The 230,686-nt window shown below is 61.7% G+C and carries 199 protein-coding genes, 4 tRNA genes and 3 rRNA genes (2 of these 206 running past the window's edge); 79 read left to right on the forward strand and 127 right to left on the reverse strand.

Features of this window, described 5'->3' with window-relative positions; all coding sequences use genetic code 11:
• Both RN347_RS08735 and RN347_RS08740 read left to right on the forward strand, forming a co-directional pair.
• On the forward strand, positions 1 to 1,295 hold the 3' portion of the coding sequence (locus RN347_RS08735; RefSeq protein ID WP_263587171.1) for an amidase. The gene continues 124 nt to the left of window position 1, outside the view; 1,295 of the gene's 1,419 nt are visible here — the last part of the coding sequence; its start codon lies beyond the left edge, outside the window; its stop codon occupies positions 1,293 to 1,295.
• Positions 1,296 to 1,459: 164 nt separating this feature from the next.
• Positions 1,460 to 2,662: a benzoate/H(+) symporter BenE family transporter gene (locus RN347_RS08740; protein ID WP_311957919.1), complete on the forward strand. Its 1,203-nt coding sequence runs from the start codon at positions 1,460 to 1,462 to the stop codon at positions 2,660 to 2,662.
• Positions 2,663 to 2,683: 21 nt separating this feature from the next.
• Here the strand turns inward: RN347_RS08740 and RN347_RS08745 are convergent, their stop codons facing one another.
• On the reverse strand, positions 2,684 to 3,118 hold the full coding sequence (locus RN347_RS08745; RefSeq protein ID WP_311957920.1) for a hypothetical protein: 435 nt from the start codon (positions 3,116 to 3,118) through the stop codon (positions 2,684 to 2,686).
• A gap of 266 nt (positions 3,119 to 3,384) precedes the next feature.
• On the opposite strand from RN347_RS08745, the gene RN347_RS08750 reads away from it, so the two are divergent.
• The 6 genes from RN347_RS08750 (at position 3,385) to RN347_RS08775 (ending at position 10,451) form a co-directional block, all read left to right on the forward strand.
• Positions 3,385 to 5,112: a proline--tRNA ligase gene (locus RN347_RS08750; RefSeq protein WP_311957921.1), complete on the forward strand. Its 1,728-nt coding sequence runs from the start codon at positions 3,385 to 3,387 to the stop codon at positions 5,110 to 5,112.
• Positions 5,113 to 5,130: 18 nt separating this feature from the next.
• Entirely contained in the window at positions 5,131 to 5,673 is a 543-nt protein-coding gene (locus RN347_RS08755) for a transglycosylase SLT domain-containing protein (RefSeq protein ID WP_409365751.1), read from the forward strand.
• Between the two features lie 412 nt (positions 5,674 to 6,085).
• Positions 6,086 to 6,655, forward strand: a complete 570-nt coding sequence (locus RN347_RS08760; protein ID WP_263587167.1) for a methylamine utilization protein — start codon at positions 6,086 to 6,088, stop codon at positions 6,653 to 6,655.
• A gap of 92 nt (positions 6,656 to 6,747) precedes the next feature.
• Complete coding sequence (locus RN347_RS08765) at positions 6,748 to 9,069, forward strand: EAL domain-containing protein (RefSeq protein ID WP_311957922.1); 2,322 nt, start codon at positions 6,748 to 6,750, stop codon at positions 9,067 to 9,069.
• A 27-nt stretch (positions 9,070 to 9,096) separates the two neighbouring features.
• Positions 9,097 to 9,969 carry a DUF3034 family protein gene (locus tag RN347_RS08770; protein ID WP_311957923.1) on the forward strand — a complete coding sequence of 291 codons (873 nt, stop codon included), beginning with the start codon at positions 9,097 to 9,099 and terminating at the stop codon, positions 9,967 to 9,969.
• Between the two features lie 11 nt (positions 9,970 to 9,980).
• Positions 9,981 to 10,451 carry a group 1 truncated hemoglobin gene (locus RN347_RS08775; protein ID WP_263587164.1) on the forward strand — a complete coding sequence of 157 codons (471 nt, stop codon included), beginning with the start codon at positions 9,981 to 9,983 and terminating at the stop codon, positions 10,449 to 10,451.
• 6 nt (positions 10,452 to 10,457) lie between these two features.
• Here the strand turns inward: RN347_RS08775 and RN347_RS08780 are convergent, their stop codons facing one another.
• The gene (locus RN347_RS08780; RefSeq protein WP_311957924.1) at positions 10,458 to 10,976 is read right to left on the reverse strand and encodes a peptidylprolyl isomerase; all 519 of its coding nucleotides are present in this window, start codon (positions 10,974 to 10,976) and stop codon (positions 10,458 to 10,460) included.
• Positions 10,977 to 11,082: 106 nt separating this feature from the next.
• Between RN347_RS08780 and RN347_RS08785 the strand changes: the two genes are divergently transcribed.
• Complete coding sequence (locus RN347_RS08785) at positions 11,083 to 12,441, forward strand: AmpG family muropeptide MFS transporter (RefSeq protein ID WP_263587162.1); 1,359 nt, start codon at positions 11,083 to 11,085, stop codon at positions 12,439 to 12,441.
• A 27-nt stretch (positions 12,442 to 12,468) separates the two neighbouring features.
• Here the strand turns inward: RN347_RS08785 and RN347_RS08790 are convergent, their stop codons facing one another.
• A complete protein-coding gene (locus tag RN347_RS08790; RefSeq protein WP_311957925.1) occupies positions 12,469 to 14,307 on the reverse strand; it encodes an SEC-C metal-binding domain-containing protein in 1,839 nt (612 codons plus the stop codon).
• Positions 14,308 to 14,452: 145 nt separating this feature from the next.
• On the opposite strand from RN347_RS08790, the gene RN347_RS08795 reads away from it, so the two are divergent.
• Positions 14,453 to 15,046, forward strand: a complete 594-nt coding sequence (locus RN347_RS08795; protein WP_311957926.1) for a GNAT family N-acetyltransferase — start codon at positions 14,453 to 14,455, stop codon at positions 15,044 to 15,046.
• A 4-nt stretch (positions 15,047 to 15,050) separates the two neighbouring features.
• On the opposite strand, the gene RN347_RS08800 is transcribed toward RN347_RS08795, so the two are convergent.
• Positions 15,051 to 16,310, reverse strand: coding sequence for an AarF/ABC1/UbiB kinase family protein (locus tag RN347_RS08800; protein WP_311957927.1), 1,260 nt, complete (start codon positions 16,308 to 16,310; stop codon positions 15,051 to 15,053).
• Between the two features lie 111 nt (positions 16,311 to 16,421).
• On the opposite strand from RN347_RS08800, the gene RN347_RS08805 reads away from it, so the two are divergent.
• Complete coding sequence (locus tag RN347_RS08805; protein WP_311957928.1) at positions 16,422 to 18,362, forward strand: DNA topoisomerase III; 1,941 nt, start codon at positions 16,422 to 16,424, stop codon at positions 18,360 to 18,362.
• 202 nt (positions 18,363 to 18,564) lie between these two features.
• Here the strand turns inward: RN347_RS08805 and RN347_RS08810 are convergent, their stop codons facing one another.
• Positions 18,565 to 19,890, reverse strand: coding sequence for a DUF945 family protein (locus RN347_RS08810; protein ID WP_311957929.1), 1,326 nt, complete (start codon positions 19,888 to 19,890; stop codon positions 18,565 to 18,567).
• A 419-nt stretch (positions 19,891 to 20,309) separates the two neighbouring features.
• Here RN347_RS08810 and RN347_RS08815 point away from each other — a divergent pair, with 419 nt between their 5' ends.
• Positions 20,310 to 21,740: a YfcC family protein gene (locus tag RN347_RS08815; RefSeq protein WP_311957930.1), complete on the forward strand. Its 1,431-nt coding sequence runs from the start codon at positions 20,310 to 20,312 to the stop codon at positions 21,738 to 21,740.
• Between the two features lie 35 nt (positions 21,741 to 21,775).
• Here RN347_RS08815 and RN347_RS08820 read toward each other — a convergent pair whose 3' ends face one another.
• The gene (locus RN347_RS08820) at positions 21,776 to 22,711 is read right to left on the reverse strand and encodes a LysR family transcriptional regulator (protein WP_311957931.1); all 936 of its coding nucleotides are present in this window, start codon (positions 22,709 to 22,711) and stop codon (positions 21,776 to 21,778) included.
• A gap of 168 nt (positions 22,712 to 22,879) precedes the next feature.
• On the opposite strand from RN347_RS08820, the gene RN347_RS08825 reads away from it, so the two are divergent.
• A complete protein-coding gene (locus RN347_RS08825) occupies positions 22,880 to 24,307 on the forward strand; it encodes a M20 family metallopeptidase (RefSeq protein ID WP_311957932.1) in 1,428 nt (475 codons plus the stop codon).
• 99 nt (positions 24,308 to 24,406) lie between these two features.
• On the opposite strand, the gene RN347_RS08830 is transcribed toward RN347_RS08825, so the two are convergent.
• The 7 genes from RN347_RS08830 to rfaH form a co-directional block, all read right to left on the reverse strand.
• Positions 24,407 to 25,030 carry an NUDIX hydrolase gene (locus tag RN347_RS08830; protein WP_311957933.1) on the reverse strand — a complete coding sequence of 208 codons (624 nt, stop codon included), beginning with the start codon at positions 25,028 to 25,030 and terminating at the stop codon, positions 24,407 to 24,409.
• A 37-nt stretch (positions 25,031 to 25,067) separates the two neighbouring features.
• Positions 25,068 to 25,307, reverse strand: a complete 240-nt coding sequence (locus RN347_RS08835) for a hypothetical protein (RefSeq protein WP_311957934.1) — start codon at positions 25,305 to 25,307, stop codon at positions 25,068 to 25,070.
• 70 nt (positions 25,308 to 25,377) lie between these two features.
• Positions 25,378 to 26,676 carry a S8 family serine peptidase gene (locus tag RN347_RS08840; RefSeq protein ID WP_311957935.1) on the reverse strand — a complete coding sequence of 433 codons (1,299 nt, stop codon included), beginning with the start codon at positions 26,674 to 26,676 and terminating at the stop codon, positions 25,378 to 25,380.
• 143 nt (positions 26,677 to 26,819) lie between these two features.
• Positions 26,820 to 27,593 (reverse strand): M48 family metallopeptidase, encoded by a 774-nt coding sequence (locus RN347_RS08845; protein ID WP_409335799.1) that lies wholly within the window; start codon positions 27,591 to 27,593, stop codon positions 26,820 to 26,822.
• A gap of 44 nt (positions 27,594 to 27,637) precedes the next feature.
• Positions 27,638 to 28,675, reverse strand: a complete 1,038-nt coding sequence (locus tag RN347_RS08850; protein WP_311957937.1) for a hypothetical protein — start codon at positions 28,673 to 28,675, stop codon at positions 27,638 to 27,640.
• Between the two features lie 203 nt (positions 28,676 to 28,878).
• A complete protein-coding gene (locus RN347_RS08855) occupies positions 28,879 to 29,238 on the reverse strand; it encodes a DoxX family protein (protein WP_311957938.1) in 360 nt (119 codons plus the stop codon).
• Positions 29,239 to 29,389: 151 nt separating this feature from the next.
• Entirely contained in the window at positions 29,390 to 29,911 is a 522-nt protein-coding gene (rfaH, locus tag RN347_RS08860) for a transcription/translation regulatory transformer protein RfaH (RefSeq protein WP_263587147.1), read from the reverse strand.
• A gap of 316 nt (positions 29,912 to 30,227) precedes the next feature.
• Here rfaH and RN347_RS08865 point away from each other — a divergent pair, with 316 nt between their 5' ends.
• Together RN347_RS08865 and RN347_RS08870 are read left to right on the forward strand one after the other, a co-directional pair.
• Complete coding sequence (locus tag RN347_RS08865) at positions 30,228 to 31,589, forward strand: PAS domain-containing methyl-accepting chemotaxis protein (protein ID WP_311957939.1); 1,362 nt, start codon at positions 30,228 to 30,230, stop codon at positions 31,587 to 31,589.
• A 110-nt stretch (positions 31,590 to 31,699) separates the two neighbouring features.
• Positions 31,700 to 32,623, forward strand: a complete 924-nt coding sequence (locus RN347_RS08870; RefSeq protein ID WP_311957940.1) for a 2-dehydropantoate 2-reductase — start codon at positions 31,700 to 31,702, stop codon at positions 32,621 to 32,623.
• Positions 32,624 to 32,668: 45 nt separating this feature from the next.
• On the opposite strand, the gene RN347_RS08875 is transcribed toward RN347_RS08870, so the two are convergent.
• The 9 genes from RN347_RS08875 to RN347_RS08915 all read right to left on the reverse strand — a co-directional run bounded on the left by RN347_RS08875 (position 32,669) and on the right by RN347_RS08915 (position 41,796).
• A complete protein-coding gene (locus RN347_RS08875; protein WP_263587144.1) occupies positions 32,669 to 33,295 on the reverse strand; it encodes a glutathione S-transferase family protein in 627 nt (208 codons plus the stop codon).
• A 69-nt stretch (positions 33,296 to 33,364) separates the two neighbouring features.
• Positions 33,365 to 34,267: a 3-hydroxyisobutyrate dehydrogenase gene (gene mmsB / locus RN347_RS08880; RefSeq protein ID WP_311957941.1), complete on the reverse strand. Its 903-nt coding sequence runs from the start codon at positions 34,265 to 34,267 to the stop codon at positions 33,365 to 33,367.
• Positions 34,268 to 34,330: 63 nt separating this feature from the next.
• A complete protein-coding gene (locus RN347_RS08885; RefSeq protein WP_311957942.1) occupies positions 34,331 to 35,446 on the reverse strand; it encodes an enoyl-CoA hydratase/isomerase family protein in 1,116 nt (371 codons plus the stop codon).
• 72 nt (positions 35,447 to 35,518) lie between these two features.
• A complete protein-coding gene (locus RN347_RS08890; RefSeq protein ID WP_311957943.1) occupies positions 35,519 to 36,673 on the reverse strand; it encodes an acyl-CoA dehydrogenase family protein in 1,155 nt (384 codons plus the stop codon).
• Positions 36,674 to 36,892: 219 nt separating this feature from the next.
• Positions 36,893 to 37,885 carry a branched-chain amino acid ABC transporter permease gene (locus RN347_RS08895; protein WP_263587141.1) on the reverse strand — a complete coding sequence of 331 codons (993 nt, stop codon included), beginning with the start codon at positions 37,883 to 37,885 and terminating at the stop codon, positions 36,893 to 36,895.
• 2 nt (positions 37,886 to 37,887) lie between these two features.
• Positions 37,888 to 38,775 (reverse strand): branched-chain amino acid ABC transporter permease, encoded by an 888-nt coding sequence (locus RN347_RS08900; protein ID WP_263587140.1) that lies wholly within the window; start codon positions 38,773 to 38,775, stop codon positions 37,888 to 37,890.
• 53 nt (positions 38,776 to 38,828) lie between these two features.
• Positions 38,829 to 40,064: an ABC transporter substrate-binding protein gene (locus RN347_RS08905; RefSeq protein WP_263587139.1), complete on the reverse strand. Its 1,236-nt coding sequence runs from the start codon at positions 40,062 to 40,064 to the stop codon at positions 38,829 to 38,831.
• Positions 40,065 to 40,240: 176 nt separating this feature from the next.
• Positions 40,241 to 41,002 (reverse strand): ABC transporter ATP-binding protein, encoded by a 762-nt coding sequence (locus RN347_RS08910; RefSeq protein ID WP_311957944.1) that lies wholly within the window; start codon positions 41,000 to 41,002, stop codon positions 40,241 to 40,243.
• Entirely contained in the window at positions 40,999 to 41,796 is a 798-nt protein-coding gene (locus RN347_RS08915) for an ABC transporter ATP-binding protein (protein WP_311957945.1), read from the reverse strand. Before RN347_RS08915 ends, RN347_RS08910 begins: the two co-directional genes overlap by 4 nt.
• A 350-nt stretch (positions 41,797 to 42,146) precedes the next feature.
• On the opposite strand from RN347_RS08915, the gene RN347_RS08920 reads away from it, so the two are divergent.
• From RN347_RS08920 to RN347_RS08960, 9 genes are all read left to right on the forward strand, one after another.
• Positions 42,147 to 42,566, forward strand: coding sequence for a MerR family DNA-binding transcriptional regulator (locus RN347_RS08920; RefSeq protein ID WP_263587136.1), 420 nt, complete (start codon positions 42,147 to 42,149; stop codon positions 42,564 to 42,566).
• 68 nt (positions 42,567 to 42,634) lie between these two features.
• Entirely contained in the window at positions 42,635 to 43,804 is a 1,170-nt protein-coding gene (locus tag RN347_RS08925) for an isovaleryl-CoA dehydrogenase (protein ID WP_311957946.1), read from the forward strand.
• Positions 43,805 to 43,813: 9 nt separating this feature from the next.
• On the forward strand, positions 43,814 to 45,421 hold the full coding sequence (locus RN347_RS08930) for a carboxyl transferase domain-containing protein (protein WP_311957947.1): 1,608 nt from the start codon (positions 43,814 to 43,816) through the stop codon (positions 45,419 to 45,421).
• 16 nt (positions 45,422 to 45,437) lie between these two features.
• On the forward strand, positions 45,438 to 46,259 hold the full coding sequence (locus RN347_RS08935) for an enoyl-CoA hydratase-related protein (protein WP_311960838.1): 822 nt from the start codon (positions 45,438 to 45,440) through the stop codon (positions 46,257 to 46,259).
• A complete protein-coding gene (locus RN347_RS08940; protein WP_311957948.1) occupies positions 46,256 to 48,292 on the forward strand; it encodes an acetyl/propionyl/methylcrotonyl-CoA carboxylase subunit alpha in 2,037 nt (678 codons plus the stop codon). Before RN347_RS08935 ends, RN347_RS08940 begins: the two co-directional genes overlap by 4 nt.
• A gap of 2 nt (positions 48,293 to 48,294) precedes the next feature.
• On the forward strand, positions 48,295 to 49,197 hold the full coding sequence (locus RN347_RS08945; RefSeq protein WP_311957949.1) for a hydroxymethylglutaryl-CoA lyase: 903 nt from the start codon (positions 48,295 to 48,297) through the stop codon (positions 49,195 to 49,197).
• A gap of 74 nt (positions 49,198 to 49,271) precedes the next feature.
• Complete coding sequence (locus RN347_RS08950) at positions 49,272 to 50,981, forward strand: AMP-binding protein (protein WP_311957950.1); 1,710 nt, start codon at positions 49,272 to 49,274, stop codon at positions 50,979 to 50,981.
• Positions 50,978 to 51,796, forward strand: coding sequence for a class I SAM-dependent methyltransferase (locus RN347_RS08955; RefSeq protein WP_311957951.1), 819 nt, complete (start codon positions 50,978 to 50,980; stop codon positions 51,794 to 51,796). Before RN347_RS08950 ends, RN347_RS08955 begins: the two co-directional genes overlap by 4 nt.
• A 37-nt stretch (positions 51,797 to 51,833) precedes the next feature.
• Positions 51,834 to 52,421 (forward strand): hypothetical protein, encoded by a 588-nt coding sequence (locus RN347_RS08960; protein ID WP_263587129.1) that lies wholly within the window; start codon positions 51,834 to 51,836, stop codon positions 52,419 to 52,421.
• Here RN347_RS08960 and RN347_RS08965 read toward each other — a convergent pair.
• Positions 52,393 to 54,312: a monovalent cation:proton antiporter-2 (CPA2) family protein gene (locus RN347_RS08965; protein WP_311957952.1), complete on the reverse strand. Its 1,920-nt coding sequence runs from the start codon at positions 54,310 to 54,312 to the stop codon at positions 52,393 to 52,395. The two genes, RN347_RS08960 and RN347_RS08965, sit on opposite strands and share 29 nt — an antisense overlap.
• A 219-nt stretch (positions 54,313 to 54,531) precedes the next feature.
• On the opposite strand from RN347_RS08965, the gene RN347_RS08970 reads away from it, so the two are divergent.
• From RN347_RS08970 to RN347_RS08980, 3 genes are read left to right on the forward strand one after another with little or no spacing between them, the layout of a single operon-like run.
• A complete protein-coding gene (locus RN347_RS08970; protein ID WP_311960839.1) occupies positions 54,532 to 54,729 on the forward strand; it encodes a Trp family transcriptional regulator in 198 nt (65 codons plus the stop codon).
• Entirely contained in the window at positions 54,726 to 56,153 is a 1,428-nt protein-coding gene (locus tag RN347_RS08975; protein ID WP_311957953.1) for an anthranilate synthase component I family protein, read from the forward strand. Before RN347_RS08970 ends, RN347_RS08975 begins: the two co-directional genes overlap by 4 nt.
• The gene (locus tag RN347_RS08980) at positions 56,150 to 56,809 is read left to right on the forward strand and encodes an aminodeoxychorismate/anthranilate synthase component II (protein ID WP_263587123.1); all 660 of its coding nucleotides are present in this window, start codon (positions 56,150 to 56,152) and stop codon (positions 56,807 to 56,809) included. Before RN347_RS08975 ends, RN347_RS08980 begins: the two co-directional genes overlap by 4 nt.
• Before the next feature lie 78 nt (positions 56,810 to 56,887).
• Here the strand turns inward: RN347_RS08980 and rluF are convergent, their stop codons facing one another.
• The 6 genes from rluF to cysM form a co-directional block, all read right to left on the reverse strand.
• The gene (rluF, locus tag RN347_RS08985; RefSeq protein WP_311957954.1) at positions 56,888 to 57,943 is read right to left on the reverse strand and encodes a 23S rRNA pseudouridine(2604) synthase RluF; all 1,056 of its coding nucleotides are present in this window, start codon (positions 57,941 to 57,943) and stop codon (positions 56,888 to 56,890) included.
• A 72-nt stretch (positions 57,944 to 58,015) separates the two neighbouring features.
• A complete protein-coding gene (gene ppc / locus RN347_RS08990) occupies positions 58,016 to 60,664 on the reverse strand; it encodes a phosphoenolpyruvate carboxylase (RefSeq protein ID WP_311957955.1) in 2,649 nt (882 codons plus the stop codon).
• A gap of 39 nt (positions 60,665 to 60,703) precedes the next feature.
• Positions 60,704 to 61,531, reverse strand: a complete 828-nt coding sequence (mazG, locus tag RN347_RS08995) for a nucleoside triphosphate pyrophosphohydrolase (RefSeq protein WP_263587120.1) — start codon at positions 61,529 to 61,531, stop codon at positions 60,704 to 60,706.
• A complete protein-coding gene (relA, locus tag RN347_RS09000; protein WP_263587119.1) occupies positions 61,531 to 63,807 on the reverse strand; it encodes a GTP diphosphokinase in 2,277 nt (758 codons plus the stop codon). Before relA ends, mazG begins: the two co-directional genes overlap by 1 nt.
• A 65-nt stretch (positions 63,808 to 63,872) precedes the next feature.
• Positions 63,873 to 65,291 carry a methyltransferase domain-containing protein gene (locus RN347_RS09005; RefSeq protein WP_311957956.1) on the reverse strand — a complete coding sequence of 473 codons (1,419 nt, stop codon included), beginning with the start codon at positions 65,289 to 65,291 and terminating at the stop codon, positions 63,873 to 63,875.
• Positions 65,292 to 65,410: 119 nt separating this feature from the next.
• Entirely contained in the window at positions 65,411 to 66,307 is an 897-nt protein-coding gene (gene cysM, locus RN347_RS09010; protein ID WP_311957957.1) for a cysteine synthase CysM, read from the reverse strand.
• Between the two features lie 90 nt (positions 66,308 to 66,397).
• On the opposite strand from cysM, the gene RN347_RS09015 reads away from it, so the two are divergent.
• Positions 66,398 to 69,103, forward strand: coding sequence for an ATP-binding protein (locus tag RN347_RS09015; protein WP_311957958.1), 2,706 nt, complete (start codon positions 66,398 to 66,400; stop codon positions 69,101 to 69,103).
• Positions 69,104 to 69,111: 8 nt separating this feature from the next.
• Here the strand turns inward: RN347_RS09015 and acpS are convergent, their stop codons facing one another.
• From acpS to rpoE, 11 genes are all read right to left on the reverse strand, one after another.
• Positions 69,112 to 69,489 (reverse strand): holo-ACP synthase, encoded by a 378-nt coding sequence (acpS, locus tag RN347_RS09020; RefSeq protein WP_311957959.1) that lies wholly within the window; start codon positions 69,487 to 69,489, stop codon positions 69,112 to 69,114.
• A gap of 2 nt (positions 69,490 to 69,491) precedes the next feature.
• Complete coding sequence (pdxJ, locus tag RN347_RS09025) at positions 69,492 to 70,307, reverse strand: pyridoxine 5'-phosphate synthase (protein WP_311957960.1); 816 nt, start codon at positions 70,305 to 70,307, stop codon at positions 69,492 to 69,494.
• Positions 70,308 to 70,398: 91 nt separating this feature from the next.
• Positions 70,399 to 71,100, reverse strand: a complete 702-nt coding sequence (gene recO, locus RN347_RS09030; protein WP_263587307.1) for a DNA repair protein RecO — start codon at positions 71,098 to 71,100, stop codon at positions 70,399 to 70,401.
• Between the two features lie 25 nt (positions 71,101 to 71,125).
• Entirely contained in the window at positions 71,126 to 72,025 is a 900-nt protein-coding gene (gene era, locus RN347_RS09035) for a GTPase Era (RefSeq protein ID WP_311957961.1), read from the reverse strand.
• Positions 72,022 to 72,717: a ribonuclease III gene (gene rnc, locus RN347_RS09040; protein WP_263587112.1), complete on the reverse strand. Its 696-nt coding sequence runs from the start codon at positions 72,715 to 72,717 to the stop codon at positions 72,022 to 72,024. Before rnc ends, era begins: the two co-directional genes overlap by 4 nt.
• Before the next feature lie 40 nt (positions 72,718 to 72,757).
• Positions 72,758 to 73,561, reverse strand: a complete 804-nt coding sequence (gene lepB / locus RN347_RS09045) for a signal peptidase I (RefSeq protein ID WP_311957962.1) — start codon at positions 73,559 to 73,561, stop codon at positions 72,758 to 72,760.
• A gap of 15 nt (positions 73,562 to 73,576) precedes the next feature.
• Positions 73,577 to 75,391 carry a translation elongation factor 4 gene (gene lepA / locus RN347_RS09050; RefSeq protein ID WP_263587110.1) on the reverse strand — a complete coding sequence of 605 codons (1,815 nt, stop codon included), beginning with the start codon at positions 75,389 to 75,391 and terminating at the stop codon, positions 73,577 to 73,579.
• Positions 75,392 to 75,639: 248 nt separating this feature from the next.
• A complete protein-coding gene (locus RN347_RS09055) occupies positions 75,640 to 77,055 on the reverse strand; it encodes a DegQ family serine endoprotease (protein WP_263587109.1) in 1,416 nt (471 codons plus the stop codon).
• 167 nt (positions 77,056 to 77,222) lie between these two features.
• Positions 77,223 to 78,245 (reverse strand): MucB/RseB C-terminal domain-containing protein, encoded by a 1,023-nt coding sequence (locus RN347_RS09060; RefSeq protein WP_311957963.1) that lies wholly within the window; start codon positions 78,243 to 78,245, stop codon positions 77,223 to 77,225.
• A gap of 61 nt (positions 78,246 to 78,306) precedes the next feature.
• Entirely contained in the window at positions 78,307 to 79,062 is a 756-nt protein-coding gene (locus RN347_RS09065) for a sigma-E factor negative regulatory protein (RefSeq protein ID WP_311957964.1), read from the reverse strand.
• Positions 79,063 to 79,323: 261 nt separating this feature from the next.
• Positions 79,324 to 79,923, reverse strand: a complete 600-nt coding sequence (gene rpoE, locus RN347_RS09070; RefSeq protein WP_263587106.1) for an RNA polymerase sigma factor RpoE — start codon at positions 79,921 to 79,923, stop codon at positions 79,324 to 79,326.
• A 490-nt stretch (positions 79,924 to 80,413) separates the two neighbouring features.
• On the opposite strand from rpoE, the gene RN347_RS09075 reads away from it, so the two are divergent.
• Positions 80,414 to 81,484 carry a 3-deoxy-7-phosphoheptulonate synthase gene (locus tag RN347_RS09075; RefSeq protein WP_263587105.1) on the forward strand — a complete coding sequence of 357 codons (1,071 nt, stop codon included), beginning with the start codon at positions 80,414 to 80,416 and terminating at the stop codon, positions 81,482 to 81,484.
• A 104-nt stretch (positions 81,485 to 81,588) separates the two neighbouring features.
• Here the strand turns inward: RN347_RS09075 and dinG are convergent, their stop codons facing one another.
• Positions 81,589 to 83,718 carry an ATP-dependent DNA helicase DinG gene (gene dinG / locus RN347_RS09080; protein ID WP_311957965.1) on the reverse strand — a complete coding sequence of 710 codons (2,130 nt, stop codon included), beginning with the start codon at positions 83,716 to 83,718 and terminating at the stop codon, positions 81,589 to 81,591.
• A gap of 5 nt (positions 83,719 to 83,723) precedes the next feature.
• A complete protein-coding gene (locus RN347_RS09085) occupies positions 83,724 to 84,998 on the reverse strand; it encodes a DEAD/DEAH box helicase (protein WP_311957966.1) in 1,275 nt (424 codons plus the stop codon).
• Between the two features lie 143 nt (positions 84,999 to 85,141).
• On the opposite strand from RN347_RS09085, the gene RN347_RS09090 reads away from it, so the two are divergent.
• Together RN347_RS09090 and xthA are read left to right on the forward strand one after the other, a co-directional pair.
• Entirely contained in the window at positions 85,142 to 85,390 is a 249-nt protein-coding gene (locus RN347_RS09090) for a hypothetical protein (protein ID WP_311957967.1), read from the forward strand.
• A complete protein-coding gene (xthA, locus tag RN347_RS09095) occupies positions 85,390 to 86,217 on the forward strand; it encodes an exodeoxyribonuclease III (protein ID WP_263587101.1) in 828 nt (275 codons plus the stop codon). The genes RN347_RS09090 and xthA overlap by 1 nt, the downstream gene beginning before the upstream one ends.
• A gap of 26 nt (positions 86,218 to 86,243) precedes the next feature.
• Here xthA and RN347_RS09100 read toward each other — a convergent pair whose 3' ends face one another.
• The 9 genes from RN347_RS09100 to RN347_RS09140 all read right to left on the reverse strand — a co-directional run bounded on the left by RN347_RS09100 (position 86,244) and on the right by RN347_RS09140 (position 94,341).
• Positions 86,244 to 87,317, reverse strand: coding sequence for a hypothetical protein (locus tag RN347_RS09100; RefSeq protein WP_311957968.1), 1,074 nt, complete (start codon positions 87,315 to 87,317; stop codon positions 86,244 to 86,246).
• 2 nt (positions 87,318 to 87,319) lie between these two features.
• A complete protein-coding gene (locus RN347_RS09105) occupies positions 87,320 to 88,090 on the reverse strand; it encodes a TonB family protein (RefSeq protein WP_311957969.1) in 771 nt (256 codons plus the stop codon).
• Positions 88,087 to 88,494: a biopolymer transporter ExbD gene (locus tag RN347_RS09110; protein ID WP_311957970.1), complete on the reverse strand. Its 408-nt coding sequence runs from the start codon at positions 88,492 to 88,494 to the stop codon at positions 88,087 to 88,089. Before RN347_RS09110 ends, RN347_RS09105 begins: the two co-directional genes overlap by 4 nt.
• Positions 88,487 to 89,029 (reverse strand): MotA/TolQ/ExbB proton channel family protein, encoded by a 543-nt coding sequence (locus RN347_RS09115; protein WP_263587097.1) that lies wholly within the window; start codon positions 89,027 to 89,029, stop codon positions 88,487 to 88,489. The genes RN347_RS09110 and RN347_RS09115 overlap by 8 nt, the downstream gene beginning before the upstream one ends.
• Positions 89,030 to 90,388 (reverse strand): MotA/TolQ/ExbB proton channel family protein, encoded by a 1,359-nt coding sequence (locus RN347_RS09120; RefSeq protein WP_311957971.1) that lies wholly within the window; start codon positions 90,386 to 90,388, stop codon positions 89,030 to 89,032.
• Complete coding sequence (locus tag RN347_RS09125; protein ID WP_311957972.1) at positions 90,385 to 91,155, reverse strand: DUF3450 domain-containing protein; 771 nt, start codon at positions 91,153 to 91,155, stop codon at positions 90,385 to 90,387. Before RN347_RS09125 ends, RN347_RS09120 begins: the two co-directional genes overlap by 4 nt.
• Before the next feature lie 393 nt (positions 91,156 to 91,548).
• The gene (locus RN347_RS09130) at positions 91,549 to 92,418 is read right to left on the reverse strand and encodes an OmpA family protein (protein ID WP_263587094.1); all 870 of its coding nucleotides are present in this window, start codon (positions 92,416 to 92,418) and stop codon (positions 91,549 to 91,551) included.
• Positions 92,419 to 92,713: 295 nt separating this feature from the next.
• Positions 92,714 to 93,181, reverse strand: coding sequence for a DUF2489 domain-containing protein (locus RN347_RS09135; protein ID WP_311957973.1), 468 nt, complete (start codon positions 93,179 to 93,181; stop codon positions 92,714 to 92,716).
• A 134-nt stretch (positions 93,182 to 93,315) separates the two neighbouring features.
• Positions 93,316 to 94,341, reverse strand: a complete 1,026-nt coding sequence (locus RN347_RS09140; RefSeq protein WP_311957974.1) for a COX15/CtaA family protein — start codon at positions 94,339 to 94,341, stop codon at positions 93,316 to 93,318.
• A 350-nt stretch (positions 94,342 to 94,691) separates the two neighbouring features.
• On the opposite strand from RN347_RS09140, the gene RN347_RS09145 reads away from it, so the two are divergent.
• Positions 94,692 to 94,901, forward strand: a complete 210-nt coding sequence (locus RN347_RS09145; protein ID WP_263587091.1) for a hypothetical protein — start codon at positions 94,692 to 94,694, stop codon at positions 94,899 to 94,901.
• 10 nt (positions 94,902 to 94,911) lie between these two features.
• Positions 94,912 to 95,241, forward strand: coding sequence for a DUF6482 family protein (locus tag RN347_RS09150; protein ID WP_263587090.1), 330 nt, complete (start codon positions 94,912 to 94,914; stop codon positions 95,239 to 95,241).
• A 25-nt stretch (positions 95,242 to 95,266) separates the two neighbouring features.
• Here the strand turns inward: RN347_RS09150 and RN347_RS09155 are convergent, their stop codons facing one another.
• Entirely contained in the window at positions 95,267 to 95,899 is a 633-nt protein-coding gene (locus RN347_RS09155) for a TetR family transcriptional regulator C-terminal domain-containing protein (protein ID WP_311957975.1), read from the reverse strand.
• A 180-nt stretch (positions 95,900 to 96,079) separates the two neighbouring features.
• On the opposite strand from RN347_RS09155, the gene xdhA reads away from it, so the two are divergent.
• Genes xdhA through guaD form a run of 4 tightly spaced genes read left to right on the forward strand, consistent with a single transcriptional unit; the run spans position 96,080 to position 102,126 of the window.
• Positions 96,080 to 97,531 (forward strand): xanthine dehydrogenase small subunit, encoded by a 1,452-nt coding sequence (xdhA, locus tag RN347_RS09160; protein WP_311957976.1) that lies wholly within the window; start codon positions 96,080 to 96,082, stop codon positions 97,529 to 97,531.
• Positions 97,515 to 99,938, forward strand: coding sequence for a xanthine dehydrogenase molybdopterin binding subunit (gene xdhB, locus RN347_RS09165; RefSeq protein WP_311957977.1), 2,424 nt, complete (start codon positions 97,515 to 97,517; stop codon positions 99,936 to 99,938). The genes xdhA and xdhB overlap by 17 nt, the downstream gene beginning before the upstream one ends.
• Positions 99,935 to 100,807, forward strand: coding sequence for a xanthine dehydrogenase accessory protein XdhC (xdhC, locus tag RN347_RS09170; protein WP_311957978.1), 873 nt, complete (start codon positions 99,935 to 99,937; stop codon positions 100,805 to 100,807). Before xdhB ends, xdhC begins: the two co-directional genes overlap by 4 nt.
• Entirely contained in the window at positions 100,804 to 102,126 is a 1,323-nt protein-coding gene (gene guaD, locus RN347_RS09175) for a guanine deaminase (RefSeq protein ID WP_311960840.1), read from the forward strand. Before xdhC ends, guaD begins: the two co-directional genes overlap by 4 nt.
• Positions 102,127 to 102,239: 113 nt before the next feature.
• On the opposite strand, the gene rrf is transcribed toward guaD, so the two are convergent.
• The 11 genes from rrf to RN347_RS09230 form a co-directional block, all read right to left on the reverse strand.
• Positions 102,240 to 102,355: ribosomal RNA gene (rrf, locus tag RN347_RS09180) — 5S ribosomal RNA — on the reverse strand.
• 130 nt (positions 102,356 to 102,485) lie between these two features.
• Positions 102,486 to 105,374 (reverse strand): 23S ribosomal RNA (locus tag RN347_RS09185).
• Between the two features lie 264 nt (positions 105,375 to 105,638).
• Positions 105,639 to 105,714: transfer RNA gene (locus tag RN347_RS09190), tRNA-Ala, on the reverse strand.
• A 110-nt stretch (positions 105,715 to 105,824) separates the two neighbouring features.
• Positions 105,825 to 105,901, reverse strand: a tRNA-Ile gene (locus RN347_RS09195).
• 85 nt (positions 105,902 to 105,986) lie between these two features.
• Positions 105,987 to 107,521 (reverse strand): 16S ribosomal RNA (locus tag RN347_RS09200).
• Together the 16S, 23S and 5S rRNA genes with 2 tRNA genes alongside form the textbook arrangement of a ribosomal RNA operon.
• Before the next feature lie 278 nt (positions 107,522 to 107,799).
• On the reverse strand, positions 107,800 to 108,798 hold the full coding sequence (locus tag RN347_RS09205) for an adenosine deaminase (protein WP_311957979.1): 999 nt from the start codon (positions 108,796 to 108,798) through the stop codon (positions 107,800 to 107,802).
• 26 nt (positions 108,799 to 108,824) lie between these two features.
• A complete protein-coding gene (gene cydC / locus RN347_RS09210) occupies positions 108,825 to 110,534 on the reverse strand; it encodes a thiol reductant ABC exporter subunit CydC (protein ID WP_311957980.1) in 1,710 nt (569 codons plus the stop codon).
• Entirely contained in the window at positions 110,531 to 112,204 is a 1,674-nt protein-coding gene (cydD, locus tag RN347_RS09215) for a thiol reductant ABC exporter subunit CydD (RefSeq protein WP_311957981.1), read from the reverse strand. Before cydD ends, cydC begins: the two co-directional genes overlap by 4 nt.
• Positions 112,205 to 112,208: 4 nt before the next feature.
• Positions 112,209 to 113,210: a cytochrome d ubiquinol oxidase subunit II gene (cydB, locus tag RN347_RS09220; RefSeq protein WP_263587082.1), complete on the reverse strand. Its 1,002-nt coding sequence runs from the start codon at positions 113,208 to 113,210 to the stop codon at positions 112,209 to 112,211.
• A 2-nt stretch (positions 113,211 to 113,212) separates the two neighbouring features.
• Positions 113,213 to 114,628: a cytochrome ubiquinol oxidase subunit I gene (locus tag RN347_RS09225; protein ID WP_311957982.1), complete on the reverse strand. Its 1,416-nt coding sequence runs from the start codon at positions 114,626 to 114,628 to the stop codon at positions 113,213 to 113,215.
• 203 nt (positions 114,629 to 114,831) lie between these two features.
• Entirely contained in the window at positions 114,832 to 115,806 is a 975-nt protein-coding gene (locus tag RN347_RS09230) for a calcium/sodium antiporter (protein WP_263587080.1), read from the reverse strand.
• Positions 115,807 to 116,022: 216 nt separating this feature from the next.
• On the opposite strand from RN347_RS09230, the gene RN347_RS09235 reads away from it, so the two are divergent.
• From RN347_RS09235 to RN347_RS09270, 8 genes are all read left to right on the forward strand, one after another.
• Positions 116,023 to 117,372 (forward strand): paraquat-inducible protein A, encoded by a 1,350-nt coding sequence (locus RN347_RS09235; protein WP_263587079.1) that lies wholly within the window; start codon positions 116,023 to 116,025, stop codon positions 117,370 to 117,372.
• The gene (gene pqiB / locus RN347_RS09240; RefSeq protein WP_311957983.1) at positions 117,365 to 119,047 is read left to right on the forward strand and encodes an intermembrane transport protein PqiB; all 1,683 of its coding nucleotides are present in this window, start codon (positions 117,365 to 117,367) and stop codon (positions 119,045 to 119,047) included. Before RN347_RS09235 ends, pqiB begins: the two co-directional genes overlap by 8 nt.
• Positions 119,048 to 119,059: 12 nt before the next feature.
• Positions 119,060 to 119,647 (forward strand): membrane integrity-associated transporter subunit PqiC, encoded by a 588-nt coding sequence (locus RN347_RS09245; protein ID WP_263587077.1) that lies wholly within the window; start codon positions 119,060 to 119,062, stop codon positions 119,645 to 119,647.
• Between the two features lie 221 nt (positions 119,648 to 119,868).
• Entirely contained in the window at positions 119,869 to 121,152 is a 1,284-nt protein-coding gene (locus tag RN347_RS09250) for a DEAD/DEAH box helicase (protein ID WP_263587076.1), read from the forward strand.
• A gap of 79 nt (positions 121,153 to 121,231) precedes the next feature.
• Positions 121,232 to 121,735 carry a hypothetical protein gene (locus tag RN347_RS09255; RefSeq protein ID WP_311960841.1) on the forward strand — a complete coding sequence of 168 codons (504 nt, stop codon included), beginning with the start codon at positions 121,232 to 121,234 and terminating at the stop codon, positions 121,733 to 121,735.
• A gap of 2 nt (positions 121,736 to 121,737) precedes the next feature.
• Positions 121,738 to 122,946, forward strand: coding sequence for an MFS transporter (locus RN347_RS09260; protein WP_263587075.1), 1,209 nt, complete (start codon positions 121,738 to 121,740; stop codon positions 122,944 to 122,946).
• Positions 122,943 to 124,019, forward strand: a complete 1,077-nt coding sequence (locus RN347_RS09265) for an asparaginase (protein WP_263587074.1) — start codon at positions 122,943 to 122,945, stop codon at positions 124,017 to 124,019. The genes RN347_RS09260 and RN347_RS09265 overlap by 4 nt, the downstream gene beginning before the upstream one ends.
• 83 nt (positions 124,020 to 124,102) lie before the next feature.
• Positions 124,103 to 124,342 carry a DUF2789 domain-containing protein gene (locus RN347_RS09270; protein ID WP_311960842.1) on the forward strand — a complete coding sequence of 80 codons (240 nt, stop codon included), beginning with the start codon at positions 124,103 to 124,105 and terminating at the stop codon, positions 124,340 to 124,342.
• A gap of 15 nt (positions 124,343 to 124,357) precedes the next feature.
• On the opposite strand, the gene RN347_RS09275 is transcribed toward RN347_RS09270, so the two are convergent.
• Both RN347_RS09275 and RN347_RS09280 read right to left on the reverse strand, forming a co-directional pair.
• On the reverse strand, positions 124,358 to 125,026 hold the full coding sequence (locus RN347_RS09275) for a TVP38/TMEM64 family protein (RefSeq protein ID WP_263587072.1): 669 nt from the start codon (positions 125,024 to 125,026) through the stop codon (positions 124,358 to 124,360).
• The gene (locus RN347_RS09280; RefSeq protein WP_311957984.1) at positions 125,019 to 125,435 is read right to left on the reverse strand and encodes an SRPBCC family protein; all 417 of its coding nucleotides are present in this window, start codon (positions 125,433 to 125,435) and stop codon (positions 125,019 to 125,021) included. The genes RN347_RS09275 and RN347_RS09280 overlap by 8 nt, the downstream gene beginning before the upstream one ends.
• A 199-nt stretch (positions 125,436 to 125,634) precedes the next feature.
• Here RN347_RS09280 and queC point away from each other — a divergent pair, with 199 nt between their 5' ends.
• Genes queC through RN347_RS09300 form a run of 4 tightly spaced genes read left to right on the forward strand, consistent with a single transcriptional unit; the run spans position 125,635 to position 128,111 of the window.
• Complete coding sequence (gene queC / locus RN347_RS09285; RefSeq protein ID WP_311957985.1) at positions 125,635 to 126,351, forward strand: 7-cyano-7-deazaguanine synthase QueC; 717 nt, start codon at positions 125,635 to 125,637, stop codon at positions 126,349 to 126,351.
• Positions 126,338 to 126,982 carry a 7-carboxy-7-deazaguanine synthase gene (gene queE, locus RN347_RS09290; protein WP_311957986.1) on the forward strand — a complete coding sequence of 215 codons (645 nt, stop codon included), beginning with the start codon at positions 126,338 to 126,340 and terminating at the stop codon, positions 126,980 to 126,982. The genes queC and queE overlap by 14 nt, the downstream gene beginning before the upstream one ends.
• Positions 126,982 to 127,818, forward strand: a complete 837-nt coding sequence (locus RN347_RS09295; RefSeq protein WP_311957987.1) for a 6-carboxytetrahydropterin synthase — start codon at positions 126,982 to 126,984, stop codon at positions 127,816 to 127,818. Before queE ends, RN347_RS09295 begins: the two co-directional genes overlap by 1 nt.
• A 2-nt stretch (positions 127,819 to 127,820) precedes the next feature.
• A complete protein-coding gene (locus RN347_RS09300) occupies positions 127,821 to 128,111 on the forward strand; it encodes a YkgJ family cysteine cluster protein (protein WP_263587067.1) in 291 nt (96 codons plus the stop codon).
• Between the two features lie 33 nt (positions 128,112 to 128,144).
• On the opposite strand, the gene RN347_RS09305 is transcribed toward RN347_RS09300, so the two are convergent.
• Together RN347_RS09305 and RN347_RS09310 are read right to left on the reverse strand one after the other, a co-directional pair.
• Positions 128,145 to 132,044, reverse strand: a complete 3,900-nt coding sequence (locus tag RN347_RS09305) for an AAA family ATPase (RefSeq protein WP_311957988.1) — start codon at positions 132,042 to 132,044, stop codon at positions 128,145 to 128,147.
• A gap of 30 nt (positions 132,045 to 132,074) precedes the next feature.
• Positions 132,075 to 132,731 (reverse strand): tRNA-(ms[2]io[6]A)-hydroxylase, encoded by a 657-nt coding sequence (locus tag RN347_RS09310; protein ID WP_263587065.1) that lies wholly within the window; start codon positions 132,729 to 132,731, stop codon positions 132,075 to 132,077.
• 500 nt (positions 132,732 to 133,231) lie between these two features.
• On the opposite strand from RN347_RS09310, the gene acnB reads away from it, so the two are divergent.
• The 3 genes from acnB to RN347_RS09325 all read left to right on the forward strand — a co-directional run bounded on the left by acnB (position 133,232) and on the right by RN347_RS09325 (position 138,456).
• Positions 133,232 to 135,835, forward strand: a complete 2,604-nt coding sequence (gene acnB / locus RN347_RS09315; RefSeq protein WP_311957989.1) for a bifunctional aconitate hydratase 2/2-methylisocitrate dehydratase — start codon at positions 133,232 to 133,234, stop codon at positions 135,833 to 135,835.
• 165 nt (positions 135,836 to 136,000) lie between these two features.
• Positions 136,001 to 136,507: a ribonuclease E activity regulator RraA gene (gene rraA / locus RN347_RS09320; protein WP_311957990.1), complete on the forward strand. Its 507-nt coding sequence runs from the start codon at positions 136,001 to 136,003 to the stop codon at positions 136,505 to 136,507.
• 71 nt (positions 136,508 to 136,578) lie between these two features.
• Positions 136,579 to 138,456: a glycerophosphodiester phosphodiesterase family protein gene (locus RN347_RS09325; protein ID WP_311957991.1), complete on the forward strand. Its 1,878-nt coding sequence runs from the start codon at positions 136,579 to 136,581 to the stop codon at positions 138,454 to 138,456.
• A 28-nt stretch (positions 138,457 to 138,484) separates the two neighbouring features.
• Here RN347_RS09325 and ggt read toward each other — a convergent pair whose 3' ends face one another.
• Both ggt and ppsA read right to left on the reverse strand, forming a co-directional pair.
• Positions 138,485 to 140,275, reverse strand: coding sequence for a gamma-glutamyltransferase (ggt, locus tag RN347_RS09330; protein WP_263587061.1), 1,791 nt, complete (start codon positions 140,273 to 140,275; stop codon positions 138,485 to 138,487).
• A gap of 147 nt (positions 140,276 to 140,422) precedes the next feature.
• Entirely contained in the window at positions 140,423 to 142,801 is a 2,379-nt protein-coding gene (gene ppsA / locus RN347_RS09335; protein ID WP_311957992.1) for a phosphoenolpyruvate synthase, read from the reverse strand.
• 294 nt (positions 142,802 to 143,095) lie between these two features.
• Here ppsA and RN347_RS09340 point away from each other — a divergent pair, with 294 nt between their 5' ends.
• A complete protein-coding gene (locus tag RN347_RS09340) occupies positions 143,096 to 143,929 on the forward strand; it encodes a pyruvate, water dikinase regulatory protein (protein WP_263587059.1) in 834 nt (277 codons plus the stop codon).
• A gap of 20 nt (positions 143,930 to 143,949) precedes the next feature.
• On the opposite strand, the gene RN347_RS09345 is transcribed toward RN347_RS09340, so the two are convergent.
• From RN347_RS09345 to RN347_RS09360, 4 genes are all read right to left on the reverse strand, one after another.
• Positions 143,950 to 144,528 carry a hypoxanthine-guanine phosphoribosyltransferase gene (locus RN347_RS09345; RefSeq protein ID WP_263587058.1) on the reverse strand — a complete coding sequence of 193 codons (579 nt, stop codon included), beginning with the start codon at positions 144,526 to 144,528 and terminating at the stop codon, positions 143,950 to 143,952.
• A 94-nt stretch (positions 144,529 to 144,622) separates the two neighbouring features.
• Positions 144,623 to 145,633 carry a beta-N-acetylhexosaminidase gene (nagZ, locus tag RN347_RS09350; protein WP_311957993.1) on the reverse strand — a complete coding sequence of 337 codons (1,011 nt, stop codon included), beginning with the start codon at positions 145,631 to 145,633 and terminating at the stop codon, positions 144,623 to 144,625.
• Between the two features lie 73 nt (positions 145,634 to 145,706).
• Positions 145,707 to 146,225 carry a L,D-transpeptidase gene (locus RN347_RS09355; RefSeq protein ID WP_311957994.1) on the reverse strand — a complete coding sequence of 173 codons (519 nt, stop codon included), beginning with the start codon at positions 146,223 to 146,225 and terminating at the stop codon, positions 145,707 to 145,709.
• Positions 146,203 to 146,880, reverse strand: coding sequence for a TetR/AcrR family transcriptional regulator (locus RN347_RS09360; protein WP_263587055.1), 678 nt, complete (start codon positions 146,878 to 146,880; stop codon positions 146,203 to 146,205). Before RN347_RS09360 ends, RN347_RS09355 begins: the two co-directional genes overlap by 23 nt.
• A gap of 216 nt (positions 146,881 to 147,096) precedes the next feature.
• Between RN347_RS09360 and lexA the strand changes: the two genes are divergently transcribed.
• A complete protein-coding gene (gene lexA, locus RN347_RS09365; protein WP_311957995.1) occupies positions 147,097 to 147,771 on the forward strand; it encodes a transcriptional repressor LexA in 675 nt (224 codons plus the stop codon).
• A gap of 193 nt (positions 147,772 to 147,964) precedes the next feature.
• On the opposite strand, the gene purU is transcribed toward lexA, so the two are convergent.
• On the reverse strand, positions 147,965 to 148,819 hold the full coding sequence (purU, locus tag RN347_RS09370) for a formyltetrahydrofolate deformylase (RefSeq protein ID WP_263587053.1): 855 nt from the start codon (positions 148,817 to 148,819) through the stop codon (positions 147,965 to 147,967).
• Between the two features lie 260 nt (positions 148,820 to 149,079).
• On the opposite strand from purU, the gene RN347_RS09375 reads away from it, so the two are divergent.
• Positions 149,080 to 150,663, forward strand: a complete 1,584-nt coding sequence (locus tag RN347_RS09375) for a ribonuclease J (protein ID WP_311957996.1) — start codon at positions 149,080 to 149,082, stop codon at positions 150,661 to 150,663.
• A 49-nt stretch (positions 150,664 to 150,712) separates the two neighbouring features.
• Here the strand turns inward: RN347_RS09375 and moaE are convergent, their stop codons facing one another.
• The 10 genes from moaE to RN347_RS09425 form a co-directional block, all read right to left on the reverse strand.
• Positions 150,713 to 151,213 (reverse strand): molybdopterin synthase catalytic subunit MoaE, encoded by a 501-nt coding sequence (gene moaE / locus RN347_RS09380; RefSeq protein ID WP_311957997.1) that lies wholly within the window; start codon positions 151,211 to 151,213, stop codon positions 150,713 to 150,715.
• On the reverse strand, positions 151,214 to 152,008 hold the full coding sequence (gene moaC / locus RN347_RS09385; protein ID WP_311960843.1) for a cyclic pyranopterin monophosphate synthase MoaC: 795 nt from the start codon (positions 152,006 to 152,008) through the stop codon (positions 151,214 to 151,216).
• 14 nt (positions 152,009 to 152,022) lie between these two features.
• Entirely contained in the window at positions 152,023 to 152,592 is a 570-nt protein-coding gene (gene mobB / locus RN347_RS09390) for a molybdopterin-guanine dinucleotide biosynthesis protein B (RefSeq protein ID WP_311957998.1), read from the reverse strand.
• Positions 152,593 to 152,604: 12 nt separating this feature from the next.
• Positions 152,605 to 153,834 (reverse strand): uracil-xanthine permease family protein, encoded by a 1,230-nt coding sequence (locus RN347_RS09395; RefSeq protein ID WP_311957999.1) that lies wholly within the window; start codon positions 153,832 to 153,834, stop codon positions 152,605 to 152,607.
• A gap of 131 nt (positions 153,835 to 153,965) precedes the next feature.
• On the reverse strand, positions 153,966 to 154,595 hold the full coding sequence (gene upp / locus RN347_RS09400; RefSeq protein ID WP_252109223.1) for a uracil phosphoribosyltransferase: 630 nt from the start codon (positions 154,593 to 154,595) through the stop codon (positions 153,966 to 153,968).
• A gap of 79 nt (positions 154,596 to 154,674) precedes the next feature.
• On the reverse strand, positions 154,675 to 155,358 hold the full coding sequence (gene ung, locus RN347_RS09405; protein ID WP_263587049.1) for a uracil-DNA glycosylase: 684 nt from the start codon (positions 155,356 to 155,358) through the stop codon (positions 154,675 to 154,677).
• A 6-nt stretch (positions 155,359 to 155,364) separates the two neighbouring features.
• Positions 155,365 to 155,844: a xanthine phosphoribosyltransferase gene (gene gpt, locus RN347_RS09410; protein WP_252109225.1), complete on the reverse strand. Its 480-nt coding sequence runs from the start codon at positions 155,842 to 155,844 to the stop codon at positions 155,365 to 155,367.
• A 7-nt stretch (positions 155,845 to 155,851) separates the two neighbouring features.
• Complete coding sequence (locus RN347_RS09415; RefSeq protein ID WP_252109226.1) at positions 155,852 to 156,397, reverse strand: adenine phosphoribosyltransferase; 546 nt, start codon at positions 156,395 to 156,397, stop codon at positions 155,852 to 155,854.
• Positions 156,398 to 156,435: 38 nt separating this feature from the next.
• A complete protein-coding gene (locus tag RN347_RS09420; RefSeq protein WP_311958000.1) occupies positions 156,436 to 157,734 on the reverse strand; it encodes an NCS2 family permease in 1,299 nt (432 codons plus the stop codon).
• A gap of 209 nt (positions 157,735 to 157,943) precedes the next feature.
• The gene (locus tag RN347_RS09425) at positions 157,944 to 158,564 is read right to left on the reverse strand and encodes a riboflavin synthase subunit alpha (protein WP_311958001.1); all 621 of its coding nucleotides are present in this window, start codon (positions 158,562 to 158,564) and stop codon (positions 157,944 to 157,946) included.
• A 435-nt stretch (positions 158,565 to 158,999) separates the two neighbouring features.
• Here RN347_RS09425 and RN347_RS09430 point away from each other — a divergent pair, with 435 nt between their 5' ends.
• The 4 genes from RN347_RS09430 to RN347_RS09445 all read left to right on the forward strand — a co-directional run bounded on the left by RN347_RS09430 (position 159,000) and on the right by RN347_RS09445 (position 162,171).
• Complete coding sequence (locus RN347_RS09430; protein ID WP_311958002.1) at positions 159,000 to 160,043, forward strand: methionine ABC transporter ATP-binding protein; 1,044 nt, start codon at positions 159,000 to 159,002, stop codon at positions 160,041 to 160,043.
• Positions 160,024 to 160,677, forward strand: coding sequence for a methionine ABC transporter permease (locus RN347_RS09435; RefSeq protein ID WP_263587045.1), 654 nt, complete (start codon positions 160,024 to 160,026; stop codon positions 160,675 to 160,677). Before RN347_RS09430 ends, RN347_RS09435 begins: the two co-directional genes overlap by 20 nt.
• 117 nt (positions 160,678 to 160,794) lie before the next feature.
• Entirely contained in the window at positions 160,795 to 161,589 is a 795-nt protein-coding gene (locus tag RN347_RS09440) for a MetQ/NlpA family ABC transporter substrate-binding protein (RefSeq protein WP_311958003.1), read from the forward strand.
• Positions 161,590 to 161,691: 102 nt separating this feature from the next.
• The gene (locus tag RN347_RS09445) at positions 161,692 to 162,171 is read left to right on the forward strand and encodes a GAF domain-containing protein (protein ID WP_311958004.1); all 480 of its coding nucleotides are present in this window, start codon (positions 161,692 to 161,694) and stop codon (positions 162,169 to 162,171) included.
• A gap of 62 nt (positions 162,172 to 162,233) precedes the next feature.
• Here RN347_RS09445 and RN347_RS09450 read toward each other — a convergent pair.
• A tRNA-Val gene (locus tag RN347_RS09450) sits at positions 162,234 to 162,310 on the reverse strand.
• A 36-nt stretch (positions 162,311 to 162,346) separates the two neighbouring features.
• Positions 162,347 to 162,423, reverse strand: a tRNA-Val gene (locus RN347_RS09455).
• A 167-nt stretch (positions 162,424 to 162,590) separates the two neighbouring features.
• Between RN347_RS09455 and RN347_RS09460 the strand changes: the two genes are divergently transcribed.
• Entirely contained in the window at positions 162,591 to 163,661 is a 1,071-nt protein-coding gene (locus RN347_RS09460) for an endonuclease/exonuclease/phosphatase family protein (protein WP_311958005.1), read from the forward strand.
• An 18-nt stretch (positions 163,662 to 163,679) separates the two neighbouring features.
• On the opposite strand, the gene RN347_RS09465 is transcribed toward RN347_RS09460, so the two are convergent.
• The gene (locus RN347_RS09465) at positions 163,680 to 165,056 is read right to left on the reverse strand and encodes a class II fumarate hydratase (protein WP_311958006.1); all 1,377 of its coding nucleotides are present in this window, start codon (positions 165,054 to 165,056) and stop codon (positions 163,680 to 163,682) included.
• A gap of 303 nt (positions 165,057 to 165,359) precedes the next feature.
• Between RN347_RS09465 and RN347_RS09470 the strand changes: the two genes are divergently transcribed.
• On the forward strand, positions 165,360 to 165,734 hold the full coding sequence (locus RN347_RS09470; protein ID WP_311958007.1) for a phasin family protein: 375 nt from the start codon (positions 165,360 to 165,362) through the stop codon (positions 165,732 to 165,734).
• Between the two features lie 29 nt (positions 165,735 to 165,763).
• Here RN347_RS09470 and hda read toward each other — a convergent pair whose 3' ends face one another.
• Both hda and RN347_RS09480 read right to left on the reverse strand, forming a co-directional pair.
• The gene (gene hda / locus RN347_RS09475) at positions 165,764 to 166,468 is read right to left on the reverse strand and encodes a DnaA regulatory inactivator Hda (protein WP_311958008.1); all 705 of its coding nucleotides are present in this window, start codon (positions 166,466 to 166,468) and stop codon (positions 165,764 to 165,766) included.
• Positions 166,465 to 167,571, reverse strand: coding sequence for an AI-2E family transporter (locus tag RN347_RS09480; RefSeq protein WP_263587038.1), 1,107 nt, complete (start codon positions 167,569 to 167,571; stop codon positions 166,465 to 166,467). Before RN347_RS09480 ends, hda begins: the two co-directional genes overlap by 4 nt.
• 195 nt (positions 167,572 to 167,766) lie before the next feature.
• Here RN347_RS09480 and purM point away from each other — a divergent pair, with 195 nt between their 5' ends.
• A complete protein-coding gene (gene purM, locus RN347_RS09485) occupies positions 167,767 to 168,849 on the forward strand; it encodes a phosphoribosylformylglycinamidine cyclo-ligase (RefSeq protein WP_311958009.1) in 1,083 nt (360 codons plus the stop codon).
• Positions 168,846 to 169,580 (forward strand): phosphoribosylglycinamide formyltransferase, encoded by a 735-nt coding sequence (purN, locus tag RN347_RS09490; protein WP_263587036.1) that lies wholly within the window; start codon positions 168,846 to 168,848, stop codon positions 169,578 to 169,580. Before purM ends, purN begins: the two co-directional genes overlap by 4 nt.
• Before the next feature lie 78 nt (positions 169,581 to 169,658).
• Here purN and dcd read toward each other — a convergent pair whose 3' ends face one another.
• The 3 genes from dcd to RN347_RS09505 form a co-directional block, all read right to left on the reverse strand.
• Complete coding sequence (dcd, locus tag RN347_RS09495) at positions 169,659 to 170,225, reverse strand: dCTP deaminase (RefSeq protein WP_252109239.1); 567 nt, start codon at positions 170,223 to 170,225, stop codon at positions 169,659 to 169,661.
• A gap of 9 nt (positions 170,226 to 170,234) precedes the next feature.
• Positions 170,235 to 171,035: an iron-sulfur cluster carrier protein ApbC gene (gene apbC, locus RN347_RS09500; RefSeq protein ID WP_311958010.1), complete on the reverse strand. Its 801-nt coding sequence runs from the start codon at positions 171,033 to 171,035 to the stop codon at positions 170,235 to 170,237.
• A 145-nt stretch (positions 171,036 to 171,180) separates the two neighbouring features.
• Positions 171,181 to 172,500 (reverse strand): kinesin, encoded by a 1,320-nt coding sequence (locus RN347_RS09505; protein WP_311958011.1) that lies wholly within the window; start codon positions 172,498 to 172,500, stop codon positions 171,181 to 171,183.
• Between the two features lie 281 nt (positions 172,501 to 172,781).
• Between RN347_RS09505 and RN347_RS09510 the strand changes: the two genes are divergently transcribed.
• The 3 genes from RN347_RS09510 (at position 172,782) to RN347_RS09520 (ending at position 176,572) form a co-directional block, all read left to right on the forward strand.
• The gene (locus RN347_RS09510) at positions 172,782 to 173,681 is read left to right on the forward strand and encodes a GGDEF domain-containing protein (protein ID WP_311958012.1); all 900 of its coding nucleotides are present in this window, start codon (positions 172,782 to 172,784) and stop codon (positions 173,679 to 173,681) included.
• Positions 173,682 to 173,806: 125 nt separating this feature from the next.
• Positions 173,807 to 174,997: an amino acid aminotransferase gene (locus tag RN347_RS09515; protein WP_263587033.1), complete on the forward strand. Its 1,191-nt coding sequence runs from the start codon at positions 173,807 to 173,809 to the stop codon at positions 174,995 to 174,997.
• Between the two features lie 93 nt (positions 174,998 to 175,090).
• Entirely contained in the window at positions 175,091 to 176,572 is a 1,482-nt protein-coding gene (locus tag RN347_RS09520) for an NCS2 family permease (protein WP_263587032.1), read from the forward strand.
• Here the strand turns inward: RN347_RS09520 and RN347_RS09525 are convergent.
• The 18 genes from RN347_RS09525 to leuC all read right to left on the reverse strand — a co-directional run bounded on the left by RN347_RS09525 (position 176,535) and on the right by leuC (position 196,637).
• On the reverse strand, positions 176,535 to 177,857 hold the full coding sequence (locus RN347_RS09525; RefSeq protein ID WP_311960844.1) for an MATE family efflux transporter: 1,323 nt from the start codon (positions 177,855 to 177,857) through the stop codon (positions 176,535 to 176,537). The two genes, RN347_RS09520 and RN347_RS09525, sit on opposite strands and share 38 nt — an antisense overlap.
• A gap of 148 nt (positions 177,858 to 178,005) precedes the next feature.
• Entirely contained in the window at positions 178,006 to 178,590 is a 585-nt protein-coding gene (locus RN347_RS09530; RefSeq protein WP_311958013.1) for a YceI family protein, read from the reverse strand.
• A 63-nt stretch (positions 178,591 to 178,653) separates the two neighbouring features.
• Positions 178,654 to 179,211 (reverse strand): cytochrome b, encoded by a 558-nt coding sequence (locus tag RN347_RS09535; RefSeq protein WP_263587030.1) that lies wholly within the window; start codon positions 179,209 to 179,211, stop codon positions 178,654 to 178,656.
• Positions 179,212 to 179,477: 266 nt separating this feature from the next.
• A complete protein-coding gene (locus RN347_RS09540) occupies positions 179,478 to 180,686 on the reverse strand; it encodes an O-succinylhomoserine sulfhydrylase (RefSeq protein ID WP_311958014.1) in 1,209 nt (402 codons plus the stop codon).
• A gap of 29 nt (positions 180,687 to 180,715) precedes the next feature.
• A complete protein-coding gene (gene purF / locus RN347_RS09545) occupies positions 180,716 to 182,236 on the reverse strand; it encodes an amidophosphoribosyltransferase (protein ID WP_263587028.1) in 1,521 nt (506 codons plus the stop codon).
• 99 nt (positions 182,237 to 182,335) lie between these two features.
• On the reverse strand, positions 182,336 to 182,926 hold the full coding sequence (locus RN347_RS09550; protein ID WP_263587027.1) for a CvpA family protein: 591 nt from the start codon (positions 182,924 to 182,926) through the stop codon (positions 182,336 to 182,338).
• A gap of 2 nt (positions 182,927 to 182,928) precedes the next feature.
• Entirely contained in the window at positions 182,929 to 183,600 is a 672-nt protein-coding gene (locus RN347_RS09555; RefSeq protein WP_263587026.1) for an SPOR domain-containing protein, read from the reverse strand.
• A gap of 58 nt (positions 183,601 to 183,658) precedes the next feature.
• The gene (gene folC / locus RN347_RS09560) at positions 183,659 to 184,948 is read right to left on the reverse strand and encodes a bifunctional tetrahydrofolate synthase/dihydrofolate synthase (protein ID WP_311958015.1); all 1,290 of its coding nucleotides are present in this window, start codon (positions 184,946 to 184,948) and stop codon (positions 183,659 to 183,661) included.
• Positions 184,941 to 185,945: an acetyl-CoA carboxylase, carboxyltransferase subunit beta gene (gene accD / locus RN347_RS09565; protein WP_311958016.1), complete on the reverse strand. Its 1,005-nt coding sequence runs from the start codon at positions 185,943 to 185,945 to the stop codon at positions 184,941 to 184,943. The genes folC and accD overlap by 8 nt, the downstream gene beginning before the upstream one ends.
• 99 nt (positions 185,946 to 186,044) lie before the next feature.
• A complete protein-coding gene (gene trpA / locus RN347_RS09570; RefSeq protein ID WP_311958017.1) occupies positions 186,045 to 186,848 on the reverse strand; it encodes a tryptophan synthase subunit alpha in 804 nt (267 codons plus the stop codon).
• Between the two features lie 8 nt (positions 186,849 to 186,856).
• A complete protein-coding gene (trpB, locus tag RN347_RS09575) occupies positions 186,857 to 188,044 on the reverse strand; it encodes a tryptophan synthase subunit beta (protein WP_263587302.1) in 1,188 nt (395 codons plus the stop codon).
• A gap of 145 nt (positions 188,045 to 188,189) precedes the next feature.
• Positions 188,190 to 188,819, reverse strand: coding sequence for a phosphoribosylanthranilate isomerase (locus RN347_RS09580; protein WP_311958019.1), 630 nt, complete (start codon positions 188,817 to 188,819; stop codon positions 188,190 to 188,192).
• Between the two features lie 21 nt (positions 188,820 to 188,840).
• Positions 188,841 to 189,800 carry a tRNA pseudouridine(38-40) synthase TruA gene (truA, locus tag RN347_RS09585; protein ID WP_311958020.1) on the reverse strand — a complete coding sequence of 320 codons (960 nt, stop codon included), beginning with the start codon at positions 189,798 to 189,800 and terminating at the stop codon, positions 188,841 to 188,843.
• A gap of 33 nt (positions 189,801 to 189,833) precedes the next feature.
• Complete coding sequence (locus RN347_RS09590) at positions 189,834 to 192,017, reverse strand: FimV/HubP family polar landmark protein (RefSeq protein WP_311958021.1); 2,184 nt, start codon at positions 192,015 to 192,017, stop codon at positions 189,834 to 189,836.
• A gap of 176 nt (positions 192,018 to 192,193) precedes the next feature.
• Positions 192,194 to 193,306 (reverse strand): aspartate-semialdehyde dehydrogenase, encoded by a 1,113-nt coding sequence (gene asd / locus RN347_RS09595; protein ID WP_263587019.1) that lies wholly within the window; start codon positions 193,304 to 193,306, stop codon positions 192,194 to 192,196.
• Between the two features lie 98 nt (positions 193,307 to 193,404).
• On the reverse strand, positions 193,405 to 194,487 hold the full coding sequence (gene leuB / locus RN347_RS09600; RefSeq protein ID WP_311958024.1) for a 3-isopropylmalate dehydrogenase: 1,083 nt from the start codon (positions 194,485 to 194,487) through the stop codon (positions 193,405 to 193,407).
• Positions 194,488 to 194,516: 29 nt separating this feature from the next.
• Positions 194,517 to 195,164 (reverse strand): 3-isopropylmalate dehydratase small subunit, encoded by a 648-nt coding sequence (leuD, locus tag RN347_RS09605; RefSeq protein ID WP_311958027.1) that lies wholly within the window; start codon positions 195,162 to 195,164, stop codon positions 194,517 to 194,519.
• Between the two features lie 3 nt (positions 195,165 to 195,167).
• Entirely contained in the window at positions 195,168 to 196,637 is a 1,470-nt protein-coding gene (gene leuC, locus RN347_RS09610) for a 3-isopropylmalate dehydratase large subunit (RefSeq protein ID WP_263587016.1), read from the reverse strand.
• 183 nt (positions 196,638 to 196,820) lie between these two features.
• On the opposite strand from leuC, the gene RN347_RS09615 reads away from it, so the two are divergent.
• From RN347_RS09615 to RN347_RS09635, 5 genes are all read left to right on the forward strand, one after another.
• Positions 196,821 to 197,693, forward strand: a complete 873-nt coding sequence (locus RN347_RS09615; protein ID WP_263587015.1) for a LysR family transcriptional regulator — start codon at positions 196,821 to 196,823, stop codon at positions 197,691 to 197,693.
• Between the two features lie 207 nt (positions 197,694 to 197,900).
• Entirely contained in the window at positions 197,901 to 200,327 is a 2,427-nt protein-coding gene (pgaA, locus tag RN347_RS09620) for a poly-beta-1,6 N-acetyl-D-glucosamine export porin PgaA (RefSeq protein WP_311958029.1), read from the forward strand.
• Positions 200,327 to 202,279, forward strand: coding sequence for a poly-beta-1,6-N-acetyl-D-glucosamine N-deacetylase PgaB (gene pgaB, locus RN347_RS09625; RefSeq protein ID WP_311958030.1), 1,953 nt, complete (start codon positions 200,327 to 200,329; stop codon positions 202,277 to 202,279). Before pgaA ends, pgaB begins: the two co-directional genes overlap by 1 nt.
• Positions 202,276 to 203,550, forward strand: coding sequence for a poly-beta-1,6-N-acetyl-D-glucosamine synthase (pgaC, locus tag RN347_RS09630; RefSeq protein WP_311958031.1), 1,275 nt, complete (start codon positions 202,276 to 202,278; stop codon positions 203,548 to 203,550). Before pgaB ends, pgaC begins: the two co-directional genes overlap by 4 nt.
• The gene (locus RN347_RS09635) at positions 203,516 to 203,899 is read left to right on the forward strand and encodes a PgaD family protein (protein ID WP_263587011.1); all 384 of its coding nucleotides are present in this window, start codon (positions 203,516 to 203,518) and stop codon (positions 203,897 to 203,899) included. The genes pgaC and RN347_RS09635 overlap by 35 nt, the downstream gene beginning before the upstream one ends.
• Before the next feature lie 147 nt (positions 203,900 to 204,046).
• Here the strand turns inward: RN347_RS09635 and RN347_RS09640 are convergent, their stop codons facing one another.
• Together RN347_RS09640 and RN347_RS09645 are read right to left on the reverse strand one after the other, a co-directional pair.
• The gene (locus RN347_RS09640; RefSeq protein ID WP_311958032.1) at positions 204,047 to 204,505 is read right to left on the reverse strand and encodes a hypothetical protein; all 459 of its coding nucleotides are present in this window, start codon (positions 204,503 to 204,505) and stop codon (positions 204,047 to 204,049) included.
• A gap of 86 nt (positions 204,506 to 204,591) precedes the next feature.
• Entirely contained in the window at positions 204,592 to 205,008 is a 417-nt protein-coding gene (locus RN347_RS09645) for a GFA family protein (RefSeq protein ID WP_311958033.1), read from the reverse strand.
• 202 nt (positions 205,009 to 205,210) lie between these two features.
• Here RN347_RS09645 and RN347_RS09650 point away from each other — a divergent pair, with 202 nt between their 5' ends.
• Positions 205,211 to 206,524: a hypothetical protein gene (locus RN347_RS09650; protein ID WP_311958034.1), complete on the forward strand. Its 1,314-nt coding sequence runs from the start codon at positions 205,211 to 205,213 to the stop codon at positions 206,522 to 206,524.
• Between the two features lie 21 nt (positions 206,525 to 206,545).
• On the opposite strand, the gene RN347_RS09655 is transcribed toward RN347_RS09650, so the two are convergent.
• A complete protein-coding gene (locus RN347_RS09655) occupies positions 206,546 to 207,064 on the reverse strand; it encodes a zinc ribbon-containing protein (RefSeq protein ID WP_263587007.1) in 519 nt (172 codons plus the stop codon).
• Positions 207,065 to 207,247: 183 nt separating this feature from the next.
• Here RN347_RS09655 and leuS point away from each other — a divergent pair, with 183 nt between their 5' ends.
• From leuS to RN347_RS09680, 5 genes are all read left to right on the forward strand, one after another.
• A complete protein-coding gene (gene leuS / locus RN347_RS09660; RefSeq protein WP_311958035.1) occupies positions 207,248 to 209,833 on the forward strand; it encodes a leucine--tRNA ligase in 2,586 nt (861 codons plus the stop codon).
• Entirely contained in the window at positions 209,830 to 210,336 is a 507-nt protein-coding gene (locus RN347_RS09665) for a hypothetical protein (protein WP_311958036.1), read from the forward strand. Before leuS ends, RN347_RS09665 begins: the two co-directional genes overlap by 4 nt.
• Complete coding sequence (holA, locus tag RN347_RS09670) at positions 210,333 to 211,394, forward strand: DNA polymerase III subunit delta (RefSeq protein WP_263587004.1); 1,062 nt, start codon at positions 210,333 to 210,335, stop codon at positions 211,392 to 211,394. Before RN347_RS09665 ends, holA begins: the two co-directional genes overlap by 4 nt.
• A 78-nt stretch (positions 211,395 to 211,472) precedes the next feature.
• Complete coding sequence (locus RN347_RS09675) at positions 211,473 to 211,871, forward strand: PA2779 family protein (protein ID WP_263587003.1); 399 nt, start codon at positions 211,473 to 211,475, stop codon at positions 211,869 to 211,871.
• A 7-nt stretch (positions 211,872 to 211,878) separates the two neighbouring features.
• Positions 211,879 to 212,805: a PA2778 family cysteine peptidase gene (locus RN347_RS09680; protein ID WP_311958037.1), complete on the forward strand. Its 927-nt coding sequence runs from the start codon at positions 211,879 to 211,881 to the stop codon at positions 212,803 to 212,805.
• A gap of 61 nt (positions 212,806 to 212,866) precedes the next feature.
• Here RN347_RS09680 and sthA read toward each other — a convergent pair whose 3' ends face one another.
• From sthA to RN347_RS09725, 9 genes are all read right to left on the reverse strand, one after another.
• Positions 212,867 to 214,258: a Si-specific NAD(P)(+) transhydrogenase gene (gene sthA / locus RN347_RS09685; RefSeq protein ID WP_311958038.1), complete on the reverse strand. Its 1,392-nt coding sequence runs from the start codon at positions 214,256 to 214,258 to the stop codon at positions 212,867 to 212,869.
• Between the two features lie 70 nt (positions 214,259 to 214,328).
• Complete coding sequence (gene nqrM / locus RN347_RS09690) at positions 214,329 to 214,583, reverse strand: (Na+)-NQR maturation NqrM (RefSeq protein ID WP_311958039.1); 255 nt, start codon at positions 214,581 to 214,583, stop codon at positions 214,329 to 214,331.
• 245 nt (positions 214,584 to 214,828) lie between these two features.
• A complete protein-coding gene (gene nqrF, locus RN347_RS09695; RefSeq protein WP_263586999.1) occupies positions 214,829 to 216,061 on the reverse strand; it encodes an NADH:ubiquinone reductase (Na(+)-transporting) subunit F in 1,233 nt (410 codons plus the stop codon).
• Positions 216,062 to 216,122: 61 nt separating this feature from the next.
• Positions 216,123 to 216,740 carry an NADH:ubiquinone reductase (Na(+)-transporting) subunit E gene (gene nqrE, locus RN347_RS09700; RefSeq protein ID WP_227390977.1) on the reverse strand — a complete coding sequence of 206 codons (618 nt, stop codon included), beginning with the start codon at positions 216,738 to 216,740 and terminating at the stop codon, positions 216,123 to 216,125.
• A 1-nt stretch (position 216,741) separates the two neighbouring features.
• Entirely contained in the window at positions 216,742 to 217,410 is a 669-nt protein-coding gene (locus tag RN347_RS09705; protein ID WP_263586998.1) for an NADH:ubiquinone reductase (Na(+)-transporting) subunit D, read from the reverse strand.
• A 2-nt stretch (positions 217,411 to 217,412) separates the two neighbouring features.
• Complete coding sequence (locus RN347_RS09710; RefSeq protein WP_263586997.1) at positions 217,413 to 218,234, reverse strand: Na(+)-translocating NADH-quinone reductase subunit C; 822 nt, start codon at positions 218,232 to 218,234, stop codon at positions 217,413 to 217,415.
• Positions 218,234 to 219,457 carry an NADH:ubiquinone reductase (Na(+)-transporting) subunit B gene (locus RN347_RS09715; RefSeq protein ID WP_263586996.1) on the reverse strand — a complete coding sequence of 408 codons (1,224 nt, stop codon included), beginning with the start codon at positions 219,455 to 219,457 and terminating at the stop codon, positions 218,234 to 218,236. The genes RN347_RS09710 and RN347_RS09715 overlap by 1 nt, the downstream gene beginning before the upstream one ends.
• Position 219,458: 1 nt before the next feature.
• Positions 219,459 to 220,808, reverse strand: coding sequence for a Na(+)-translocating NADH-quinone reductase subunit A (locus RN347_RS09720; RefSeq protein ID WP_311958046.1), 1,350 nt, complete (start codon positions 220,806 to 220,808; stop codon positions 219,459 to 219,461).
• Positions 220,809 to 221,089: 281 nt separating this feature from the next.
• Positions 221,090 to 222,547: a glyceraldehyde-3-phosphate dehydrogenase gene (locus tag RN347_RS09725; RefSeq protein ID WP_311958048.1), complete on the reverse strand. Its 1,458-nt coding sequence runs from the start codon at positions 222,545 to 222,547 to the stop codon at positions 221,090 to 221,092.
• 353 nt (positions 222,548 to 222,900) lie between these two features.
• On the opposite strand from RN347_RS09725, the gene mfd reads away from it, so the two are divergent.
• Both mfd and RN347_RS09735 read left to right on the forward strand, forming a co-directional pair.
• The gene (gene mfd, locus RN347_RS09730; protein WP_311958049.1) at positions 222,901 to 226,353 is read left to right on the forward strand and encodes a transcription-repair coupling factor; all 3,453 of its coding nucleotides are present in this window, start codon (positions 222,901 to 222,903) and stop codon (positions 226,351 to 226,353) included.
• Between the two features lie 95 nt (positions 226,354 to 226,448).
• A complete protein-coding gene (locus tag RN347_RS09735) occupies positions 226,449 to 227,591 on the forward strand; it encodes a L,D-transpeptidase family protein (RefSeq protein WP_311958051.1) in 1,143 nt (380 codons plus the stop codon).
• Positions 227,592 to 227,767: 176 nt separating this feature from the next.
• On the opposite strand, the gene RN347_RS09740 is transcribed toward RN347_RS09735, so the two are convergent.
• The 5 genes from RN347_RS09740 to topA form a co-directional block, all read right to left on the reverse strand.
• Positions 227,768 to 228,031: an Lpp/OprI family alanine-zipper lipoprotein gene (locus tag RN347_RS09740; RefSeq protein ID WP_252109286.1), complete on the reverse strand. Its 264-nt coding sequence runs from the start codon at positions 228,029 to 228,031 to the stop codon at positions 227,768 to 227,770.
• A gap of 240 nt (positions 228,032 to 228,271) precedes the next feature.
• The gene (locus RN347_RS09745) at positions 228,272 to 228,898 is read right to left on the reverse strand and encodes a L,D-transpeptidase (RefSeq protein ID WP_311958053.1); all 627 of its coding nucleotides are present in this window, start codon (positions 228,896 to 228,898) and stop codon (positions 228,272 to 228,274) included.
• A 103-nt stretch (positions 228,899 to 229,001) separates the two neighbouring features.
• Positions 229,002 to 229,472 (reverse strand): 2-hydroxyacyl-CoA dehydratase, encoded by a 471-nt coding sequence (locus RN347_RS09750; RefSeq protein ID WP_263586990.1) that lies wholly within the window; start codon positions 229,470 to 229,472, stop codon positions 229,002 to 229,004.
• Between the two features lie 112 nt (positions 229,473 to 229,584).
• Positions 229,585 to 230,046 (reverse strand): DUF6586 family protein, encoded by a 462-nt coding sequence (locus tag RN347_RS09755; protein WP_311958055.1) that lies wholly within the window; start codon positions 230,044 to 230,046, stop codon positions 229,585 to 229,587.
• Positions 230,043 to 230,686, reverse strand: the end of a protein-coding gene (topA, locus tag RN347_RS09760; protein ID WP_263586988.1) for a type I DNA topoisomerase. The gene runs 1,984 nt beyond the window's last position; 644 of the gene's 2,628 nt are visible here — the last part of the coding sequence; the start codon falls outside the window, past its right edge — the gene reads right to left on this strand; the stop codon is at positions 230,043 to 230,045. Before topA ends, RN347_RS09755 begins: the two co-directional genes overlap by 4 nt.

Raw genomic sequence — 230,686 nt, forward strand, 5'->3', positions numbered from 1 at the left:
AGGTGAACGCTTATGTGCACGTCGACCGTGAAGGCGCCGAAAGCGCAGCCAAGACCTCCGCGCGCCGCTGGGGTCAGGGCAAACCGCTAAGCCCGATCGACGGCGTGCCGGTATCGATGAAGGATCTCGCGCAGGTCGCAGGGATGCCCTGCCGGGAAGGGTCGCTGACCACCTCGAAAGCGCTGTGCGACACCGACTGCCCGCCGGCGCGCATGCTGCGCGAGGCCGGCGCGATCATTCTGGGCAAGACCAACACGCCGGAGTTTGGCTGGAAAGCGGTGACCGACAACCGCGTGTTCGGCGCCACCAGCAACCCCTGGGATACAAGGCTTACTGCCGGTGGCTCCTCCGGCGGCGCGGCGGCGGCGGCGGCGCTGAACATGGGGGTGCTGCACCAGGGCGGCGATTCCGGCGGCTCGATTCGTATCCCTGCCGCCTTCACGGGCACCTTCGGCTTCAAACCGAGCTACGGCTGGGTGCCGCAGTGGCCGCCGGCCAAGGAGCCGAGCCTTTCGCATCTGGGCACGATCACCCGCTCAGTGGAAGACTCGGTGGCGATGCTCAACGTCATCGGCCGCTACGACTACCACGACCCCTACGCCACCCGCGGCCAGCCCGACTGCTGGGGCGAGGATCTCGGCAAAAGCCTGGAAGGCCTGCGAATCGGCTACTCGCCTGATCTTGGCTATGCATCGGTCGACCCGCAGATCGCCGACAAGGTACGCGAGGCCGCCAACGCGCTTGCCGAGCTCGGCGCCGAAGTGGTCGAGGTCGACCCGGGGCTGACACCGGCCATCGATACCTTCAGAAAGCTCTGGTTCACCGCCTCGCTTCACCAGTGGGAGCAGCTCGATGACAAGCACCGCGAGCTTTTGGACCCGGGGCTGGTCGCCAATGCCAAGGAAGCCGAAGGCTGGACGGCGCTGGAGTTTTTCCGCGCACTCAACGAGCGCGCCTACATCACCCAGCGCCTGGAGCACTTCAACCGCGAGTATCACCTGTTGATGACGCCGTCGGTGACGCTCTCGCCTTTCGAGATCAATCACGAGGTGCCGCCGGGAAGCGACATGCGCGACTGGGAAGAGTGGGCCTCGTTTAGCTACCCATTCAACCTTAGCCAGCAGCCGGCGGCCTCCGTGCCCTGCGGCTTCACCAGTGAGGGCCTGCCCGTGGGCTTTCAACTCGCCGGCGGCAAGTACGACGATGTACGCGTGCTCAGAGCCTGCCACGCTTACATGAAGCGCCATCCCACTCGCTTTCCAAGCATTCCTGACCCGTCACATAGGGCCGGTTGATCGCCCGGCGCCGCTTTGGGGCGGCGCTTGTTTTTTTGGCGTCTTTTTCCTCGTTTACCTGCTGTAAGCCATCTGGTCGCCTCTGATGGCCATTGTGCGCTATAGCGCACGGTGGTAACGTCGCGTTTGTGCGTTATAACGTTCAATTGCAATCGGGGCCACCCATGTCCACCTCAGAAAACAGTCAGCCTTACCGCTTCTCACTCTGGCGCGATACGAGTTTTTCGACCGTGACGGCGGGGCTGGTCGCGGTCGTCATCAGCTACACAAGCTCGGCGGCGATCGTGTTTCAGGCCGCCGAGGCGGCGGGCGCGACAGCGGCGCAGATTAGCTCCTGGCTCTGGGCGCTGGGAATCGGCATGGGGCTGACCACGCTCGGGCTGTCGCTTTACTACCGCATGCCGCTACTGACCGCTTGGTCGACGCCGGGCGCGGCGTTTCTGGTCACGAGCCTGCCGGGCGTGCCGATGAACGAGGCAATCGGGGCGTTTCTTTTTTCAGCGCTTTTGATCACGCTATGCGGGGTCACGGGACTATTCGAGCGGCTGATGCGCCACATTCCCAACGCCATCGCCCAGGCGCTGCTGGCGGGCATCTTGCTGCGATTCGGGCTGGAGCTTTTCGGGGTCATGCAGAGCCAGTGGATGCTGCCGATGATCATGCTCGTTGCCTGGGTGATCGGGCGCCGGTTCTGGCCGGCGCTGGCGGTCCCGGGGGTGCTGCTGGTGGGGCTCGTTGCCGCGGTGATGCTGGGTCAGGTCGACGCGGGCAGCATTCCACTGACGCCGGCCGCCCCTGCCTTCACCGCTCCCGCGTTTGCGCCAACGACGCTGATCGGCGTCGGCATTCCGCTTTTCATCATCACCATGGCGACCCAGAACCTGCCTGGGGTGGCGGTACTGAGAGCGGCGGGCTATCAGCCCAACGGTTCGGCGCTGATGGGCTGGACCGGGGCGGCCACGATGGCGCTGGCCCCGTTGGGCGGTTTTGCCCTGAACATGGCGGCGATCAGCGCGGCGGTCTGCATTGGCCCGGACGCCCACGCCGACATGCGAAGGCGCTATGCGGCGGGTGCGGCGGCCGGCGCGTTCTATCTGGTGATGGGGCTATTCGGCGCGACGGTCACCGGGCTCTTCAACGCCCTGCCCCAGGCACTGATCGTGGCGCTGGCCGGCATTGCGCTGCTGGGTACGCTTAGCGGCGGGTTGGCCGGTGCCTTTGCCAACGCCGCAGAGCGCGACGCGGCCATCGTAACGTTTTTGCTGACCGCATCGAGTGTCAGCCTGTTGGGTATCGGCAGCGCTTTCTGGGGACTGCTCCTTGGGCTCATCACCCTGAAGTTGACCAGACCCCGCGAGCGCGCCTGAGACCGGAGAATCAACCGGCGATCAAAGAACGCCCAGGCGCTCGCTATCGTGGACGCCGGACATGCGCACCATGGCGAGCGCCTCGTCGAGGCTTTCCACCTCCTCCATGATCATCAATTCGTTGTGCAGATCGACCGGCTGGCCGGCCTTGTCGGAAAGAATCCGCTCGAGCGAGGCAAGATCCGAGGTGTCGTCGAGCGTGAAGGTATCGATGGAGGCGCTGGTATTGCTCGGGAGATAAATCGTACCGTTGGAGAAATCCACCGCGTAGGCAATGACGCCCGGCAGAATGAAAAACAGAAGCCCAACGCCGTTGGCGATAGCGACCACCGGGTCGACATTGCCGCTGAGCTGGCCCTTGCGCTCGGGATGAAACAGCGTACCGCAGCCGCTCATGCTCACGACGAGACCTCCCACCAAAGCAATGCTTGCACCACGACGTTTGAGCTGTTTCATCGATTCCCTTCCTTAAAAGTGATGGTGACCCCAAGCGAGAAAAGCGCCTTCATTCGAGCGCGCGCCGGGTCGGTTATACCCCTTGAAGCGGCGGAGTCTAGCACGATTGCATCCGGCGCCGGAGCGGCGGGGTTAATTTTGCCGGCTTTACCGCGTGCTCGTACAATGCAATCATTCAACGCTTGAAAGCGCCTCACAGCGCCGCGTTACGCTATTTCGATCGCCACGTTTTACGTATTACCGACTCAAAAGGAAGTTTCACGCTCATGCGCGCCAGCCAACTACTGATTGCCACCTTGAAAGAGACCCCGGCCGATGCGGAGGTCGTGAGTCATCAACTAATGCTGCGCGCCGGCATGATCCGTCGTTTGACCTCGGGCCTCTATACCTGGCTACCCTTGGGGCTTCGCACGCTGCGCAAGGTCGAGCGGATCGTGCGCGAAGAGATGAACCGCGCCGGCGGCCAGGAAGTGCTGATGCCCGCGGTACAGCCGGCGGATCTATGGCAGGAGTCCGGCCGCTGGGAGCAGTACGGCCCGGAGCTTTTGCGCGTCAAGGATCGCCACGAGCGCGACTACTGCGTTGGCCCGACCCACGAAGAGGTGATCACCGATCTGGTGCGTCGCGAGGTGTCGAGCTACAAGCAGCTGCCGATCAACTTCTATCAGATTCAAACCAAGTTTCGCGACGAGATTCGCCCGCGCTTTGGCGTAATGCGCTCGCGCGAGTTCATCATGAAGGACGCCTACTCCTTCCACGCCGACGAAGCGTCGCTGGCCGATACCTACCAGGCCATGTATGACGCCTACACGCGCATCTTCACTCGCCTGGGGCTCGATTTTCGCCCGGTGATCGCCGATAACGGCTCGATCGGCGGCACTGGTTCGCATGAATTCCACGTGCTGGCCGACTCCGGCGAGGACGACATCGTCTTCTCCAACGGCTCCGACTACGCCGCCAACATGGAAAAGGCCGAGGCACTGGCGGCGCCGCTGGGTAGCGATGCCAAGCGCGAAGCACCCAGCCAGGAGATGCACCTGGTCGATACGCCCAACGCCAAAACCATCGCCGCGCTGGTCGAACAGCACGGCTTGGCGATCGAGAAAACCGTCAAGACGCTGATCGTGCGCGCTGCCAACGGTGGGCTGATCGCACTGTTGGTGCGCGGCGATCACGAGCTCAATGAGGTCAAGGCGGAGAATTTGCCCGAGGTTTTCGCCCCGCTCACCATGGGCAGCGAAGAGGAAATTCGCGCCGCCGCTGGCGCGGGCTTTGGCTCACTCGGCCCGGTGAATCTCGACATGCCGATCATCGTCGATCATAGCGTTGCGCTGATGTCGGACTTTGGCGCCGGCGCCAATATCGAAGGTAAGCACTACTTCGGCATCAACTGGGAGCGCGATCTGGCGCTACCCCAAGCGGCGGATCTGCGCAACGTGGTCGAAGGCGACCCGTCGCCGGACGGTCACGGTACGCTCTCGATCAAGCGCGGCATCGAGGTCGGTCACGTGTTTCAGCTCGGCACCAAATACTCCGAGGCGATGGACGCCAAGGTGCTCGGCGACAGCGGCAAGACCCTGCACCCGTGGATGGGCTGCTACGGTATCGGCATCACTCGCGTGGTGGCCGCCGCGATCGAGCAGAACCACGACGATGCCGGCATCATCTGGCCTGACGCCATCGCGCCGTTCAACGTGGCGTTGGTGCCGATGAACGCGCACAAGTCCCAGCGCGTGCGCGAAGCCTCTGAAGCGCTCTACCAAACGCTGACCAACGCCGGCTTCGACGTACTGCTGGACGACCGCGATACGCGCCCGGGGGTGAAATTCGCCGACCTGGAGCTGATGGGCGTACCGCACCGCATCGTGATCGGCGATCGCAGCCTGGATAACGGCGAGCTCGAGTACAAGGGCCGCCGCGACGCTGAGGCTACCATGGTCGCCGAAGATCAGATCGTCGCGTTTTTGGGCGAAAAGTCCGGCCTGAACGCCTGACGCAGGCTCGCTGCGAGCGTGGTGGCGCGGCTTACATCAGCCCTTGCACTGGCGGCGCTATGTCTGGTGGTAGCACCAGCGGTTAGCGCCGCCGAGCCCCCGCTTCGCTCGACCCTCGACGGCGCTGCCTATCAGGACACCGCGATGCGCCAATGGGCCGCGCGCATGCACGCGCCGCTTTCGCGCTTCATTAGTGATGCCGGCCAGCGCGACGCACTGCTCACAAGGCTTTATCAGGAGGCTCGGCTCGCCGGGCTTCCGCCGAGTTTGATATTGGCGCTGATCGAGGTGGAGAGCGCCTTTCGGCCGGACGCGGTCTCCTCCGCCGGCGCCACGGGCCTCATGCAGATCATGCCCTTTTGGGTCGCCGAGCTTGGCCTTCCCATCGACGATTTGACCGACCCCCACCGCAACCTTCGCTACGGCTGCACGATTCTGGCCCACTATCTGGCCGTCGAGAGCGGTGATTTTACCCGAGCGCTTGCCCGCTACAACGGCAGTTTGGGCAACACCTGGTACCCCGAGCGCGTACTGCGGGTTTGGCAAAGCGCCTGGCGCTAGTCTCAAACGGCGTTTCTCCTCACTACTCTCTATCAAGCGCACGCGACTCAAAGAGTGTCCGATGCTTTCTCGCTGGCTCTAACGCTTGCTATTTCATTGTGAACCCCACTCACCGTTCGGCTTTTTCTCACGCGCTCTTACTCGACGGGTAGCGTTGGCAAGGATCGCCAAAACGCGGTATCAGTACAAACCTGATCAATTTATTTACTGTTTTTTTCCTAAAGTTGGCTTACCGTTAGCCGTAAAGAATGACTTGAAGTGGCTAAAGCCACAGGATAGATCTCACTACTTCTCAAGCAACGCCGGGGGCTTCGTGGCATTAACCACTCAACGTGTTCGACACCACTTGGCGCGCTTTGCCGCATGTGCTCTTTTCACCTATTCCTTTAGCGTGTCGGCGGCCACCGTTACCGTGACCGACAGCACTGGCGCCCCGCTCGAAGACGCGGTGGTCGAAGTCCACTACGCCGGCGCCGCGGCGCCGGCGCGTGAAGGCCAGATCTATCAACGCGGGGCGGCGTTTCACCCCCATGTGCTCACCGTGCCGGCAGGAAGCTACGTCTCGTTTCCCAACCAGGATACGACGCGCCACCACGTCTACTCCTTTTCACCGGCGAAAACGTTTGAGCTCAACCTGTATCTACAGGAAACCCCGGAGCCGGTGCTGTTCGATAAGCCAGGGGTCGTGGTACTGGGATGCAACATTCACGATCAGATGCAGGCGTTCATCGTCGTCACTGACGCCCCCTTCGCCGACAAAACCGGTCCTGACGGCGTGGTACAAACGCCGACGCTGCCGGAGGGCGAGCACGCGGTGCGCGTTTGGCACCCAAGACTCGATGATCGCCAGCAAATCTGGTGGGAAGGCAACATTTCTGGTGATCAGCCGCTGAACGTTCAACTCGAGCTCAACGCGCTGACGCCAGAAACGCCACCTCTTTCACCGCTACAGCAGCGTTTTCATCAGGCCAACGAGCATTAACGTGACCCTGTTCGTCGCTTTGTCATGCCTTCAGCCCTGGTGTTTGCCTGCGCCGCCTGTCCGAGGTCGCCATGCGCTTTAGAACGCGCTTGATGCTGGTTTTGCTTACCGTCGTGATCCTGTCGCAGTTGGCGACCGGCGCGGCGTTTCTGCGTGCGACGCAAAACGACATCATCGTCAAGGGCAATCAGCGACTGGAAGTCGGCGCCAATGTGTTCCAACAGCTCTTGAGCGCCCGCGGCGACCAGCTGGGCAACAACATCGCCATTCTCGCCGACGATTTCGGTTTCAAAAGCGCGGTATCGACTCAGGACAATGAAACGCTCTATTCGGTGCTGGCCAATCACGGCACCCGCGCCAACGCCGATATCGTGCTGCTGACCGACCTGGATGGCCGCGTACTGGCAGGCAGCCACCACGCCCGCGATAGCGCCATGCCCTTTCCCCAGCTTTTCGAGCGCGCCAACCTTAACGGCTCAGCAGTCGGGGTTGTGGTAACCGAGGGCGAGCCCTATGAGTTTGCATTGCTGCCGGTACGCGCCCCGCATCTGATCGGCTGGGTCGGCATGGGTTTTTTGATCAACGAGGCGGTCACCAGCGAGATCAAGGCGCTGACCGGCCTCGACGTCAGTATCGTGACCTACCAGCAGGGGCGTATCAGCTCGCTTTCAAGCTCCCACCCAGAGGCCCTGGCCTTAACGCTGATTAACGACAACAGCGAACAGCTTCAAAACGGCGATTACTCGTTGACCGGTCAGATGACGCCGGATGACGAGTACCTCTCCTACTCGAGCATGCTCTACGCCGGCGACAACGCCCAAACCCACGTGCTCTTACAGCTTTCCCGCAACGAGTTACTGGGCGCCTACCGGTCGCTTCGCTGGCAGCTTCTGGGCATCGTGGCGCTGATTTTGATCGCGACCGCCGTGGTGGCCATGTGGAGCGCCCGCAGCATCAGCAGGCCGCTGATGGCGCTGGCATCGGCGGCCAAGCGCATCGGTCGTGGTGAGCGCGTCGACGATCTTGCCAGAGGCACCAGGCACAGCGAAACCGGCCAGCTCGCCTCGACGCTTCTGACCATGCAAGACGAGATCGCCAAGCGTGAGGCCGTGCTTCACTACCAGTCGCGCCATGATCTTTTAACGGATCTTCCCAATCGTATCTGTGCCGAGGAGGAGATCGAGCGCGCCATTGCCGCCGGCTCCGCTTTTATCCTGATGCGCCTTGCGATCAACAATTTTCGCGACATCAAGGATACCTTCGGCTACGCCCTGGGCGACAACGTGCTGGTAACGCTTGCCCAGCGATTGCAGCAGCTCGAAAGCGGCCGACGTAGTGCCTACCGGTTGGATGGCGATGAACTGCTTCTGATGCACGTTGACATCGAGACCGATGCCGATTGGCGCCGCCCTCTTTTTGCCGCGCTATCCGCGCCCATTCATCTGGATCGTTCGCCGATAACGCCTTCGCTCAGCATCGGCGAAGTTCACTTTCCCGATCACGGTGACTCGACTCAACTTTTGCTGCGCCGTGCCGATATCGCGTTAGACATGGCCAAACGCCAGCGCTGCATTCACCAGCGCTACCAGCAAGGGCAGGATGAATTACACCAGCGCCAGCTCACGCTGATTCGTGATCTCAAGCGCGCGGTTGATAACGGTGAACTGTGGATGGCGTACCAGCCCAAGGTCAATACGCGCACCGGACGCGTCAATCAGTGCGAGGCGCTGATGCGTTGGCAGCACCCGACGCTTGGCTTCATTCCGCCGGACGAGTTCATCGCATTGGCCGAGCGCTCGGGCCAAATCGGCATGCTGACCAACTGGATGCTCTCACACATCTGCGAGCAGCTCGCTCGCTGGAAGCAGCGTGATTACCACCTGTCGGTGGCAGTCAATCTGTCGACCAGCGACGTGATGGACCCCGGGCTTTGCCAACGTATCGCGGCGCTGTTGAAACAGTACCAGCTTGGCGCTCGGCAGCTCAGCGTCGAGGTGACCGAAAGCGCGATGATGCAGGATGTCGAGGTCGCCACAAGAACGCTGCTCGAGCTTGGCCGTATGGGCTTGAGCATCGCCATCGACGACTACGGGACCGGCTATTCGTCGCTGGCGCAAATCAAGCGCCTGCCGGTCAACGAGCTCAAGATCGACAAGTCCTTCGTGCTGGCGCTGGACACCCAGGCGGACGATTTCACCATCGTGCGTTCGACCATCGAAATGGGGCATAGCCTCGGGCTCAAGGTCGTTGCTGAAGGCGTCGAGAATCGCGCCAGCGCCGAGCTTTTAAGCGAAGTTGGCTGCGACCACCTGCAGGGCTACTGGATTGCCAAGCCGATGCCATCCGACGCGCTGCCGGCGTGGCTCGACGCCTTCGAGACGCTATCGCTGCCAACGCCGGGCCTGCCGGTTTAATACTCGAGTACACCCGGGAGGGTCAGCATGTTTCGTTTTACTGCAACGTCATCCATCGCGCGAACGCTTTGCCGGCTGGCAGGCACCGCCTGTTTGGGCCTTATGGTCGCGTGCGGTAGTGCCCAGGCCGGTAGTCGCATCATGAGCACCGGCGGCGTCAGCGCCATCGAAGGCGCCGCCGGTGGCGGGCTTTCCCCCTGGGCGGTGCTTGCAAGTACCGCAAGCGACGAGGAGTTTGGCGCCACGGCCTTCGTCTCGCGCGCGTGGCTCGACGACTACCGCCTGACGGTCGGCGGCGCCAGCCTGAATATTGTTGACCGGGTCGAACTCTCCTACGCCCGCCAACGCTTCGAGCTACAAACCCTGGGCGGGGAGCTCGAGCAGGACATATTCGGTGCCAAGGTGCGCCTGTTCGGCGACGTGCTGTATCACCCGCTGGGCATCTGGAGCGCGGGCGTGTTGCACAAACGGCTCGTCGATGGCGCGACTCCAACCGCGCTTGGCGCCGAGCATACCGAAGGCACTGACGCCTATCTCAGCGCAAGCAAACTGCTGTTCGCCGCCGTGGCCGGGCGCAACGTCATGCTCAACGCTACGCTTCGCAACACCGAGGCCAACCAGGGCGGTCTTCTGGGGTTTGGCGGCGACCAGGGGGGCCGCGAGTGGGTCGCCGAGGCAAGCGCTGGGGTATTTCTCACCCCGCGCTGGATCGTGGGCACGGAGTATCGGCAAAAGCCCGACAATCTGAGCGTGGCCCGCGAAGAGGACTGGCAGAGTCTCTATAGCGCCTACTTCTTCAACAAGCACGTTTCACTGACAGCTGCCTGGCTCGATCTGGGTGACATCGCAGGTCTTGCCTCGCAGCGCGGCGGCTATCTTTCACTTCAGGCAGCTTTTTGAGCGAGGGCGCGATGACACAAACTCCCACCCATGCGTATCGATATCAGGCGCGGCGCGCTCTTCAGACAGCGGCGCTGATCACGATCCTCTTGAGCCTTGGCGGCTGCGCCCACACCGCCCCATCGACCACGCTTTACGAGCGCTTGGGCGGTGAAAGCGGGATCGAGGCAGTAGTCGAACGCTTTCTCTATCGCGTCGCCGATGACCCTGAACTGGTCGGTTTTTTCGCCAACACCAATATCGACCACCTGGCCGGCTCGCTTGCCAACCAGTTTTGCGCCGTCAGCAACGGGCCATGTCGCTACGAGGGTCCGCCGATGGAGCGCGCCCACCAGAACATGGGGATTACCGATGCCCACTTCAATCAGCTGGTCGAGCATCTGGCGGCCGCGCTGCGCGAAGAGAACATAGCGCTTGGGGCGCAAAACGAACTGCTTGGCCGTTTGGCCCCGATGCACGCTGACGTCATGCGCTATCAATAGCGGGCGTTACAGCACCTTGCGATCTTCTACCTTATCGTGTTCGGTTCCCGGGGGCAGCGGATGGCCCTTGGCGAGTTCGGCGCGACTGGCAGGCCTCACATCGAGCACCTCGACCCGGTAGCCAAGCGTTCGCCCGGCCAGCGGATGGTTCATGTCAACGCGCACGCTGTCGCCTTCAACCGATAGCACGGTGACGATTTGCGGTCCCGCCTCGCCTTCGGTTTGAAAACGGCTGCCGGGGGCGAGCTCGGCGCCGCTAAAGGCCGTCCTGGCAAGCGTTTTCACTAGCGCTTCATCGCGCAGCCCGTAGGCATCGATAGGGGCCAGCGTGACGCTAAAGGTATCACCTGGCGCCTTGCCCGCCAGGGCGTGCTCGAGCCCGGGCAGAATATTGTCGTGGGCGTGAAGGTACTCCAGCGGCTTCTGGCGCGCGCGGGAGTCATCGAGCACCTTTTCGGCGCCAGTTTGGGTAACGTCGCTCAGTACGTAGTGCAGGGTCACGACCTGATGGGGCGTAATCGACACGGAAAACTCCTCTCCGGTAAGCTGTCGGTTCTTTCAGGCGAGCAGTTTAGCATTGACGCCTTTTCTCAAGGCCACCCCGCCCGGTTTTTTCTGGAGTTTCTCGACGATGGCAATCCCTACCCCCAGGCGCAGTTGGAAAAGCGCTCTGGCTGTCTATTTCTGTGCGCCGGTCATGACCATGCTGTTTTTGGGATTTTCCGCCGGGCTCCCCTTTCTGCTGGTGTTTTCCACGCTGTCGGCCTGGCTTCGAAGCGACGGCGTCGAGGTCGCCGCCATCGGCTTTTTCTCCTGGATCGGCATTCTCTACTCGATCAAATTCTTCTGGGCGCCGGTGGTCGACCGCCTGGAGCTACCGGTGCTCGGCCGCATGCTCGGCCAGCGCCGTGGCTGGATGCTGCTGGCCCAGGCGTTGATCGCCGCAGGGCTCGTGGGTATGGCCGGCGTCGACCCGGTGGGCAACCTGGGCCTGGTAGCGGCGTTTGCGCTGCTGGTCGCCTTTGGCTCCGCCACTCAGGATATCGCCGTGGACGCCTACCGGATCGAGTCGGCTAACGACGACCTACAGGCGGCGATGTCCTCGACCTACATCATCGGCTACCGCTGCGGCCTGATTGCCGCCGGCGCCGGGGCGCTCTATCTCGCGGCGCACTACTCCTGGCAGATCGCGTACCTTGGCATGGCCGGGCTCATGGCGGTGGGCGCGCTGACCGTACTGATTCGCCCGGAGCCGCCGCGCGCCGCGCTTTCGATTCAGCTCGTACGCGAACCCAGCGTGCGCGCGTTTTTGCGCCAAAGCCGCGGCCGGCCGAAGTGGCTTCGGCGCATCACCGCCTGGGCGATCGGCGCGGTGGTATGCCCGTTTCTCGATTTCTTTCGCCGCTTCGGGGTCAAGGCGCTGGGACTTCTGGTGTTCATTGCGGTGTTTCGAATCAGCGATTTGGCCATGGGCTCGATGGCCAATCCGCTCTATATCGATCTTGGGTTTTCGCTCGAAACCATCGCCGCGGTGACGAACATCTTCGGCATCGCGATGAGCATTGCCGGGGGTATCCTGGGCGGGCTTCTGGTGGCGCGCTACGGTATTGGTCCACTCTTGATCGGCGGCGCCGCGTTCGTCATGATGACCAACCTTCTTTTTACCGCGCTTTCGCTGATCGGCGATGCGGTGCCGATGCTGGTGGTGACCATCATTGGCGATAACCTCGCCAACGGGCTGGCGAGCGCCGTATTCATCGCGTTTTTGTCGAGCTTGACGTCGAAAGCCTATACCGCGACCCAATACGCGCTCTTTTCATCGCTGATGACGCTGCCGGGCAAGTTTTTAAGCGGGTTTGGCGGGCTGGTGGTGGCAAGCCACGGATACGCCACCTTTTTCGTGGTGGCGACCGTGCTGGGGCTACCGGCGGTACTGCTCGCCGTATGGGTCAATCGGGACCGCGATCTGTTTGGCGCGCCAAAACGCTAGCGCGACAAGTCGCTCAAAAAAAGCCGATCAGGACGTTTTGGCCTTTGACCGGCGCTGTTCGAGCCATTCGAGCGCCCCTTTGGTAGTGCGCCACTGATCGCGCATCAGCGTGCGGTACTGCCACGCCTCGGCGCGCGAGCCCGGATCGACCTGCCCGTCGGCGTGGGGGTGCGAGGGCTTCGGGCTCTCGGCGCACAGAAGCTCCAGCGCGTAACGGTTGTGGGCCATCGCCAACCCCAGCGCGTTCTCGGCGGCCTCGTACTCACCCAAACGGTAGAACGCCAGCGTGCGCCCCATCAAAAGCCCCAGCACCTGGGAGCCGTCGTCCTTTTCACATGCCTCGGTGAGCGTGAGCGCCTCCTGGTTGCGGTCGTCGCGCAAGAGCTGGTCGAGCACCAGCTCCTTGAGGCCGAGGCTATCCTCGCGGTCGATCGCCAAAAGCTCTTCGGCGAGCTCGCGGGAGTGTTGCCGGGCGCCGCGCTCCATGCCGACCACCAGCGCAAGGCCGGTGCGCAGCAGCATGACGTTGTGAGCGTCGTCCCAACAAAGACTTCCCTCACCGGCAGCGCGCGCCTGCTGCAGCCAGCGCGAAAGCCGCACCGCCAGCGGCTCCAGTAGGCTCGGCGCCATCCAGGGAAGGCTGCCAAAGCGGCTGGTCAGCGCCAGGGTCACATCCTGCACGACCTGGGGGGCGTCGAGCCACTCCGGGTGAGCGCAGAGCTCGGACATCCACTCCACCGCGTTACCCCAGGGGTCGTCGCGAAAACCCAGCGCCACGTCGTCGTCGACCCACACCTGAAACTGCTCGTGCCAGGCAGCGAAGAGCGTCTCTTCGCGGGCGGTGGTGGTGTAGTGAAGGCGCTCGCCGTCTTCGGAAGGCTTGATATCGAGCTTTGGCGCGATGGGGAGTGCGGCCAGCAGCGACTGCAGCGAAATCAGCGGCGTGGCCAGATCTTCCTCGGCGCTCAACAGCTGATCGGCGAGGGTCGCGCCGGGGTTGTCCGCCAGCGCCGACAGAAACTCGAGCTGCTCCTCGTCGAGCCCGCCCTGGCGCGAAAGTCGACGGTACCAGAAGTCGGCGCGCTCCTTCGCTTCCTCCTCGTGGCCTTCGTGGAGCAGCAGCATGGCCTCGATGTAGGCCAGCGTCGGCGAGTCCGGCAGCGCCTGCATCGCTTTGATGAAGGCGCCGCGGGCGCTGTCGAGATCGTCGTTGTCCAGATGCATCAGGCACAGCCGTTCGAGCGCCACGCCGCGCAGAAACAGCGGGCCGCGCTCCATGACCTCGTCGAGCAGGTCGGCGCGCTTGCGGGTGAAGCCGCGCTCCTGGTAAATATCGAGCAGAATTTCGAAGGCAGGTTCGGCCTGGTCGGGCAAGCGCGACCAGTCGCTGCCGTCAAACAGCGACTCGAGAATCTGCATGGCGCGGCCGGTCTGGCCGCTTTCGGCGGCGATCAGCCCGGCTTCGAGCAGCGCCTGAGCCGGGGCGCAGCGGCTGTCGAGAGCGGCCTTGAGCGTGGCGCCCTTCCACTCCTTGAGCGAGAGCATCCACATCATCTGGGCCGGAATGTCGGTCGGGAAATCGACGCGCTGGCAGCACTGCTTGTACTTGCGACCGGAATCACACCAGCAGGGCTCGTTGCGTCCGGGCGTGGCCAGGGGTTCGCTGGCGAACTCCAAACGCTCGAGCGGCGCCTGAGACCATAGAATCGGCGCCAGCGCCTGGGCGGTGGCGATATCGCCGTTGAAAAACTCGGCGCCGCGGGCGCGCACCCAGGTCATGAAATCCGGGTAGTGTTCCTGCTGTCTGATTGCCGAGAGTGCCCCTGAGGCAAAACCCAGCAGTTGATCGACCCATACCGCCAGCATTGCCATCTCCACTGTTTTGAAAGCGCCATAGTCTAGCACGCCCCAAGGGCTTCTCGCAGAAGGATTGGCGCGGCGAGAAGTGGCTGTTACTGTTCGACGGGCTTACCGCCACGCACGCTTGACGTTGACCATTTTCGGAGCCGCGATGACCACCGTTTCACTCGCCATCTGCCAGGGGCTGGCGATCACACCGCACCTCGAAGCGCTCGCCCGCCTGCGCATTCGCGTTTTTGCCGATTACCCCTACCTGTACGACGGCGACCTGGCCTATGAGGCCGAGTATCTGGACCGCTACGCGCAGAACCCAATGAGCCTGTTCGTGCTTGCTTTCGATGGCCACACCCTGGTCGGCGCCTCCACGGGCCAGCCGCTGGCCAATGAAGTCGCCGAATTCCGCGCCCCTTTCGAAGCCGCAGGCATCGACCCGGCCGGGGTGTTCTACTACGGCGAGTCGGTACTGCTGCACGAATACCGAGGTCAGGGGCTTGGCAAGGCGTTCATGGCCGAACGCGAAAAGCACGCCAGGGCTCAAGGGTTCGATACCGCGGCCTTCTGTGCCGTGGAGCGCTCCCCCCACCACCCGGCCAAACCCGAGGGCTACCAGCCGCTGCACGGCTTTTGGGAGCGTCTTGGCTATCGCCGCCAGGCCTCGCTTGCCGCGCGCTTTGCCTGGAAGGATATCGGCGAGCGTGAAGAGACCGAGAAGCCGCTTGTGTTCTGGCTCAAGGCGCTGGACTAACGGCTTACCGCTCGGGCGGCGCGAAGCCGGCCCAATCCAGAAGCGGCGTGACGCGCGCGTGCATATCGAGGCGCGCCTCCAGGCGCACCAAATTCCAATAGTGGCCGTTGAGCGCCCGCGACAGCAGCAGCGTATCCGCCGGCGGCTGCAGCCGATCCATCGCGCCCCATACCTTGGGCGAAAGCTCACGCAGGCGCCGATGCACGCGCACATCGCCGAAGTCCTGCTCGCCGGGCGCGAACAGCGGGGCCACGCACTCGGCGGCTTCGCGGTAAAGCGTCAGCGGCGCGCCCTGGCCCTGGCGGCCGCCCATCTCGCGCAGCGCCTCGTCCATGGCCATCGCATCCTTCTCAAGCGTTGCCTTTAACAGCGCCATCATCGCCATGAGCCGATCTTCAGGTACCGGAATCACCGCGCCGAAATCGTAAATGATCAGCCGTCCCTGGGCGTCGGCGGCGAAATTACCGGCGTGGGGGTCGGCGTGCAGCTCGCCAAAGGTGAAAAGCTCCTCGGTGATCCAGTCCGCCAGCGTCTGCGCTACCTTTTGGCGCGTAGCATCCTCCATGCTTTCGAGTTCACGCAGCGGCGTGCCGCCAACGAAGCGCATGGCGAGCACGTGGGTACCGGAAAGCGCCATCAGCGGCTCGGGTATGACCAGCCGCGGATCATGGGCATAGCGCGCCCGGTAGCGCGCGAGCGCTCGGGCCTCGGCCTGATAGTCGAGCTCGTCGCGAAGCCCGGCGGCGAGCTCCTCGAACATCGCATCCAGCCGCGCCTGGGGCACCTTGAACCAGCGCCCCAGGCGCAGGATGCGCCTAAGCTGCGCCAGGTCGCTTTCGAGCACCGCTGAAAGGCCCGGGTACTGAACCTTGAGCACGACGGTTTCGCCATCGCGGGTGATGGCCTTGTGCACCTGGCCCATGGAGGCGCTGGCGAAGGGGCGCTCTTCGATCTCGCGAAAATGGGTGTCCAGGTCGCCGTACTGCAGCACCAGCGCTTCACGAATGCGCGGCCAGGGCATCGGCTCGGCCTGACGCTGCAGGCGGGCAAGTTCTTCGGCAAGGTCCGGCGGCAACAGATCGTCCCACTGCGACATCATCTGCGCCATCTTCATGGCCGGGCCCTTGAGTTCCGAGAGCCCCTCGAACAGTGCCTCGCCCAGCGCGCGCCAATCCGCCTGACCGCCCAGCCGGGTCTTCAGCATCGCCCCGCCGGTGCGGGCGCCAAGGCCCATCAAACGCCGTGTTCGTCCGCGATCGCGCATCGGTTTTCCTCATTGGTCAATGTGTCCAAGCGTGCTTTCCGCGCGCTGCGCCTTATTCATCCCCTCTGTTACCATAGGCGCAATTTCACGACTCGTTAAGGTAACGCCGGCATGCGCTTGATTATCGCCGAAAAACCCAGCCTGGCCCGGGCCATCGCCGATGCGCTGCCGGGCAGTGGCCAGCGCCTGGACGGCGCCATCGCCTGCGGCGACACCACCGTGACCTGGTGTTTGGGCCACCTTCTCGAGCAGGCCGCCCCAGAAGTGTATGACCCCGCCGACAAGCAGTGGCGCCTGGACCGGCTGCCAATCGTGCCCGGCACCTGGAAACTGGCGCCGCGCGCAAAGGCCCGCGGCCAGCTCGCCGTGATCCGCAAGCTGATCAAGCGGGCAAGTGAAGTCGTGCACGCCGGCGATCCGGACCGCGAAGGCCAGCTTCTGGTGCAGGAGGTGATCGAGTACCTGAACTACCGCGGGCCGGTATCGCGCCTTCTCATCAGCGACCTGAACCGCCCGGCGGTGACCCGCGCGCTCTCGAGACTCAAGAGCAACGCCGAGTTCCAGCCGCTCTTTCAGGCCGCCCAGGCGCGCTCCCGGGCGGACTGGCTTTACGGGATCAACCTGACCCGCGCCTGGACGCTCACCGGCCGCCAGGCAGGTCATGACGGCGTACTCTCGGTGGGGCGGGTACAGACGCCGGTGCTCGGGCTGATCGTGCGCCGCGACAACGCCATTCGCGACTTTGCGCCCTACCCATTCTACCCGCTCTGGGTGGATCTCCAGGTGGCACAAGGCCAGCTTCGTGCCTGGTGGGTACCCGGCGAGCGCCAGCCGCTGGACGACCAGGGCCGGCTACTCGAGCGCGCCCCGGCGGATACGCTGGCAGCAAAACTCCCCGGTGCCGAGGGTCGGCTTGCCAAACTCGAACAAAGCGAGAAGCGCCAGAACGCGCCGCTGCCCTACTCGCTTTCGGCCCTTCAGGTTGACGCCGCGCGCCGCTTTGGGCTCTCCGCGCAGACGGTGCTCGACGTGTGCCAGCGCCTTTACGAGCAGCACAAACTGATCACCTACCCGCGCTCGGACTGTCGCTACCTGCCCGAAGAGCATCTGCCGCTCGCTCAAAAGAGTTTGGCGGGTGCCTGTCGAAACGATGAAACGCTCGCCGGGTGGCTTGCCGGCGCGGATTTTTCGCTGCGCTCGAAAGCCTGGAACGACAAGCAGGTCGGCGCTCACCACGCCCTGGCCCCAACGGGCAAGCCCGCCGACTTCTCGGCGCTTTCCAACATCGACGACCAGGTGTTTCGCCTGATCGTGCGCAACGTGATGGCGCAATTTTATCCGGTGCTGAGAACCTTCGAGGTCAAGGCGGAGTTTCACCTCTTGAACGAGGCCTTTCGCGCCCGGGGTCAGAGCGTGCTCGCCCCCGGCTGGAAGCCGCTGTTCACCACCAAAGAGGACGCGCCGCCGCTGCCACCGCTGACGCAAAACGAGCCCTGCCGGGCGCTGAATGCCGGCGTGGAGGAGAAAGAGACTCGCCCGCCGGAGCCTTTTACGGACGCCAGCATGATCAAGGCGATGATGAATATCGGGCGCTACGTGGAGGATCCTGAGGTGCGCCGCACGCTTCGCGACACCGATGGCCTGGGCACCGAGGCGACCCGCGCCGGCATCATCGAAACGCTGGTGCAGCGCGGCTATCTCGTGCGCAAGCAAAAGGCACTGCGCGCAACCCGCTTGGGCACCGCGCTGATCAGCGCCCTACCCAACGCGGTGAGCACCCCAGAGCGCACCGCGCTTTGGGAGCAGCGGCTAAGCGCCATCGCCGAGCAAAGCGACAGCGCCCCCGCCTTTCAACAGGCGCTGATCGAAGACCTGCACGGGCTCTTGAAGCAAAGCGATGCTGGCCGGCTGCGTTCGAGCCTGCAAACGGCCCAGGGCGAAACCGCCGCCCCGGTAAAACGCACGACAAGAACGCGAAAGAGCGGCACGGGATCGAAAAGTACGCCTCGGCGTAAAAGCACCACCGCCAGAAAGACGACCCGTAAATCCTGATACCGATTTCTGACACTAAATAAAACTCGATTTTCTGAATATTCCATCAAGTTGGCTAGTGTTTTTTAGCCAGCCTAAGATAACGGTATAAAAAGATCGCCAAGCTCAACGCTAAAGGACTTGGGCACGATGCCCCCCACCGGCGATACAGGTCTCACCGCAGCGGGGGCCAACGGGGTAAACAGCGGAGGGAATGGCCCCCCTAAAACAGCGTCTCCCCGTTGAGGGTCAGCTGGCCCTGCTCCCACTTGAGCGTTTGTTGCTCACGCTCGGCGTCGATCAAAAAGCGTGCCATCAGCGGAAGCTCATCCATCACCGCTTCCGGCGGGGTGACCATGCTGGCCTCGAAATGGACGCGCTCACTGAAGTAGGCGTTGGCCTGGGCTTCGCTCATGGGGGCATTTTGAGGTGTGATGAGCTCGCGTGCCGGCGTATCGGTATGGCGGGCGAGACTAAAAAGCGCCTCTTTCGAGAGATTCTCACCGTCGAAGCCCATGTCGATCTTCAGCTGCGGTTTAAAATCGAGATTCAGCGCCGGCACGACGATATGGGCGTCCAGCGGGTCGATACTGACTGCGGGGCTGCTGGCCAACACCGTGTAGCCGTTGTCGATTGCTTGAGTCAGCGACTCGCGGTAGCGCGCCTCGTCGAAGCTTGCCGGGTCTCGCTCGCGACGATAGTTCTGGGCACTCAGCATGGCAAAAGCTTCGTTATAGTCCTGAAACGCTTGCATGTCCCAGCGCTCGGCGGCGATCTCCATCGATAGGCTGCCCATCGATGTCCCGTCAACGCCGACATCTGCCACTTTGAAGGTGCCGGCTTGATCGACCCGCCGGGGGTTGTCGTCGAGTTCGGCGGAGGGCTGCGTCAGGGCATCAAACACGACGTCGTCCAAATAGATGTTGAGCCCTTGGGTCGCAATTTCTGCGCGGGGAAGCTCGAGTCGCTGCACCACCTCGCTGCCTTCATCGCCGCGGGTATCCATTTCGAAACGCGGCGTGGTGAGGCGCACGACCGAGCCATCGACGTAGGTAAACCCGAGTGCCTCGATGCGCGTATCGACGTGCCAGCGTGTGTCGTCCTCGATATCGAGCGCCATGACCACGCCGGTGGCCTCGCCGTCGAACTCCTTGAAGCCCAGCGTATCGGCGGTGAGCTGGCCCTCGGCCCCGCTCCAGGAGGCGACCATATCGATGTCGATATCGCCTTCGAAAAGTGCCTCGCTCGGGTGCAGAGTGCCGGTCACCGGGCTTTTGAGCACGCCGTGATCCACGTGCAGATCGAGCGCGGCGGTGGCGTCTTCGAAACCGACGGCGCCGAGCGTGGCACGCGCGTTGGTTTCGAAAAGCGAGCGGTCGATCTCGATGTCCGTGACGCGCCAGCCAGGCGAGGCGTCGATGCGCTCGAACGCCTGGTTCAGCGATTTTTCCACTTCATTGCCCACGATCGCCTGAGCGCCGAGATAGCCCCCCGCGCCCACCACGACCACGGCGCCCACGATCACTAGCGCTTTCGAACTAACGGCCATGCCGCGCTCCTTCTATAGGGTTTAAAAGAACAGGGTTTAAAAAATTAGGGTTTAAAAAATTAGGGTTTAAAAAATAATTTAAAAAGCCGTCGAGCTTAATTTAATAATGATTATTGTTTCAATAAAAAATCAGCGGCGCTCATCCGACGGGCGCCATTAGCTTGCTCAAAACAGAAAGGCGCTTTGATAAATACACAATTGCCGCCGTTTGGCTTCCCTGGTAGTTTTATTTCGATAACGACCTGAAGGGTTTTCCGCTGTTTGCACGGGCCGCCGGGTAACGTCACTAAAAGCGGCCGCCGCCTCTTGTTGATCGCGAGCTCGTTTTAAACGTTGCCGCGCCCGCCTGCCGCTAGTGATGACAAACCCCACCCGCACGCTTTCTCACTAAAACCATAACGCTCAAAGCGGAGAGAACGATGAAAGAGACGCCGAATTCTATCGAGGCGGACGCGCAGCCGGTGAAGAAAAAGCGCGCCATGCCGGATGTATTCATTATCCTGTTCGGTTTCATGGTGCTGGTACTGATCGCGTCCTACATCGTGCCCGCCGGCACCTACGAACGAACGGTCGAAAACGGGCTGACCCAGGTCGATACCGAGAGCTTTCGCTATATCACCGGGGATTCGCTCAGCGTAATGGACCTTTTCACCGCCATGCACAACGGGCTGGTGGCGGCGTCGACGCTGGTATTTCTGATTTTGATCGTGGGCGGCGTGCTCAAGGTCATCGAAACCACCGGGGCGATCAGCGCCGGTATTCACCGTTTGATCGCGATGGCCAAAGGCCGCCAGAACGTGCTGATCTGGATCTTTTGTGGCACGTTCGCCACGCTCGCCTCGGTGGGCGTGGGCGCGAACCTGGCGATCGCGTTCATTCCCATCGGGCTCTTTTTGGCGCGTTCGATGAAGCTCGACCCGGTGGTGGGCGTCGCCATCATCTTTTTGGGCTCCTACGCGGGCTTTGGCGCAGGCGTGTTCGACCCCACCGTGACGGTGACCGGGCAAACCATCGCCGAGCTTCCGCTGTTTTCCGGCTTTGTCTACCGCGGCGCCATCTTTGTGGTGTTTTTGGGAATCACCGCCGCTTACATCTGCCGCTACGCTAAACGCATCAAGCAGGATCCGACGGCCAGCGTCATGGGAGCCGAGGCCTTCGCAGATGCTCAGGCTGGCCGAGAGCCGGGCGAGATCACGGCCTTTACCCTGACCCACAAGCTGGTGCTTGGACTGTTCGTCTTTGGTTTCGGGCTCTTTATCTTTGGCGCGTTCAACTACGGCTGGAGCATCCCGCAGCTCTCCGCCACTTTTTTGATGATGGGCGTGGCGACGGCCTGCATCGCGAGAATTTCGCCCAACGACTTCATCAAGCGGCTGATGAGTGGCGCGGGTGATGTACTTTACGGGGCGCTGGTGGTCGGCGTGGCAGCCGCGGTGATCGTGCTGCTGCGCCAGGCACAGCTGATCGATACCATCGTGCACAGCGTGGCCACCTCGCTCGATGGCCACGGCAAGGTAATGGCCATGGAACTTCTGTACGGCTTCAACCTGCTGTTCAACGGGCTGATTACCTCGGGTACCGGTCAGGCAGCCATCGTCATGCCGATCATGGTGCCGATCGGGGACATGCTCGAAGTGACGCGCCAGGCCACCTTCATCACCTTCAAGCTCGGCGATGCGGTGACCAATATCGTTACCCCGCTTTCCGGTACGCTGATGGCGTGTCTGGCCATCGCCCGGGTCTCGTACGTGGAGTGGTTCAGGTTCGTGCTGCCGCTGGTGCTGCTCTGGATCGTCACCGGTGCGCTCTTCGTCGGCGTGGCCGTGGCGATCAACTACGGTCCTTTCTAGGGCTTGAGGGCTTGAGGGCTTGAGCGCCTGATTGATCACTTACCGCCTTCGCCCTTTCCGGCGAAGGCGGTTTTTTCTGCCTCGCTCAGCGCTGCGCTGAGCGTGTCCAAAAACCGCTCGGTGTGCTCGGGCAAAAGGCGATCTGCCATCACCTGCACCTGCAGGCTGCGCTGGGCCAGTTGAGGCTCCTTGAACGGAATGTGAACAAGCCCTGCCTGTTGCACGCGCCCACTGACCGACATCGCGCTGCAAAGACCCACCATGTTCGAATGCTCGCTGACCGCGGTGTACGTCACGCCCAACGTGTTACAGGTGATGCGCGGGTGAAGCGTTACACCGGAGAGGCTGCACGCCACGTCGAACAGATAACGCACCGTCGACCCGGTGTCCGACACGGTCAGCGGGTAGTCGGCCAGATCCTTCATCTCCAGCGCCTCAAAAACCGCCAGCGGGTGATCGTTTCTCATCAGTGCGCCGATCGCGGCGCTGTAGCTCGACACCACCTGCACGCCGATATCCACCGACAGGCTGAACGTCAGCGCGATATCCACGCTACCCTGTTTGACGAGCTCAGAGGCACGAGCGGACTCGACGACCTCGATATCGAAACCGATTTCCGGATGATCGATAACAAAGCGGGCAATAACGCTGGGCAGACAGTGCCAGGCCATGCCGTCCGGGCAGGCCACGCGGATGGTCTGGCGCTGCCGGGCCGTTGCCCCGCGCATCTGCTCGACCACGCTGTCGAGCTCCAGCTGGTTGCGAAGCGCATAGGCCTGAAGCAGTCTGCCCGCCTCGGTCAGCACCATACCCCGCGGCTGACGATTGAACAGTTTGAGCTCTAGACGCTGCTCCAGATTGGTGATCTGACGGCTGACCGCCGACACCGCCACGTGAAGCTCCCCCGCCGCCGCCGACAGCGACCCGGTTCTCGCCACGCTTTGAAAGTACCGCAAGTTGAGTTCCTGCATGGCGATCCTCGGGTGTCCCGTTGCAAGGCAGTCGCAGTAGAAAGCGCGCCAGACCGGCGCTCTTTGTTTGCAAAAAATAGAAAGCTCAATTGATATTTTATTGATTGCCGCAAATCAGGGCAAACGATACGCTCAAACCATTCACTTTAACCGCACGACGAGGGCTTCATGACGACCGCAACCGCGCATGCCAACCGACAACACGCCATCGACCTGGCGCTTGAAACGCTCTCCAGCGGCGAGTTTTACGACACATTGGCACGCCGCGTTGCCCTGCGCACGGTGAGCCAGGACGCGGAGTGCAGAGCAACGCTGTCGGCGTACCTGGACGATGAGATCGAGCCGCTGTTGGGCCGGCTTGGCTTCACCTGCCGGCGCATCCCCAACCCAAAAGAGGGCCTGCCGCCGCTTTTGATCGGTGAGCGTATCGAGGATGTGTCGTTGCCGACACTGCTGCTTTACGGCCACGGCGATGTCACCGATGGTCAGGAGAGTACCTGGAGCGACGGTATCGACCCCTGGACGCTCACCTTCGTCGATGGCCGTGTGTACGGGCGCGGCACCGCGGACAACAAGGGTCAGCATAGCGTTAACCTCGCCGCCCTCGAAGCAGTGATCGAGGCGCGCGGCGGCACGCTTGGCTACAACGTGAAGATGCTGTTCGAAATGAGCGAAGAGATCGGCTCGCCCGGGCTCGAAGAGACCTGCCGGCTCTACCGCGACGCGCTGTCATCGGATCTGTTTCTTGCCTCTGACGGCCCGCGCATTCGCGACGACATGCCCACCCTGTTTCTCGGCTCTCGCGGGGTGTTGCAGCTCAAGCTGACGCTTGATACCGGCAACGGCGGGCGCCATTCCGGCAATTGGGGCGGCGTGATCACTAACCCGGCGGCGGTACTGAGTAACGCTCTGGCCACACTCGTTTCCCAACGCGGCGAAGTGCTCGTCGACTTTCTCAAGGCACCGGCGATCAGTGAAGACGTCGCGCGGCTGATTCGCGACTTGCCGGTGGGCGGTGGCGCCATGGACCCGATGATCAACCCGGCCTGGGGGGAGGCATCGCTCACCGACGGCGAGCGGCTTTATGGTGCCAACACGCTCGAAATTCTGGGGCTTAGCGCCGGGCGCACCGACAAGCCCGTCGGCGCGGTACCTGAGCGCGCCGAGGCCGTGCTTCAGCTTCGCTTTGTCAAAGGCACCGATTGGCAGGCCGCCGAGACCAACCTGCGACAGCATCTGGACCGCCTGGGCTTCGAGGATATTGCCCTCGAGATGCTGGGCGGCTACGCCGCGACCCGCCTGGACCCGAGCCACCCCTGGGTTGGCTTTGTCGCCGCATCCGCCGAGCAAAGCCTCGACGACCAGGTTCACATTCTACCCAATCTGGGCGGCACGATCCCCAATCACTGCTTTTCCGACGTGCTGGGCCTTCCCACGGTCTGGCTGCCCCACTCCTACCCGGCGTGCAATCAGCACGCCCCGAACGAGCACCTGCTGGAAAGCATCGTTCGGGAAGGGCTTGTCATGGCGGCGGGGCTCTTCTGGGACTTGGGCGAGGCCCAAACGAAGATGGATTTCAAGAAAGCCACCGTTTAGCGCCCTGAACAAGACCGCGCTCTGGGCAACCGGCGTAGCGGTAACGTTCAGGACGATCAAAGGCGGTCATCAAAAAAAGCGCTGGCGCGGTCGCAGCGCTTAATCGCTATAGATCCCCGGCGCGTTGGAGGCCGCAAAAGCCCAGCACTCGTGAATATCGATGGGCAGCGTGCGGCCTTCGGAGAGCGGCGGCAGATCGTCGAGGGCGAAGAAGTCCGCGGCGTCGGTTTCGTTGTTGGCCACGAACGCGCCGCCTTCCAGCGTGCAAACGTAAAACAGCTTGTAGATGTGGTCCGGCGAGTAGTAGGCGTACGGGTGAAGGCTCCGGTCCTTGAGCATGGCGAGTCGCGGATGGCTTGCCCGGTAGCCGGACTCCTCAAAAATCTCCTTCAATACGCCTTCACTCGGGCTTTCGTTGATGTCCGCCCAGCCGCCGGGCAGCGTCCAAAGGCCATCCTTGATCTCCCGCACCAACAGCACCCGGCCGTGCTCATCGAACACTGCGCCGCGCACATCCACCTTGGGCGTGGCGTAGCCCTTGTCCGGAATGATCAGGTTTTCGATCTTCTCCACGGGTACGTCGCCCAGCACCGCGAACATTTGATTGGTCAGCGTTTCGAGCTGGCGGTAGCGCTCGAGCTCGTACTTGTTGGTGGTGTAGGTCTGGCCGGTTTGGGCGATGGAACGAAGCGACTTGGCAAAGGCGAGCCAATCGTGAGTCATGCGGTGTTTCCTTATAAAGTTTCCTTGTAAAAGCGGTCTATCGGCGAGTGTCGCTATCCATTGGGCCAAGTTCGAAAGGAATGTCAGGCGCGATATCTTCTACGCCATCGATATGCCGGATGCGCTCAGCGGTGGCGCTATCGGCCTCGCCGGTAATACAGCCGATCTCCTCCATCAGCTCGCGCACGGTCAAGCCTTCTCGGCCAAGCCGGTCGGCGAGTTCACCGATCGAGCAGCCGCTGGCAACGGTGACGATCCAAAGCTCGATTCTTGCCACGATGACTCTCCGTTGATGGCCGGCGCAAGGCGCTGTTATTCAGGCGCCTTGCACCGGCGGTGGCCATGATTCAAGGCGCCTGAACCAGCCCGGCACCGACCTGCTCCTCGCTTAGGGGCAGCGATTGGGCCGACGCTATAAGCCGCTGCCACAGGCTCGCACCGCGCAGCGAGGCGTCCGACTGCGCCCAGAGGGCGGCGCAACCGGCCACGTGGGGCGTGGCCATGCTGGTGCCACTGATGCTCTTGTAATTGACCGGCCGCGGCCAGGCGGAAAACACATCACGCCCGGGGGCGGCGATCTCGACCTTGCCAACGTTGGAAAAGTTCGAGCGCGCAAGGTTTGGGTCGAGCGAGCCGACCGAGAAGATGGTCGGCGAATTTGCCGGAGCACCGGTCGGGGCATTGTCGTTGCCGGATGCCGCGATCACCAGACACCCTTTTTCGAGCGCCGCCGCGCCTGCCCGGGTGTAGGCCGTCTGTACCGGGCTTTGGCTACCCAACGACATCGAAATCACCTCGCAGCGATTCGCCACCGCCCAGTTCATGCCGGCCAGTACGCTGCCGCCGGTGCTGCCGCCGGCGTTGGTCAGCACCTTGCCCGCGAAAATGGCCGCCTCGAACGCCACGCCATAGCCCGGGGTTTTGCCCGCGGCGTTTCGCGGGCCCGTCGCGGTGCCGATACAGTGGGTACCATGACCATTCATGTCCTGCACCGGCTCACCGACAAACGAGCGGCTTTCGACCGCACGGCCAGTGAAATCCGGATGATTCAGATCCATGCCGGAGTCCAACACCGCCACCTTGATGCCCGCCCCGGTGAATCGGCTTTGGGCCACCTTACAGCGCGCAAGCCCCCAGGTAATATCGTTGTTGATCGGGGCGTCCTCATCGCACTCGGATCGATCTCCGCCCAGGTCTCGCGCGATGGCGTTGGCGGCACTCAGGAAACCGCGCAGATACTCGGAGTTCTCCGCAAAGGCGAAGTACTCGGGCTCGATGATCTCGATGGCAGGGCATTTAAAGGCGTCGTCATGAATACTCATACCGCGACTTTCCAACGCATCACCGCCGATCAATACCACGCCAAGTTCCGGGAAGATCATCGCTTCGGCGTCGCCGGCCTCTTCCAGATTGACTGCCTGACCGTCGAAGTCTCGGGCATCCGCTACCCTGAACTGGCACGCTTTTAGCGCTTCGATGCCCTCATCGAGCATTCCGTCGCGAAAACTGATCAGATACCGCCCGGTTTCCAGACAGCCGCTGTCGCGCTCGACCGCGGCCATCAATAGCCGATGCGAGCCACAGGCGACGGAGCGAAGCGGCGCGGCACTGGGTGTGTGACTATTGGGGTGGGAATCGTTGGCCATCCTGGCACCTTCTGACTGAATCTATAGTGGGCATTCGAGCGGCCCGAACCGGCGCTACAGCGAACGCCAAGCCGCGCTGCTTTCAGCGTAACGCACTCACGCGGCTTCGCCAGCGCCGAGCGCCCGGCTGGCCGATACGTGCCTTAACCTGGGCACTGGGCGTGGGTTACCGACCGGTAAACGCGTTGGGTCGCTTCCTGCTGTTGCTCCAGCGCGCTAATACGTGATTGGTGTGCCGGGTGCGTGGAAAGAAGCTCCGGCGGCTGGTCGCCACCGGCTCTAGCCATGTTACGCCAAAGGGCAACGCTTTCACTCGGGTCGAACCCGGCACGAGCCATGATGATCAGCCCCATGCGGTCGGCCTCTTGCTCGTGCGTGCGGCTAAACGGCAGCGTAATTCCGAGCTGGGCCCCGATGCCCAGCGCCTGCATGAGCTGCTGCTGACCCAGCTCCCCTTCCCCGAGCATGCCCACCACCAAAAGCCCCGCCTTGATACCCAGCTCCTGCGTCAAACGCTCGTTGCCGTGATCGGCCAGCACGTGGGCGACCTCGTGAGCGATGACGGTGGCCAGCTGGCTCGGCGTCTCGGCCACGTTGAGCAAACCGCTGTGCACGCCGATACGTCCGCCGGGCAGCGCGAAGGCGTTGGGCGAGGCCTCCTCGAACACCACGACCTCCCAGCGGTCGGGAAACACGAGATCGGGGTAGCTGGCTTCGGCGCCCGCCACGACGTGGCGCGCTACGCACTGCACGAGCCGATTGGCCGACTCGTTCTGGCTCAAGCGATTGGTTTTTTGCAGCTGCTCGAAAGAGTCCTGCCCCATCTGCGCCATCAGGGTCTGCGGTACCAGCGCCAGCCGCGAGCGTCCGGTCGGCGTTTCATCGCAGCCGGCCAGTAGCACCACAATTGCCAGCAGCGGCGCGCCTAAAACGCACTTCCCAGACCAGCGGATGCGACACCTCACGTGAGTTGCAGCATGGTGTAGGGGGCTTCGCAGGCGTGGCGTTCATCGCGCTCATCGACGCTTCCCAGCCCCAAGTGGCGATCGTTGTCGTAGGCGACGAACAGTCGATCACGGTCCAGCACCGCGAGCCCCTCGGCCTTGTGCTCGAACTCAAGCGCCTCGCCGGAAGGCGTTGTCACCAGTGTCGGGGGCTTGCCCGCGTAGAACTCCTCGAGGCTCACGCTCCACAGATAGCCGCCAATGCGCTCCTGGCCCTGCTCTACCACTTCGAAACTGTTCAGCAGAAAAAGCCGCTGGTGGTAGGGGTCATACTCCAGGCTCGAAAGACCGCAATCGAAGCGGACCGCCGGGTGTTGACCTGGCTCGAAAGCGTAGTATTCGCGCATGTTATCGGTGAACACCAGATTGGCGTTTTCATCGATTCGGTAGTGGGCGCCAACGATGCGGCTCACGTAGCGAAAGTCATCGAAGGCCTGCCCCTGCTCGCGAATGCCGAACAGCAGAAGACCCTCATCCTGTTCACCGGGCACTGCCGCGAGCCCTTCGATCTTGTAGTAGGGAAAGCCGATGGCGTCGTTCAATTTAAGGCGAAGCTCGAGCGAGCCTTCGACCCCGTCGCGCGGGTCCGGGTCCACCGCCTGCACTTTTTCCGGCTGGCCCAGTGGCCAGATCAACAGGTGGTTATAGTCGTTCAGGTCGTGGCTTTCGCCATCGATACGATCGAACCCCGTGGTGGCCAGCACATGTCGGCCGTCGGCGGTCAGCGACATGTCCTCGTACTTGATCGCACGCTTGATCAGCGGCGCGGTAAAGTACTCGAGCTGGCTATCGTCCGGGCCATTGTCGGTCATGGCAACGGAGAACACCGCCGAGCGCGTCTCGCCGGGGATCGGTTTGTCGCTGGCCAGAATCAGGCGTTGGCCGTCAAAAAGCACGGCAGACACTTCCACATTGACGAGCGCTCCCTGCTCGTCGCGAAGCCCGGCGGGGAAGCAGTGAAGGGTGCCTTGCTGCGATATGGTGGCGTGGGTCATCGCTCAACTCTTCCTAAAGGTAAAATCAGCAGGATAGCTCATTGGGCAGGTGCGTCGAGCGCACCCGCACGGCGCGGGACTTCCAGCCACGACAGGGAGCACGTCCATGACGACGAAGTTCGTCGGGATATCGTTGGCACATGCACAATACCTTCAAGGCTTCCCCCATTTCCAAGCCCAACGCGTGACCCTGATCGCATTTCTCAGCGGGGCGCTTTGCGATGAATGGCCCACCAGACGAACGCGATCAGCAGCGCCTGAAGCGGCAAGCGAGCATAAAGAAGCCACACGGGGATGGAGGGAAACGCCTCGGGATGAAGCGCCATATGCACATTGGCCGGAAACACGGCCACCATCAGCGCTATCAGCCCCCAGCCCGCCAGCTTTCGAGTCGATGGAACCAGAATACCCACGGCGCCCAACAGCTCGAAGACACCGCTGATGAGCACCAGCTCCCGGTGAAAACCCAGATAGTCCGGCATGGCCAGAATGAAGAAATCGGTCAGGGCGAAATGGGCAATCCCGCCTGACAAAAAGAATAGCGCTATCAGGATAAGGGACAAGGAAGGCATCGGCGGCGAAATCAAAGAGAAATTGATAGAACGAAACTGTAAATGGTGGGGGATAAACCCTATATCGCCACTCCACAAACTTTTAAATGGGCGAATTGCGTGGTTGGCAAGAAGCTCAGTACCAATCCAAAAGTGGTAATGATCACGTCAGATGAGCAACCGGAACTTCCACCTCGTGGGTACGATTGAGCCACTGTAACAAGATAATGGCGCGCTCTTCCCCCGTGCCGGCACGTTCCAGTTCCTGTTGAAAAATCGCTGTGCGCCCGGTGAAAGGGCCGCTTTCCAGAGACACCGTTTGCCCTTTTTCGAATGAGAGTCCAACCTGCTGCGGGCTGCATTGGTGCTTGAGTGAATGAATAAGCTCCTCATCGATCACCGCGGGCTGCTGACCAAAGGCAACCAGTTTGCTAACCCCACGCGTAGAGCGAATAGGTCGCCAATTACTTTGTATCTGGTCCAGAAAAATAAACAGATAATGAGGAAACAGCGGCTCAGTCACGTGTACGAGACGGCCACCGCGTTTTTTTCGAACCGAAAGCGTCGGATGGAAAACGGTATACCCTTGTCTTAGCAGATTTTCTTCAGCTCTAAAAGATTCGTTTCCCTTGCATTGAATAGCGTACCAATGACCACGGGTAGAGACTGATGAAGGATAAGGCATGCCGTAAAGTCTCAATATATCAAGTGAAAGCAGGACGCAAGGTTGTCATCCCGGTCGTTAAAAATTCAAGCCATGACCCTCTAAAGCTTTCACCATGATACCGGCCTGAATCATGCTCATAAAGCGTTCATGGTAATCGCAACAAACGCCAATTTCAGCGTCTTGCGTTGGTTAAAACTTTTTATCGGTTCGCTCGCCTTCAAAAGCCATGCCATCATACCCTGTTGTTCTAGTAGTGAATGACCAAAGCGTACCCGGCAAAACTCCTGGCTGCTCGCTTGTTCAACGCTTCTTTTTAACTGAATAACTCAAGCGAATGCCAGGCTTGCCGATAGCTAGCGATATCGCTATCCGGAGTTTGCTGATGTTTAACCTTCGCCTCAAGAAAAAACCAAAAACTCAGCGTGGAGGAGTCGCAACGCTTCGTCAGATCCAGAACCAGATGGAGCGGGGAATGCTGTCCATCACGCTGGACGCTGACCTGCGTATTTCAGCGCTTAATCAAAGCTTTGCCAGTGCGCTGGGTTACAAACGCGAGCAGTTGTTAGGCAAGCCGTTAAAAGACTTTCTTCCGACGTACGTGACGGAGCTACCCTGCTTTAGAGCCTTTAATCAGGCCATCGCCGCGTTCGACCCCGTCAATGACAACTATCGCTACCTACATGCCGACGGTTCGCTCGTCTGGCTGAATATCGACTGGCTGCCGATACGTAAAAGAAGCGGCAAGCTCTCTTTCGTTCAGGGCTACGGGCGTGAGGTCACTCAGAAAGTCGAAGGGGCCAAGGAGAGTGAGTCGTTCATTGCGGCGCTGCTTCGCTCCACCGCCGTGATCCAGTTCAACCTCGATGGCACCATCATTACTGCCAACGAGCAGTTTTTGCAGGCAACGGGCTACCGGCTGGAAAACATCGCCGGCCGCCACCACCGCATGTTCTGCCCCAGGGACGTAGTGGAATCGCCGGAGTACGCAGGCTTTTGGCAAAAGCTCAATAGCGGTGAATACGTGTCGGACCGCTTCAAACGGCTCGATAGCCGAGGCAATGAAGTTTGGCTGGAAGCCAGCTATAACCCGGTTTACAACGCCGATGGCCATCTCTGTAAAGTGGTGAAATTTGCAAGCGTCGTCACCGACCAGGTGGCGCGAGAAGCCCTGGTACGCGAAGGCGCCACCCTAGCGTTTGAAGTATCACAACAAACCGATATCAGCGCAAAGAAAGGCGCGAACGTCGTGCAGCAGACCGTCGACACCATGCGCCAAATTGCGGAGGAAATGCAGGCCGCGAACGGCAGTATCGAAGCGCTGAGCCAGCAGTCGGTACAGATAAACGCCATCGTCCAAACGATCAGCGGCATTGCGGTGCAGACCAACCTGTTGGCGATCAACGCCGCCATCGAAGCCGCGCGGGCCGGCGAACAGGGGCGCGGGTTCGCGGTCGTGGCCGACGCGGTACGAAAACTGGCAGCCAGCACCAGCGCCGCTACGGTGGAGATCGGCGGCGTGGTAGAAAAAAACCAGCGGTTGTCGGATGACGTCACGCGGCAGATGCTCAACACCCGAGAAGAAGCGGAGCAAGGGCTGGAGCTTGCAAGCCAGGCGGGCAGCGTCATTCTGGAAATTCAGGAAGGCGCCCAGCAGGTGGTGGATGCGATACAGCGTTTCTCCAACGACCTGAAGTAGCGATCAAAAGCCCCCAAACGGCAGACGAACCAAAGTCCGCTGTTCGGCCTCGTTTGCAGAAAGTGAACGCGCTATGGTGAAAGCACTATCGTAATAAAGTGTCGCCCTTGATGAACGCATCACACTGGATACTTGGCCCGGGCGCAATAGGCCGACTGCTTGCCCACTCGCTCGCGCCAACGTGCGAGGTCACGCTGATTGGCCGGCGCGCGCTGCCACTTTTTCAAACGCTGCACTCAGCAAAAGGCGAGCGACGAACGCAATCGATAACCTGCGCTACGCCCGCCCAGTTGACGCAGGGGGCGCCTGCGCCGCCCGCTTGGCTGCATATCACCACCAAAGCCATGGCCGTCGAGCCAGCGTTTGAGACGTTGCACGCGCTGCTACCGGCCACTACCCCGCTGGTACTTTGGCAAAACGGCTTTCTCACGCAGCCTGAACTCACCAACCGATGGCCCGGCCCGGTGCTATGTGCCAGCACAACGGAAGGCGCGTATGTCACCGGTAATGACCGTATCGTTCACGCCGGGCGTGGGCACACCTTCATCGGCAACCTGAACGGACGCCACACCGCTTTGGCACAGGCGCTGGCAGCACAACTTGATCGCGCCGGGCTTGCGACCACCGCCGTCGACGATATTCGGCGCCGACTGTGGCAGAAGCTGGCGGTGAACGCCGCAATCAATCCATTAGTGGCCATCCATGGCATACGCAACGGCGAGCTGCGCGGCGCGGCTTATGCCAGTGACGTCGAGGCAGTGATCCGCGAAGTCGCGGCCATCATGGCGCTTGAGAAGATCGTGGCACCGGATGGGGGTGATGAGCAGGATAGCTGGCGGGCACTGGTGTGGGACGTGATTGAGGGCACCGCGAATAACAAGGCGTCGATGCTGCAGGATGTGGAGGCCGGCCGACCCACCGAACGGGCGGCGATTCTGGGGCCCCTGATCGCGGCCGCTCGGCAGCACGGCTTGACGGTGCCGATTTTGGAAGCGCTGGACAAGGCGCTGGCCAAACTGGAAGCGCGTTATTAGCCAAGGCTCTCGCCAGGCGCCCGCGTACTCGCGCGGGCAAGCCACTTAGCTAACGGGAATCATCACCACTTTCTGAAACGCCGGCCGCTCGGTCAGTGATTGGTACCAGCGCTCCAGGTGGGTGCGCGGATTCCAGGTAAGGCCGCAGTTCCACAAGTTGTAAATGAACGGCGCGACGGCGATATCGGCCAGACCGAACGCGTCGCCGGAGAACCAGGGTTGACGTTCCAGCGCATCGTCCAGAAGCGCGAAGAGCTCCTCGCAGGCGGCGGTGCCCTCCTCCAGCTTTTGCAGATCGCGGGCTTCGGGTGGGGTGCGAACATAGCTCATCAGCATGACACGGTGCGCCGGGCTGAGCCGCGTATTGGCCCAGTCCATCCACTTCTCGGCCTGGGCGCGCTTGGCGGGCTCATCGATCCAAAGCGTGCCCTCGCCGTACTGGGCGGCCAGATAGCGCACGATAGTATTGGACTCCCATAGAACGCTGTCGGTGGCGTCATCCTTGAGCGTCGGCACCAGGGCATTTGGATTCATGGCCTGATACGCCGCTGTATCGTTTACGCCGTGCTGAAGCCCGGCCTGAACCTGCTCGTAAGCGATGTCGAGCTCTTCGAGCGCCCAGCGCACTTTTTTGACGTTAGTGGAGTTGTCGCGGCCCCAAAGCGTAATCATGGCGATCCTTCGTTGGTGGGTTATGAAAATCCAGTTTGGTGCTCGTAAAGGCAAGTAGCAAGGCCTCCCTCACTCTCCATCTTTCTTGTCCCGATAGAACGTCATCAGGCTTGAAAAATCGAGCCGGCCGTGACCGTTTGCCTTGTGCAGCGTAAACAGGGCGCGGGCGGCGGAGCCCATCGGCACCGGGGCGGCGCTTTGCTGGCTGATATCCATGGCCAGCCCCAGATCCTTGACCATCAGGTCGGTCAGAAAGCCGCCCTGGTAGTCGTTCGACGCCGGGGCGTTCTCCATCACGCCAGGGTACGGATTGTAGACGTTCAGCGCCCAGTTGCCGCCGGAGCTTTGCTTCATGATCTCCGAGAGTACCGCGGGGTCGAGGCCGTTCTTTACCCCCATGTTGATCGCCTCGCAGGTGCCGGCCATCAAAATCGCGAGCATCATGTTGTTGCACGCCTTGGCAACCTGCCCGGCGCCGTGCTCGCCCGCGTGAAAGATGTTCTTGCCCATCACGTCGAGCACGGGCCTGGCCCGGTTGAACTGCTCTTCGCTGCCGCCCACGATGAAGGTCAGCGTGCCTGCCTGGGCGCCGCCTACCCCGCCGGATACCGGCGCGTCGATGAAGCCAATCCCCTTCTTCTCCAGCGCCGCGGCGACATCCCGGGCGCTTTCGGCATCGATGGTAGAGGAGTCGATGACCAGCGCGCCCTGCTCGATGATCTCCTTGAGCGGCGTTTCGCCATCGACGAACAGCGAGCGCACGTGCTGGCCGGCGGGCAGCATGGAGATCACGATGTCGGCGCCACGGGCGGCGTCTGCCGCCGAGGCGGCGACTTCGCAGCCGTGAGATTTGGCGCTTGCCAGCGCCTCCCGGCTGAGATCGAAGGCGTGCACGTCGAAGCCGGCCTTGGCCAGATTGGCGGCCATCGGGCCGCCCATGTTACCCAAACCGATGAAAGCGATCCTGGTCATGGTGATTGTCCTTGTTATTGAAATTGGATGGTCAAGAAGCCACTGGATGACTCGAAACCCGCGTTAGCCGAGCGTTTCCAGCGGGTTCGTTTGCCAGGGCGAGGCCAAAAGCTCGTCGATGAAGAACTGCTCGACCGAGGCGACGTCCGGGTAGCTCCAGGCCGGCGAGCCGTCCTTGTCGACCAGCAGCGCGCGCACGCCTTCGGGAAACTCCTTGTGACGGCAGCACTGTACCGACAGTGCAAGCTCCGAGCGAAAGACCTCGGCAAGCGACATGTACTTCGCGCGTTTGAGCTGCTCGTCGATCAGCGCGATCGATACCGGACTTCCGTGGGCCAGCGTCTTCTGGGCGCGGCTGAACCAGCTGTCCTCGCTTTCAACCGCTAGAATCGCGGCCACGATCTGCTCGGTGGTGTCGTGATCCATCAGCTCACGAATCAAGGGCGTGGCGTTGAGAACCGGCGTGTCGAGATCAAGAAAGGTGGTTTTCGAGGCCTGCTCCAGCTCGCGCAGGGTGCGATTGACCACGCCCTGGGCGTCGATGGTGCCCTCCTGCTGCCAGCGCGCCTGGGTCAGAGAGGCCATGAGCGCCGGGTACTGGTCGCTACTGATACAGCGGTCGGCAAGCCCTAAATGCACCGCATCCACCGCGTTGACCGCGCCTCCTGTCATGGCCAGAAAGCGCCCGGTGCCGACAGGCAAACGGTTCAAGAACCAGCTCGCGCCAACGTCCGGGTAGAGGCCGATGGTGACCTCGGGCATGGCCAGTCTCGAGGTTTCGGTCACTATGCGATGGCTGCAGGCGCTCAGTAGCCCCATGCCCCCACCCATGACGATTCCGCTACCCCAGCAAACGATCGGCTTGGGATAAGTATGAAGCTCATAGTCGAGGCGATATTCGCTTTCGAAAAAGCGCTCGGGAAAGTGCGGATCCTGGTCGCCGGTAATCGATTTATACAGGCTGACCACGTCGCCCCCGGCACAGAAGGCCTTTTCGCCGGCGCTGTCGAGCACGATGGCCACGACTCTCGCGTCTTCCTGCCAGGCGGCGAGCTGCGGGCGCATCAGCTCGATCATCTCGAGCGTCAAGGCGTTGAGCGAGCGCTCGGCGTTGAGCGTGATTTCGCCCACGATATGGCCATCGTCGGTGGCGTGCTCGTCAAACAGTACGCTACTCATCAAGGTATCCTTATGGTGTGAATCGCCGCTCCTGGCGTTCGTTTAAAACGTCACCTTCACTATAGCTCTTTACTATAGCTCGCCGGCTCCCTCGGCCAACGCCCGGCGAGCAATGATCAGGCGCATGATCTCGTTGGAACCTTCCAGAATGCGGTGAACGCGCGTATCACGCACGAAGCGCTCCATCGGATACTCCTTGATGTAGCCGTTGCCGCCAAAAAGCTGCAGCGCCTCGTCACACACCTTGAACCCGATGTCGGTGGCAAATCGCTTGGCCATGGCGCAGTAGGTCGGCGCATCTGCGTGGCCAGCGTCGAGTTTGGTCGCGGCCATGCGCACCAGCTGGCGCGCCGCCACAAGCTCGGTGACCATATCGGCCAGGCGAAACTGCAGCGCCTGAAACTCCGCCAGGGGCTTGCCGAACTGCTTGCGTTCGCGCAGGTAGTCGCGCGCCTCATTGATCGCACGCTGGGCGGTACCGACCGAGCAGGTCGCGATGTTGATGCGCCCACCGTCCAGGCCCTTCATCGCAATCTTGAAGCCGTCGCCTTCACGGCCCAACAGGTGGTTGGCCGGCACGCGTACGTCGTCGAAGGTCACCATGCGCGTGGGCTGGCTATTCCAGCCCATCTTGTCCTCCTTGCGCCCGTAGCTGATGCCGTCGGTTTTGGCATCCACGGCAAAAGCGGAGACGCCGCCGGCGCCTTCACCCCCGGTACGCGCCATCACGACCAGAAAATCGGTGCTGCCGGCGCCGGAGATGAACATCTTGCTACCACTCAGCACGTACGCATCGCCATCACGTTGGGCGGTGGTCTTGAGTGAGGCGGCGTCCGACCCCGCACCGGGTTCGGTCAGGCAGTACGACCCCAGAAGCTCGCCGGTGGCGAGTCGCGGCCCCCACTGCTCGACGACGTCCGGCTGGCCGAAGCTCGCCAGCATCCAGGTGACCATGTTGTGAATGGTGAGATAAGCGGTGGTCGAGGTGCAGCCCATCGAAAGCTGCTCGAAGATGATGCTCGCATCCAGCCGCGATAGCGCAAGCCCACCAACGCTCTCCGGGGCGTAGAGCGAGCAAAAGCCCAGCTCTCCGGCGCGCTTGATCACATCGACGGGAAAGTGCGCCTCGCGGTCCCACTGCGCGGCGTGGGGTGCCAATTCCTTGTCGGCAAAGTCCTTGGCCAACTCCGCAAAGGCTACCTGGTCGTCGCTTAGCTCGAAATTCATGGCGAAGTCTCCATCGAGGCCGAGCGCCTATGGCGCCTCGCCCCGCGTGTTGTCGTTATTTATTAGGGGTCACGCAAATTGACGTTAACGTTAACTTATATTTTAAACCAGCCGCGCGCAACGCTTGGCCCTTAGAACCTTTGGCGTAGGCACTGTATTTCCATAAAGTCCTGCGCGATAAAAAAAGACGCCTTGAGGCGTCTTTAAATGAAAGGCTGGTTACTTGAAATTCTTGCGATAAAGCGTTGCGAGCTCGCCGACGATGCCGCTTCGAAAGCTCAGCACGCAGAGCACGAAGATGGCGCCGAGAATCACGCTGACCCAGTTACCCAGCGGCGACTGCGCCAGCAGGTGCTGAAGGCTGACGACAAGCGAGGCGCCTGCCAGCGGCCCTAACAGCGTGCCGACCCCGCCCAGCAGCGTCATCAGGATCACCTCGCCGGACATGTGCCAGTGGGCGTCGGTGAGCGAGGCGAGCTGGAACACCACCGTCTTGGTCGCCCCGGCGAGCCCGGTAAGTCCGGCCGAGAGCACGAACGCCAGAAGCTTGTAGGCGTCGACGTTATAGCCAAGCGACACCGCCCGCGGCTCGTTTTCGCGAATCGCCTTGAGCACCTGACCAAACGGCGAGTTCACGGTGCGCTGAATAAGCGCGAAGCCCACTAGAAACACCGCGAAAACGAAGTAGTACATCGCCAGGTTACTCTGCAGGCTGATCAGCCCAAAGAGCTCGCCCCGGGGCACGCCGTGAAGGCCATCCTCGCCGCCGGTAAAAGGCGCCTGAATGAACACGAAGAACATTAGCTGCGCCAGCGCCAGCGTCACCATGGCGAAATAGATGCCCTGGCGTCGAATCGAAAGCACCCCGAACAGACATCCCAGCAGCGTGGCGGCAAGCGTCCCCGCTAGAATACCAAGCTCCGGCGTAAGCCCCGGGTAACTTGCCAGAAGATACCCGGTGACATAGCCGCCGCTGGCCAAAAACGCGGCGTGTCCAAAGGATAAAAGACCGGCGTAGCCCAGCAGCAGATTGAAGGCGCAGGCAAACAGCGCAAAGCAGAGAATCTTCATTAAAAAAACCGGATACGCCAGCAGCGGTGCCACCAGGCCCACCGCGACCAGTACCACGTACAATAGCGCGCGGCGCTGCCCCGCCCGGCGCTTTCGCCTGGCCTCGACGTTCGGCGCGCTCAGCGCTTGTGAGTCCGACATGGCTATGCCTCCTTTCCGAAAAGCCCGGCCGGGCGCAGCATGAGAACCAGTATCATCACCAAAAAGATCACCGTATTGGCGGCTTCGGGGTAGTACACCTTGGTGAGCCCTTCGATCACGCCCATGCCTAAACCGGTTAAAATGGCGCCCAGAATCGAGCCCATCCCGCCGATGACCACCACGGCAAACACCACGATCAGAAGGCTCGACCCCATGGTGGGTGACACCGGATAAAGCGGCGCGGCCAGCACGCCGGCAAAGGCGGCCAGCCCCACGCCGAAACCGTAGGTCAGCGTGATCAAAAGCGGTACGTTCACCCCAAAGGCCTGCATCAGCTTGGAGTTCTCGGTGCCCGCGCGTAGATACGCCCCGAGCCGCGTACGCTCGATCATGAACCAGGTAAACAGACACATGGCCAGTGCGGCCACCAGCACCCAGGCGCGGTAGGTGGGCAAAAACATGAATCCGAGATTCAATCCGCCCTGCAGGATCTCCGGCGTGGCGTAGCGCGCGCCTGACACGCCAAAGAAGTTGATCAGCGTGCCCTCGAAGATCAGCGCCAAACCAAAGGTCAGAAGCAGCCCGTACAGATGATCCAGATGAGCGATGCGGCGAAGCAGAAAGCGCTCGATCAGCATGCTGAGCCCGCCCACGGTAAGCGGCACCAGCACCAGTGCCAGCCAGTAATTGATGCCCAAAGTGTTGAAGGCCAGAAGTGCGGCAAAGGCGCCCAGCATGTACTGCGCGCCGTGGGCGAAATTGACGATTTTCAAAAGCCCGAAGATCACCGCCAACCCCAGGCTCAAGAGCGCATAAAAGGCGCCGTTGACCAGCCCCAGCGTAAGCTGGCCCATGAACACCGCCATGGGCACGCCGAATATCATCGTCATTGCGATCTCTCCTGCGGGGCGGGCTCACCGCCCCGCGCGTTGACGGCCCGAGATTAGTTCTGCACCAAATCGCACTGGCTCTCGGCAAGCGGGCGGTAGGCCTCTTCGGCGGGAATGGTGCTGAGAATCTCGTAGAGATCCCACTCGCCGGTGGACTCAATCGGCGTTTTCACCTGGGCGAGGTACATGTCGTGCACCATCCGCCCGTCCTCGCGAATGCGCCCGTTGCGGGCAAAGAAGTCGTTGATCGGCTGGGAGGCCATCTGCGCGCGCACGGCCTGGGCCTCGTCGGTGCCGGCGGCCTCGACGGCCTTCAAGTAGTGCATGGTGCTCGAGTAGATGCCCGCCTGAACCATGGTCGGCATGCTACCCACCTCATCGAAGTAGCGCTGTGCCCACTCGCGGGCCTGGTCGTCCATGTCCCAGTACCAGCCGGTGGTGAGCAGCAGGTTTTGCGTGGCCTCAAGACCCAGCGCGTGCACATCGTTCAAGAAGATCAAAAGCCCCGCCAGCTGCTGGCCGGACTGCGTTAGCCCGAACTGGCTGGCGGTGGTGATGGCGTTGACCGTATCGGCACCGGCGTTGGCAAGACCAACGATCTTCGCCCCGGACCCCTGGGCCTGCAAAATGTAGGAGGAGAAATCGCTGGTGGGGAACGGATGGCGCACGCCGCCAACGATCTCACCGCCGTTGGCTTCCACTACGCTGGTCACGTCCGCTTCCAGCGCGTGGCCGAAGGCGTAATCCGCGGTGAGCAGAAACCAGCTGTCGCCGCCCTGCTCGACCACCGCCTTGGCGGTGCCGTTGGCCAGCGGGTAAGTATCGTAAACCCAGTGAATATGGTTGGGCGTGCAGTGCTCGTTAGTCACACTCGAGGCCGCCGAGCCCGAGACGAGCCCCAGCCGGTCGTTCTCCTCGAGCACTTTGGTCACGGCGATCGTGACCGACGAGGCGACGAGCCCTCCGACCATATCGACGTTTTGCTGGTCGATCCAGCCGCGCACGGTATTGGCGCCCACATCGGCGCTGTTACGGTCGTCGGCGCTGAACACTTTGATCGGCGAGCCGTTGACGCTGCCGCCAAAGTCATCGACCGCCATTTCAAGGGCGGTCAACCCGCCGGGGCCGGCAAGATCCCGGTAGGTGCCGGACATATCGGCCAGATAACCGATACGCACCTCGCCATCGCTGATCTCGGCGTGAGCGGCAAGGGTCAGGGTCGATGCCACCGCGACGGTGATGCTCGACACCAGCGTTTTCTTGCTCGGCAGTTGTTGGATAAGCGCCATGTTCGTCTCCGGGCCTGAGGCCTTGTAGTTGTGATCAGCCGTTATGATTAGCCGTTAGGGTTTGTTGTTATGGTTGGTTGTCGGACGTTTAACGGGTGCTGCGTTTACCGCTTCTTTTATCGATGCCCCGCCGGAGGCTGCTTCGTTCTCCCGCGGTCTCCTGCCATGCAAAAGACTCACACACCCAGCAGCGCGTTGAGATGCTCGCGCCTGGATGAGAGCTCGGCGGCGCTGATCTCCTCGATGATTTCGCCGTGCTCCATGACGAAGTGGCGATCCGCCAGGGGGGCAGCGAAACGAAAGTTTTGCTCGACGAGCACGATGGTCATGCCGCTGGCCTTGAGCTTGACCAGCACGTCGCCAAGCGCCTGTACAATGACTGGCGCCAGCCCCTCGGTAATCTCGTCGAGCAGGAGAATGCGCGCGCCGGTGCGCAGAATCCGTGCCATGGCGAGCATCTGCTGCTCGCCACCGGAGAGCCGCGTGCCGGGGCTTTTGCGCCGCTCGTAAAGATTCGGAAACATCGCGTAAATGGCGTCAAGACTCATACCACCGGAGCTGACCGTAGGCGGCAAGAGCAGGTTCTCGTGCACATCGAGGCTTGCGAAAATGCCGCGCTCTTCTGGGCAGTAACCCACGCCGAGCCGCGGAATGTGGTGGGGCTTCATGGCGAGCGTTTCCTGACCGCCGATGACGATCGACCCGGTGCGCCGGCCCACCATGTTCATGATGGCCTTGAGCGTTGTGCTACGCCCGGCGCCGTTGCGCCCCAAAAGCGTGACCAGCTCGCCCTCCTTCACGTTGACGTTCACCCCGTGAAGAATGTGAGATTCGCCGTAGAAGGCGTGCAGATCGGTAATCTTGAGAATGTCCCGCGCCCGCGAAGCACTGCGCTCTTCAACGAATTCGCGCGTTGCCTGCTCACTGGCAATACTCATGCGCTCGCCCTCTTACCGATTGTCTCGACCTCGGCGCTCCCCATGTACGCCTCGCGCACCAGCGGGTTACTCGACACGCTGGGGTAGTCGCCTTCGGCCAATACCGCACCACGCGCCAATACCGTGATCCGGTCGCAAAGGCGGCTCACCACGCTAAGGTTGTGTTCGACCATCAGCACCGTGCGCCCTTTGGATACCCGCTTGATCAGCTCGACGATACGGTCGACGTCCTCGGCGCCCATGCCCTGGGTGGGCTCGTCCAAAAGCATCATGAACGGGTCAAGCGCCAGGGTCGTGGCCACCTCAAGCGCCCGCTTGCGCCCATAAGGCATCTCGACGGTCAGGGTATCGGCGTAGGCGGCAAGCCCGACTTCATCGAGCAGCGCCATCGCCCGCTCATTGAGTGGCTCGAGGCTTTTTTCGGATTTCCAGAAGTGAAACGACGTGCCCAGTCGACGCTGAAGCGCCACGCGCACGTTCTCGAGGGCGGTCATGTGCGCAAACACCGCCGAAATCTGAAACGAGCGCACCAGCCCCAGCCGGGCGATCTGGTTCGATTTGAGCGACGTGATGGGCTTACCGCGGTAGAGGATCTCGCCGCGCGTGGGCGGTAAGAACTTGGTGAGCAGATTGAATACCGTGGTCTTGCCGGCACCGTTGGGGCCGATCAGCGCGTGAATATGGCCCTCCTGCACCCGTAGATCGACGCCGTCCACCGCGGTGAAGCCACGAAAGGTCTTGGTCAGCCCGCGGGTTTCCAGCACCGGCGGCGGGGTGCTTGCATCAACGCTCATGAGGGCAATCCTTGATGGTCGAGAATTATTGTTGTTCTGGATCGTACCCGCCGTCGCGGTTGGCAACGGCTTTCGCAGGAAGAGGCTTGGCCCTGTTGTCGTTGTCATGGGCCGTGCCTTTACCTTCACGTAAGGTACAGCTTCAACCTAACAACACGCTGTCATCACTGACAATTACAACTTTGGTCCAAACAATGACCGATAATCTGCTAACAAAATTATAAGCTTAGCCTTTACAATCAGTTAACCGAAAACCTAATCGCAACGGTTCGGAAAGACTTTCTTTACGTTAACGTAAACTTGTTTTAGCCTCAGGTCAGACGACCGTAACACCGCCACGAGATACGCCCATGAGCAAGACCTATTCGATCAGCGAGCTGGCCGCCGAGTTCGACGTCACCACGCGCAGCATTCGCTTTTACGAAGACCAGGAACTTCTGCGCCCCGCCCGCCGAGGTCAGACCCGTATTTACAGCAGCCAGGACCGCGTGCGCTTGAAGCTCACGCTACGTGGCAAGCGCCTGGGATTATCGCTTGCCGAAATTCGTGAGCTGTTCGAGCTATGGGATGAAACCCGGCGCGGCAGTGAAAAGCAGCTCCACCTGATGCTGGAAAAGATCGGCGAGCGCCGTGCGGCGCTGGAGCAGCAGATGAAGGACATCACCATGGTGCAGCTCGAACTCGAAAGCGCCGAGATTCGCTGCCGTCAGGCCCTCGAAGAGCTCAACCAGAAGCAGGCCGATGAGGAACGCACCAACGTCTCGGGCTGAAGCGCTTCATTGAGCACGCCACAGCGCCCCATCGAGTCAATAACTTAACAATATCAAGGTGACCGACGATGCACTCTCTTTATACGGAACTCGACTTCGGCCTCGACGAGGACATGAACATGCTGCGCCGCGAAGTGAACGCCTTCGCGGCTAGCGAGATCGCTCCGCGCGCCGCCGAGATCGACCAGGAAAACGAATTCCCCAACGACCTGTGGCGCAAGTTTGGCGACATGGGCCTTCTGGGTGTCACCGTCTCGGAAGAGGATGGCGGCAGCGGTATGGGGTATCTCGCTCACTGTATCGCCATGGAGGAAATTTCGCGCGCCAGCGCCTCGGTCGCGCTCTCCTATGGCGCCCACTCCAATCTCTGCGTCAATCAGATCAAGCGCAACGCCTCCCCCGAACAAAAAGCAAAATATCTGCCGAGGCTGATCAGCGGCGAACACGTAGGAGCACTGGCCATGTCCGAGCCCGGCGCGGGGTCCGACGTGGTATCGATGAAGCTGCGCGCCGAGAAGCGCGGCGACAAGTACGTTTTGAACGGCAACAAGATGTGGATCACCAACGGCCCGGACGCCGACGTGCTGGTGGTCTATGCCAAAACCGACCCGGACGCCGGCTCGAAAGGCATTACCACCTTCTTGATCGAAAAGGGGATGCCGGGATTTTCCACCGCGCAGAAGCTCGACAAGCTCGGCATGCGCGGCTCCAACACCTGCGAGCTGGTGTTTCAGGACTGCGAGGTGCCCGAAGAGAACGTGCTCGGTGAGGTTGGCAAGGGCGTACGCGTGCTGATGAGCGGGCTCGATTACGAGCGCACGGTGCTCGCCGCCGGCCCCATCGGCATCATGCAGGCTGCCATGGACGTGGTGGTGCCCTACATCCACGAGCGCAAGCAGTTCGAGCAATCGATCGGTGAGTTCCAGCTCGTCCAGGGCAAGGTCGCGGACATGTACACCACGCTCAACGCCTGCCGGGCGTATCTTTACGCCGTGGCCCGCGCCTGCGACCGGGACCAGACCTCGCGCAAGGACGCCGCCGGGGTGATCCTCTACTGCGCCGAAAAGGCGACCCAGGTGGCGCTGGACGCCATTCAGCTGCTCGGCGGCAACGGCTACATCAACGAGTACCCTACCGGGCGGCTTCTGCGAGACGCCAAACTCTACGAGATCGGCGCCGGCACCAGCGAGATTCGCCGCATGCTGATTGGCCGCGAACTGTTCAGCGAAAGTCGTTAAGGGGGCGCGATGAGCACACTGACCACCCAAATCAACCCGCGCAGTGACCTGTTCCAGCAAAACGACGCCGCCCTGCGCGCCGAGGTCGACACGCTTTTCGAACTGACCGAGGTTATCGCCCAGGGCGGCGGCGCCAGCGCCCGCGAACGTCACGAAAGCCGTGGGAAGCTCTTCGTGCGCGATCGGATCGATCATTTGATCGACGAAGGCGCGCCGTTTCTCGAGTTCTCGGCGCTGGCCGCCCACGCGGTGTACGAAAGCGACGTGCCCGCTGCTGGCGTGGTGACCGGGATCGGCCGCGTCAAGGGCGTTGAGTGCGTGATCGTCGCCAACGACGCCACGGTCAAGGGCGGCACCTACTTTCCGCTGACGGTGAAAAAGCATCTTCGCGCCCAGGAGATCGCCCGCAAGCATCGCCTGCCGTGTATCTACCTGGTCGACTCCGGCGGCGCCTTTCTGCCCCGTCAGGACGAGGTATTCCCTGACCGTGACCACTTCGGGCGCATCTTCTACAACCAGGCCACGATGTCCGCCGAGGGCATCCCACAGATCGCCGTGGTGATGGGCTCCTGTACCGCCGGAGGCGCCTACGTACCGGCCATGGCGGACGAGTCGATCATCGTCAAGGAACAAGGCACGATCTTTCTCGGCGGCCCGCCGCTGGTCAAGGCGGCCACCGGCGAGAGCATCAGCGCCGAAGCCCTGGGCGGCGCCGACGTGCACGCCAAGGTCAGCGGCGTGGCGGATCACTACGCCGAGAACGACATGCACGCGCTTCAGCTCGCCCGCGGCTGTATCGCCCGGCTCAACTGGCAAAAGCGCGGGAGGCTCGCCATGAAAGCGCCCGCCCCGCCCAGGCTCGACCCCGCAGAGCTTTACGGCATCGTGGGGGTCGATCTCAAGAAACCGTTCGATGTGCGCGAAGTGATCGGGCGTATCGTCGATGGCTCCGAATTCGACGAGTTCAAGCGCTATTACGGCGACACCCTGGTCACCGGTTTTGCGCATATCCATGGCCACCCGGTGGGGATCGTGGCCAACAACGGGGTGCTCTTTTCAGAGAGCGCGGTGAAAGGCGCGCACTTCATCGAACTCTGCGCCCAGCGCAAGGTACCGCTGGTGTTTTTGCAGAACATCACCGGCTTCATGGTCGGCTCCAAATACGAACACGAAGGCATCGCCAAGCACGGTGCCAAGCTCGTGACCGCCGTGGCCTGCGCGAAAGTGCCCAAGTTCACCGTCTTGATTGGCGGCAGCTTCGGCGCCGGCAACTATGGCATGTGCGGGCGCGCTTATGATCCGAATTTACTGTTCATGTGGCCCAACGCGCGTATTTCGGTGATGGGCGGCGAGCAGGCCGCCGGCGTGCTCGCCCAGGTCAAGCGCGAGCAGTACGAGCGCGAAGACCGCGCGTGGTCGGAGGATGACGAAGAGGCGTTCAAGAAGCCGACCCGCGAGCAGTACGAGCGCCAAGGCCACCCCACCTACGCTAGCGCAAGGCTTTGGGACGATGGCGTGATCGACCCGCTCCAGACCCGCGACGTGCTGGGGCTTTCCCTGGCCGCCGCGATGAATGCCGAGATCGAAGAGACGCGCTTTGGCGTGTTCAGGATGTGATGCCATGAGCCATTTGATGAGCCATTCGACACTGACGATTGAAAACGCCGTGGCGCACCTGAGCCTGAACCGCCCGGCGGTACACAACGCTTTCGACGACCACCTGATTGCCGAGCTGACCGACCACCTGAAAGGACTGCTCGAACCCATCGAGCGCCAGGAGGTGCGGGTGTTGGTGCTCGGCTCCGAAGGCAAAAGCTTCTCGGCGGGGGCGGATCTCTACTGGATGAAGCGCATGGTCGACTACAGCCATGACGACAACCTGGCGGATTCACGCCGGCTCGCCGAATTGATGCATCGCCTGGACACGCTGCCCTGCCCCACGGTGTGTCGGGTACAGGGCGCGGCCTTTGGCGGCGCAGTGGGCCTGGCCGCCTGCTGTGACGTGGTCATCGCCTCGACCAGGGCCCGATTCTGCCTCTCCGAGGTCAAGGTCGGCCTGTCGCCAGCGGTCATCAGCCCTTACGTTCAACGCGCCATCGGTGCCCGGCAAGCGCGGCGCTACGCGCTGAGTGCCGAGGTGATCGACGCCGACACGGCGCTGGCGCTCGGCCTTGCCCACCAGGTAGTCGAGCCGGAGACCTTGGATCACGCGGTAGAGGTCATGACCCAAACGCTTTTGGCGGGCTCACCCCGGGCGCAGCGGGCCACCAAGGCCCTGCTCGCCGCCGTGGGTCAATCGCCGGATTCCGACGCTACCCGCGAAAAAACGTGTCAGACGATCGCCGAGCTGCGGGTAAGCGACGAGGGCCAGGAGGGGCTTTCGAGCTTTTTCGATAAGCGCCTGCCTGCCTGGGCACCGCAGGATGACACCGATAACGCCGGGGAGCGCCCATGAGTAAAGCAACCAGCAAGTTCGATACGTTGTTAGTGGCCAACCGCGGTGAGATCGCCTGCCGAGTGATGCGCACCGCGCGCCGGCTGGGTATCAAGACCGTAGCGGTCTACTCCGATGCCGATGCCAGCGCCCGCCACGTGCGCGAGGCCGACGAGGCCGTTCGTTTGGGCCCCGCTGCCGCCCGCGAAAGCTACCTGAACATCGAGGCGGTGATCGCAGCGGCTCGCCAAAGCGGGAGCACCGCGGTGCATCCGGGCTACGGCTTTCTTTCCGAAAACGGCCGCTTCGTCGAGGCGTTGGAAGCCGCGGGTATTACCTTCGTCGGCCCGCCCGCCTCCGCAATCGCCGCCATGGGTGACAAGTCTGCCGCCAAGGCGCGCATGGCAAACGCCGGCGTGCCGCTGGTACCGGGTTATCACGGTGACGATCAAGGCGACGACACTCTTTTGGCGGAGGCCAACCGTATCGGCTACCCGGTCATGCTGAAAGCGAGCGCCGGCGGCGGCGGCAAGGGCATGCGCGTGGTCGAACGCGAGGCCGACTTCCAGGCTGCGCTTGAAAGCTGCCGGCGCGAGTCAAAAGCCTCCTTCAGCGATGACCGCATGCTGATCGAGAAGTATCTGGTCAAGCCTCGTCACGTCGAGGTGCAGGTATTCTGCGATCGTTTTGGCGCAGGCGTCTATCTCTTCGAGCGCGACTGCAGCGTTCAGCGCCGCCATCAGAAAGTACTGGAAGAGGCTCCGGCGCCGCACATGACGGAAGCGCTTCGCGCCGCCATGGGCGAGGCCGCCGTGCGCGCAGCGAAAGAGATCGGCTACGTGGGCGCGGGCACCGTCGAGTTTCTGCTCGACGTTGACGGCGCCTTCTACTTCATGGAGATGAACACGCGCCTGCAGGTCGAGCACCCGGTGACCGAGATGGTGACCGGGCTCGATCTGGTCGAGTGGCAGCTGAGAGTCGCCATGAACGAGCCGCTGCCCTGCGCGCAAAGCGAACTCACCCTGAACGGCCACAGTTTCGAGGCGCGCCTCTACGCCGAAGACCCGGCCAACGAGTTTCTGCCCGCCACCGGCACCCTCACCCGCTTCTCGCTCGATGTTGAGGGCGCGGGGCTGGAGTCGGCTCAGGTACGGCTGGACAGCGGTGTTGAGAGTGGGGATATAGTCTCGATGCACTACGACCCGATGCTCGCCAAGCTGATCACTCACGGCACGGATCGTGACGCGGCGCTCGCCACGCTGAACCGAGCGCTGGCCGCCCTCGACGTGCAGGGCGTGGTGACCAACCGCGCCTTTCTGCAGCGCCTGGCCGGGCATCCGGCGTTCAAAGCCGCCGAGCTCGATACCGGTTTCATCGTGCGCCACCACGACGACCTATTCCGTCAAAACGAGCCGACGCCCCAGGCGTACGCTCGCGCCGCGCTGGTGGCCATCGAGACGCTTGCGAAAAATGCCGGCCGTCAGGATGTGTCGCCCTGGGCGCACAGTGACGGCTTTCGCCTGAACGCGCCGCACAAGGTGCGTATTGCGCTGGCCGACAAGCGCGAAGAGAGCGAGACCGTGGTGGTCGAAGCGACCCGCACTCGCGCGCAAGCCGGCTGGACGCTACGCGTTCAAAACGAGCGATTCGAAGGGTCGCTCTCGAGGCTTGCCGGTGATGCGGTGGCGGTCACACTAAACGGCCACCGCCGGCGCTTTCAGGCTCAGCTCGAAGAAGACAACCTGGTACTGAGCGATAGCGCGGGCGAAACCCGGCTCGTTTGGCAGCGCCTGGATGCGCTCAACCACGCCGCGATCGAGGCCGCCGCAAGCTTGACCGCGCCGATGCACGGCACCGTGGTGGCGCTTCTGGTCGAGCCCGGCGCGCCGGTCGAGAAAGGTATGCCGCTGATGGTGATGGAGGCGATGAAGATGGAGCACACCTTGAGTGCGCCGGCAGACGGTACGGTCGAGCAGTTTCGCTTCGCCGTCGGCGACAGTGTTGGCCAGGGCGACGTACTACTGGACTTCGCCGCGACCGACGAAGGAGCGTGACCATGGCCCTTCCACAACGCGTACGTCTGGTCGACATGGCCCCGCGGGACGGGCTGCAAAACGAGCCCGGCGAGGTGGTGGCCACGGCCGTCAAGGTCGAGCTGATCGAGCGCCTGGCCCGAGCAGGGCTTACCCATATCGAGGCGGCGAGCTTCGTCTCCCCCAGGTGGGTGCCGCAAATGGGCGACGCCCGGGAGGTGATGCTGGGCATTCACCGCGAATCGAACGTGACCTACTCCGCCCTGACCCCGAATTTGAAAGGGTTGGAGAACGCGCTGGAAGCGAACGTCTCCGAGGTTGCAGTGTTCGCCGCCGCTTCTGAAGCGTTCTCGCAAAAAAACATCAACTGCTCGATCGACGCGTCGCTTGCGCGTTTCGAGCCGGTGATGGCCCGCGCTAGCGAGGCGAACGTGCGCGTGCGCGGCTACGTTTCCTGCGTGCTGGGCTGCCCCTACGAAGGCGACATCGCCCCGGCCCAGGTGGCGCGGGTGGCGGGGGCGCTTTATGAGATGGGCTGCTTCGAGGTGTCGCTGGGCGACACCATCGGCGTCGGCACGCCGTTGAAAGCCCGGCAGATGATCGACGAGGTAGCGAAGGTTGTGCCCGTTAAGCAATTGGCGGCGCACTTTCACGACACCTACGGCATGGCGATCGCCAACCTTTTTGCGGTGCTCGAGCAGGGCGTGGCCGTCATCGACGCCTCGACCGGGGGGCTGGGCGGCTGCCCCTACGCCAAGGGTGCTTCCGGTAACGTGGCGACCGAGGACGTGCTCTATCTGCTGCGGGGGCTAGGTATCGAGACCGGCGTGAATCTTGAGTCGATCATCGAAACCGGCGAGTGGATCACCGGGCAACTTGGCCGCGCACCCGCCTCGAAAGTCGCCCGCGCCCTGGAAGCGCACTAGGCCCATCCATTTTCTCGATCTTGGCCACAACAACTATCAGAACAGCTATCAGAACAACAATCAGGAGAGACCTCATGGCGCCGAATACTCCCACTCTACCGAGCTACACCAGCAGCGTTGCCGATAAGCCGCTTCTGGGCATGACCATCGGCGACAAGCTCGACCAGATTGCCGCGCAGTACCCGGATAACGACGCGCTGATCGTGCTGCACCAGAACGTGCATTGGAGTTATCGCGAGTTCAATGAAGAGGTCAACCGCTGCGCCCGGGCGATGCTCTCCATTGGCGTTCAGCGCGGCGACCGCGTGGGGATCTGGGCGCCCAACGGCTCGGAGTGGACGCTGACGCAGTTCGCGACCGCCAAGATCGGTGCGATTCTGGTCAACATCAACCCGGCCTACCGCACCCAAGAACTCGACTACGCGCTCAACCAGTCCGGGGCGCGCTATCTAATCTGCGCCGACCGTTTCAAGACGGCAGACTACCGCGCGATGCTGTTTGAACTCGCCCCGGAGCTTGACACCTGCGAGCCGGGCAAGCTTCGCTCGAAGCGCCTTTCCCAGCTCGAGTGCGTGGTGAATCTGAGCGATGAGCGCTACCCCGGGATGTGGCGCTGGCGCGATATGCTGGATGAGGCGAGCCGCACCGACCAGGCGACCCTCGATACGCTGCAGGCCACGCTCCAGTTCGACGACCCGATCAACATTCAGTACACCTCCGGCACCACCGGCTTTCCCAAGGGCGCAACGCTTTCGCACCACAACATCCTCAACAACGGCTTTTTCGTCGCCGAGAGCATGGGCTTCACCCCGAATGATCGGCTGGTGATTCCGGTGCCGCTCTACCACTGCTTCGGCATGGTAATGGGTAATCTGGGCTGCATGACCCACGGTGCGGCGATGATCTACCCCGGCGAAAGCTTCGATGCCGGGCAGGTGCTCAAGGCGGTGCACGAGCAGCGCGCCACGGCCCTGTTTGGCGTGCCGACCATGTTTCTGGCCGAGCTCGAGCACGAGGAGTTTGCCGCCACCGACTTCTCGAATCTACGGACCGGCATCATGGCGGGATCGATCTGCCCGGCGGCGGTGATGAAGCAGGTGATCGAGAAGATGAACATGAAGGGCGTACAGATCGCCTACGGCATGACCGAAACCAGCCCGGTCTCCGCCCAGACCGGGGCCGATGACACGATCGACAAGCGTGTCTCCACCGTGGGCCGTACCCAGCCGCACCTGGAAAGCAAGGTCATCGACCCGATAAGCGGCGCGGTACTTCCTCGCGGCGAGATCGGCGAACTTTGCACGCGCGGCTATAGCGTCATGCTCAAGTACTGGAACAACGAACAGGCCACGACGGATGCCATCGACAGCGCCGGCTGGATGCACACGGGCGATCTTGCCACCATGGATGACGAGGGCTATCTGCAAATCGTCGGACGTATCAAGGACATGGTGATTCGCGGCGGCGAGAACGTCTATCCCAAGGAGGTCGAGGAGTTTCTCTATACCCATCCAGACGTTGCCGATGTGCAGGTTACGGGCGTTCCGGACGAGAAGTACGGCGAAGAATTGATTGCCTGGGTTCGGCTCAACGCCGATGCCGGGGAGATCACCGGTGAGGATTTGCGCGCCTTCTGCAAGGACAAGATCACCCACTTCAAGATTCCCCGCTACTTCAAGTTCGTCGACGCGTTCCCCATGACGGTGACGGGCAAGATCCAGAAATTCAAGATGCGCGAGATCTCGACGCACGAGCTGGGACTGGACAAGGAGACATTGTCGTGAGCGAGTCGCACTCGCTGGCCGCCCACTACCACCAGGCGCTACGCGACGATGCGGTGCTCGAGCAGATCAAGCGCCACTACCCGGACGGCGCCACGCCTTTTCAACTCGCCCCGCTGGATCAGCTCCATATCGGCGGGCTCAAGGCGTCAATGCGGCTGTTCGAGCGACTCGACCCGGTGGATCAGCCGCGCGTGCTGGATATTGGCGCGGGGCTTGGCGGGCTCGTGCGCTTGGGCGCCTCGCTTGGTTTCACGATGACCGGACTCGACATCACCCACCGCTTCAACGCCTTGAACCAACGAATCGGCAAGCTTGCCGCAAGCAGCGTCGACTACGCTGTAATCACCGGCGACGCCCGCCGCCTCCCCTTGTCGCACGACAGCTTCGACGCGGTGATTTTTCAGCACAGCCTGATGAACATGCCAGCGCTTGCGCCGGTGCTCGAAGAGGCTCACCGCGTGCTGCGCCCCGGCGGGAGATTGGTGCTCCACGAGCTGACCCGGGGCAACCGCCGCGTGGCGCTGCAGTATCCCGTGCCCTGGGCGGCCAGCGCCGAGCACACTCACCTTCTGACACTCGACGCTCTTTTGACGCGGCTGCGCACCTGCGGGTTCATGGAACTCGAGGTAAAAAATGTGAGCGACGAAGCCCGCGCCTGGCGGGCGCGTCAAAGCGATAAGGAACAGGTGACAGCGGCACCGGTGCTGTCGCCGCAGTGGGTGTTTGGCGAGCGTTTTGCGGCGATGGGAAAGAATTTGCTGACAAATTTGACCAATCGCGCAATTGAAGTGGTCGAAATCGAAGGGCGTTGCTAGGATTGGATTGGGCCTGGTTTTAAAAAAGGATAAGACAATGCCAGCAAACCGCTTGGCAAGCACCCTTTTATGCGGCGTTCTCGGCAGCTCTTTTCCCTTGCTGTGTCTGGCAAGCGAAAGCAGCTACCTGAATACCGAACTGCTTCCCAAATCCTACACCGCCCCGGACAGCGAGATGGTGGCGCTGTCCAACGGCGTAGTGCTCGAGGGAAGCAATCTCAACAGTATCGACAGCTACACCTCTGGCTTTCGCCTGACCGCGGGCTTTAGCCCCGAGCATTTTCCCCAGGTCGATATCGGCGCCGAAATCGCCTACCGCGAAAGCGAAGAGGTATTCACCACCTCGAGCGTAGCTCCTTTAGTTCAGGACACCCTGGCATTAGGCGGCGCGCTGGTTGCGGGGCTTAGAATGGGCGCGTTCAGCGTCTATGCCAAATCCGGGCTGACCGAGTGGCGCGGCGAGAACGAGCTCGAAGGCAGCGAAAGCGGTACCGCCATGCTCCAGGGGTTCGGTGCGACCATGACCGTCAAGCGGCTGGTCAGCCGCCTGGAGTACGAGCGCATCGATGCGCCGACGCTCAGCCACCTGACCCAGCTCAACGCTTCGATTCATCTGCCGTTCTAGGCGCCTTCTCGGAGCTTTCCAACGGCGCGGTCCACACCGGCACGTCCTCTTTTTGTGGCTCGCCCTCCTGCTCGTCCATGGCGCTACTGAGCGCTTCTTCCAGACGTCTAAAGAGCTCGCCATAACGGCGGCTGAAGCGCTGGCCGCCTTCGATCTCCTTCCACGCCTCGAATAGCTCCGCATCGTGTGCGTCTTCGCTTTGCACGAAGGACCAGGCCATCTTCTTGGCGCGCATCGGGTGTACGCCGAGCGCGGTGAGTGCGTGGCTGCCAAGTTCCAGAGCCGAGTGGTAGGTTTCGCTGACCACGTCATCGGCGCCGGCCTCGCGCAGTCGATAGCCGTGGCCGCGGTCAAAGGCACGGGCCAGCACCCACACGTTCGGATAAAAGCGTTTGACGTGCTCGACGGTGCTCACGGCGCGGTCCAGGTCGTCGATCGCTACCACCAAAAGGCGGGCGTTGGCGATGCCGGCGCGGTCGAGCAGATCCGCACGGCTGGCATCCCCAAAATAGCTTTTGATATTGATACTGCGCGCGTTCTCGATCTGCTTGAGCTCGAGATCCAGCGCGACCAGCGGCACGTCGCTCGCTCTCAACAGCCGGCACACGATTTGACCAAAGCGCCCGGCGCCTGCGACGATCACCGGCGACTCCTCGTCGAAGTCATCGGCCTTTTGGGACTCGGTTTTGCCGGCGAGATAGCGCGGCACCACGAGCTTGTCGAAGGCGATGAACAAAAGCGGCGTCAAAAACATCGAAAACGCCACCACCAGCGCCAGAAGCTCAGCAAGCCCTTCGCCAATGACGCCGTTCTGACGCGTGTAGGTCAAAAGCACGAAACCGAACTCGCCGGCCTGGGCCAGGCTGAGTGTCATCAACCAGCCGTTGCTGCCGCGAATGCCGAACGCGTAGGCAAGCCCAATCAGCAGCGCCCCCTTGACCGCCATAACGCCCAGTCCCAGCAGTACCACGGCATGCCACTGCTCGATGAGCACGCCAAAATTGATGCCCGCTCCCACGGTAATGAAGAAAAGCCCCAGCAATAGCCCCTTGAACGGCTCGATATTGGCCTCGAGCTCATGCTTGAACTCGCTGTTTGCCAGCACGACGCCGGCCAGAAAGGCGCCCAGCGCCGGTGAAAGATTCACAAGCCCCATTAGCGCGGCAATCCCGATCACCAGCATCAAGGCGCTGGCGGTAAAGATTTCGCGAAGATTCGATTTCACTACGTAGCGAAACAGCAGCGGCATCAGGTAATAACCGGCGCCAATCACGAACCCGACTGCCCCCACTACCACCAGTGCGTGGGCCCAACCGGGTAGACTCGCCACCAGGTCGGCGTTGTCGTGACCGGTCTGAGTTGAGCTTCCATCCACGCCGGCCACCGCCAGCAGCGGAATCAGTGCCAGAATGGGGATCACCGCCATGTCCTGAAACAGCAGGATGGAAAAAGCACTGCGCCCGCCTTCAGTGGCGGCAAGCCCCTTTTCGTTCAGCGTTTGGAGCACGATGGCGGTAGAAGAGAGCGCCAGCACCAGCCCGACGGCGAGCGCCGTTTGCCACACCACGCCGAGCCATACGCCGATCGCGGTACCGGCGGCGGCGGTCAGTACCACCTGCAGCCCGCCAAGACCCAGAAGCCTGACGCGCATGGCCCAGAGGCTTTTGGGGTCGAGCTCCATCCCGACCAGAAACAGCATCATCACCACGCCAAACTCGGCAAAATGCTGGATGGTGTCGGTTTCCTGACCCACCAGCCCAAGCATTGGGCCGATCACCACCCCCGCGACCAGATACCCCAGCACCGAGCCGAGCCCGAAACGCTTGGCCAGCGGCACGGCGATCACCGCCGCCAGTAGATAGATAAAGGCTTGAATGAAAATGTGGGTCATCGACTCTCTCGGGATGGCGCGGTGCGCTTACTAGGGGTGTACATGATGGCGTTGGAAGGCGATCGGCTTGACAGGCCGTGCCAAAACGTTATGTACTAGTACACTAGTACAAACGAAAAGGCTTTTAACGTGGCTAACAACGTACCAGATAAGGCGGCAGAGGATGGTTTCAAGTCCGAGCTCGTGCGCTATCTGCTCGACATCGACACAGAGCGCGCGATGGATCACGTGCTCGATAGCCTGCTAACGCCTTCAGAGTATCAGGAAATCGCTAAACGGCTACAAATTTTCAAGCTGCTCGATGAAGGCGTGGCGCACCGAAAAATCGCCGAAACACTGGGCGTCGGCATCGCTACGGTTTCCCGAGGCGCCCGGGCATTTTCTTCCAACACACACGTATTCAAGGACACTCCATGAGCGCCGGCCCCACGCCTTTTACTCTGCCGCGAAAGCCACACTACGTCACGCTTGCCGCCGACTGCGATTTCTTCGCGCTGTTTCAGAAGATCGAGCGCGCTTTTGAGAACTGCTACATGCTCGAATCTCTGGGCGAAGATAGCCACATGGCGCGTCACTCCATCATCGGCTTCGACCCGGAATACTTGATCTACGCCAACGGCCAAACGCTCACGATCGAGCACCGCGACGGTGAGATCGATCATCACGAGAGCGACAACCCTTACGAGCTTCTGCGCTCGCTGATGCCGCAGAACATCATCTCGCGCAAGTACGCTGGCGGCCTGTCCGGCTACCTGGGTTACGACGCCATGCAGTATTTCGAGCCGACGCTTACGCTCAAGGCGAGCGACGATTTCGACACCTTCCGCTTCGGCCTATACAAGGACGGGCTGATTCTCGACAAGATGACCGGCGAGGTCACCTACTTCTACTACGACGATAGCCGCTTCGAGTATCTGCAGGGGCTGATCGAGTCCGACGATGTTGCCCCCGGCGCGCTCAAGATTACCGCCCTTGGCGACACCATGACCCGCGACGAGCACGCGGCGGCAGTGGCGAAGGTGAAGCAGGATATCGTCGATGGCAAGGTCTTCCAATGCGAGGTGGGCTTCAAAAAGCGCTTTCGCATAGAAGGCGATACGCTGGCGCTGTACGGTGAGCTTCGGCGCATCAATCCGTCACCGCAAATGTATTACGTCCGGTTCGGCGAGCAGCGCCTGATCGGCGCAAGCCCGGAGCTTTTGTTCCGCCTGCGCCAGGGCGAAATGGAGACGTTTCCACTGGCCGGTACCACGACCCGTGGCAAGACCGCCCAGGAAGACACCCAGCTTGCCCGGGCGCTGTTGAACGATCCCAAGGAGATCGCCGAGCACAATATGATCGTGGATTTGCATCGCAACGATATCGGCCGGGTCGCCCAGTTCGGCACGGTCAAGGTGAGAAGCCTGATGGACATCAAGCGCTTTAGCCACGTGCAGCATATCTCCAGCGAGATCGTCGGTATCATCGATCAGAACGAGGACATGTTCACCGCGCTCGCCAGCAACTTCCCCGCGGGAACGCTGACCGGCGCGCCAAAAATCGAGGCGATGAAGATCATCGATGACCTGGAGACCGATGGCCGCGGGCCCTACGGCGGCGCGGTGGGCCAATTCTCCTTCAACGGCGACTGCACCTTCGCCATTCCCATCCGTACCGTGTTCGTCAACGGCGAAAACGCCTACGTGCAGACCTGCGGCGGCAACGTCTATGACAGCAACGCCGAGGATGAGTACGAGGAGATCCGCCGCAAGTTCGCCGGCACCCGAAAGGCCTTGGCGCCGTTCATGGACGAGCCGGAAGACGTCAAGGGATCAGAAACCGCCACGGAGAGCCCGGCATGAACGTTTTGATCATCGATAACTACGACTCCTTCACCTACAACCTTTACCAGTTCATCGGCGAGATTCTGACCGCGGAGAAAAACCGCGGCGCGCTCGAGCGTTTTAATATTACGGTCAAGCGCAACGACGAGATCGACTTCGACGCCGTGGCGGCCATGGCGCCGGATCGCATCATCATCTCGCCGGGGCCGGGCTCCCCTAACGATCCGCGCTACTTCGGCGTCTGCGGTGAGGTGATCGAGAAGCTTGGCCCGACCACGCCGCTTCTGGGCGTGTGCCTGGGGATGCAGGGCATCGTTCATGTCTTTGGTGGGCAGGTGATCAAGGCGCCGCTGCCGATGCACGGCAAGATCAGCCCGATCAACCATGACGGCCGCTCGGTCTTCAAGGACGTACCGGATCAGCTCGAAGTCATGCGCTACCACTCGCTAATCGCCGATGCGGCCTCGCTGCCCGAATGCCTGGAAGTGACCGCGACCGTCGGCGGGCTACCGGCGGCGGACTTTGCCGAGCGCAAGCGCTGGCAGGCCGCCGGCGAGTTCGAGCTGATGGGCGTCAAGCACCGCGACTACCCGATTCACGGCATCCAGTTCCACCCGGAGTCGTTCGCCACCGAAGGCGGCAAGGAGCTGATCGGTAACTTCCTGCTGGCGTGATGCTTCGAACATTGGCAAAAAAACCGAGCGCTTTCACAAGCGCTCGGTTGTTTGATTCCGGGATATCGTTTTACAGCGCTAGCGCTTACCTTTACCCCGCGCGGGTTTGGCCGATGCGGCCCGCCCCTTTCCTGCCGGCTTGCCGCCGTTTTTTGCCGAAGGCTTACCGGCGGTTTTATTGATCGGCTTACCCGCGGGCTTTCCCGCTCGCTTGCCCTGAGCGGCAGGCTTGCCCTTTGCCGGGGGCTTGCCGGCCCCCTTGGGCGCGGGTTTGCCGTTACCGGGCTTGCCCCGCCCGGCGGGTTTGGCCTTGTGCGCGGTGCCGCTTCTTCCCTTGGGCGGAGCACCCGCTTTGCTGGAAGCGCCCTTTCGCGCACGCGGTTTTGGCTTTTGCGCCGGCGGCGGCGGCGCGGCCTCGGAACCCTCGGTAAGAGCGACGATCGTGTCGATCTCCCTGGGCGTTAGATCGCGCCAGTCGCCCAGGGCAAGGCCCTTGAGCGACACGTTCATGATGCGCGTGCGCACGAGCTCCACCACCTCGAAGCCGAAATATTCACACATGCGGCGAATCTGGCGATTGAGGCCCTGAACCAGCGTGATGTTGAAGGCAAACGTCGACACCTTCTCCACCTTGCACTTTTTGGTGACCTGGCCAAGGATCGGCACGCCGGCCTGCATGCCGCTAACGAACTCGTCGGTCACGGGTTTGTTGACCGTGACCACGTACTCCTTTTCGTGATTATTGTTGGCTCTGAGAATCTTGTTGACCAGATCACCGTTGTTGGTCAGCAGGATCAGCCCCTGGGAGTCCTTGTCGAGGCGGCCGATGGGAAAGATGCGTACGCCGTGGCCGACGAAATCGACGATGTTGGCCTTTTCGCTGGACTCGGTGGTGCTGACGATGCCCACCGGCTTGTTCAGCGCGATCAGCACCAGGTCCTCTTCCTCCTGGGGCTCGATCTCCTGGCCGTTGACCTTGACCCGGTCTCCCGGCACGACCTGATCGCCGGTCGTTGCGCGGCGCCCGTTGATGTAAACGTTGCCCTGCTCGACGAAGCGGTCCGCCTCGCGGCGCGAGCAGAGCCCGCTTTCGCTGATGTACTTGTTGATCCGGGTCGATGTTTTAAGCGACATAACACGCCTGACTTGCGTTTAAAAAGAGACGCCGCCGCCCAAAGGCGGCGGCAAGAGGCTACGCACGGGGCGTTATCCGGTGTTTCTGAGTCCGGCGGCGATGCCGGCCATGGTGACCATCAGCGCGCGGGAAAGGTCGGCGCTGATCGCGCCGTCGGCGTCGCGGTTACGCTGCAAGAGCTCCGCCTGCAGGCCGTGAAGCGGGTCGATGTAGGGATTGCGCACGTCGATCGCCTGACGAATCAGCGGCGTGTTCTCCAACAGCGCCTTTTGATCGGCGATATCCAGCACGGCGACTTCCAGGCGCGCGAAGCGCTCACGCAGCTGCTTCCCCAGCGCCTTGAGTGAGGGCTCATCGACCAGCCGATGCTCGTAGTAGGCGGCGATCGCCACGTCCGCCTTGGCCAGCAGCATCTCGAGCATGTCGAGGTAGGTGCCAAAAAACGGCCACTCGCGCCGCATTTCCTGGAGCACTTCTCGCCCGCCGGGCTGCTCGAGGCGATTGGCGAAGGCCTCGCCGCTGCCAAGCCAGGCCGGCAGCATCAGGCGTATCTGGGTCCAGGCGAAGATCCACGGAATGGCGCGCAGGGTTTCCACGCCGCCGTCCTGACGGCGCTTGGTCGGCCGCGAACCCAGCGGCAGCCGCCCCAGGGCGCCTTCTGGTGTCACCGCGCGGAAATAGGGCACGAAGTCCGGGTCCTCGCGGACCACGCCGACATAGCCCGCATGCGCCACGCGGGCGAGCTCGTCCATCTCCTTTCGCCACTCGGGCTGCGGGGCCGGCGGCGGCAACAGCGTGGCCTCCAGCACCGCGCAGGCGTAGATCTCCATCGAGCGCAGCGCGATATCCGGCTGGCCGAACTTGAAGCGGATCATCTCACCCTGCTCGGTCACGCGCAGACTTCCATTCACCGAGCCCGGCGGCTGGGAGAGAATCGCCGCGTGGGCCGGGCCGCCGCCGCGCCCGACGGTGCCGCCGCGCCCGTGAAACAGCGTCAAATCGACCCCGTGGCGCTTGCACACCTCGACCAGCGACTCCTGGGCGCGGTACTGCGCCCAGGCCGCGGCCAGCTGGCCGGCGTCCTTGGCGGAGTCGGAGTAGCCGATCATCACTTCCTGGCGGTCCTTGACCAGCGACCGATAACCCGGCAACGCCAGCAGTTTATCGATGGCGCCAGCGGCGTTGTCCAGGTCGTTGAGCGTCTCGAACAGCGGCGCGATGGGCAGCGACACTCGCCCACCGATCTCTTTCATCAACAGCGCAACGGTGAGTACGTCCGAGGGTTCGGCGGCCATGGAGATGATGTAGGTGCCGAGCGCCTCGGCGTGCTCACCCGCAATCACCTTGAAGGTATCGATCACTTCACGCGACTCCGCCGAGCACTCCCAGCGTCTGGGAATGAGCGGTCGGCTGGAGGCCAGCTCCTCGAGCAAAAACGCCTGACGGTCGGCCTCGTCCCACTGCTGGTAGTGGCCAAGGCCAAGCTCGCTGGTCAGCTCTTCCATCAGCTGGGTATGGCGGCTCGCCTCCTGGCGCAGGTCAAGCTTGGTGAGCGTGACGCCAAATACCGCCACGCGGCGCAGCGTATCGAGCAGCGCCCCATTGGCAACGGTGTCGAGGCCAACGTCACACAGCGAGCGGTAGCAGGCCAAAAGCGGCGCGTAGAGCTGATCGCGGGTTTCGATGATCGGCCCGCCGTCGAAGTTGTAACCGTCAAGGCCCGCTTTCGCCCAGTCGCGCGTCGCCTCGACCTTTTGCAACAGGCGCTTCAAAAGCTCGCGGTAGGGCTCGGCAACGTCGCCCACTTCGGCTTTCATGGCGCTGTTTGCCTTCCACATGGAAAGCTCGGTCTTGAGCTGATCGAGATCGCGAAGGTAGAGATCCGCCGCCATCCAGCGGCCAAGCAGCAGCACCTCTTTGGTCACGCGAGCGGTCACGTTCGGGTTGCCGTCACGGTCGCCGCCCATCCAAGAGGCGTAGCGAATCGGCGCGGCGTCCAGCGGCAGGCGCTCGCCGGCGGTTTCGAGCAGCAGGTTGTCCAAATCGCGGTGAAAATCCGGCACCGCCTGCCACAGCGAATTTTCGATCACCGCGAAGCCCCATTTGGCTTCGTCCACCGGGGTGGGCCGCTCGTGGCGAATTTCATCGGTATGCCAGGCTTGGCTGATCAGCTCGTTGAGCCGCCCGCGAGCGCGCTCGCCGCGCTCGGGGTACTCGTCAGCGCTTTCGATGACGCTCAGGCACTCGTCGATGGCGTCGTACTTTTGAATCAGGGTGCGGCGAATGACTTCGGTCGGGTGTGCTGTCAGCACGAGCTCGACGCGCATGTTGGCCAGCGTTTCCACCAGCGAGCGCGGCGAGTTGCCGGCCTGACGGGCGCGCTCCAGAAGCTCGCCGAGCACGGGCTGGGTGCCGGGCTTGTAATCCTCGACCCGGCGAAAGCGCGCGCGGTAGTGCTGCTCGGCGATGTTGGCCAGGTTGAGAAACTGGTTGAATGCGCGGGTGACCGGTAACAAATCACGCTCGGGCAGCTCGCGCAGGTACTCGATCAGCGCGCGCTGCTGCAGCGTATCGCCCTGGCGGCCTTGCTTTGCGTGGGCGCGAATCGTCTCGATCTTGTCGACGAAGCTCTGTCCCAGGTCGTCGGCGATGGTACGCCCGAGACTGTCACCTAAAATACGTACGTTCTCACGAAGCGATTCGTGTAGATCATGACTCATTAACCTGGCCTCCCGGAAAGTCCGTGTGGGGTGTTGTTGTTAACTGCGCTCCTGGCGCTTGGCGGCCTGCCAGTGGCGCTCCATTTCATTCAAGGTGGCGTTTGACATCGAACGCTGCGACTCATTGAGGGCGCGCTCGACGTAGCGAAAGCGACGCTCGAACTTGGCGTTGGTCGCGCGCAAACACGTCTCGGGGTCGGCATCGAGGGTGCGCGCGAGATTGGCCACGGCGAACAGCAGATCTCCGACTTCCTCGCGCGCGTGGGCCGTATCATTGGCGGCCAGCGCCTCTTCGACCTCGCCAAGCTCTTCACGAATCTTGTCGAGCACGCCGCGGGTATCCGGCCAGTCGAACCCGACCCGCGCAGCGCGCTTGGAGAGCTTGTGGGCGCGGCTCAGCGCCGGTAGCGTTTTGGGCACATCGTCCAGCGTCGAGGCGTTATCAATGGCGCGCCCGTTGCGCTCGTCGTCTTTCAGCGCCTCCCAGCGGTGTTTGACCTGACGCTGCTCGACCTCGTCGGCGCTTTCCCCCGGGGCACGCCGTGAGGCGAGCGTGCCTTCGGGAAACACGTGAGGGTGGCGGCGAATCATCTTGCGCGTGAGCGTGTCGACCACATCGAAAAAATCGAAGCGCTGCTCCTCGAGGCCGAACTGCGCGTAATAGACGATTTGAAAGAGCAGATCACCGAGTTCGCCCGGAAGCTCATCGAAGGCGCGCCGCTCGATGGCATCGGCGACTTCATACGCCTCCTCGATGGTATGGGGCACGATGGTGTCCCAGCGCTGCTCAACATCCCAGGGGCAGCCCTGTTCGGGGTCGCGCAACACGCGCATCAATTCGAGCAGGTCCGCCAACTCATAGCGCATCAGTGACTCCCCTTGCGCGCGTTTTTTTCCGGGTCGGCGTCGCGCAGCCTTCGCACTTCGGTGACGTTGGGCAGCTGCTGAATACGCGAGAAAAGCCGCCCCAGGGTTTCGAGCCCATCAACTTCCAGGGTGATACGAAGCCTTGCGATGCTTTCATCGGTGTCGGTCAGGGTGTTCACTGCCAATACGTTGACCTTTTCATTGCCCAAAAGCCCAGTCACGTCGCGCAGAAGGCCCGAGCGGTCCCAGGCCTGAATTTCGATAGCCACCGGGTAGCGCGTGTGGGCGCGCTCGCCCCACTCCACCTCGATGATGCGCTGCGGCTCGTCGAGGCGGTGCTGCAATACGTTCGGGCACTCCTGACGATGAATCGTCACGCCGCGCCCCTGGGTGATGAAGCCGATGATCGGCTCGCCAGGTACCGGGTTGCAGCAGTTCGCCATGTTGGTTTTCAGGTTGCCAACGCCCAGTACGGTGATATCGCCCTGAGGCGCCTTACTCTGCTGGCGGCGCGGTTTGGCCAACAGCCGCGCGAGTTTTTCCTGGTCGTCGCTTTCGCCAAAGAGCTGCTGAGCCTGGTGAAGCACCTGACCGATGCGCAGATCCCCCGCCCCGAGGGCGGCGTACATGTCATCGGCGCTCTGGTAGTTGACCGCTTCGGCGAGCTTTTGCATATCGAGGCCGTCGACGTCCAGGCGCTTCATCTCACGCTCGAACAGCGCCCGACCCTCTTCGAGGTTCTGGTCCCGTGCCTGATGCTTGAACCAGGCTTGAATTTTGGCCCGCGCGCGGGAGGTGCGCACGTAGCCCAGACTGGGATTGAGCCAATCGCGGCTCGGCCCGCCCTTGGTCGCGGTCAGAATTTCGACCTGCTGGCCGGTTTTCAGCTTGTAGTTGAGCGGCACGATGCGCCCGTTGATTTTGGCGCCGCGGCAGCGATGACCGATTTCGGTATGCACCCGGTAAGCGAAGTCGATGGGCGTGGCGATGCGCGGCAGATCGATCACGTGGCCGTCCGGAGTGAAGACGTAGATCCGATCCGGAGCGACGTCGCTTGCAAGCCCTTCACGCAGGTCACCGTAGCCGCCGACCTCATCCTGCCACTCGAGTACCTGCCTGAGCCAGGCGATCTTCTCTTCGTAGCTGCGGCTTTTGGCGTTGGTGTCGTGGCCCTTGTAGCGCCAGTGGGCGCAGACGCCGAGCTCGGCTTCATCGTGCATGGAGAAGGTGCGAATCTGGATTTCGAGCACCTTGTTTTCCGGCCCCATGACGGCGGTGTGAAGCGACTGATAGCCGTTTTTCTTCGGGTTGGCGATGTAGTCGTCGAATTCGTTGGGCACGTGGTGCCAGCGTGAATGCACGATCCCCAACACCGTGTAGCAGTCGGTGACCGCGGGCACCAGAATGCGCACCGCGCGCACGTCGTGTACCTGAGAAAAATCGATCCGCTTGCGCTTCATTTTGCGCCAGATCGAGTAGATGTGCTTGGCCCGCCCTTTGACGTCGAACTCATTGATGTTCTGGGCGCGCATCAACGTCTCGAGCGTGCTCACCACGTCCTGAATGTAGCGGTCGCGGTCGAGACGTTTCTCCGCCAGCAGTTTGGCGATGGTCTTGTAGTCCTGCTCGTGCAGGTAGCGAAAAGAGAGATCCTCGAGCTCCCACTTGATCTGGCCAATTCCGAGGCGGTGTGCCAGCGGCGCATAGATATCGGCGACCTCGCGGGCGACCTGCAGGCACTTCTCGCGCGGGGCGTCCTTGACCTGGCGTAGCGCGCAGGTGCGCTCGGCGATCTTGATCAGCGCCACGCGCACGTCGCTGACCATGTTGACCAGCATCTTGCGCAGGTTTTCCTGCTGATTGTGCTGGGCCATGGCGTGATTCGAGGTCAGCGGGTAGCTGATGGCCGCCATCTGCAGCACGCCGTCGATGAGGTTGGATACCTCTTCGCCAAAACGCTTGGTGATGCCCTCCAGGCTGATCAGTCCTTCGCGCACCGAGCGGTAGAGCACCGCTGCCTCGAGCGCAGCCTGATCGAGCTTGAGATCGGCGAGGATGTCCGCCATTTCGAGCCCCATGCGAAAGCTCATGCCCGGCGACAGCCATACGCGATGGGTCTTGGGTGCCTGGCGCTCGAGCATTTCGGCCAGCTCGCAGGCTTCGATCAGCCGCTCGGGTTCGGGTAGGCGAACGCTCTCTTTCAGGCGCGTCAACCACTGCTCTACATCCACCCGGCCGGTCTGGGTTAGCGGCTGGTCTTCACGCACTTTCACCATGGCAATGACTCGTCCTTTAAACTAACGGCGCTTATCCCGCTGTAAGTGTAGCGCCAAATGAGGGTCTAACCTCGGTATTCGAACAGCACCATCGTTTCGACGTGTGCGGTATGTACGAACATGTCCGCCACGGCCACCGCCGCCTCGCGGTAGCCCTGGCTTAAAAGATGCGCCGCATCGCGCGCAAGCGTTGCCGGGTCGCAGGAGATATAGACCACGCGGGGCACGCGGTAGCGGCCAAGCGCCCGGCAAATGGCCTCGGCGCCGTCGCGCGGCGGGTCGAGCACGACCGCATCAACGTCTTGATCGTCTTCGAACAGCGCCGCTACGCTCGCCTCACGACTCAAGTCCGCCTGCCGGGCGGCGATATCGAGCCCGTGGCGCGCGGCGTTTTGCTCGATCCGCGCGACCATGGTTTGGCTGCCTTCCACGGCGTGCACGTTCGCGCCCTTGAGCGCCAGTGGCACACTGAAGTTACCGATCCCGGCGAAGAGATCAAGTACGCGTGGCGCCGACGAGGATGCAAGCGTCGGTGTCAGCCACTCCAACACCTGATTCACCATACGCTGGTTGACCTGCTGATTGACTTGAAGAAAGTCTCCCGGCTCGAAGCCCAGGGTCACGTTGAGCGGTGGCTCTTGCTCGACACCATCCGGGTCAAGGTACAACTCATCCTCGAGCGCCGGCGCCTCGCCGTACCACTCGAGTGTCGCGTTCTCACGCCCGACGAAGGCGCCTACGCTAACGCCCTGCTCAAACGCAAAGGCGCGCCAGGCGGCGGCGTCCTGAGCGTTGGCCTTGAGCTGGCGCACCAGCACTACCGGCGCCCCGGCTGGTTTGATCAGCTCGAGATGCCCTACCTGACGCGGGGCGCTCAAGGTATCGAGCAGCCCCTTGAGCGGGGCGATCAGCGACGAGAGTTCGGGCACCAGCACGTGGCAGTGCGCGATATTCACCAGGCGGTGGCTACCCGCTGCGCGAAAGCCCAGCAGCACGTTCTCCTGGCCATCCACGCGCACGCCGAGGCGAGCGCGACGGCGGTAGTGTTCGGTGTCGCCGTCAAGCGGCGTAATTTCAGATAGCGTCATGCCCTGACGCGCGAAGAGCTCCTTGACCACCTGGCGCTTGTGCTCGCGCTGGGCCGGTAGCGCCAGGTGCTGCAAATCGCAGCCGCCGCAGCGCTCGAAATAGGGGCACGGCGGCGTGACCCGATTCTCCGAGCGCGTCAAAAGCGCCTTGATATGAGCCTCGTCGAAGCGCTTTCTCTGGGTATGCACTGCCGCCTCGACGGTTTCACCGGGCAGCGCCTGTTCGACGAACACGGTTTTGCCCGCCGCGTCATGGGCGATACCGCGCCCGTCGTGGGCGAGCCGGTCGATGGTCAAGGCAGTGCCATCGGCCCCTTTTACCGGCGCCGCAGCAGGCGTACGGGCAAGCCCCGAATGCCCGGATTTGGGGCGCGACGGCCGCTTTTTACCCAGCATAAAAACGATCCAGCACCGTGTGGTCTATCCAGAGCATTGTGTATTCCAATCATCGTGTTTCAAAAAAATCGGCGCCTGTTAGAGCTTTTAGCCATGCGCACATCGTTAGACGAGCCGGCCTACGAAGCCGTATCGAACAAATTAGTCGAGAGGTAGCGGTCGCCACGGTCGCAGACGATGAAAACGATCACCGCATTTTCCACCTGCTCGGCAATCCGTAGTGCGCCCGCCAGGCTCCCGCCGGAGGAAACGCCGGCAAAAATACCCTCTTCACGGGCGAGCCTTCGCATGTGGCTTTCGGCCTCTTTTTGGCCGATATCGAGCACCGTATCCACCCGCGGGGCTTCGAAGATGGCCGGCAGGTACGCTTCTGGCCAGCGACGAATACCGGGAATGCTCGCGCCATCCGCCGGCTGTAGGCCGACGATCTCGATCGCGCTGTTTTGCTCTTTCAGATAGCGCGACACGCCCATGATGGTCCCTGTCGTGCCCATGGAGCTGACGAAGTGGGTGATCTCGCCGCCGGTCTGACGCCAAAGCTCCGGACCGGTGGTGCGATAGTGCGCCAGCGGATTGTCCGGATTGGCGAACTGGTTCAGGGGCTTGCCCTTGCCGCTTGCGATCATCTCATCGGCGATGTCACGCGCTTCTTCCATGCCGCCCTGTTGGCTTGCCGAGATCAGCGTGGCGCCAAAGGCGGCCATGGCCTGCTTGCGCTCGCTGGAGGCGTTTTCCGGCATCACCAGCACCATGTTGTACCCCTTGATCGCGGCGGCCATGGCCAGCGCAATACCGGTATTGCCCGAGGTGGCTTCCACGAGGGTGTCACCTGGCGTGATCTCACCGCGCGCCTCTGCCTCGGCCAGCATCGACAGCGCCGGGCGGTCCTTCACCGAGCCCGCCGGGTTGTTACCTTCGAGCTTGGCCAGCAGCGTATTGTTACGCCCGGCGCTGATGCGCTTCAACCGCACCAGCGGCGTATTGCCGATCACATCTTCAAGCGTGGGATAGTCCATCGTCCATTCCTTATCGTCACCGTTGTGTTGCATTATATCGAGGCTGCCTGTGACTGGACAGGTAACCCACGGAATCAATGAGTTTCATTCATGTCCCTGAATACGCGTACGCTGCTGGCCCTGGTAGGCATTCCGCTTGTCATTTACGCCGCCATGGCCGCGCTACTACTTCTGCACAACGCCGGTACCCAGCAGCGACTTTTTACCGAGCGACTGGTCGGCGCCAGTGAAGCGCTGGCGCCAGGGCTCAACGACGCCCTGGGTGAGGGCGACGAGTTGCGCGTGGAGCGCCTGGCGCGCCAGCTCATGGAGTACAACGCTCTGCGGGCGCTGACGCTGTTCGACGAGCAGGGCAACCGGGTGTTGGCATTGGGTCGCCCGCTTCTGGCGGCTCAGCGGCTCAGCGTGCCCCGCAGCACCACTCTCATCGAAGACCGAAACATCTGGCGCTTGCAGGTCCCGCTGTCGATCTATCACGGTAACGACGGGGCGGGCGCCGGCGGCAGTGGCCGCTGGCTCGAAGCCGAAGTCGACACCCGTACGCTTGCCCTGGAGCGCTACCGGTTGTTGGCGCTGCTGAGTCTGGGCGGCGCCGCGCTGGGGGCAGTTTTGCTGCTGTTATGGCGCGCGTTGAGCCGCTATCTCACGCGTCCGCTCGAACGCGCCAACCAGGCGCTCTTTCGCCTTGCTCACGGCGATTATGAACGCCGTTTGGGCAAGCATGAGGCGGCCGAGTTCGACGCGCTGGGGCAAAGCATCAACGAGGTCGGCGAGCATCTCCAGCACTTTCAGCGCGACATGCAGCGCCAGATCGAGCTTGCCACCCGGGAGCTTTGTGAGTCGATGGAAACCGTCGAGGAGCAGAGCATCAAACTGGATCTTGCGCATCGTAGCGCGGTCAAGGCCAACGCGGTCAAGTCCGAGTTTCTGGCCAACATGAGCCACGAAATCCGCACGCCGCTCAACGGCATCATCGGCTTTTGCCGCCTACTCGGACGCTCCGAACTCGACAAGCGCCAACTCGAGTGGCTGCGCCAGGTCCACCGCGGCTGCGACAACCTGCTGCGGTTGGTCAACGACGTACTCGATTTTTCGAAAATCGAGGCCGACCAGCTCAACCTCGAGGAGGTGGCATTCGACATGGCGACGGTAATCGATGACGTCATTGGCCTGAACGCACCGGAGGCTCAACGAAAGGGGCTCCATCTATTGGGTCTTCTCCTCGACGATATTCCCACGCCGCTTTGCGGCGACCCGATGCGACTTCAGCAGGTACTCAATAACCTGGTCGGCAACGCCATCAAGTTCACAAGCGTAGGAGAGGTCGTGGTGCGCGCCGAACTGGGGCAACAAGAGGGCCAGCACGTCGTACTCAACGTCAGCGTCAGCGATACCGGAATCGGCCTCAGCGCCGAGCAGCAGCACGGGCTATTCGATGCCTTTACCCAAGCTTCTCCCAGCCACTCGCGGGAGTACGGCGGCAGCGGCCTGGGCCTGAGCATCTGCCGCCAGCTGATTGCTCGCATGGGCGGCGATATTTCGATCGACAGCGCACCGGGTGAAGGCGCGCGCTTCTCGTTCACACTCCCCCTGCGCGCCCACGGCGCGGTCAGCGCGCGCCCGCCGCTCGATTTGAAGCAGATAGTGGTGCGTTTGCACGAGCCTCACCCCACGACCCGCGCCATGCTGGAAAACTGGCTGGCTCATTGGGGCGCCCGCCCGGTATCGTTTGCCGACACCGATGACACGACGCTTTTGATGTTGGCGCTTACCCCGCAGGACTTCGTCGCCCCACGCCGGCATTACTGGGAATCGGTGATCGAGCAGGCCCAGCGCCCCACCCTGATCCTTGCGCTGGGCGTGCAGCTCGACCTGCCCGACTGGCCGCTGCCGTTTGGCGGCGACATCATCAGTAAACCGCTCACACGCCGCCGGATGATAGCAGCCCTCGAGACGCTGTTTAACGGCGGCCCCACACCGGCTGACGACGTCGAAGACGAGCTCGCACCAACAGGGCCGGTCAGCGTACTAATCGTGGACGATAACGCCGCGAATCGTATGCTGCTCAAGGCGCTTTTGGAGAGCGACCACCTTGAGGTGGTGCTGGCCGACAGCGGCTACGGTGCGCTCGAATATGCGCGGATGCGCCACTTCGATCTGGTGTTGATGGATATTCGCATGCCGGGGCTGGACGGGCTCGAGACCACCCGGGCGCTTCGCCAGATCGATGATACCTGGGCGCGCTGCCCGATCGTGGCGGTCACCGCTCACGTCCCCGAGCACCAGTGCCAGCGCTGGCTCGCCCAGGGCTTCGACGATGTGTTACTCAAACCCGTAGACGAAGCCGCGCTGGAGAAACTGATCAAACGCTTTTTGGGCATGACGCTGGTGTCGCCAGCCGATGAGCTGATGGAGGCCGGCGAGATCAAAACGAACAGCTCGCCGCCCGCACTGGATTTGGCGCTGGGCGCCGCTCGAGCCGGTGGAAGCGAGGCGTTCGCCAAGCGCCAGCTGCTGCTTTTGATCGACAGTCTGACGCAGAGCAAGGCGCAGATCGAGCAGGCGCTCGAGCAAAACGATCGTGAGGCGCTGCTCGAGGCGGTTCACGCGCTCAATGGCGCCTGCCGTTACTGCGGCGCCCCGGCGCTTGGTGAGGCGGCTTTTGAGCTCGAACAAGCGCTTCACCGCCATGATGTCGATGAATCGGCCCGGATCTCAAAAGCGCTCGAGGCGCAGGCGATGGCCCTGCTCGACGAAATCCGGGCGCTGAGCGCCCAACGCTTCATGCTCGTTTGATCGAGCCGTCAGCGTTCGAGTACGACGAAGGCGAGCGCATACTCCGCCTCGTCGCTGATCGACACATGGGCGCTTTGTGCACCGCTTTGCTCGAAAAGCCGCCTGGCTTCGCCGGTAAGCTCGAGAACGGGTTTGCCGAGCGCATCGTTGAGCACCTGAATATCGCGCCACTGCATGCCCGCGCGAAGGCCAAGCCCCAGCGCCTTGACGAACGCCTCCTTGGCCGCGAAGCGCTTTGCCAGGAATGCCGGCGAACGGTGTCGGCTCACCCAGTTCTCGTGCTCAAGCGGGCCCAGGATGCGCGCGGCGAAGCGTTCCCCGTGGCGCACCATGGCGGTTTCAAAGCGCGCGACCCGCGCAATGTCCGATCCAATCCCCACGATCACACTCAGTGCCCGCAGCAGCCGTTTGCGTGATCGTGATCATGCGAGTGCTCATGATCATCGAGCGCAGCCATCAACCCCGCTTCCTGACCGGCGATGATCAATCGCTTCATTTCCGCCACCGCCTCCTTAAGGCCCACGAACAGCGCGCGGGCGATGATGGCATGACCGATATTGAGCTCGTTGACGCCGGGCAGCGCGGCGATCGCCTCCGCATTATGGTAGTGAAGGCCGTGGCCCGCGTTGACCACCAGCCCCAGCGACACCGCATGAATTGCGGCGGCGTTGAGCCGGGCGTATTCGTCCTTGGCCGCTTGCGAACCCACGACCGCCTCGGCGAAGGCGCCGGTGTGCAGCTCGATGGTCGGCGCCCCGGCGCGGTGCGCGGCGTCGATCTGCTCGAACTCCGGATCAATGAACAGCGACACGTCGCAGCCGGCCTGCGCCAGACGCTCGCAGGCGCTCTGAATCTGATCGAAGCCGCCCACTACGTCCAGCCCGCCTTCGGTCGTCAGCTCCTCACGCTTTTCCGGCACCAGACAAACGTGGGCCGGTTTGAGCTCTTCGGCAAGCGCCAGCATCTCTTCGGTCACCGCCATTTCCAAATTCATGCGCGTGTTGAGCATCTCGGCCAGAAGGCGCACGTCCCGCGGCTGGATATGGCGGCGGTCTTCGCGAAGATGGACCGTGATGCCGTCGGCACCGGCTTCTTCTGCCAGCAGTGCGGCCTGCACCGGGTCCGGGTAGCGCGTACCGCGGGCCTGCCTGAGCGTGGCGATATGATCGATATTGACACCGAGTAAAATCCGCGGGGGGTGCATGGCGCTCTCCAGTGCGTGATCCAAAAATGAATGCGTCGGTTTAAAGGCTAACGTTGAGAAACCAGGATGTCAGGAGCCCGGATGGGACACGTCAGGATTCTCCCGAACTCGCGCGGCGCCGGGCCAGATCCACCATCAGCTCACGCGAGCGTAAAGGCTTTGACCCCAAATGCGGCGCGAGCGCGGCGCGCATGACCGCCTTCAGCGCCCCGGAAAGCCCGTCCGGCGTCCAGTCGCCCTGGTCGAGAATGCGCAGCGCCCGCCCTTCGATGCCACGCTCGAAAGGTACGAACGCGCGGCTTTGCGACTCGAACCGATAGCGCCCTTGAGGGTCGAGAGCGTCGCCTTCCGGGGTGGTGAAGCGCGGCGTCGCCCCGAGCGCGTCGAGCAGCGCCCACTCGAAGCGGCGAAGCGCCAGCGCCCGTCCGCTTGGCTGGGGCAGCGCGTCGAGTAGGGCGCTATAGAAGGCGAACACCTCCTCGGCGGCAAGTTCCAAAGGCAGCAGCCGAGTGGCGATTTCGTTGGCGTAGAGTCCGCAAAGAAGCCCCTCCCCTACCAGCAGCGCCGTTTGTCCGCGCGATTCCATCAGGGTCAGACGCTTTAACTCATGATCGCCGCGCCAGGCCACGAACAACGGCGTGAATGGCTGCAAACGCTGGCGGGATTTGGAGCCCGGACGCTGGCCGCCGTGGGCGACCGCCCGAATGCGCCCGTGGTTCAGCGTTAGCAGATCGACCAGGGCGCTGGTTTCTCGGTAAGGGCGCCGATGAAGCAAAAACGCGGGCTCGGCCATGGTGGCTTTGCTCAAGATAGTGGGCTCAATCGAGATCGTAACCCAGGCTTTTGAGCGCCCGGTCATCGTCGGACCAGCCGCGCTTGACCTTCACCCACAGGTTCAGCATCACCTTGGTACCGAGGGTGCGCTCCATATCGAGGCGCGCCTCGCGGCCGATACTCTTGATACGCTCGCCGTTTTCGCCGATCAAAATGACCTTTTGCCCCTGACGCTCGACGAGGATCAGAGCGCTAATGTGGGTGACGCGCTCGGTCTCGCGGAACTCCTCGATCTCGACGGTCATCTGGTACGGCAGCTCGTCGCCGAGCTGGCGCATGACTTTTTCGCGAACGAGCTCAGCGGCCATGAAGCGAAGGCTACGATCGGTGATCTGGTCGTCCGGGAAGAAGTGGATACTTTCCGGCAGGTGTTTGGCGACCTCCTCTTCCAGCGCCTCGACCTGAGTGCCGTGCTTGGCGGAAATCGGAATCACCGCGGCGAAGTCGCGCCGCGCGCCGACCTCACTAAGCCAGGGCAGCAGCGAGGCCTTGTCCTGCAGGCGATCCACCTTGTTGACCGCCAGCACCACCGGCGCCTTGACGTGCTCCAGGCGCGCCAGCACCGCCTGGTCTTCTTCGGTCCAGCGCGTGCGATCGATGATGAAGACCACGCAGTCGACGTCGCGAAGCGCCTGGGTGGCCGCCTGGTTCATGAAGCGGTTGATCGCCTTGTTGCGATCCTTGGACATGATGTGCATGCCCGGGGTATCGACATAGATGAACTGGGTCTCTTCCACCGTCTTGATACCCATCACCTGATGGCGCGTGGTTTGCGGGCGCCGGGAGGTGATGGACACCTTCTGCCCCAGAATACGATTCATGAGGGTCGATTTGCCTACGTTAGGCCGCCCAACGATGGCCACAAAGCCGCAGGTTTGACTCATGACGCGGGATCTCCGGGAGTTTTTTCAAGGTGGGTGAGCGCCTCTTCGGCGGCTTGCTGCTCGGCGTGGCGCCGGCTAGGGCCTTTACCGGTCGTATGCTCGCTCAAAAGATCGATATAGCACTCGACGGTAAAGGTCTGAGCGTGGGCCTCGCCCTTTACGGAGACGACTTCGTAGCGTGGAAGCGCCGCCTGGCGTGACTGCAAAAATTCCTGCAGACGGGTTTTTGGATCCTTTTGAGTGTCCTGCAGCGAGGTGCTCTCAAGACGCTCCCGATACCAGGCGAGCACTCGCTCGCGTACCGCATCCATACCGGCGTCGAGGTAGATCGCGCCGATCACCGCCTCGACCGCGTCGGCCAGAATCGACTCGCGTCGGTGCCCGCCGCTTTTCATCTCGCCGGAGCCCAGGCGCAAACACTCGCCAAAGGCCATTTCACGGGCAAGCTCTGCCAGCGTTTGGCCCTTGACCAGGCGCGCGCGCAGGCGAGAAAGCTGGCCCTCGCGGGCCTGGGGGAAGCGCTCGAAAAGCGCCTCGGCAATGACGAAATTGACGATCGAGTCGCCCAGAAACTCCAGGCGCTCGTTATTGCGCCCACCAAAGCTGCGATGGGTCATCGCCAGCTCCAGAAGCGACTCATCGCCAAAGGTGTAGCCGATTCGTCGGCAAAAAGCGTTCAGGGAATTACTCACGATGCTCCTACGTCTTCGACGTTGACCTGGGCGGTGCGACTCATTCGATTCGCCTTACGCTCGAAAAACTGGGCAGTCCACCGTCCCAGTGCATCCAGACGGCAAACGCGCGCCCGACGATGTTTTCCTCCGGCACGAACCCCCAGTAGCGGCTGTCGTTGGACTGGTCGCGGTTGTCACCCATCATGAAATACTCGCCCTCGGGCACGATGACTTCGCCCATCTGCGGGCCCGGATCGCGAGGATTGTTGTAGATGGCGTGGCTGACCGGCCCCAGCCGCTCATTCAATAATAGCTGTTGCGGCGAGGCGGCGGGGCCCTCCTCGATCAGCGTTTTGGCGACCGGCTCGCCGTTGATGTAGAGCTGTTTGCCTTCATAGCGAATGCGATCGCCCGGCAGGCCCACCACGCGCTTGATGAAGTTCACCGACGGCTCGTCAGGGAAACGAAACACCATGACTTCACCGCGCTCGGGCTCACCGACCTCGACGAAGCGCTCGTTAATCACCGGCAGGCGCAACCCGTAGGCGAACTTGTTGACCAGAATGAAATCGCCCACCTCGAGCGTCGGCCGCATGGAACCGGAGGGAATTTGAAACGGCTCGACGATGAAACTTCTAACCACCAGCACGACCAGCAGTACCGGAAACAGCGAGCGCGAATAGTCGACCGGCCAGGACTCCTTTTCGAGTTTGGCGCGGGTGGTGGCGTCGAGTTCGCCTTGGGCGGCCTCTTCGGCATTGATCAGGCGGCGGCGGCGACGCGGGCGAAACCACAGGGCGTCGAGCAGGTAGATGACCCCGGTGATCGCGACGGCCAGTACCAGTAGTAGTGAAAAATCCATGAGGGTGTCGTCTTCCTAGTCGTTGACCTTGAGCACAGCAAGGAAGGCATCCTGAGGAATTTCCACACGCCCGACCTGCTTCATCCGTTTTTTACCCGCCTTCTGCTTTTCCAACAGCTTTTTCTTACGGCTGACGTCACCGCCGTAGCACTTCGCCGTTACGTTCTTGCGCAACGCCTTGACGGTAGAGCGCGCCACGACCTGACCACCGATGGCCGCCTGGATCGCCACATCGAACATCTGGCGCGGAATCAGCTCGCGCATTTTCTCGACCAGCAGGCGCCCGCGGGAGTGAGCGTGGTCACGGTGAATGATCACCGCCAGCGCATCGACCTTGTCACCGTTGATCAGTACGTCGAGGCGCACGAGTTTTGCCGCCTCGAAGCGCTCGAAGTTGTACTCGAGCGACGCATAGCCCTTGGAGATCGACTTGAGCCGATCGAAAAAGTCCATCACCACTTCTGACATGGGAAGCTCATAGGTGAGCTGGATCTGGCTGCCCAGAAACTGCATGTCGCGCTGCGTGCCCCGGCGCTGCTCGCACTCGGTGATCACGTTGCCGACGTAGTCCTGGGGCACGAGAATGCTCGCCCGCACCACCGGCTCGCGCATCTCGTCGACATCCGCCATGTCGGGAAGCTTCGAGGGGTTGGAGACGTAATTGACGTCGCCGTTTTTCATCGCAAGCTCGTAAACCACCGTGGGCGCGGTGGTCAAAAGATCGAGATCGTACTCGCGCTCGAGGCGCTCCTGAACGATCTCCATGTGGAGCGTGCCCAGAAAGCCGACGCGAAAACCAAAGCCCAGCGCGTCGGAGTTCTCCGGCTCGTAGTCGAGCGAGGCGTCGTTGAGCGCGAGTTTTTCGAGCGCGTCGCGAAAATCCTCATAATCGTCGGCGCTGACCGGGAACATGCCCGCATAGACCTGGGGCTTGACCTTTTGAAAGCCGGGAAGCCGGGCCACGTCCGGGGATTTGGTATGGGTGATGGTATCACCGACCGGCGCGCCGTGAATTTCCTTGATACCGGCAACGATAAAGCCGACCTCGCCGGCGCGCAGCATGCCGGTTTCCTTTTTGAGCGGCGTAAAGATACCGACTTCCGAGGTGTTCCAGTCGCGCCCGGTCGACTTGATACGAATCTTGTCGCCCTTTTTGAGCGTGCCGTCGAAAAGACGCACCAGCGAGACGACGCCCAGGTAATTATCGAACCAGGAGTCGATGATCAGCGCCTGAAGCGGCGCATCCGGGTCACCCTTGGGCGGCGGAATATCGCGCACCAGCCGCTCCAGAAGCTCGCCGATGCCGATGCCGCTTTTCGCCGAGACCTGGCAGGCGTCGGTCGCGTCGAGCCCGATGATCTCCTCGATCTCATGACCCACGCGATCAGGGTCGGCTTGGGGCAGGTCGATCTTGTTGAGCACTGGCAGCACCTCGAGGCCCTGCTCGATAGCGGTGTAACAGTTGGCCACCGACTGCGCCTCGACCCCTTGGGCGGCGTCGACGACCAGCAGTGCCCCTTCGCAGGCGTAGAGCGAGCGGGAGACTTCATAGGAGAAATCGACGTGGCCGGGGGTGTCGATGAAATTGAGCTGGTAGACGCTGCCGTCGGCGGCGGTGTAGTCAAGCGTCACCGACTGCGCCTTGATGGTGATCCCCCGCTCGCGCTCGATATCCATCGAGTCGAGCACCTGCTCCTTGAGCTCGCGATCGGTCAAGCCCCCGCAGGTCTGAATCAAACGATCCGACAGCGTGGACTTGCCGTGATCAATGTGCGCGATAATGGAGAAGTTGCGAATATGCTTAATTTTACTGGTATTTTCTGATGACATTACGCTTTGCAATCCGGGATATGTACGAAGCCCTGTACGGTACAAAAAAATAACACGGCCACGTGCAATGAATAATTGGCAGCATTGTACCGTTAGCAAGACGCGGGTGCCATGTTCATTGCGCCGCGCCCAAGCGCCTGGTCCGCTTCACGCCCTGCGCGGTCGAACCACTGATGGCAAAACGCCCCGGCGGGCCGGGGCGTTGACGATCACTTTGTATCGACTCGGCGTGATCCGAGTAAAGCCGTTTACTCTTGCAAGCGCAGCGCGATGAACAGCGAGCGGCCGTCGCGGTAGAGGCGCACCGGGATGGCGCGGTCGTTGGGTAGTGACTCGACGATGCCAGCAAGCTCCTCGGCAGACGTCACGCTCTTGTGATCGACGCTGACGAGAACGTCGCCTGGCTGAATACCAGCGTCAGCGGCAACGCTGCCCGCCTCGACCTGGCGAACTTCCACACCGCCGCCAATGCTCAAACGCTCCTGAAGCTCCTCACTTACCTCTCCCACGCTCACGCCCAGGCGGGTTTGTTCGTTGCTACCGTTCGCGGCACTGCCCTGCTCGGACTCAGGCCAGCTGCCGAGCTGAAGGGTCTGCTCGATCTCTTCTCCGTCGCGAATCACCGTTAGCGACACATCGCTTCCGGGAGCAACGCGACCGATTAGGCGTGGCAGCGTGCTGGAGCGGTCGACCTCTTCACCGTTGACGCCAACGATCACGTCCCCGGCCTGCAGGCCGCCTTGTGCCGCCGGGCCTTCCGGGTCAAGATCCGCGATGAGCGCGCCGATGGCGTCGTCCATGCCAAAGGATTCGGCCAGATCGCGGGAGACAGGCTGAATCATCACGCCCAGCCAGCCGCGGTTGACGTGGCCTTCCTCACGCAGCTGGTCGGCCACGTTCATCGCCACGTTGATCGGAATCGCGAAGGAGAGTCCCATGAAGCCACCGCTGCGGGTGAAAATCTGGGAGTTGATGCCGATGACCTCGCCTTCGAGATTGAAAAGCGGCCCGCCAGAATTACCCGGATTGATCGCGACATCGGTTTGAATGAAAGGCACGTAGGCGTCGCGCGGCAGCGTGCGATTGATCGCGCTGACGATACCCGCGGTCACCGAATGGTCGAAACCAAAGGGCGAACCAATGGCCGCCACCCATTCGCCGACCTGAAGATCGTCGGAATCGCCCAAATTGAGTACCGGCAGGTTGTTGGCATCGATTTTCAAAAGCGCCACGTCGGTTTGCTGGTCGCTACCGATCAGCTCGGCAGAAAGCTCGCGACGATCGTTCAAACGCACGAGAATTTCGTCGGCATCCTGCACCACGTGTGCGTTGGTCAGCACGTAGCCATCGGCGCTAATGACGAAACCCGAGCCCAGGGACTGGCGCTCTTCGCTACGACCGCGCCCCTGCTCTCCGGGTGGTGCCGGGAAGCTGTCGCCGAAGAAGTGGCGGAAAATTTCCGGAATGTCCTGACCGCCGAAGCCGCGCATGTCGGGGCCGCTTCGCTGAACCGTTCGGCTGGTCGAGATGTTGACTACGCCCGGGGCGGCGTCTTCGACCAGCTCGGTAAAATCGGGAAGGTTTTGTGCGTAGGCCGATTGGCCCATTATCAGCAGCGCCGTCATGCACAGCCAAAGCGAGTAGGAAACAACCGAACGCCTCATGGGATAAAGCTCCTCGTTCTAACAGCAATCACACCTGGGAAGGGATTCGGCTCATCGAGCCATCAAGCAGATTAAAGACTCATTGCTGGGAAAAACGTTCCATTTGCCTGCTAACCGCTTTACCAAGCCTTACGATACGTGCCGAGCGGGTAGGCGCAAGCAGGCTTTTAGCCGCGGCCAGGAACGTGTGCACCGAACTCGATCGACTGAACGATGCGGCGCACCTGCCCGGCCGGCAGCTCACCGATCGCTACGAGCTGCCAGCGCTCACCTTCGATATCGACAAGCTCGATCGCGATTCCTGAAACCCCCAGCGTGTAGGCGCCTGCTTCGAGCGCTTCATCGCCCGCTGGCGCGGCAAACACGCTCACCGACGAAAGGCCGTCGCTGAAAAAGCGCTGCGGCATGGGGTTACTGCTGGTGATTTGGGCCGGTTGCGCTACGAAGCCCGCTGGGAGCCAGTTGACTTCCCAATCCGGGTCCGCCAGACCACGGCCTTGCTCACTCATGAGCGGGCCTTCGTAAAGCGACGGCGATTGAAGCTGGGTCATCTGAAAGGTTTCGACCACGCGGGACTGGGTATCGCTCAGCTCGTGCTTGAGCAACAGGCCGGTCTCCTCATCGACCCACCAGGTATGGGCGTAACGATTGTCATCGTGAGGCTCGAAGCGCAGTCTGGACGCCACGCGCCCGGCCACGCGCTCTTCATTTTCGAGCGATACATCGTAATAGGTTTCTACGTGTTCAGCCCAGGCACGGGGCGTAACCGCAATATCGAAATCGCTCTCACCGGGAAGCGCCCAAGCCAGCTTGCCGGCCTGAGAACGGCGCTCGACGCTAATGGAAGGACCATCCAGGTGCTGAACGACCTGCTGACGCACCCCATCCTGAACGCGATGAGAAAGCGCCAGCGTGCGTACACCGATACTGTTGATGGAGACCGCGCGGGCCTGGTATTCATAGCAGTGGCTTGCCAGCATCGTGCGGATTAGCCACTCGTCGACGGAACTCGGCGCCTGAGTTAAAAGCGGGGTGGAACAGGTCTGGCGAGCCGCTTCTGTCGAGGGCGCCGTGGAGGGCTGATCGGCCTCGCTGCTCGCCTGAGCAGTTGTGGGAAACGAAAGCGCCACGACTGCTGCACAGAGCGCACCCCTTGCAAACCACGACGCTACCTCGACCCTCACGATCATCCCTCATCCTTTAATCGCTACCGATAAAAACGCTTACTGAACTGCCGGGCGCGCCAGCCGATTAGCGCTGACCAAGCGGCTCGACGATAGAGGATGAGCGCATGAGCGGCATCCAGCTATCGCCACTGCCTGCGGCGGCTCCCTGCGCGTGCTGCTCGAGGTAGGACTGGAGCAGGTTGATTTGATCGGCGTCAATGGCGCTTGTGGGCGCAGAAAACGTCTGAGCCGCGTTGGACACCGCCGGCGTCGAGGCGCCAAATGATTCGCTTACGTTCATCAAGCCGCTGCGACCGGCCTGACCGTTCACACGAAACGCCGTTGGCTCGAACATGGGAACGTCAGAAGACGTCACCGCATTGGTACCGCCTAGGCTTGCCGGCTGCACTTGAGCGCCAGCGTTCGAAGACACCGCGGCCAGGTCGCTGCCTCCTTGAGTGGCGGTTGAAACGCTGCCGTCACTGTTCAAAAACTGCACCCCAGTGACGACCATCAGCGATACCGCAGCGGCAACGCTCGCCCCACGGGCAAACGAGACGCGACCGGGTTTGGCAAGCGAGCCAATGCTCGACGTATCTCGCTGTGCATCGAGCTGCGGCGCCGGCTCGTTTTCAAGCCGGGCCATGATGCCGGCGGAGAGGTCAAGGCTCACATCAACCGAGCGCTCGCGCTGCATCATACTGCGAGCCAAGTGGTAGCGGCGCCAGGACTCGGCAGCGCCTGCTTCTTCGGGCAGTGACTTGAGCACGCGGCGAAGCTCCAGCTCTTCGCTTTCGCCATCCATCAATGCCGATAGTGATTCTCGTGTATTCAAACTCATACTTACACCCTCACGCTGTGTTTAAAAACGTCTCGAGCCACGGTTGTCGGTATGGCCGCGAGCGTATTCACAGGCCAACACTTGAGTTTGGCGCGCCCCATCAAGGCATTACCAATCACTTGATCGATCTGACGGCGCGCCATACTTGCTGTTTACTTGCTGGTTAATCTGGTCACGCACTATGACGCCGTTGACCGCTGACAGTTCACAAAAAAGTGAAATTGCTTATGGGATTTTCTCGCGGCCCGCGCCATCTGGCGTTTACTCATCGCGGCTATTGCGTGAGGTGCTGACCAGCGGCCGAATATGTTCATCCACCGCTTCGCGCGCCCGAAAAATGCGCGAACGCACCGTGCCCACCGGACACTGCATGACTTGGGCGATATCTTCGTAGGCAAGTCCATCGAGCTCGCGAAGCGTAATGGCGGTACGAAGATCGTCCGGCAGGCGCTCGATTGCCTCGAACACTGCCGCTTCGAGCTGGTCCCGCGCAATCGAGGCTTCAGGAGACTCACTGTCCGCTAGCCGGCCGCTCTGGTCGAGCATCTCGGCATCGACGATATCCAGATCACTGCCTGGTGGGCGGCGTCCGCGCGAAACGAGATGGTTTTTTGCCGTGTTGATCGCGATACGGTACATCCACGTATAGAAAGCGCTTTCCGAACGAAATTTACCAAGCGCCCGGTACGCCTTGATGAACGCTTCCTGAGCGACATCCTGAACCTCGGCATGATCGTGAACGTAGCGACCGATCAGTCCGATTATCTTGTGCTGATATTTTTTCACAAGCAGATCAAAAGCGCGTAAATCACCTTTTTGGGCACGTTCAACCAGCTGCTGATCCGTTTCACGAGTGCTCATTCACACTCTCCCCCGGCTCGAACGCTTAACGCCGATCCTTGATACCCTTCGCCCTCCGAGGCGGGCTTTAACAGCATGCAACATAGCGTCCCTTGGGCAAATTAAATAAATCATTGACCGTAAATAAACTGATTGGCCAAGGACGTCACTCATACGGAGCGGTTTATAAACCGGCCCGCCGAACGACTGGAACAGTGGCCCGTATCGAGCGCGGCCCGGCCTTGCCGACACTAGCGTCGGACTTTTTTGCGTGACCGCCTACCTGATAGGCGATAGAGGCGTTAGCGCTCCTTGCACGTACTCCATGTACGTACTCCATGTACGTAGTGTTACGCGTTATCTGCCGTGCATCAAGCACATTGCCGCGCGTATCAAATCCATGAGCAGACACTATCGGTTAACACCGGGTTCCGTAACAATTGATTTTTACTCTCTTAACGCGCCATAGTAGTGCCCAATTTTACCCAGGCTGCCACGTACAGGAAGCACCATGTCCGATCAACAAGTGAGTAACTTAAACGTTCTGGCTCAGGATGTCTTGACGACGCCGGACGCGTTGAAAACCGCCGTCCCATTGACCGAAAAAGCCGAGCAGACCGTCATCGAGGGCCGTCGGGTCATCCAGAACATTCTGGATGGCAAGGATCCGCGCCTTCTCATGGTCGTGGGCCCCTGCTCGATTCACGACGTGGATGCCGCGATCGATTACGCCAAAAAGCTTCGTGCCCTCGCCGATGAGGTCAGTGATTCGCTTTATATCGTCATGCGCGTCTACTTCGAGAAGCCACGTACCACGGTCGGCTGGAAGGGATTGATCAACGACCCGCACCTGAACGACTCCTTTGAGATCGATGAAGGGCTTCACATCGCGCGCAAACTGCTGGTGGAGCTTGCCGAACTCGGCCTACCGCTGGCCACCGAGGCACTGGATCCGATTTCGCCGCAGTATCTGCAGGACTGCATCAGCTGGTCGGCGATCGGCGCGCGCACCACCGAGTCGCAGACGCATCGAGAGATGGCCTCTGGCCTCTCCTGCCCGGTTGGCTTCAAAAACGGTACCGACGGAAGCCTGGACGTCGCCATGAACGCGCTCGAGTCGGTGGCCAACCCGCACAACTTCCTCGGTATCAACCAGGCAGGCCAGGTATCGATCATTCGCACCCGCGGCAACGCCTACGGCCACGTGGTGCTGCGCGGCGGCAACGGCAAACCCAACTACGATAGCGTCAGCGTCGCGCTTGCCGAAAAGGAGCTGGCCAAGGCGAAGCTCTCCGCCAATATCATGATCGACTGCTCTCACGCCAACTCCAACAAGGATGCCGCGCTGCAGCCGCTGGTACTGGAAAACGTCACCCATCAGATCCTCGAGGGCAATACCTCGATCATGGGCCTGATGGTCGAATCCAACCTGGGCTGGGGTAACCAAAAGCTCACGGCGGATACCAGCCAGCTCACCTACGGCGTGTCGATCACCGACGCCTGCATCGATTGGGATACCACCGTAGAGGCGTTCAGAAAAATGAACGACCAGCTCGCCCCGGTGCTTGCCAAGCGTAAATAGCACATTGATACGAGACCACAAAAAACGCCCCGCGAGCAGTCGCGGGGCGTTTTTTTTGTGCGGCTTTCATTTTCAAACCCGACGCCAAACCTTATGCCTTGGCCTCAAGCGCCGATCTCGCGGCGAAACGGCGGCAGCGCGTCCAGTAGCGCCTGGCCGTAGCGGCGCGTAATGACTCGCCGATCCAGCAGCGTAATCACGCCCTGATCGCTCTCCTTTCGAATCAGCCGGCCACAGGCCTGAACCAGCTTGATCGAGGCGTCCGGCACGCTGATACGCATGAATGGATTACCGCCCTGGCTTTCGATCCACTCGGCAAGCGTTGCCCCTACGGGGTCGTCCGGCACCGCGAAAGGCAGCCTGGTAATGACCACGTGCGTCAGATAGTGGCCGGGCAGATCGATGCCCTCGGCAAAGCTTGCCAAACCAAAGATGATGCTGCCCTCGCGCCGATCCACCGCGGCGCGATGGCGTTCGATCAGCTCGCGCTTGGGTAGCGCGTCCTGAGCCAGCACCCGCTCGCGGGCCTTTCCCGTCAGCGCCTTCTCGACCGCTCTGAGCTGAGCGCGCGACGAGAAAAGCACCAGCACCGCCTCACGTTCATCGAGCGAGTCGACGAAGGTGACGATAGCACGCTCGTGAGCGTCACGGTCGCCCGGGTCCACCGCCTCTGGCGGCACTCTCAGCACCGCGTTGGCGTAGTCGAAAGGGCTTGGCAGCGCCTGATAACGGTAGCGGTTAGCCAGCCCCGCCCGCTCCTGAAGACGCTCGAAGCGCCCAAGCGCGGTTAATGTGGCCGAGGTCACCACCGCACCGTGGCAGCGCCCCCAGAGGTGTTTGGCCAGCGTATGCGCCGCGGATACCGGGCTTGCCGAGAACTCGATCTCCGGCTCGCCGCCGGCGCGGCTCAGGGTGACCCAGCGCGCGCTTGGCGCCGCGTTGGGCGGGTCCTGCTCACTCATGCTTTGCCACAGCGCGTGGGCGTCCAGGCTTCGCCCGTGCAGCAGCGCCACCAGCGGCAGCCAGCTTTCGGCCTGCTCGCGCTCAAGACCGGTTTGCTTATCCGGGTCCAGGGTTTCACGCAGAATATCGCTGATGCTCTCAAGCGCCCGCGAAAGGGTCGCGAACTGAGTAACCAACTGGCTCGCCTGTTCTCTGAGCGCCTCGGGCAGTTGCCCCTTCTCGAAGCGAAACTGGTGCAGAGACTCATCGTCCGTTAGCCCCCGGTCGCGTCCGGCGAGCTGGTGGCCCAGGCTGAACACATCGCCCAGCGCCGGCTCGAGCCCGCGCAAGAGCTCGGGAAGCCCTGCCAGAAGCCGGGCTATGGTGGGCTGACCACCAAGGCCCGTGTTCAGCTCGCCAAGGCTCGATTTCAGCGTACCCAGCCAGCGCAGGCAGGCGTTGACTGCAAAGCGGTGGGCAAAGTGGGAAAGCGCCTTGTCCGGCAGGTGGTGACCTTCATCGAACACGAAAATGCACTCCGCCGGGTCCGGCAGTATCGCCCCCCCGCCGAGCGCCAGATCCGCGAGCACGAGGTCGTGATTGGCGACGATGATATCGGCGTTTTCGAGTTCGCGCCTTGAGCGGAAAAAAGCGCAGGCACCAAAGTGACCGCAGCGCCGACCGGTGCACTGGCGATGATCGACGGTCAAGCGCCGCCAGTGGCTATCGTCGATCGACTCAGGCCAGTTGTCGCGGTCGCCCTCCCAGGTGCCGCTGCCGTAGGCTTCGGCCATGTCGGTGGCCAGCACGGTAAACTCGCTGCCCTGCTCGGCCAGCGACTGCTCGAACAGCGAATGGGTCGGGTTGGGTTCGACGCCTTCCAGCGCCTGATCCAGGCGCGCCACGCAGACGTAGCGCCCTCGCCCCTTGGCCAGAGCGTACTTGAACGTTAGCCCGCTGTGGCGGGAGAGCGCCGGCAGATCCTGGTTGAGCACCTGCTCCTGAAGGGCGACCGTGGCGGTCGAGACGATCAGGCGCTTACCGCGGGCCTTGGCCACCGGCAGCGCCGAAATCAAATAAGCGAGCGTCTTGCCGGTACCGGTGCCCGCTTCCAGCACGCAAACGTGCTGGTCGCTGACGCGCTTGCCTTCACCATCGACTTCGATATCGCCCAGCGTGCGGGCAATTTCGGCGATCATCAGCCGCTGACCGTAGCGTGGCGTCAGCGACAGCTCCTCGACCACCTGACGATACGCCGTTTGGATGCTCGCCTTGAGCTCGTTGTCCAGCATCGCGTTTAAAGCATGCCTTCCGGCGGATGCTCGCAGGGCAGTTTGTCGTTGATGTAGCGCTCGATTTCCGGCAGCGAGAACGCATCCTCTTCACCCACGAAGCTGATCGACACGCCCTTGGCACCGGCGCGACCGGTGCGGCCGATCCGGTGAACGTAGTCCTCCGGGTCTTCCGGCAGCGTATAGTTGATCACGTGGCTGACGTCTTCGATGTGGATACCGCGACCGGCAACGTCGGTGGCGACCAGCACCTGGATCGCGCCTTCACGAAACTCCTCGAGGGTCTGGATCCGCTGGCCCTGGGGCACGTCACCAGAGAGCATCGCCACGCTTACACCCGCCTTTCTCAGCGCGCTATCGAGCTTGCGCACCAGATCCCGGCGGTTGCCAAACACCATCACGCGCTCGAAGCTCTCCTGCTCCAAAAGCTTGACCAGCAGACGCTGCTTGTCATCGTCGGAGACGAGGTAGACGCGCTGATCGATGTCGGCCTGGTTCTCGACGGTGACCTCGATCTCGACGTGGGCCGGGGTCTGCGTCCACTGACTGGCAAGGCTCAGAATATCGTCGGTGAAGGTGGCCGAGAACAGGAACGTCTGCCGCTCCTCTTTCTTTGGCGTGTAGCGGATGATGCGCTTGACGTCGGGGATGAAGCCCATCGAGAGCATGCGATCGGCCTCGTCGAGCACCAATACCTCGACCTCGGAGAGATCGACATCACGCTTTTGATGAAAGTCCAAAAGCCGACCGGGCGTGGCCACGAGAATGTCGACGTTTTTGGTCAACGCTTCGCGCTGGGCCTGATACTCCATACCGCCTACGACGCTGGCAACGGCAAGATCGGTGAAGCGCGAAAGCGCTTTGGCGTCCTTCTCGATCTGCAGCGCAAGCTCCCGGGTAGGCGCGATGATCAGCGCCCTGGGCGCGCCGGGCTTTTGCCCGTTCGGTGCCGGCTCTTCCAGAAAGTAGGCGAGCACCGACATCAAGAACGCGGCGGTCTTGCCGGTACCGGTCTGGGCCTTGCCGACGATATCGCCGCCCAGAAGCGTCTGGCGCAGCGCCTCGGCCTGGATGGGGGTGCAGTATTCGAACCCCTGGGCGTGGATGGCGCGCATCAAGGGCAGCGGCAAATCGAAGTCATGAAAGCGCCACTTGCCGGCCACGGCGGGCACCTGAAACTGGCGTAAATCCCAGCCGGATTGACGGCGGCGCGGCTTACGGCGACGACGTTTGGGCTTGCGGTTCTGGGCCGATGCTGTGGTCTGTTCCGACTCGCTCATAGGCTTTCTATCTGTCCATTACGGTGGATGTTGGCATCACGACGCGCATAGTGTATCACAGGGCGCGCCAATTAGAGCGGTGCCCGGTGTGCCCGAAACGCTTGCCTGTTAGAATGGCGATCAAATCGATCAAGGAGCGCGACATGACGCGTAAGAAAAAAACCCGTTCGCTGGCGGACAAGGTCACCATTCGTACCGGCCGGCGCAAGGACTATAAAAAGTGGCGCAAGGAGAACCCGGATCAGGTCGCACCCTCGCGGCGTTTCGTGGCTAAAAAGCAGCAGCAGCGCAAACTCCAGGCGGTACGCAAGCTCGCCCGCGAGCAAAGCGGCCAATCCATCGAGATCCATCCCGAGCGAAAGGACGACCCTGCGCCGGGAGACAACGCCTGATGCGCCTGGTCTCGTTCAATATCAACGGTATCCGAGCCCGCCTGCATCAGCTTCAAGCGCTGATCGACATCCAGGCCCCGGACATCATCGGTCTGCAGGAAACCAAGGTGCAGGATAGCGAGTTTCCGATCAAGGATGTCGAGGCGATGGGTTACCACGTCGTCTATTACGGCCAAAAAGGGCACTACGGCGTGGCCATGCTCACTCGCCAGAAGCCACAGTCCGTGGTCTACGGCTTCCCCGATGATGAGGAAGACGCCCAGCGGCGAATGATCGGCGTTACGCTCGCCTGCGAAGACGGTGAGCCGGTCACGATCTACAACGGCTACTTCCCCCAGGGGGAAAACGTGTCGCACCCGACCAAGTTTCCCCACAAGGAACGCTTCTACCAGCAGCTTTCACGCCTGCTCGACACGCGCCACCAACCAACCGAGCGCCTGGCCATCATGGGCGACTTCAATATCTCTCCTGAAGATCAGGACATCGGTATCGGTGAGCCGGCTCGCAAGCGTTGGCTGCGCGAGGGCAAAACCAGCTTTCAGCCGATCGAGCGCGAGTGGCTCGAAGGCATCAAGGCCTGGGGCTTGACGGACAGCTATCGCGTCTGTCACCCGGATGATGACGAGCGCTTTAGCTGGTTCGACTACCGTTCGAAAGGCTTCGACCGTGAGCCCAAACGCGGGCTGCGGATCGACTACATTCTGACCACGAAAGCCCTTCGTGATAAGGCGAGCGGCGCCGGTATCGATTACGATCTACGCGCCATGGAGCGCCCTTCAGATCACGCCCCAACCTGGAGCGATTTCGCGCTCACGCTCGCCCCCTGACACTGTCAGGCGTTGCCCGGGCGCGTTTAGTGCAAGCTTGCAAGCCAGGCATCGACCTCTTCGTCGCCAAGCGCCTGGGCCTGTTGCCAGGCGCGCTCGGCGCGGGCCTCATCGTTCCAGGCGTAGGCGAGCTGGCCATAGCGGCGCCAGTGTTCGGCTTTACCGCTTTGCTCAGCAAGCGCCTGCCATGCATCGAGCGCCTGCTCACGATCTTTCGCCTGACTCCAGGCCGCAGCCACACGACGAAGAGTAGCCTCGCTGCGCGCCAGGCGCTCGCCGTCAAGCGCCGCCTGGAGGTGCTCGGCGGCCCGGGCGGGCGTACCCCCGGCAAAATGAAGCTGGATCAGCGTCTCGAAATCCTCGTCGCTTTCGAATTTTCCCAGCTGCCACGCAGTTTCCCAAAGCCCGGCGGCTACATCCGCCTGCCCCGCCTGCTGAGCAAGCCCGGCGGCCTGGCGCCACTCGTCGCTGCTACTCTCCTCATCCAGGCCCTCGAGCAGCCAGCCAAGCGCCTGCTCGCCCTGGCCGGCGCGGCGCATCACGTTCAAAGCCAGCGCCTGGCGAGCCTCGGTTGTTGGTTCGCTCTGCTCCAGAAGCGACGAGAGGCGTTCGGCGGCGGCGTCCCACTGGTCATCGTCGGCCAGCAGTCGCACCAGTTGCCAACTCATGTCGGCGTCGCTGCCGTTTTTTAGCCACTGCTGGTAAAGCGTAATCGCTCGAGTACGCTGCCCAGCGGCGCGGCGTAGCTGCGCTTCTTCGCGCAGCCAGCGGCGGGCCTGCTCGCCGCCGACGCTCGAGCGCGCCCGAGCGCTGGCAAGCCGGTCGGCAGCGGCGCCGGTATCGCCCTGGCGCGACAGGGCGCCGGCCGCCAACTGGTAATAGAGCGCACTCGCCCACTGATCCGAACGGTTGCCGCTTTCAAGGCGCTCGGCCTGACGAAGCGCGCGCTCGACGACACTTTCGAGCGCCTGCTCGCCCTGGGCGCTGGCAAGCGAGCCCTGCAACGCGTTGAGATCACGAATGATATCGCCAGAGAGCGGCGCGTCGGCCTGGGCCGCTGCGACCCAACCGCTAAACAGTAAAAGCGCTAAACGTTTCATGGCTACCTCAGCTGAAAGTCGATGCGCTGGGTGGCGCGGCGCAGCTGCTGGCTGGGTGGAAATTGCCAGCTGGCAATGGCATCTCGCGCGGAGTCCTCGAACACGCGCCGCGGCTGCGCATTAATCACTTGAATGGAGCCGGCATCCACGCTGCCATCGCGACGAATGACGAAACTCACTTCGACAAACCCTTCCATATTGCGCCGCAGCGCACGATTCGGGTAGACCGGGTCCGTTTTACTGGTTGCTGCGATCTGCCCGACGCTCACCGGCTCATTGGAAACCGGCGCTTGCGGCGCGGGTGCGGGCGCAGACTGGGCCGGCGCCGGTGACGGCGAAGGTGAAGGCGCCGGCTGGGGCGATGGCGTCGGTGCCGGCTGGGGCGATGGATCAGGCGTTGGTTCGGGCTCAGGTTCGGGCACCGGCTCCGGCGTGATTTCGGTCAGTTCCGGCAGGTCACTGTCGAGCTCGACGGGTTCGACCGGCTCATCGGGAAGCTCCACTTCCGGGAGCGCAATGGCGCTGTCCGCACTCGCCAGCGGTTCTGGCGTCGGCATGGGCGGCGGCTGGGCGGCGGTGGGCGGCGGCGCCTCCGCCGGCGCGGGCGCTTCCGGCTCCGGCGCGATCTCGGGGGCTTCGACCATGTTCATGCTCATGGTGATCTCAGGCTCCTCAAAAGGCTGATCCGGCGGCGTGACCAGAAGGGCCAGACACCAGAAAAGCCCAACCGCCAGCGCCGCGCCCGCCAGAAGCGATAGCAGGCGACGAATCATTGCGCGCCCCGGCTCGCGGCCACCGCCACCTGGTCGACTCCGGCCTGCTGAAGGCGATCCATGACTTCGATGAGAAGCCCGGTGGTGGCGTCGCGGTCGGCCTGAATCACGACGGAGCCGTCGGCGCTCAAGAGCCCCGCCACTTCCTGACCGACACTGTGAACGTCCACGGGGCGACCATCGACCCAAACCGCGCCTTCCGGCGTGACCGCGACCAACACCTGAGCATCCGGACGTGGGCTTGCCGAGCTCGACTCTGGGCGCTCGATCTCGATGCCGCTTTCGTTGATGAAGCTGGTGGTGACAATGAAGAAAATCAACATGATGAACACCACGTCGAGCATCGGCGTCAGGTTGACGTCGGCGCCTTCCGCGGCGCTATCGGCTGAATGACGTCTACGCATCGTTACTCTCCAGGGCACGCGCCAATCGATCGTGAAGACGCTGATCCTCGCGACGGATCACGTGCTCCAGGCGACTAATGAATAAAAGTCCTACAACGGCAATGGCCATACCCGTCAGCGTGGGGAGCGTTGCCCGCGCCACGCCATCGGCCATCGCGCGGGCCTGCTGGGTGTCGCTGTAGGTCAGGCTATCGAATACCGAGATCATGCCGGTGACGGTGCCCAAAAGCCCCAGCAATGGGCAGAGTGCGACGAGTAGCTTGAGCCAGGGCAAGGGTCGGCGCAGCCGGCGAACCAGCGCATCAGACCAGACCTGGCGCAGCGTGCGCGCGCTCCAGCTGCGATGATCCTCGCGCGCGGTCCAGCGCTTGATCAGCTGCCGACGGGCGCGCCGCCACGTGACTCGGTAGTACCACCAGCGCTCGATCGCCATGGCAAACACCGCAATCGCGACGACGGCGAGCACCACCAGTACGACCCCGCCCGCTTCGATCAGCCGCTCGACGGGCTCGAGCCAGAGAGGAAGCGTCGGCATTTAGCTCACCACTTTGCCATCATGGGCGGACTGCGCTTCCAGATGATCGGCAAGCGTAGCACTGGCTTCGCCTTCGATGACCTGGGTCAGGTAGCGGCTACGGCTCGAGAGCGCAGTTTGTGCGAACAACAGCGGTACCGCCGTCACCAGCCCCAGTACCGTGGTCACCAGTGCCTGGCTGATACCGCCGGCCATCAGCTGCGGGTCGCCGGTGCCGAACACGGTGATCGCCTGGAAGGTAACGATCATGCCGGACACGGTACCCAAAAGCCCCAACAGCGGCGCAATCGCGGCGAGTAGCTTGACCATCGGCTGGCCGCGCTCGATGCGCGGAAGCTCTGCCAATACCGCCTCGTCCAGACGCGCTTCCAGCGCTTCGGGCGTTTGGTGCTTGTCCATGTCCTTGAAGCGATGCAGCACGCGCCCCAGGGGGTTGTTATCCTTGAGGTTATCGAGCGAGCGACGCTGGCGATTGACGCGAGCGCTGACGACCCACAAATAGAGATATTGCGCCAGTGCGACTAAAAGCCCGATCACCCCGAGTACGACGACCACATAGCCCACATAGCCACCCTGCTGAAAGCGCTCCCAAAGACTTGGCTGCTGTGTCAGTGCCGTGAGCACGCTACCCTGAGACGGGTCGATGGCAAACTCACGGCTGTCGCCGCGATAATACTCCCCCAGGACACGCTCGATTTCGCTTGGGGTGCGCGGCAGCGTCGACACCGAACCGTCCTCTTCACTGACGCGCAAAAGCGCCGTGTCGGTGAAGGCGGCAAAATCACCGAGCCGCACGACATCGCGCTCTTCGATGTTGCCTCCGGCATCGGCCACTGGCAAGCGCACGCGCTCGGCCTGGCCCGTGGCAACGCTAAGCCTGGCGAGGCTGTCGACCACGCGTTCGAGCTGGGCGCGCTCCAGCACGTCCACGCTGTCCAGTCGCGGAGGCAGCTCGGCAGCGCCCAGCGTGAGAAGGCTTTGCGCGCCCAACTCGTTGCGTACTTCATCGCTTTGGCGCGCAAGCGTCGAGAGCAGCGAAGAGAGCTCTTCGCCCTGCTCGCCCTGACGGCTGGCGAGCGCGTTGCCACGTTCGGTTTGCGCTTCTTGTTGCTCGGCTAGCGCTTCCCGGCGCGCCAGAGCGTCGGCGTTGGCGGCGCGGGCATCCGCCAGCGCCTGCTCGAGCGCCTGCTGGTCGTTCAAAAAGCCTTCCAGTCGAGCATGGTCGCGCGCCTCGGCGGCCTCGCGCGCTTCGCTCAACGATGAAAACTGGCTCGTTTGCGCAAGCGCCGGTGTCACTAGCAGACAGCCCAGAACGAAGGCGCCCAGCGCACGCCAGCGCTTTGGTGTTGATACGTTCATGACGGGTTTTCCTGCTCGGCGGTGATCGATAGCGGGAGGTAGAGAAGCTCGGGTGTGCGCTGATCGTCGGCAATGCGCAGGGCGTTTCGCACTTCGCGCCGGCCGTGCTCGCCCAGTGGCTGCCACTGGCCGCTCTCGGCGTTCCAGAGCGCGCCTTCACGCCCGTCCGGCGTCAGGTAGTAGTAGCCAATACGCCCGACCCGCAAATAGTCGACCTCGCGAGCGCTCCCCTCTTCAAGCGTCAGCCGACCGCGCCAGTGATCGATTGCGCGGCCGTACTCGAGCTCTACCCGCCAGGTTTCCAGGAGCTGTTCGATGCGCTCGGCGCTACTGGCCCCCTGAAGATTCTCTATACGCGCAAGGCGTTCGTCGAGAAGAAACGGAAGATCGTTTTCGATGAACGACGTGAGCTGCTCGGTCATGTCCTGCTCGATCACGGGAAGTGCTGCACGCGTTTCGCTAACGGTATCCAGTGCACTGCCCAGCGTCTGCTGCCGCTCGGCCTCCTGTGCCAAGCGTGCGGTAAGAGCGGCATTCGACGCTTTGAGCGAGCGGGTTTCGCGCTCGAGCTCTCTGAGCTCTTCAAGAGCCGTGCGTGTCTGCTCATCAGCGGCATCGATTTGTTGCTGAAGGGCCGACTGTTGTTGTTGGGCCTCGACGCCCTGTGCGGCCTGGTCGAGAGCTTCATCGCTTGCGATCGCGTGAGTACTCACCAATACGCAGACGCTCCAGCCTCCCAGCGAGCTAAAGAAGGGCCTTTTCAGCACGATACTTCTCCATTGCGGTTAAACGACAGCCGGGCTGCCACGCCTTGTATTCGTTAAACATAATAACGATTTACGTCTGTCCAGTGGTTACATAGCGTACCACTAAAAAAATAAATGACAATATTTATCATTAACATTCAGCCGCGGGAATGTATACGAAAGGGTCACAAATCGTTCAGTAAACGCCGGTAACAAGCTTAAAGCGGCGTTGAGAGGAATGGATCAAGTTTGGAATGGAAAATGAAACGCCATTGGAAAGAAATGTGGCGAAACGCTGGCGCCAACGCCAAAAAGCAAAGCGCCGGCCGAAGCCGACGCTTTATTTGGATCCTGACCGCAAATGCGATTCGGATCGGTAACGGATACCTAACTATCCATTACGTCACGAGTGGCTTAGTTCCACTCGTCCAGTTCTACACGACGGTTCTGAGCACGACCTGCGTCGGTGTCATTGGTCGCGATCGGACGCTCTTCACCGTAGCCCACAGCGCGCATGTCGCTGGCCGGTACGCCACGCTGGTTCAGGTAACGAGCCACGGACTCGGCGCGCTCCTGAGACAGCTGCATGTTGTACTGGTCGGAACCAACAGAGTCGGTATGACCAGCGATGCTGACGCGAACGCCCTGGTTGTTGACCAGACGCTCGGCAACGCCGTTCAGAACCTGCTGGGCTCCAGGCGTCAGGCGCGCAGAGTCGAACTCGAAGTTAACGTTTTGCAGTACAACGCTCTCTTCACAGCCCAGTGCGTTGACTTCGACACCGGCCGGAGTGTTCGGGCACTGGTCGCGGTAGTCCGGCACGCCGTCGTTATCGGAATCCAGCGGGCAACCTACGGCGTCAACCTGTACGCCGGCCGGAGTACCCGGGCACTGGTCGCGGTAGTCCGGTACGCCGTCGTTATCGGAATCCAGCGGGCAGCCTTGCGCGTCAGTGGCAACGCCAGCGGGTACTTCGCCGTAAGTCGGGCACTGCGGCTCGACCGGCTCGGGCGTGCGGTCGGCACACAGCAGAGCGCCGATAGCCGCACCAGCGGCTGCGCCGGTAGCGGCACCGCTTTCTTCGTCAGAACGACCGCTAACGCCGTAACCGATACCGCCACCGATCAAACCACCAGCCAGACCGCAAACGGCCGGATGCTGGTACCAGCTACGATCGCTGCTAGCGCTGGCTTGACCTGACGATTGGGAAGCAGAGCTGGCACACCCGGAAAGGCCTACTACCAAAGCCGACCCGATGAGCAAGCCTGTCGTTGATTTTTTCATGCAAGACTCCTTCTTGATCCAATGCTAACGAGGTCGATTAACCACGTTGGTCCAATGCTTCTTATATAACGAGAGCATCCGTTTTTTCGTTTGATCGGTGTGTAATGAACCAAAGCTCACTTACCCGATCGATTCGCCAATCGTCCCCTACCTGTGAGGCAAGCTGGATGGCATCAATGCCTTGATATCAACTTCTTGCCAATATCGGCATATCTAGCATAGCAAAACTCTTGTAACTGACGCCAAGAAAAGTACGCTAACTTCCAGGGCGCGTCTATAGAAGAGCTTTGCTCAATTAGTGTAGCGCCGAGCGGCCCTTGGCGCGCCATTCAAGCACCGCTTTCGCCGCTTTCAATACGTCCGAACGCATTTCGGTTTCCACTTCGATGCGCTCCTTGTCCTCTTGCATGCGTTCACGCGGAGTGAGCTGCTTTCTGGCCGAATGCGTCTTCAAATGGCGCGTTCGGTTATACACATCGGCAAACGCTTGAAACTCTTTACGTTCGGTAAGGCTTGGGTCGACTATTTCGAGCAACACTTTACATCGCCAGCTGCCTTCGGTGATATCGACCTGCTCCTGCACCAAGGCGCTTGCCACATAGTCGAGGTTTTCGAGGCTGTTTTGCTGGGCACGTTGATCCTCTTCAAGACGAAAGGCCTCGCGCCTTTTGACCTCTTTGCGCAGTGTAATGGCGTAGACGCTCAATCCAATCACGACGCCCGCGCCCACGAGTAGCAGTATTAACGCCCAAAGAGAGTTCATGCGCCAGTCCTGTCAGGCCGTATGTGCTCATCGCTCGATAGTTTATACATGCCTTTGCCTTTACCGAATCAATATTTGTGCGGAAATTGTACACTCTATATAGCTGATTTGCCCAATGTTATCGAGAAATTAGTTCAACGCGGCTGTTTTATCACGCTGTTTTCTTCATTTAGCTGACGCCAGTGCCACCAGGCCAAACAAAAACTTGCCGAAAGCAGTATTGCACCGGCGGTATGCAGTAGGGCCAGCCAGAGCGGCAACCACATCAATACGTTCGCTGCGCCCAACGCCGCTTGAGCAAGATAGGCGCCAAGCGTCAATCCAAGCACGCCACGAAGTGAAGCAGATCGTCTGTACCGTAAAAAAAGCGCCATCAAAGCAAGCCCTAAAAGCAGCGCCCCGAATCGATGAATGACCTGAATGGCGGTGCGCGCCTTTGCGTGTAGCTGCCCGTGCAAATAGTTCGGGCCTACCGTTTGCGTTAGATGTAGCGCTTCGCTGAAATCCATCGGCGGCCACCACTGCGCGTTACAGGTAGGAACCCCCTGACAAGCAAGCCCGGCGTAGTTGCTGGTAACCCAACCGCCTAGTGCCAGTTGCAGTACCAAAAGCAAAGCGGCGAACGCCCAAAGCGCGTTACCTGCACGATTCCTCAAAGGCTTTTGCTGTCGACTTCTACGAACGCGTAGATAAAGCCATAGAAACAGCATGAGCACACCAATACCGCCCAGAAGGTGAAGCGTCACCACCTGAGGCCAAAGCTTGAGCGTAACGGTAAACGCGCCGAAGGCACCCTGCAATGCAATGATGCCCAGCAGCGTAAGGCTCAACTGCCAGGGATAGTCTTCAAGGCGACGAAGCGCGCGGCCCAATAACACGATCAAAACGACCAGCGCTCCCAAAAGCGTTGCCATATAGCGATGAATCATCTCCATCCACGCCTTGGCGGGCTCCAGCGGCGCATCGGGATGCTTGAGTACGGCGTGTTCACTATCCGGCACCAAAAGGCGTCCATAGCAGCCAGGCCAGTCGGGGCAGCCAAGCCCGGCATCAACGAGCCGAGTCCAGGCGCCTAAAAGAATCACGCAGGCTGTCAAAAGCACTCCTGCGAGCGTGAGATAATCAAGCCATTTCAACCGTTTCTCCATGGCGGTCTGCATACTGTTTCCTTACCGTCGGCCCGGCTCTTCAAGATACGCGCGCCTTGAAATAGAACGTTTGAAATAGAACTGTCGGTTTAGCCAAGGCTTTGAAGCGATCCGAACTCGCCAAAGCGAGAAAGATGCGCTCTCGACCTTATACGTGGCGGCGGGAGTTTCGCGACATCCGCTTTTTTACCCAATGCCGGCCCTGCCTGTAGAGCGTCGCGTACCAGCGATCTCCCGTGTTGGCTAAATTGCGCGACGGTGGGCGCCACTATCCGCTATAGTTTGGCGAGTCAGGGTAGCACTATCGCGCCGTAGGCAAGATGGTTTCGTATCCACGCAAAAAATTCCCGGGGAGTTATTCAATGTTTCAACGCTGTACCTTCTTGTCTGCCTCATTGATGGCCGCCGTGCTGGCCGGCATTTCCGGCTGCACGACCTACACCTGGCCTGACGGCTCTCAGGAAACCGTGATCGGTGTCGTACCTGAAGACGAAAATCAGCGCTTCGAGGAACAGCGCGCCGAAGGAGCACGTTACCGCGTACCAGGCGTTGCCTCCGAACCCCCGCAGTAGGAGCGCTTCGATGCCACTCGACACCATTACTCTGGAAGCGCTTGCTAAAGAGACCGTGCCGGCAGCCACCTACCGCATCGAGATTCATGCGCTGGATAGTAGCTGGTACGTGGTTCGCCTTCACGGTCGAGAAGACGTACTAACGCTAGTGGATGAGAGTCAACGTGCGGTGCGCTATACCGGCCCGCAATGGGTAAGCCGGGCGTTTAGGCCGCTTGGCTTTACCGATGCCGTTTTAACACACTCCGATGTCTTCGATGAAATGATCGGCGCTCCGACCCAAACCGTTTCACCCGAAGAGCGCCTGGCTTTTGGCACGCGCGTTGCGCTTCAAACCTGACCTGTACGTCAAGAGCAGGTAACGCTCACCCAATACCGCACCCTTTCAAAATGACTCGCTCCAGGAAAGCGCTGATATCGGCAATGTCTGTGTGACTCAAGCGCTCACGCCCGAGGATGGCATTCACCTGAGCGCCATAGTCGGCGTAGTGCTGGGTCGACGACCAGATCAGAAATATCAGATAGCGTGGGTCGACATCGTCCATTTTCCCCATCGCCGACCAGGCTTTGATCACGGCGGCGCGACTTTCGACCCAGGCCCTGAGCTCGCCTTCCAGGTAGTGCTCGAGAAATGGCGCCCCGGCCAGAATTTCCGCGGCGAACAGACGTGAGCCCTCGGGATAGCGCTGGCCGAGCTCGATTTTGGTGCAAATAAAGCGACCGAGCACCTCGCGCGGATCGGATTGCGGGGTGATATCGTCGATCACCGCGTTCCAGCGCGTCATCATCCGGCCCAATAGCTTGAGATATAGCGCCTGCTTGTTTCCCATGTAGTAAAGAATGTTGGCCTTTGGAAGGCCGGCCCGGTCGGCGATGGCCTGCAGGCTCGCTCCGCGGTAGCCGTGCAGCGCGAAAACGCACTCGGCCGCGTCCAGAATGGCCTTCTCCTGGGCCTCACGCCCGCCTCTCTCCTTCGGGGTTTGTCGGGAGCTTTTCATAGGGCTTCCTTGAGCGTTGAACAACGGTGGCGGCTGCTTTGATAACGGCCGATGAAACGCACTAAAAAAGCGCGCCCCAGCACCGTTTGAGGGCACCCAACAAAGTCTTGCACATCGATTTATTTTAACCCAAGCTCTAGCGTATTGACCGATTGGTCAGAACAAAAAAGAGGGACGACCATGGCAAGCGTCGAGTTTTTGCTCAATGGCGTGTTGAAACGCTGTAACGTAGCGCCGGATACCAGCGCGCTCAACCTGCTACGCGATACGCTTGGGTACACCGGCACCAAGGAAGGCTGTGCCTCTGGCGACTGCGGCGCCTGCACCGTTGCCCTACGCGACGCTAATGCGCCGAACGCGGACTTTGCTAGCGTCAACGCCTGCATTACGCCAGCGCATCAACTGCAAGACAAACTGTTGGTGACCGTTGAAGGGCTCGAAACGGCTAAAGGACTACATCCCGCCCAGCAGACGATGATCGAGGGTCATGCCAGTCAGTGCGGCTTTTGCACGCCGGGCATTGTCATGTCGCTTTTTACCCTCTATCAGGGAAATGCGCTCAAAGCGCCTTTTAGCCATCGGGTACTGGAAGAAGCGCTGGGGGGAAATCTCTGCCGCTGCACCGGCTACCGCCCCATTCGCGATGCGGCACTTCAGATGCAAACCATGCGCTGGCAGTCGCCGGTCTGGCTCGATGCCGCCAGCTCTGCCGCACAATCGATGCCATCCAACGACCCGCCGGGTGACGCACTCTTTTTTAAAAGCCCCACTTCGCTCGATGCGCTGCTGACGCTACGCGCGCGTCATCCAAACGCACGGCTGGTGGCCGGCGCCACCGATCTGTGGCTTGAGAACACCCAGCAGCTCAAGGCGCTCAATCAGCTGATCGATGTGACCCGGGTGGATGAGTTACGCCATATCGAGGCGAGTGACGACCCGTCCCGGCCAGGCTGGTGGATCGGCGCGGCGGTGACGTATACCGAGCTTGAAACGCTTTTCGAGCGCCATTTCCCTGCGTTTGCCCACCTGCTCTCCCGGCTGGGCTCTCGCCAGATTCGAAACCGCGGCACGCTGGGCGGTAACATTGCCAACGCCTCTCCTATCGGCGATACGCCGCCGGTGCTTTTGGCACTGGGGGCCTGGCTCGAAATCGCGGGGCCGAGCGGCGCGCGCAGTCTGCCGCTCGAAAGCTTTTTTATCGATTATAAAAAAACCGCCCTGCAAAGCGACGAGGTGGTCAGCCGTATATTCATTCCTGCGCTGACCGAGCACGCAACGCTGCGCGTCTGGAAGCTCTCCAAACGCCGTGAAGACGATATTTCCGCCGTTCTTGGCGCCTTTCACTATGCTATCGACGATGGCGTTCTTAGCCAGGTACGCCTTGGCTTTGGCGGCATGGCCGCCATCTCGAAACGTGCGTTACACGCTGAAGCCGCGCTCGAAGGCCAACCGGTGACTCAGGCGAGTTTTCAAGCGGCGCAGCGGGCGTTGGCCAAGGATTTCGAGCCCATGTCGGATGTGCGGGGTAGCAGCCACTACCGTGAACAGGCGGCAGCCAATCTGCTGGAGCGGCTTTACCTGACGCTCACCATGCCCACTCAAGAGGTCATGATTCATGCGTACGCTCACTAAGCTCGATAGCGAAAGCCGTCACGCCCGGCGCGAACTCGACGATCACATCAAGGGCTCCGGGCCCCTGGCGCGCCACACCGTTGACAGCGACGGACGGCGTCAGGCCGGCTCGTCGAGCCATCACGAAAGTGCTCGCAAGCATGTAACCGGCAAGGCGAGCTACATCGATGACCTCAAGACACCGGAAGATGCGCTACACGTAGCGCTTGGCCTGTCACCAGCGGCGTTTGGCACGCTGACGACACTCGAGCTCGACGCGGTGCGTCAGGCTGAAGGCGTGGTGGACGTTATCACCTTTGCCGATGTGCCGGGCCACACTGACATCGGCCCGGTCTTTCCGGGCGACCCGATTTTCGTCGACCGCGATGTCAGTTACGCCGGCCAATGTCTGTTTGCCGTCGCGGCGACCTCCTTTCAGGCGGCGCGGCGCGCGGTGACACTCGCCACTATCGAAATCGATGAGCGCCCCGCCCTCCTCGACCCGGTGGCCGCCGTCGAACAGGGTGAGCTGGTACGCCCGACTCACGTCCAGGAACGCGGCGATTGGCAAACAACCCTTGCGCACGCGCAAACGCTCGTTGAAGGCACGCTGTTCGTCGGCGGACAGGAGCATCTTTATCTAGAAGGCCAAGCCTGCGTAGTGTTTCCCACCGAGGACGAAGGTGTTCTGGTCCATACTTCCAACCAGCACCCCAGCGAAACGCAGAAGCTGGTCGCCGAGGTATTGGGTATCCCTTTTCACGCGGTCACCGTCGAGGTGCGCCGCATGGGCGGCGGTTTCGGCGGCAAGGAGACGCAAGCCTCACCCTGGGCATGCATCGCGGCCATCATCGCACGACGCACGGGCCGCGCCACCCGCCTGCGGCTACCGCGCACCGCCGATATGCAGGTCACCGGCAAGCGTCACCCTTTTCACAACCGCTACCGTTTGGCCATCGATGAACGCGGCGTCATTCAGGGCGGTGATATCACCGTGATTGGCGACTGCGGCTATTCGCCAGATCTTTCAGACGCTATTGTCGATCGGGCCATGTTTCACGCCGATAATGCCTATTCGCTGGGCAACGCCCGCGTGACCGGGCACCGGGCGAAAACCCACACGGCGTCCAACACCGCTTTTCGCGGTTTTGGCGGCCCCCAGGGAATGATGGCGATCGAAGCGGCGATGGATGATATCGCTCGCCAGATCGGCGAAGACCCTTTGACCGTTCGCAAACGCAACTTCTACCGCAAGGGTTGTGAGACGACGCATTATGGGCAAACCGTCGATCAAATTGCGTTGCTGCATACGCTGGTCGAAAAGCTCGAAAAAGACAGCGATTATTGGGCACGTCGTAATGCCATGACTGCGTTCAACGCCTCGAGCCCGGTTATCAAAAAAGGGCTGGCGCTCACGCCGGTGAAGTTCGGTATTTCGTTCACCGCACAGCACCTCAATCAGGCCGGCGCCCTTTTACACGTCTATACCGACGGCAGCGTGATGATCAATCACGGTGGCACCGAAATGGGCCAGGGTCTTCACACCAAGATCTGTCAGGTCGTCGCCCGCGAGCTGGGGCTCGATCTTGACGACGTGCGCATCAGCGCCACGCGTACCGACAAGGTGCCCAACACCTCACCCACAGCGGCGTCTAGCGGCGCGGATTTGAATGGCATGGCGGCGCGCGACGCGGCGAGCCGCCTGCGTGAGCGCCTGTTCGATTTTGCCGCCGCCCATTTCGAAGGCGGTTTGGATCGCGAAGGCATGCGCCTGGAGGAGGGTGAGCTGATCGCCGGATTTGGCGAAAGCGAATATCACCTGCCTTGGGGGGAGCTGGTGCAAACCGCCTACCTCAACCGGGTCTCGCTTTCCGAGAAAGGCTTTTACGCTACCCCACTGATTCATTACGACCGCTCGATGGGCCAGGGCCGTCCCTTCTACTACTTCGCCTTCGGCGCCGCCGTTTCTGAAGTAAGCGTTGACACACTGAGCGGTGAGTACCGGGTCGATCGGGTCGATGTGCTCCACGATGTCGGGGATGCGCTCAATCCGGCGATCGATATTGGTCAGGTCGAAGGGGGCTTTATCCAGGCGATGGGTTGGCTGACCAGTGAAGAGCTCAAGTGGAGCGACAAGGGGGCGCTTTTAAGCAGCAGCGCGGCCACCTACAAGATTCCCACCTTTGGCGACTTGCCGCCGGTCTTCAATGTCTCGCTCATGGAGGGCCACCCTAACTCGATGGCGAGCCTTTATCGCTCCAAAGCGGTAGGCGAGCCGCCCTTCATGCTGGGCATCAGCGTCTGGTCGGCGCTGCGCGACGCGCTGTCGAGCCTGACGCACTATCAATGCTCGCCGGCACTGGACACCCCGGCAACCCCCGAGCGGGTCATGCTGGCCGCTCAGGCCATCAGGCCCAAAGCGCTATGAGCGGCGCCGCAAATACGCCTTGGCATGCCGCGCTGCACGATTGCCAACAAAACGGCACGCCGCACGTACTGGCTACTCAGGTGACCGCTCAGGGCTCGACCCCTCGTGAACCCGGTGCACGCATGATCGTCACCTCGGATCACGTCTTCGATACCCTGGGCGGCGGTACCTTCGAGTGGCAGACCATTCAGGCGGCGCGGCGCTATCTGGAGCAGGACAAAGCCGGCTTTCATCTGGAGGCGTTCGCGCTTGGCGGGCGAAGTGGTCAGTGCTGCGGTGGCTTCGTCAACGTTCTGCTGGAAGTGTTTCCGGGTACGCAAACTCACTTGGCGGTGTTTGGTGCGGGCCATATCGGACGACACGTGATAGAGCTTACCGATCCGCTCGACTGGCAGCGCTACTGGTGCGATAGCCGCCCAGACACGCTACCTTTGACGCCTGAGTCGCCTCGTCTGTCGCTGTTACCCCTCGAGAACGTAGGCCAACGCGTCAACGCGCTACCGTCGGGCTGTCACGCGCTGGTGATGACCCACAGCCACGATGAGGACTACGCTCTGATCGAAGCACTCATTGAGCGCGATGATATCGCCTCGATCGGCCTGATCGGTTCCGAAAGCAAGTGGGCCAGTTTCACAGGCAGACTTCAGCGAGCGGGTTATTCGCCTGCCTCTATTGAGCGTGTACGCAGCCCGATTGGCGCGTTCAACGGTGCCAAGCTGAACCACAAATCACCCTACGCCATCGCGCTTACGGCAGTGACCGAGCTTTTATGGCTTATCGATACTTCTCCTGATAGCGCCACCCGAGGGCTCGAAAGCGCCCCGCTTCGCGCATTTTTCAACGATCATCAACCCGTTCAAGTGACCTGACCGTGACCCAGAATACGTTTATCCGCGCCGAACTTTTGAGTTTCGCCAAGCCTCCGGGCGCCCAGGACCGGCCCGCTGCTGGCAGTGTCGAGCATTTCGAAGACGGTCTTTTATGGCTCAGGGAGGGACTGATTCACGCGGTAGGTCGTTTTAACGAGCTTTCCAGCGAGCTTCCCGCCGGCGTGGATATCATCGATCACAGCGACAAGCTGATCATGCCGGGCTTTATCGACAGCCATGTCCATTACGTGCAGCTCGATATCATGGCTTCCTACGGCCGACAGCTACTCGACTGGCTCAACGAGTACACCTTTCCCGAGGAGTGTCGTTTCCAAAGTGCCGAGCACGCCGAGGCGCTTTCGCAAGCGTTTCTGAACGAAATGTTGCGCGCGGGAACGACGACCGCCCAGGTATTCGGCTCGAGCCACGCGATCTCCATGGACGCTTTCTTCGGTGCCTGCCAGACACGCGGACTACGTATGCTGGGTGGCAAGGTAATGATGGATCGCAACGCGCCCGAGGCGCTTCTCGATGGCACAACCGGCATCCAGGATACCGAGCGACTGATCGCCGATTGGCACGGACGGGAGCGGCTGGGCTATAGCGTCACGCCTCGTTTCGCACCGACCTCGACAAAAGCGCAAATGGATGCTGCGGGTGCGCTTTTGCGCAGTGACCCAACGCTTTGGCTTCAAACCCATTTGGCGGAAAATCGCGGCGAGCTTGCCTGGGTGGCAGAGCTCTTTCCCGACAGTCAGGACTATCTGGCCGTTTACGAACGCGCCGGGCTCGTGGGGCCTAAAAGTACGTTTGCCCACGGCGTACACCTGGATGACAGTATGCGTGAGCGCCTGGCCGCTCAGGGAGCCAACATCGCCTTCTGTCCCAGCTCCAATCTGTTTTTGGGCAGTGGTCTTTTCGATCGTGACGCGGCAGCCCGCGCGGACATGGCGTTCACCTACGCAAGCGACATTGGCGCCGGCACCGACTTGACCGGCTTTGCGACGCTTAAAAGTGCCTATCAGGTAGGCCAACTCAACAATCAGCCGCTCACCGCATGGCAGGGTTTTTATGGCCTGACCCATGGGAACGCCAAAACGCTCTCGCTCGACCAAAAAATTGGCCAACTAAAGCCTGGTCTCGAGGCGGACTTCGTTGTGGTTGATCCAAATGCCACCGAACTATTGAGCCGCCGCATTCGCCGCTGCAGCACGTTAGGCGAGCGCCTTTTCGCGCTCATGATGCTGGCAGACGATCGCGCCATTTTCGAGACCTGGGCGAACGGCGAGTGCCAGCATAGCCGTGATGGGTTGTTGTAGAAACAGACTTTAACCGGCAGTGCGGCGCGGCCGCTCTGCTCTCCACCGGCCCTCTCCTTCACGCATAAAAAAAAGCCCCGAACACAGAGTGCTCGGGGCTTTTTCGAATAGGTGCCTGACGATAACCTACTCTCGCATGGGGAGACCCCACACTACCATCGGCGCGTTGCGGTTTCACTTCCGAGTTCGGCAAGGGATCGGGTGGTTCACGCAAGCCATGGTCGTCAGGCGTAACTGTCAATGTATATCGGCTGACGGTTTCGTGATCGTCCCGTTCGACATGAAGCCTCTCGCTTCATGTTCGTGCGTATCCGGTTATTGCTTCGTTGTCACTGCGGGCCGAACCCCTTGGGTGTTATAGGGTCAAGCCTCACGGGCCATTAGTACACGTTAGCTCAACACCTTGCGGTGCGTCCACACCGTGCCTATCAACCAGCTGGTCTCGCTGGGCCCTTCAGGAGGCTCGAGGCCTCGGGGATGTCTCATCTTGAAGGGGGCTTCCCGCTTAGATGCTTTCAGCGGTTATCCCGTCCGCACATAGCTACCCGGCAATGCCACTGGCGTGACAACCGGAACACCAGAGGTGCGTCCACTCCGGTCCTCTCGTACTAGGAGCAGCCCTTCTCAAACATCCAACGCCCACGGCAGATAGGGACCGAACTGTCTCACGACGTTCTAAACCCAGCTCGCGTACCACTTTAAATGGCGAACAGCCATACCCTTGGGACCGACTTCAGCCCCAGGATGTGATGAGCCGACATCGAGGTGCCAAACACCGCCGTCGATGTGAACTCTTGGGCGGTATCAGCCTGTTATCCCCGGAGTACCTTTTATCCGTTGAGCGATGGCCCTTCCATACAGAACCACCGGATCACTAGAACCTGCTTTCGCACCTGCTCGACGTGTCTGTCTCGCAGTCAAGCACCCTTATGCTCTTGCACTCATTGCACGATGTCCGACCGTGCTGAGGGTACCTTCGTGCTCCTCCGTTACTCTTTGGGAGGAGACCGCCCCAGTCAAACTACCCACCACACACTGTCCTCGACCCGGATAACGGGTCGGAGTGAGAACACCAATGATGCCAGGCCGGTATTTCAAGGGTGGCTCCCTCCGAACTGGCGTCCGGAGTTCCTAGCCTCCCGGCTATCCTACACAGGCAACATCAGTATCCAGTGTGAAGCTATAGTAAAGGTTCACGGGGTCTTTCCGTCTAGCCGCGGGTACACCGCATCTTCACGGCGATTTCAATTTCACTGAGTCTCGGGTGGAGACAGCGTGGCCATCATTACGCCATTCGTGCAGGTCGGAACTTACCCGACAAGGAATTTCGCTACCTTAGGACCGTTATAGTTACGGCCGCCGTTTACCGGGGCTTCGATCAGGAGCTTCGCCCGAGGGCTAACACCATCACTTAACCTTCCGGCACCGGGCAGGCGTCACACCCTATACGTCCGCTTGCGCGTTGGCAGAGTGCTGTGTTTTTACTAAACAGTTGCAGCCACCTGGTATCTTCGGCCGGTTCGGGCTCGGGGAGCAAGTCCCTCTACCCTACGCCGGCGTGCCTTCTCCCGAAGTTACGGCACCATTTTGCCTAGTTCCTTCACCCGAGTTCTCTCAAGCGCCTTGGGATTCTCACCCTGACCACCTGTGTCGGTTTGGGGTACGGTCGCACATGATCTGAAGCTTAGAGGCTTTTCCTGGAAGCGTGGCATCAGTGACTTCCTGACCGTGGTCAGTTCGTCTCGCATCTCGGCCTTGAACGCCCGGATTTGCCTGAGCGTTCAGCCTACCTGCTTTCACCGGGACAACCAGCGCCCGGCTCACCTAGCCTTCTCCGTCCCCCCATCGCAATCATGTCCGGTACGGGAATATTGACCCGTTTCCCATCGACTACGCCTTTCGGCCTCGCCTTAGGGGCCGACTCACTCTGCTCTGATTAGCATCGAACAGAAACCCTTGGTCTTCCGGCGGGGGAGTTTTTCACTCCCCTTATCGTTACTCATGTCAGCATTCGCACTCGTGATACCTCCAGCAGACCTCTCGATCCACCTTCATCGGCGTACACGACGCTCCTCTACCGCTCATCCAGAGGATGAACCCGTAGCTTCGGTACCTGGTTTAGCCCCGTTACATCTTCCGCGCAGGCCGACTCGACCAGTGAGCTATTACGCTTTCTTTAAAGGATGGCTGCTTCTAAGCCAACCTCCTGGCTGTCTGAGCCTTCCCACATCGTTTCCCACTTAACCAGGATTTGGGGACCTTAGCTGACGGTCCGGGTTGTTTCCCTTTTCACGACGGACGTTAGCACCCGCCGTGTGTCTCCCACGCTGCACTCACCGGTATTCGGAGTTTGCCTCGGGTTGGTAAGTCGGGATGACCCCCTAGCCGAAACAGTGCTCTACCCCCGGTGGTGATACGTGAGGCGCTACCTAAATAGCTTTCGAGGAGAACCAGCTATCTCCGGGCTTGATTAGCCTTTCACTCCGATCCACAAGTCATCCAAATCTTTTTCAACAGATCCTGGTTCGGGCCTCCAGTTGATGTTACTCAACCTTCACCCTGCTCATGGATAGATCGCCCGGTTTCGGGTCTATATCCAGCGACTGGTCGCCCAGTTAAGACTCGATTTCTCTACGCCTCCCCTATTCGGTTAAGCTCGCCACTGAATATAAGTCGCTGACCCATTATACAAAAGGTACGCAGTCACAGAACAAGTCTGCTCCCACTGCTTGTACGCACACGGTTTCAGGATCTATTTCACTCCCCTCGCCGGGGTTCTTTTCGCCTTTCCCTCACGGTACTGGTTCACTATCGGTCAGCCAGGAGTATTTAGCCTTGGAGGATGGTCCCCCCGTCTTCAATCAGGGTTTCTCGTGCCCCGACCTACTCGATTTCACTGTGCTCGGATTTCGGCTACGGGACTATCACCCGCTATGGTCAGACTTCCCAGACTGTTCGCCTATCGATTGCACAACTTAAGGGCTGGTCCCCGTTCGCTCGCCGCTACTGGGGGAATCTCGGTTGATTTCTTTTCCTCGGGGTACTTAGATGTTTCAGTTCCCCCGGTTCGCCTCGTATCCCTATGTATTCAGGATACGATACCGACCTTGTGGTCGGTGGGTTTCCCCATTCAGAGATGTTCGGGTCACAGGTCGTTTGCCACCTCACCGAACCTTATCGCAGGCTTCCACGTCTTTCATCGCCTCTGGCTGCCTAGGCATCCACCGTGTGCGCTTCATTGCTTGACCCTATAACCCGAAGGAGTCCGGGCCCGCAATGACAACGATTGCCGGATACGCTTGAGACGTATCACAAAACAATTGCGTATCGAGATCACGTCACGATCACAGGAGCCGAAGCCCATGTCACCGTATCGTCATTCGATACTGTCAGCATGATATACATTGTTAAAGAGCGACTGTTCGATGAACAGTGACAAGACGGCTTTTAAAACCCTGCCTTGTCAATGATCACAAAACAACAAACGGTACAACAACACGGCAACGAGATAATGGTGGAGCCAAGCGGGATCGAACCGCTGACCTCCTGCGTGCAAGGCAGGCGCTCTCCCAGCTGAGCTATGGCCCCATCGTTTTGCAATTTCACCTCTTGCCATCAATTTCCGTGAGACACAACAAAACGCAACAACGTACAGACCACCATACGAAGAGCTTTTTAATGCGGGCATTACGGGAATCTGGTGGGTCTGGGCAGACTTGAACTGCCGACCTCACCCTTATCAGGGGTGCGCTCTAACCAACTGAGCTACAGACCCAAGAGGGGATCGTGCCAAACCGTTTGCTCTATCACTTGATCAGGCAATTCATTGTGGACGTTTACCGCGAGGATGACGCATCGTTTAAGGAGGTGATCCAGCCGCAGGTTCCCCTACGGCTACCTTGTTACGACTTCACCCCAGTCATGAACCACACCGTGGTGATCGCTTTCCCGAGGGTTAAGCTAACCACTTCTGGTGCAGTCCACTCCCATGGTGTGACGGGCGGTGTGTACAAGGCCCGGGAACGTATTCACCGTGGCATTCTGATCCACGATTACTAGCGATTCCGACTTCACGGAGTCGAGTTGCAGACTCCGATCCGGACTGAGACCGGCTTTTCGGGATTCGCTTGCTCTCGCGAGTTCGCTGCCCTTTGTACCGGCCATTGTAGCACGTGTGTAGCCCTGCTCGTAAGGGCCATGATGACTTGACGTCGTCCCCACCTTCCTCCGGTTTGTCACCGGCAGTCTCCCTAGAGTTCCCGCCATTACGCGCTGGCAAATAGGGACAAGGGTTGCGCTCGTTACGGGACTTAACCCAACATTTCACAACACGAGCTGACGACAGCCATGCAGCACCTGTCTCTGCGTTCCCGAAGGCACCCCGGAATCTCTTCCGGGTTCGCAGGATGTCAAGAGCAGGTAAGGTTCTTCGCGTTGCATCGAATTAAACCACATGCTCCACCGCTTGTGCGGGCCCCCGTCAATTCATTTGAGTTTTAACCTTGCGGCCGTACTCCCCAGGCGGTCGACTTATCGCGTTAACTTCGCCACAAGGTGCACAAGGCACCCAACGGCTGGTCGACATCGTTTACGGCGTGGACTACCAGGGTATCTAATCCTGTTTGCTACCCACGCTTTCGCACCTCAGTGTCAGTGTCAGTCCAGAAGGCCGCCTTCGCCACTGGTATTCCTCCCGATCTCTACGCATTTCACCGCTACACCGGGAATTCCACCTTCCTCTCCTGCACTCTAGCCTGACAGTTCCGGATGCCGTTCCCAGGTTGAGCCCGGGGCTTTCACAACCGGCTTGTCAAGCCACCTACGCGCGCTTTACGCCCAGTAATTCCGATTAACGCTTGCACCCTCCGTATTACCGCGGCTGCTGGCACGGAGTTAGCCGGTGCTTCTTCTGTGGGTGATGTCCTTCCTGACGGGTATTAACCGGCAGGCCTTCTTCCCCACTGAAAGTGCTTTACAACCCGAGGGCCTTCTTCACACACGCGGCATGGCTGGATCAGGCTTGCGCCCATTGTCCAATATTCCCCACTGCTGCCTCCCGTAGGAGTTCGGGCCGTGTCTCAGTCCCGATGTGGCTGATCATCCTCTCAGACCAGCTACGGATCGTCGCCCTGGTGAGCCGTTACCTCACCAGCTAGCTAATCCGACATGGGCTCGTCCGATAGCGGGAGCCGAAGCCCCCTTTCTCCCGTAGGACGTATGCGGTATTAGCCTGGGTTTCCCCAGGTTATCCCCCACTATCGGGTGGATTCCCATGCATTACTCACCCGTCCGCCGCTCGCCACCAGGAAGCAAGCTTCCCGTGCTGCCGCTCGACTTGCATGTGTTAAGCCTGCCGCCAGCGTTCAATCTGAGCCATGATCAAACTCTTCAGTTTAAAATCAGTGTGATTCTTGCCTGCCCCACATACGACGACATGACGCAGAGGCGAATCAATCCTGGCTCAAGGTTCAAACGAATTTACCGTGATACCCCGAAGGGTATCGCTGTGTTCGTCTGCCTTGATATAAGGTGACTTGTCACCCTCATCGGCAAACGCCCACATGAATTGCCTGATCAAATTGTTAAAGAGCTGACCGAAGGGCGCTGCCCGTTCGATGTGGGGCGTATTCTACTCACTTATGGTTATACGTCAACCCTATAGCGCACTTTTTATCACTCGCCTATGGAATCGAGGCGCTGGAGCAACGCTTTACGGCGCGGCTCGGCAATGAAGGCTTCTTCCAGCGCGTTGCGATTGAGCGCCTTGAACACGGACTCGTCCCAGCCGAAGGCATCACGACAAGCAACATGATTGGCCAGCAACCCACCGCCGAAATAGGCCGGGTCATCGGAACTGATGGTGACTTTCAACCCCTCTTCGATGAGCGCAGGAAGCGGATGCTCGCCAAGCTCGTCGATCACTTTCAGGCAAACGTTCGAAAGAGGGCAAACGGTCAGCACGACTTGTTCGCTTCGAAGACGCTCGACCAGCTCGCTATCGTCCAGGCAGCGGACACCGTGATCCACCCGCGTTATCTTGAGCTCATCAAGCGCCTGGCGGATGTAGTCCGCCGGCCCCTCTTCGCCGGCGTGGGCGACCAGCGCCAATCCTTCTTTAGCGGCGCGCTCGAACAATGCCTTGAACTTGACCGGCGGATTGTCGCGCTCAGCACTATCCAGGCCAATGGCGTCGAGCCGTGTCCAGTAGGGAGCGGCCTGCTCGAACACCTCGAGTGCTTCTTCTTGAGAGCGGTCGCGTAGAAATGCCATGATCATGCCAATTGACAGATCCAACGACGCCTCGGCCTCCTCTTTCGCCCGAAAGAGCCCCTCCATTACCTCATCCAGCGCCACGCCGCGAACCAGGTGCGCCTGCGGGTCGAAGTGCATGTCGATATGCACCACGCCTTCATCGCTTGCGCGCTTGAAATAGTCGATCGCGAGATCATAAAAATCCTCACGGGTGCGCAGTACGTTCATGCCCTGGTAGTAGAGATTCAGAAATCCCTGCAGGTTATCGAACCGGTACGCTGCCTTGACGTCCTCGACGCTCGCGTAATCGAGCGCGATACCGTTGCGTTTGGCGAGGCGAAACATCAGCTCCGGCTCGAGCGACCCTTCGATATGCAGGTGAAGTTCGGTCTTGGGCAGTTGGCGCAGGTACTCGTACATGATTTCCCCTCTTGAAAGATACGGCATCAAACGCTGGCCGAATTCAGCTGACCGTGGCAAAGGGAACGACTATACGTGAGCCCCGGAAGCAGCGATACATCGTCGATCTGGTGAACGAAGTAGATCGCCGTTCGACCCACGAGCCACTGATCGAGCGACGCCGCCAGGTGGCGAGCGGTGTCACTGTCGACGCCGGCGAAGGGTTCATCCAGCAGCACGACGTCTGGATTTCGCAGAAAAAGACGTGCCAGCGCTACGCGCCGGGCCTGGCCACCGGAGAGCTTGCGCCCCTTCTCCCCCACGGGTGTTTGAAGTCCCTCGGGCTCGCGGCGCACCCAATCAGCCAACGCCACGCGCTCGAGCGCCTGCCAAAGCGCTTCATCGTCGGCGGACTCGTTGGCCAGGCGAAGATTATCGGCAAGGGTGGCATCGAAAAGATCGACCTGCTGGGAGAGAAAGGCGAAGCCGCTGGCGCGCTCATCATTTAAAAGCGCGCAAGGCGCCTGCCCCCCCACCGTCACACTTCCGCTACTCGGCACCAGTCTCCCGAGAATTAGATGAGCGAGCGTCGACTTGCCCGCCCCGGATGCGCCGGTAATCGCCACGCGCGCACCGGCAGGCACTTTCAGCGAGATCCCTGATAGCGCCGGCGCCAACATGGCCGGATAGGTATAGCCAGCGTCACTCAGCGTCACACTGACCCCAGGAGAACCTTCTGGAAATATCGCGCAAGGTTGCTCGTCAGAAACGGCCTTCGGCGTTAGCTGATTGAGGCGCCGAACGCTTGCGTAACTTGCCCCGAGCTTGATGAACGCAGACGGAAGCGCTGTGAAGAGCTCACCGGCGCCGAGCACGACCAGCAGCAGCATGATCGCCACCGGCGATGCGATATCGTCGACGAGCGCGGCCTGGCTTAAAAACCAGAGCACCCCGATTAAAAGCACGCCCGTAACGAGCAGGATCAGCGCGTTACCCAGCGCCGCCTTCGCCGCCAGCCGACGCTGATTGGCGCTGGCACCGGCCTCCAGCGCTTCGATATGCATCTGGTGCCAACGCCTGGTTTGGTAGCTTTCAAGCTCGGCGCTGGCCTGGATCTGGTCGAGCACCCGGTTACGCAGCGCACTCTGATCGCGCACCTGCTGATGGCTCTGGCGAAACCCAGCCCAGGCGAAGCCAAACGTAAGCACCATCCACAGCGCGCCAAGACTCATCCCCACGATCACCGCAAGCCCCGGCAGCCAAAGCGCAATGAAAAGGGACAGCAAACCGATCGCCAGCAGCGCGACCAGCGGCGGCATTAACAGGCGCAGGTAGAAGTTATCGAGGGTATCGATATCGGCGGTGAGCCGGGTCAGCCAATCGCCTGCGCGGCGTCGGCTCAAGGAGGCGGCGTCCAGATGGGTCAGGTAACCAAATACCTTGAAGCGCAGATCCGCCAGCAGCGTCAACACCGCGTTGTGGTTATATAAACGCTCGACATAGCGCGCGACGGTGCGAAGCAGGGCAAAAAAGCGGATACCGCCGCCGGGAACGTAGATATCCAGCGTCGAGGGCAGCCCCGCCGCCAGCGCCATGCCGGCGAAAGCGCAGGCGGTGATGAACCAGCCCGAAAGTCCCAACAGCGCAAGCCCTGCCAAAACCGTTGTCAGCATCAGCGCCGCGCCGATCAAAAAAACGCGCCGGCGCCTTGTCAGCAGAAAAATCCAGGGGCGAAAAGCGCAGATCAGCTCTTTCATGGCGTGACCTCCAAAACGCGGCCGCCGTCGCAGTGAAGATGGCGGGTGGCGATCGTCAGCACCTGCGGGTGGTGCGTGGCGATCACCAGCGTACGCCCATCCCTGGCCCAGGCCTTGAGCGCATCGATCACCAGCGCCTCGGTGGCGGCATCGAGATTCGAGGTCGGCTCGTCGAGCAGCACCAGCGGCGCGGCGCTGAGATAGACCCGCGCCAGCGCCAGCCGCTGCGCCTGCCCGCCGGAAAGCCCAACACCCCGCTCGCCCAGAGGCGTTTCGAGCCCCTGAGGCAGCGCGGTGAGAAGCTCCCCAAGCCCTGCCCGAGCGAGCGCGTCCAATAGCGCCCTCTCGCCCGCTTCGGGATTGGCGAGTCTCAGATTTTCCGCAAGGCTTCCCTGAATCAGACACGGGCTTTGGTCGAGCCAGGCGATCTGGTCCGAGCGGCGATAGAGCGCGCCTTCCTGTGGCGCCATAAAGCCCGCCAGCAGCGCCAGAAGCGATGACTTACCGCTACCGGAAGCGCCGGTGAGCGCCAGGATATCGCCTTGTGCGATGGCGAGATCAACGTGCGATAAAATGGCGTCGCGCTGGGGATAGCCCACCGAAACGCCTTTCAACTCGCAAAGCGCTGGGTCATGTCGAGGCACAACATGCGTTTGAGGCATCCAGTCGGGCTCGTTGAGAATGAATACTAGACTTTCCGCGGCACCCAGCGCCGTTGCCCGGTCGTGGTAGTGCTGAGAAAGCGTGCGCAGCGGCTGGAAAAACTCCGGCGCCAGCAGCAGTACGGCAAGCCCGGAGAAGAGCGAAAGCGACGCCGCCGGGCCGAAATCGAGATAGCCCAAAAGCCCAAAGCCCACGTACATCGCCACCACCGCGATGGCCACCGAGGCGAAGAACTCGAGCACCGCCGAGGAGAGAAACGCCAGGCGCAAGGTTTTCATCGACAGCCGCCGGTATTCGTCGGTGGCGTACCAGACATCCCTGCGCGCTTTCGCCGTGCGCCCGAATAGCTGTAGCGTACTCATGCCGCGCACCCGGTCGACGAAGTGAGCAGAGAGTCTCGAGACGGCGCTAAACTGCTCGCGGTTCATCCGCTCGGCGCCCATGCCTACCAGCGCCATGAACAGCGGAATCAGTGGCGCCGACAGGAGCAAAAAGATGACCACGACGTAATCGAGCGCACCGACGACCGCCGCAATCAGCAGCGGCAGTATCAGCACGATGCGAAGCTGGGGGTGAAAGCGCGCGAAATAGCCCTCCAGCGCATCGACGTGTTCGACCAGCTGAGTGGCCAGCGCCCCGCTTTGATGATGGGTGAGCCAGAGCGGGCCGAGCGTGGCAAGCTTGTCCAGAAGCGATGTTCTCACTCGCTGGCGAATGCGAAGGCTCGCCTCGAACGCCAGCACCTCCTGGCCCCACTGGAGCGCCGCGCGAAGGCCCACCAACGCCAAAAGCATTAAAAAAATGCTCGAAAGCCCTGACAGCGGTCGGGCGTGTACGAGAATCTGATCGACGAGCCAAGCCAGCCCCACCAGCAGGCCGGTGGTACTAGCCCCGGCCAGCACCCCGCACACCGCCGCGCCCGAAAGCCTTTTCTTCTCAGCCAGGGCCAGTTGCTTGAGCCACTGGCGCGGCGTCAGGGTCGCAGGGGATGGAGGTGCCGATCTCATGGGGTTAGTGGTACCCCTCGCCAACGCGAACCTTGCCGCGGAACACCCAATAGGTCCAGGCGGTATAGGTCAGCACGACTGGAATGACGAAGAGCACGCCAATCAGCAAGAAAAGCTGTGATTCCGGCGCCGAGGCGGCGTCCCACAGCGTGTAGTTCGGCGGTACGATCACCGGCCACTTGCTGAAAATCAGGCCAAGATAGGTAAACACATAGATCCCTACAGTGGCCACGAACGGAACGCCTTCACGCTTGTGCTGGACGCTTCGAAAAACGATGAACGCGCACAGCAGCGCCAGCGTCGGGAAGATCCAGATAAAGCGCAGCTGGCCGAACCAGCGCTCCCACACCAGCCCGTCGATGAACGGCGTCCAGAGGCTGATGATCGCGAATACGATCAGTACGCCCGCCAGCAGCATCGGCGTGATCCGGTAGGCCCACGCCTGGATATAGCCTTCGGATTTCATGATCAGCCAGGTCGCACCCAAAAGCGCATAGCCTGCCATCAGCCCAAGCCCGGTAAGAACGGAGAACGGGGTCAGCCAATCGAATGCGCCGCCGGTGTAGACGAAGTCCTCGACAGGGAAGCCCTGAATATAGGCGCCGACCACCGCGCCCTGAGCGAACGCCGCGACCGCCGAGCCCCAGCAGAACGCACGGTTCCACCAGCGGCGGTTGCGCCGTGACTTGAAGCGAAATTCAAAAGCGATACCGCGGAAGATCAGCCCCGCCAGCAGCAGGAACACGCCAATGTAGAGCGCGGGCAGAAAGACCGAGTAGACCAGCGGAAAGGCGCCTAAAAGCCCCGCGCCGCCCAGCACCAGCCAGGTTTCGTTGCCATCCCACACCGGGGCGACGGAGTTCATCATGACGTCCCGGGCATCCTCGTCCGGGGCGAAGGGAAAAAGAATGCCTATCCCCAGGTCGAAGCCGTCCATCAACACATACATGATGACGCCAAACCCGATGATCACAGCCCATATGATAGAGAGATCGAACATTTCCATGATTAGCTCCTGACCGGCTCAACGTCGTCGTCAAAGGGGGTATGCGCGGCGGAAAGTGGGCGCTTGGGACGGTCGGCGTCCGGGTCGACCTCTGCCCGGGCGTCGTGGGGCAGCATGCCGTTGCGCACCACGCGGGTGAGATAATAGATGCCGGCGTAGAACACCACGGCGTAAACCAGCACGTAACCGGTGAGCGAGAACAGCGCCATGCCGCCGGTCAAGGAAGGTGTCAGGCCCTCGGCGTGGGTCATCATGCCGTATACAAGCCAAGGGGCGCGGCCGGATTCAGTGACGATCCAGCCGGCCAGCACCGCCAGAAACGGCGTGGCGATCATGCCGACCAGCACTTTCAAATACAGCGTGTTCTCATAGACCCGGGCCCGGCGGCGCAGAAGCAGGCCGGCGAAGGCAACGGCGATCATGACAAGGCCAAGGCCCACCATCACGCGAAACGACCAGAACACCAGCGCGACCGGCGGCTGCTCTTCGGGCGGGGCTTCGCTGATGCCGGGAATCTCGCCGTCGAGGGTGTGGGTCAAGATGATGCTGGCAAGGTTGGGAATGCCCACTTCGAAGTGGTTCTCCTGGGCCTGCTGATCCGGAATCGCGAACAGCAATAGCGGTACGTTGCCGCTGGTTTCCCAGTGCCCTTCCATCGCCGCTACTTTGGTCGGCTGATGCTCGAGCGTATTGAGGCCGTGATAATCACCGATCACCGCCTGAGCCGGCGTGAGCACCATCAAAAGCCACAAACACATGGAAAGCGCCCGGCGATTGGCTGCCACGTCGCGGCCGCGCAGCAAGAACCAGGCACTCACGCCGGCCACCACGAACCCGCCGGTAATGAACGAGGCCACCGCCATGTGGGCGAAGCGGTACGGGAAGGAGGGGTTGAAGATCGCCGCGCTCCAGGACGTCACGTGGAAGCGGTTATCGATCAGCTCCACGCCGGCCGGCGTATGCATCCAGCTATTGGCAGCGAGAATCCAGAACGCGGAAATGAAGGTACCCACCGCAACCATGGTGGCCGCGAACAGGTGGACGCCCTCCGGCACCTTGCCGCGACCAAAGAGCAGAATGCCGAGAAAGGCCGCTTCGAGAAAGAAGGCGGTCACGACTTCGTAGCTCAGCACCGGGCCGATAAAGTTGGACGCCGCCAGCGAGAAGTTGCTCCAGTTGGTGCCAAACTGGAAGGACATGACGATGCCCGACACCACGCCCATGGCGAACACCACGGCGAAGACTCTTGTCCAGAACAGCGCCAACCGATCCCAGGCCGGGTTCTGAGTCTTGAAAAAGAGTCCGTGAAGCAGCGCGATGTAGGACGCAAGCCCTATGGTGAAGACGGGGAAGATCGTGTGAAAACAGACGACGAAGGCGAACTGTATTCGCGACAACATCAAGGGGTCGAGTTCCATGACACTCTCCTGAAACCGGGGAAAAGTAAGGCGCGCCCATGGGTAACAAAAGCCTGGTCGTGTCAGGAAGGTATTGACCGTTGCAATGGCCAGGCTAATTTTTACTCACGCTTTCATCTTACTGCGTCAACGCCCGGGTTACACGGGCTGCTCGGTGCCAATGATGTGTCGCAATGACGCACATCAATTTATCGTGATATTGCTCAGCTCATGACCACCACGCTGACCATGTACGCGGTGTAGCCAACGAAGGCTGCGAACAGCACACCGCCTTCCAACCGGTTGATTCGCCGCGGCCTTCCGCGCCAGGAAAACGCGAACAGCACCATCAAAAGTGTCATGCAGGTCATCACACTCCAGTCGCGCACCAGCACCTCGCGCCCGGCCTCGATCGGTGTGATCACACCGGCAAGTCCCACCACCGCCAAACTATTGAAAAGATTCGAGCCGACGACATTGCCCAGCACCATATCGTGTTCGCCTCGGCGCAGCGCGCTGATCGACGAGGCGAGCTCGGGAAGCGAGGTGCCCACCGCCACCACGGTCAAGCCGATGATCAGATCGCTGACACCGAAGGCCTGGGCGATCTCGACCGCGCCCCACACCAGCATCCGCGAGCTGACGATCAAAAGCACTAGCCCGATCAGCGTCCAGGCGACCGACTTGCCTTTGGACATGGGCTGGGCATCGAGGTTTTGGGTCACCTCTTCGACCAGCGGGTCCTGCTGCTGAGTGCGCGAATGCCAGATGCTGTAGCCGATGAACAGCGTAAGCGCTACCAGCAGCACTACCGCCTCGAGCCGCGATACCCAGCCGTCGAACAGCATGTAGCCGGTCAGCGCCATAACGATGACCAGAAGCGGCATTTCCTTGCGAATCACGCTCGAGTGCACGGCAAGCGGGGCCAGCAGCGCAATGAAACCCAGCACCAGGCCGATATTGGCAATGTTGGAGCCGTAGGCGTTACCGACGGCAAGGCCCGGGTTGCCCTGAAGCGCCGCCAGCACCGAGACCATCATTTCCGGGGCCGAGGTGCCGAAGCCGATGACCAGCATCCCGATCAACAACGGCGAAAGCCCGAGCCAGCGCGAGGTCGCCGCGGCCCCCTCGATGAATTTTTCCGCGCTCCAGATGAGCAGTACCAGACCAATCACGACCGCCAAAGCAGCGAGCAGCATACGAAGTCCTTCGTCAGGGATATAAAAGAGGCAAAAGCGCCCGCATCGTTATTCAGCCAGTGTCGCGGGTCAAGTGTGCATCGACCGTTTAGGCTATTTTGTTTATGAGGCGGTCGGCGACGTTTGACAGCCCTGACCGCTCAACGTATTAATCGAACCCAAAGCATTGTCGAGACGAGCGAATTGCGCTACTACCAGTTCAAGAAACGCCCTACCGTGGCACTTTCACCGCCGCTAGTCGATACGTTGCCGCCAGAGACGCGGCTAACACGCCGGCGCCTGCGCGCCTGTCATGAATGTGACTGGGTCAGCGCTCTGCCGCCGCTGGGCTCTGGTGAAAAGGCGTCCTGCCCGCGCTGCTTGCACACCCTGGTCAAGCGTAACCGCTACCCGGCCCAGCGCAGCATGGCACTAGCGATCGCGGCGTTCGTGGCGCTGCTGGTGGCGGTGTCGTTCCCCTTCGTTAGCTTCAACGTCAGCGGCGTGAGTAACCGCATCGAGCTGACCCAGACCGCCACCACGCTGATCAACTTTCACCAGCCGTTGGTGGCCATCGCGGTCATCATGACCATCGCCGTGCTGCCGGCGCTCTACCTGTTTGGCGTCATGTGGTTGCAGTACGGGCTGCTGCGCGGCCGCCACATGCCCTATAGCCGTGATATCGCCCGCTCGCTCGCCCACTTTCTTCCCTGGATGATGGCGGATGTCTTCATCATCGGCGCGCTGGTGAGCCTGATCAAGGTCGCCGGGCTCGCCCAGATTCATCTGGGCATCTCCTTCTGGGCCTTTTGTATCTTCGCCATACTTTTGCTCAAGACCAGCCAGTCGCTGGACGCCGACTGGATGTGGTTTTCACTGGAAGGCGAGCCGCTGGCCCCGGAAGGCACGCTGACCGGCACCACCGCCGCCGGCCAGGGCGTGACGGGTTGCCCAACCTGCGGGCTGATCAACCGGCTGCCGGCAAAGGGCAAGGTGCGCTGCCAGCGCTGTCACGAGACGCTGCACCGGCGCGTGCCGCACAGTTTACAGCGCACCTGGGCGCTGCTCTTCGCCGCCACGGTCATGTATATTCCGGCCAACGTTTACCCTATCATGACCACCACAAGCCTAGGCTCGAGTTCGCCATCGACTATCATCGGCGGCGTGGTGCAACTCATTCAGATGGGTTCCTGGCCGGTCGCGGCAGTCATTTTCATTGCCAGCGTCATCGTCCCGGTGGGTAAGCTCTTCGCCCTGGCCTGGCTTTGCCTGATCGCCAGGCGAAGCGACGAGCTCAGGGCGCAAAGCCGTACTCGGCTCTACCGATTGACCGAGTTCATCGGCCGCTGGTCGATGGTCGACGTCTTCGTGGTCGCCATTCTGGTGGCGCTGATTCGCGCGGGCTCGCTGATGTCGATCACCCCGGGCCCCGCCGCGCTTGCCTTTGGCGCAGTGGTCGTGCTAACCATGCTCGCCGCGATGGCTTTCGACCCGCGCCTTCTGTGGGACACCCCACCCCCGCGCCCAACCAGGCACAGGCTCAACACCCGGTTTAAAATAGCGACCAAGGAATCAGTGGATGGCTGAGGATTCACCGCAACTCGACACCCCCCCACCCGAAGAGAACGAGCAGCATCGGGCCAAATCGTCTCGTCAGACACGCCTGTCGCCCATTTGGATCGTGCCGATCGTCGCGCTGGTGATCGGGTTGTGGCTGGTCTACGACAACTACACCAGCCGAGGAACGCTGATTACGCTGACCAGCAACAATGCCGAGGGCATCGAGGCCGGCAGCACTCTGATTCGAAGCCGCAACGTGGAGATCGGCATCGTGCAGAGCGTGCGGCTTTCCGACGACCTTTCCCACGCGGTGATGAGCGCGCGTATTCAGCCCGAGGCCGAGGCGATGCTGCGTGAGGATAGCCGCTTTTGGGTGGTCAAGCCGCGTATCGGCCGTGAAGGCATCAGCGGGCTCGGCACGGTGCTTTCCGGCGCCTACATCCAGCTTCAGCCCGGGCGCTCCGAGGAGCCCCGGCGCGAGTTCGAGCTAAGCGACGTGCCGCCGGTGGCGGTGGCAGGCCAGGCGGGGCTACAGATTAGCCTGGTCAGCCAGCTCGGCAACTCGCTGCGCGTGGGTGACCCGGTATCCTACCAGGGCTATACCGTGGGCCGGGTCGAGGACAACCGCTTCGATGCAGAGTCACGCACCATGCAGCATCAGATCTTCATCGAGGAGCCCTACGCGCAGCTCGTCACCGACAGCACGCGCTTTTGGAGCGCCAGCGGTATCGATTTTCGTCTCGACGCCGACGGCGTGCGGGTCAACGTCGAATCCCTCGAAGCGCTGTTGGGCGGCGGCGTCACCTTCGGCGTGCCGGAGGAGCTGCCGATGGGGCGGCCGGTGGCCAACAACGCCCGCTTTACGCTCTACGCCGACGAGGACGACGCCCGAGAAGGCACCTTCAACCGCTATCTTGAGTACGTGCTGCTGGTGGACGACACCGTGCGCGGGCTTTCGCGCGGCGCGCCGGTGGAGTTTCGCGGCGTGCGCATGGGCACCGTGGCCGCGGTGCCCTGGAACTTCACTGCACCACAGCCCAACTCTCGGGCACAGTTCGCCATTCCGGTGCTGATCCGCATCGAACCCCAACGCCTGGGCATCGAAAGCGAGGATATCGACCTCGAAGAATGGGAGGCGCGCTTTGATCGCATGTTCGATCTGGGCCTTCGCGCCTCGCTCAAAAACGGCAATTTGCTGACCGGTGCGCTGTTCGTCGACCTCAACTTCCAGCGCGACCTGGCCGGGCAGCACGTCAACGAGACCTTCTCCGAGCGCACTATCTTCCCCACCGTCGCTGGCGGCTTCGCCCAGATTCAGGCCCAGGTCACGAGCCTTCTGGACAAGCTCAACGCGCTCGAGGTGGAGCCACTACTGGCCGGGCTCGATCGCAACCTGCAGGCGTCGGAAAGCGTGCTCAACGAGGTGCGCGAGGTGAGCTCATCGCTCAACGCCATTTTGAGCGACCCGGACACCCAGGCACTGGGTGGCAACGTCAACGCTACGCTCGAGGATCTGCGCACGACGATCGAAGGGCTTTCGCCTTCGTCGCCGGCCTATCAGGATCTGACGTCGGCCATCGAGCGCCTCGATCGTTTGATGCGCGATCTTCAGCCGCTGACGCGCACGCTCAACGACAATCCGCGGGCGCTGCTTTTCGACAACCTGGATGCGGAAGACCCGATTCCGCGCGCCCCGCGATAAGAGGATGACGCCATGCGCAACCCAACGCTGACATTCGCCGCCATCATGGGGCTTGGCCTGTTTCTCGGCGGCTGCGCCTCGAGCGTGACGCCGCCGGCGCGCTATATGCTGCCCGCCACGCCTATCGCCACGCCTGCTACCCCAACGGAGCGCACGCTGCAGGTACGCGCGCCCAGGCTTTCGCACTACCTGGACGTCGACGGCATCGTCATGCAGCTCGACGACATCACCCTCAACGCAGCGCGCGAACACCAGTGGGCGGAAGAGCTTGGCCGCCAGCTCGAGCGCGGGCTTCGCGCGCGCCTCTCCCAGGAGCTTCCACTGGTGCAGGTGGTGGGTGCCCAGGGCCGTCAAAACGATGCGCTGACGCTTTCGCTCGAAGTGGATCAGTTTCAGGGGCGCTATGATGGCAACGCCGTTGCCAGCGGCCAGTGGCAGCTTCGCGGCGCCGGCAACGAGCTTTTGGCGCTGGAAAGCTTCAACGCCGAAACCGAGCTTCGAGAGGATGGCTACCCGGCACTGGTGCGCGCGCTTGGTCAGAGCCTGGATCAGGTTGCCCGCGATATCGCCAGGGAAATTCGCACCGGCGGTTACTTCTAATCCCCCGCTCGCAACGCCCTTCTCGCGCTCGGCATTTTGTGCCGGGCGCGAGGTCTTTATGCGGCGCTTAAAAAGCGTCGATCTCAAATGCCCCTCGCAGCCAGGCGCGCTATCTGGCAAACTTCGCTGCCGCGCGGGGCGACCCCGCGCGTTTTTATTCATTACGAACCTGGCCCAGCAAGCGCGCACGAGCGCCTTCGCTGTGCGATGGCGGAGAACGCATGAGCTTTACCGAACTTGGTCTGCAGGACGACTTACTACGCGCCATTAGCACCCAGGGCTATACCCAGCCAACGCCCATCCAGCAAAAAGCCATCCCGCTGGTGCTGGCCGGGCGCGATTTGCTGGCCAGCGCCCAGACCGGCACGGGTAAGACCGCCGGGTTCACGCTGCCGCTGTTACAGCTTTTGAACAACGGCAAGCGCCCGGGCAAGCGCCAGGTGCGCGCGCTGGTGCTGACGCCGACGCGTGAGCTGGCCGCTCAGGTCGGTGAAAGCGTGACCGATTACGGCAAGTACCTGTCGCTCACGTCGCACATCATTTTCGGCGGCGTGGGCCAGAACCCGCAGGTCCAGGCGCTCAAGAACGGCCTCGACGTGCTGATCGCCACGCCCGGGCGGCTGATGGATCTGCAGCAGCAGGGCCACGTCGACCTCTCAAAAGTCGAAATCCTGGTGCTCGACGAAGCCGACCGCATGCTCGACATGGGCTTTATCCACGACATCAAGCGCATTTTGAAGCTGTTGCCGAACAAGCGGCAAAACCTGCTCTTCTCCGCCACCTTCTCCAACGAGATCCAGACGCTGGCCACCCAGCTTCTGGATAACCCGGCGCTGGTCGAAGTCGCCCCGCGCAACACCACGGCCGAGAAGATCGAGCAGAGCGTGTACCGCGTCGATCGGGAGAAAAAGCGCGAGCTTCTGGCGCACCTGATTAGCCAGCACGGCTGGTTCCAGGTGCTGGTGTTCACCCGTACCAAACACGGCGCCAACCGCCTGGCCGAGCAGCTCTCCAAGCAGGAGATTCCGGCCATGGCGATCCATGGCAACAAGAGCCAGGGCGCACGCACCCGGGCGCTGGGCGCGTTCAAAAGCGGCGATTTGCAGGTACTGGTTGCCACGGATATCGCCGCACGCGGGCTCGACATCGACGAGCTGCCCTTCGTGGTCAATTTCGATTTGCCCAACGTCGCCGAGGATTACGTCCACCGTATCGGGCGCACCGGACGCGCCGGCAGCAACGGCGAGGCGGTGTCGCTCGTTTGCGTTGACGAGCACGCGCTGCTGGCCGGCATCGAGAAATTGATCAAACAAACACTGCCGAAAAAGATTGAGCCTGGCTTCGAGCCCGACCCCAACGCCAAGCCCCAGCCGATCGAAAACGGTCGCCGCGGTCAGCGTCAACCCGGCGGCGGGCGCGGCCAGGGCCAACGCTCGGGCCAGGGCCAGAACCAGCGCCAGGGCGAAAAATCGGACAAGGCGCCGCGCCGGCGCGCCCGTCGCTAGCGCGGCGTCGGTGAATATGCGAAAGTCGTGCGCTTTCGGCGCGTGACTTTCGCGTCCAGCAGAACCTGTTCAGGGAGTGATTATGGCGTCTCAACGTATCAACGATTATCGGCAGTGGCTGGTCTTTCAACGCCAGGAGCAGCTGAGCCGCGAGCATCAGGGCATCAGTCAGCGTCTTGAAGATGCCAGGGTAACGCCCAACCAGGTGATCCAGGCCTACCGCAGCATGGCGGACAAGGCGGCCACCGAAGGCGCCTGCTACCGCACGCTGTTTCTGCGTGAAAGCGATGAAACCTCGGCGCTGGTGTGCGAAGGATGGCTGTTCATTCGCCGCGTACTCAGTGAAGGCAACACCACGCGCGTGCGCGCCACGCTTTTGGAAACCTTCACCCTCGACGACGGAATTCTTTCGCCTGGCGACAAGCCCGCGCGCAAGGTCACGCTCGAGATTTTCGAAAAGCTCGATATCAACAAGGGCATGCGCACCGACGTTCGCGTGGACTGCCTGGAAACGCCCGAAGATTATCACTTCATCACCCTGATGGATGTCGCTCGGGGCGACCTGCGACCCCACCTTAAGTAGTCATGGCTTCGAAGCGAGCGCTATCGTTTATCGCCCTGATGTTCGTGGTGGGGCTGAACCTGCGCCCGGCGCTTTCATCGGTGGCGCCGCTTCTCAACCGCTTGCAGGAAAACGCCGGGCTTAGCCCGGCGGCGGCGGGCCTTTTGACCACCCTGCCGGTACTCTCACTAGGCCTCGCTGCACCTCTAGCCCCGCTGCTCTCGCGCCGACTGGGCGCCGAGCGGGCGCTCAGCGCGGCTCTTGCGCTTTTGACCGCGGCACTGCTTTTGCGCCCCGTGCCGCTAGATGGGGCGCTGTTCGTCGCTACCGCCCTGGCGGGCGCTTCCATCGGCATTGCGGGCACATTGCTGCCGGGGCTCGTCAAACGTGAGCTGCCCCAAAGCGCGGACCTTTTGACCGGGCTTTACACCATGGCGCTCTGCCTTGGCGGCGCGCTGGGGGCCGGGCTCTCCGTTCCTTTGGCGAACGCGCTGGGCGGCTGGCCCTTGAGCCTGGCAAGCTGGGGGCTGCTCGCGCTTGCCTCGCTGGTGCTGTGGGTCTCGTTTGCGCCCAAACCGACCGCGAGCGTTCAAACAGCCACCGCCAGCGCGTCGCTGTCGGCGCTTTTGCGCCAGCCCCTGACTTGGCAGATCATGCTCTACATGGGGCTTCAATCCTCCATGGCCTATATCGTCTTTGGCTGGCTGCCGTCGCTTTTGATCTACCGAGGCTACGGGGAGAGCGAGGCGGGATTTCTCATGGCGGTCTCGATCGTGTGTCAGCTCGGCTCGGCGCTCGGCGCCCCCTGGCTTGCGCGCCTGGGCCGTGACCAGCGCCCGGCGCTTTTTGCCATGCTCGCCGCGACCGCGCTGGGGCTGTTCCTTTTGATGATCGCCCCGCTTGGCTGGCGCTGGCTGGGCGCACTGTCACTCGGCGTGGGCCAGGGCGGCTGTTTCAGCCTGGCACTCGGGCTTTTGGTGCTGCGCACCGCTAACGCGGGGCTTGCCGGAAAACTCTCCGGGCTCGTTCAGGGCGGAGGCTATACCATCGCCGCGGCCGGCCCGTTTGGGGTGGGTCTTTTGCTGGAAGTCGGCGCGCGTATCGAGCACATTGCCTGGCTCTTGTTGGCGCTGATCGGGGTCTGCGTCGTTTTCGCCCATCTGGCCGGTCGCAACCGCCAGCTCGACGACGCCAGCGGCAGGCTTCACGTTACTCGACAGGACATTGCATGAACAAGGCTCCCAGGCTTCTCGACGACGCCCGCCGCGGCGAGCGCGTGCTCGTAATCTACACCGGCGGTACGATCGGCATGCACGCCAGTGCCTCTGGCCTGGCGCCCGGTAGCGGCTTCGATACGCGCCTTGCACGCGCGCTGGAAACACTCTCGATCGATGAGCAGAGCAGGCTTCCGGCGTTCGACGTCGAAAGTCTCGAGCCGCTGATCGACTCCAGCGCGGCCACCCCGCTCACCTGGCAGCGCATCGGCGCGCTGATCGCCGAGCGCTTTGTCGACTATCGGGGGTTCGTGGTTCTTCACGGCACCGATACGCTGAGCTTCACCGCCTCGAGCCTTGCCTACCAGCTCCAGGGACTCGACCGGCCGGTGATCGTGACTGGCGCCATGCAGCCGCTGGAAGCACCCAACAGCGACGCCCTCGCTAACATCCATGGCGCGCTGCGCTACGCCGCAAGCCCCACGCTCAAGGAGGTGGGGGTCTACTTCGCTGGAAAGCTTCTGCGCGGCGCACGAAGCGTCAAACAGCACAGCGAAGCCCCCCACGCGTTTGAAAGTCCCAACTACCCGCTTTTAGGCGAGCGCGTAGGCGAGGATGTCATCGAGTACCCAAGCCGAGGGCTTGGCGCTAGCCAGCGCGGCGCGCCCCGTTTCGAGCTTGCAAGCTACGCGCCGCTTGCCCAGGGCGAAGTGGCCCGCATTGCGCTCTGGCCCGGCATCAGCGCCTGGCAGCTGGAAGCGCTTTTGGGAGATGCGCGCGTGAAAGGCGCGCTGCTCCAGCTTTGGGGAGCGGGCAATCTGCCCGGCGATCCGGCGCTTCTCGCCGTGCTGGCTAGGGCCTGCGGCGAGGGCAAACTGCTCGCCGCGGTGAGCACCTGCCCTCAGGGGAGCGTTCGTTTCAGCACCTACGCCGCGGGCGCGGGGCTTTTCGATGCCGGCGTGCTATCAGGGGCGGACATGACGCCAGAGGCCGCCCTCACCAAACTCGTTCATCTGTTGGCGCAACCGATCGGTGAAGCGGACCGCCGCCAGCGCTTTTTGACGCCGCTGGTAGGCGAGCGCCAGGGCTAAGCTGGCGCCGTGCGATATTCGGACTATTTTTTTAAGGCAAGGCTCAGCCTTGTCGATGACAACCCAAGGAAAGGAAGAAAATGATGGATCAACCCGTACACGAATTCAGCGATCTCTTCGAGCAGCTGGGGCTTGCCTCGGACAGGGCCTCCATCGAAGCGTTCATCGAGAAACAGGGGCCGCTTCCGGCGTCCACGCCGATTGCCGAAGCAAGCTGCTGGAACGACGCTCAGGCGGCGTTTTTGCGCGAAGCGATTGCCGACGATGCGGACTGGGCCGAGGTCGTGGGCCATCTTGACGCCGCCATGCACCAGCCGCACTGACATTCCCCCCTTTTTTTAGTGCCTTTCGCGCGCCGCGTCCACGCGGCGCCGATACCACGCCCCGGCCAGTAACAACAGCGTCAGCGCCAGAAGCGGCAACAGCATGTCGAACTGCAGCGCGTTCTCCTGCTCGATCGCTTCGAGCGTCTTATAAATCGCGCTACTGTACACCCCCCACTTGATCGAAAGTCCCAGCGCCGCCGCGGCGAGATAGGGTTTGAGTGCGAGCCCGCCAAGCCCGGCGGCGTAGTTGATCACCGAATGGGGAAAACCCGGTAAAATCCTGAGCGCGCACTGCGTCAGCATATCGCTTCGCCGCTCGAGCGTTTGCATCACGCGCGCAGTAAGCCCGCTGGGGGTTATCCGCGCGCGAAACCGCGCAGCCAGAAGGTAAGCGACCCAGGCGCCGGCGACGCTGCTCAGGGTGAGCATCAGGGTCGCGGCCAGCGGCGGATAGAACGGCGCGATCAGCCAAAGCCCGATACTGCCGGGAAGCCCGATGGCAAGTGTGGCCGCCATGATCAGCATGACGCTTGCGATGATGGCCGGGTGATGGGACGTGTCGGCGGCCCAACGCTTGAGAGCCGACAAATTCGGCGAGTACCAGAGCCAGACGTAACCAAGCATTGCCAGCAGGGCGAACAGCGCCACCCAGCGCCAGCAGAAATACCCGTGTCTAGCCATTGAGCCTTGCTTCGACCCGGTCAAGGATCTGCCGGCTCACCTTGCCGACCATGGGTTTGGCGGCCTTGTTGACGGCTTTTTCCATCAAACGGTTGCGAATGTCATAGGTCAGGGTGAGCGAGACGCGCGTGCCCTCCCCGACCGGCTCTAGCCGGTAGCGCCCCTGGTTTTTCACCCCATCAAGCGACTCCCAGGCAAGCGTGTGGGGGGCGTCTATCTCGGTGACCTCGACATCGAAGGCCCAGTCCATGCCGACGGCGCGAACGTGCCAGCGGTAGCGGTTGTCCCCGAGCGTGTCGATCGAGTGGATCATATCGGAGTAGTCGGCGAAATCCTCGACGCGCCGGAGCAGTTCGAATACCTGTTCGGGCGGAGCGTGGACGATTTCGCTATGTTCTATGGTCGCCATGAGTGCGTCTCGAAAAGCTGAATGAACGTGCGGGGCGCCGCGCTCAAGGTGCGAACGTGCCAACGCTCTGGCGTAGGGTAGCCCGGGCGTGGGCGCTAGCCAAGCGCGCCATGAGTGCGTAAACTGCGCTGCGTTCCGGACCGGACCCCGGACTCTTGCCGTCAAGGCTCAATAAATTCTCCGGCCAGCGAGTATTAGCATGTCATCCCCTTCCTGTACACACTCCCCCGCCACCGTGGTGATCTACTCCGGCGGCATGGACTCCTTTACCGTTCTTCATCGCGCCTTGAAAGAAGGTCTTGGCGTACACGCGCTCTCCTTCGACTACGGCCAGCGCCACCGCCGCGAGCTCGACACCGCCAAAAAGGTGTGTGAAACGCTCGAGATTCCTCATCAGGTGGTGGACATTCGCGCCATTCACGGGCTGATCGACAACTCCGCGCTGACCAACGACGCCGCAGCCATGCCCGATGCCGACTACGCCGAAGAGAATCTGCAGGCGACGGTGGTGCCCAATCGCAACATGATCCTATTGTCGCTGGCCATCGCCAAGGCGGTAAACATCGGCGCCGGGCGTGTCGACTACGGCGCCCACGGCGGCGATCACGTGCTCTACCCGGACTGTCGCCCGGCGTTTGTCGAGGCGATGCGCCACGCCGCCGCGATCGCCAACTTCGAACCCATCGAGGTGCACGCGCCCTATCTTGCCGCCACCAAGGCCGAGATTCTGCGCGAGGGCCTGGCCATGGGGCTCGACTACCGCGACACCTGGACCTGCTACGATGGCCGCGAACTCGCCTGCGGGCGCTGCGGCAGCTGCCGCGAGCGCCTGGCCGCCTTTGCCGAAAACGGGGTGACCGACCCGCTCGAGTACGCCTCGACCAATGATTCGGAGGCGAGCGATGTATCACGTTAAGGAAGCGTTCTACACCCTGCAGGGCGAAGGTGCCCAGGCGGGGCGGGCCAGCGTATTTTGTCGTTTTACTGGCTGCAATCTGTGGTCCGGTCGCGAGGTGGACCGCGAGACCGCCGCGTGCACCTTCTGTGATACCGACTTCATCGGCGTGGACGGCGAAGGCGGCGGGCGTTTTCATGATGCCGCAGCACTGGCCGAGCATCTCAAGGCGCTATGGCCCGAGGCCGCCAGCGGCGCCGTGCCCTACGTGGTGTTTACCGGCGGCGAGCCGCTTTTGCAGCTCGACACCGCACTGATCGAGGCCATCAAGGCGAAAGGCTTCGAGATCGGAGTGGAAACCAACGGGACTGTCCGCGTGCCCCCGGGCATCGACTGGCTCTGCGTCAGCCCCAAGGGAGCCACGACGCTCAAGGTACTGGCCGGCGACGAGTTGAAGCTCGTCTACCCGCAGCCTGAGGCCACCCCAAAACGCTTCGAGGCGCTCGACTTTACCCACTTCTTCCTTCAGCCGATGGACCAGGGCACGCCCGCGGACAACCAGGCCCGTGTCCGTGCCACCACCGCCTACTGCATGGCCCATCCACGCTGGCGGCTGTCGCTTCAGACGCACAAGATCGCAGGATTCGCCTAATGGCCCTTTTCGTTAAAGAACTCAGTCATATCGATGTCTCGGTCTGGTGCCCGCAAAACGGCCTGACCGGCGTGAGCTGGCAGGTGGATGCCAGCCTGGAAGGCGAGCTTGGCGAGGACGGTATGCTGTTCGATTTCGGTCGCGTCAAACCCTTCATCAAGAAGACGCTCGACGCCGGGGTCGACCACACGCTACTGGTACCGGTGCAGGCGCCGGGCGTGAGTGTCGAAGCCTGCGACGAAGGTCTTTGCGTGCGTGCCACCGCGCCCTACGCATTTGAGGTGCGCGGCCCACTCCAGGCCTTTACGTTGATCGAGGCAGCCACCATCGAGCGCGCCGCACTCGCCGACTCGATCAGCCAAACGCTGACCCGGACCTGCCCGGAGAACGTCGAACGGGTGACGCTTACGTTTTTTGACGAGGTCATCGACGGCGCGGCCTATGGCTACAGCCACGGGCTGAAGCGTCACGACGGCAACTGCCAGCGTATCGCCCACGGTCACCGCTCGCGCCTCGAGATTTATCAGCACGGCGAGCGCCAGCCGGCGATCGAGCGTCGCTGGGCAAGCTGGCTCGACCAGCGCTACCTGCTCGAGCGCGCCGATATCGATACGCAAGGCGAAACACGGCTGACGTGTCGCTACATGGCCGGCGAAGGCGCGTTCGCGCTGACCCTGCCGGTGGAGCGCTGCGCGGTGTTGCCCTACCCAACCACCGTCGAGAACATCGCCCGCTGGCTCGCCAGAGAGATCGCAAGCGAGACGGGCACGCCGACGCGGGTACACGCGTTCGAGGGCTTCAACAAGGGCGCCACCGGCGAGAGCGAGGGGGTGTGAGCATGGCGGCGCTGATTGCCAGAGAGAAGCCCGCCGCCCCCAACGGCGGCTGTCGCGCCGGCTGCGGGGCGTGCTGTATTGCGCCATCGATCAGCTCCGCCATTCCGGGCATGCCCGGCGGCAAGCCTGCCGGCGTTCGCTGCGTCCAGCTCGATGACGACAACCTGTGCCGGCTATTTGGCGATCCGCGCCGGCCAGCGGTTTGCGCGCGGTTCGTGTTCGATCACGACGTGTGCGGGGAGCGCCGCGACCAGGCGCTAGCCACGCTCGCCTGGCTCGAGGCGAGTACCTGACTCGCCTCGACCGACTCACCTGGAACCGGCGTTTTAGCCCTCCATCCCGGCGGGCTGCGGCAGGCGCCGTTCCAACAGGTTGATCCAGCGCACCAGCACCGGCGCATCGCTGTGGCTGACGCTTGAAAGCTTTTCACGGAAGAGCTCACGCGTCTTTCGATCCTCCGGGGCAATATGGGTCAGCCAGAACTCGAGCGCGGCGAGCTCGTGGTGGCGATTGCCCTGCTCGCGAGCGTGGTCGATGGCAAGTTCGGTCAGCGCGGTCACCTCGCTTTTCGAGTAACCCTGCAGATGACGCACTTTGGCAAGCTGGGTGGCGATCTCCGGTAAAAACAGGCTGCTGCGTTCACGGGCGATGGTCAGGCACTGATCCAGATACTCCTCAGCGGTAGAGAGCTCCCCAAGCTCGATACAGGCGTCGGCGTACCAAAGCACCGGACGCTGAAAGCGGTCACGCCCATTGAGCTCCGCCATCTGATCGAGACTCTCCTTGAGCCTTGATAGCCCCGCCGGGTCACCGCTGAGCGCCTGCTGCCAGCCAAGCACGCCCTGAGCGGAGATTTGCCATAGCTGTAGATCCGGTGTCGCGGTCATCGCCGCGGCGCGCTCGGCGTGGCGCGCCGCCAAGTGAACGTGACCGAGCTGACGATAGAGCGCGGTGGCGAACATCAGGGCGATGGCAAGCGTACCGGGGTGGCCAATTTTCTCGGCCAGACGAATCGCCGCGGCGATATGGCGCTCGGCACGCTGGTAATCGCCGCGAAGGCACAGCGTCCAGCCCTGAAAGCAGGCCGCGCTCACCTGGGGGTGCTCCGAGAACGGCAGCCACTCGATCATCATCGGCGCATTGAGCGGGTCGAGCTCGTTGAAGTGGTCGAACGCCTGAGCGATACGTCCAGCCCAGTACTCGCACTGGGCGCCGGCGTAGTCGGCGAGCCGGCCATAGCGCGGATCCTCCAGCCGCTTGGCGATATTGGAAAGCGTCGCGGCAAGCGCAAAGGCGTCGGCGTGGGCATAGCGCTGGCTGCGGCTCAACCAAAGCCCCCACTTGACCAGAAAGATCTGCTCGAGATCCTCCGGGTCCTCGAGCGGGTCGCCTCCCGCGTCGCGCAAAAGCTCCCGGGCGCTGACGAAACACTCGTGAGCGGTCGGCGAGCCGTGGCCTTCAAGGGCGAAAGCAGCCTGGCCCTTGACGGTGAGAAGACTCACTTCGCGCTCTAGGTGATCCGCCGCCTCTCCCAGACAGCCCAGACCGAAATCTGCCATCTTGAGCGCGGTGCGGTTGGCGCTGACCTTGAGCGCCTCACGGGCAGCGAGTTCGAAGTAGCGCGCGGCGCGGGTTTGGTGGCCACTGCGGCGCAGGTGATTGGCAAAGTCGCCGGGGTGACGGCTGATCCACATCGGAAAGCGCTCTTCGATCAGCGTGACGACCTGCTGATGAAGCGCGCTGCGCACGTCCTTCGGGCAGGAGAGGTACGCCGCTTCGTGCAGCAGCTGATGGCTGAACTGATACTCGCTCTCAATGCCGGGCTGCTCGAAGGCATCGATGATTTCGAGCTGGCGCATATGCTCCAGCGCCTTCAATAGCCGGCTCTTGTCGGTCTGACTGGCGGCGAGCAGCATGTCGAAGCGAAAACGCCGGCCGAGCACCGCCGCCACGTGAGCAATGTCGCGGTCGCGCTCGAGCTGGTCGACCCGGCTGGTCAGAAGGCCCAAAAGGCCCTTGGGCAGCTCGTTGAACTGCACGCTGCGACCTTCTCGACGATCCATGTCCAGCCGCCGGCAGATCTCCTGTAGATAGAGCGGTACGCCATCGCAGCGCTCGACGATCTGATTCTTGAGCCTTGGACTCAGGTGGATCTGATAGCGTTTGGCAAGCTGGGTCAAAAGCCGCCCGGACTGGCCAGCGTCGAGTTTGCCAAGCGATATCTGCTGGTCCCAGTGCAGCTTGACTGGCAGCGGCTCGCGGCCGTGGTGGCTGGCCACCAGCATGAAGGCGGTGTTGATGGGAAGCCTGGCCTGCAGCCCGGTCAGCACCTTGAAAGAGGGTTCGTCGAGCCACTGCAAATCGTCGATCATCAGAAGCAGCGTGCGGCTTTGCGCCTCGCGCTCGATCAGCCGATGTAGAAGCCTTGCGACCAGCTCCACGGCGTCGCCGTTTTGGGTGAGCTGGGCACTATCCTCGACTTCCCGCGCGCCCAGAGCCTGCTCCAAAAGCTCCTGGCGCGCCTCGTCGAGGGGCGTGATCTCGAGCGTTTGCTGCAGCGCGTGGAGCGTTTCCAGATCACACGCTTTTTGGCAGTGCCAGGCAAGCAGCTGGCGGGCGACGCCGTAGGGCTCCAGTACCGAAAGGCGCGTGGTGGGCAGCCAGCACACCGCCGCGTCGCGACTGAGCTCCAATTGGCGAAAACCGACCATCAGCGCGGACTTGCCCATGCCCGTGCCGCCGCGCACCAGAATGCTCTGGCGCAGCCCGATGCTCGCCCGCGCCTGGCCGTCGCGCAGCGCTCTCAACGCGGTTTCGCGGCCGATGAGACTCGGCGGCGTGGCATCACGCCCGCCTTCGTTTTGCCCCAACACCAAAGCGCGCAGGCGCACGCGGCCATCACTGGCCACCAGCCGCGACGAAAGCCTGGGCTGCAAGTCGAGCGCCGGCGGCATGTGCTGGCTCGCCTCTTGCGAAATCACCAGCTCACTGCCTTCGGCGGCGCTCATCAGCGACAGCGAAAGCTGGGTCACCTGGCCCAGGGGGTCGGCAAGCTGGCGCTCGGGCAGATAGACGACCCGGCCGCTGTTGAGCCCGGCGGCGAGCTCGAAACTCGGCGCCTGCTGCTCGATACTCCAGCGCCGCGTGATCTCCTGGGGCAGCGCCTGGCGGCAGTGCTCGTAAAGCGCTACCAGCTCGGCGAGCTGGTGGGCCGGGCCGTGGGTGCCGAAGCAGGCAAGCCCTACCCCGCCGGTCGCCCCGGGAAGCCAAAAGCCGCCCAGGTGATGGCACTGCTGCTCCAGCCAGCGCAAAAGCTCGAGCTGGAGCGTCAGGCAGTGGCGCATGGCGCCGCGCTCCTGCCAGTCGCCCTTGAGCGTCAGGCGAATGGCCATGACCGAGAGCTGACGTAGCTCGATCTCGTCCTCGCGCAGCGGCTTGCTGTCGGCGGCCAGCGCCCTCGAGTAGGCGCCCTGGGGGCTGACGATCTGCGTCTCGACCTGGCCGTCGGACCAGTAGCTTGCCAGCTGTAGAAAGCCAGGTTCGGGCTGCTGTCCCGAGAGCGCCAACAGCTGCAGATAACTTTGATACTGCTCGTGGGCCGCGGCCATGTGATTGTTTTCGGCGAGCTGGCGTACCAGCCGTTCGTGAAACGGACCGTAACCCGAGAAGCTGCTGACCAGCTCCTCGATCACCGCGTCCGGCACGTCGCTTTGCGTCTCGAGTACCTGTTCGGCGAAGCGGATCACCCGCTGGCGCCACTCGTTGCGCGTCTGTACCAGCCAGCGCTGAAACTCGCTGCAGTTGGCAAGCGACAGCTCTTCGACCAGATCGCCCTGGTAACAGGCCATCACCGCCTCGAGCCTATCGAGATCCGCCGGGCCTTCGAGCAGCGTTTGCAGCTCGTGCAGATCGACCTGCCAGTGCGCCGGCAGGTTGAAGGCGATGGTCTGACGCGACACGTTGAGCACCGTGTCGGCGTTGTCGCCAAGCGACTGGCGCAGACAGTGAAGGGCGTGGCGCAGGTTGGTGCGCCCGGAGGAGAGCCCCTGATCCGGCCAAAGCAGCTCGGCGAGCGCAGCGCGGTTGACGGGCTGGCGATGCAAACACAAATAAATCAGCAGCGCCTTGACTTTGTCGTAGCTGAAATGGGTCAGTACGTCCTCTCCCAGCGACAGGGAGAAATGGCCAAAAAGGGTCAGCTTGTCGATCTGCTTGGCATCGCGCATGAGACTCATCCTGTCTGGACGGGGCTCGACTTAAGCCGGCACACCGCTATGAAAACGAAATGCTGTATCGGTTGAGGTGATCAGCTCGGCTTCACGCGCCACGAAAAAAGCGATGCGATCATCGATCGGCTCTGCCGTTTGCTGCCGCGCCAGCAGCAGGTAATCCTCGAAGTGGCGCCCTTCCGACTTGACCAGCGTGCGATAGAACCGGGCGAGCTCTTCATCGAGGTAGGGAATCAGCCGCGCGAAGCGCTCGCAGCTGCGCGCCTCGATCAAGGCACCAATGATCAGGATATCGATCAGCCGCTCCGGCTCGTTGGCGCGCAGGTGCTGTCTGAGCCCTTCGGCGTAGCGCGACGCGCTCAGGTGGGTATAGGTAACGCCGCGACGTTCCATCAGCCCGACCACCTGCTCGAAATGCAGAAGCTCCTCGCGGGCGAGCTGCGACATTTTGGAAAGCAGCAGTGGCTGGTCGACATGGCGATATAGAAGATGCATCGCCGTGGAGGCAGCTTTCTTTTCGCACTGAGCGTGATCGATCAGCAGCGTTTGCGGGTTGGCCAGCGCCCAGCCAAGCCACGCATCCGGCGTTTTACATGCCAGAAAAGCGCTGAGGCTTTCCGGCAGCAGGTCTTCGGCGCCAAGCGCGTGATCCTGCGACTTCAATTCGGCTAACTCTATCGACATATACGGTTACCAAGCGCCTTTGCTAATGAAATACGGTACAACGCCCTGGCGCGGCGTCCGTGTCTTCGGGTCATCGTCATTTTTCAAACGTTGACGGCAAAACCATAGCACGTATTTAACTCAACTTTGGCCACGGTTTGCGCCCGGCGTAGCGCTTTGGCGGAGTCTTGACCGTTGACAGCCGCCCGCGCCTTTAACGCTCTCATTATTAAATGGTCTATAGCGGTGTGATTGCAAACGGCTTTTAACGTGATACGCGTGTGCGCGGCGAACATTGACATCTCGACTGATCAAGAAAAGCCTGTTTAAACGGGCGTTTGTCACGCTGGGGAGACCGCACAAAAGGTCAGTGGGGCTGCTCGCTTAACATTGTCGACAGTTTCACGTAGAATCGCCGCCATCCACCAGACGCTGCCTTTCAAGCGACTATCACGTGCCCAGGCATGCCCGAAACCGTGCGGGCTGGCCGGGTACCATCAAGAAAACGAGAGGGCCCCAACGTGCTTGAAGCTTATCGCCAACATGTCGAGGAACGCGCCGCCGAGGGCGTACCACCCAAGCCCCTGAACGCCGAACAGACCGCGGCCTTGATCGAGCTTTTGAAAAACCCGCCGGCCGGCGAAGAGGAGTTCGTTTTAGATCTGCTCACCAACCGTATTCCGCCGGGCGTCGACGAAGCCGCCTACGTCAAGGCGGGCTTTCTAACCGCCGTTGCCAAGGGTGAAACCGATTCACCGCTGGTCGACAAGACGCACGCAGTCAAGCTTCTGGGCACCATGCAGGGCGGCTACAACATCGTCTCCCTGGTCGAGCTTCTCGATAACGAGGAGCTTTCCAGGGAAGCCGGCGAGCAGCTCAAGCACACTATTTTGATGTTCGATGCCTTCCACGACGTGGAAGAGCGCGCCAAAAACGGCAACGCCGTGGCGAAAGACGTCATCGCCTCCTGGGCCGAGGCGGAGTGGTTCCTCTCCAAGCCTGCGCTCGAGGAAAAGATCACCCTGACCGTGTTCAAGGTGCCCGGCGAAACCAACACAGATGATCTGTCCCCGGCGCCTGACGCCTGGTCGCGCCCGGATATTCCGCTGCACGCCAACGCCATGCTCAAAAACGAGCGCGAAGGCATCAAGCCCGAAGTGCCCGGCTCGCGCGGCCCGCTCGATCAGATCAACGAGATCAAGGAAAAAGGCTACCCGGTCGCCTACGTTGGCGACGTCGTAGGAACCGGCTCCTCACGCAAGTCCGCGACCAACTCGGTGCTGTGGTTCTTCGGTGACGACATGCCGTACGTGCCCAACAAGCGCGCCGGCGGCTTCTGCTTTGGCGGCAAGATCGCGCCGATCTTCTTCAACACCATGGAAGACTCCGGGGCGCTTCCCGTCGAAATGGATGTCGAGAAGCTCGAGATGGGCGATATCATCGATATCTACCCTTACGAGGGCAAGGTGTGCAAGCACGGCACCGATGAGGTCCTCACCACGTTCGAACTCAAGACCCAGCTGATTCTGGATGAAGTACGCGCCGGTGGCCGTATTCCGCTGATCATCGGCCGTGGCCTGACCGGCAAGGCGCGCGAGTCCCTCGGCCTTCCCGCCTCGGACGTATTCCGCCTCTCCGAGCAGCCCAAGGATACCGGCAAGGGCTTTACCCTGGCCCAGAAGATGGTCGGCAAGGCCTGCGATCTTCCCGGCGTGCGCCCGGGCATGTACTGCGAGCCGAAGATGACCACCGTTGGCTCGCAAGACACCACCGGCCCGATGACCCGCGACGAGCTCAAGGATCTGGCGTGCCTGGGCTTCCAGGCGGATCTGGTGATGCAGTCGTTTTGCCACACCGCGGCCTACCCCAAGCCCGTGGACGTGGATACCCACCACACCCTGCCCGACTTCATCATGAACCGCGGCGGCGTCTCGCTTCGCCCGGGTGATGGCATCATCCACAGCTGGCTCAACCGTATGCTGCTGCCGGACACCGTCGGCACCGGCGGTGACTCGCACACCCGCTTCCCGATGGGCATCTCCTTCCCCGCGGGTTCTGGTCTGGTCGCCTTTGCCGCCGCCACCGGCGTCATGCCGCTGGACATGCCGGAGTCGGTACTGGTGCGCTTCAAGGGCAAGCGCCAGCCTGGCGTTACGCTTCGCGATCTGGTCCACGCGATTCCGCTTTACGGCATCAAGCAGGGGCTTCTGACCGTTGCAAAGTCCGGCAAGAAGAACGCCTTCTCCGGCCGTATTCTCGAAATCGAAGGTCTCGAGGATTTGACCGTCGAGCAGGCCTTCGAGCTTTCCGATGCCTCCGCCGAGCGTAGTGCGGCGGGCTGCACCATTACGCTGTCTGACGAGAGCGTGACCGAATACCTGAAGTCGAACATCACGCTTTTGAAGTGGATGATCGCCAACGGCTACGGTGATGAGCGTACCATTAGCCGGCGCATCGAAGGGATGGAAGCTTGGCTTGCCAATCCGAGCCTGATGCGCGCGGACAAGGACGCCGAGTACGCCGAGATCATCGAAATCGATCTCGACGAAATCAAGGAGCCGGTGCTGTGTGCGCCGAACGACCCGGACGATGCGCGGCTTCTGTCCGACGTTGCCGGCGAGAAGATCGACGAAGTCTTCATCGGCTCGTGCATGACCAATATCGGGCACTTCCGCGCGGCGGGTAAACTGCTCGAGAAACAGCCGGCGGGCAGCCTCAAGACACGTTTGTGGCTGGCACCGCCGACCAAGATGGATCAGCATCAGCTGACCGAAGAAGGGTACTACGGTATCTACGGCCGCGCCGGGGCGCGGATGGAAATGCCGGGATGTTCACTGTGTATGGGTAACCAGGCCCGCGTCGAAGCGAAAAGCACCGTGGTGTCTACGTCTACACGTAACTTCCCGAACCGTTTGGGCGATGGTGCCAACGTGTACCTTGCCTCGGCGGAACTGGCGGCGGTTGCCGCCGTCGAAGGCCGCCTGCCAAGCGTTGAAGAGTACCAGCGTTACATGGGTGAATTTGACGCCATGGCCGGCGAGATCTATCGTTACATGAATTTCCACGAAATCGAGGAGTATCAGAAGATTGCCTCGAACGTGATTCCGGTTGCTCAGGAAGCCTAACCGCTTTGTGGTAACCGACCCATCGCCGATGCTCGCACCATCGCAGAGGGGTTATCCGTTTTCCTCTCTGAGCCGATGACCGAACGCCCCGCTCCTCTTTTGAGGGCGGGGCGTTTTTTATCGCTCGCTTTCACCCGTTTCGTTTTTGCCAAGGAGTGCTGCCCCATGACGACCCTGCCCGCCTCTCCCTCAGGCCTTGTGACCCCGGATTTATGCGACGCTCACCCGGACGTGGCCGTGCTCGACCCGCTGTTCGTGAACCTGGGCGGTCTCGACGCCTTTTTCGGCCCCGTGCGCACGATCAAGTGTTTCGAGGACAACTCGCGGGTCAAGGAGGCGGTAGCCGAGCCTGGCAACGGCGCGGTGCTGGTGGTCGATGCCGGCGGCTCCTATCGCTGCGCGATGCTTGGCGACATGCTCGCACTCAAGGCGGCGGAGAACGGCTGGGCAGGGGTGGTCATGTTTGGCTGCGTGCGCGACGTGGATATTCTGGCGACGCTTCCCCTTGGGGTGATGGCGCTGGGAAGCCACCCGCGCAAAAGCGAGAAAAACGGCGAGGGACAGCGCGACATTCCCGTCACCTTCGGCGGTGTGACGCTGACACCGGGTCAGTGGCTCTACGCCGATAACAACGGCATCCTGGTGTCCGACACCGAGCTCGCTCTCGACTAGAGAATGCGCACTGATCGACCATCGGGCGCGGCGCCGGCGCCGCGCGCTCCATCACTTCGAACGTGTTTGCCATGCAGCCGCTGAAACCGCTGGGCCGTGCCCTTTACCGAACGCTCAAGGATCACTTGAGACCGCTGATCGCTTTTCATCTGCTCTATACGCTGCTGGCCTCGGCGCTTTTACTGCCGGCCATCGGCTGGCTGTCGCAAAAGCTTTTAGCCAAGCTCAACCGCACCGTCATCACCACCGAGGCGCTGACCGCGCTGCTTTTTAGCCCGTTCGGGCTTTTGACGCTGTCGGTGGGGCTCTGGTTCGCGTTTTTGCTGATCTATTGGCAACAGGCCGGCATGCTGGTCGTGGCGACCCGGCCGCGCAACAACCACTACCAACTCGCCTTCGAGGCGCTGTGGCAAAGTACCCGACGCCTGCCTGCGCTTGCCGGGCTGGTCGTCGTTCAGGTGGGGTCACACCTGCTGCTGCTGGCGCCGTTCATGGTCGCGCTCGCCTGGCTTTATGATGCGCTGCTCGGCGGCATCGACCTTTACTATCTTCAGCGCATTCGCCCGCCAGTGCTTTGGTACTTTCTGGCCTGCGCGCTGCAGCTGGTGCTTGGCTGGATGAGCCTCGCCGCCTGGCTTTATCTTCGCTGGATGCTGGCGCTCCCTTTGGTCGCCCTGACGCGCTGCTCGCCTTTATCGGCGCTCAAACAGAGCGTGCCGCTCACCCGAGGCTGGCGCCGCTCGATCGGCGTGGTGGTGCTCACGCTGCTGGTGCTGATCGTGGCGCTACCGGTGCTCGTCACCTGGCTTTTTGACCTGGTCGTCACCCCGCTTCTCTGGTGGCTACCGGAGCGAAGCGCGGTGCTGATTCCAGCGATGCTTGCCTACCTCACTAGCTTTGTGCTGATCACGCTGACCATCACGTTTCTCGGCATTGCGCTGAACGCGCTGCTCTCGGCCTGCCTTTACCAGCAGCTTGGCAGAGGCGAACCGTCGCCTGCGCCCGGCGAGCGTTCCAGCCGCTTCACCTGGGCGCTGGAGCTTGCAGTACTGGCATTTGCCGGACTGCAGGCCTGGTGGATTCTCAACAGCTTCGAGCTGGGCGACAACGTCAAGGTGATCGCCCATCGTGGCAGCTCCATGGTAGCGCCGGAGAATACGCTTTCCGCGGTGCGCCGGGCGCTCGAGGATCGCATCGACTACGTGGAGCTCGACGTACGCCTCACCGCCGACGATGCGGTGCTTTTGTACCACGACCGAAGCCTTACGCGCCTGACCGGCGACCCACGCGACTTCATTGAGCTGACCCGCGAGGAGCTCTCCGGCTTCGATGTGGGCAGCTGGTTCGGCGACGCCTTCGCAGGCGAAGCCATTGCCGGGCTCGACGAGACGCTGGAAACGGTGCGCGGTCGGGCGGGGCTGATGATCGACATGAAAGCCGCCCCGGAAAACCAGCAGCGCCTCGCCGAGGCGGTGCTGGCGGCGCTGGATAGGGAATCGGATATTCGCTATCGCTGCTGGGCGCGCCAGCCAAGCGCGCTGAATGCCATGAGTGAGTGCGGCTTTCCCAACGCGCTTTTGGAGATGCGCGTGGCGACCATGACCCCCGCGATTGCGCGCTTCATCAAGGAGCAGGCGCCTGCGCTACGCGTAACGCTGCTGGCTCAGCTCATCCTGCCGGGCACCCTTGACCGGCGTCAGTTCGACGCCTTGGGGCTGAGACACAACCGCATCACCCACCAGGAGATCGAACTCGCCGCGCGCTACGGCTACGAAATTCACGCCTGGACGGTGAACGACCGCGCGCGGATGTCGACGCTGATCGACCTGGGCGTCGACGCGATCATCACCGACTACCCGGAGCGGCTCAACGCGCTCAAAAAAGACCGCCAACGCTTGAGCGATGGCGGTCTGATGCTGGTGAAGCTGCGCAACTGGCTACGCGAGTAGCCCGCTGTAAAAGGCTATTCGCCCATGGCTACTCGCCCATGACCACGCCTTCGCGGCGGGGGTCGGCGCCGCCGAAGAGCGTGCCGTCTTCCAAGCGGCGAATCGCCTGAAGGCCGCTGGTCAGCTCGCGCTCGCTGACGTTGTGCCCACGCTCCATGAGCGAGCCGATGGTGGCCTCGGGAAAGCGCCCCTCCTCGAGCCAGACATCGCCGCCAAGGGTCACCGCGTGGGGCAGGTTCAGCGCCTCCTGAGCACTCAGGCCCCAGTCGCGCATGGCCAGAAGCGTTCGCGCGGTGTAGGAAATGATTGCGGCGCCGCCCGGGGAGCCCAGGCTTGCAACGAAGTCGCCGCTCTCCTGGTCGAACACCAGCGTCGGGCTCATGCTCGAGCGCGGGCGCTTGCCGGGCTCGACCCGGTTGGCCACCGGCTCACCGTCGACTTCGGGCGTGAACGAAAAATCGGTCAATTCGTTGTTGAGCATATAACCACCGGCAAGCTCGGTGCCGCCGTCGGCCATGATGCGCGACCCGAATGCCTGCTCGATGGTGGTGGTCATGGCCAGGGCGTTGCCCTCTTCATCGACGATACTGATGTGGCTGGTGCCGTACTCGGGTTGGGTCGGCTGGCTTGCGTAGCTCACCTCGAACTCGCCGGGGTTCCCGGGCTCGGCGCTCTCACCCATGCTCGACTCTTCGATCAACTGGCTGCGGCTTTCCAGGTAGGCCGGCGCCAGCATGGTGGTCCAGTCGCCGCCCGGCGCCTCGACGAAGTCCGGGTCGGCGATATAGCGGTTGCGATCAGCAAAGGCGAGCCGTGACGCCTCGAGAAACTGGTGAAGCCAGCCGCTGCTGGCCGCACCGTTGTCCAGCGGCGCTTCGACCATGGGCTGGCTTTCGAGCATGCCGAGAATCTGCATCACCGTCAGGTGCCCGGAGGACGGCGGCGGAAAGCCGCACACACGCCACTGCTGCCAGGGCGTACAGATCGCCTCGCGATTGACGCTTTCGTAACCGCCTAGATCATCGAGCGTGATCGCGCCGGGGCGCTGTGGGTGGTTTTGCACGCGCGCAACCAGATCCTCGGCGACGTCGCCTTCATAAAACGCGCGGCTGCCTTCATCGGCAATACGGCGCAGCACCGCGGCAAGCGCCGGGTTGGTCAGCGTCTCGCCGACCGCGAGCGCCTCGCCCGCCTCGTCATAGTAAAAGCGCGCCGCCAGCGGGTCATCGCGCAGCGCCGGGTCGTCGGCCAGGCTCGTGTGCAAACGCTGGCTCACTTCAAAGCCCTCTTCGGCCAGCGTAATCGCCGGCACGAACAGCGAGGCCCAGTCCAGCTGGCCGTGGGCGGCGTGGGCGGTCTCCAGCATCTTGAGCGTGCCGGGCACGCCCACCGAGCGCCCGCTTGCCACCGCGTCCATGAACGCCATCGGCTCGCCGTCTTGCATGAAGAGGTTTTCATCCACCGCCTGCGGTGCGGTTTCGCGGCCATCGAAGGCGCTGACGTTTTCGCCGTCGTAGTACATCAAAAAGGCGCCGCCGCCGATGCCGCTGGACTGCGGCTCGACCAGGGTCAGCACCATCTGCACCGCGATGGCGGCGTCCAGGGCGTTACCGCCGGCCTTGAGGATTTGATACCCCGCGTCGGTCGCCAGCGGGTTGGCGGCGGCCACGGCGAATTTCTCATTGGCCCAGCCCGGCTTTTCCTCATAGCCCGATCCTACCTCCGGCGTCACCGCGGGCGTTTCGTAGGTGAAGCCAAAGCTGTAAAGCGGCACCAGCAGCAGGCCGGTCAGGGGCAGCGTTGCCCGTAGTAACTGCATGATCACTCCTTTGACGTCTCAACGCGTAAACGCCGGCACATCTGAACGGAAAAAACGGGGTTCGACACTCACTCAACAAGATAGCCTATAAAACGCATCCGCCCGGCACAATGGCCGGGCGGGTCGAGGCTTAAAAAACGTATCGATTTAGGCGATGGTTTCACCGGCCAGCATGAACCAGGTTTCCAGCACCGCGTCCGGGTTGAGCGAAACCGAGTCGATGCCCTGCTCCATCAGCCATTTGGCAAGCTCCGGATGATCCGACGGCCCCTGACCGCAAATGCCGACGTATTTTCCTTTCGCCTTGCACGCCTGGATCGCCATGGAGAGCAGTTTTTTGACCGCCTCGTTACGCTCGTCGAACAGGTGCGCGACGATACCGGAGTCACGATCGAGCCCAAGCGTTAGCTGGGTCAAATCGTTGGAGCCGATCGAGAAGCCGTCGAAGTACTCCAGAAACTCGTCGGCCAGCAAGGCGTTTGCCGGCAGCTCGCACATCATGATCACTTTCAGGCCGTCCACGCCGGCGCTGCGCTCCAGGCCGTTGGCGGCGAGCAGCTCGACGACCTGTTTCGCCTCGCCGGTCGTACGCACGAAGGGCACCATGATCTCGACGTTCTTGAAGCCCATTTCATCGCGTACTCGCTTGAGCGCTTTGCACTCGAGCTCGAAACAGGGCCGAAACGATTCGGACACGTAGCGCGAAGCGCCGCGAAAGCCGAGCATCGGGTTCTCTTCGCCGGGCTCGTAAAGCTTGCCGCCGATCAGGTTTTCGTACTCGTTGGACTTGAAGTCCGACAGGCGCACGATCACGCGCTGCGGATAGAACGCCGCCGCCAGCGTCGAGATACCCTCGACGAGCTTGTCGACGTAGAAGCTGACCGGGTCATCGTAGCCGGCGGTGCGAGCGTCGATCACCTGCTTGAGATCCGGCGTCTGGCGGTCGTACTCCAGAAGTGCCTTGGGGTGAACGCCGATCATGCGGTTGATGATGAACTCGAGGCGCGCAAGGCCCACACCGGCGCTGGGTAGCCCGGCAAAGCCAAAGGCGCGGTCCGGGTTGCCGACGTTCATCATAATCTTGAACGGGATGTCCGGCATGGCGTCGACGCTCGACACCTTGCACTCGTAATCCAGAAGTCCTTCGTAGACGTTGCCGGTGTCGCCTTCGGAGCAGGACACCGTGACGTCCACACCCTCGCGCAGCGCCGTGGTGGCATCGCCACAGCCCACGACCGCGGGAATGCCGAGCTCGCGGGCGATGATCGCCGCGTGGCAGGTGCGCCCACCGCGGTTGGTGACGATCGCCGAGGCGCGCTTCATGATCGGCTCCCAATCCGGATCGGTCATGTCGGTCACCAGGATATCGCCGTCATGGATCTTGTCCATTTCGTCCGGCGTCATCACGATCTTGACCGTACCGCTGCCGATCCGCTGGCCAATGGCGCGCCCGGTGATCAGCTTGCGCCCCTTCTCTTTCAGGTGGAAGCGCTCGAGCTTGCCGCCCTCCTGCTGGGAAACCACGGTTTCCGGGCGCGCCTGAACGATATAGAGCTTGCCGTCGTCGCCGTCCAGCGCCCACTCGATGTCCATTGGCCGCTGGTAGTGCTTCTCGATAATCATCGCCTGGCGGGCAAGATCCATGACCTGCTCATCGTTGATACAAAAGCGTCCGCGATCGGAAAGCGGCACGTCGACGGTGGCCACGGACTTGCCGGCGCTGGCGCTTTCACCGTAAACCATCTTGATCAACTTGGAACCGAGCGTGCGGCGCAGTACCGCCGGGCGGCCGGCTTCAAGGGTCGGCTTGTGAACGTAGAACTCGTCCGGGTTGACCGCGCCCTGCACCACGGTTTCTCCCAGCCCCCAGGAGGCGGTGACGAACACCGCGTCACGGTAGCCGGACTCGGTATCGAGAGTGAACATGACGCCGGAGGCGCCGGTTTCCGAGCGCACCATTTTCTGAACGCCGGCGGAGAGCGCCACGTTTTCGTGGGCGTAGCCGCGGTGCACGCGGTAGGAGATCGCACGGTCGTTGAACAAGGAGGCGAACACTTCGTGCACGGCGCGTTTGACGTTATCGAAGCCTTCGATGTTGAGGAAGGTCTCCTGCTGGCCGGCAAAGGAGGCGTCCGGCAAATCTTCCGCGGTGGCGGAGCTGCGCACCGCGGCCTTGAGATTCGGGTGGCGCTCCTGAAGTGCCGAGTAGGCATCGCGCAGCGCGGCCTCGAAACTCGGCGGCAACGGCGTATCGATGATCCACTGGCGGATGGTGCTACCCGCCTCGGCAAGCGCCTTAACGTCGTCGACGTCCAGACGCGCCAGCAGCGCGTTGATACGGTCGTTCAAGCCTTCATGGGCGAGAAATTCGCGATAGGCGTGAGCGGTGGTGGCAAAGCCGCCAGGAACGGTGACACCGGCTTCCGCCAGGTTGGAGATCATCTCGCCGAGCGAGGCGTTCTTGCCGCCCACGCGCTCGACGTCGTTCATGCCCAACTGCTCGAACCACACAATGTACTCTTGCACGCAACACCCCTTTTGTCTTCAACGGCTAACGTCCACCGCGCCTTGAACCAGGTGACGGGGCAACCCCGTCATGTCGGTCACTGTCATCGAGCGTGTCACCCTATCACCCGCCCCTCGTATTCGCCATTAGTCTAAGTAACAAGTCACTGAAGGTTTTTTACAACATAGCGGCATTGAAGGGCTTTTCTGTAGTCGGGCGCCTGCGAGCGGCCTTTGGCTTCGCGTTTGCGACACGTTGTGCTGGCGCGATGAAGCGGTAAGAATAGCGCTTGAATTCACAGGCAGGAGAACGACATGAAACGCACGGCGTTTTTCATTTCCGACGGGACGGGCATCACCGCCGAAAGTCTGGGACGAAGCCTTCTGGCGCAGTTCAGCGGCGTCGAGATCACGATGCTGACCAAGCCCTACATCGATACGATCGAAAAGGCCCAGGCGCTGGCAGACATCATCGACGCCACCGCCAACCGCGACGGCCAGCGCCCGATCATCATCGACACCATCGTCGATCAGGACATTCGCGATGTGATCCGTCGCGCCGAAGGCTTCAAGGTCGACGTCTTTTCGACCTTCCTCGAGCCGCTGGAGCAGGAGCTTGCGACCCACTCCTCTTACAGCGTGGGCCGCACCCACGCCATCGGCAGCGACGACGTTTACATGGATCGCATCCACTCGGTGCACTTTGCGCTCGATAACGACGATGGCGCGCGCACCCACCAGTACGATCAGGCGGACGTGATCCTGGTGGGCGTGTCGCGCTGTGGCAAGACCCCCACCTCACTGTATCTCGCGCTGCAATTCGGCATCCGTGCGGCCAATTACCCGCTGACCGACGACGATCTGGACGAGGACGGAAGCCTCAAGCTTCCCAGGGTGCTCGCCCCGCACCGCCACAAGCTTTTTGGGCTGACCATCGACCCGCGACGGCTCTCGGCGATTCGCAACGAGCGCCGCCCGAACAGCCGCTACAGCTCGATCGATCAGTGCGTGCAGGAGGTCGAACAGGCGGCGTCGCTCTACCGGGCGATGAGCATTCCGTTTATCGACACCACGCGCTTCTCGATCGAGGAGATCTCGACGCGCATGATCGCTGAAACGGGACTGGCGCGGCGCTTCTCACCCCGTTAAACAGTACGATCAAAAACGCCTCAAAGGCCCTTGGGCGCAAAGATGCCCGGGGCGTTGCGCCAGTAGCCCTTGTAATCCATGCCAAAGCCGAACACATAGCGGTCCGCCACCTCCAGGCCACAGTAGTCCGCCTTGAGCCCGGGCACGGCCTTGCGATCGTGCTTTTTATCGACCAGCACCGCGGTCGTGACGCTGGCCGCCTGGGCCTCTTCGCAATACTTCAAAATCGCGGCGAGCGTGGCGCCTTCATCGAGAATATCGTCGATGATCACCACGTGACGCCCGGCCATCGGCACCTCCGGCGAGACGCGCCAGAAAAGCTCGCCGCCGCGCAGCTCGTTGCGATAGCGCGTGGCGTGCAGGTAATCCACTTCCAGCGGAAAGCCCAGACGCGTCAGCAGGTGGCCGGTGGTGATCAGTCCGCCGTTCATCACGCAGTAAAAAACCGGCAGCTTGTCGCCCAAATCCGCGGTAATGGCCTCTGCCATGCGGTCCAGCGCCTCTTCGACCTGCGCCTGGGTGATCAGGCAGTCGGCGTTATCCATCAGTTCGCGCATCGAATCCAATGATTCGAGCGCTTCTTTATCGAGTTTGGCCATCATGGGCTCCGGTAGCGGTAGCAAAAAAACGAAGCGCGATCAGCCGCCCGCGCTTCGAGAGTCTAAAGAGGTGTCGAGTTGGGCGCGCCGTGTGTTAATCGACCAGCTCGCCAAGCCTTGCATTCGTGCGGCGCCAGCGCTTGAGCGCGGACAGCGCCTTGAGATCCGGCCGCGCGCGGGCGTAGCGCAACTTGCCGATGCGCTTGTTGCCAAGCGCCTGGCAGTGACCTACCACCTCGAGCGCGGCGTCGCGGTCGTTGCATACCAAAAGCATGTCGCAGCCCGCGGCCAGCGCCGCCTGGGCGCGATCGACGGGGCTGCCCGCTACGTGGGCCCCAGCCATGGTGAGATCATCAGAAAAGATGGCGCCCTTGAAACCGAGCGATTCTCTGAGCATCCCAAGCCAGGCGGGAGAGAAGCCCGCCGGGCGCGGATCGAACGCCGAATACACCACGTGAGCGGGCATGACGCCGTCGAGCTGCGAGGCCAGGCGGGTAAATGGCAACAGATCCCGGGCCTTGAGCGCGGCAAGGGAGCGGGAATCTTCCGCAAGCGTCACGTGGGTGTCGGCTTCGATGCCGCCGTGGCCGGGAAAGTGCTTGCCGATGGCGGCCATGCCCGCCTCGTGGAGGCCGTGGATGAAGCGAGCGCCGAGCGCGGCGACGTGCTCCGGGTTGTCGCTGAAGCTGCGATCGCCGATCACGCTCGACACTCCGCTCTCCACATCGAGCACCGGCGCGAAGCTCAGGTCGAGCCCGCAGGCGGCCATCTCCATGCCCAACAACCAGCCGGTGTCGCTTGCCAGCTGCCCGCCCTGCTCCGGGTCTTCGGCGTAAAGCTCGCCGATACGCGCCATGGCAGGCAGGCGCGTCACGCCGGATTTGATGCGCTGGACACGACCGCCCTCCTGGTCGATACCGAGCAGCAGATCGGGTCGAATGCGGCGGATGTCCTGGCACAGTGCGCTGACCTGCTCGGCGCTTTCGACGTTGCGTGCAAACAGGATCACCCCGCCCACGGCGGTATCGGCCAGAAGCGCTTTTTCGGCGCGCGTGATAAAGGGCCCTTCGAGGTCGAGCATGACCGGGCCAAGCGGTTGCGTCATCGGCATCTATCCAGCAAAACGGGCGCTCATTCTAGTCGATCGCCGCGCTCAAACAAAACCGGCGGGTCGTGGGTCAGGTATGAAGCCAAACCGGCGTACCCGGCACGGCGACCTCGAATATCCACAGCAGGTCCTGATTTCTCAGGCGCACACAGCCGTGGGACGCCGCAACGCCCATGGGCTCATGTGGTGGAGTGCCGTGCAGATAGATATAGCGGCGTTGGGAGTCGACGGATCCGCCACGGTTGACCCCGGGCTCGAGCCCGCAGAGCCAAAGAATACGCGTCAAAATCCAGTCACGATCAGGATTTTGTTCACCCAAAGTGGGACTAAAAACTTCACCGGTAAAGCGGCGCCCGCGAAACACCGCGTTTTCCGGCAGGCCCTGGCCGATCGAGGCGCGCACGTAGTGCCAGCCGCCAGGCGTCTGGCCGCTGCCTTCGTGTTGCCCCACCCCGTTTGCACCGGACGACACCGAGCATTCGTGAACCACCCGCGTTCCCTGCCAGGCGCGAAGGCGCTGCTCGGTGAGGTCGATTTCAAGCCATGGCGCCTCGATTGGCGGCAGCTCAGCCAGAATGGGCGTGGCCATGATGAGCCTCCTCGATCGCCGGGGGAAGCGGCGCGTTCATGGCGGCAACGACCACCGGGCGCAGTCGGCGCACCAGATCACGTACCGAGACCTGCTCGTTGTACTCCTTGGCCGCGATGTCGCGCAGCGCATCGAGCCCGGAGAGCGTGAAAATCACCGTGCCGAGCATGAAGTGCAGCCGCCAGAAGCGCTCGGCGTCGGGCAGGCCAGGCGTGGCGCGGCGAACGAGCTCGACAAAGCGAGTGAAGACATCGCCGTACTGCTCCTGGATATAGCGGCGAAGGTGGCCCTGAGCCTGACTGTAGGCGAGCCCCAGCAGGCGCATGAACACTTTCAAGCTGTTGCGCTCGGCCGGCACGGTCAACACCGTCGTGGCCATGGTTTCGAGCAGTACTTCCAGAGGAATCTCATCATCACCATAGCGGGCGTGCAGCTCATCCAGCGCTTCGTGAAAGCGTTGGCTGAAGGGGTCGAGATAGCGCGCAAACACCGCCTGAATCAGCGCCTTTTTCGAACCGAAGTGGTAGTTCACCGCCGCCAGGTTCACCCGCGCCTTGCTGGTGATGTTGCGCAGAGAGGTCTCTGCAAAGCCACGCTCGGCGAACAGCACCTCCGCCGTATCCAGAATACGCGTGACGGTATCAGACTGCGCCATGGCGCCCTCCAGAAAACGAGTGTTTAAAACATCGCGAAATAGTAGGTCATTAAAACGCCGGGCTCAATCGTGCGAAACCCTGATATGCCCTCTTTTAAAGGCGAACGGCTTTATAATCCGTGGCTTGAGTCATATACTGGACAGAGGAACATACTGTATACTTAAACACATATATTTAAGTCATTTTTATAGTTACCTTTTACCCTGGAGTCAGCCATGCCTCGTCCTCTTACCGTTCGTCAGCAGCACGTATTCGATTTTATCGTGAAGACCATGAACGAGTACGGCTACCCACCCACCCGCGCTGAAATCGCCAAAGCGCTGGGCTTTCGCTCACCCAACGCGGCCGAAGAGCACCTGCGCGCGCTCGAGCGCAAGGGCGCCATCCGTATCATTCGCCACACCTCCCGCGGCATCCGCCTGCCCAATCAGGAAGGGGTGGAAGCGCCGGAATCCGCCGCTGAGGCCAGCGACAGCGTCGAATCCGCGACCCAGGGGCTGCCGATCATCGGCGAAGTGGCCGCGGGCAGCCCGATTCTGGCCGCCGAACACATCGATCGTTACTGCCCGCTGCCGGCGGAGTATTTCACGCCGAAGGCCGACTACCTGCTGCGCGTGCGCGGGCTGTCGATGAAGGATATCGGCATTCTGGAAGGCGACCTGCTGGCGGTACACCGCACCGAGCGGGTACGCGACGGCCAGATCGTCGTGGCGCGCCTGGAGGACGAAGTCACCGTCAAGCGTTTTCGCCGCGACGGCCACCAGGTCACGCTGCACGCCGAGAACAGCGATTTCGCCCCGATCGAAATCGACCTTCGCACCCAGCAGCTCGATATCGAAGGTGTCGGCGTTGGCGTGATTCGCGGCGGCAGTGGCCAGGCGCTGGGTTAATTGACCTATCGATTGAGACAGGAAATGTGGCGGTGCCGGGCAACCCTGCGCGAGGGCGCTGTGAACCCTTCCCTGGGCGCTACTTTCGCCATCCATGGCGAAAGACCCTCGCTACGGGCAGCCCGGCACGGCGGCCCGTATTGTCATCCTCAAGCTTATAAACCAAAAACGGGGCACTTTCGTGCCCCGTTTTTTAGTTGAAGACGACCGTCTTGTTGCCGTCGATCAGCACGCGATCTTCCAGGTGCCACCTGAGCCCGCGGGCGAGCACGGACTTCTCCACGTCGCGGCCAAAGCGCACCAGATCCGTGGGCGTGTGACAGTGGCTGACGCGGTGGATGTCCTGTTCGATGATCGGGCCGGCGTCAAGCTCTTCGGTCACGTAGTGGCAGGTCGCGCCGATCAGCTTCACGCCGCGCTCGAACGCCTGGTGATAGGGCTTGGCACCGGCAAACGACGGCAAAAAGCTGTGGTGGATGTTGATGATCTGGCCGGCGTATTGGCTACAGAGCGCCGGCGGCAAAATCTGCATGTAGCGCGCCAGCACGATGCAGTCCGCCTCGAGCGCCTCGACTTGGCGCTGCACCGCATCGAACGCGGGCTGCTTGTCGCTGGGGTCGACCGCGATGTGGTGATAATCGATCCCGTACCACTCGCTTAGCGCGCGCATGTCCGGGTGGTTGGAGATGATGCCCACGATGTCGCAGTCGAGCTCGCCAGCCTGCCAGCGGTAGAGCAGATCGACCAGGCAGTGGGACTCTTTCGACACCATGATCACGACCCGGCGCCGCTTTTGGGTATCGACCAGCGCCCACTGCATCGAAAACGCGTTGGCGATGGGCGCAAACGCCTGTTCGAGCTCGGCCGCGCTCATGCCGATGGAGTCGGCGAGAATCTCGTAGCGCATGAAAAATCGGCCCGTTTGCAGATCCGAGTGCTGGCTCGCCTCGGTGATGGAGCCGCCGTGCTGAGCAATGAAGCTCGACACGCGCGCCACGATGCCTACCTGATCGGGGCAGGAAACCACTAAACGGTAATAATGCGACATGAATACACTCTTGATACACGTTTCGAAGACGCGACCCGACGGGGTCGTCAAGAACCGTTGAGGCCTTGGGGGGCGTTAGTGTAGCGCAAGCGGCGATCGGGAACACTGCCAGGATTGTTAGCCGCCCCCGCCTTACCGTATAGTTAAAGTCTTACTTTTCAGGCTGTTCAAAATCAATGGATCCATCCCGCGTTCAACTTCGCCCCCGACGCCGACCGCCCCTGCGCATTTTGCCGCTTGGGGGCTGCGGTGAAATAGGAATGAACCTGACGCTTTATGGTTTCGATGGTCACTGGATCGCCATTGATTGCGGGATGATGATTCGACAGGATCTTCCCAGCGCTCCGCTACAGGTGCCCAGCACCGATACGCTGGCCGAGCTTGAGATTACCCCTAAAGCGCTCTACATCACCCATGGCCATGAGGATCACATCGGCGCGGTCGCCTGGCTTTGGCCCAAATGGCAGTGCCCGATCTACGCCACGCCCCTGGCCGCCGGGTTACTCCGTCACAAGTTTGCCGAACACAATCTTTCAAGCGCCGCGATTCGCGTGATCGAGCCCAACGATGCCCTCGAAGAGGGCCCGTTCACGCTGCGCTATTTACTGATGACCCACTCGATTCCCGAGAGCTGCGCGATCATTATGCTCGCCGGCGGCTACCGGGTATTGCACACCGGCGACTGGAAGCTCGACCCGACGCCTTTGATCGGGCCGAGCGTCGACCCGGCGCACTTTCAGGCGCTGGCACCGCTGGATCTGGTGGTGGGTGATTCGACCAACGCGCCGCTTCCGGGCAGTGCCGGCAGCGAAGGTTCGGTGGCCAACGCGCTGACGCAAACGCTCAAGGCCTGTACCGGGCGCGTGGTGGTCTCCTGCTTTGCCAGCAATCTGGCGCGTGTGTGGGCGATCGGCCAGGCGGCGGCCCAAAGCGGGCGCCGTGTGAGCCTGATGGGCCGCTCGATGGAGCGCATGGTCGGTGTGGCCCGCGGTCTTGGCTATCTCGACGATTTTCCGCCGCTGGTGCCGCCCCAGGACCTGGGCTATCTGCCGCCGGACGAAGTGGTGGTGATCGCCACCGGAAGCCAGGGCGAGCCGCGCGCCGCGCTCCAGCGCCTGGCCCAGGGCCGCCACCCGTTCATGGACCTGGAAGCCGGCGATAACGTCATTTTTTCCGCCAAGGCGATTCCCGGCAACGAGCGCCCGATCGCGGCGCTCAAGAAGCGTTTCACTCAGCTCGGCGTTCAGCTTTTCGACGAGAACAACCACCCGGAGCTTCACGCCACCGGCCATCCCGCCCAGGAGGAGCTCAAAACGCTCTACCGCTGGGTTCGGCCCACCGCGCTGCTGCCGGTTCACGGCGAAACGGTGCATCAGCAGGCGCACCAGGCGCTGGCGCAAGAGCTCGGCATCAAGGCGCCGCTGGCCCCGGTCAATGGCGATATGCTGTGTCTGGATAACGAAGGGTTACGCGTTGAGGCGCGCCACCCGCAGTTGCCCCAGGTGGTGGATCAAAACAGCGTGACGCGCCACCCCGGGCTTGCGGACGGCCAGTCGAGCGGCGCGCGGCGCGGCACGCTGTTTCTGGCACTGCCGGTATGCGCTTCTGAGACCGGCTGGCAGCGTATCGGGCGTTTGATGCTCGACGCCAGTGGCGCCAGCCCCATCGACGAAGAGAGCTTTAGCGATTGGCTCGACGAGCGGCTCGACGAAATCGAAGTCGACTCCCTCGCCGAACTCAGAGAAGCACTGACGCCGGGGCTGGTTCGCTGGCTGGGACACCACTGCCAGCATCTGCCGGAGGTGCACCTTCAGATCATGGCGACCGAGCCGCCCGGCGCTTGAGCCGGGTAGCCCCTTACACGCGTCTACGAGCGCCCTCCTTGATCGCCTCCTACCAGCGCGCGGCATCGTCAAAATCGGTGGCGCGCTCCTTGACCCAGTAATCGCCCTGGCGCGAGTGCTCCTTTTTCCAGAAGGGTGCGCGGGTCTTGAGAATATCCATGATGAAGTCGCAGGCACTGAAGGCGTCGCGCCGGTGAGCGCTGGCCACCACCACTTGTACGATCGGATCCCCCGGGCGCAGATGCCCGACCCGGTGCACAATCACCACGCCTTTGAGCGCCCAGCGCGAAGCGGCCTCCACCGCGATATCGGTGAGCGCCTTTTCGGTCATGCCCGGATAGTGCTCGAGCGTCAGCCCCGTGACGTCCGGCGTTTCGTTGAAATCGCGCACGAGGCCGGTGAAGCTCACCAGCGCCCCGACATCCTGACGATGTTCGATGAGCGCCTCGTAGCCCTCATCAAAAACGAAGGCCTCCTGCTGCACGCGGATGTAAATAGGCGGCGTATCCGCGCCCGAAGCGAGCGCTTGCTCAGATGAAGGCGTCAGCATTCAGCCTCCGGTAACTGGCGGGAAAAAGGCGATCTCGTCTTTATCGGTGATTGGCGCGCTATCGTTGGCCATCACCTGGTTGACGGCGCAGAGCGTGCGCTTGTCCGCCAGTGCGGAAAAGCTCGCGTCGCGCGCCTTCAGGTACGCCTTGAGCCCGGCCACGTCGCGGCTTTCGAGATCAGAAAGCGACAGCGATAGATCACTTTCGCCGACCTGCTCACGCAGCTCGGCCAGAAACTTGACCCGTACGCAGGGCGACACGCTACAGCGCTCGCCCACGCTCACCTCGCCCGGGTTACCCTCACCGGTGACGATCGGCCCATTCTGGCGCTGGTAGTCGCCGCGCACCCCACCCTGCTTGCTCTCGAGCTGGATCGCCTCGATGCGCATCTCCTTGTCGACCGCCTTGCACATGTCGTAAAGCGTCAGGCACGCCACCGACACCGCGGTTAGCGCCTCCATTTCGACACCGGTACGCCCGCTGAGCCGGCAAAGCGCCTCGACATTCACCGCGCCGGTGTCGAAATCGAGCGTAAAGTCGACGCTCACCTTGCTCAGCGACAGCGAGTGACACAGCGGAATCAGTTCAGAGGTGCGCTTGGCTGCCTGAATACCGGCGATACGCGCCGTGGCCAGCACATCGCCCTTGGGAAGCTCGCCGTCGCTCAAGAGCTTGAGCGTAGCCAGCGCCATGACGATGCGCCCTGACGCCACCGCTTCCCGGCGGGACTCCTCTTTATCGGCGATATCCACCATATTGGCTTCGCCCTGGGCGTTCAGATGCGTCAGCTGCATGTCGTTATCCCTGGTCATTGGGTGCTCTCGTCACGGTGCGCGCGGGTCCATTCGAGTACCCAGCGCGCGATCTCGTCGATGTTATCAAGGTTTAGCTGCGGGATAGAAGCGTCAAGCCGCTCGGGGGCTTCGCCCTTGAGCGCCACCGCCACCACGTTGTCGCTTTGTATAATCGACTCATCGCCAATGCCATCGCGGTAGAGCACGAGCTTGGAAAGCGGCCAGGTCTTGAAACCCTCGACGATGACCAGGTCCGGCCGGTGTGCCGCCATGAGTGACAGCAGGTGTAAAAGATCGGGCCCTTCCTGGCCGGCTTGCCTCTGCGCCGGCGTCTCCTGCATCAGCGCGTAGCGCTGGTTGGATGCCACCAGCATCGGCGCGGCGCCGGCCTCGCGAAGCCGGTAACTATCCTTACCGGGCTTGTCGATATCGAAGGCGTGGTGGGCGTGCTTGATCACACCCACGTTCAGGCCGGCCTTTTTAAGGCGCGGCAAAAGTTCGGTCAGAAGCGTTGTCTTGCCCGTTCCGCTCCAGGCCGCCACGCCCAGCACCGGAAACGGCGCACTGATGGGTTGCAAGAGCATCTCCACGCCCGCCTAGGCGAGCTCTTTTTCCGGGGGAAGAATGGCATTAAGCACGATACCGACCAGCGCGGCCAGGCTAACGCCCTGAAGGGTGAACTGGCCGCCGCCAAACTGCATGCCGCCAATACCGAATACCAGGATCAGTGACACCACGACCAGGTTGCGCGGCTCGGTCAGCGACTGCCCCGCGCGCACCAGGGTGTTCATGCCCACCACCGCGATCGAACCGAACAGCAGCGTCATGATGCCGCCCATGACCGGGCCGGGAATGGTGAGTAAAAGCGCGCCGAGCTTGCTGATAAAGGCCAGCAGAATCGCCAGCACGGCGGCGACGATCATGTAGATCGGGTTGAACGCGCGGGTGAGCGTGACGGCGCCAGTGACTTCCGAGTAGGTCGTGTTGGGCGGGCCGCCGAACAGCGCCGCCACCATGGTGGCCAGGCCGTCGCCCAACAGCGTGCGATGCAGGCCGGGCTTTTCCAGATAGTTTTGCCGCGTGACCGAGCCGATCGCCACCATGTCGCCAATATGCTCGACCGCCGGGGCGATCGCCACGGGAATCATGAACAGAATCGCCGCCCAGTGAAAGCTCGGCGCGGTGAAGGCCGGTACCGACAGCCAGGCCGCCTCGCGGATGGGCGTGAAGTCGACCACGCCCATGATCAGCGCCAGCGTATAGCCGGTGACGACCCCACCCATGATCGGCACCAGGCGTAGAAGCCCGCGACCGAACACCGCCAGCACCAGGGTGACGAAAAGGCTCGCCATGGAGAGAAAGATCGCTTGACCGTAGCCGATGTTATCGCTGGTATCCCCCACCGCCATACTCACCGCCGTCGGTGCCAGGGCAAGGCCGATCACCATGATCACCGGCCCCACCACGACCGGCGGCAGCAGTCGATTCAGCCACCCCACCCCTTTTAGACGAACGATTTGCGAGATAACGGTATAAACAAGACCCGCGGCGATCAGCCCGCCAAGCGTCGCCGAGACGCCAAAGTGGGCAATCGAGCCTTGAATCGGCGCAATGAAGGCAAAGGATGACGCCAGAAACACCGGCACGCTTTGACGGGTCACGCCGTGAAAGACCAGCGTACCCACGCCGGCGGTGAACAGCGCCACACTCGGGTCAAGACCGGTCAAAAGCGGCACCAGCACCAGCGCGCCAAAGGCCACGAAGAGCATCTGGGCGCCGGTCAGAAGCGTTCTGGGCCAGGACTCACGGGATGAAGCGGTACTCATATCACGTTCCTTAACGTACTCTGGGTACCCAACGGGCACCGGCGTTATCAGTTGCGATGCGGGCGGCTCATAGTGGCCACCCAAAAAAAAGCCCCCGGCGCAAAGCGCAAGGGGCACGGTATAAAACGCGATCAGCGCGTTCCGAAGATCTTGTCGCCGGCGTCGCCCAACCCCGGCACGATATAGCCGTTCTCGTCCAGGCGCTCATCGACGGAGGCGGTGTAGATATCGATATCCGGGTGCGCCTCGCGCACGCGCTCGATTCCTTCCGGCGCAGCGACCAGCACGATCACTTTCATGCTTTCGCAGCCGCGCTCGCGCAGCATGTCGAGCGTGGCGATCATCGAGCCGCCGGTGGCGAGCATCGGGTCGATGACGATCGCCATACGCTCTTCGATATCGTTGGCGAACTTGGAAAAATAGGGTACCGGCTGGAGCGTCTCTTCATCGCGATAAAGCCCGACCACGCTGACCCGGGCGCTCGGGATCAGGTCGGTGACACCTTCGAGCATGCCAAGGCCTGCGCGCAGAATCGGCACGACGGTGACCTTCTTGCCCTTCAAGCGCTGGGTCTTGATGCGCTCGCCGTTCCAGCCCTCGATCTCGTGATCCTCGATCTCGAGATCCTTGGTCGCTTCGTAGGTCAGCAGTTTGGCCACTTCCCCTGCCAGTTCGCGAAAGCTCTTGGTGCTCAGACCTCCTTCCCGCATGAGGCCCAACTTGTGCTGGACGAGCGGATGATTAATGGCGTAAACACTCATGGAACTACCTCACTGCAGGGTTAAAAGCGCCCGGCCGGCGCAAAATTGCGCGCTATTCTACCCGCAACCGGGGGCAAGGTTAAGGGGTCGCGGGCAATTGCCAGGTGATCGGCGCGCGCCCCTGCTCTTCCAGGAAACGATTGGCCTGGGAGAAATGACGATTCCCCAGAAAACCGCGATGGGCCGACAGCGGCGACGGGTGCGGTGATTCCAGAATCAAATGCCGCGACTGATCGATCAGCGCTTTCTTCTGTCGGGCGTGACTACCCCACAGCAGGAAAACGCACGGCTCGGCGTGCTCACTCACCGTTTTGATTGCCGCGTCGGTGAAACCCTCCCACCCCTTGCCGCGATGCGAGGCGGCATTACCGCGCTCGACGGTCAAGGCGGTGTTCAAAAGCAGCACGCCCTGTTTTGCCCAGTCTTCCAGAAAGCCGTGGTTGACCGGCGTAAAGCCGACGTCGCTTTCAAGCTCTTTGTAAATATTGACCAGCGACGGCGGCACCGGCACGCCAGGCATGACCGAAAAGCAGAGCCCATGGGCCTGATTGGGCCCGTGATACGGGTCCTGACCCAGAATAACGACCTTTACCTGTGAAAGCGGCGTCAGCTCGAAGGCACGAAACCAGTTCGAGGAGTGCGGGTAAATCACCTTTTTCGCCGCTTTCTCTTCGGCCAGAAACGCCTTGAGCGAGGCCATGTAATCGGCCTGAAACTCCTGGCCCAGCCACTGACTCCACTCTGTCGGTAAAGGGTCGGTCATCTCATCTCACTTTTTGATTTGGTCGGCGAGCGGCTCGACATAGGCAACGCCCATGTCCCAGGGAAACTGGATCCAACAGTTTTGGCCGACTTCGGTCAGGTATTGATCGACCAGCGGACGGCCGTCGGGCTTGGCGTAAATGGTGACGAAGTGCGCCTTGGGCAGCATTTCGCGCACCGCGCGAGCGGTCTTGCCAGTATCGACCAGGTCGTCGACCAGAAGCCAACCATCGCCGTCATGATCGACGCCTTTCAATACACCAAGCCCGCCCTGATCCATGTGGTCATAGCTTTTGATGCAGACCGTATCGATCAGGCGAATGTTGAGCTCGCGGGCGATGAGCGCGGCAGGAATCAGCCCACCCCGAGTGATCGCAACGATCCCCTTGAAGTCGCGCTCGATGAGCTGATGGCACAGGGCGCGCACGTCGCGGTGAAGCTGGTCCCAGGAAACCGTGAAATGCTGATGGTAACGTTCGCTGCTCATGGGGGCGTCACTCGTCTTCGTTGAAGGAACATACCGCGAATACGCTAAAGCCTGCGTCGCGAATCTTTTGCGAGCCACCAAGCTCCGGCAGATCGATGATCGTCGAGGTTTCCACGACCTGACCACCGCTTCTTTGGATCAGGTTGGCGGCGGCGAGCATGGTACCGCCGGTGGCGATCAGATCGTCCATCAGCAGAATGCGATCCTGCTGTTCGAAGGCATCGGCGTGAAGCTCCACTTCGGAGTGACCGTACTCCAGCGTATAGGTTTCGCTGATGGTCTTGAACGGCAGTTTGCCCTTCTTGCGTACCGGCACGAAGCTGCAGCCAAGCTCGTAGGCCAGCGGCGCGCCGATGATGAAACCGCGCGCATCGATCGCTGCGATGGCATCCAGATCCATGTCCTGATAGCGGTGCACGAAGCTATCGATCAGTTTACGAAAAGCCGAGCTGTTTTGTAGCAAAGGGGTAATGTCGCGAAAATTGACGCCCTGTTCAGGCCAGTCGGGAACCGTGCGAATAACGGACTTGATGTAGTCGCCGTAGATGCTCATCGCGTCTCTCATGGGTTGGTAAAAGGCCAGGCGCCTGCCTAGCCGAAAAAGAAGAATTTAACTGCGAACAGAATCCCCAGCACGACCACCGCCGGATTGAGATCCGCAAAGCGCCCGGAGAGCACTTTGATGCCCACGAAGCTGATGAACCCAAGCGCGATGCCGTCGGCGATGGAGAACGTAAGCGGCATGGCGAGCGCGGCGATCAGCACGGGGGCTGCGTCGGTGGCATCGTCCCAGTTGGCATGGGCCAGGCTTCCCGCCATCAGCACCGCTACGTATAAAAGCGCGCCGGCGGTGGCGTAGGTGGGAATCGAGCCGGCGAGCGGGGCGAAGAACAGACTGATCAAGAACAACACACCAACCACCACGGCGGTGAGGCCCGTGCGCCCGCCGGAGGCGATGCCCGCGGTGGATTCGATGTAGCTCGTCGTGGTCGAGGTGCCGAGTACCGCGCCGGACATGGACGCGGTGCTGTCCGCCATCATCGCGCGACCGATGCGCGGAAGTTTGCCGTCCTTGTCCAGAAGCTTGCCGCGGTGGGCAACGCCGACCAGGGTGCCGGAGGTGTCGAACAAATCGACGAACAGAAAGGCGAAGATGACGCTGAGCATCGCCACGTCCAGCGCGCCCGCCAGATCCATCGCCATGAAGGTCGGCGCAATGGACGGCGGCATCGACATCAACCCGCCGTACTGATTATGACCAAGCGCCATCGAGACTACGGTCACACCGAGAATCCCGATCATCACCGCGCCGGTGACGTTTCGATAAGCAAGAGCGGTGATCACGAAAAAGCCCACCATCGCGTAGATGGCGGAGGGCTGGGTCAAATCGCCCAGCGACACCAGCGTTGCCGGGTTTTCCACCACGATACCGGCGTTCTTGAGCGCGATCATGGCCAGAAACAGTCCGATACCCGCCGCGATACCGAGGCGCAAAGACATCGGAATGGAGTTGATGATCCACTCGCGAATCTTGAAGATACTCAGCAAAAAGAAGGTCAAGCCTGAAAGGAACACCGCGCCGAGCGCCGCCTCCCAGGTGTAGCCCATTCCCAGTACCACGCCGTAGGTGAAGAAGGCGTTGAGGCCCATGCCCGGCGCCTGGGCGATGGGGTAGTTGGCCCAGAGCCCCATCACGAAACAGCCGATGGCGGCGGCGACACAGGTCGCCACGAACACCGCGCCGTAGTCCATCCCCGCTTCCGACAGGATGCTCGGATTGACGAAGATGATGTAGGCCATGGTCAAAAACGTGGTGATGCCCGCGATCACCTCGGTTTTGACACTGGTGTTTTGCTCGGTGAGCTTGAAATAGTTATCCAGACCCTTCATATCGTTGTGATCCCTGCGCCCTTTGCCAAGAAAAGCCGCACAGTCTACCGAAAGCCCCAAACCGATGCGAGCCGGTAGTGCGCCGCTCATGAGTGCGGGCAAGCCCGCCGTTTCGTTGCCACTCACTGTCTAGCAAGCTTCAGGCCATGTATTAACCGTTCGGTCAAACCGGCCCGACCAACGCCGTGTGCCCCTGCGCTACGTCGGGCTCACCCGCGCGCTGCCAGCACCCGCTCGACGGTTTCGACGATGACCTGGGTTTGCGGGTCGATTTCGATATTCACCCGAGACCCCGGTAGGCGCTCACCCAACACCGTGCGCTCGAGCGTCTCGGGAATCAGGTTGACGCTGAACTCCACACGCTCGCCGGCCGGACGAACGTCGCCCACGGTAAGGCTGATACCGTCGACGCCGATATAGCCCTTCTCGAACACGAAACGCCCGAAACTTGCGGGCATCGAGAACCAGAGCCGGCGGTTGTTGGGCGCTTCATCAATGGCCACCACGTCCGCCATGCTGATGATGTGACCGGACATCGAATGGCCGCCGATCTCATCACCAAAGCGCGCGGCGCGCTCTATATTAACGCAGTCGCCGACCCCAAGCGCACCAAGATTGGTCAGCCTGAGCGTTTCGCGCATCAAATCGAAGCTGACCCGCTCGCCGTCGATTGCGGTGACGGTCAGACATACGCCGTTATGCGATACCGACGCCCCGAGCTCGAGCCCTTCGTTGAGCGGCGCCTCGAGCGCCACCACGTGGGTTCGAAACTCCTTGAGCTCGCGCACTTCGACCACGCGAGCGACTCCCTGCACGATACCTGTAAACATCACTCCCCCTGATTGGCGCCCGACCATCGAGGGCCGGGATTAAAGCGTCATTATCGCCTTTTAAGCCGGCCAGGCCAAAGTGCGTTTGTATCGATTGTTGGCAATAGCGCATTCCTGCTGAATGCGCGATAACGGCACTCAAAACGCTTGCCCGTGCGCCGATCGCGACCGATTTTGTCAGTCACCGCTTGGCACCTGGTCTACGTTGACAACCCGCCGGGGGCTATTTAGACTTTCGCCGCAACGACGATAGACGCCGATTTATACCCGGATTGCGGGCGTCCACCAGCCAACGGCGGTGAAGTGCAGCTAAAAGGGCGAGCCCAGCATTGATGGCCACCCGTCGGGGTGGCTTTTCTGTTTTAGCCCCTTTGTTTTAACCCTTTTTTTAACCCCGCCACTTCCCGTCTTCGGCCTCACATAAAGGCAGACGCCATGATCGAACTTAGTAACGTCAGTAAAACCTTCGGCAGCGGCCCCCGCGCGGTCCACGCCCTCAAGAACGTCAATCTCACCGTTCCAAGAGGCGCCATTCACGGCGTGATCGGGCTTTCCGGCGCTGGCAAGTCGACGCTGATTCGCTGCGTCAACCTGCTCGAGCGCCCGAGTGAAGGCCGCGTTTCACTCGACGGCCGCGACATCACCACCCTCAAGCGGCGTGAGCTCAACCGCACTCGCCACCGCATCGGCATGATCTTTCAGCACTTCAACCTGCTGACCACGCGCACGGTCTTCGACAACGTCGCCCTGCCCCTGGAACTGATGGGTCAAAAGCGCGCCGATATCAAAACGCGCGTCACGCCGCTTTTGGAAATGGTGGGACTCGTCGACAAGGCTCGCATGTACCCCGCCCAGCTCTCCGGCGGCCAGAAGCAGCGCGTGGCGATCGCCCGGGCGCTGGCGAGCAACCCCCAGGTGCTGTTGTGCGACGAGGCGACCTCGGCGCTCGACCCGCAAACGACCAGCTCGATTCTCGAGCTTCTGCGCGATATCAACCAAAAACTTGGCATCACGATTCTGCTGATCACCCATGAAATGGAGGTGGTGAAGTCGATCTGCCACCGGGTCAGCCTGATCTCCGGCGGCGAGCTGGTCGAGGACGCCGATGTCGGCGACTTTTTCACTGCCCCCAGTACGCGGCTCGGCCGCGAGTTTCTCAACGACTTCTTGCAGCTCAGCCCGCCCAAGGAGCTGATCGCAAGACTCTCCGACACCCAGGGGCCGCAGAGCCATCCGGTCGTGCGTCTGACGTTCTCGGGCGATGCGGTTTCCACGCCGCTCATTTCGCGCCTCGCCCGCGAGTGCAGTGTCGATGTCAGCATTCTGCAGGCCAAGGTCGAATCCATTCAGGAGCGCACGCTGGGGCTGATGATCGCCGAGCTTTTGGGAAGCCCCGAGCAGACCCAACAAGCCATGGCGTATCTTCAAGCGCATCAACTACAGGTAGAGGTACTAGGCTATGTCCAGCGCGATGTTTGATCTTGTTCTCCAGGCCACGCTCGATACGCTCTATATGGTCGCGGTCTCCGGGGTCATCGCGACGCTTTTAGGTCTGCCACTCGGCGTGCTGCTCTACGTGACCCGCCCGCGCCAGATTATGGCGATGCCGGTGCTCAACCAGGTGCTGAGCCTTGTCACCAACATCGGCCGCTCGATCCCCTTCATCATTCTGATGGTCGCCATCATTCCGTTCACGCGCATGCTGGTGGGCACCTCGATCGGCATCAACGCCGCCTCGGTGCCGCTAACCATCGCGGCGATTCCGTTCGTGGCACGCCTGATCGAAGGCGCACTCAACGAAATCTCGCCCGGGTTGGTCGAATCCGCCCAGGCGATGGGCGCCACCCCTTGGCAGATCATCTGCAAGGTGCTGATCCCCGAGGCGCGCGGCGGCATCATCACCGGCCTCACCATTACCGTAGTGACGCTGGTGAGCTACTCCGCGATGGCCGGCGCGGTCGGTGGCGGCGGGCTGGGGGATTTGGGCATTCGCTACGGCTACAATCGCTTCAACCCCACCATCATGCTGGTCACGGTGGTCGTGCTGGTGGTCATGGTGCAGGGTTTTCAGAGCCTGGGCGACTATCTGGTGCGCAAGAGCGACCGTAAATAGCGCCTTGAAATCGGCCGGCATGGCACATATATAACTCGAAAGCATTATGGGCCGGTTTTTTATTGCTATAATACCCATTACGTTAGAATCGTTACGCCCGTTAACAGGAGAGACATCATGCAAAAGCAGCTACTCGGCGGTTTGACCGCGCTGGCCCTGGCGATCAACGTCGCCAACGCGCAGGAAGCCAAAAGCATCAAAATGGGTACCGTGGCCGGCCCGGAAACCGAAGTGATGCAGGTTGCCGCGCGTATCGCCAAGGATGAGTACAACCTCGACGTCGAGATCATCGAGTTCACCGACTACGTCACGCCGAACGCCGCTCTTGCCGACGGTAGCCTGGACGCCAACGCTTACCAGCACGCGCCCTACCTCGAAACGATGAACAGTGACCGCGGCTACGACCTGGTCGCCGCCGGCTACACCTTCGTCTACCCGATTGGCGCCTACTCGGAGAAGTACGAGAGCCTCGATGAGCTGCCGAACGGCGCCCAGATCGCGCTGCCCAACGATCCGACCAACGAAGGCCGCTCGCTGATTCTGATGCATAACGAAGGCCTGATCACGCTCAACGACCCGGAGAACCTGGAAGCGACGCCGATCGACATCGCCGAGAACCCGCGCGATTTTCGCTTCCGCGAAATCGAAGCCGCTCAGCTTCCGCGCATTCTGCCGGACGTCGACATGGCGTTCATCAACAACACCTTCGCCCAGCCGGCAGGCCTGAACCTGGACGATGCGCTGGTGCGCGAAGGTGCAGAGTCGCCCTACGTCAACCTGATCGCGGTAAGAAGCGGTGACGAGGAGCGAGAAGAGATCCAGCAGCTCGTCGACGCCTACCAGCGCGATGAAGTGATCGAAAAAGCCGAGGAGCTGTTCCAGGGCGGCGCGGTACCCGGCTGGACCGAATAACCGCTCACGGCAATGACAAACCGGCCTCATGAGACCGGGCATTCAGCAGGTCGGCCTTTATGGCCGACCTGTTTCATTTCAAGAGATCAAGGAGGCCCGCCCATGGCCTGCGCCGACTACGCACTGTTGAATCGCCAGCTCGAGTCGCTGCTCGACACCCGCGACTGGCTGACCAATACCGCTCAGACCTGCGCCTTCATCATGGAAGCGCTCGACTCACTCAATTGGGTCGGCTTTTATTTGCAGCAAACGCCCGAACTTTTGAGTCTGGGCCCGTTTCAAGGCAAGCCCGCCTGCAACCCGATACCCTTCAGCAAGGGCGTGTGCGGGGCAGCAGCGCGTACTCAAACGACCCAGCGGGTCGACGACGTGCACGCCGTGGCGGATCACATCGCCTGCGACGCCGCCTCGAACGCGGAGCTGGTCGTCCCCATCGTGGTCGGTGGCAAGGTGTGGGGCGTACTCGATATCGATAGCCCAGAGCCCGCTCGCTTCAGCCAGGAAGATCAAGCCGGCATCGAGTCACTGGTCGCGACGTTCATCGCGCGCACCGACCTGCCCCTGCCCGGCAGCGCGGCCTGACGGTTTTACTTTCCACGCAACGCAAAACGCCCCGACCAAAAGGCCGGGGCGTTTTTGAATTCTGGTAGGACCAGGCGGATTTGAACCGCCGACCTCCACGATGTCAACGTGGCGCTCTAACCAACTGAGCTATGGTCCTTCACTATTCACCGATTCACTGCCTGAAAGCGGCAGATGGTAGGACCAGGCGGATTTGAACCGCCGACCTCCACGATGTCAACGTGGCGCTCTAACCAACTGAGCTATGGTCCTTCAGTGCGGTGCGTATTCTATCTTTTCACGGCGTAATTGCAACCGTTTTTTTATCGAACGCTTTTTTATAGAGTGTTGAAAAGAAAGTTCTCTTTTACATCGACACGTCTTTCGACAGCCAGCTAAGCTTACTCGTGTATTGTTTATCCCATGTTAAGGAGGCTGGTTTGCCTGAGCTCTTGTTGGGCGGCATTTCGCTGCTCTTGCTGCTGGTCACGGCGGTCCCGCACATTCGTCTGCGATGGTGGCTTGTTCGCAGCTTCGAATTTCCCCGTGTTCAAATCGCCATCGCCGCCCTTTTAAACGCCTTGGCCGTTTATTTCCTGCTCGACCCCGGCCATTGGCGCTCCGTCGCCGGCATTTTCTCGCTGATCGCCCTGTTCGTGCAGGTCGGCTACATACTGCCCTGGACGAAACTCTGGCCTCTTGAGGTTCAAAACGCAAAAAACCCGCCTGAAGATCAAACCCTCAAGTTGTTGGTCTCCAACGTGCTGACGCCCAACCGCAATGCCAAGGGTCTGATCGAGTTGATCGAAACGAATCAGCCGGACATCGTTTTAACGCTTGAATCGGATCAGTGGTGGGGCGACCAGCTCGACGCTGCCCTGAACGAAAGATGGCCATATAGCGTTCGAGTACCGCTGGACAATCTTTACGGCATGCACCTCTATTCGCGCCTCGAATTGACCGACACCGAAGTCAAATGGCTGATCCAGGACGACATTCCGTCGGTGCACACTTACGTTACGCTGGCAAGCGGCGCGCGGATACGCCTTTACGCAGTTCACCCACGCCCACCTGCCCCCAGCGAAAGTGACAAGTCATTATGGCGCGATGCCGAACTTTTATGGGTAGGTAAACACATCCACGAAGATCCGAAACCCTCCCTGGTCGCGGGGGATCTCAACGATGTCGCCTGGTCGCGTACCACGCGGCGCTTCTGTCGCGTAGGCGGCATGCTCGACCCACGCCGCGGGCGCGGCATGTTCAGCACCTTTCATGCCAACTATCCGTTCATGCGCTGGCCGCTGGACCATATTTTCGTCACCGAGCACTTCACTTTGGTCGACATGCATCGACTGGAAGGATTTGGCTCGGACCACTTCCCGATTCTCGCCACCTTCTGCTATCGACCTTCTCGTCAGGACGAGCAGCCAACGCCGGATGCAAGCGAAGAGGAGCGTGAAGAGGCCGACGAGACGATTGTTGAGGGCAAGACGGAGAAACAGGAGAAGTAACCCGCCCTGCCCGTTGGCTCACTCCGGAACGCCGCCTTTAGTCAGCACGGCCGGATCAAGCAGTCGCTCGAGGGTCTCGCGATCCAGATCGGTCTCCTCCTCTGCCACATCGATGATCGGCCGCCGTGCCTGGTACGCCTTCTTGGCGACCGCGGCGGCGGCGTTGTAGCCGATGGTGCTGTTGAGCGCGGTCACGAGGATGGGATTTCGCGCCAGCGGCTCCTGCAGATGATCCTCGCGTACCTTGAAGGTGGCGATCGCGCGGGTGGCCAGAAGGCTTGCGGTATTGCTCATTAGCGTGATTGAGCTTAGAAGATTCGAGGCCACCAGCGGCAGCATGACGTTGAGCTGAAAGTTACCGCTTTGCCCGGCCACGGTGATAGCGCTATCGAGGCCGATCACCTGGGCAGCTGCCTGGGCCGCGGATTCGGGAATCACCGGATTCACCTTACCCGGCATGATGGAACTTCCCGGCTGCAGCGCCTCGAGTTCAATTTCCCCAAGCCCCGCGAGCGGCCCGGAGTTCATCCAGCGAAGGTCGTTGGCGATCTTCATCACTACGCAGGCAAACCCCTTGAGCTGGCCCGAAAGTTCGACGGCGGCGTCCTGACTCGAAAGACTGGCGAAAAAGCTGTCGTTGGGCGTAAACGAAAGCCCGGTCTGACGGCTGAGCTCTTCGGCCATCTTCTCGGAAAAGCCTTCCGGCGCGTTGATACCGGTGCCCACGGCGGTACCGCCCTGGGCCAGGCGCTGTAAGCGCGTCATGGCGCTATCAAAACGCTCGATGGCCTGGCCGACCTGGCTCGACCACGCGCCAAGCTCCTGATCCATACGCAGCGGCATGGCATCCATCAGGTGGGTGCGCCCGGTCTTGACGACGTTCTTGAGCTCCTCGGCACGCTGGTCGATCGCATCGCGCAGGGTCAACAGTGCCGGGCGCAGCGACTCCTTGACGGCGATCGCGGCGGCGACGTGAATGGCGCTGGGGATGACGTCGTTGCTCGACTGCCCCATGTTGACGTGATCGTTGGGGGTGACCTCGACGCCTTCACGGGAGGCAAGGGTCGCCAGCACCTCGTTGACGTTCATGTTGGTCGAGGTGCCGGAGCCGGTCTGGTAGACATCGATGGGGAACTGGTCGTCGTGCTCGCCGTCGATCACCGCCTGAGCGGCTTTCTCGATGGCGCGGGCGCGCGGCTCGTCGAGGTGGCCAAGCGAGAGGTTGCTGCGCGCAGCGGCAAGCTTGATGCGGGCCACCGCGTGGACGAAGGCGGTGGGCATCGGCGTGTTCGATACCGGAAAGTTATTGATCGCCCGCTGGGTTTGAGCGCCATACAGCGCGCTTGCCGGTACCTCGAGCTCTCCCATGCTGTCGCGCTCGATACGTGTTTCCATACGTTTTCTCCTTAAGAGCGAGCCGCTCGTTCGGCTGGCATTGACGCGTTTAGCAAACTACCCACTTTACCCTAGCCACTGGAGCGGCTATCGACAACGTCGAGCCGATTGATAACGCCATTCGTGCGTTCGGCTAGCCCCTACATGGCTCTTCGAAAGCGCTCATGTTGCAGCGCACAAAAACCGTTGTTAAGCTTCCCAGCAGCCATTCGCATGACCAGTAGAAAACCGTCGTAATGCGAGCAAGAACAAGGTGCGTAAACAGGGCCTTGTGCGTTTTAAATGACTACAGGGAGAAATATCATGGCAACGTTTAATCACTCGCCGATCAACGAGCAGTTCCATTCGCTTTTTCTTGGCCCCTTGCAGGCCTTCGTTTCGCTTGGCGTGGATACTTCAGAGAAGCTGGTCAACGCTCAGCTCAGCGCTCAAAAGGCCTACGTCGACCTGGGTCTGGAGCAGGCGCGCCAGCTGATGCAGGTGAAGGACAGCACTGAGCTTCGCGAGTACATGGAAGGCCAGCAGCGTGTGGCTAAAACGCTGGCCGAGCGCCTCAAGGGCAATGCCGATCAGATGACATCGATTCAGCGCGACTTCTTTCAAAAAAGCCAAAAGCTGACCGAAGAAAATATGCAGAAAGCGCAGCAGCTGGCCAGCTCGATGCGGGAAACCGCCTAGCAAAAAATCGCCCGGCTGCTTGAAGGCGGCTACCAGCCAAGCGCCGATTTGACGAAGGGAATCGTCAATTTTCGCTTGGCCGATAGCGACGCCTGGTCGAGGGTTTCGATCGCCGCGCAAAGCTCGCCAAGCTCCCGCGGGCCGCGGTGTAAAATATAGCGGGCCACGTCGTCGGGAAGCTCCATTCCCCTGGCGCCGGCGCGCAGCTTCAATGCCTGCAGCCGGTCCGCGTCGTCCAGCGAATGCAGGTGATACGTCACTCCGAAACTCAGTCGTGAAGCCAAGTCCGACAGCGCCACGTTGAGTTGGCGCGGTGGAGCGCTGGCGGCGATGATTAGCCCTTTGCCTGCGTCACGCAGCCGGTTGAAGGCATGGAAAAGCGCTTCTTCCCAGCGCTTGCGTCCAACCACGCACTCCAGATCGTCGATCGCCACCAGGTCGAGGCGTTCGATATCCTCGAGCATCAATGGCGGGAAGTGCCCCAAATCCGCCAGCGGCAAATAGAGCGCGCGCTTGTCACGATCCGAGGCGGCGTGGCAGGCGGCCTGCAACAGGTGGCTTCGCCCGCTACCGGGCGAGCCCCATAGATAGACGAAGGGTTCCGCGTCCGGCTCGAGCTGGCGGCCAAGCGAGGTCAGAAGTGAGGCATTGGCACTGGATGTGAAGTAGTTATCGAAGGTGGCGTCGTCGCGAAGCCCGACGCCCAGCGGCAGCTGAGCCGGCACTCTGCTCATGGAATCTCCCTGTCCCTGTCGTGATCGAGCCGGTTGAGCGACTTGGCGCCGGTAAGCTTCGCCTCGCCGTACAGCTCGCTATTTTTATACCGCTCGATCACCTCGCGCAGAAGCACCATGATGACCGCCGCGGCGGGTAGCGCCAATAGTACGCCAGTCAGTCCAAAAAGACTGCCCCCGGCCAGTACGGCGAAGATCACCGCCACTGGATGCAGGCCGATCTTGTCGCCCAAAAGCTTTGGCTGTAGTACCACGCTCTCCATTACCTGACCCACGCTAAACACGGCCAGTACGCCAACAAGCCCCCACCAACTTTCGAACTGGAAAAACGCGACCACCAGCGCCACCCCCAGCCCAACGATGAACCCCAAAAAAGGCACGATGCTGACAAGACCCGACACCACGCCAATCAAAAGGCCGAAATTGAGCCCGATCAGCGTAAGTCCTAGTGCGTAGATCACGCCAAGGCTTAGCATGACCAGAAGCTGGCCGCGCAGGAATGCGGCCAGCACCGCGTCGCAGCGTTTGGCGAGTCTGGCGGTATCGCGGGCGTAGTGGCGCGGCACCAGATCCGCCATGTTAGCCAGCAGGCGGTCCCAGTCGAGCAGCAAATAGAACGTGACCACGGGAATCAGCGCCACGTAGGTGATCCAGGTGACGAACGCCGCCCCGGAACGGCCGATGCTCGCCAGCGCCTGGGCCAGATAACCGCCGGCGTCGCGCCAATTCTCCAACAGCGTGGCTCTCACGTTGCCAAGTTCGGCGCGCACGTCATAGCCGGTCCACTCCAGCACCTGGGGTGCCAGGCGATTTTCGACCCAGGTGAAGATGTCCGGCAGCGCCTCGCCAAGCTGCTTGATCTGCGAGACGATCAGCGGAATCAGGATCAACAGCGCCGCGGCCAGCAGTAAAAAGAGCGCGACGAAGACGCTGGCCACCGCCAGCGGGCGCTTCATGCCCCACTGCTGGAGTTTGTTGGCGATAGGGTCGACCAGATAAGCGAGGATCATGCCTGCCACGAACGGCATCAGCACCGAATCCAGCAGGTACACAAGGCCCACCAGCAGCAGGATAAACACCACAGCCCAGGTAGAGTGGCGCATACTCGAATCGCTCCTTAAAGGGTCGCCTGTCGCGACATAACGTCATGTTATCGTTGTAAGATAACGTGTCTTGCACGATAACTCGACAGGACAATGCGGCAATCGATGCCAAATGGTACAATCCGCCGAATTATCGGCCGCCCGCGGCCGCGACCCTTCCTATCCCGTACTGCCATAGGCTCCAAAGGACCTGTCATGACCCAGACAACCCCTCCTCCGGCTTCCCCGTCACTTAGCTACAAGGATGCCGGAGTCGATATCGATGCCGGCAACGCCCTGGTAGAGCGTATCAAGCACGTGGCCAAGCGCACGACGCGCCCCGAGGTCATGGGCGGTCTGGGTGGTTTCGGCGCGCTTTGCGAACTGCCCGAGGGCTACCGTCAGCCGGTGTTGGTCACCGGTACCGACGGCGTGGGCACCAAGCTGCGCCTGGCGATGGATCTTGGCAAGCACGACACCATTGGCATCGACCTTGTCGCCATGTGCGTCAACGACCTGGTCGTTGCCGGCGCCGAGCCGTTTCTGTTTCTCGACTACTACGCTACGGGCAAGCTCGATGTCGATATCGCCGCCGACGTAGTGACCGGCATCGGCACCGGCTGCGAGCAAGCGGGCTGCGCGCTGGTCGGCGGTGAAACCGCGGAAATGCCGGGCATGTACGAAGGTAATGACTACGACCTGGCCGGCTTCTGCGTCGGTGTGGTCGAAAAATCCGAGATTCTCGACGGAAGCCAGGTCGACGAAGGCGACGTGCTGCTGGGCCTCGCCTCGTCCGGCCCTCACTCCAACGGCTACTCGCTGATTCGAAAGATTCTTGAGGTCAGCGAGTCTGCCCTCGATGAGCCGCTGGATGGCCAGCCGCTGGGCGATGCGCTGATGGCGCCGACGCGCATCTACGTCAAGCCGCTGCTTTCCATGCTGCGTGAAAGCGAGCTTGCGATTCACGCGCTGTCGCACATCACCGGCGGCGGTCTGTTGGAAAACATCCCCCGCGTACTGCCGGAGCACCTGGCCGCACGGGTCGACGTCAGTACCTGGAAGCGCCCGGAGGTTTTCAACTGGCTGCAGGCCAAGGGCAACGTCAGCGAAGTGGAGATGCACCGGGTGCTCAACTGCGGCATTGGCATGGTGGTAGTCGTGCCCCAGGCGCAGGCCGACGAGGCGATGAGCTATTTGCAGGATCAGGGCGAAACCGTTTACCGCATCGGTGAAATCGTCAAGCGCGAAGAGGACGCGGTGATTCTCGAGAACCTGGCTGCGGGAGAGGCCAGCCAGTGAGCGATAACGAGTACACAAGCGACACGCTCAACGACATGACGCCAGAGCCGGTCGATCAGCGCCGCATCGTGGTGCTTATTTCCGGCAGCGGCAGCAACCTGGCAGCGCTGATCGAAGCCCAGAATCACGACCGGTTGGGCGGCGAAATCGTCGCGGTGATCTCCAACGAGCCCGCCGCGTTCGGGCTCAAGCGCGCCCACGAAGCCGGCATCGAAGCCGTTGCGCTGCCCCACCGCGAGTACGAAAGCCGCGAGGCCTATGACGGCGCGCTGATCAAGGTGATCGAGCGCCACGAGCCGGATTTGATCGTGCTGGCAGGCTTCATGCGCATTTTGACGCCGCGCTTCGTACAGCGCTTTCTGGGCAGAATGCTCAACATCCACCCGTCGCTTTTACCTGACTACCAGGGGCTCAACACCCACGCCCGGGCGCTGGCCGACGGGCGCGATCTGCATGGCTGTAGCGTGCACTTCGTCACCGAGGAGCTCGACGGCGGCCCGGTCGTGCTGCAGGCCGAGTGTCGCATCGATGAAGACGACGATGAGCAGCGGCTAAAAGACAAGGTGCACGCCCGCGAGCATCTGATTCTGCCCATTGCCGTGCAGTGGTTTTTGCAGGGCCGGCTCAACTACTCAAGCGATAAGGTCACCATCGACGGCCAGCCGCTACCGCCCCAGGGGATGCGCCTGTCTCATGACGACGCCGCCGAAGAGCTCGACGAAGACGTTTGACGGCTCCCTTGATAGCAAAAAGCGCGCCTTCCCGGGCGCGCTTTTTTTATGCGGCTGTTGATGCGATGACCTGTGAGGTCAGGTACGTGGCAGCGTCACGCCGCGCTGGCCCATGTACTTGCCGCCCCGATCCTTGTAGGAGGTTTCACACTCCTCGTCGGCGGCGAGAAAAAGCATCTGCGCCACCCCTTCGTGGGCGTAAATCTTCGCCGGAAGATTGGTGGTGTTGGAGAACTCCAGCGTCACATGGCCCTCCCACTCTGGCTCCAGGGGCGTGACGTTGACGATGATACCGCAGCGCGCGTAGGTGGATTTCCCCAGGCAAATGGTGAGCACGTTACGCGGGATACGGAAGTACTCCACGGTGCGCGCCAACGCAAAGGAGTTGGGCGGAATGATGCAGACATCGCCCTTCACGTCGACGAAGCTCTTGTCATCGAAGGCCTTGGGGTCGACGATCGCCGAGTGGATGTTGGTGAAGACCTTGAACTCGTCGGAGCAGCGCACGTCGTAGCCGTAGCTCGATGTGCCGTAGGAGATGACCCGCTGGTCGTTGACGTGGCGCACCTGCCCCGGCTCGAAGGGCTCGATCATGGCGTCACTTTGCGCCATGCGGCGAATCCACTTGTCAGACTGAATACTCATTGCTGCTCATCACTCGCTAAAGGAAATCGTGGGGCCGCTTTGTTGCGTTCCCATCACCGAAGCCGCCACCTGGCGGGCGATTTCGGCAAAGGTTTGGCTCTCGTCGCTTTCGGGGCTCGAGACCACCGTGGGCTTGCCGGAGTCCGCCAGCTCGCGAATGGACATCGCCAGCGGAAGGCGCCCCAACACTTTCGTGGCGTACTCCTGAGCGATGCGCTCGCCGCCGCCAGTACCGAAAATGGCCGCCTCATGGCCACAGCTTTCGCACTTGTAAAGGCTCATGTTCTCGACCACGCCCACCACCGGCACGTTGACCTTGCGAAACATCTCGATGCCCTTGCGCGCATCCAGAAGCGCGATATCCTGGGGGGTCGTGACGATCACCGCGCCGGATACCGGCACCTTTTGGGCAAGTGTCAACTGGATGTCGCCGGTGCCCGGCGGCATGTCGATCAGCAGAAAGTCGAGCTCGCCCCACTGGGTCTGATTGAGCATCTGCTGAAAGGCGCCAACGACCATCGGGCCACGCCACACCATCGCATCGCGGGAATTGACCAAAAACGCCATCGACATTGCCTTGAGCCCGTGGGCCTGAAGCGGCATAAACGCGTTTTCACCGGCAGGCTGAGGCCGCGTGCCCTCTTCCACACCGAGCATTTGCGCTTGGCTTGGGCCATAGATATCGGCGTCGAGCACTCCAACGCGATACCCCTGGGCGGCGAGCGCCAGCGCCAGGTTTACGGTGACGGTGGATTTCCCCACGCCCCCCTTGCCGGACGCTACTGCGATTATGTGCTTGATCCCATCCATTGTACGCTCCTTTGCACAGCGTTTAAGTGGCTAAATCATACGCGCTGGCGCCCGGTTCATAAACTCGAAACGATAAAAAGCGGGTACGGCGTTTGCCGTACCCGCGTAGCGACTTCTCAAGGCTGCCCGTTCAAGGGAAAACGCTTTACTGGGCAGCACTCTGCTCGTCGGTTTCCTCCTCGCCTTCATCGTCCTGCGAAGAAGCGCCGTTGGATTGGCCGGACTGGTTTGAGCTCTGACCAGTCGGGCTCTGTCCAGTCGGACTCTGTCCACCCTGATTCTGCGCGCTGCTCTGACCATTCTGTCCGCTTTGGCCCTGTGACCCCTGGCCCTGACGGTTCTGGGCTTGACCAGACTCCCCCTGAGACGACTGGCTCTGTCCACTCTGACCACCCTGATTCGACTGCTGGCCGTTGGGAGCCAGATTGGGCACCTCGTCTTCGCTGGCGTCGTCGACTTCAAGGCGAGCGTCGAGCGCGGATAGTTCTTCGCGCCAGTCGCTGAGCTGACTTTCCAGCCGCTCGAGCTGCTGCTCACGCGTTTCGATATCGCTTTCGACGTTTGAGAGCTCTTCGCGACCCATATCCAGGGCCACCATGAGATCGTCCATTTCCGAGCGAACCTGTGTCAGGCTCTGCGCCTGCTCATCGCGCTGTTCGGTGAGCGAATCGATTTCCGACTGAAGATCATCGCGCTCGCTGCTTGCGCTTTCACGCTCGCTTTCCAGCTGATCGACCTCCTGCTGGGCACTGTCGATCTCTTCTTGTAGTGATGCGAGGCGCTCTTCGGCGTCGCTCACCTGGCTTTCGAGCTCCTCGAGCTGCTGCTGAGCTTCGTTTTGCGCGTCGAGTACCTGCTGACGCTGCTCTTCGGCCTGCTGGCGCGCGGTTTCCGCTTCCTGACGGGCCTCTTCGGCGCTTTCACGCGCCTGCTCGATCTGGTCCAGATTCGACTGCGCTTCATCACGCGTCGAGGTGATCTCGTCACGCTCGTCGCGCAGCGACTGCATGTTTTCCTGAGCGTTTTGAAGCTCCTGTTCGAGGCTCTCGACTTCCTTTTCGAGCGAATCGCGCTGGTTTTGAAGTTCTTCGAGACGCGACTGAATCGTTTGGGCCTCTTCCTCGGCCTGCTGCACGCTTTGCTGGGCCTCCGCCTGGCGCTGCCCGAGCGAAGCAATCTCTTCGCGCATCGCGCCGAGGTCGGTTTCCGCCTGCTCGATTTCGCTAACGCGCTGGCTCAAGCGCTGATTTTGCTGCTCGGACGTCGCCAAATCGTTTTCCAAAACGTCGATACGATCGCGATGGGTATTGGCGTTGGACTGCGCCATGATGGCCCAAACGACGGCCACGGCGGCAATACCGGCAATGGCCCGAACGCGGTTATGTTTGAAGAGCTCGCTGGTGCTGAGCTTGCCGCCGCGGGGCTGACCGGCGGGTTGTTGATCCAGCTTGGTGTCGTCTGCCATGGTGCGTCCCTGAGGAATCTGTTGATTTTCAAAGTTGGTATTTAAAAACAGTAGTTAACTTGCCCGACACCCGCCAGTTATTCTCCCAGAACATCGTTTCAACGCAGTCAACGTTAGCCAACCATTAAATAATTATGTGACTAAAAACGGCCATGGTTATGACGATAAAATATAAAGATCCACGGTCGATGTCAGTAAAGGCTTACAGAAACCCGGTCGTTAACACGCTACCCTGTCAGCTCATTTTTCATTTTTTCAACGTTTCCCATGTGGTACACCGCATGTACGTGATCAATTCATCCTTGACGGCGCCCACCACCGAAGCGCTTCTGCCCTGCCTGCCGGGGGTCATATTTCAGCTCGACCGCTCGCCAGATGGCACCCTGCGTTTTACCTATCTGGAAGGCGATCGCGACATACTCGACCACCTGGACCGCGCGGCACTGACCGACAGCGCCAATGAGGCTATTGCACAGCTCACCGGCGAACACTGGCCGATGGTGAGTGCCGCCATCGAGCGCTCTGCGCGCTGGCTTGTGCCGTTGGCCACCCGTTTTCGGCTTTGCCATCCCTCTCGCAAGGCTTACTGGATCGGCGTTAGCGCGTCACCAGTGCGCGCCGACGACGGCGTTCGCTTCAACGGCATGATGATGAACATCACAGGCCAGGTGGTGAACGAGCAGCGCCTCGAGAAACGCTGCCATACCGACGTGCTGACGGGGCTTCCCAACCGCCGCAAGCTAATGCTGGAGCTCAACCGCTTGAGCATGGTCAGCGAGCAAGACTCGACCCCCTTTTCGATCATGATGATCGATGTCGATCACTTCAAACGCTTCAACGATCGGTTTGGTCACGCCTACGGCGATGAGATTCTGCGCGCGTTGGCCGAGCGCACCAGAGCGCTTTTGCGCGACAGCGACATGCTGGCAAGACTGGGGGGTGAAGAGTTCGTGGCGGTGGCACCACGCACAACGCTTGGCCACTGTTACCGCGTTGCCGAGCGCGTGCGCGACAGTATCGCGAAGCTCGATTTGGGCGCCGGCACCGGGGAGGTCACCATCAGCATCGGGGTCGCTGAGTACCGCTCGCAGGAGAGACTCGCCACACTTTTGAAGCGCGCAGACAAGGCGCTTTATCGCGCCAAGGACACCGGGCGAGACTGCGTTTACTCCATCCAGTGAAGCCAAGGCGCTCAAGACGGCGACTCTTTTACCGATTACCCGGCCAGCGGTGTGGCAGTTCCCGTAACGCGATGGCATCATAAAGCGCTGCATATTATTCATCGCTTAACGAGGTAGTCATTTCAATGTTCGAGCATATTGAGCGGGTCCCGGGTGATGCCATTCTTGGACTGATCGATGCTTTCAAAAAAGACACCAACCCACAGAAAGTGGATTTGGGCGTCGGCGTTTATCGCGATGCCAACGGCAATACGCCGATCATGCGCGCCGTCAAGGAAGCAGAGGCTCGTCTGCTCAATAACGAAACGACCAAAACCTACATTGGCTCTCACGGCGCGCCCGCCTACGGTGAAGCCGTGCTGCCGATCGTACTGGGTGAAAACTCGAGCGTACTGAGCCAGAAACGCGCCAGCGCCACCCAGTCCCCCGGCGGCACCGGCGCGCTGCGCCTGGCGGCAGACTTCATCGCCGGCCAGATGCCGGGCAAGGGCATCTGGGTCAGCGACCCCACCTGGCCGAACCACCACGGTATTTTCACCTCGGCAGGTATCGAGCTTCATAAGTACCCCTACGTCGACCCGGACAACCGCCTAGACTTCGAAGGCATGGTCAACGCGCTCAAGAAGATTCCCGAGGGGGACGTTGTCGTGCTGCACGCGTGCTGTCACAACCCGACCGGCTTCGATCTCTCCCAGGCGCAGTGGCAGGAAGTGCTCGAGATTGTGAAAGAGCGCAAGCTTCTACCGCTGGTCGATTTCGCCTACCAGGGCTTTGGTGAAGGGCTGGAAGAGGACGCTTACGGCGTACGCCTTCTCGCAGAGAACCTGGATGAGGTGATCATCACCAGCTCCTGCTCAAAGAACTTCGGCATCTATTGTGAGCGTACCGGTGCGCTGATTCTGGTGGCGAAGGACGAAGAGCAGATGGAGAACGTGCGCTCTCAGGTCGCCATCGTTGCGCGCGAAAACTACTCCAATCCGCCGGCGCACGGCGGTGCCATCGTCAGCGAAATTCTCCACGATCCGGAGCTTTGCCAGATGTGGCGTGAAGAGCTGACCGAAATGCGCGATCGCATCAATACGCTGCGCCGCGATTTCGTCGAAGCGCTCAGGCCTTATGGCCTCGCTGACAAGTACGCTTGCGTTGCCGAGCAGCGTGGCATGTTCTCCTACACCGGCCTGACACCGGAGCAGGTCGACCGTCTGCGCGACGAGTTCGGCATCTACATGGTGCGTTCGGGCCGGGCCAACGTGGCCGGTTTCTCCCAGGAGAACCTGCCCTATCTGGCCAAGGCGATCGCCGCCGTCAACGAGTAACGCAGTACCTTCACAAGCGCCCAGACAATCGTCTGGGCGCTTTTGTTTCCGATCATCAAAACTGACCGATCAGTCAAATTTCCGAGGCTTTCCATGGCGGCCCACGGCTTTCGCTATCCCTGGTATAAAAAAGAAGACACCGACGCGTTTTTCGCGCTGTTTCAAAACAACATTGCCAACTTCGTGATCATCGCGATCACCATGCTGGGCATGGACTTTCCCGCAGAGATCGTCTTCGGGCAGGTTCTGCCCGGGGCGGCGGTCGCGGTCATGGCGGGCAACTTCTACTACGCCTGGAGTGCGACGCGCTTGGCCCACCGGGAGCAGCGAAGCGACGTGACCGCGCTCTCCTACGGTATCTCGACGCCGGTCATGTTCGTCTTTCTTTTCGGCGTGCTGCTACCGGCCAAGCAGTTGACCGGCGATGCCACGCTCGCCTGGCAGGTGGCGGTGGCGGCCTGTTTCATCAGCGGCGCCATCGAGGCGCTGGTGAGCCTGGTCGGGCGCTTCGTGCAACACCATTTGCCGCGAGCGGCCATGCTCGGCGCGGTGGCGGGCGTGGCGCTCACGTTCATCGCCGGCGAAATGCTGTTCAAGACGTTGGAGATGCCGGTCATCGGGCTACTGGTGCTGGGCATTACCATCGTGGGGCTGATCGCCCGGGTGAGCATGCCGTTCAAACTTCCCACGTCGCTGTTTGCCATCGTGCTGGGCACGGTGATGGCGTACCTGATCGGCGATGCCGGTGGAGAGCGCTTTAGTGACGCCTTCACGCATCTGGGCTTTTATCCGCTGCTGCCGAATTGGGCCTGGTGGGACGGGCTTGGGCTGCTGTTCGGCGGGATGCTGGCGGTGCTGACCGTGGTGCTACCCATCACGCTTTACAACGCCATCGAGACGATGAACAACGTCGAGGCGATGGAAGCCGCCGGCGATAAATACGACGTGCGCGAATGTCAGGCGGTGGACGGCGCAGGCACCATGATCGGCGCGCTGTTCGGCGGCGTGTTTCCCACCACGGTGTACATCGCTACCGTCGGCGCCAAGTGGATGGGCGCCGGGCGCGGCTACAGCATTGCCAACGGCGCGGTGTATGGCCTGGCGACCATGCTCGGGCTGATCGCCGCCCTCGCGGCGATCATTCCCGTTTCCGTGGTCGCCCCCATCCTGGTGTTCGTGGGCATTTCGATGATCACCACCGCGTTCCAGGCCAACGACACCCGCTACTATCCGGCGGTCGCGCTGGCCATGCTGCCCTACTTCGCCAACTACGTCTCGACCCGCTTCAACCGCGGCGCTGAAGAGGTCGTCAGCGGTATCTCCTCGGCCATCGTGGTGATGGGCCAAGGCGCCATGTTCATGGCCATTCTGCTCGGCGCGATGACGGTGTGCGCCATCGACCACCGCTTTCGCAAGGCGGCCATCTTCGCGCTGGTCGCGGCGGGCTTCTCGTTCGTTGGCCTGATGCACGCACCGAAGCTTGCGCTCAACGCCGCACCGGACTTCGTCATGGGCTATCTTGCCATGGCGCTACTGTTTAGCTACTTCGCGTTTCAGAAAGCGCGTCATCCCTGATATCGGCAGGCGCCGCCTGGCGGTGCGGGCGCGACAGTATGCGCCGCAGCACGATCCAGGCGGCGAGTCCGGCCATCACGTTGCCGATCGCGGCGCCGGCGGCCAGCCCCACCCAGCCGAAAAGCAGCGTCCCGAGCCACAGAGACGGCAGGTAGAACACGAACAGCCGCGCGCTGGACAAGAGCATCGCCCGAAGCGGCCAGCCCAGCGCGTTGCCTGCAGACACCACCAGCATGCATACGCCGAGCAGCGCATAGCTTGGCAGCATGAAGCGGATCAGAAGCGTCAGCGCCTCGCGCACCTCCGGGTTACCCGCCAGCGCCGCGGCCACCCAGGGCGCAACGAGTGCCAGCACGATGCCGAGGGCAAGCTGCCACACCAGCGCCACCTTGAGCGCCAGGCGCATCAGCCGATGAATCTGTGCCCAGTCGCCCGCCCCATAGCAGCGGCCAAGCCAGGGCGGCAGCGACATGGTCATGGCGAGAATCACCATCAGCGACATGGTTTCCAGCCGATTCGCCAACCCCCAGGCCGCCACCTGAACATCGCCGAGTCCAGCAACCGCGGTGATCGCCAGCATCGCGGCCAGCGGCGGCATTAACTGGCTGACCATCGCAGGCCCGGCTATACCGATAAAACGTCGCCAGGAGGCTCGCGCTTCAAGAACAATGCCGTCGAACGCCAGCCACCGATGGCGTGCCAGTTTGCGGCTAATCACCGCGAGCCCGACGCCAAAGGCGACGACGCTCGCCCAGGCCGCACCAGGAAGCCCAAGCCCGGGCCAGTCGCCTGCGCCAAAGATCAGCAGCGGGTCGAGCGCCAGGTTGACCGCACTGCTGAGCACCATCATCTTGCCGGGCAGGTAAGTATCGCCATGGGCGCGAAAAAGGCTGTAAACGAAGTATAACAGCGCGGCCAGCCAGGCAGAGAAAAGCTGCGGGCCCCAGTAGGTTCGTATATAGCCAAGTGCAGTATCATCGGCGCCCAGAAGCGTGAAAATAGGCGTCTGTAACAACCAGAGCAGAATGCACAGCGCGCCGATGACGCCGCCACCGGCGAGCAGTACGAGACTTCCCAGGCGCCGTGCACGCTCGTCTTCGCCCGCCCCCAGCGCCCGAGAGACCAGCGCGGCAATGGCAATTCCCATGCCGACCTGCACGCCGATGATCAAAAACGAGAGCGGAAAGGTGAACGACTGCGCCGCCAGCGGCGCCGTGCCCAGGCGCGCAATGAAGGCGCTATCGACCAGTTGAAAGCCCAGCAGCGCGAGAACGCCAATGGCCATCGGCCAGGTTTGTCGCCACAGGGTGAGGCCCAGAGTGTGCTGACGCGAAGTGGCCAAGACGAAACTCCTATCGAAAATTTTTTGCGACTCAAAACGCAAAAGCGCCACCGCCCCGGCCGGGGCGATGGCGCTTTTTAACACGGTGGACTTACTGGCGGATACCTTCGAACACCACGTAGAGTTCGAGCTCGTGCATGGCTTCCGGGAAGTCGCTCATGTCGATACCGTAGTCGCTTAGGGTGATCATGGTGCTACCCTCGAAACCAGCGCGGTAGTTGCCCCAGGGGTCGTCACCTTCACCGATCAGGGTCACCGGCATTTCGAGTTCCTGGGTTTCGCCGTGCAGCGTCAGCTCGCCGGTCAGCGTGCCTTCGTTGTCACCTTCGGACTCGAAACCGGTCGAGGTGAACGTGGCCGTCGGGTACTCGCTGGCGTTGAGGAAGTCCTCGCTCAGGATATGACGGTCGCGCTCGGCGTGATTGGAGTTCAGGCTATCGACCTGCACTTCTATCTCGACGGTTGAGGCGTCCAGATCGTTTTCGTCGTAGGTGAATTCGCCGGAGAACTCCTCGAAGCTACCCAGAATGTAGGACATGCCCAGGTGGCTGATCTTGAACTGTACGAAGGCGTGCTGGCCTTCGGTATCCACCACGTAATCGGCGGCCTGGGCCTGGCTTAGCGGCACCAGCGCAGCGGCGGCAACGGCAGTTGCAACAAGGCTCTTTTTCAACATTGAAACGTCTCCTCTCTTTCCCTGGTTGAGTCGGGGCGCCCTCCGGCGACCCGGGTGAAATCGTTAAGCTCGGCGTCGGCTATCGGCTGGGCTGAGCATACGCGAAAGCGTCGTATGACGGTTGACGAAATGATGCTTGAGCGCGGCCAGCGCGTGGCCCGCGGCGATGACGATGAGCGTCACCGCGCTGTACCAGTGAATGTCGCCAGCAATGGACGCCTGATTGGGAAGACTCGACAGCACCGCCGGCATCTCGAACCAGTCGAAGACGCTTACGCCTCGCCCGTTCGCCGTCGAAATCAGATAGCCGCTCAGCATTACCAGAAGCAGCAGCACGTACAGGCCGATATGCCCTACGTGGGCGGCAAGGCGCTCGAACCGGCTGCCCTCACCTTCTGGGGTAGGCTGCACGAGCCGCCAGACAATACGCGCGGTGGTGACCATCAACAGCAGGATACCGATCGAGCGGTGTACCCAGGGCCCCTGATTGTACCAAGGATCGTAGTAGCCAAGACCGGTCATCCACCAGCCTAGTATAAAAAGGCCGATCACGGTCAAGGCACTGAGCCAGTGAAACGAAATGCTGACAAGCCCCCACCCGCTTCGCGTATTGCGCCACATGCCCCGGTCCCTAATGAAGAGTTACCGTCTTTTGTTGTCAGAACGGTAAATAAGGTTTTGATTTGGAAAGTGGGCAGAGCATAACGGTTTACCGGTCAGAGCACTGCTGAAAAAAGCGAGACAGTTCGTTCGTAAAAACCGTTTATTACCACGCTAACAATACGGTTGGCGTCAACATTTTCGAACGCGACCTTTACACCTAGCCGATTCAAACACGAAAAACCCCGCCAGGGCGGGGTTTGAAGAGAGCTGAAAGAGCCCTGGCACTAGCCTGCCAGCGCATCGAGCCCGCGGGCAAGGTCAGCGCGAATGTCCTGCTGGTCCTCCAGCCCCACCGCGATGCGGATCAGCCCCGGGGCAATCCCGGCCGCCTCGCGCTGGGCATCAGTCAGCCGGCCATGGGTCGTCGTGCCCGGGTGGGTGATGGTGGTTTTGACATCGCCCAAGTTGCCAGTGATCGACAAAAGCCGTGTGGCATCGATCACCTGCCAGGCACCCTCCTGGCCGTTGACGACCTCGACCCCCAGCACGGCGCCGAAGCCGCGCTGCTGTTTTTTGGCCAGTGCGTGCTGGGCGTGATCCTCAAGGCCGCTGTAGTGCACGCGCTCGACCGCCGGATGCTCGGCGAGCCACCTGGCCAGCGCCAGGGCATTTTCACTGTGAGCCTTCATGCGCAGCGAGAGCGTCTCGAGCCCCTTGGTGAAAATCCAGGCGTTGAACGGGCTCAGGCAAGGGCCACAGGTGCGCACCACGCCGAACACCTCTTCGAGCAGATCAAAGCGCCCTACCACGGCGCCGCCGATGGCGCGCCCCTGCCCGTCCAGGTACTTGGTCGCCGAGTGGATCACAAGATCAGCGCCCAGCGCGATGGGCTGCTGAAGTGCCGGGGTCAAAAAGCAGTTATCGATGGCAAGCAAAGCGCCATGCTCTTTGGCGATCCTTGAAAGCGCTGCGATGTCCGCCACCTCAGACAGCGGGTTCGACGGCGTTTCGGCAAACAGTAGTTTGGTGGCGGGCGTCATCGCCTGCCGCCAGGCCTCGAGATCGGAAAGCTCGACGTAACGCGTGGTAATGCCGAACTTGCCCAGATACTTGTCGAACAAGCTTACCGTCGAGCCAAACAGCGAGCGCGAGGCGACGATCTCGTCGCCCTGGGAGAGCAGCGCCAGCGCCGTCGAAAGAATCGCCGCCATGCCGGAGCTGGTCGCGACACAGCGCTCCCCGCCTTCGAGCGCCGCCAGACGGCGCTCGAAGGTATGAACGGTCGGGTTGGTGAAGCGGGAATAGACGTTGCCGGCTTCCTTGCCACCGAACTTGCGCGCCGCCTCGGCGGCGCTTTCGTAGACGAAGCTCGAGGTCGGAAAGATCGGCTCGGAATGCTCCTGCTCGAACGTCCGGTGATGGCCGGCGCGAATGGCCAGCGTGTCCAGCGCGTACTCGGGAGCGTCGTTTGAGTGATCGAAGTCGTCCTGCATAAAGCTACCTTTGGCAATCCGTGGGCGTGTCAGTCGTCCAGATCGTCGTCCTGGTTGTGCATGTCGACCAGCGCGTGATCGCCGGCGCTTTGATCCTTGGCGGCATCGTTGCGGTTGGCTTCCAGCACGGCCAGGTACGCCTCATCGATATCGCCGGTCACGTAGTGTCCGTCGAAGACCGAGCAGTCGAACTCCTTCATGTCGGGGTTCACTTCGCGGCACGCCTCTTTCAGGTCGTCAAGGTCCTGATAGAAAATGCGGTCGGCGCCGATCAGCTCGCCCACTTCCGCTTCCGTGCGCCCATGAGCGATCAGCTCCGAGGCAACCGGCATGTCGATGCCGTAGACGTTCGGGTAGCGAACCGGCGGCGCGGCGGAGGCGAAGTAGACGTTGCGCGCGCCGGCGTCGCGAGCCATCTGGATGATCTGCTTGCAGGTCGTGCCGCGCACGATGGAGTCGTCCACGAGCAGCACGTTCTTGCCGCGAAACTCGACGTCGATCGCGTTGAGCTTTTGACGCACTGATTTTTTGCGCTGGGTTTGGCCCGGCATGATGAAGGTCCGCCCAATGTAGCGGTTCTTCATGAACCCTTCGCGATAGGTCACGCCCAGGTGCTGTGCCATCTCCAGCGCCGAGGTGCGCGAGGTATCGGGAATCGGGATGACCACATCGATATCGTGATCCGGCCACTCGTTGAGGATACGATCGCCAAGCTTGCGGCCCATCTGCATGCGCGTGCCGTACACATAGGCGCCGTCGAGCAGCGAGTCCGGGCGCGCGAGATAAACGTGCTCGAAAATGCAGGAGTAAAGCTCGGGGCGATCCGCACACACCTGGGTGTGGTAGTTGCCCTGCATGTCGACGAAGATCGCCTCGCCCGGGCCCAGGTCGCGCTCGAGCTCGAAGCCACCGACATCCAGCGCCACGGACTCGGACGCGATCATGACCTCCTGGGTATCGCCCTCCTGACGGGTACCGAACACCACCGGGCGAATGCCGTGCGGATCGCGAAATGCGACCATGCCGAAGCCGTTGATGATCGCTACCGCCGCATAGCCGCCCTTGCAGCGACGATGCACCCGGCGCACCGCATCGAAGATGTCCTCGGCGGTCAAATGCAGGCCTTGCTTTCCGAGCTCGTGGGCGAACACGTTGAGCAGCACTTCCGAATCGGAGCTCGTATTGATGTGGCGAAGATCGGTCGAAAAAAGCTCCTGCTTCAACTGCTCGGAGTTGGTCAGGTTACCGTTGTGCGCCAGCGCAATGCCGTAGGGCGAGTTGACGTAAAACGGCTGGGATTCGGCTTCGCTCGAGGAGCCCGCCGTTGGGTAGCGCACGTGACCGATCCCCAGATGACCTTTCAAGCGCGCCATGTGGCGGGTGTGGAAGACATCGCGCACCAGGCCATTGCTCTTGCGCAGTAGAAAGCGTCCCTCGCTCCACGTCATCATGCCCGCGGCGTCCTGCCCTCGGTGCTGAAGTACGGTCAGCGCATCGTAAATGCCCTGATTCACCGCTTGCCCGGCCAGAAGGCCCACAATACCGCACATTCGTGTTACCTCTCTTTGTGCTGCGGCTTACCCCAAGGCAAGCTCGAGCGTGTTCAAACCTGAATGTTACTTGTCCGCCATCGCTATTTCCCCGCCGCGTCAACGCACGTTCGAGGAGGGCAAAGGCGCACTCGAGGAGTCGTCCGACGGCCCAAACGAGCGAAGCTCGGGCAGGCTGATATCGCGAAGCGATTCGGGCGCTCGGGGAAGCTCGCGCTCCCATTGATTAAGCTGGCTGACGGCCCAGTCTCTTAGTTCGATGAAGGGGGGGCGTAGGCTCGCCTGCTGCCAGGCCTGTAAATCCGAAAACGGCGTCAAGGTGATCAGGACCGTGGCGATCAACAGCACCACTACGCCCCGGGCCAGGCCAAAGGCGGCGCCGGCGAAGCGGTTCAAAAGCCCCATGCCGACCCACACGATCGCTGCGTGCACCAGTCGAATCACGATGCCGCAAAGCAGAATCACCGCAAAGATCACCAGCGCAAAGGCCAACACCAGCCGCGCATCGTAGCTGTCGATCATGCCGCTCAAGAGCTCGGCGACCGGGTCGGCGAGCACCCGGGCCACCATTAGCGCCACGACCCAGGCGCTCAGCCCCAGCGCTTCACGAACGAAGCCACGCAAAAACCCCACCATCATGGACAGCGCCATCACGGCCAGAAACAGCGCATCGAGCCAGGTGAGCGCCATCGTCAATCTCTAACCCGCACCAGCAGCCCCTGAACGTTGGCCCGCTGTTTGATCAGCGCCATCGCCGACTCGCCCTCTTCCGAGGTGGCATAGGGGCCGACGTAGACCGAGGTGAGGTTGTTGTCCCGCGCGCGGCGAAACGCGCTGAACCCCTGGTTCGAAAGCTGCTCCGAGAGGCGCTGGGCGTTGGAGATATCGCCGAAGCTGCCAACTTGAACCGCCCACTCACCCTGCGCTGCAGTCGCTGGTGCCGAGGCGGATTGGCTCGCACTCGATGACGTGCTCGACGTTGCCGTGTTGGCCGCCACGATCTCGGCGATCGGGTCTGACTGGGCCGGCGCCTCTTCTGTCGGCTGCGAGGCGTTGGAGCCACTCTGGGCGGCGGCGACGCGATCGGTGAGGGGTGCCCGGGGGTCGGCCGGCACGGCATCAATAGCCTCCTGACCATCGCCACCCTGGGCCGATTCACCGTCGGTCAGCGCCTCGACGCTCGCCGGTGCCTGGGGCGCGGGAACGTCACGACGCGCCACGCTTTCGGGCTGTTCGATGACGAACGTTGGCTGAGGACGCTCCTCGCGAGGAGCCGGGTCGCCCATCAGCCATGGCACGAAAATCGCCAGCAGCGCCAGGAGTATCACGATTCCGCTAATGCGTTCCGCTTTACCGTATTTCATATCCCTCTCCTTACAGCGTGGGGCCGGCTCGAGCGCCAGATGTAGCGCGGTGGCTGTGTCAGGCCTGCGGCAGCGGGTACTCCAAAAGCGCGGCAACGGTTTTGAACGACCCCATGGCGAGTACGCGATCACGGCCGTCGAGCTCGGCCCCAATGATGTCGACGCCCTGTGTAGGAGAATCGGCCAAAGCGTGAACCACGCCGCCCTTCGCTCTAATGCGCTCGGCAAGATCCTCGGCGGGCCGCCCGCGCTCACCGTCAAGGCTTACGCAGACCCAGTCGCTGATGCAAGGCATCAGGGCCTCCAGCACGCCATCGGCGTCCTTGTCCTTGAGCATACCGATCAGCGCCCACTGGCGAGCGCCTTCGTCGAGCGTTGGCAAACGGCTGGCGACATAGCGTGCGGCGTGAGGGTTGTGACCTACGTCCAGGCACCACTGCCCGATCCACTGCATCCTGCCGGCCACGATCAGCGAGCGAAACGCCTGGTTGACCAGCGCGGCGTCGAAGCTCACGCCGACGAGTGCAAGCGCCTGGAGTGCGGTGGCGGCGTTATCGATGGGAAGCCCCGGGTCGATGAGCGCATCCAGGGAGACGGTGTCGCCTTCGTCGGTCAAGCCGTGCCAGCACCAGCGGGTGATCAGATCGTTACTCGCCTTGGCGTCAGCGCTGTGCTTGAAGGCCACGCCCAGCGCATGAAGCGTCGAGGCCATTTCGATAGCGGTCTCGGCGACGCTCACCGGCAGAGACCGGCTGCCTAACACGGCGGGCTTCAGCGGCCGGAAAATACCGGCTTTTTCGCGACCGATCTGCTCAATGTCGGTGCCCAGGTAATCGGCGTGATCGAGGGCGACAGTCGTCACGATACTCACGTCCGGCTCAACGATATTGACCGCGTCCAGACGCCCACCCAATCCCACTTCCAGAAACGCCAGATCCAGCGCCTGCTGAGAAAGACACCACAGCGCACAGAGCGTTCCCGCCTCGAAATAGGTCAGGCTGATCGCCGGCTCCTGAGTGCGCGCCTTTTCGACCCGCTCGAAGCCTTCGATCAACTCGGTGTCACCGGCAAGCTGGCCGTTGATCGTTACGCGCTCGTTGTAGCGTACCAGGTGCGGCGAGGTATAGGTGCCGGTGCGGTAGCCGTGAGCGCGGGCGACGACCTCCATCATGGCAAGCGTCGAGCCCTTGCCGTTGGTGCCTGCCACCATGACTACGCGCGTGGCGACCGGTCGCTCCAAAAGGCCCATGCGCTCGGCCACGTTTGACACGCGCTCGAGCCCCATGTCGATACCCACCGGGTGCAGGGTTTCCAGGTGTTCGAGCCAGCCGGCTAACGTGTCAGGCATTGCGGTTGGCTTCATCGTTTGAAGAGCCGGTCGGGGCCGCCTTGGACTTGGCTTCGACCTCGCTTGCCAACGCCTCCTCGTCTACCACCGGCTCATTGACCTCGGCCGCTGCCTCGACGCTCTCCTGATCAAGAGGGCGCGCGCTCTGGTGGGTGAGCTTGCGCAGTACGCCGCCGACCCGCTCGCGCATTTCGTGGCGATGAACGATCATGTCGACGGTGCCGTGCTCGAGCAAAAACTCGCTGCGCTGGAACCCTTCCGGAAGCGTTTCGCGCACCGTCTGCTCGATGACCCGCGGGCCGGCAAAGCCGATCAGCGCGTTGGGCTCAGCGATGTTGAGATCACCCAGCATCGCAAGCGACGCCGACACGCCGCCGAAGACCGGGTCGGTCAGCACGGAGACATAAGGCACGCCCGCCTGCTTGAGCTTTTCAAGCGCCGCGGAGGTCTTGGCCATCTGCATCAGGGAGAACAGCGCCTCCTGCATGCGCGCCCCGCCGGAGGCGCCAAAGCAGACCAGCGGAATTTCCTCTTCGAGGGCGACGGTCGCCGCGCGGACGAATTTCTCGCCCACGATCGCGCCCATCGAGCCGCCCATGAAGGTGAATTCAAACGAGACGGCGACGATCGGCAGACCGTCGAGCTCGCCGCGCATGGCGATCAGTGCATCCTTCTCGCCGGTCTCCTTCTGAGCGGCGCTCAAACGGTCCTTGTACTTTTTGGAGTCCTTGAACTTGAGCCGGTCGACGGGTTCGAGATCGGCGGCGATCTCCTGGCGCCCTTGCTTATCCAAAAACCAGTCAAGGCGTTTGCGCGCGGTCAGCCTCAAGTGGTGGTCGCACTTGGGGCAAACGTTTTGATGTTTTTCCAGCTCCGGCAGGTAGAGAACCGCTTCACACTTGGGGCATTTACGCCAAAGACCGTCGGGCACGCTGGCACGACGGTCCTTACGCTGGATACGGCCCATGGAGGGTACGATTTTGTCTAACCAGCTCATATCAAAAAGGCTTCCGTAGTCGTCAACGCCCGGCCTTGCCAGGCTGTGAGTGTCGTCGATCAAAGTTCGTCATAAAAACAGTTTAGCCGATGAAGAGGCTCAGGCGTCCATCGCGGTGCGCATCTCGGCAAGCACGCTTTTAAGCTCGCCGGCGATCACCTCCGGCGTCTCCAGATTGTCGGCAATGCGGTTCACCAGCGCACTGCCGACGATGACCCCATCGGCCACCTTAGAGACTTCGGCGGCGGTGACGCCGTCCCGAATGCCAAAGCCCACGCAGAGCGGGAGATTCGTCATTTCACGCAGCGGCGCGAGATGCTCGGCCACGTCCTGGGCGTTGAGCGTGGCGGCGCCGGTGACGCCCTTGAGCGACACGTAATAAAGGTACCCTTCACCGTGGGCGCATATTGTAGCGGCTCGGGCATTGGAAGTGGTAGGTGCAACCAGGAAAATTGCCGCCAAATCACGTGCTTTCAATAGCGGCCCGAACTCCTCGGCCTCTTCTGGCGGCATGTCCACCACCAGTACACCGTCCACGCCAACGCTTGCCGCCCGGTCGGCGAAATGGGCATAGCCAATGCGTTCGATCGGATTCAGATAGCCCATCAGCACCACCGGCGTTTCACTATCGGCCTGGCGAAACTCGGCGACCATGTCCAGAAGGTCCACCAGCCGGGTGCCTTTGGAGAGTGCGCGCTCGCAGGCCTTTTGAATCACCGGGCCGTCGGCCATGGGGTCGGAAAACGGCACGCCCAGCTCGATCACGTCGGCACCGGCCTCGACCAGGGCGTGCATGAAGCCCACGGTGTGCTCCGGGCCCGGGTCGCCGGCGGTGATGTAGGGGATCAAGGCCTTGCGGCCCTGGCGTTTGAGTTCGTCGAAGCGCTGATCGATACGGTTCATGCTCACCCTTAAAACTTGAGTCCATCAATGTCGGCAACGGTCATGATGTCCTTGTCGCCACGACCCGAGAGATTGACCACGATATGCTGGTCAGCACGCATGGTCGGCGCCAGCACCTTGGCGTGCGCCAGCGCGTGGGCGGACTCCAGCGCCGGCATGATGCCTTCCATGCGGGTCAGCTCGCGAAACGCCTCGAGCACCTCTTTATCGTTGGCAGCCACGTAGTTGACGCGCCCGGCATCCTTCCAGAGCGAATGCTCCGGACCCACGCCCGGGTAGTCGAGCCCGGCAGAGATCGAGTGAGTGTCCGACACCTGCCCCGCTTCGTCAGACATCAAATAGGTACGGTTGCCGTGCAGCACGCCTCTGGGGGCATTGGAGGCCAAAGGGGCGGCGTGGCGGCCGGTTTCGACGCCGTCGCCGCCGGCTTCGACGCCGTACATGGCGACATCGTCATCCTCCAGAAACGGGTAAAAGAGCCCGATGGCGTTGGAGCCACCGCCCACGCAGGCGACCAGCGCATCCGGCAGCCGACCGATCTGCTCGAGCGACTGTCTGCGCGCTTCCCGCCCGGTCACGGCGTTGAAGTCACGCACCAGCTGTGGGTACGGGTGCGGACCCGCCACGGTGCCGATGATGTAGAAGGTGTTATCGACGTTGGTGACCCAGTCCCTGAGCGCCTCGTTCATGGCGTCCTTCAGCGTGCGCGTGCCGGACTCGACCGGAATCACCCGAGCGCCAAGCAGGTGCATGCGGTAAACGTTGAGCTTCTGGCGCTCGACGTCCGTCGCACCCATGTAGACGTCACACTCAAGCCCCAGCCTTGCTGCGACCGTGGCGGTGGCCACACCGTGCTGGCCGGCACCGGTTTCGGCGATCACCCGAGGCTTGCCAGTCTTTTTCGCCAACAGCGCCTGGCCAATGGTGTTGTTCACCTTGTGCGCGCCGGTGTGGTTCAGATCCTCGCGCTTGAGCCAGATCTGCGCGCCGCCGAGCGCCTCGGACCAGCGTTTGGCATGATAAAGCGGCGAGGGTCGGCCGACATAATGGGCCAGATCGAAATCGAACTCGGCCTGAAAGTCCGGGTCGTCGCGCAGGCTGGCGTAGGTCTTTTCCAGGTCTTCGAGCGCGAAGCTCAGGGTTTCCGACACGAAGCGACCACCGTAGGGGCCGTAGTGGCCGCGCGCGTCCGGCATTTTGGTCAAATCGCTGAACCGGGTCTTCACAGTTTCGGTATCACCAGTCGCTGAAACAGTCACAGAGGTACCTCACAAGATCGCCCGAGCAGGCAAACGGTAAATGAACGTGGTTATTGAGTGAATAGAACCTGATGGCCTCGACTCAGTGGCAAGCCCCGGCGTCGCCGAGTGCTACCTGGCGCACGAAACCGCTCATCGCCACCGGGTCCTTGACGCCCGGGGCGGCCTCGATACCACCGGAGACATCCAGCGCAAAAGGCGCTACGCGCGCCACCGCGTCACCGGCGTTGGCCGGGGTCAATCCACCGGCGAGGATAACAGGTTTTTCGAGATCTGCGGGAATTCTGGACCAGTCGAAGGTTTCCCCAGTTCCGCCGGGAACGCCCGGGCGATAGGCATCGAGCAGCAGCGCCCGGGCGCCCGAGTACTCCCGCGCCGCGCGCTGAAGATCCACGTCGTCGCGCATGCGCAGCGCCTTGATCCAGGGCCGCCCGAACTGCTCGCAAAACGCCGCTGATTCGTTGCCGTGGAACTGCAGCAGATCGAGAGTCGGCAGACACCGCTCAATGACCTCCACCGGCTGGTCGACGAAGAGCCCGACCCTTGTGACGAAGGCCGGCACTCGGGCACTCAACGCCTCCAGACGCGCTTGGGAAACGGCGCGCTTGCTGCCCGGCCACATGACAAAACCCAGCGCGTCGACGCCAAGGCCCACGGCGGCGTCGATATCCTCCGCTCGGGTCATTCCACAAAACTTGATGCGCGTGCGCATGGCGCTTCTCCGGATAACGGGCTATGACTTCGCTTGGGTGTCGCTGACCGAGTTCTCGCCGGCAGGCAAAGGCGCTTTTGGAGCAAACGAGAGCTTGCGGCGAGCGGCGATGCGCGGATTGTCTGGAAGCGTTCGATCACCGGTCCACTCACCGGTGAACGCCAGAAGATGGGGCCCCAGCGGCTCGCGGGGAAGCGCGAAGCGCTCGTCGAAGACCGAGTCGACGAAGTGAAGCCCGCAGGCCGGCGCGGTGACGTCTCCATCCCGGCGGCTTTTCTTCGCCAGTAGCGCCGCAATGTAGCTTTCATCCTTTGCGCCGCGCCCCACGCTTGCCAGTGCCCCCGCGATATTGCGGATCATGTGGTGCAAAAAGGCGTTGCCCTGAATGTCGATTACCACCAGCTGTCCGTGGCGGCTGACTTCGCAAAAATGCATCTGCCGCCAGGGCGTTTTGGATTGGCACCCCGCCGCGCGAAAGCTCGAAAAGTCGTGCTCGCCCACCAGCGCCTGGGCGGCGCGATGCATGGCGGGCGCATCCAGCGGGTCGCGACACCAGGTGACCTGATGGCGCTCGAGCACCGGGCGGCTGGGCTGGTTCAAGAAGACGTAGCGGTAGCGCCGTGCCAGCGCCCCCAGGCGAGAGTGGAAATCGTCGCCGACCGGTTTGACCCAGCGAATGGCGACATCCCTGGGGAGGTTGGTATTGGCGCCGAAGATCCAAGCCTTTTCGCTGCGCGCGGCCGGCGGGTCGAAGTGAACGATCTGGCGGGTCGCGTGGACGCCGGAGTCGGTGCGACCGCTTGCGTGGATCTGCACCGGCGCGCCGGCCACTTTAGCCAGCGCCTCCTCCACCGCCGCCTGAACGGAAGCGGCGTGCTTCAAGCGTTGAAAGCCGTAAAAGCGCGTGCCGTCGTATTCGATACCGAGCGCCAGCCGTCCGTCGAGCGGCGTGGTTTCATCGAAATGGTAAAAAAGCGTCATCAGCCACGCCGTATTGGAAATCAGGGAAAAGGGTCAGCCATTATCCCGACGTCGCGGTTTAAATGCTACCTCCTCGATTTCCCACTCGGGGCTCGACCCCGGCGTCTCAATGGCGGGTGACGGATACTCCTCCAGGGTAGACGGCGTTTCATCGGTAGCCGTCAGGCTTTCGGGCCGGTAGTCGATGGTGTAGCTGGACGGCCGAGCCGGCTTTTTAGGCGCCAGCGCCAGCGCTTCCTCCTGCGGTTGCTCTGTTGGGGCGGGTGCGGGCTCCTTGACGCTCGGCGACATCGACGGTGCTTCCTCTTCCCACTCGCTTGGCGCTGGCCGAACGCGCGCCTGGCCGCTCAAGGCGCGACGCTCGAGCGCCAAGGTCTGTGGCGCGGGCGCCTCGGTGATGGCGTGAAAGGTCGGGGGTTCTTGTGCCTCGCGGGCGCGTTCTTTCTCGCCGAGCGACACGTTTGTCGGCGCGGGTTCCTCAACGGCGGCGGGTGGCACGGCGGCGGGCGGTTCGGGCTGGTGGGCGGCCTCCGGTGCAGGCGCTTTGGTTGGCTCCACGGGCGCGGCACTTGCCGGCGCGGCGGGCTTTACGGTGGGCTCGGCCCGGGCGGGGCCGGCGGGTGCGGGCCTGGCCGACGCGTCAGGGCTCACGGGCGGCGGCGCAGCGACTGGGGCAGGCTCCCACTGGCGCTCGCGGCGTTTGCGACTGATCACCATCGCGGCCAGCAATAGCGCCAACCCAAGCCCTACCGGCCAGACCCAGTGCTCGCGTAAAAGCGCCAGTGGCCCGAGAGAAACCTGGCGGGCGCTGCTTTGCGCCGCCGTACTGGGCGCCGGTGCGTCAGGCGCTACCGCGCCAGATAGCGTTTGGGTCGTTGGCGTCTGAGCAGGAGTCGAGGCCAGGGCGCGCACCTCGTCGAGCGCCTGGCGCAGCTCGGCCACCTCAAGTGTGAGCGACTCGATCTCGGCGGCCTGGCGCGCCTGCTCGTCGAGCATCGCGCGATACTCGCTTTCCGTCGGTGCGGCCTCGACCGTGGCAAAGGGTGAAAGCGACGCCAGCACCTGGCCCAGCACGTCGGTCGAGAGCGGGCTGTTGGCCCAGGCCCGACCGTCGGGGATCGGCTCGCCGCTGACCGCCAGTGCCGCCTCGATACTTTGCGGTGTGACCTCCCGGCTCGGCGCCTCACTGGCCAGATCGTTCATCAGCGCAAGCGCCTCGACCAACTCGCCACCGTCCCCTGCGACCTCTTCGCGCTCTTCTTCTCCAGCGCTTTCCGCCATCAGCGGCGCGTCCGTGGCTGGTGAGCGCTCGCTGGGTGCAGGCGCCTCGGTTGGCAGACGCTCGGCGGAATCTGCGGGCTCTTCAAGCGGAGCGTTTTGCGCCATTTGTGAGCTGGAGGCCGGCGGCGGGTCGGACTCGATACCGGGCGCCTGGGTCGCCGCGCTTCGCGCAGTGACGGCCTGCGCCGCCTGCTGCGGGCTAAGGCGCAACGCCTGCTCTCGTCCCGGGATCTCGAGGCGCTGGCCAACCCTGAGAGTATCGATGCCACCGCTTTCGAAGGCCGCCGGGTTGGCATCGGCCAGGGCGATGACCATCTGCTGAACGTCGACGCCGGGCGGGCGGGTGCGAAGCGCGATGTTCCACAGCGTGTCGCCGCGGGCGACCGTAGCATAGGAACTGACTGATGAGGGCGTGTTTGGCTGAGACGCCGCAGGCGCTGGCCGCGGCGTGCTGGACGCTCCGGCAGCTGCCGGCGCCGGTTGCGAAGGCGAGGAAACCGGCGCGGGAGTGGCGGCAAGCCCAGTGTCCGTCGTGCCGGGCAGATAATCCACCGGGTCAAACAGCAGCGTAACCATCTGCGTCTGGCGACCGCTCGGGGTGGTCAGCGTAATCAGCACGTCGAGCCAGGGCGTATCGACGGCGCGGGCGCCGTTCAAGCGTAAGAACGTACGCCCGTTCTGACGCACTGGCATGACCTCGACGTCAGAGAGCAGCGGCGACCAGGCAAGGCCCAGAGCGCTGAAAGCGGCGGGCTCGGCCACGGCTGCGTTGATATCCTCGACACGCAGATTATCGGCGGCCAGCAGGCTGATCCTGGCATCGAGCGGTGCCTGCAGCGGCGAAAGCGTCGTGGCCGGCCCGAACTCTACGGCAAGCGTTGCCGGACTGAGCGTTGCAAGAGCGCACCAGACGCCCCCGGCGAGCGTTTTTTTCATCCAGGCCCCTCGAGATTGATTACCCAGCGCCCACCGCGCAGGCACTCCATCATACTTTATTACCATACCCCAGTGAGTACGACCCTCCTACGCGAGTTTAGCGATTTTTTTAGCCGGGCAAATAAAAAGGGAGGCCGCCTGGGCCTCCCTTTTTCAAGCGATGACGACGCTCGCGATCAGTGCTCGCGCAGAATCTTCAGCATGCGCTTGAGCGGCTCCGCCGCGCCCCACAGAAGCTGGTCGCCAACGCTAAAGGCGGAGAGATACTCGCCGCCCATGTTGAGCTTACGCAACCGCCCTACCGGCACGTCCAGCGTGCCGGTCACGGCGGTCGGCGTGAGGCCGGCGATGGTCGCTTCCTTATCGTTGGGAATCAGCTTGACCCAGTCGTTATGCTTGGCGATGCGGTCCTCGATCTCGTCGAGCGGCACATCCTGCTTGAGCTTGATGGTGAACGCCTGGCTGTGCGAGCGCATGGCGCCAATGCGCACGCAAAGTCCGTCGATCGGAATCGGGTTGTCGCCAAGCCCCAGAATCTTGTTGGTCTCGACGAAGCCCTTCCACTCTTCGCGGCTTTGACCGCTGTCGAGCTTGCTGTCGATCCAGGGGATCAGGCTACCGGCCAAGGGTGCTGTAAAGTTCTCAGTGGGGAAATCTCCCCCGCGCATTTTGGCGGTCACCTGGCGGTCGATCTCCAGAATGGCGCTGGCCGGATCGGCAAGCTCCGACGCCACGCTTTCGCGCAGATCGCCCATCTGGTTCAAAAGCTCGCGCATGTGCTTGGCGCCGGAGCCGGAGGCGGCCTGGTAGGTCATCGAGGTCATCCACTCGATCATGTTGGCCTCGAAAAGCCCGCCTAGCCCCATTAGCATCAGGCTGACGGTACAGTTGCCGCCCACGAAGGTTTTAGCGCCCTTGGCCAGCTGCTCGTCGATGACGTGGCGATTGACCGGGTCGAGCACGATGGTCGCTTCGTCTTCCATGCGCAGGGTGCTGGCGGCGTCGATCCAGTAGCCGTTCCAACCGCTGTTGCGCAGATCGCCGTACACCTTTTTGGTGTAGTCGCCGCCCTGGCAGGTAATGATCACGTCCAGCGCCTTGAGCGCCTCGATATCGAAGGCGTCCTTGAGCGCAGGCACGTCGACACCGATGTCGGGGCCTGGCTGGCCGACCTGAGAGGTGGTGAAGAACACCGGTTCGATGCCGTTGAAATCACCCTCTTCCTGCATACGGTTCATGAGTACCGAACCCACCATGCCCCGCCAACCGACAAAACCGACCTTCAACATGCTTTGATCTCCCGTAAATTGAATCCTGTCTCACCACTATAACAAAAGACGTCGGCCGCTGCGCAAAGCGGCCGACGCCGTGGAAAACGAAGCGACCATCAGGCCAGCGCGTTGAACGCCTCGATCACCGCGTCACCCATCTCGACGGTGGACACGCTGGCTTCGCCTTGCTTTGCGATGTCTGCCGTGCGAAGGCCCTGGTCGAGCACGTTGCCCACCGCGGTTTCGATGCGCTCGGCCAGGCCGGCTTCGTTCAGCGAATAACGTAGCATCATGGCTACCGACAGCATCATGGCCAGCGGGTTGGCGATGTTCTTCCCGGCGATATCCGGGGCGCTGCCGTGGCAGGGCTCGTACATGCCCTGGCCAGTTTCGTTGAGCGAAGCCGAGGGCAGCATGCCGATGGAGCCGGTGAGCATGGCGGCGGCATCCGACAGGATATCGCCGAACATGTTGCCGGTGACCACCACGTCGAACTGTTTGGGCGCGCGCACCAGCTGCATGGCGGCGTTATCGACGTACATGTGCGAGAGCTCGACGTCCGGGTACTCCGGCGCCAGCCGCTCCATGACTTCGCGCCACAGAATGGTGACCTCGAGTACGTTGGCCTTGTCCACGGAGCAGAGTTTCTTTCCGCGCTTTTGCGCCATCTCGAAGGCGACCCGGCCAATGCGCTCGATCTCACTTTCCGAATAGATGTAGGTGTTGAAACCTACGCGCTCGCCGTCACGCTCCTCGATGCCGCGGGGCTGGCCAAAGTAGATGCCGCCGGTAAGCTCGCGCACGATCATGATATCGAGCCCGGCCACCAGTTCAGGCTTCAGGCTCGAGGCGCTGGCCAGCTGCGGATACAAAAGCGCCGGGCGCAGGTTACCGAAAAGCCCGAGGTTCTTGCGCAGGCCCAAAAGGCCCTTCTCAGGACGTCTGGAGAGATCCTCGATCTTGTCCCACTTCGGACCGCCGACGGCGGCGAGAAGAATGGCATCGGCAGATGTGGCTTTTTCAAGCGTCTCAGCGGGCAGTGGCTCGCCATGAGCGTCATAGGCGCTACCGCCCACCAGGGCTTCTTCGACCTCGATATCGAGCCCTGCGTCCTGGCAGGCTTTCAACAGGCGCGCAGCCTGGGCGGCGATTTCCGGGCCGATACCGTCGCCGGGCAGCAGCAATACTTTCTGGGTCATACGAATTCCTTAAAAAGCGTCGGTAAACGTCAAGCACTCTGACGGAAAAGCCACGGGCGCGCCTGGCGGTGCTTCTCCTCGAAAGCGCGAATGGCGTCCTCGTCCTGCAGCGTAATGCCGATATCATCCAACCCTTCGAGCAGGCAGTGCTTGCGAAAGGCGTCTACCTCGAAGGGGAAGGCGTCGCCGCCGGGCGTGGTCACGCGCTGATTTTCCAGATCGACGTCGAGCCGGTAGCCCTGCATCGCTTCGACTTCCTGAAACAGCTGCTCGACCTGCTCTTCGGGCAGCGTGATCAGCAGAATGCCGTTCTTGAAGGCGTTGTTGTAGAAGATATCGGCGAAGCTTGGCGCGATGACCACGCGAAAACCGAAGTCTTCCAGCGCCCAGGGGGCGTGTTCGCGGGAGCTGCCGCAGCCGAAGTTGCGCCGGGCGAGCAGCACCTGGGCGTCCTGGTAGCGCGGCTGATTGAGCACGAAGCCGTCGTTGAGCGGGCGCTTGGAGCAGTCCTGGCCGGGCTGGCCCTCGTCGAGGTAACGAAGCTCGTCGAACAGGTTCACGCCAAAGCCGGTGCGCTTGATGGATTTAAGAAACTGCTTCGGAATGATCAGGTCGGTGTCGACGTTGGCGCGATCCAGCGGTGCCACCAGACCCTTGATGCGTTCGAACTTTTTCATGGCTTAGGCCTCCTGGGCGTGGTTGGCATCATTGGCGGGGAGCGTGCGCACGTCGACGAAGTGGCCGGCGATCGCGGCGGCGGCGGCCATCGCCGGGCTCACCAGATGGGTGCGCCCGCCGTAGCCCTGACGGCCCTCGAAGTTACGGTTCGAGGTCGAGGCGCAGTGCTCGCCGGCGCCGAGCTTGTCGGCGTTCATCGCCAGACACATCGAACAGCCCGGCTCGCGCCACTCGAAGCCCGCGTCAGTAAAGATTTTGTCGAGGCCTTCGGCTTCCGCCTGGCGCTTCACGAGCCCCGAGCCCGGCACCACCATGGCGAGCTTGATGGAGTCCGCCACTTTCTTACCCTTGGCGACCTTCGCGGCCTCGCGCAAATCCTCGATGCGCGAGTTGGTGCAGGAGCCGATGAACACCTTGTCGAGTTTGATATCGGTGATCTTCTGGTTCGCCTGCAGGCCCATGTACTCCAGCGCCCGGGTGTGGCTGCGCTTGACGGTGTCATCGGAGGCGGCCAGCGGATCCGGCACCTGGCCGGAGATGCCGGTGACCATTTCGGGGCTCGTGCCCCAGCTCACCTGAGGCTCGATCTCTTCGGCCTTGAGGGTCACGACCTTGTCGAAATGAGCATCGTCATCGGACACCAGCGCGCGCCAATCGGCCACCGCGGCCTCCCACTGCTCCTCGGTCGGGGCGAAGGGGCGTTTGGCCAGATAGTCGATGGTGGTGTCGTCGACGCCGATCAGGCCCACCCGGGCGCCGGCTTCGATGGCCATGTTGCACACGGTCATGCGCCCTTCCATCGATAGCGAACCGATGGCGCTGCCGGCGAACTCGATGGCGTAGCCGGTGCCGCCGGCGGTGCCGATCTCACCGATGATCGCCAGCACCACGTCCTTGGCGGTCACGCCAAGGCCAAGCTCGCCTTCCACCCGCACCTGCATGTTCTTCATTTTTTGCGCCAGCAGGCATTGGGTCGCCAGCACGTGCTCGACTTCCGAGGTACCAATGCCGTGGGCGAGCGCGGCGAAGGCGCCGTGGGTCGCGGTATGGGAGTCACCGCACACCACGGTCATGCCGGGAAGCGTGGCGCCCTGCTCCGGGCCCACCACGTGCACGATGCCCTGGCGCGGGTCGTTGATCTTGAACTCTTCGATGCCGTACTCGACGCAGTTGTCGTCGAGTGTCTGTACTTGGATCAGCGAGACCGGGTCTTCGATGCCACTGTTGCCGGCGGCGCGCTCCTTCTGCGTCGTCGGCACGTTGTGATCCGGCGTTGCCAGGTTGGCATCGAGGCGCCAGGGCCTGCGCTTGGCCAAGCGCAGACCCTCGAAGGCCTGGGGCGAGGTCACTTCATGGAGCAACTGGCGGTCGATGTAAATGAGCGCGGTACCGTCGTCGCGCTGCTTGACCAGATGCTGATTCCAGAGTTTGTCGTAAAGGGTTTGACCTGACGTGGCGTGTTGCTCTGACATGCTGCTCTCCCGGGCGGTGCCCTGCTGATTCGGTCCGGTGCTATTTCAAGCCGCCTCTTCGGGCGTTATAGGGTCAATCGTTATGTATAGCGTCAGTGTTACGCGCCTCGCGCATAAAAGCAATTCATGTTATTCATGCAATAGATTCCATAATGGAATAGCAGCCCACCGAGTAAAAACGCCATGGATACCCAAAGTCTGCAGGCTTTCATTGCCGTCGCCGATACGCAGAGCTTTTCGCGGGCCGCCGAGCAGCTTCATCTTACCCAGCCGGCCATCAGTAAGCGCATCGCCACGCTCGAGACCCAGGTAGGCGCGCGGCTTTTTGATCGCATCGGGCGGCGCATTTCGCTGACGGAGGCGGGCCGGCTACTACGGCCTCGCGCGCTTCATATCATGCAGTCGGTCGAAGATAGCCGACGGGCGCTGGCCAATCTTTCCGGTCAGGTAGGCGGAACGCTGACGCTCGGCACGAGCCATCACATCGGGCTTCATCGTCTGCCGCCGATCTTGAAGCGCTACACCGAGCGCCATCCGAACGTGGCGCTGGACCTTCGCTTTCAGGACTCGGAGCTCGCCTACCAGGGCGTCATCGATGGCACGCTCGAAATCGCCGTAGTCACCCTCGCCCCGACACCGTCCGAACAGCTCGAAACGGCCGAACTCTGGCGTGACAGACTCTGCTTCGTCTGCGCGCCGGATCATCCGCTGGCGCGTAAGCAGACACCACTCACCCTGGACAGGCTCAGCACCTTTACCTGTGTCATGCCCGGGCTCAAAACATTCACTCACTCGCTGATCGAAAAGCGCTTTCTTGGAGTCGGGCTTACGCTGTCCGTGGGGATGGCGACCAACTACCTCGAAACGCTTAAAATGATGTGCAGCGTTGGGCTTGGCTGGAGCGTACTGCCGGAAAAAATGCTCGACGACACACTTGTGGAACTAAACGTTGAAACGCCGCCCATTGAGCGCCCACTTGGCTATCTCGTCCATACCGATCGGACGCTCTCCAATGCGGCCAGGCAGATGATCGAGGCGCTGACGGCAAGCTATTGAAAAGCTGTACGAGTGGCTTTCATTCTAATGATAAAAATAAAATTAAAACCTATTAAAAGGCATTAATTACACCTCGTTTAAAAACGAAATAGGCACTTATATCGTTCAATTTTCTTCCTGATTTTACATTAAGTAAACTCCTATACACTAAAAGTTACATTTACTTACACAAATGTGACCACTCTAGCCTGTGTAGGATACGCCCCCATGCAAAGCCCTCTTCGCCGCTTTTGGCCTCTTGGCCTGCTCGCAAGCCTGATGGCAGGAGCGGCCCATGGTCAAAGCACCACGGATCTCACCCGTGAAGCACTGGTTCTAGACGCGCGGGAGGGCAACCTGACCTCCTCGATCAGCGGTCTCGAAACGCTCTATCGACAGACCGGCGATGCGTGGGTGCGTGCTGATTTGATCGCGCTTCTACTGCGCGCCGAACGCTTCGACGATGCGCTGGCCGTTTGCGCCGGCTGCTCTCTGGAGCAGTACCGCTCCAATGAACTCGAAAACCTTGGCGGCGCGGCGCGGCGCGTGCAGGCTTTTGATCAGGCGCTGGCCTTCTATCAGACGCTGGCGCGGCGCGACCCGCAAAATGGCCAAGGGTATCTAGGGCAGGCGCTGGTCAATACCGACCTCGAGCGCTACACCCAGGCTCAAATCAACCTCGAGAACTACGAGCAGGTCGCGGGCACGACGGCGCAGGGGCTGGAGGCGCGCGGCTATCTTGCCTCGCGCACGCAAAACGCCACCCAGGAGCTCGCTGCCCGCCAGGCGCTGATCGAGCGGGATCCGAGCAACACAAGCGAACTGCAGGCGATTTACCGCCTGGCGGTAGGTTTGGGCGCCAGCGGCGCGGCACGCGATCTGATGAATCAGAATCCGGACGTTTTCAGTGCCAGCGACCGGCTTTGGCTGGCCTATTACGCAGCGGTCACCGATATTCGCCTTGGCATTCATACCGATACACCCTCGCGCACTGCAAGCGGGCTCAGCCAGCTCGAAACCGTGCTGTCCAACGCCGAGCTTCCCGATCAGCTCAAAACGCTGGCCGAGTACGACAAGGTGGTCGCGCTTGCCGAGCTTCGACGCTTTAGTGAAGCCGAGGCACTCTCCAAACGCCTGGAGCTTCAGCACGGCACCCTGCCCGATTACGTGCTCCGCGCCCGTGCGCTGGCACTTGGCGGTCTTGGCCACCCCGATGAGTCCGCCACGCTCTATCGCGGGATCATCGCGCGCTCGCCGGGTATGGCGATCAACCCGGACGATCCACTCAACGAGGGATTGTTCTTTAGCTACACCGATGCGCAGCGCTTTGCCGAAGCCGACCGGCTATTAAAAAGCTGGCTCACTCAGGAGCCGGAGTACCGCTGGGACTTTACCCGCACGACGCAAATTCCCAACGCCAACTACCAAAAGGTACTGCTGCTCGACGTGCTGCTGACCGCCTGGCGCGGCCGGATAGGAGAAGCAAGCGACAGGCTGGCGGCCTATCAGGACCAGGCGCCTGGCGACCCTTACCTGGCGATTACCCAAGGCGATCTCGAGCGTATTCGAGGCTTGCCGCGAAAAGCCGAGGCCACGTACCAAAGCGCCGAGCCCATGCTTGCGCCGGATCAGCGCTATCAGGCCGAGCACGGCGTCCTTTTATCGCGGCTTCAGCGCGGCCAGTGGGCCGGCACGACGGATGCAATCGCCCGCGAGATCACTGATGCCCGGCCCAGCCCGTCCCGCGATGAGCTGGCCCGCGAGTGGCGCGAGGCCCGTGCCCCGCAGCTGAGCGCTTCGTTTACCCGGAGCAGCGGCGAAGGCGTGAGCACCCAGGCATCGAAAGAGTGGCGCTCGCAAGTGCGCCTCGACGGGCCGCGCAATGCTCAAGGGTCGCGCCCGTTCATCACTCAAACCAATCAGTACGGCGAGTTCGACGATCAGGACCTGCGCGCGGGCACGACCGTTGCGGGCTACGAGCTCAATCTGTACCCGGCAACGGTGGTCCTGTCGGCGGGTCACGGCGCTCAACTGGGCAATGACTTCGTTGCTCAGGCCGAGCTCAGATACGCCGCCAGCGATCACGTGACGGCCACCGTCGCGGCGGAGCACAACACCCTCGACACCCCGCTTCGCGCGCTCAACGACGGCGTCAGCGCCGACCGCTATCGCGGTGAAATCGCCCTTTACCGCGACGAGCGCGGCGCAGGCGCCCTTGGCGTGTCGGCGATGGATTTCGATGACGGCAACCTGCGCCGATCGGCCTACGGCTACTGGCGCGAGACGCTCTATCACCTGGACCGCTGGCAGGTGAACGGCGAGGCCCAGGTCGCGGCATCGGCCAATGACGAGGTCGAGGCGAGCTACTTCAACCCCGAGCGCGATGCGAACGTGGCGGGCGTGCTGTCGGTGAACTACGAAATCCCGCTGGACTACCGCCAAAGCTTCATTCAAACGCTGTCGCTCGGCGCTGGACGCTACTGGCAAAAAGAGTTCGACGACGAGAACACCTGGTCGATCGGCTACGGCCACCGTTTCGAGCTTGCCCCCACGTTCAGTCTCGAATACGGCATCACCCGCGAACGCGCGGTGTATGACGGCATTGCCGAGTACGACAACACCTTCACCGCTGGCTTTATCTGGAGATTCTTGTAATGCACTGGCGCACGCTCATTACCGGTCTGGTGTTGCTCTTGTTGAGCGTTCAGGCGCACGCCGAACGCACCCCTGACGATTTCGTCGTCATCAGCTACCACGACGTGGTCGACCGTCAGGTCACGCCGAACCTGCCGATCTACCCCCAGACCATTACCCGCGCCCGACTGGTCGAGCACTTCAACTTGATCGATGCCGAGGGCTACCGGCCGGTCAGTTTTCAGCAGATCCTCGATGCCCGTAACGGCGGCGCACCGCTGCCGGACAAGGCGGTCCTGTTGACCTTCGACGACGGCTACGCAAGCTTTTACGACATCGTCTTTCCGCTGTTGAAGCTTTATGATTTCCCCGCCGTCCAGGCCGTGGTGGGCAGTTGGCTCGACGTGCCTGCCGGCGGCCAGGTGCCCTACGGCAATATCACCCTACCCCGCAGCCGTTTTTTGAGCTGGGATCAGGTCCGCGAGCTCGACGAGTCGCCGCTGGTCGAGATCGCCTCGCATACTTTCGATCTTCACCAGGGTGTGCTCGGCAACCCTCAGGGCAACGAGCAGGGTGCGGCGGTCACCACGATCTGGAACCGCCAGACCGGCTACGAAAGCGAAGCCGCTTATACCGCGCGCATTCGCGCCGACATGGCCCGCACCCGCGATCAGTTCGAGGAGCACCTGGGGCGCGAACCACGCATGATGGTCTGGCCCTACGGCGCCTACAGCCAGGCGACTTTGGATCTGGCCGCCGAAGTGGGCATGCGCTACACCTTCAGCCTTTTGAGCTCGCCCAACCGCTCAGGCGAGTCGCTTGCGAGCATTCACCGCTACCTGATCGATCAGGAGACCAGCCTGGAGACCTTGGGCGAGATTCTCGCCAACAACGTGTGGGAGAAAGAGTCCCTTCGCATCGTACACGTGGATCTGGACTACGTTTTTGATCCGGACCCGGTTCAGCAGGAGCAGAATCTAGATCGACTGATTCAGCGTATCTATAGCTACGGCATCACCACGGTTTATCTCCAGGCGTTCGCCGACCCGGAGGGAGACGGCGTTGCCAACGAGCTCTATTTCCCCAACCGCCACCTGCCGATGCGTGCCGATTTGTTCAACCGCGTGGCCTGGCAGCTCAAAAAGCGCGCCGGTGTGAAGGTGTACGCTTGGATGCCGGTGCTCTCCTTCGATCTAGGTGACGACCATCGCTACGTTCTCAACGACCGCACCGGAGGCGAGGCGCCGGAGCACTACCGCAGGCTCACCCCATTCGATGCCGACAACCGCCGCATCATCAACGAGATCTACCAGGATCTGGGGCGTCTGACCAAGTTCGACGGCGTGCTCTTTCACGACGACGCCTTTTTCACCGATCACGAGGACGCAAGCCCGGCGGCACTCAGCGCCTATGAAAACGCCGGCCTGCCCGGTGATATCGAAACGCTTCAGCAAGAGGCTCAGATGCCGCGCTGGACCGACTTCAAGGAGCAGTACCTGGCGGACTTTACTCGGGAGCTTTTACGCTCGGCCAACTACTACCGTCAATCGGACAACAAGGCGTTCACCAGCTCGCGCAACCTGTATGCCACCACGATCATGAACCCGGAAAGTCAGCAGTGGTTCTCGCAAAGCCCCGAAGGCTTCGCTCAGGCCTACAACTACGTGGCGGTTATGGCGATGCCTTACATGGAGGAGGCAGACGACGACCCCAACGGCTGGCTCAGAGAGCTTGCTCGGCGTTCACTTTCCCGGGTCAGTGCCCAGCAGCTCGTGTTCGAACTTCAAACTCAGGACTGGCGTACCCAGACACCGATTCCGAGTGAAGAGATCGCCGAGTGGATCCGTATTCTGCGAGAGGAAGGTATCAAGCACATCGGCTACTACCCGGACGATTTCCATGAAAATCATCCCAATATCGACGTGATCAGACCGTACTTTTCCCAGGGCCAACGCTTTAGAAAACTGCCATGAACCTACTCGACCTTCTGGCCACCTTTACGCTTGGCTACCCAAGTGTCATGGCCACCATCTGGATCTGCGGTGGCGTGTATTTCTACCTGCACTGGGAGCGCAAGCAGCCCACGACGACCCCGTTTCAGTTCGACCCGTCGGCGCCGGCGGTCACGGTGCTGCTGCCCTGTTACAACGAGGGCCTGAACGTCGACGAGACGGTGCAGCACCTGTTCAAGCAGAACTACCCGAACATGGACGTCGTGGCGATCAACGACGGCAGTCGCGATGACACGCTGGCTCGCCTACAGGCGCTCGCCGCGCGCTACCCCAAATTGACGGTGCTGGATCAGCCCAACCAGGGCAAGGCCAGCGCCATGAACAACGGCCTGGCCCACGCCAGCGGCGACATCATCGTGGGCATCGATGGCGATGCGATTCTCGATTACGACGCCGTCGGCTTCATGGTCAGCCACTTCGTCGCAAGCCCTCGGGTGAGCGGCGTCACTGGCAACCCCCGGGTGAGAACCCGCTCGACGGCGATCGGCAAGATTCAAACCGGCGAGTTCTCTGCGATCATCGGCCTGATCAAACGCGCCCAGCGCATCTACGGCATGGTGTTCACCATCTCGGGCGTCATCTGCGCATTTCGCCGTCAGGCGATCGAGAAGATCGGTGGCTGGAGCACCGACATGATCACCGAAGACATCGATGTGAGCTGGCGGCTTCAGCTCGACGGTGGCCAGGTTCGCTACGAGCCCCGCGCCATGTGCTGGGTGCTGATGCCGGAAACCCTGCGCGGACTTTTCAAGCAGCGCCTGCGCTGGGCCCAGGGCGGTGGCGAAGTGTTTCTGCGCTACTTCACCCAAACCATGCGCTGGAAGAACCGTCGCTTCTGGATCCTGATGCTCGAGTACATCGTCAGCGTCGTCTGGTGCTACTCGGTACTGGCGCTGATCGTTGCGTGGCTGGTCAGCAAGGCGCTGACGCCGGACGAGTGGCCGGTGACCGGCAGCGTGCTCTCCTATTTCAGCAGCATTTTGATTTTCATCAGTTTCATTCAGTTTTCGGTGAGTTTTTACATCGACAGCCGTTACGACCGCGACATTCTCAAGTGCGTTTACTGGAGCATCTGGTACCCCTTCGCGTACTGGATACTCAACCTGGTCACCGTGATCATCGCCTTCCCCAAAGCGATGACGCGCCAAAAAGGACGGCTAGCCACCTGGCAAAGCCCCGACAGAGGAGAGCCCTTCAATGAGCAACAAGCTGATGCCCGTGATCATCGATAACCCTTGCCAAAAATGCTGGCAGTACCGCACGCGCGATACCGTGATGGCGCTGGCAACGCTCGGCTTGTGGCTGGTAGTACTTTCAAGGCTGCACACGTTCTACACCGTCGAGGACGCCATCATCGAACAGCTCTACAGCTCGACGATGCTGCAGCTGCTGGCGGCAGGCTTCATCGTCACGTTCCTGACCTTTCATTTGTGGGCGGTGTACAACCGCTACCTCTACAAAAACCTTCTGCGCCGCGCCGAACGCGTCGCCGCTATCCCGTTAATCGAGAATGAGTACGCAGCGCCCTTCTCGACCGACATGGGTACGATTTTCCAGCCGGAGAAGGAAGTAGTTCGCTAATCGTTTTCAAAAAAGTACTACGTAAAACGCCCGGGTCGACGTGCATCGCCCGGGCGTTTTTCTTTAAGGCCAGTGCCAACGCTCCGTTGATCTGGAGAACGTACCGCTTTCAAGCGTTTAACCCACGCGCTCACTTCAGGCGGCGAGCTAGCGAAACAGGTTACGTCCGCGTTTTTTGCGCCGGTAAAAACCGGACGCCAAAAACGCAAGCCCCAGTCCCATCAGCATGCTGACCCCTTTAGCCGCGGCTCCTCCCATTGGGCTACCGTGCCAAAGAGCGTGGCCCATAAAGGCGAGCATCGCGGTCGTGATTAGCACTCCGGCAAGCATCAGCGCCTGCCAGGGGACCCACACTTCGCGGGGTCTCTCGCGCTTTCCTCGCGCCAGCCCGCAGCCGGCGGCCAGCGCGATCGTGCCGAGCCCGGTCAACAGGGAGAAGAAGATGGCAAGACTCAGTGCCCCTTCCGTCAACGAATCGCTCAGCTCACCGATAAGCGCGTAGCCCATCAGCAGGCCCAGCAAAAGCGTGACCAGCCCTACCAGCGCAATGATCGCGCCGGCTATTCGTTGAGCCGCGCTCAAACGGCGCGGACGAAACGTGTTCACAAGAACGTCCTCATTGATAGAGCTTACCGGCCCCGAGTAGAAAACCATCCTGAAACGAGGCCAGTTCTTGCATCTTCACGCTTACCTCAGGCGTGTTTGGCAAAAAGCTCTTCGCCGGTCAGGTCGTGGGTTCGCTCACAAAACGAGTAGAACGCCGGCTTCTGGTCGATGAAGACCTGGCTTTTGAGCCGCCACGCACCGTCGCTCTGTAAAAGCCCCACCGGCACCAGATACTGCCCGGACGCGTTGAGGCGAAAGAACAGGTGCGTGCCGCAGCCGCTACAGAAGCCGCGCTGCGCCCACTCGGAAGAAGCGAACGTCGAGATCCGCTCTTCTCCTTCGAAATCGACGCGGGTACCGCAGCTGGCTACCATCAGCGGCCCCCCGCTCCACTGGCGGCACGTCGAGCAGTGGCAAACGTCGACGTTCAGGCTTTCCGGGCGGGCGGTGATGCTAACGGCGCCGCAAACACAGCGGCCCTTATGCTCTGACAAGGTTTCCATGACACTCTCCCATCGTTGTTATTGAAAAAATCGCTGTTACAACAGCCAGCCGTTGCCATCACTCGATGGTACGCAAAGTCCTTAACGATAATCAAAGGATAGCCGCTTATCGCGTGCGCCAACTGATTAACACGCGATAGACCGCGCTGGTTTTTACGGGCCGATTTCATTAGCCTGCGAGTCACGTTTTAAAGGAGTCTTCATGGACAGAACCACCGCGCGGCGGCGTCTGGCGGGAACGCTGGCGTTTTCGGGTTTAGTGGCGCAAATCGCCGGCTTCACGCCCTGGACCGATACACATCCGCTTGTGAGCTACCTGCTGTGGGCGGCGGTGGTGCTGCTATGGAACGATATTCCGCGCCGCTCGCGACTTCAGGCGGGCGTACTGATCGGGATGGGGGCGTCGATGCTGCTGACCGCCCATCTGGTGTACGGAGCACCCATCGACTGGCCGCACGTGCTCGAAGGCAACGTATTCGTCGTCGCGATGCTGATCGGGGTGAGCTTCATTTCGCTGGTGGGACGCCAGGGCAACCGGCCTGCGGCGGGCAAGCGGCTCACCGGCAGCGGCGGCGTGTTGCGCACCTGGCTGGGGGTTCATTTTCTCGGCACGATCTTGAACCTCTCCACGGTCTTCATGGTGGGCGACCGGATCGCGCGACGCGCGCCGCTCACCGCCCCCCAGTTTCTGGCGCTGAACCGCGGACTCTCGAGTGCGGCGCTCTGGTCGCCGTTTTTCGCCTCGATGGGCGTGGTGATCGCTCTGGCACCGGCGGTCGAGTACAGCCAGATCGCGTTGGTCGGCTTTCCCATTGCGATGCTCTCCGGGGTGATCACTACCTTCGAGCTTAATCGGCGCTTCGATTTGCGCGAGGTCGATGGCTTTTCGCTTTCGCCGAAAAGCCTGTTCATGCCGCTGGGCATGGCCATGGGCGTCATGCTGTTTCACTTCGTGCTGACACCGCTGCTGTCGATCGTCAGCATCATTACCTTTCTGGTTCCCGCCGTAGCGGTGGTGGCGAACCTGCACGAAGGACCGGCCTTTACCGTCAAACGGGTTCGACAGCACGTTTTCAACCGCCTGCCCGCGATGCGCGGCGAGCTTTCACTGTTTCTGGCGGCGGGGCTTTTGACCATCGGGCTTTCAACGCTGGTCAGCGCGGCGGCGGGTGACGACTGGACGCTCTTCGAGCACTTCGGGATCGTTCAGGCGATGGCGAGTTTCGCCGCCATTACGATAAGCGCACTGATCGGGCTTCACCCGATCATCGGCGTCTCGATACTGGCCTCGGTCCTGAACCTGGACGCTCAGGAGCAGACGCTCTTCGCCTTCGTGGCGCTCAGCGGCTGGGCGGTCGGCACCAGTGTCGGGCCGCTTTCCGGGATCAACCTGTCGCTGCAGGGGCGCTATGGCGTCAGCGGCTATCAGATGATGCACGACAATCTGGTGTACGCCGCCATCATGAGCCTGCTCTCGCTGGCGGCGATCGCAGGCATCGGAACGTTCGGAAACTGAGCCGGCGTCACAAGCCGAATATCAGGTTTCGACGATTTTCGTAGGGAAGCGATAGAAGTAGCGGTGACCGCACTGATGGCAAGGTTCGATGCGCGAGACACGCTCGAGCATGACCTGGGTATCACAGTGCACGCAGGCCATGAGCCCGGGTGCGGCCATTTCGCCTTCGCAGTAATCTGCCCGGGCGGCTTCCAGGTCATCCTCGAAGCGCTCGCGCTCGACCACGCTGCGATCGGCGATGGATAGAAGCGACTCTACCACTCGCCGCGACAGCGTATCGACGTCGATCCCCAGCCACTGAGCCACCTGCTTGCCGGAGTCTGCCATGTAGTGGCGCATGTCTTTCAGATCGCGCTCGACCCAGGCGCGCAGCAGCGCCAGCTCGTCTTTAGTGTACTCTTCGAACTCGGCCTCGAAGGCGACGGCGTCGTCCAGATCCTTTTGCAGGTTCGTCCAGGTCAATTCGCCCGCGCCGTTTTTCATGCGCTCCAAAAGACGCTCGTAGCCTTCGCGTAAACGGTGGTCGTTATCTCGTTCCATGGATGCTCTCCTTTCTCAATACCGCTTTAAATACCGCGCTTGACTGCCTGGCCGCTATCGCCGGCTAACCGTTCAAGGTTACACCAGCATAGGATACAATCGGCATTACTGATCTGACAGCCGTCATTCTCATTCATACCGCGCCCGAATCGGGCGAACTACGCCAAGGCATTGAAAAAACCGATGGATGCACATTATAGCCCTCGCGAGATCGAACGTGACGCCCAGCAGTACTGGGACAAGAACCAGTGCTTCAAGGCGGTAGAAGACGCCAATCGCGAAAAGTTCTACTGCCTCTCCATGTTCCCCTACCCCAGCGGTAAGCTCCACATGGGCCACGTGCGCAACTACACCATTGGCGATGTGGTCTCGCGCTTTCATCGGATGCAGGGCAAGAACGTTCTGCAGCCCATGGGGTGGGACGCCTTCGGCATGCCGGCGGAAAACGCCGCCATTCAAAACCAGGTACCGCCGGGTGAATGGACCTACCAGAATATCGATTATATGCGCACCCAGCTCAAGGCGCTGGGCTTCGCCTACGACTGGAGCCGCGAATTCGCCACTTGCGATTCGAGTTACTACCGCTGGGAGCAGTGGTTCTTCGGCAAGCTGATCGAAAAGGGCCTGGTCTACAAGAAGATGTCCACGGTCAACTGGGACCCGGTGGACCAGACGGTGCTGGCCAACGAGCAGGTGATCGAAGGCCGCGGCTGGCGCTCCGGCGCTTTAGTCGAGCGCAAGGAGATTCCGCTGTGGTTTTTGAAGATCACCGACTACGCCGACGAACTGCTGGCGGATCTCGACAAGGTCGAATGGCCCGAGCAGGTCAAGACCATGCAGCGCAACTGGATCGGTAAGTCGAAGGGCGTCGAACTCAGCTTCGACATCGAAGCCCAGGGCGGCGACGCGTGTGAGCCGCTGTCGGTTTACACCACTCGCCCGGATACGCTGATGGGCGTGACCTACGTGGCCGTCGCCGCCGGCCATACGCTTGCCAAAGCGGCCGCCGAGCACAACGCAGAGCTTGCCGCATTTTGCGAAGAGTGCGCCAGAGGCGGCACCTCGGAAGCCGAAATGGCGACCAAGGAGAAGCTCGGCATGCCCACCGGCCACCAGGCCGTGCACCCGATCACCGGCGAGCGCGTGCCGGTTTACGTTGCCAACTTCGTACTCATGGAGTTCGGTACCGGCGCGGTCATGGCCGTACCCGCCCACGACCAGCGCGACTGGGAGTTCGCCACCAAATACGGCGTCGCGATCAAACCCGTGATTGCCGATGAGAACGGCAACACGCCGGATCTAAGCCGGGAAGCCTTTGTCGAGCACGGCACGCTGATCAACTCCGGCGAGTTCGACGGGCTAGGTTTCGAGGCGGCGTTTGACGCCATTGCCGGAAAGCTTGCCGAGCTTGGCCGCGGCGAAACCAAAACCAACTTCCGTATTCGCGACTGGGGCGTGGCCCGCCAGCGCTACTGGGGCGCGCCGATTCCGGTCAAGTACGGCCCGGAAGGTCAGACCGTGGCGCTCACCGACGATGAGCTACCCGTCGAGCTTCCCATGGAGGTCACCGTCGACGCCTCGGGCTCGCCGCTCAAGAAAATGCCGGAATTTTTTGATCTGGGCGATGGCTGGACGCGGGAAACCGACACTTTCGACACCTTCATGGAGTCCTCCTGGTACTTCGCCCGCTTCGCCTGCGCCGATAACCACGAGGCGATGCTCGACGAGCGCGCCAACTACTGGCTGCCGGTGGATCTTTACATCGGCGGCATCGAGCACGCCATTCTTCACCTGCTCTACGCACGCTTCTTCCACAAGCTGATGCGAGATTTCGGCCTGGTCGAGAGTGATGAGCCGTTCCAGCAGCTGCTCACCCAGGGCATGGTCATCGCCGAGACCTACTACCGCACGCTCGATAACGGCGGTAAGCAGTGGTTCAACCCGGCGGACGTCGATGTGAAGCGCGACGACAAGGGCCGCCCGATCAGCGCGGTGCTGGTGAGCGACGGTGAGCCGGTCGAGATGGGCGGCATCGAGAAGATGTCCAAGTCGAAAAACAACGGTGTCGACCCGCAGTCGATGATCGACCGCTTCGGCGCCGACACGGTACGTCTTTTCATGATGTTCGCCGCGCCGCCGGAGCAGTCGCTCGAGTGGTCCGACTCCGGCGTCGAAGGCGCGCACCGCTTTTTGAAGCGTATCTGGCGTCAGGTCAACGAGCACATAGAGGCCGGCGAGCCCCAGCCGCTCGATAAAGGCGCGCTTAACGACGACGAAAAAGCTCTGCGACGCAAGACGCACGAGACGATCAAGAAAGCGAGCGACGACATCGGTCGGCGCACCACTTTCAATACCGCCATCGCGGCAGTGATGGAGCTCTCCAACGCCGTCGGCAAGTTCGATGCAACCGCCAGCCAGGGCCTGGCCGTGGCACGCGAAGCGCTCGAGGCCTGCGTACTGATTCTCGCGCCGATCACCCCGCACCTTTGCCACACCCTTTGGCAGCAGCTTGGCCACCAGGAGCCGGCCATCGAGGCGACCTGGCCCGCGGTGGATGAAGCGGCGCTGACCCGTGACAGCCTTGAGCTTGTCGTGCAGGTCAACGGCAAATTGCGCGCCCGCCTCGAGGTACCGGCGGATGCGGATAAAGCTTCCATCGAGCGTCTGGCGATGGAGAACGACAACGTACAGCGCCATCTCGAGGGCCAAACGGTGCGTAAGGTCATCGTGGTTCCGGGCAAGCTGGTCAACATCGTGGTGGGCGGATGAGCACACTCTATACACGCCGGCGGTTACTCGCACTGGGGAGCGTCGCCGTATCGGCGGCGCTACTGGCAGGCTGTGGCTTTCGGCTGCGCCGCGAAGGCACATTGACCAGCCTGCCGCCGCTCAGCCTCGAAGGCGACACCTCCACGTCGCTTGCCCGCGAGCTCGACACCCTACTCACCCGTCAGGGCACCGACGTGACCCCGGGCGCTCCCTGGCGGGTCACGCTGGGAACGCCGGTGGTCGAGAACCGGTCGCTGGGAAGCGAAGGCCGCGCCAACCGCGACCACGAGCTCACCATGCGCGTGACGCTTTCGGTACAGCGGCGTGAGAACGGCGCCTACGCGCTCAACAACGATATCGTCTCGACGGCCACGCGCATTCGTATCAACGAGGACGACCTCTTGAACCGAGAATTGCTGCTGGACGAGGCGAAACAGACGCTATCGCGTCAGCTCGCCCAGCGCATCGTCGAGCGCCTGGCGACACTTGAGGCGTCGCCTTGAAGGTCTTTGCCGACCAGCTAGGCGGCCAGCTTGCCAAAAAGCTTCCGCGGGCGGTGATCGTCGCCGGTGAAGAGCCGCTTCAGCATCGCGACGCCTGCGACGCCGTGCGCCAGGCCGCGCGCGGCGCCGGCATCGAGGAGCGCGAAGTACTCGACGTGGAGCCCAACTTTGCCTGGGGGCGGCTTCTCGAAACCGCCAGCAACCTGTCGCTCTTTGCCAGCAGCAAGCTTTTGGAGCTGCGCCTTGGCACCCAAAAGCTCGGCCAGGAGGGCGCGAAAGCGCTCGCCCAGTACGCCGAGCTGATGGAGCAAAGCGACGATGTCCTGCTGATCAGCATGGGTAAGCTGGACGCCAAGCAGCAGAAAAGCGCCTGGTTCAAGGCGCTCGACAAGCACGGGCTGTTCGTGCCGGTGTGGCCGGTGGATGCCTCCCGGCTCGGCTACTGGCTGCGTGACCGCGCCGGGCTTCACGGCGTGCAGATCGATCTGGACGCCGCGCGGCTGTTGGGCGAGCGCACCGAAGGTAACCTGCTTGCCGCCGACCAGGAGCTTCAAAAGCTTGCGCTGATTCACCCGCCGAATACGCGGCTCAACGTGGACAGCATCGCCGTGGGCGTCGAGGATAGCGCCCGCTTCGACGTCTTCAACCTGTCCGACGCGTGCCTCAAGGGCGAGCCGCAGCGTGTCTCAAGAATCGTCACCGGGCTTAGAAGCGAAGGCGTGGAAGCGCCGATCGTCCTCTGGGCATTGACCCGAGAACTTCGAACGCTTCTGTCGCTGCACCAGCATCTGGATCAGGGGCAAAGCTTCGAGCACGCTTGCAAGACGCAAAAGCCGATGATTTTCGACAAGCGCCGACCGGCCTATCAAAAGGCGATCAGCCGCCTGCCGATGAAGCGTTTGCACAAGCTTTTGCTGATGGCTCAGCGACTCGATCTCGCGGTCAAGGGCGCCAGTGGCGTGCCGCTCTGGCCAGGCCTTCACGATTTGGCGATGACGATGGGCGGCGCCAAGGGTATACTCGCCGAAACCCCGTGGACCTACCGCATCGGGGTTTAGTGCGCCGCTCTTGCGTGGCGCCTTCATCACCAACTTTATTAGAAAAAGCGCTCTGATAGCGTTCAAGGATCGAATACCATGAAAACCCTGCGTTCCACCCTGTCTGCCCTGTTGATTCTAGCGTTGGTCGTCACCAGCCTTCCGATCATGGCCTCTGTGGACGCCTCCAATCGCGCCCTGATCTCCACGCAGTCAGTGCTCGCCAGCGACCAGGCCGGCGCCGAGCGTCAGCGTATCAGCGACGTGCTCGCCCGTGCCGATGTCCAGCAGGCCCTCGTTAACCAGGGCGTCGACCCGGTCGAGGTTCAGGCCCGCGTGGCCGCTTTAAGCGATAGCGAAGCGAAAGAGATGGCTCAGCGTCTGGACGAACTGCCCGCTGGCGCCAGCGGCGTAGTCGGCGCGTTGTTTGCCGTATTCATCATCCTGTTGATCACCGATATTCTCGGTCTGACCGACGTCTATCCGTTCACGCGCTAAGCATTCGATGCGTCGTCTCGCTCACTACGCCCGCACTGCGGGCGTTTTTGTACTCGCCCTTTGGCTTAGCGGCTGTGCGCGACATCCGGTGCTGCTCGAAAGCACGTATCGAACCATCACGCCTCGCGTCGAGCTGACTGATGTGCCCTTCTTCGCCCAACGCGAGTATCAGTGCGGCCCGGCGAGTCTGGCCATGGTACTCAACCATCAAGGCGAAAGCGTTGCCCTGGAGACGCTCATTCGCGAGGTGTACCTGCCCGGTCGCGAAGGCAGCCTGCAACCGGAAATGCTCGCCAGTGTGCGCCGTCATGACTTCATCCCCTATGTGATCCGCCCCACCCTGGATGCGTTGCTGCACCACCTGGACGCGGGTGAGCCGGTCGTGGTGATGCAGAACCTGGCGCTGCCTGTCTACCCGCTGTGGCACTACGCGGTCGCGATCGGTTTTGATTTGGCCAACGAGCGGCTGCTCTTGCGAAGCGGGGAAATCGAGCGTCATGCGCTCGCTTTCAGCCGCTTCGACGCCACCTGGGCGCGCAGCGAGCGCTGGGGATTCGTGGTCAAGGCGCCGGGAGAGCTGCCCGTCGATGTCTCGGCGCGCGGCGCGGTGGACGCCATCAGCGCGTTCGAGGCGCTGAACGGCGCAAGCGCGGCACTACCCAGCTGGCAGGCGCTGGTCGAGCGTCACCCTGAAAGCGGGCTGGCCTGGTTCGCGCTGGGAAACGCCTTTTATAGCGAAGGTGAACCGAGCAGCGCGCGCCACGCCTTCGAGGCGGCTACTCGCGCAGACCCGACGCTTGGCGCAGCGTGGCTGAATATGGGGTTACTGCTGGCACTCGAAAACGATATGGAGGCTTCACAAGAGGCGCTGCGCAGGGCTGCCGAGATCGCAGGCCCTTGGCAGGCGCGCGCCCAAGAGCTTTTGGACGACTAACATTTCGGCCACAAGAAACAAAAAGGGCCCCAATGGGCCCTTTTCGATCGAAGGCGCTTAATCAAAACACCCGATTCAACCCATTTTGCGCCGCCACCCGGTAGGCTTCGGCCATGGTCGGGTAGTTGAAGGTGGTATTGACGAAGTAGCGCAGCGTGTTCGCCTCGCCCTCCTGCTGCATGATCGCCTGGCCGATATGAAGAATTTCCGAGGCCTGGTCACCGAAGCAGTGGATACCCAGAATCTCCAGCGTATCCTGATGGAACAGGATTTTGAGCATGCCGACCGTGTCGCCAGTGATCTGTGCCCGGGCGGTGTCCTTGAAAAACGCCTTGCCCACTTCGTAGGGCACCTTCGCCTCGGTCAGCTCGCGCTCGTTGGGGCCAAAAGAGCTGATTTCGGGAATGGTGTAGATGCCGGTTGGAATATCGGTGACGAAGCGATACTCCTTGTCGAGCAGCTCGTTGCTCGAGTTCAGGCCCTGATCGTAGGCGGCGCTGGCCAGACTCGGCCAGCCGATCACATCCCCGGCGGCGTGAATATGGGGAAGCTCGGTACGGTAGTGATCATCGACACTGAGCTGGCCGCGGCCGTTGGGCTGCAGCGCGATATTCTCAAGGCCGAGTGAATCGGTGTTACCGGTGCGCCCGTTGGCCCACAGGAACGCGTCGGCACGAATCTTCTTGCCGGATTTAAGATAGACCACGACGCCGGACTCGTCGGGCTCGACACGGTCGTACTCCTCGTTATGCCGAATCAGCACGCCGTGCTTGCGCAGATGGTACGACAGCGCATCGCTGATTTCGTCGTCCAAAAACGACAGCAAACTATCGCGGCTGTTGATCAGATCGACCTTGATACCGAGCCCGGAGAAGATCGATGCGTACTCACAGCCGATGACGCCGGCGCCAAAGATCACCATGGTGCGCGGCGTGTGCGCCATGGCAAGAATGGTGTCGGAGCAGTAGATGCGCGGGTGGCTGAAGTCGATGTCACCCGGGCGGTACGGGCGCGAGCCAGTGGCGATCACGAACTTCTTCGCCACCAGCTCCTCGACACCTTCCTGACGGTCGCGAACGAGGAGCGTATGCTCATCCTTGAAGCGCGCGGTGCCGTGAATCAGGTCGATACGGTTGCGCGCGTAAAAGGTGGTGCGCATTTCGACCTGTTTATCGATGGTATCGCGGGAGCGCTCCATGACGCGTGGGTAGGAGAACATGCGCGGCTCGCCGATGTCGCGAAACATGCGGTTGGTATTGAACGCCATGATCTGCTTGACCTGGTGGCGCAGCGCCTTGGAGGGAATGGTCCCCCAGTGGGTGCAGTTTCCGCCGACCTGCGGCTGTTTCTCGATGATGGCCACGCGCTGATCGTTCTTTGCCGCGTTGATGGCCGCGCTCTCGCCCGCGGGCCCCGTACCGATCACCACGACATCGTAATTGTGAACCGCCATACCGTCTGCGTCTCCTCGATCCCATTTCGCGCACGCTAACGCGTGTGCGGTCCTGTCCCTTGCGTGGCGCTCAGCGCCGCGTGGCGTCGTAGCCCAGATCCGCGCCGCGGCTCTCGTCGCTTGCACGACGAGCGCTTCCGCGCTTGCGGTTCTCTTCCTCGCAAACCTTGTCCTTGCCGCCGCAAATATCGCAGCCGTCCTTCATGCCGATCTGATTCAAGCCACCGCAGGAGCCTGCAATGGGCTTGCGCCCGACCAGCACACCCACCGCCATCGCGGCCATGATCAGCGCCATGAAACCAAATACCAGTAGCCAAATAGCCATTGAAACCTCCTGGGACGTTACCTGCCCTCGAGACAGTTGCGATAAGCAAAAGTGCCTGGCGGAGCAGTTGTGCGTCGTTACTCAAGGTGTACGGCCTCATTATACCGTAAATACGGGGTATGATCAGGCAGTAGGCCTTTTAACCAAAACCGGCTTTGAGCCTGGTTCATCGAAACGGGCGTGCAAGCGCTATAAAAAGAGCGGGGCCGGCCCATGGCCAGCCCCGCTCTGCGTACATCGACTTCTTATCCGCCGAAGTCGTCCAGCATGATGTTTTCCGGCTCAACGCCCATATCCAGCAGCAGTTTGATCACGGAGGCGTTCATCATGGGCGGACCGCACATGTAGTACTCGCAGTCCTCCGGCGCCGGGTGATCCTTCAGGTACTCTTCGTAGAGCACGTTGTGGATGAAGCCCGTCGCCCCTTCCCAGTTGTCTTCCGGCAGCGGATCGGAAAGCGCCAGGTGCCATTCGAAGTTCGGGAACTCCTCGGCCAGCTGATCGTACTCCTCGTTGTAGAACGTTTCGCGCCAGGAGCGCGCGCCGTACCAGAACGAGATTTTGCGATCGGTCTTCAAACGCTTCAACTGATCGAAGATGTGGCTGCGCATCGGCGCCATGCCGGCACCACCGCCGATGAAAATCATCTCGGCATCAGTGTCCTTGGCGAAGAACTCACCAAACGGCCCCATGACTTCCACCTTGTCGCCTTCTTTCAGACTGAAGACGTAAGTCGACATCAGGCCCGGCGGGTGGTCCGATTTAGGCGGCGGCGTGGCGATACGGATGTTGAACTTGAGAAGACCCTTCTCTTCCGGGTAGTTCGCCATCGAGTAGGCGCGGATGACCTCTTCGTTGTTCTTGTGCCGAACGTCGAACAGGTTGAACTGCTCCCAGTCGCCGCGATACTCCTCGTCGATATCGAAATCCGAAAACTTGATATCGTAAGGCGGAGCCACCAGCTGCACGTAGCCACCGGCGCGGAAGGCCACTTCTTCGCCTTCGGGAAGCTTCAGGTTCAGCTCCTTGATGAAGGTCGCAACGTTGGGGTTCGCGGTAACCACGGTTTCCCATTTCTTGACGCCGAACACTTCTTCGGGCACTTCGATCTTCATGTCCTGCTTGACCGGTACCTGACAGGACAAACGCCAGCCTTCCTTCTTTTCACGCATGGTGAAGTGCGACTCTTCGGTCGGCAGAATCGAGCCGCCGCCCTCTTCCACGCGGCATTTGCACTGCGCGCAGGAGCCGCCGCCGCCACAGGCGGAGGAGAGGAAAATGCCGTTGGCCGCCAGCGTGTTCAAAAGCTTGCCGCCGGCTTGGGTCTTCAGGGTGTTCTCGGGGTCGTCGTTGACTTCGATCGTCACGTCCCCGCTACTCACGAGCTTGCTGCGCGCTGCCAGAATGATCGCCGTCAAACTGATGACGATGACCGTGAACATGACAACACCGAGCAAGATGATGGATGTATCAACCATGTCGGTTTCCTATTGCTGAGGGTGTTCTCGGCGACGAGGCGCCGCCGAGAACACCGGCCGATTAAAGCTGAATGCCCGAGAAGGACATGAAGCCCAGGGACATCAAGCCAACGGTGATGAACGTAATACCCAGACCCTGTAGGCCACCGGGAACGTCGCTGTACTTCAGCTTTTCGCGGATACCCGCGAGTGCGGCGATCGCCAGCGCCCAGCCGGTACCGGCACCGAAGCCATACACCACGGCCTCACCGAAGTTGTAGCTACGCTCGACCATGAACAGTACACCACCGAGGATGGCGCAGTTCACGGTAATCAGCGGCAGGAAAACGCCCAGCGCGTTATAGAGCGACGGCACGTACTTGTCCAGAAACATCTCCATGATCTGGACCAGTGCGGCGATGACGCCGATATAGGAGAGCAGACCCAAAAACGACAGGTCGATGTTCTCGGCACCTTCGATACCGGTCCAGGTCAACGCGCCTTCCTGAAGCAGGTACGTGTAGACCAGGTTGTTCACCGGCACGGTGACGGTCAGTACCACGATGACCGCGATGCCCAGGCCAATGGCCGAGGAGACCTTCTTCGAGACCGCCAGGAACGTACACATGCCCAAAAAGAAGGCAAGCGCCATGTTCTCGACGAACACCGAAGCGACGAAAAGGCTCAGATAGTGTTCCATGTTACACGGCCTCCTTCGGCTTGGTGTTTTCCTTCATCTTGAACTCGTTCTCCTCGACCTGCTCCGGGTTGATCGAGCGCAGTACCCAGATCAAAAGGCCGATGATGAAGAACGCGGAAGGCGGCAGAAGCAGCAGGCCGTTACCGATATACCAGCCCCCATCCTGCACGGTCGGCAAAACGGTGAAACCGAACACGCTGCCTGCACCCAGAAGCTCGCGGAAGAAACCCACGACCATCAGCACGAAGCCGTAACCCAAGCCATTACCGATACCGTCGAGAAACGACATGCCCGGCGTGTTGGACATGGCGAAGCCTTCGGCACGTCCCATCACGATGCAGTTGGTGATGATCAGACCAACGAACACCGAGAGCTGCTTGGACATCTCGTAGGCGTAGGCTTTCAGAATCTGATCGACCACGATGACCAACGAGGCGATGATCGTCATCTGTACGATGATCCGGATCGCGGAGGGGATGTGATTACGAATCAGCGAGACGAACAGATTCGAAAACGCGGTAACGAAGATAACCGCCAGCGCCATGACCAGCGATACGCTCATGCTGGTGGTGACCGCCAGCGCCGAGCAGATCCCCAGAATTTGCAGTGCGATGGGGTTGTTCTGAAATATGGGCGCGGTCAACACGCCCTTTGCATTTACATCCGCCATGATCAAGCCCCCTCAACGTCGTTGAAGTTGGTGTCGGTGTCTTCGGCGTCATCCGGCTCGGCGTTTTCACGAAAACGCGCCAGATACGGGCCAAAGCCCTCTTCGCTGAGCCAGAATTGCAGCATGTTGGTCACGCCGTTACTGGTCAGCGTGGCGCCGGACAGCGCATCCACTTCGTACTCGCTGCTGGCGCCGCCCTTGGTCAGGTGAATTTCCGGCGACAGGTCACCCTCGTCGTCGTAGATCTTTTTACCTTCCCACTGAGCCTGCCAGCGCGGGTTGTTCACTTCCGCACCGAGCCCGGGCGTTTCGCTGTGCTCGTAGTAGGTGATACTCACGATGGTGTTGCCGTCACCTTCCACGGACAAAAAGCCGCGCATACGGCCCCACAGGCCCTGACCGCGAATCGGCAGCACGATCTGCTCGGGGCTGTCGGGATCACCCACAAGATAGACGGTCGAGTAGCTTTCGACCCGCGAAAGACCGGCAATGTCACGGTCACCGGAGAGCGTGCGGCCAGTGGCCGGATCGCGCGAGGCTTCGAAACCGTCGTACTCGTCGGCATCATACTGATCGGTGTACTCACCGGTCTCGAGCTCAACGACGCGCCCGGTGATCTGCTCGCTGAACGCCTCTTCGACATCCATCCCCGGCTCGTAAAGCTTGGCCACGTTGAGGATGTTGGTTTTACGGTCGAGCTCCTGGTTGAGCTGCTGGGTGGGGCGAAGCGCCACCGCGGCCGTCGACACGATCACAGAACACACGATACATAGCGAAAACGCCACGATCAGAATTTTCTTGATGGAGTTATTACCTTGTGCCATTAGGCAGTCTCCTCGGCCGGTGTACCGACGCGCTTCTTGCGCCGTTTGACATTGGCCTGGACGAAGAAGTAATCGATCAAGGGTGCGAACAGGTTCGAGAACAGGATCGCCAGCATGATGCCTTCCGGGAAGGCCGGATTCACCACGCGGATCAATACCGTCATCACACCGATCAATGCACCAAAGACCAGGCGGCCCTGGTTGGTCATCGAAGCCGACACAGGGTCGGTCGCCATGAACACCATGCCGAAAGCGAAGCCGCCGATGACCAAATGCCAGTACCAGGGCATCGCGAACATCGGATTGGAGTCGGAGCCGATCAGATTGAACAGCGTGCTGGTGATCACCATGCCGAGGAAGACCCCGAGCATGATTCGCCAGTTCGCGACCTTGGTCCAGAGCAGTACGGCAGCACCCATTAGAATCGCCAGCGTCGATACCTCACCCACCGACCCCGGAATGAAGCCAAGGAAGGCGTCCGTCCAGCTGAAGGTGTTGGCCAGAGTATCCATGCCGTCCTGATACGCCATGGAGAGCGCGGTCGCACCGGTATAGCCATCGGCGGCGACCCAAACGCTGTCGCCGGAGATCTGCGCCGGGTAGGCGAAGTACAAAAACGCCCGTCCGGTCAACGCCGGGTTGAGGAAGTTCTTGCCCGTACCGCCGAAGATCTCCTTACCGATGACGACGCCGAAGGTGATACCCAGCGCCACCTGCCAAAGCGGGATGGTGGCGGGCAAAATCAAGGCGTAGAGCACCGAGGTCACGAAGAAGCCTTCGTTCACCTCGTGGCCGCGTTTGATCGCGAACAGCACTTCCCAGAACCCGCCGACGGCGAAAGTCACGAGATAAATCGGCAGAAAGTAGGTCGCGCCGAGCACAAAGTTCGCCCAGAAGCTGCCCGGGTCGTGGCCGCCGGCCACCGCCATCATGATCGCTTCGCGCCAGCCGCCCATGGAGGCGTAGCCCGCATCGATCGCGACGTTAGCCTGCCAGCCGGCGTTCCACATGCCAAAAAACATGGCCGGGAACGTGCATAGCCACATGGTGATCATGATCCGCTTGAGATCGATACCGTCGCGGATATGAGCGGTGGTCTTGGCCACGCTCGGCGGCGAATAGAAAATGGTGTCGACCGCTTCATAAAGCGGATAGAACTTCTCGTATTTGCCGCCCTTGTGGAAGTGCGGCTCGAGCGTGTCGAGTGTCTGTCGGATACCCATATCAGGCCTCTTTCTCGATCATGGTGAGGTTGTCACGCAGGATAGGGCCATACTCGTACTTGCCGGGACACGCGTAGGTGCAAAGCGCGAGGTCTTCCTCGTCGAGCTCCAGGCATCCAAGGTCCATGGCAGATTCGATGTCACCCACGATCAGCGACCGCAGAAGCTGGGTCGGCATCACGTCCAACGGCATAACCCGCTCGTAGTTGCCCACCGGCACCATCGCCCGCTCGGAGCCGTTGGTGGAGGTGGTCGGCGCGAAGTTGTTGAGCCCCTTGAATTTGGACAGATAAATGCCCATGACCGAGTGGCGGTTCGTGCCGGGCGAAAGCCACCCCATGAAGGTACGCTTGTTACCCTCTTCGAGGAGACTCACCTGATTGTGAAAGCGGCCGAGATAGGTCAGCTTGCCTTCGGCGGCAAAGCCCGAGAAGACGGAGCCGGAAATGATCCGCGTGCCGTGCGGCTCGATCACCTCGCCTTCGAAAAGCTCGTCAAGGTTCGCGCCGAGGCGCGTACGTACCAGACGCGGCTTTTCAGAGCGCGGGCCGCCCACGGCGACGATCCGGCTAACGTCGAGCTTGCCTTCAGAAAACAGCTTGCCGAAAGCGATCACGTCCTGATAGCCGATGTGCCATACACTCTTGTGCAGCGCGACCGGCGACAGGTAGTGAATGTGGGTGCCGACCAGCCCCGCCGGATGCGGCCCCTTGAAGCTTTCGGTCTTCACACCCTCGATGTCGCCACCGGGAATGGAGGCGTTTTCACCCGTGCACAGAAAAACGTTGCCCTCGGTCAGGCGGGTTAGCACCTTGAGGCCGTCTTCGAATGCCTGGGTATTTTCATCGATGATGACACCGGGGTCAGCGCTGAGCGGATGGGTATCCACCGCGGTGACGAAGATGTCGGAAGGCGTCGCGTCGAGCGTCGGCGTGCGCGAGAAGGGTCGCGTACGCAGCGCCGTCCAAAGCCCTGTTTCGACCAGTTGGTCGACGACCAGCTGGCGGTCGAGAGTGGCCAAGGCGTCACGCTCGTGAGAAGCGAAGGTCATCGCTTCTTCGTTTTCGTCGACCTTGATGACCACAGAGAGTAAACGTCTTTTTTCGCCACGGTTAATGGCTACCACTTCACCGCCGGCCGGAGCGGTAAAGCGCACCCCTTCCGTTTTCTTGTCGGTGAACAGTAGCTGGCCCAGTTTGACCTTATCCCCTTCCTGAACTTCCATGGTTGGCTTCATGCCAACGTAGTCAGTACCCAGGATGGCCACATGGCGCACTGGCTGCGCATCGTCGATACGCTGCTCAGGCGCTCCCGTGATGGGAAGATCCAGGCCTTTTTTGACTTCGATCATAGTCTCGCCCAGTTGATGGATCGGATATACGAAGGTAAGGGGTTCGAATGCTTCTTTTCTGCATAGAGATTTTTTGTTGGCTGTGCAGATTGTTACCAGTCAGGCCCAAGCACGCTTGAACCACCCCGAAAAATCTACCGTATTATAAAGATAAGCGCGGCCAATGACCACATCCACCACCGCCTCCTAAAGTGCTATATACATATACACCCAGGTTTATTTACCCATAAAAAAACGCCACCTTATCGGTGGCGTTTGAGGCCTTGAGCATTGCGAGAGCGTCAGTGGCGCGGCAGTTTCAAAAACTCGACGTTGGACATGTGCTGCAGAATGCGGATCACTTGGCAGCTGTAGCCGAACTCGTTGTCGTACCACATGTAGACCACCGCGTGGTTGCCGTTGGCGATGGTCGCCTTGGCATCGACGATACCGGCGTGGCGATTACCCACAAAATCGGACGACACCACCTCCGCCGAGTCGACGAAGTCGATCTGCTTTTGAAAGTTGGAATCGATCGACATACGGCGCAGGTAGTCGTTGAGCGAGGCGGCGTCGGTCTCCTTCTCGAGCGTCAGGTTCAAGATCGCCATGGAGACGTTGGGCGTGGGCACGCGAATGGCGTTGCCGGTCAGCTTGCCTTCGAGCTCCGGTAGCGCCTTGGCCACCGCCTTGGCCGCGCCGGTTTCGGTCAACACCATGTTGAGCGCGGCGCTGCGACCGCGACGATCGCCCTTATGATAGTTGTCGATCAGGTTCTGGTCGTTGGTGTAGGCGTGTACGGTTTCGACGTGGCCCGTCTTGACGCCATACTCGTCGTTGAGCACCTTGAGCACCGGTACGATGGCATTGGTGGTGCAAGAGGCCGCCGAAACGATACGATCATCGGCACCGATAGACGTGTGGTTGATGCCGTAGACAATGTTCTTGATGTCGCCCTTGCCCGGCGCGGTGAGAAGCGCCTTCGCCGCGCCCTTGCACTCCAGGTGCTGGCCAAGGCCCGCTTCGTCGCGCCAGATGCCGGTGTTATCGACCACTACCGCGTTATGGATACCGTAAACGGTGTAGTCGACCTCCGCCGGCGAGTCGGCGTAGATCACCTGCACCACGTTGCCGTTGACGGTCAAGGTGCGCGCCTCGACGTCGACCGAAATCGAGCCCTCGAAAGGGCCATGCACCGAGTCGCGGCGCAAAAGGCTCGCGCGCTTTTCGAGATCCTTGCCAATATCACCGCGACCGCGCACCACGATCGCACGCAGGCGCAGAAGATTGCCCCCACCGGCCTTCTCCACCAGCACGCGGGCCAATAGCCGCCCGATACGGCCAAAACCATAAAGCACGACATCCTTGGGCTCGCCAATGCTTGCGCCCGCCTGGTAGCCGTCGACGATCTCATCGAGCTCGCGGGTCAAAAAGGCGTTCAAATCACCGCCGCCTTGATGCTTGAAGCTGACCGCGAGCTTGCCGATATCGACGTGGGCCGGTCCCAGATTCATCGCCGCCATCGCCTCGACGATCGGGAACGTGTCCTGAACCGACAGCTCAGTGCCTTCGATTTTACGCACGAAGCGGTGATCCTTGAGAATGCGGATGACCGACTTTTTGATCAGCGAGCGCCCGAACATGGTGGCGACAACGTTGTTCTGACGATATAGCTTCCCGACCAGCGGAATCATCTGCTCGGCAAGTGCTTCGTCGCTTTGCCACTGTTGAAAAACGTTCTCGAGCGTTGACTGACTCACGGGCGGCCTCTTTACGTGTTGGATCGGGGAAGATAATCGACGTGTATTATCCGGAGCTTACGGTGAGGCCGCAATCAAAGGATAGTCGCACGCCGTGTAGGGGTATTACAGAAACGTCCATTTGACTACAAACTCAAAACGCGCTTGCCGCTACGCAAAACCGACCCGGAGCGCCTCTAGCCGGGCAGCTCAACCTGTCATGGCCTATGGTGTATGATGCTCGATTTGCCCGGACACAAACTTTAGTCGATCAGCCGTCACATGACAGCTACCCATCGACACGCATTCAAGCGATCGTCGCTTAAACGACAGACATTCATACGACAGATATTCACACGATAGATACTTAGACTATGTCCTCTTTTTCCCTGCTCGACCCACCCAGCCCCCAGGGGGTACGGGATACGCTCTATTTAACGGCGCCGCCGGGCAGTGCAACGGCGCTGGCACTGGCGCGCATCGCAGGCAACGGCCCGCTTTTGATCATCACGCCAAGCACCGCCAGTGCCCAGCGCCTGGAACAGGACCTGGCTTTTTACAGTCAGGTACCGGTATTGCCGTTTCCAGACTGGGAGACGCTGCCTTACGACAGCTTTTCTCCGCACCAGGATATCGTCTCAGCGCGGCTCAGGACGCTGAAGCTGCTCCAGGAAGGCGTCAAGGGCATCGTGCTGGTATCGATCAACACGCTGATGCAGCGCCTTGCGCCGGTCGACTACATCGCCGGGCGCGTCATGACGCTTAAAGCCGGCGCGACGCTTGCGCGCGAAAGCTTTCGCGAGTCGCTAATGCGGGCCGGCTACCGGGCGGTCGAAACCGTGTATGAGCCCGGCGAGTACGCCATGCGCGGCGCGCTGATCGACCTGTTCCCCATGGGGGTCGATGAGCCGATCCGCATTGACCTGTTCGACGATGAGATCGACACGCTTCGCCATTTCGATCCAGGCAACCAGCGCTCCACGGAAAAAGTCGAGGCGATCGAGCTTCTGCCCGCCCATGAGTATTCGCTGAGCCGCAGCGCCATCGCCTGCTTTCGCGAGCAGTTCGAAACCCTGTTTGACGTCGACCCGCGCCAGTGTCCGCTCTATAACGATGCGCTCAAGGCGATCCCCTCCCCGGGGCTCGAGCACTACCTGCCACTGTTTTTCGACGAAACCGCCTCGCTTTTCGAGCACGTCACGCCAGACACGCGGGTCGCGCTTCTGCCGGACGTGTACGAGGCCGCCGAGCAGCACTGGCGCGCGATCGAGTCGCGCTATGAGAACCTGGGGGTCGACCCGACCCGCCCGCTGGTGCCGCCGAGCCGCGCGTTCATACCGGTCAACGACCTGTTTGCCCGCATCAAGGAGCGCCCCCGGCTGGAACTTCTTCACGACGGCGCCACTCAGCGTCACTCCCATGCACCAGAGGCTCAGGCGCTGCCTGCCCTCGCCCTCAATGCGCGGGCGCAGAAGCCGTTCGAAGCGCTTTCCGGTTTTTTGGCCACTAACCCGGAGTCGCGCGTGCTGTTCGTCGCCGAATCGCGGGGGCGGCGCGAAGCGCTCGAGGAGCTGTTAGCGCCGCTGCGCCTGGGGCTCGAGGCGGTGGACGGGTTCGACGCGTTCATGGCCGGCCAAACGCGCGCCGCCATCACCGAAAGCCAGGTATCGAGCGGGCTATGGTTGACCGACCCGAACGTGGCGGTCATCACCGAAACCGAGCTTTTCGGCGACGTGGTGCGCCAGACCCGGCGCCAGGAGAAAGCGACTGACGACAACGAGCTGGCGGTACGCCATCTTTCCGAGCTCAAGGAAGGCGCGCCGGTGGTTCACCAGGCCCACGGTGTCGGGCGCTACCTGGGGCTCGAGGCACTGGAAGCTGGCGGCCAGGCCAACGAGTTTTTGGCGCTGGAGTACGAGGGCGGTGCCAAACTCTACGTGCCGGTCGACAGCCTCCACTTGATTTCGCGCTACAACGGCGCCGATGACGAAAACGCCCCGCTCAATAAGCTCGGCTCGGACCAGTGGGAGAAAGCGCGACGCAAGGCCGCCGAAAAGATTCGCGATACCGCCGCGGAACTGCTCGATATCTACGCCCGGCGCGAGGCCCAGCAGGGCACGGTGTACGACACGCCGGACGCCGAGTACAACCGCTTTGCTGCCAGCTTCCCGTTCGAGGAGACGCCGGATCAGAAGGCCGCGATCGAGGCGGTCATCGGTGACATGATTTCGCCCCAGCCGATGGATCGCGTGGTATGCGGCGATGTCGGCTTTGGCAAGACCGAAGTCGCGATGCGCGCCGCGTTTCTGGCGGTGCAGTCCGGCCGTCAGGTGGTCGTGCTGGTACCCACCACCCTGCTCGCCCGCCAGCACTTCGAGAACTTTCGCGACCGCTTCGCCGACACCGCCGTCAACATCAGCCTCATTTCGCGCTTCACCGGTAGCAAGGAGATGACCAAAACCCTCGAGAACATCAAGGAGGGCCAGGCGGATATCGTCATCGGTACCCATAAGCTGCTCTCGAAAAGCGTCGAACTGCCCAAAATGGGGCTTTTGATCATCGACGAGGAGCACCGATTTGGAGTCGCCCAGAAGGAGAAGCTCAAGACCCTGCGCGCCGAGATCGACATTCTCACGCTCACCGCCACGCCGATTCCACGCACGCTGAACATGGCGATGAGCGGCATTCGCGATCTTTCGATCATCGCCACGCCCCCGGCCCGGCGTCTGTCGGTCAAGACCTTCGTTCAGCAACGCAACGAAAGCCTGATCAAGGAGGCACTGCTGCGAGAAATTCTGCGCGGCGGCCAGGTTTACTTCCTGCATAACGAAGTCAAGACCATCGAGAACACCGCCGAGCAGCTTCGCGAGCTGGTGCCCGAGGCGCGCGTGGGCGTGGCCCATGGCCAGCTACCGGAGCGAAGCCTGGAGCGCGTGATGTCGGATTTTTATCACCGCCGCTTCAACGTGCTGGTCTGCTCGACGATCATCGAAACCGGTATCGACGTACCGAGCGCCAATACCATCCTGATCGAGCGCGCGGACAAGTTCGGGCTGGCTCAGCTTCACCAGCTGCGCGGGCGGGTTGGGCGCAGCCACCACCAGGCCTACGCGTACCTTCTGACGCCGCCGCCCAAATCGATGACCCGCGATGCGGTCAAGCGCCTGGAAGCCATCAGTGCCTCCATCGATCTGGGTGCGGGCTTTCAGCTCGCCAGCCACGATATGGAAATTCGCGGCGCCGGCGAGCTTTTGGGCGACGAGCAGAGCGGCCAGATGGAAACCATCGGCTACTCGCTCTACATGGAAATGCTCGATCGCGCGGTCAAGGCGATCCGCGCCGGCAAAACGCCCAATATCGAAGCCCCGTTCAATACCGGCGTCGAAATAGGGCTCAACCTGCCAGCGCTAATCCCCAACGACTATATTCATGATGTGCAGCAGCGGCTGGTGATGTATAAGCGCATCGCTAATACGCAAAGCGATGCCGAGCTCAAGGAGCTCCAGGTCGAGCTGATCGACCGTTTCGGCTTGCTCCCGCAACCGCTCAAGAACCTGATGCGACAGACTCGCTTGCGCCATCGCGCCGAACCGCTGGGCATCGCGCGTATCGAGGCCGGCGAAAGCCGTGGACGGGTTCTGTTCAGTGCCGACACCCAGGTCGACCCGCTCACCCTGGTGAAGCTCATTCAAACCTCGCCGGCGCACTACCGCCTCGACGGCTCGGACACCTTGAAGTTCGAATTCGCCATGGAAAAACCCGAGCAGCGCTTCGAGGCCGTCGAAAACCTGTTGGGTCTTCTCAACCAAAAAGTAGCGGCAGCGTGAACCTTGATGCAAACTTGACCTTAAGCCGCCTACACAAGCGGATAGGCTCGAATCAGGCCGCCATGCGGCGGTGGATCAACTCATTAGGAACGACCATGAAAACACGACGCACCCTTAACCTTTGGGGGCCAACCAGCCTGGCCGTACTGCTGGCCGCGACCCTGGGCGCCCCGGTCTACGCGCAAGAGGCGACCGAACAGCCGCCCCAGGTGGCGACACCGGGCCTCGACGCCGACGCGCTTGCCAGCGCCGAGCAGGTCAGCGCGCAGCGCGAGCTGCCCCGCGGCCATTTCCGTCTGCCGGAAGAAGGCGACATCGTCGGCCAGTACTACACCGTCACGGTAGACGATCCGGAAGAGACCCTGCTCGATATCGCCAGGCGCCACAACATCGGCTACGAAGAGATCCGCATGGCGAATCCGGATGTGAGCCTTTGGGTACCCGGTGAAGGCACCGAAGTGATCATTCCGGCCCAATACATTCTGCCGCCGGCAGAGCGTAAGGGGATCGTGGTGAACCTGTCCGAGCTTCGCCTCTACTACTACCCGGAAAACAGTCCCGGTATCGTCGAAACCTATCCGGTCAGTGTGGGCCGTGAAGAGTTCGCGACGCCGGTCGGCATGACACAGACCACGGTCAAGGTAAAGGACCCGGCCTGGGCCCCGCCCGCCTCCATGCGCCGTGAAGCGGCCGAGCGCGGCGACCCGGCACCGGAAATCGTGCCCGCCGGCCCGGACAACCCGCTGGGCCGTCACGCGATCCTGCTGGGCATGCCGAGCTATTTGATTCACGGCACCAACCGCCCAGACGGGGTCGGCATGCGCGTCAGCCGCGGCTGTATTCGCATGTACCCGGAAGATATCGAGTCGCTTTATGAGCGCGTACCCAGCGGTACTCAGGTCAACCTGATGGATGCACCGTTCAAGGCCGGCTGGGGTGCCGACGGCACGCTTTACGTGCAGTCCTACCCGCAACTCGAAGAGAACGTGGGCGACTTCGAGCCGCTTTTGAACGCCATCGAGCGCGTCGAGTCGCTGACCGACGAGGAGCTCGAGATCGACTACGAACAGGTCAAGCGCGCGGTCGAGTCTCCGAACGGCCGTTTCGTCGCCCTTTACGGCCCCCAGGCCCAGGCCCCGGCGCCCGAGTCCCCCGCCGAGAAGGCGCCTTCCGAGCGTCAGGGCCTGTTCGAGGATATCGAGCTGAGTGCCACCGTCGAGTCTGACAGCGACGCCTAAGGGTGTAAGCAGTGAAAAAGGGCACCCCACCGGGGCGCCCTTTTTTATGCCCGCTCGATCAGCAGCCGCGTATCTCGCGCTGACCTCAGGCATTAAAAAACCCCGCACAAGGCGGGGTTTTTTTACATCTAACGCAGACCGCTGAGCCGTTTGAGTGCTCAGTGGTCCATGCAGAATTACTTCTGCATGGAGCGCTGGAACTGACGGCTCATTTCTTCACGGCCTTGCTCAGACATCTGCAGAGCGGCTTGCGCGTCGCGCTGAGCCTGGTTTGCAGTGTTCAGAGCCTGAGAAGCCATGCTGCGAGCTTCTGCAGCGTCAGCCTGTGCAGATTCAGCAGTCATGCGTACTTCTTCCAGCGCGCTGGTAGAGGCACAACCAGCCAGAACGGCCAGAGAAGCAGCGGCAGCAGTCATTTTCAGAGCAGTCTTCAGAGTCATGATGTTCTCCTTGAGTCTTCCTTGGGTACTACGTTGAAGGTCTGACAAAGCGTAAGGCTAGAAGCTAGCTTAAGATTTGTCTACCTGCGGTAAAGGTTCTTTCCAATGACCGACTCGATGATCCAATCACGTGTGATTCGGGTCACGTTGTCGAAGTCAAACGCTGTTTTATATTAGTCCACAACGCTTGTCTATAGTCACCGTCCAAAACCTCGAACTTCCTTATGGATCACCATCATACTAGCGGATCACGACGCGGGTGCCAACATCGACCAGCGATGCAATGCGCTCGATCTGCTGATTGTTGACGGCGATGCAGCCCTGGGTCCAGTGATAGCGCCCGTGAATCTCTGGATCGGAGGTGCCGATACCGTGAATACCGATCGCCCCACCGAGCGCGGTGTTTTGCGGCGGAAAGCCGTAGCGGCGGTACTCGTCGAAGTAGGCCTCGTAATCGGCCTGGGTGTAGACACCCTTCTCCAGCGCCATACGCGCATGGGCCGGCGTGGGGTAGTCGATACCGATGAAAATGCGCCACTTGCTCTGGTTATTGAAGCGGTAGATGCGAAATTCGCCCAGGGGTGTGGTGCTATCGCCGCGCACCCGGTGGGTACGCGCCCCACCGGTTCCCCGGGAAATCGGCGAGAAGTGCTCGATTCGGTCGCTACCGCGAAAAATACTCAACGATGAGGCCTGATCGTCGATCAGCACCCAAAGCTCGCTACTGTGACGCGGCGCCGCCGCGCGGCTGATGAGCGTGCCCACGAGATCACTCGGTGCCTGTGTCACGGGAGCAATGACGTTGGCACTGGCCACGGCCGGAAAGCCCATGGCGAGTGCTAAAAAGCGGCGGCGGTTTACGGGCATCGATCGGCTCTCGGTACGGGCCGGGGCAACCGGCCAGCGGGTATGAATGGGCTGGAACGTTTATACCCCATTGCCCCGGTGCCTGTCAGCGCCCAGGCTAAAATCAGATATCCTCGAACTCGCGCATGCTGGTCACGATCTTGCGAAGCTCGGCTTCGTGCCCTTCGGCGAGAGAGTTGAAAAACGCCGCTTCCTCCTCGATTTTGGCGCACTCGGCGCGGTGGGCGTAAAGCGCGCGAAGATTCTCCTGGGCTTCTGATGCGGTTTCGATCACCCCGTCGATCGAGTCGGCCACGCTGCGCTGGGTAATCGCCTCGAGCCTTGGCGGCTGGGGGAAGTCGCCGGTTTCGTCGAACCACAGCTCCATCACTTCGCTATGGTCGGAGCCGTCGTGAAACAGCGCCTCGAGTCCGCTTTGCATCTTGACCTCGCGAGAGGCGAGATAGGTCAACGCCATCGATAGCCGCTCGTTGTCGGTACGATCGGCGCCGTCACTGTAGCGCTTGGCCATGCGGGCGTGGTAGTCCGCGGCCCACGTAATCAAATCCTTGACCTGGTTGTAACGCGTATCCATGAGTTCTCCTTGTGAACAGCGCGGGCAGTCACCGTTGCCCGCTCGACACTTTCTTTCAAGCGCGTACTCTAGAGCATTTGGCGCCGGCCGGGTTCCCCAGAAAACGGATGAATCACCACTCGTGGCTGGTTTCGCGCAGCGCCGCCATCTCTTTTTTGGCCGCCTGAACGCTTTGATAAAGTGAGGATGCAAACGACGCCTCGCTTGCAAGCGCGATCATCGAAGGGTTGTTGATGGGCCGCTTGGCCGCGCCTTCATCGCCGTGAAGCTTCAAAAGCGCGCCGATCAGCCAGCCAAGCCAGCTTTCGGGCTGGCCGGCCAAATCGCGCAGACGAATCAGCTCGGCAAGCTCCGGGCCGTCGGCTGCCAACAGCGTCTGCCAGCGGCGCGTATCCAGGCGCGCGTGCTCGGTGACCTCGGCGAGAAAGCTCTCCAGCGCCAGCTCGAACAGCGCCAGCGCCCCCTCTTCGATCGCCATCTGGCGCGTCACGTAATGCTCGTCGTCATGAACCGGCGTTTCGATCAGAAGCTCCGCCTGATAGAGCAGCTGGTTGGTGCGGGACCGGGCACTCACTTGCGCTTGTCCTCGACGTGCCACTTGCCGCCCTCGAAGGTGGCCTTCCAACCGGTCGCCTTGCCCTCTTCATCGGTCATCACGTACTGCTCCTTGTTCTTGCGCGAGTAGCGAATCTGCGCCGGGCGGCCATCCGGATCTTCGCTCGGCGCCTTGAGAATGAAGTGGTACTTCTCCGGTAGCTCATCCTTATGCGCCTTGAGCTCCTTGACCAGCGGCGGGCGCGTTTCACGATTCTTGGGAAACTTGCTGGCGGCCAGAAACAGCCCGCTCGCCCCGTCGCGCAGCACGTAGTGATCCTCGACCTTTTGACAGGCGAGCTCTGGCATCGGGATCGGGTCCATCTTCGGCGGGGCCACTTCGCCGCTTCTCAGCAGTTTGCGCGTGTTCTTGCACTCGCTGTTGGTACAGCCAAAGTATTTGCCGAAACGCCCGGACTTGAGCTGCATTTCGCTGCCGCACTTGTCGCACTCGATGACCGGGCCTTCGTAGCCCTTGATCTTGAACTTGCCGTGCTCCACCTCGAAACCGGTGCAGTCCGGGCTCTGGCCACAAATGTGCAGCTTACGCGTTTCATCGATCAGGTAGCTGTCCATCGCCGTGCCGCACTTGCCGCAGCGGCGTTTGGCGCGAAGCGCAT

The organism is Halomonas sp. PAMB 3264 (genome assembly GCF_031954245.1).
Classification (GTDB): domain Bacteria; phylum Pseudomonadota; class Gammaproteobacteria; order Pseudomonadales; family Halomonadaceae; genus Vreelandella.

Coding starts and splice junctions, on each gene's coding strand:
- RN347_RS08740 (WP_311957919.1), top strand. CDS start 1,460: ATGTCCACCTCAGAAAACAGTCAGCCTTACCGCTTCTCACTCTGGCGC.
- RN347_RS08745 (WP_311957920.1), bottom strand. CDS start 3,118: ATGAAACAGCTCAAACGTCGTGGTGCAAGCATTGCTTTGGTGGGAGGT.
- RN347_RS08750 (WP_311957921.1), top strand. CDS start 3,385: ATGCGCGCCAGCCAACTACTGATTGCCACCTTGAAAGAGACCCCGGCC.
- RN347_RS08765 (WP_311957922.1), top strand. CDS start 6,748: ATGCTGGTTTTGCTTACCGTCGTGATCCTGTCGCAGTTGGCGACCGGC.
- RN347_RS08770 (WP_311957923.1), top strand. CDS start 9,097: ATGTTTCGTTTTACTGCAACGTCATCCATCGCGCGAACGCTTTGCCGG.
- RN347_RS08775 (WP_263587164.1), top strand. CDS start 9,981: ATGACACAAACTCCCACCCATGCGTATCGATATCAGGCGCGGCGCGCT.
- RN347_RS08785 (WP_263587162.1), top strand. CDS start 11,083: ATGGCAATCCCTACCCCCAGGCGCAGTTGGAAAAGCGCTCTGGCTGTC.
- RN347_RS08790 (WP_311957925.1), bottom strand. CDS start 14,307: ATGCTGGCGGTATGGGTCGATCAACTGCTGGGTTTTGCCTCAGGGGCA.
- RN347_RS08795 (WP_311957926.1), top strand. CDS start 14,453: ATGACCACCGTTTCACTCGCCATCTGCCAGGGGCTGGCGATCACACCG.
- RN347_RS08800 (WP_311957927.1), bottom strand. CDS start 16,310: ATGCGCGATCGCGGACGAACACGGCGTTTGATGGGCCTTGGCGCCCGC.
- RN347_RS08805 (WP_311957928.1), top strand. CDS start 16,422: ATGCGCTTGATTATCGCCGAAAAACCCAGCCTGGCCCGGGCCATCGCC.
- RN347_RS08810 (WP_311957929.1), bottom strand. CDS start 19,890: ATGGCCGTTAGTTCGAAAGCGCTAGTGATCGTGGGCGCCGTGGTCGTG.
- RN347_RS08815 (WP_311957930.1), top strand. CDS start 20,310: ATGAAAGAGACGCCGAATTCTATCGAGGCGGACGCGCAGCCGGTGAAG.
- RN347_RS08820 (WP_311957931.1), bottom strand. CDS start 22,711: ATGCAGGAACTCAACTTGCGGTACTTTCAAAGCGTGGCGAGAACCGGG.
- RN347_RS08825 (WP_311957932.1), top strand. CDS start 22,880: ATGACGACCGCAACCGCGCATGCCAACCGACAACACGCCATCGACCTG.
- RN347_RS08830 (WP_311957933.1), bottom strand. CDS start 25,030: ATGACTCACGATTGGCTCGCCTTTGCCAAGTCGCTTCGTTCCATCGCC.
- RN347_RS08840 (WP_311957935.1), bottom strand. CDS start 26,676: ATGGCCAACGATTCCCACCCCAATAGTCACACACCCAGTGCCGCGCCG.
- RN347_RS08850 (WP_311957937.1), bottom strand. CDS start 28,675: ATGACCCACGCCACCATATCGCAGCAAGGCACCCTTCACTGCTTCCCC.
- rfaH (WP_263587147.1), bottom strand. CDS start 29,911: ATGCCTTATCCTTCATCAGTCTCTACCCGTGGTCATTGGTACGCTATT.
- RN347_RS08865 (WP_311957939.1), top strand. CDS start 30,228: ATGCCAGGCTTGCCGATAGCTAGCGATATCGCTATCCGGAGTTTGCTG.
- RN347_RS08870 (WP_311957940.1), top strand. CDS start 31,700: ATGAACGCATCACACTGGATACTTGGCCCGGGCGCAATAGGCCGACTG.
- RN347_RS08875 (WP_263587144.1), bottom strand. CDS start 33,295: ATGATTACGCTTTGGGGCCGCGACAACTCCACTAACGTCAAAAAAGTG.
- mmsB (WP_311957941.1), bottom strand. CDS start 34,267: ATGACCAGGATCGCTTTCATCGGTTTGGGTAACATGGGCGGCCCGATG.
- RN347_RS08885 (WP_311957942.1), bottom strand. CDS start 35,446: ATGAGTAGCGTACTGTTTGACGAGCACGCCACCGACGATGGCCATATC.
- RN347_RS08890 (WP_311957943.1), bottom strand. CDS start 36,673: ATGAATTTCGAGCTAAGCGACGACCAGGTAGCCTTTGCGGAGTTGGCC.
- RN347_RS08895 (WP_263587141.1), bottom strand. CDS start 37,885: ATGTCGGACTCACAAGCGCTGAGCGCGCCGAACGTCGAGGCCAGGCGA.
- RN347_RS08900 (WP_263587140.1), bottom strand. CDS start 38,775: ATGACGATGATATTCGGCGTGCCCATGGCGGTGTTCATGGGCCAGCTT.
- RN347_RS08905 (WP_263587139.1), bottom strand. CDS start 40,064: ATGGCGCTTATCCAACAACTGCCGAGCAAGAAAACGCTGGTGTCGAGC.
- RN347_RS08910 (WP_311957944.1), bottom strand. CDS start 41,002: ATGAGTATTGCCAGTGAGCAGGCAACGCGCGAATTCGTTGAAGAGCGC.
- RN347_RS08915 (WP_311957945.1), bottom strand. CDS start 41,796: ATGAGCGTTGATGCAAGCACCCCGCCGCCGGTGCTGGAAACCCGCGGG.
- RN347_RS08920 (WP_263587136.1), top strand. CDS start 42,147: ATGAGCAAGACCTATTCGATCAGCGAGCTGGCCGCCGAGTTCGACGTC.
- RN347_RS08925 (WP_311957946.1), top strand. CDS start 42,635: ATGCACTCTCTTTATACGGAACTCGACTTCGGCCTCGACGAGGACATG.
- RN347_RS08930 (WP_311957947.1), top strand. CDS start 43,814: ATGAGCACACTGACCACCCAAATCAACCCGCGCAGTGACCTGTTCCAG.
- RN347_RS08935 (WP_311960838.1), top strand. CDS start 45,438: ATGAGCCATTCGACACTGACGATTGAAAACGCCGTGGCGCACCTGAGC.
- RN347_RS08940 (WP_311957948.1), top strand. CDS start 46,256: ATGAGTAAAGCAACCAGCAAGTTCGATACGTTGTTAGTGGCCAACCGC.
- RN347_RS08945 (WP_311957949.1), top strand. CDS start 48,295: ATGGCCCTTCCACAACGCGTACGTCTGGTCGACATGGCCCCGCGGGAC.
- RN347_RS08950 (WP_311957950.1), top strand. CDS start 49,272: ATGGCGCCGAATACTCCCACTCTACCGAGCTACACCAGCAGCGTTGCC.
- RN347_RS08960 (WP_263587129.1), top strand. CDS start 51,834: ATGCCAGCAAACCGCTTGGCAAGCACCCTTTTATGCGGCGTTCTCGGC.
- RN347_RS08965 (WP_311957952.1), bottom strand. CDS start 54,312: ATGACCCACATTTTCATTCAAGCCTTTATCTATCTACTGGCGGCGGTG.
- RN347_RS08970 (WP_311960839.1), top strand. CDS start 54,532: ATGGATCACGTGCTCGATAGCCTGCTAACGCCTTCAGAGTATCAGGAA.
- RN347_RS08975 (WP_311957953.1), top strand. CDS start 54,726: ATGAGCGCCGGCCCCACGCCTTTTACTCTGCCGCGAAAGCCACACTAC.
- RN347_RS08980 (WP_263587123.1), top strand. CDS start 56,150: ATGAACGTTTTGATCATCGATAACTACGACTCCTTCACCTACAACCTT.
- rluF (WP_311957954.1), bottom strand. CDS start 57,943: ATGTCGCTTAAAACATCGACCCGGATCAACAAGTACATCAGCGAAAGC.
- ppc (WP_311957955.1), bottom strand. CDS start 60,664: ATGAGTCATGATCTACACGAATCGCTTCGTGAGAACGTACGTATTTTA.
- mazG (WP_263587120.1), bottom strand. CDS start 61,531: ATGCGCTATGAGTTGGCGGACCTGCTCGAATTGATGCGCGTGTTGCGC.
- relA (WP_263587119.1), bottom strand. CDS start 63,807: ATGGTGAAAGTGCGTGAAGACCAGCCGCTAACCCAGACCGGCCGGGTG.
- RN347_RS09005 (WP_311957956.1), bottom strand. CDS start 65,291: ATGCTGGGTAAAAAGCGGCCGTCGCGCCCCAAATCCGGGCATTCGGGG.
- cysM (WP_311957957.1), bottom strand. CDS start 66,307: ATGGACTATCCCACGCTTGAAGATGTGATCGGCAATACGCCGCTGGTG.
- RN347_RS09015 (WP_311957958.1), top strand. CDS start 66,398: ATGTCCCTGAATACGCGTACGCTGCTGGCCCTGGTAGGCATTCCGCTT.
- pdxJ (WP_311957960.1), bottom strand. CDS start 70,307: ATGCACCCCCCGCGGATTTTACTCGGTGTCAATATCGATCATATCGCC.
- recO (WP_263587307.1), bottom strand. CDS start 71,100: ATGGCCGAGCCCGCGTTTTTGCTTCATCGGCGCCCTTACCGAGAAACC.
- era (WP_311957961.1), bottom strand. CDS start 72,025: ATGAGTCAAACCTGCGGCTTTGTGGCCATCGTTGGGCGGCCTAACGTA.
- lepB (WP_311957962.1), bottom strand. CDS start 73,561: ATGGATTTTTCACTACTACTGGTACTGGCCGTCGCGATCACCGGGGTC.
- lepA (WP_263587110.1), bottom strand. CDS start 75,391: ATGTCATCAGAAAATACCAGTAAAATTAAGCATATTCGCAACTTCTCC.
- RN347_RS09055 (WP_263587109.1), bottom strand. CDS start 77,055: ATGAGGCGTTCGGTTGTTTCCTACTCGCTTTGGCTGTGCATGACGGCG.
- RN347_RS09060 (WP_311957963.1), bottom strand. CDS start 78,245: ATGATCGTGAGGGTCGAGGTAGCGTCGTGGTTTGCAAGGGGTGCGCTC.
- RN347_RS09065 (WP_311957964.1), bottom strand. CDS start 79,062: ATGAGTTTGAATACACGAGAATCACTATCGGCATTGATGGATGGCGAA.
- rpoE (WP_263587106.1), bottom strand. CDS start 79,923: ATGAGCACTCGTGAAACGGATCAGCAGCTGGTTGAACGTGCCCAAAAA.
- RN347_RS09075 (WP_263587105.1), top strand. CDS start 80,414: ATGTCCGATCAACAAGTGAGTAACTTAAACGTTCTGGCTCAGGATGTC.
- dinG (WP_311957965.1), bottom strand. CDS start 83,718: ATGCTGGACAACGAGCTCAAGGCGAGCATCCAAACGGCGTATCGTCAG.
- RN347_RS09085 (WP_311957966.1), bottom strand. CDS start 84,998: ATGAGCGAGTCGGAACAGACCACAGCATCGGCCCAGAACCGCAAGCCC.
- RN347_RS09090 (WP_311957967.1), top strand. CDS start 85,142: ATGACGCGTAAGAAAAAAACCCGTTCGCTGGCGGACAAGGTCACCATT.
- xthA (WP_263587101.1), top strand. CDS start 85,390: ATGCGCCTGGTCTCGTTCAATATCAACGGTATCCGAGCCCGCCTGCAT.
- RN347_RS09100 (WP_311957968.1), bottom strand. CDS start 87,317: ATGAAACGTTTAGCGCTTTTACTGTTTAGCGGTTGGGTCGCAGCGGCC.
- RN347_RS09105 (WP_311957969.1), bottom strand. CDS start 88,090: ATGATTCGTCGCCTGCTATCGCTTCTGGCGGGCGCGGCGCTGGCGGTT.
- RN347_RS09110 (WP_311957970.1), bottom strand. CDS start 88,494: ATGCGTAGACGTCATTCAGCCGATAGCGCCGCGGAAGGCGCCGACGTC.
- RN347_RS09115 (WP_263587097.1), bottom strand. CDS start 89,029: ATGCCGACGCTTCCTCTCTGGCTCGAGCCCGTCGAGCGGCTGATCGAA.
- RN347_RS09120 (WP_311957971.1), bottom strand. CDS start 90,388: ATGAACGTATCAACACCAAAGCGCTGGCGTGCGCTGGGCGCCTTCGTT.
- RN347_RS09130 (WP_263587094.1), bottom strand. CDS start 92,418: ATGAAAAAATCAACGACAGGCTTGCTCATCGGGTCGGCTTTGGTAGTA.
- RN347_RS09135 (WP_311957973.1), bottom strand. CDS start 93,181: ATGAACTCTCTTTGGGCGTTAATACTGCTACTCGTGGGCGCGGGCGTC.
- RN347_RS09140 (WP_311957974.1), bottom strand. CDS start 94,341: ATGCAGACCGCCATGGAGAAACGGTTGAAATGGCTTGATTATCTCACG.
- RN347_RS09145 (WP_263587091.1), top strand. CDS start 94,692: ATGTTTCAACGCTGTACCTTCTTGTCTGCCTCATTGATGGCCGCCGTG.
- RN347_RS09150 (WP_263587090.1), top strand. CDS start 94,912: ATGCCACTCGACACCATTACTCTGGAAGCGCTTGCTAAAGAGACCGTG.
- RN347_RS09155 (WP_311957975.1), bottom strand. CDS start 95,899: ATGAAAAGCTCCCGACAAACCCCGAAGGAGAGAGGCGGGCGTGAGGCC.
- xdhA (WP_311957976.1), top strand. CDS start 96,080: ATGGCAAGCGTCGAGTTTTTGCTCAATGGCGTGTTGAAACGCTGTAAC.
- xdhB (WP_311957977.1), top strand. CDS start 97,515: ATGCGTACGCTCACTAAGCTCGATAGCGAAAGCCGTCACGCCCGGCGC.
- xdhC (WP_311957978.1), top strand. CDS start 99,935: ATGAGCGGCGCCGCAAATACGCCTTGGCATGCCGCGCTGCACGATTGC.
- RN347_RS09205 (WP_311957979.1), bottom strand. CDS start 108,798: ATGTACGAGTACCTGCGCCAACTGCCCAAGACCGAACTTCACCTGCAT.
- cydC (WP_311957980.1), bottom strand. CDS start 110,534: ATGAAAGAGCTGATCTGCGCTTTTCGCCCCTGGATTTTTCTGCTGACA.
- cydD (WP_311957981.1), bottom strand. CDS start 112,204: ATGAGATCGGCACCTCCATCCCCTGCGACCCTGACGCCGCGCCAGTGG.
- cydB (WP_263587082.1), bottom strand. CDS start 113,210: ATGGAAATGTTCGATCTCTCTATCATATGGGCTGTGATCATCGGGTTT.
- RN347_RS09225 (WP_311957982.1), bottom strand. CDS start 114,628: ATGGAACTCGACCCCTTGATGTTGTCGCGAATACAGTTCGCCTTCGTC.
- RN347_RS09230 (WP_263587080.1), bottom strand. CDS start 115,806: ATGCTGCTCGCTGCTTTGGCGGTCGTGATTGGTCTGGTACTGCTCATC.
- pqiB (WP_311957983.1), top strand. CDS start 117,365: ATGGCTGAGGATTCACCGCAACTCGACACCCCCCCACCCGAAGAGAAC.
- RN347_RS09245 (WP_263587077.1), top strand. CDS start 119,060: ATGCGCAACCCAACGCTGACATTCGCCGCCATCATGGGGCTTGGCCTG.
- RN347_RS09250 (WP_263587076.1), top strand. CDS start 119,869: ATGAGCTTTACCGAACTTGGTCTGCAGGACGACTTACTACGCGCCATT.
- RN347_RS09260 (WP_263587075.1), top strand. CDS start 121,738: ATGGCTTCGAAGCGAGCGCTATCGTTTATCGCCCTGATGTTCGTGGTG.
- RN347_RS09265 (WP_263587074.1), top strand. CDS start 122,943: ATGAACAAGGCTCCCAGGCTTCTCGACGACGCCCGCCGCGGCGAGCGC.
- RN347_RS09270 (WP_311960842.1), top strand. CDS start 124,103: ATGGATCAACCCGTACACGAATTCAGCGATCTCTTCGAGCAGCTGGGG.
- RN347_RS09275 (WP_263587072.1), bottom strand. CDS start 125,026: ATGGCTAGACACGGGTATTTCTGCTGGCGCTGGGTGGCGCTGTTCGCC.
- RN347_RS09280 (WP_311957984.1), bottom strand. CDS start 125,435: ATGGCGACCATAGAACATAGCGAAATCGTCCACGCTCCGCCCGAACAG.
- queC (WP_311957985.1), top strand. CDS start 125,635: ATGTCATCCCCTTCCTGTACACACTCCCCCGCCACCGTGGTGATCTAC.
- queE (WP_311957986.1), top strand. CDS start 126,338: ATGTATCACGTTAAGGAAGCGTTCTACACCCTGCAGGGCGAAGGTGCC.
- RN347_RS09295 (WP_311957987.1), top strand. CDS start 126,982: ATGGCCCTTTTCGTTAAAGAACTCAGTCATATCGATGTCTCGGTCTGG.
- RN347_RS09300 (WP_263587067.1), top strand. CDS start 127,821: ATGGCGGCGCTGATTGCCAGAGAGAAGCCCGCCGCCCCCAACGGCGGC.
- RN347_RS09305 (WP_311957988.1), bottom strand. CDS start 132,044: ATGCGCGATGCCAAGCAGATCGACAAGCTGACCCTTTTTGGCCATTTC.
- RN347_RS09310 (WP_263587065.1), bottom strand. CDS start 132,731: ATGTCGATAGAGTTAGCCGAATTGAAGTCGCAGGATCACGCGCTTGGC.
- rraA (WP_311957990.1), top strand. CDS start 136,001: ATGACGACCCTGCCCGCCTCTCCCTCAGGCCTTGTGACCCCGGATTTA.
- RN347_RS09325 (WP_311957991.1), top strand. CDS start 136,579: ATGCAGCCGCTGAAACCGCTGGGCCGTGCCCTTTACCGAACGCTCAAG.
- ggt (WP_263587061.1), bottom strand. CDS start 140,275: ATGCAGTTACTACGGGCAACGCTGCCCCTGACCGGCCTGCTGCTGGTG.
- RN347_RS09340 (WP_263587059.1), top strand. CDS start 143,096: ATGAAACGCACGGCGTTTTTCATTTCCGACGGGACGGGCATCACCGCC.
- RN347_RS09345 (WP_263587058.1), bottom strand. CDS start 144,528: ATGGCCAAACTCGATAAAGAAGCGCTCGAATCATTGGATTCGATGCGC.
- nagZ (WP_311957993.1), bottom strand. CDS start 145,633: ATGACGCAACCGCTTGGCCCGGTCATGCTCGACCTCGAAGGGCCCTTT.
- RN347_RS09355 (WP_311957994.1), bottom strand. CDS start 146,225: ATGGCCACGCCCATTCTGGCTGAGCTGCCGCCAATCGAGGCGCCATGG.
- RN347_RS09360 (WP_263587055.1), bottom strand. CDS start 146,880: ATGGCGCAGTCTGATACCGTCACGCGTATTCTGGATACGGCGGAGGTG.
- lexA (WP_311957995.1), top strand. CDS start 147,097: ATGCCTCGTCCTCTTACCGTTCGTCAGCAGCACGTATTCGATTTTATC.
- purU (WP_263587053.1), bottom strand. CDS start 148,819: ATGTCGCATTATTACCGTTTAGTGGTTTCCTGCCCCGATCAGGTAGGC.
- RN347_RS09375 (WP_311957996.1), top strand. CDS start 149,080: ATGAACCTGACGCTTTATGGTTTCGATGGTCACTGGATCGCCATTGAT.
- moaE (WP_311957997.1), bottom strand. CDS start 151,213: ATGCTGACGCCTTCATCTGAGCAAGCGCTCGCTTCGGGCGCGGATACG.
- moaC (WP_311960843.1), bottom strand. CDS start 152,008: ATGCAGCTGACGCATCTGAACGCCCAGGGCGAAGCCAATATGGTGGAT.
- mobB (WP_311957998.1), bottom strand. CDS start 152,592: ATGCTCTTGCAACCCATCAGTGCGCCGTTTCCGGTGCTGGGCGTGGCG.
- RN347_RS09395 (WP_311957999.1), bottom strand. CDS start 153,834: ATGAGTACCGCTTCATCCCGTGAGTCCTGGCCCAGAACGCTTCTGACC.
- upp (WP_252109223.1), bottom strand. CDS start 154,595: ATGAGTGTTTACGCCATTAATCATCCGCTCGTCCAGCACAAGTTGGGC.
- ung (WP_263587049.1), bottom strand. CDS start 155,358: ATGACCGACCCTTTACCGACAGAGTGGAGTCAGTGGCTGGGCCAGGAG.
- gpt (WP_252109225.1), bottom strand. CDS start 155,844: ATGAGCAGCGAACGTTACCATCAGCATTTCACGGTTTCCTGGGACCAG.
- RN347_RS09415 (WP_252109226.1), bottom strand. CDS start 156,397: ATGAGCATCTACGGCGACTACATCAAGTCCGTTATTCGCACGGTTCCC.
- RN347_RS09420 (WP_311958000.1), bottom strand. CDS start 157,734: ATGAAGGGTCTGGATAACTATTTCAAGCTCACCGAGCAAAACACCAGT.
- RN347_RS09425 (WP_311958001.1), bottom strand. CDS start 158,564: ATGTTTACAGGTATCGTGCAGGGAGTCGCTCGCGTGGTCGAAGTGCGC.
- RN347_RS09430 (WP_311958002.1), top strand. CDS start 159,000: ATGATCGAACTTAGTAACGTCAGTAAAACCTTCGGCAGCGGCCCCCGC.
- RN347_RS09435 (WP_263587045.1), top strand. CDS start 160,024: ATGTCCAGCGCGATGTTTGATCTTGTTCTCCAGGCCACGCTCGATACG.
- RN347_RS09440 (WP_311958003.1), top strand. CDS start 160,795: ATGCAAAAGCAGCTACTCGGCGGTTTGACCGCGCTGGCCCTGGCGATC.
- RN347_RS09445 (WP_311958004.1), top strand. CDS start 161,692: ATGGCCTGCGCCGACTACGCACTGTTGAATCGCCAGCTCGAGTCGCTG.
- RN347_RS09465 (WP_311958006.1), bottom strand. CDS start 165,056: ATGGAAACACGTATCGAGCGCGACAGCATGGGAGAGCTCGAGGTACCG.
- RN347_RS09470 (WP_311958007.1), top strand. CDS start 165,360: ATGGCAACGTTTAATCACTCGCCGATCAACGAGCAGTTCCATTCGCTT.
- hda (WP_311958008.1), bottom strand. CDS start 166,468: ATGAGCAGAGTGCCGGCTCAGCTGCCGCTGGGCGTCGGGCTTCGCGAC.
- RN347_RS09480 (WP_263587038.1), bottom strand. CDS start 167,571: ATGCGCCACTCTACCTGGGCTGTGGTGTTTATCCTGCTGCTGGTGGGC.
- purM (WP_311958009.1), top strand. CDS start 167,767: ATGACCCAGACAACCCCTCCTCCGGCTTCCCCGTCACTTAGCTACAAG.
- dcd (WP_252109239.1), bottom strand. CDS start 170,225: ATGAGTATTCAGTCTGACAAGTGGATTCGCCGCATGGCGCAAAGTGAC.
- apbC (WP_311958010.1), bottom strand. CDS start 171,035: ATGGATGGGATCAAGCACATAATCGCAGTAGCGTCCGGCAAGGGGGGC.
- RN347_RS09505 (WP_311958011.1), bottom strand. CDS start 172,500: ATGGCAGACGACACCAAGCTGGATCAACAACCCGCCGGTCAGCCCCGC.
- RN347_RS09510 (WP_311958012.1), top strand. CDS start 172,782: ATGTACGTGATCAATTCATCCTTGACGGCGCCCACCACCGAAGCGCTT.
- RN347_RS09515 (WP_263587033.1), top strand. CDS start 173,807: ATGTTCGAGCATATTGAGCGGGTCCCGGGTGATGCCATTCTTGGACTG.
- RN347_RS09520 (WP_263587032.1), top strand. CDS start 175,091: ATGGCGGCCCACGGCTTTCGCTATCCCTGGTATAAAAAAGAAGACACC.
- RN347_RS09525 (WP_311960844.1), bottom strand. CDS start 177,857: ATGGCCATTGGCGTTCTCGCGCTGCTGGGCTTTCAACTGGTCGATAGC.
- RN347_RS09530 (WP_311958013.1), bottom strand. CDS start 178,590: ATGTTGAAAAAGAGCCTTGTTGCAACTGCCGTTGCCGCCGCTGCGCTG.
- RN347_RS09535 (WP_263587030.1), bottom strand. CDS start 179,211: ATGTGGCGCAATACGCGAAGCGGGTGGGGGCTTGTCAGCATTTCGTTT.
- RN347_RS09540 (WP_311958014.1), bottom strand. CDS start 180,686: ATGCAGGACGACTTCGATCACTCAAACGACGCTCCCGAGTACGCGCTG.
- purF (WP_263587028.1), bottom strand. CDS start 182,236: ATGTGCGGTATTGTGGGCCTTCTGGCCGGGCAAGCGGTGAATCAGGGC.
- RN347_RS09550 (WP_263587027.1), bottom strand. CDS start 182,926: ATGGCGCTCACCTGGCTCGATGCGCTGTTTCTGGCCGTGATGGCGCTG.
- RN347_RS09555 (WP_263587026.1), bottom strand. CDS start 183,600: ATGAAATACGGTAAAGCGGAACGCATTAGCGGAATCGTGATACTCCTG.
- folC (WP_311958015.1), bottom strand. CDS start 184,948: ATGCCTGACACGTTAGCCGGCTGGCTCGAACACCTGGAAACCCTGCAC.
- accD (WP_311958016.1), bottom strand. CDS start 185,945: ATGAGCTGGTTAGACAAAATCGTACCCTCCATGGGCCGTATCCAGCGT.
- trpA (WP_311958017.1), bottom strand. CDS start 186,848: ATGAACCGTATCGATCAGCGCTTCGACGAACTCAAACGCCAGGGCCGC.
- trpB (WP_263587302.1), bottom strand. CDS start 188,044: ATGCCGGACGCGCGCGGCCACTACGGCCCCTACGGTGGTCGCTTCGTG.
- RN347_RS09580 (WP_311958019.1), bottom strand. CDS start 188,819: ATGCGCACGCGCATCAAGTTTTGTGGAATGACCCGAGCGGAGGATATC.
- truA (WP_311958020.1), bottom strand. CDS start 189,800: ATGACGCTTTTTTACCATTTCGATGAAACCACGCCGCTCGACGGACGG.
- RN347_RS09590 (WP_311958021.1), bottom strand. CDS start 192,017: ATGAAAAAAACGCTCGCCGGGGGCGTCTGGTGCGCTCTTGCAACGCTC.
- asd (WP_263587019.1), bottom strand. CDS start 193,306: ATGTTGAAGGTCGGTTTTGTCGGTTGGCGGGGCATGGTGGGTTCGGTA.
- leuB (WP_311958024.1), bottom strand. CDS start 194,487: ATGACCCAGAAAGTATTGCTGCTGCCCGGCGACGGTATCGGCCCGGAA.
- leuD (WP_311958027.1), bottom strand. CDS start 195,164: ATGAAAAAGTTCGAACGCATCAAGGGTCTGGTGGCACCGCTGGATCGC.
- leuC (WP_263587016.1), bottom strand. CDS start 196,637: ATGTCAGAGCAACACGCCACGTCAGGTCAAACCCTTTACGACAAACTC.
- RN347_RS09615 (WP_263587015.1), top strand. CDS start 196,821: ATGGATACCCAAAGTCTGCAGGCTTTCATTGCCGTCGCCGATACGCAG.
- pgaA (WP_311958029.1), top strand. CDS start 197,901: ATGCAAAGCCCTCTTCGCCGCTTTTGGCCTCTTGGCCTGCTCGCAAGC.
- pgaB (WP_311958030.1), top strand. CDS start 200,327: ATGCACTGGCGCACGCTCATTACCGGTCTGGTGTTGCTCTTGTTGAGC.
- pgaC (WP_311958031.1), top strand. CDS start 202,276: ATGAACCTACTCGACCTTCTGGCCACCTTTACGCTTGGCTACCCAAGT.
- RN347_RS09635 (WP_263587011.1), top strand. CDS start 203,516: ATGAGCAACAAGCTGATGCCCGTGATCATCGATAACCCTTGCCAAAAA.
- RN347_RS09645 (WP_311958033.1), bottom strand. CDS start 205,008: ATGGAAACCTTGTCAGAGCATAAGGGCCGCTGTGTTTGCGGCGCCGTT.
- RN347_RS09650 (WP_311958034.1), top strand. CDS start 205,211: ATGGACAGAACCACCGCGCGGCGGCGTCTGGCGGGAACGCTGGCGTTT.
- RN347_RS09655 (WP_263587007.1), bottom strand. CDS start 207,064: ATGGAACGAGATAACGACCACCGTTTACGCGAAGGCTACGAGCGTCTT.
- leuS (WP_311958035.1), top strand. CDS start 207,248: ATGGATGCACATTATAGCCCTCGCGAGATCGAACGTGACGCCCAGCAG.
- RN347_RS09665 (WP_311958036.1), top strand. CDS start 209,830: ATGAGCACACTCTATACACGCCGGCGGTTACTCGCACTGGGGAGCGTC.
- RN347_RS09675 (WP_263587003.1), top strand. CDS start 211,473: ATGAAAACCCTGCGTTCCACCCTGTCTGCCCTGTTGATTCTAGCGTTG.
- RN347_RS09680 (WP_311958037.1), top strand. CDS start 211,879: ATGCGTCGTCTCGCTCACTACGCCCGCACTGCGGGCGTTTTTGTACTC.
- sthA (WP_311958038.1), bottom strand. CDS start 214,258: ATGGCGGTTCACAATTACGATGTCGTGGTGATCGGTACGGGGCCCGCG.
- nqrM (WP_311958039.1), bottom strand. CDS start 214,583: ATGGCTATTTGGCTACTGGTATTTGGTTTCATGGCGCTGATCATGGCC.
- nqrF (WP_263586999.1), bottom strand. CDS start 216,061: ATGGTTGATACATCCATCATCTTGCTCGGTGTTGTCATGTTCACGGTC.
- nqrE (WP_227390977.1), bottom strand. CDS start 216,740: ATGGAACACTATCTGAGCCTTTTCGTCGCTTCGGTGTTCGTCGAGAAC.
- RN347_RS09705 (WP_263586998.1), bottom strand. CDS start 217,410: ATGGCGGATGTAAATGCAAAGGGCGTGTTGACCGCGCCCATATTTCAG.
- RN347_RS09710 (WP_263586997.1), bottom strand. CDS start 218,234: ATGGCACAAGGTAATAACTCCATCAAGAAAATTCTGATCGTGGCGTTT.
- RN347_RS09715 (WP_263586996.1), bottom strand. CDS start 219,457: ATGGGTATCCGACAGACACTCGACACGCTCGAGCCGCACTTCCACAAG.
- RN347_RS09720 (WP_311958046.1), bottom strand. CDS start 220,808: ATGATCGAAGTCAAAAAAGGCCTGGATCTTCCCATCACGGGAGCGCCT.
- mfd (WP_311958049.1), top strand. CDS start 222,901: ATGTCCTCTTTTTCCCTGCTCGACCCACCCAGCCCCCAGGGGGTACGG.
- RN347_RS09735 (WP_311958051.1), top strand. CDS start 226,449: ATGAAAACACGACGCACCCTTAACCTTTGGGGGCCAACCAGCCTGGCC.
- RN347_RS09740 (WP_252109286.1), bottom strand. CDS start 228,031: ATGACTCTGAAGACTGCTCTGAAAATGACTGCTGCCGCTGCTTCTCTG.
- RN347_RS09745 (WP_311958053.1), bottom strand. CDS start 228,898: ATGCCCGTAAACCGCCGCCGCTTTTTAGCACTCGCCATGGGCTTTCCG.
- RN347_RS09750 (WP_263586990.1), bottom strand. CDS start 229,472: ATGGATACGCGTTACAACCAGGTCAAGGATTTGATTACGTGGGCCGCG.